211 protein-coding genes and 1 tRNA gene (1 of these 212 only partly in view) are annotated in these 225,796 nt (G+C 66.8%); 101 read left to right on the forward strand and 111 right to left on the reverse strand.

Going from position 1 to position 225,796, the window contains the following annotated elements; genetic code table 11:
- Positions 1 to 6: 6 nt before the first annotated feature.
- On the reverse strand, positions 7 to 462 hold the full coding sequence (locus tag AC13FN_RS01360) for a CopD family protein (RefSeq protein ID WP_482984286.1): 456 nt from the start codon (positions 460 to 462) through the stop codon (positions 7 to 9).
- A gap of 149 nt (positions 463 to 611) precedes the next feature.
- On the opposite strand from AC13FN_RS01360, the gene AC13FN_RS01365 reads away from it, so the two are divergent.
- Both AC13FN_RS01365 and AC13FN_RS01370 read left to right on the forward strand, forming a co-directional pair.
- Positions 612 to 1,202: a class I SAM-dependent DNA methyltransferase gene (locus AC13FN_RS01365; protein WP_049440893.1), complete on the forward strand. Its 591-nt coding sequence runs from the start codon at positions 612 to 614 to the stop codon at positions 1,200 to 1,202.
- A 93-nt stretch (positions 1,203 to 1,295) separates the two neighbouring features.
- Positions 1,296 to 2,603, forward strand: a complete 1,308-nt coding sequence (locus AC13FN_RS01370) for a polyhydroxyalkanoate depolymerase (protein WP_217015518.1) — start codon at positions 1,296 to 1,298, stop codon at positions 2,601 to 2,603.
- A gap of 213 nt (positions 2,604 to 2,816) precedes the next feature.
- Here the strand turns inward: AC13FN_RS01370 and AC13FN_RS01375 are convergent, their stop codons facing one another.
- Both AC13FN_RS01375 and AC13FN_RS01380 read right to left on the reverse strand, forming a co-directional pair.
- Positions 2,817 to 3,806: a sensor domain-containing protein gene (locus tag AC13FN_RS01375; RefSeq protein WP_482984285.1), complete on the reverse strand. Its 990-nt coding sequence runs from the start codon at positions 3,804 to 3,806 to the stop codon at positions 2,817 to 2,819.
- Positions 3,803 to 4,168 (reverse strand): PadR family transcriptional regulator, encoded by a 366-nt coding sequence (locus AC13FN_RS01380; RefSeq protein ID WP_049411468.1) that lies wholly within the window; start codon positions 4,166 to 4,168, stop codon positions 3,803 to 3,805. The genes AC13FN_RS01375 and AC13FN_RS01380 overlap by 4 nt, the downstream gene beginning before the upstream one ends.
- 136 nt (positions 4,169 to 4,304) lie before the next feature.
- Here AC13FN_RS01380 and AC13FN_RS01385 point away from each other — a divergent pair, with 136 nt between their 5' ends.
- Positions 4,305 to 5,207, forward strand: coding sequence for a peptidylprolyl isomerase (locus AC13FN_RS01385; protein WP_049433852.1), 903 nt, complete (start codon positions 4,305 to 4,307; stop codon positions 5,205 to 5,207).
- 580 nt (positions 5,208 to 5,787) lie between these two features.
- On the opposite strand, the gene AC13FN_RS01390 is transcribed toward AC13FN_RS01385, so the two are convergent.
- Positions 5,788 to 6,660 (reverse strand): DMT family transporter, encoded by an 873-nt coding sequence (locus tag AC13FN_RS01390; RefSeq protein ID WP_460131706.1) that lies wholly within the window; start codon positions 6,658 to 6,660, stop codon positions 5,788 to 5,790.
- 115 nt (positions 6,661 to 6,775) lie between these two features.
- Between AC13FN_RS01390 and AC13FN_RS01395 the strand changes: the two genes are divergently transcribed.
- Positions 6,776 to 7,720, forward strand: a complete 945-nt coding sequence (locus AC13FN_RS01395; protein WP_478414043.1) for a LysR substrate-binding domain-containing protein — start codon at positions 6,776 to 6,778, stop codon at positions 7,718 to 7,720.
- A 68-nt stretch (positions 7,721 to 7,788) separates the two neighbouring features.
- The gene (locus tag AC13FN_RS01400; protein WP_005415831.1) at positions 7,789 to 8,082 is read left to right on the forward strand and encodes a hypothetical protein; all 294 of its coding nucleotides are present in this window, start codon (positions 7,789 to 7,791) and stop codon (positions 8,080 to 8,082) included.
- Between the two features lie 31 nt (positions 8,083 to 8,113).
- Here AC13FN_RS01400 and AC13FN_RS01405 read toward each other — a convergent pair whose 3' ends face one another.
- Both AC13FN_RS01405 and AC13FN_RS01410 read right to left on the reverse strand, forming a co-directional pair.
- Positions 8,114 to 8,893 (reverse strand): DUF4349 domain-containing protein, encoded by a 780-nt coding sequence (locus tag AC13FN_RS01405; RefSeq protein ID WP_460134557.1) that lies wholly within the window; start codon positions 8,891 to 8,893, stop codon positions 8,114 to 8,116.
- A 32-nt stretch (positions 8,894 to 8,925) separates the two neighbouring features.
- A complete protein-coding gene (locus AC13FN_RS01410) occupies positions 8,926 to 9,282 on the reverse strand; it encodes a GFA family protein (protein WP_460131704.1) in 357 nt (118 codons plus the stop codon).
- Between the two features lie 112 nt (positions 9,283 to 9,394).
- Between AC13FN_RS01410 and AC13FN_RS01415 the strand changes: the two genes are divergently transcribed.
- A complete protein-coding gene (locus tag AC13FN_RS01415; protein ID WP_460131702.1) occupies positions 9,395 to 11,203 on the forward strand; it encodes a DUF885 domain-containing protein in 1,809 nt (602 codons plus the stop codon).
- Between the two features lie 84 nt (positions 11,204 to 11,287).
- Here AC13FN_RS01415 and AC13FN_RS01420 read toward each other — a convergent pair whose 3' ends face one another.
- Positions 11,288 to 11,524 (reverse strand): hypothetical protein, encoded by a 237-nt coding sequence (locus AC13FN_RS01420; protein ID WP_049433857.1) that lies wholly within the window; start codon positions 11,522 to 11,524, stop codon positions 11,288 to 11,290.
- Between the two features lie 164 nt (positions 11,525 to 11,688).
- Here AC13FN_RS01420 and AC13FN_RS01425 point away from each other — a divergent pair, with 164 nt between their 5' ends.
- Positions 11,689 to 12,687, forward strand: a complete 999-nt coding sequence (locus AC13FN_RS01425; protein WP_054171324.1) for a polysaccharide lyase — start codon at positions 11,689 to 11,691, stop codon at positions 12,685 to 12,687.
- A gap of 9 nt (positions 12,688 to 12,696) precedes the next feature.
- Here AC13FN_RS01425 and agp read toward each other — a convergent pair whose 3' ends face one another.
- The 3 genes from agp to AC13FN_RS01440 form a co-directional block, all read right to left on the reverse strand.
- Positions 12,697 to 13,908 carry a bifunctional glucose-1-phosphatase/inositol phosphatase gene (gene agp, locus AC13FN_RS01430; RefSeq protein ID WP_054171323.1) on the reverse strand — a complete coding sequence of 404 codons (1,212 nt, stop codon included), beginning with the start codon at positions 13,906 to 13,908 and terminating at the stop codon, positions 12,697 to 12,699.
- Complete coding sequence (gene smrA, locus AC13FN_RS01435) at positions 13,905 to 15,737, reverse strand: multidrug efflux ABC transporter SmrA (protein WP_071305504.1); 1,833 nt, start codon at positions 15,735 to 15,737, stop codon at positions 13,905 to 13,907. Before smrA ends, agp begins: the two co-directional genes overlap by 4 nt.
- Positions 15,738 to 15,868: 131 nt before the next feature.
- Positions 15,869 to 17,431, reverse strand: coding sequence for a serine hydrolase (locus AC13FN_RS01440; RefSeq protein ID WP_054171321.1), 1,563 nt, complete (start codon positions 17,429 to 17,431; stop codon positions 15,869 to 15,871).
- 110 nt (positions 17,432 to 17,541) lie between these two features.
- Here AC13FN_RS01440 and AC13FN_RS01445 point away from each other — a divergent pair, with 110 nt between their 5' ends.
- The 3 genes from AC13FN_RS01445 to AC13FN_RS01455 are packed head-to-tail and all read left to right on the forward strand — an operon-like array spanning position 17,542 to position 19,794.
- On the forward strand, positions 17,542 to 17,985 hold the full coding sequence (locus AC13FN_RS01445; protein WP_049433862.1) for a VOC family protein: 444 nt from the start codon (positions 17,542 to 17,544) through the stop codon (positions 17,983 to 17,985).
- On the forward strand, positions 17,982 to 18,812 hold the full coding sequence (locus tag AC13FN_RS01450) for a DUF72 domain-containing protein (protein ID WP_049433863.1): 831 nt from the start codon (positions 17,982 to 17,984) through the stop codon (positions 18,810 to 18,812). The genes AC13FN_RS01445 and AC13FN_RS01450 overlap by 4 nt, the downstream gene beginning before the upstream one ends.
- Positions 18,813 to 18,846: 34 nt before the next feature.
- A complete protein-coding gene (locus AC13FN_RS01455) occupies positions 18,847 to 19,794 on the forward strand; it encodes a DMT family transporter (RefSeq protein ID WP_010486385.1) in 948 nt (315 codons plus the stop codon).
- Between the two features lie 30 nt (positions 19,795 to 19,824).
- On the opposite strand, the gene AC13FN_RS01460 is transcribed toward AC13FN_RS01455, so the two are convergent.
- The 6 genes from AC13FN_RS01460 to AC13FN_RS01485 form a co-directional block, all read right to left on the reverse strand.
- Positions 19,825 to 20,985 carry an AAA family ATPase gene (locus tag AC13FN_RS01460; protein WP_460131693.1) on the reverse strand — a complete coding sequence of 387 codons (1,161 nt, stop codon included), beginning with the start codon at positions 20,983 to 20,985 and terminating at the stop codon, positions 19,825 to 19,827.
- Positions 20,986 to 21,106: 121 nt separating this feature from the next.
- Entirely contained in the window at positions 21,107 to 22,177 is a 1,071-nt protein-coding gene (locus AC13FN_RS01465) for a sensor domain-containing diguanylate cyclase (protein ID WP_482984284.1), read from the reverse strand.
- Positions 22,178 to 22,293: 116 nt separating this feature from the next.
- Complete coding sequence (locus tag AC13FN_RS01470; RefSeq protein WP_005408708.1) at positions 22,294 to 23,016, reverse strand: pseudouridine synthase; 723 nt, start codon at positions 23,014 to 23,016, stop codon at positions 22,294 to 22,296.
- Between the two features lie 34 nt (positions 23,017 to 23,050).
- Positions 23,051 to 24,715, reverse strand: coding sequence for a sensor domain-containing diguanylate cyclase (locus AC13FN_RS01475; RefSeq protein ID WP_482984283.1), 1,665 nt, complete (start codon positions 24,713 to 24,715; stop codon positions 23,051 to 23,053).
- 110 nt (positions 24,716 to 24,825) lie between these two features.
- Positions 24,826 to 27,249: a putative bifunctional diguanylate cyclase/phosphodiesterase gene (locus tag AC13FN_RS01480; protein ID WP_482984282.1), complete on the reverse strand. Its 2,424-nt coding sequence runs from the start codon at positions 27,247 to 27,249 to the stop codon at positions 24,826 to 24,828.
- A 217-nt stretch (positions 27,250 to 27,466) separates the two neighbouring features.
- The gene (locus AC13FN_RS01485; RefSeq protein WP_049433869.1) at positions 27,467 to 29,404 is read right to left on the reverse strand and encodes a DEAD/DEAH box helicase; all 1,938 of its coding nucleotides are present in this window, start codon (positions 29,402 to 29,404) and stop codon (positions 27,467 to 27,469) included.
- A gap of 267 nt (positions 29,405 to 29,671) precedes the next feature.
- Here AC13FN_RS01485 and AC13FN_RS01490 point away from each other — a divergent pair, with 267 nt between their 5' ends.
- Positions 29,672 to 29,893 carry an RNA-binding S4 domain-containing protein gene (locus tag AC13FN_RS01490; RefSeq protein WP_482984281.1) on the forward strand — a complete coding sequence of 74 codons (222 nt, stop codon included), beginning with the start codon at positions 29,672 to 29,674 and terminating at the stop codon, positions 29,891 to 29,893.
- A gap of 11 nt (positions 29,894 to 29,904) precedes the next feature.
- Here AC13FN_RS01490 and ubiM read toward each other — a convergent pair whose 3' ends face one another.
- The 4 genes from ubiM to AC13FN_RS01510 all read right to left on the reverse strand — a co-directional run bounded on the left by ubiM (position 29,905) and on the right by AC13FN_RS01510 (position 33,332).
- Positions 29,905 to 31,083, reverse strand: coding sequence for a 5-demethoxyubiquinol-8 5-hydroxylase UbiM (ubiM, locus tag AC13FN_RS01495; RefSeq protein ID WP_478413436.1), 1,179 nt, complete (start codon positions 31,081 to 31,083; stop codon positions 29,905 to 29,907).
- A gap of 80 nt (positions 31,084 to 31,163) precedes the next feature.
- Positions 31,164 to 31,553, reverse strand: a complete 390-nt coding sequence (locus tag AC13FN_RS01500) for an MAPEG family protein (protein WP_478410784.1) — start codon at positions 31,551 to 31,553, stop codon at positions 31,164 to 31,166.
- 11 nt (positions 31,554 to 31,564) lie between these two features.
- Entirely contained in the window at positions 31,565 to 32,110 is a 546-nt protein-coding gene (locus tag AC13FN_RS01505) for a DUF4019 domain-containing protein (RefSeq protein WP_049433872.1), read from the reverse strand.
- A 58-nt stretch (positions 32,111 to 32,168) separates the two neighbouring features.
- Complete coding sequence (locus AC13FN_RS01510; protein ID WP_049433873.1) at positions 32,169 to 33,332, reverse strand: COG3904 family protein; 1,164 nt, start codon at positions 33,330 to 33,332, stop codon at positions 32,169 to 32,171.
- Positions 33,333 to 33,754: 422 nt separating this feature from the next.
- Between AC13FN_RS01510 and AC13FN_RS01515 the strand changes: the two genes are divergently transcribed.
- The 3 genes from AC13FN_RS01515 to AC13FN_RS01525 all read left to right on the forward strand — a co-directional run bounded on the left by AC13FN_RS01515 (position 33,755) and on the right by AC13FN_RS01525 (position 37,272).
- Positions 33,755 to 35,233 carry an AlkA N-terminal domain-containing protein gene (locus AC13FN_RS01515; protein WP_482984280.1) on the forward strand — a complete coding sequence of 493 codons (1,479 nt, stop codon included), beginning with the start codon at positions 33,755 to 33,757 and terminating at the stop codon, positions 35,231 to 35,233.
- On the forward strand, positions 35,230 to 35,721 hold the full coding sequence (locus AC13FN_RS01520) for a methylated-DNA--[protein]-cysteine S-methyltransferase (RefSeq protein WP_482984279.1): 492 nt from the start codon (positions 35,230 to 35,232) through the stop codon (positions 35,719 to 35,721). The genes AC13FN_RS01515 and AC13FN_RS01520 overlap by 4 nt, the downstream gene beginning before the upstream one ends.
- Before the next feature lie 300 nt (positions 35,722 to 36,021).
- On the forward strand, positions 36,022 to 37,272 hold the full coding sequence (locus AC13FN_RS01525) for an alkaline phosphatase family protein (RefSeq protein WP_482984278.1): 1,251 nt from the start codon (positions 36,022 to 36,024) through the stop codon (positions 37,270 to 37,272).
- Positions 37,273 to 37,402: 130 nt separating this feature from the next.
- On the opposite strand, the gene AC13FN_RS01530 is transcribed toward AC13FN_RS01525, so the two are convergent.
- Positions 37,403 to 37,582, reverse strand: coding sequence for a 30S ribosomal protein THX (locus tag AC13FN_RS01530; RefSeq protein ID WP_004150462.1), 180 nt, complete (start codon positions 37,580 to 37,582; stop codon positions 37,403 to 37,405).
- 110 nt (positions 37,583 to 37,692) lie between these two features.
- Positions 37,693 to 38,106 (reverse strand): MerC domain-containing protein, encoded by a 414-nt coding sequence (locus AC13FN_RS01535; RefSeq protein WP_019338435.1) that lies wholly within the window; start codon positions 38,104 to 38,106, stop codon positions 37,693 to 37,695.
- Positions 38,107 to 38,241: 135 nt separating this feature from the next.
- Here AC13FN_RS01535 and AC13FN_RS01540 point away from each other — a divergent pair, with 135 nt between their 5' ends.
- The 4 genes from AC13FN_RS01540 to AC13FN_RS01555 all read left to right on the forward strand — a co-directional run bounded on the left by AC13FN_RS01540 (position 38,242) and on the right by AC13FN_RS01555 (position 44,014).
- Complete coding sequence (locus tag AC13FN_RS01540; RefSeq protein WP_054171309.1) at positions 38,242 to 40,446, forward strand: TonB-dependent receptor; 2,205 nt, start codon at positions 38,242 to 38,244, stop codon at positions 40,444 to 40,446.
- A 163-nt stretch (positions 40,447 to 40,609) separates the two neighbouring features.
- Entirely contained in the window at positions 40,610 to 41,176 is a 567-nt protein-coding gene (locus AC13FN_RS01545; protein ID WP_049433878.1) for a TetR/AcrR family transcriptional regulator, read from the forward strand.
- Positions 41,176 to 42,849, forward strand: coding sequence for an MFS transporter (locus tag AC13FN_RS01550; RefSeq protein ID WP_049433879.1), 1,674 nt, complete (start codon positions 41,176 to 41,178; stop codon positions 42,847 to 42,849). The genes AC13FN_RS01545 and AC13FN_RS01550 overlap by 1 nt, the downstream gene beginning before the upstream one ends.
- Before the next feature lie 10 nt (positions 42,850 to 42,859).
- A complete protein-coding gene (locus tag AC13FN_RS01555) occupies positions 42,860 to 44,014 on the forward strand; it encodes an HlyD family secretion protein (RefSeq protein ID WP_049433880.1) in 1,155 nt (384 codons plus the stop codon).
- 70 nt (positions 44,015 to 44,084) lie between these two features.
- Here the strand turns inward: AC13FN_RS01555 and AC13FN_RS01560 are convergent, their stop codons facing one another.
- The 7 genes from AC13FN_RS01560 to creB form a co-directional block, all read right to left on the reverse strand.
- Positions 44,085 to 44,576: a Fur family transcriptional regulator gene (locus tag AC13FN_RS01560; protein WP_004150412.1), complete on the reverse strand. Its 492-nt coding sequence runs from the start codon at positions 44,574 to 44,576 to the stop codon at positions 44,085 to 44,087.
- 34 nt (positions 44,577 to 44,610) lie between these two features.
- Positions 44,611 to 46,014, reverse strand: a complete 1,404-nt coding sequence (gene gltX / locus AC13FN_RS01565) for a glutamate--tRNA ligase (protein ID WP_049433881.1) — start codon at positions 46,012 to 46,014, stop codon at positions 44,611 to 44,613.
- A gap of 154 nt (positions 46,015 to 46,168) precedes the next feature.
- A complete protein-coding gene (locus tag AC13FN_RS01570; protein ID WP_217015495.1) occupies positions 46,169 to 47,761 on the reverse strand; it encodes a M28 family metallopeptidase in 1,593 nt (530 codons plus the stop codon).
- Positions 47,762 to 47,917: 156 nt separating this feature from the next.
- Positions 47,918 to 48,328, reverse strand: a complete 411-nt coding sequence (locus AC13FN_RS01575) for a hypothetical protein (protein WP_217015493.1) — start codon at positions 48,326 to 48,328, stop codon at positions 47,918 to 47,920.
- 10 nt (positions 48,329 to 48,338) lie between these two features.
- Positions 48,339 to 49,658, reverse strand: a complete 1,320-nt coding sequence (gene creD / locus AC13FN_RS01580) for a cell envelope integrity protein CreD (protein WP_010483132.1) — start codon at positions 49,656 to 49,658, stop codon at positions 48,339 to 48,341.
- A gap of 81 nt (positions 49,659 to 49,739) precedes the next feature.
- On the reverse strand, positions 49,740 to 51,200 hold the full coding sequence (gene creC, locus AC13FN_RS01585; protein ID WP_053442731.1) for a two-component system sensor histidine kinase CreC: 1,461 nt from the start codon (positions 51,198 to 51,200) through the stop codon (positions 49,740 to 49,742).
- Positions 51,201 to 51,203: 3 nt separating this feature from the next.
- A complete protein-coding gene (gene creB, locus AC13FN_RS01590; RefSeq protein ID WP_100050546.1) occupies positions 51,204 to 51,929 on the reverse strand; it encodes a two-component system response regulator CreB in 726 nt (241 codons plus the stop codon).
- Between the two features lie 35 nt (positions 51,930 to 51,964).
- Between creB and AC13FN_RS01595 the strand changes: the two genes are divergently transcribed.
- The 4 genes from AC13FN_RS01595 (at position 51,965) to AC13FN_RS01610 (ending at position 57,741) form a co-directional block, all read left to right on the forward strand.
- Complete coding sequence (locus AC13FN_RS01595; protein ID WP_010483138.1) at positions 51,965 to 52,822, forward strand: 23S rRNA (adenine(2030)-N(6))-methyltransferase RlmJ; 858 nt, start codon at positions 51,965 to 51,967, stop codon at positions 52,820 to 52,822.
- Between the two features lie 95 nt (positions 52,823 to 52,917).
- Positions 52,918 to 53,463 (forward strand): GNAT family N-acetyltransferase, encoded by a 546-nt coding sequence (locus AC13FN_RS01600; protein ID WP_004150340.1) that lies wholly within the window; start codon positions 52,918 to 52,920, stop codon positions 53,461 to 53,463.
- A gap of 149 nt (positions 53,464 to 53,612) precedes the next feature.
- Positions 53,613 to 57,077, forward strand: coding sequence for a transcription-repair coupling factor (gene mfd / locus AC13FN_RS01605; protein ID WP_071305702.1), 3,465 nt, complete (start codon positions 53,613 to 53,615; stop codon positions 57,075 to 57,077).
- A gap of 46 nt (positions 57,078 to 57,123) precedes the next feature.
- On the forward strand, positions 57,124 to 57,741 hold the full coding sequence (locus AC13FN_RS01610) for an HD-GYP domain-containing protein (RefSeq protein ID WP_053442730.1): 618 nt from the start codon (positions 57,124 to 57,126) through the stop codon (positions 57,739 to 57,741).
- 199 nt (positions 57,742 to 57,940) lie between these two features.
- Here AC13FN_RS01610 and AC13FN_RS01615 read toward each other — a convergent pair whose 3' ends face one another.
- Positions 57,941 to 60,034 (reverse strand): M13 family metallopeptidase, encoded by a 2,094-nt coding sequence (locus AC13FN_RS01615; RefSeq protein WP_482984277.1) that lies wholly within the window; start codon positions 60,032 to 60,034, stop codon positions 57,941 to 57,943.
- Between the two features lie 110 nt (positions 60,035 to 60,144).
- Here AC13FN_RS01615 and AC13FN_RS01620 point away from each other — a divergent pair, with 110 nt between their 5' ends.
- Positions 60,145 to 60,930, forward strand: coding sequence for a hypothetical protein (locus tag AC13FN_RS01620; RefSeq protein WP_217015489.1), 786 nt, complete (start codon positions 60,145 to 60,147; stop codon positions 60,928 to 60,930).
- A 36-nt stretch (positions 60,931 to 60,966) separates the two neighbouring features.
- Here the strand turns inward: AC13FN_RS01620 and gpmA are convergent, their stop codons facing one another.
- On the reverse strand, positions 60,967 to 61,716 hold the full coding sequence (gene gpmA, locus AC13FN_RS01625; protein ID WP_004150217.1) for a 2,3-diphosphoglycerate-dependent phosphoglycerate mutase: 750 nt from the start codon (positions 61,714 to 61,716) through the stop codon (positions 60,967 to 60,969).
- Between the two features lie 94 nt (positions 61,717 to 61,810).
- Here gpmA and nfi point away from each other — a divergent pair, with 94 nt between their 5' ends.
- Positions 61,811 to 62,485: a deoxyribonuclease V gene (nfi, locus tag AC13FN_RS01630; protein WP_049433890.1), complete on the forward strand. Its 675-nt coding sequence runs from the start codon at positions 61,811 to 61,813 to the stop codon at positions 62,483 to 62,485.
- A gap of 38 nt (positions 62,486 to 62,523) precedes the next feature.
- Here nfi and AC13FN_RS01635 read toward each other — a convergent pair whose 3' ends face one another.
- Together AC13FN_RS01635 and AC13FN_RS01640 are read right to left on the reverse strand one after the other, a co-directional pair.
- On the reverse strand, positions 62,524 to 63,504 hold the full coding sequence (locus AC13FN_RS01635) for a cation diffusion facilitator family transporter (protein ID WP_010483164.1): 981 nt from the start codon (positions 63,502 to 63,504) through the stop codon (positions 62,524 to 62,526).
- A 142-nt stretch (positions 63,505 to 63,646) separates the two neighbouring features.
- Positions 63,647 to 65,896: a TonB-dependent siderophore receptor gene (locus AC13FN_RS01640; protein WP_482984276.1), complete on the reverse strand. Its 2,250-nt coding sequence runs from the start codon at positions 65,894 to 65,896 to the stop codon at positions 63,647 to 63,649.
- 284 nt (positions 65,897 to 66,180) lie between these two features.
- On the opposite strand from AC13FN_RS01640, the gene AC13FN_RS01645 reads away from it, so the two are divergent.
- Entirely contained in the window at positions 66,181 to 67,596 is a 1,416-nt protein-coding gene (locus tag AC13FN_RS01645) for a GGDEF domain-containing protein (RefSeq protein WP_482984275.1), read from the forward strand.
- Between the two features lie 99 nt (positions 67,597 to 67,695).
- Here AC13FN_RS01645 and AC13FN_RS01650 read toward each other — a convergent pair whose 3' ends face one another.
- Positions 67,696 to 68,925: an MFS transporter gene (locus AC13FN_RS01650; RefSeq protein WP_482984274.1), complete on the reverse strand. Its 1,230-nt coding sequence runs from the start codon at positions 68,923 to 68,925 to the stop codon at positions 67,696 to 67,698.
- Positions 68,926 to 69,003: 78 nt separating this feature from the next.
- Between AC13FN_RS01650 and AC13FN_RS01655 the strand changes: the two genes are divergently transcribed.
- The 15 genes from AC13FN_RS01655 to map all read left to right on the forward strand — a co-directional run bounded on the left by AC13FN_RS01655 (position 69,004) and on the right by map (position 81,671).
- Positions 69,004 to 69,453, forward strand: a complete 450-nt coding sequence (locus tag AC13FN_RS01655; protein ID WP_197578370.1) for a winged helix-turn-helix transcriptional regulator — start codon at positions 69,004 to 69,006, stop codon at positions 69,451 to 69,453.
- A 73-nt stretch (positions 69,454 to 69,526) separates the two neighbouring features.
- Complete coding sequence (locus AC13FN_RS01660; protein WP_197578371.1) at positions 69,527 to 70,654, forward strand: metallophosphoesterase; 1,128 nt, start codon at positions 69,527 to 69,529, stop codon at positions 70,652 to 70,654.
- Positions 70,655 to 70,788: 134 nt separating this feature from the next.
- Positions 70,789 to 71,472 carry a response regulator gene (locus AC13FN_RS01665; protein ID WP_049433895.1) on the forward strand — a complete coding sequence of 228 codons (684 nt, stop codon included), beginning with the start codon at positions 70,789 to 70,791 and terminating at the stop codon, positions 71,470 to 71,472.
- Positions 71,469 to 72,848 carry a sensor histidine kinase gene (locus tag AC13FN_RS01670; protein ID WP_401743506.1) on the forward strand — a complete coding sequence of 460 codons (1,380 nt, stop codon included), beginning with the start codon at positions 71,469 to 71,471 and terminating at the stop codon, positions 72,846 to 72,848. The genes AC13FN_RS01665 and AC13FN_RS01670 overlap by 4 nt, the downstream gene beginning before the upstream one ends.
- Positions 72,849 to 72,927: 79 nt before the next feature.
- Positions 72,928 to 73,764, forward strand: a complete 837-nt coding sequence (locus tag AC13FN_RS01675; protein WP_010483180.1) for an alpha/beta hydrolase — start codon at positions 72,928 to 72,930, stop codon at positions 73,762 to 73,764.
- A 1-nt stretch (position 73,765) separates the two neighbouring features.
- Positions 73,766 to 74,125 (forward strand): EamA family transporter, encoded by a 360-nt coding sequence (locus AC13FN_RS01680; protein WP_012479558.1) that lies wholly within the window; start codon positions 73,766 to 73,768, stop codon positions 74,123 to 74,125.
- On the forward strand, positions 74,122 to 74,520 hold the full coding sequence (locus AC13FN_RS01685) for a DMT family transporter (RefSeq protein ID WP_019337581.1): 399 nt from the start codon (positions 74,122 to 74,124) through the stop codon (positions 74,518 to 74,520). The genes AC13FN_RS01680 and AC13FN_RS01685 overlap by 4 nt, the downstream gene beginning before the upstream one ends.
- Positions 74,521 to 74,530: 10 nt before the next feature.
- Entirely contained in the window at positions 74,531 to 75,733 is a 1,203-nt protein-coding gene (locus AC13FN_RS01690) for a DegT/DnrJ/EryC1/StrS family aminotransferase (protein ID WP_482984273.1), read from the forward strand.
- Positions 75,734 to 75,907: 174 nt separating this feature from the next.
- Positions 75,908 to 76,624 carry an MtnX-like HAD-IB family phosphatase gene (locus AC13FN_RS01695; protein ID WP_019337579.1) on the forward strand — a complete coding sequence of 239 codons (717 nt, stop codon included), beginning with the start codon at positions 75,908 to 75,910 and terminating at the stop codon, positions 76,622 to 76,624.
- 62 nt (positions 76,625 to 76,686) lie between these two features.
- A complete protein-coding gene (locus AC13FN_RS01700) occupies positions 76,687 to 78,087 on the forward strand; it encodes an aspartate aminotransferase family protein (protein ID WP_006425764.1) in 1,401 nt (466 codons plus the stop codon).
- A 29-nt stretch (positions 78,088 to 78,116) separates the two neighbouring features.
- Positions 78,117 to 79,181 carry a GNAT family N-acetyltransferase gene (locus AC13FN_RS01705; protein WP_197643543.1) on the forward strand — a complete coding sequence of 355 codons (1,065 nt, stop codon included), beginning with the start codon at positions 78,117 to 78,119 and terminating at the stop codon, positions 79,179 to 79,181.
- A 3-nt stretch (positions 79,182 to 79,184) separates the two neighbouring features.
- The gene (locus tag AC13FN_RS01710) at positions 79,185 to 80,069 is read left to right on the forward strand and encodes an arginase family protein (protein ID WP_049433900.1); all 885 of its coding nucleotides are present in this window, start codon (positions 79,185 to 79,187) and stop codon (positions 80,067 to 80,069) included.
- A 171-nt stretch (positions 80,070 to 80,240) separates the two neighbouring features.
- On the forward strand, positions 80,241 to 80,600 hold the full coding sequence (locus tag AC13FN_RS01715; protein ID WP_197643544.1) for a bleomycin resistance protein: 360 nt from the start codon (positions 80,241 to 80,243) through the stop codon (positions 80,598 to 80,600).
- Positions 80,601 to 80,668: 68 nt separating this feature from the next.
- Entirely contained in the window at positions 80,669 to 80,881 is a 213-nt protein-coding gene (locus tag AC13FN_RS01720) for a ParD-like family protein (protein ID WP_049433902.1), read from the forward strand.
- Positions 80,882 to 80,888: 7 nt separating this feature from the next.
- Complete coding sequence (gene map, locus AC13FN_RS01725; protein ID WP_049434003.1) at positions 80,889 to 81,671, forward strand: type I methionyl aminopeptidase; 783 nt, start codon at positions 80,889 to 80,891, stop codon at positions 81,669 to 81,671.
- Here the strand turns inward: map and AC13FN_RS01730 are convergent.
- The gene (locus AC13FN_RS01730; protein ID WP_049433903.1) at positions 81,668 to 82,282 is read right to left on the reverse strand and encodes a LysE/ArgO family amino acid transporter; all 615 of its coding nucleotides are present in this window, start codon (positions 82,280 to 82,282) and stop codon (positions 81,668 to 81,670) included. The two genes, map and AC13FN_RS01730, sit on opposite strands and share 4 nt — an antisense overlap.
- 103 nt (positions 82,283 to 82,385) lie before the next feature.
- Between AC13FN_RS01730 and AC13FN_RS01735 the strand changes: the two genes are divergently transcribed.
- The 5 genes from AC13FN_RS01735 (at position 82,386) to AC13FN_RS01755 (ending at position 88,060) form a co-directional block, all read left to right on the forward strand.
- A complete protein-coding gene (locus tag AC13FN_RS01735; RefSeq protein WP_049433904.1) occupies positions 82,386 to 83,279 on the forward strand; it encodes a LysR family transcriptional regulator ArgP in 894 nt (297 codons plus the stop codon).
- 78 nt (positions 83,280 to 83,357) lie between these two features.
- Positions 83,358 to 84,758 carry a TolC family protein gene (locus AC13FN_RS01740; RefSeq protein WP_482984272.1) on the forward strand — a complete coding sequence of 467 codons (1,401 nt, stop codon included), beginning with the start codon at positions 83,358 to 83,360 and terminating at the stop codon, positions 84,756 to 84,758.
- Positions 84,751 to 85,764 carry an HlyD family secretion protein gene (locus tag AC13FN_RS01745; protein WP_482984271.1) on the forward strand — a complete coding sequence of 338 codons (1,014 nt, stop codon included), beginning with the start codon at positions 84,751 to 84,753 and terminating at the stop codon, positions 85,762 to 85,764. The genes AC13FN_RS01740 and AC13FN_RS01745 overlap by 8 nt, the downstream gene beginning before the upstream one ends.
- Entirely contained in the window at positions 85,749 to 86,936 is a 1,188-nt protein-coding gene (locus AC13FN_RS01750; RefSeq protein ID WP_482984270.1) for an ABC transporter permease, read from the forward strand. Before AC13FN_RS01745 ends, AC13FN_RS01750 begins: the two co-directional genes overlap by 16 nt.
- Positions 86,933 to 88,060, forward strand: a complete 1,128-nt coding sequence (locus AC13FN_RS01755; RefSeq protein ID WP_049433908.1) for an ABC transporter permease — start codon at positions 86,933 to 86,935, stop codon at positions 88,058 to 88,060. The genes AC13FN_RS01750 and AC13FN_RS01755 overlap by 4 nt, the downstream gene beginning before the upstream one ends.
- A 128-nt stretch (positions 88,061 to 88,188) precedes the next feature.
- On the opposite strand, the gene AC13FN_RS01760 is transcribed toward AC13FN_RS01755, so the two are convergent.
- Both AC13FN_RS01760 and AC13FN_RS01765 read right to left on the reverse strand, forming a co-directional pair.
- Complete coding sequence (locus AC13FN_RS01760) at positions 88,189 to 88,557, reverse strand: glycine zipper 2TM domain-containing protein (RefSeq protein ID WP_032127541.1); 369 nt, start codon at positions 88,555 to 88,557, stop codon at positions 88,189 to 88,191.
- A gap of 166 nt (positions 88,558 to 88,723) precedes the next feature.
- Positions 88,724 to 90,946, reverse strand: coding sequence for a methyl-accepting chemotaxis protein (locus tag AC13FN_RS01765; protein ID WP_478415793.1), 2,223 nt, complete (start codon positions 90,944 to 90,946; stop codon positions 88,724 to 88,726).
- A 282-nt stretch (positions 90,947 to 91,228) separates the two neighbouring features.
- Between AC13FN_RS01765 and AC13FN_RS01770 the strand changes: the two genes are divergently transcribed.
- Positions 91,229 to 91,621 (forward strand): barstar family protein, encoded by a 393-nt coding sequence (locus AC13FN_RS01770; protein ID WP_401741941.1) that lies wholly within the window; start codon positions 91,229 to 91,231, stop codon positions 91,619 to 91,621.
- A gap of 30 nt (positions 91,622 to 91,651) precedes the next feature.
- Here the strand turns inward: AC13FN_RS01770 and AC13FN_RS01775 are convergent, their stop codons facing one another.
- Positions 91,652 to 92,644: a glycosyltransferase gene (locus AC13FN_RS01775; protein ID WP_312390722.1), complete on the reverse strand. Its 993-nt coding sequence runs from the start codon at positions 92,642 to 92,644 to the stop codon at positions 91,652 to 91,654.
- Complete coding sequence (locus AC13FN_RS01780) at positions 92,644 to 93,921, reverse strand: O-antigen ligase family protein (RefSeq protein WP_482995094.1); 1,278 nt, start codon at positions 93,919 to 93,921, stop codon at positions 92,644 to 92,646. The genes AC13FN_RS01775 and AC13FN_RS01780 overlap by 1 nt, the downstream gene beginning before the upstream one ends.
- A 337-nt stretch (positions 93,922 to 94,258) precedes the next feature.
- Here AC13FN_RS01780 and mutS point away from each other — a divergent pair, with 337 nt between their 5' ends.
- The 3 genes from mutS to AC13FN_RS01795 all read left to right on the forward strand — a co-directional run bounded on the left by mutS (position 94,259) and on the right by AC13FN_RS01795 (position 99,362).
- Complete coding sequence (gene mutS / locus AC13FN_RS01785; RefSeq protein WP_054171279.1) at positions 94,259 to 96,814, forward strand: DNA mismatch repair protein MutS; 2,556 nt, start codon at positions 94,259 to 94,261, stop codon at positions 96,812 to 96,814.
- 193 nt (positions 96,815 to 97,007) lie between these two features.
- Positions 97,008 to 98,651, forward strand: a complete 1,644-nt coding sequence (locus AC13FN_RS01790) for a catalase (protein ID WP_049433938.1) — start codon at positions 97,008 to 97,010, stop codon at positions 98,649 to 98,651.
- Between the two features lie 108 nt (positions 98,652 to 98,759).
- On the forward strand, positions 98,760 to 99,362 hold the full coding sequence (locus tag AC13FN_RS01795) for a DUF937 domain-containing protein (RefSeq protein ID WP_049433939.1): 603 nt from the start codon (positions 98,760 to 98,762) through the stop codon (positions 99,360 to 99,362).
- Between the two features lie 72 nt (positions 99,363 to 99,434).
- Here the strand turns inward: AC13FN_RS01795 and AC13FN_RS01800 are convergent, their stop codons facing one another.
- From AC13FN_RS01800 to AC13FN_RS01810, 3 genes are all read right to left on the reverse strand, one after another.
- Positions 99,435 to 100,625 (reverse strand): glycoside hydrolase family 5 protein, encoded by a 1,191-nt coding sequence (locus AC13FN_RS01800; RefSeq protein WP_482984269.1) that lies wholly within the window; start codon positions 100,623 to 100,625, stop codon positions 99,435 to 99,437.
- Between the two features lie 141 nt (positions 100,626 to 100,766).
- On the reverse strand, positions 100,767 to 101,174 hold the full coding sequence (locus tag AC13FN_RS01805; RefSeq protein ID WP_043396656.1) for an RNA-binding S4 domain-containing protein: 408 nt from the start codon (positions 101,172 to 101,174) through the stop codon (positions 100,767 to 100,769).
- A 9-nt stretch (positions 101,175 to 101,183) separates the two neighbouring features.
- On the reverse strand, positions 101,184 to 101,423 hold the full coding sequence (locus AC13FN_RS01810) for a hypothetical protein (protein WP_010483240.1): 240 nt from the start codon (positions 101,421 to 101,423) through the stop codon (positions 101,184 to 101,186).
- A gap of 62 nt (positions 101,424 to 101,485) precedes the next feature.
- Between AC13FN_RS01810 and AC13FN_RS01815 the strand changes: the two genes are divergently transcribed.
- Positions 101,486 to 102,958, forward strand: a complete 1,473-nt coding sequence (locus tag AC13FN_RS01815) for an MATE family efflux transporter (protein WP_482984268.1) — start codon at positions 101,486 to 101,488, stop codon at positions 102,956 to 102,958.
- A gap of 74 nt (positions 102,959 to 103,032) precedes the next feature.
- Here the strand turns inward: AC13FN_RS01815 and AC13FN_RS01820 are convergent, their stop codons facing one another.
- The 10 genes from AC13FN_RS01820 to ffh all read right to left on the reverse strand — a co-directional run bounded on the left by AC13FN_RS01820 (position 103,033) and on the right by ffh (position 110,049).
- Positions 103,033 to 103,440 carry a DUF1801 domain-containing protein gene (locus AC13FN_RS01820; RefSeq protein WP_049433943.1) on the reverse strand — a complete coding sequence of 136 codons (408 nt, stop codon included), beginning with the start codon at positions 103,438 to 103,440 and terminating at the stop codon, positions 103,033 to 103,035.
- Positions 103,441 to 103,478: 38 nt separating this feature from the next.
- Positions 103,479 to 103,913: a DUF1801 domain-containing protein gene (locus AC13FN_RS01825; RefSeq protein WP_049433944.1), complete on the reverse strand. Its 435-nt coding sequence runs from the start codon at positions 103,911 to 103,913 to the stop codon at positions 103,479 to 103,481.
- Positions 103,914 to 103,992: 79 nt separating this feature from the next.
- A complete protein-coding gene (locus AC13FN_RS01830; protein WP_019337559.1) occupies positions 103,993 to 104,373 on the reverse strand; it encodes a DUF6404 family protein in 381 nt (126 codons plus the stop codon).
- An 82-nt stretch (positions 104,374 to 104,455) separates the two neighbouring features.
- The gene (gene rplS, locus AC13FN_RS01835; RefSeq protein ID WP_005408597.1) at positions 104,456 to 104,857 is read right to left on the reverse strand and encodes a 50S ribosomal protein L19; all 402 of its coding nucleotides are present in this window, start codon (positions 104,855 to 104,857) and stop codon (positions 104,456 to 104,458) included.
- 154 nt (positions 104,858 to 105,011) lie between these two features.
- Positions 105,012 to 105,770, reverse strand: coding sequence for a tRNA (guanosine(37)-N1)-methyltransferase TrmD (trmD, locus tag AC13FN_RS01840; RefSeq protein WP_043396666.1), 759 nt, complete (start codon positions 105,768 to 105,770; stop codon positions 105,012 to 105,014).
- A gap of 8 nt (positions 105,771 to 105,778) precedes the next feature.
- Positions 105,779 to 106,291, reverse strand: a complete 513-nt coding sequence (gene rimM, locus AC13FN_RS01845) for a ribosome maturation factor RimM (protein ID WP_043396669.1) — start codon at positions 106,289 to 106,291, stop codon at positions 105,779 to 105,781.
- 44 nt (positions 106,292 to 106,335) lie between these two features.
- Positions 106,336 to 106,596, reverse strand: coding sequence for a 30S ribosomal protein S16 (gene rpsP, locus AC13FN_RS01850; RefSeq protein ID WP_005415733.1), 261 nt, complete (start codon positions 106,594 to 106,596; stop codon positions 106,336 to 106,338).
- 129 nt (positions 106,597 to 106,725) lie between these two features.
- A complete protein-coding gene (locus AC13FN_RS01855; RefSeq protein ID WP_217015464.1) occupies positions 106,726 to 107,508 on the reverse strand; it encodes an aminotransferase class IV family protein in 783 nt (260 codons plus the stop codon).
- Positions 107,505 to 108,581, reverse strand: coding sequence for an NAD(P)H-dependent flavin oxidoreductase (locus tag AC13FN_RS01860; RefSeq protein WP_054171272.1), 1,077 nt, complete (start codon positions 108,579 to 108,581; stop codon positions 107,505 to 107,507). Before AC13FN_RS01860 ends, AC13FN_RS01855 begins: the two co-directional genes overlap by 4 nt.
- A gap of 91 nt (positions 108,582 to 108,672) precedes the next feature.
- Complete coding sequence (gene ffh / locus AC13FN_RS01865; protein ID WP_005408591.1) at positions 108,673 to 110,049, reverse strand: signal recognition particle protein; 1,377 nt, start codon at positions 110,047 to 110,049, stop codon at positions 108,673 to 108,675.
- Positions 110,050 to 110,171: 122 nt separating this feature from the next.
- Between ffh and AC13FN_RS01870 the strand changes: the two genes are divergently transcribed.
- On the forward strand, positions 110,172 to 110,966 hold the full coding sequence (locus tag AC13FN_RS01870) for a cytochrome C assembly family protein (RefSeq protein ID WP_010483269.1): 795 nt from the start codon (positions 110,172 to 110,174) through the stop codon (positions 110,964 to 110,966).
- A 41-nt stretch (positions 110,967 to 111,007) separates the two neighbouring features.
- On the opposite strand, the gene AC13FN_RS01875 is transcribed toward AC13FN_RS01870, so the two are convergent.
- The 4 genes from AC13FN_RS01875 to radA all read right to left on the reverse strand — a co-directional run bounded on the left by AC13FN_RS01875 (position 111,008) and on the right by radA (position 117,289).
- A complete protein-coding gene (locus AC13FN_RS01875) occupies positions 111,008 to 111,466 on the reverse strand; it encodes a YqhG/Tai3 family protein (RefSeq protein ID WP_482984267.1) in 459 nt (152 codons plus the stop codon).
- 90 nt (positions 111,467 to 111,556) lie between these two features.
- Positions 111,557 to 113,863, reverse strand: coding sequence for a tetratricopeptide repeat protein (locus AC13FN_RS01880; protein ID WP_460131604.1), 2,307 nt, complete (start codon positions 113,861 to 113,863; stop codon positions 111,557 to 111,559).
- Positions 113,864 to 113,911: 48 nt separating this feature from the next.
- The gene (locus AC13FN_RS01885) at positions 113,912 to 115,768 is read right to left on the reverse strand and encodes an ATP-binding protein (protein ID WP_482984266.1); all 1,857 of its coding nucleotides are present in this window, start codon (positions 115,766 to 115,768) and stop codon (positions 113,912 to 113,914) included.
- Positions 115,769 to 115,912: 144 nt separating this feature from the next.
- The gene (radA, locus tag AC13FN_RS01890) at positions 115,913 to 117,289 is read right to left on the reverse strand and encodes a DNA repair protein RadA (RefSeq protein WP_054171268.1); all 1,377 of its coding nucleotides are present in this window, start codon (positions 117,287 to 117,289) and stop codon (positions 115,913 to 115,915) included.
- Between the two features lie 149 nt (positions 117,290 to 117,438).
- On the opposite strand from radA, the gene AC13FN_RS01895 reads away from it, so the two are divergent.
- The gene (locus AC13FN_RS01895) at positions 117,439 to 119,496 is read left to right on the forward strand and encodes a putative bifunctional diguanylate cyclase/phosphodiesterase (protein WP_460131599.1); all 2,058 of its coding nucleotides are present in this window, start codon (positions 117,439 to 117,441) and stop codon (positions 119,494 to 119,496) included.
- A 136-nt stretch (positions 119,497 to 119,632) separates the two neighbouring features.
- Here the strand turns inward: AC13FN_RS01895 and cyoD are convergent, their stop codons facing one another.
- The 4 genes from cyoD to cyoA are packed head-to-tail and all read right to left on the reverse strand — an operon-like array spanning position 119,633 to position 123,649.
- Positions 119,633 to 119,974: a cytochrome o ubiquinol oxidase subunit IV gene (gene cyoD, locus AC13FN_RS01900; RefSeq protein ID WP_005408584.1), complete on the reverse strand. Its 342-nt coding sequence runs from the start codon at positions 119,972 to 119,974 to the stop codon at positions 119,633 to 119,635.
- Positions 119,974 to 120,612: a cytochrome o ubiquinol oxidase subunit III gene (gene cyoC, locus AC13FN_RS01905; RefSeq protein ID WP_005408583.1), complete on the reverse strand. Its 639-nt coding sequence runs from the start codon at positions 120,610 to 120,612 to the stop codon at positions 119,974 to 119,976. The genes cyoD and cyoC overlap by 1 nt, the downstream gene beginning before the upstream one ends.
- A complete protein-coding gene (cyoB, locus tag AC13FN_RS01910) occupies positions 120,609 to 122,606 on the reverse strand; it encodes a cytochrome o ubiquinol oxidase subunit I (RefSeq protein ID WP_005408582.1) in 1,998 nt (665 codons plus the stop codon). The genes cyoC and cyoB overlap by 4 nt, the downstream gene beginning before the upstream one ends.
- Positions 122,607 to 122,608: 2 nt before the next feature.
- Positions 122,609 to 123,649: a ubiquinol oxidase subunit II gene (cyoA, locus tag AC13FN_RS01915; protein ID WP_312390700.1), complete on the reverse strand. Its 1,041-nt coding sequence runs from the start codon at positions 123,647 to 123,649 to the stop codon at positions 122,609 to 122,611.
- A 351-nt stretch (positions 123,650 to 124,000) separates the two neighbouring features.
- Here cyoA and AC13FN_RS01920 point away from each other — a divergent pair, with 351 nt between their 5' ends.
- Positions 124,001 to 124,636 (forward strand): GyrI-like domain-containing protein, encoded by a 636-nt coding sequence (locus AC13FN_RS01920; protein ID WP_482984265.1) that lies wholly within the window; start codon positions 124,001 to 124,003, stop codon positions 124,634 to 124,636.
- 57 nt (positions 124,637 to 124,693) lie between these two features.
- Here the strand turns inward: AC13FN_RS01920 and AC13FN_RS01925 are convergent.
- The 5 genes from AC13FN_RS01925 to AC13FN_RS01945 form a co-directional block, all read right to left on the reverse strand.
- Positions 124,694 to 124,769, reverse strand: a tRNA-Thr gene (locus AC13FN_RS01925).
- A 59-nt stretch (positions 124,770 to 124,828) separates the two neighbouring features.
- Complete coding sequence (locus tag AC13FN_RS01930; protein ID WP_152906222.1) at positions 124,829 to 125,020, reverse strand: hypothetical protein; 192 nt, start codon at positions 125,018 to 125,020, stop codon at positions 124,829 to 124,831.
- A gap of 75 nt (positions 125,021 to 125,095) precedes the next feature.
- Positions 125,096 to 125,296, reverse strand: coding sequence for a hypothetical protein (locus AC13FN_RS01935; protein WP_312390502.1), 201 nt, complete (start codon positions 125,294 to 125,296; stop codon positions 125,096 to 125,098).
- Between the two features lie 12 nt (positions 125,297 to 125,308).
- On the reverse strand, positions 125,309 to 126,313 hold the full coding sequence (locus tag AC13FN_RS01940; protein ID WP_482984264.1) for a 2-hydroxyacid dehydrogenase: 1,005 nt from the start codon (positions 126,311 to 126,313) through the stop codon (positions 125,309 to 125,311).
- A gap of 97 nt (positions 126,314 to 126,410) precedes the next feature.
- Positions 126,411 to 129,281, reverse strand: coding sequence for an autotransporter family protein (locus AC13FN_RS01945; RefSeq protein ID WP_482984263.1), 2,871 nt, complete (start codon positions 129,279 to 129,281; stop codon positions 126,411 to 126,413).
- Between the two features lie 254 nt (positions 129,282 to 129,535).
- On the opposite strand from AC13FN_RS01945, the gene AC13FN_RS01950 reads away from it, so the two are divergent.
- Genes AC13FN_RS01950 through AC13FN_RS01970 form a run of 5 tightly spaced genes read left to right on the forward strand, consistent with a single transcriptional unit; the run spans position 129,536 to position 135,539 of the window.
- Entirely contained in the window at positions 129,536 to 130,045 is a 510-nt protein-coding gene (locus tag AC13FN_RS01950) for an RNA polymerase sigma factor (RefSeq protein ID WP_029379863.1), read from the forward strand.
- Entirely contained in the window at positions 130,042 to 131,010 is a 969-nt protein-coding gene (locus AC13FN_RS01955) for a FecR family protein (RefSeq protein ID WP_312390500.1), read from the forward strand. Before AC13FN_RS01950 ends, AC13FN_RS01955 begins: the two co-directional genes overlap by 4 nt.
- 11 nt (positions 131,011 to 131,021) lie before the next feature.
- Complete coding sequence (locus tag AC13FN_RS01960) at positions 131,022 to 133,820, forward strand: TonB-dependent receptor plug domain-containing protein (RefSeq protein WP_478410753.1); 2,799 nt, start codon at positions 131,022 to 131,024, stop codon at positions 133,818 to 133,820.
- A gap of 46 nt (positions 133,821 to 133,866) precedes the next feature.
- Entirely contained in the window at positions 133,867 to 134,823 is a 957-nt protein-coding gene (locus AC13FN_RS01965) for a hypothetical protein (RefSeq protein WP_478410752.1), read from the forward strand.
- On the forward strand, positions 134,820 to 135,539 hold the full coding sequence (locus AC13FN_RS01970; RefSeq protein ID WP_478410751.1) for a hypothetical protein: 720 nt from the start codon (positions 134,820 to 134,822) through the stop codon (positions 135,537 to 135,539). Before AC13FN_RS01965 ends, AC13FN_RS01970 begins: the two co-directional genes overlap by 4 nt.
- 82 nt (positions 135,540 to 135,621) lie before the next feature.
- Here the strand turns inward: AC13FN_RS01970 and AC13FN_RS01975 are convergent, their stop codons facing one another.
- The 7 genes from AC13FN_RS01975 to murJ all read right to left on the reverse strand — a co-directional run bounded on the left by AC13FN_RS01975 (position 135,622) and on the right by murJ (position 145,306).
- Complete coding sequence (locus AC13FN_RS01975) at positions 135,622 to 136,287, reverse strand: lysoplasmalogenase (protein ID WP_478410750.1); 666 nt, start codon at positions 136,285 to 136,287, stop codon at positions 135,622 to 135,624.
- Complete coding sequence (locus tag AC13FN_RS01980) at positions 136,284 to 138,167, reverse strand: M61 family metallopeptidase (protein WP_478410749.1); 1,884 nt, start codon at positions 138,165 to 138,167, stop codon at positions 136,284 to 136,286. Before AC13FN_RS01980 ends, AC13FN_RS01975 begins: the two co-directional genes overlap by 4 nt.
- A gap of 181 nt (positions 138,168 to 138,348) precedes the next feature.
- Positions 138,349 to 139,299 carry a 4-hydroxy-3-methylbut-2-enyl diphosphate reductase gene (gene ispH, locus AC13FN_RS01985; RefSeq protein WP_019337505.1) on the reverse strand — a complete coding sequence of 317 codons (951 nt, stop codon included), beginning with the start codon at positions 139,297 to 139,299 and terminating at the stop codon, positions 138,349 to 138,351.
- A 27-nt stretch (positions 139,300 to 139,326) separates the two neighbouring features.
- Positions 139,327 to 139,851: a signal peptidase II gene (gene lspA, locus AC13FN_RS01990; protein ID WP_049434638.1), complete on the reverse strand. Its 525-nt coding sequence runs from the start codon at positions 139,849 to 139,851 to the stop codon at positions 139,327 to 139,329.
- Positions 139,851 to 142,682, reverse strand: a complete 2,832-nt coding sequence (gene ileS, locus AC13FN_RS01995; RefSeq protein WP_482984262.1) for an isoleucine--tRNA ligase — start codon at positions 142,680 to 142,682, stop codon at positions 139,851 to 139,853. Before ileS ends, lspA begins: the two co-directional genes overlap by 1 nt.
- Positions 142,679 to 143,626 (reverse strand): bifunctional riboflavin kinase/FAD synthetase, encoded by a 948-nt coding sequence (locus AC13FN_RS02000; RefSeq protein WP_049434634.1) that lies wholly within the window; start codon positions 143,624 to 143,626, stop codon positions 142,679 to 142,681. The genes ileS and AC13FN_RS02000 overlap by 4 nt, the downstream gene beginning before the upstream one ends.
- A gap of 75 nt (positions 143,627 to 143,701) precedes the next feature.
- Complete coding sequence (gene murJ, locus AC13FN_RS02005; protein WP_482984261.1) at positions 143,702 to 145,306, reverse strand: murein biosynthesis integral membrane protein MurJ; 1,605 nt, start codon at positions 145,304 to 145,306, stop codon at positions 143,702 to 143,704.
- 117 nt (positions 145,307 to 145,423) lie between these two features.
- Between murJ and rpsT the strand changes: the two genes are divergently transcribed.
- Positions 145,424 to 145,693, forward strand: coding sequence for a 30S ribosomal protein S20 (gene rpsT, locus AC13FN_RS02010; RefSeq protein ID WP_005408560.1), 270 nt, complete (start codon positions 145,424 to 145,426; stop codon positions 145,691 to 145,693).
- 216 nt (positions 145,694 to 145,909) lie between these two features.
- Here rpsT and cgtA read toward each other — a convergent pair whose 3' ends face one another.
- The 3 genes from cgtA to rplU all read right to left on the reverse strand — a co-directional run bounded on the left by cgtA (position 145,910) and on the right by rplU (position 147,730).
- Entirely contained in the window at positions 145,910 to 146,962 is a 1,053-nt protein-coding gene (cgtA, locus tag AC13FN_RS02015; protein ID WP_010483324.1) for an Obg family GTPase CgtA, read from the reverse strand.
- 177 nt (positions 146,963 to 147,139) lie between these two features.
- Positions 147,140 to 147,403: a 50S ribosomal protein L27 gene (rpmA, locus tag AC13FN_RS02020; protein WP_005415704.1), complete on the reverse strand. Its 264-nt coding sequence runs from the start codon at positions 147,401 to 147,403 to the stop codon at positions 147,140 to 147,142.
- Positions 147,404 to 147,421: 18 nt separating this feature from the next.
- Positions 147,422 to 147,730 (reverse strand): 50S ribosomal protein L21, encoded by a 309-nt coding sequence (rplU, locus tag AC13FN_RS02025; RefSeq protein ID WP_005408557.1) that lies wholly within the window; start codon positions 147,728 to 147,730, stop codon positions 147,422 to 147,424.
- A gap of 316 nt (positions 147,731 to 148,046) precedes the next feature.
- Between rplU and uvrA the strand changes: the two genes are divergently transcribed.
- Positions 148,047 to 151,040 carry an excinuclease ABC subunit UvrA gene (gene uvrA, locus AC13FN_RS02030; protein WP_217015434.1) on the forward strand — a complete coding sequence of 998 codons (2,994 nt, stop codon included), beginning with the start codon at positions 148,047 to 148,049 and terminating at the stop codon, positions 151,038 to 151,040.
- Positions 151,040 to 151,447 (forward strand): acyl-CoA thioesterase, encoded by a 408-nt coding sequence (locus AC13FN_RS02035; protein WP_049434629.1) that lies wholly within the window; start codon positions 151,040 to 151,042, stop codon positions 151,445 to 151,447. The genes uvrA and AC13FN_RS02035 overlap by 1 nt, the downstream gene beginning before the upstream one ends.
- Before the next feature lie 71 nt (positions 151,448 to 151,518).
- Here the strand turns inward: AC13FN_RS02035 and AC13FN_RS02040 are convergent, their stop codons facing one another.
- Complete coding sequence (locus AC13FN_RS02040) at positions 151,519 to 151,875, reverse strand: winged helix-turn-helix transcriptional regulator (RefSeq protein WP_049434627.1); 357 nt, start codon at positions 151,873 to 151,875, stop codon at positions 151,519 to 151,521.
- 122 nt (positions 151,876 to 151,997) lie between these two features.
- Between AC13FN_RS02040 and gstA the strand changes: the two genes are divergently transcribed.
- A complete protein-coding gene (gene gstA / locus AC13FN_RS02045; protein WP_049434626.1) occupies positions 151,998 to 152,600 on the forward strand; it encodes a glutathione transferase GstA in 603 nt (200 codons plus the stop codon).
- A gap of 116 nt (positions 152,601 to 152,716) precedes the next feature.
- The gene (locus AC13FN_RS02050; protein ID WP_054171247.1) at positions 152,717 to 153,442 is read left to right on the forward strand and encodes a hypothetical protein; all 726 of its coding nucleotides are present in this window, start codon (positions 152,717 to 152,719) and stop codon (positions 153,440 to 153,442) included.
- Positions 153,443 to 153,495: 53 nt separating this feature from the next.
- Here AC13FN_RS02050 and AC13FN_RS02055 read toward each other — a convergent pair whose 3' ends face one another.
- The gene (locus AC13FN_RS02055; RefSeq protein ID WP_217015432.1) at positions 153,496 to 153,942 is read right to left on the reverse strand and encodes a copper chaperone PCu(A)C; all 447 of its coding nucleotides are present in this window, start codon (positions 153,940 to 153,942) and stop codon (positions 153,496 to 153,498) included.
- A 34-nt stretch (positions 153,943 to 153,976) separates the two neighbouring features.
- Here AC13FN_RS02055 and AC13FN_RS02060 point away from each other — a divergent pair, with 34 nt between their 5' ends.
- From AC13FN_RS02060 to AC13FN_RS02075, 4 genes are all read left to right on the forward strand, one after another.
- Positions 153,977 to 154,753, forward strand: coding sequence for an enoyl-CoA hydratase/isomerase family protein (locus AC13FN_RS02060; protein WP_010483336.1), 777 nt, complete (start codon positions 153,977 to 153,979; stop codon positions 154,751 to 154,753).
- Between the two features lie 87 nt (positions 154,754 to 154,840).
- The gene (gene tesB / locus AC13FN_RS02065) at positions 154,841 to 155,761 is read left to right on the forward strand and encodes an acyl-CoA thioesterase II (protein WP_004148214.1); all 921 of its coding nucleotides are present in this window, start codon (positions 154,841 to 154,843) and stop codon (positions 155,759 to 155,761) included.
- 4 nt (positions 155,762 to 155,765) lie between these two features.
- Positions 155,766 to 156,275 (forward strand): pathogenicity-like protein, encoded by a 510-nt coding sequence (locus AC13FN_RS02070; RefSeq protein ID WP_054171245.1) that lies wholly within the window; start codon positions 155,766 to 155,768, stop codon positions 156,273 to 156,275.
- A 224-nt stretch (positions 156,276 to 156,499) separates the two neighbouring features.
- Positions 156,500 to 157,717, forward strand: coding sequence for an RNA polymerase sigma factor (locus tag AC13FN_RS02075; RefSeq protein ID WP_401741704.1), 1,218 nt, complete (start codon positions 156,500 to 156,502; stop codon positions 157,715 to 157,717).
- Positions 157,718 to 157,768: 51 nt separating this feature from the next.
- Here the strand turns inward: AC13FN_RS02075 and AC13FN_RS02080 are convergent, their stop codons facing one another.
- Positions 157,769 to 158,329 (reverse strand): EF-hand domain-containing protein, encoded by a 561-nt coding sequence (locus AC13FN_RS02080; RefSeq protein ID WP_049434615.1) that lies wholly within the window; start codon positions 158,327 to 158,329, stop codon positions 157,769 to 157,771.
- Positions 158,330 to 158,485: 156 nt separating this feature from the next.
- Here AC13FN_RS02080 and AC13FN_RS02085 point away from each other — a divergent pair, with 156 nt between their 5' ends.
- The gene (locus tag AC13FN_RS02085; RefSeq protein ID WP_049434612.1) at positions 158,486 to 159,241 is read left to right on the forward strand and encodes an arginyltransferase; all 756 of its coding nucleotides are present in this window, start codon (positions 158,486 to 158,488) and stop codon (positions 159,239 to 159,241) included.
- Positions 159,242 to 159,278: 37 nt separating this feature from the next.
- Complete coding sequence (locus AC13FN_RS02090; protein ID WP_482984260.1) at positions 159,279 to 160,484, forward strand: endonuclease/exonuclease/phosphatase family protein; 1,206 nt, start codon at positions 159,279 to 159,281, stop codon at positions 160,482 to 160,484.
- 72 nt (positions 160,485 to 160,556) lie between these two features.
- Here AC13FN_RS02090 and purT read toward each other — a convergent pair whose 3' ends face one another.
- A complete protein-coding gene (gene purT / locus AC13FN_RS02095) occupies positions 160,557 to 161,744 on the reverse strand; it encodes a formate-dependent phosphoribosylglycinamide formyltransferase (RefSeq protein ID WP_217015425.1) in 1,188 nt (395 codons plus the stop codon).
- A gap of 137 nt (positions 161,745 to 161,881) precedes the next feature.
- On the opposite strand from purT, the gene AC13FN_RS02100 reads away from it, so the two are divergent.
- From AC13FN_RS02100 to AC13FN_RS02120, 5 genes are read left to right on the forward strand one after another with little or no spacing between them, the layout of a single operon-like run.
- Positions 161,882 to 162,763 (forward strand): SPFH domain-containing protein, encoded by an 882-nt coding sequence (locus tag AC13FN_RS02100; protein ID WP_049434609.1) that lies wholly within the window; start codon positions 161,882 to 161,884, stop codon positions 162,761 to 162,763.
- A gap of 45 nt (positions 162,764 to 162,808) precedes the next feature.
- The gene (locus AC13FN_RS02105) at positions 162,809 to 162,988 is read left to right on the forward strand and encodes a type II toxin-antitoxin system antitoxin (RefSeq protein WP_010483358.1); all 180 of its coding nucleotides are present in this window, start codon (positions 162,809 to 162,811) and stop codon (positions 162,986 to 162,988) included.
- On the forward strand, positions 162,985 to 163,164 hold the full coding sequence (locus AC13FN_RS02110) for a DUF4177 domain-containing protein (protein WP_010483360.1): 180 nt from the start codon (positions 162,985 to 162,987) through the stop codon (positions 163,162 to 163,164). Before AC13FN_RS02105 ends, AC13FN_RS02110 begins: the two co-directional genes overlap by 4 nt.
- 3 nt (positions 163,165 to 163,167) lie before the next feature.
- Positions 163,168 to 163,761, forward strand: a complete 594-nt coding sequence (locus tag AC13FN_RS02115) for a PH domain-containing protein (protein ID WP_049434606.1) — start codon at positions 163,168 to 163,170, stop codon at positions 163,759 to 163,761.
- A 9-nt stretch (positions 163,762 to 163,770) separates the two neighbouring features.
- Entirely contained in the window at positions 163,771 to 164,580 is an 810-nt protein-coding gene (locus tag AC13FN_RS02120; protein ID WP_482984259.1) for a M15 family metallopeptidase, read from the forward strand.
- A 194-nt stretch (positions 164,581 to 164,774) separates the two neighbouring features.
- Here AC13FN_RS02120 and AC13FN_RS02125 read toward each other — a convergent pair whose 3' ends face one another.
- The 4 genes from AC13FN_RS02125 to AC13FN_RS02140 form a co-directional block, all read right to left on the reverse strand.
- Positions 164,775 to 165,146, reverse strand: coding sequence for a DUF423 domain-containing protein (locus tag AC13FN_RS02125; protein WP_019659313.1), 372 nt, complete (start codon positions 165,144 to 165,146; stop codon positions 164,775 to 164,777).
- A 103-nt stretch (positions 165,147 to 165,249) separates the two neighbouring features.
- Positions 165,250 to 166,323, reverse strand: a complete 1,074-nt coding sequence (locus AC13FN_RS02130) for a polyketide cyclase (RefSeq protein WP_049434602.1) — start codon at positions 166,321 to 166,323, stop codon at positions 165,250 to 165,252.
- Positions 166,324 to 166,557: 234 nt separating this feature from the next.
- A complete protein-coding gene (locus AC13FN_RS02135) occupies positions 166,558 to 167,199 on the reverse strand; it encodes a response regulator (protein ID WP_005408537.1) in 642 nt (213 codons plus the stop codon).
- The gene (locus AC13FN_RS02140; protein WP_049434600.1) at positions 167,199 to 168,407 is read right to left on the reverse strand and encodes a sensor histidine kinase; all 1,209 of its coding nucleotides are present in this window, start codon (positions 168,405 to 168,407) and stop codon (positions 167,199 to 167,201) included. Before AC13FN_RS02140 ends, AC13FN_RS02135 begins: the two co-directional genes overlap by 1 nt.
- 151 nt (positions 168,408 to 168,558) lie before the next feature.
- Here AC13FN_RS02140 and AC13FN_RS02145 point away from each other — a divergent pair, with 151 nt between their 5' ends.
- Genes AC13FN_RS02145 through AC13FN_RS02165 form a run of 5 tightly spaced genes read left to right on the forward strand, consistent with a single transcriptional unit; the run spans position 168,559 to position 171,585 of the window.
- Positions 168,559 to 169,155, forward strand: coding sequence for a GNAT family N-acetyltransferase (locus AC13FN_RS02145; RefSeq protein WP_010483371.1), 597 nt, complete (start codon positions 168,559 to 168,561; stop codon positions 169,153 to 169,155).
- Positions 169,101 to 169,946 carry a septum site-determining protein MinC gene (gene minC, locus AC13FN_RS02150; RefSeq protein WP_401741688.1) on the forward strand — a complete coding sequence of 282 codons (846 nt, stop codon included), beginning with the start codon at positions 169,101 to 169,103 and terminating at the stop codon, positions 169,944 to 169,946. Before AC13FN_RS02145 ends, minC begins: the two co-directional genes overlap by 55 nt.
- 37 nt (positions 169,947 to 169,983) lie before the next feature.
- Positions 169,984 to 170,793 (forward strand): septum site-determining protein MinD, encoded by an 810-nt coding sequence (gene minD, locus AC13FN_RS02155; protein WP_010483375.1) that lies wholly within the window; start codon positions 169,984 to 169,986, stop codon positions 170,791 to 170,793.
- A gap of 2 nt (positions 170,794 to 170,795) precedes the next feature.
- On the forward strand, positions 170,796 to 171,056 hold the full coding sequence (gene minE / locus AC13FN_RS02160; RefSeq protein ID WP_004148073.1) for a cell division topological specificity factor MinE: 261 nt from the start codon (positions 170,796 to 170,798) through the stop codon (positions 171,054 to 171,056).
- A gap of 46 nt (positions 171,057 to 171,102) precedes the next feature.
- Complete coding sequence (locus tag AC13FN_RS02165) at positions 171,103 to 171,585, forward strand: hypothetical protein (RefSeq protein ID WP_049434596.1); 483 nt, start codon at positions 171,103 to 171,105, stop codon at positions 171,583 to 171,585.
- 120 nt (positions 171,586 to 171,705) lie between these two features.
- Here the strand turns inward: AC13FN_RS02165 and AC13FN_RS02170 are convergent, their stop codons facing one another.
- The 3 genes from AC13FN_RS02170 to AC13FN_RS02180 form a co-directional block, all read right to left on the reverse strand.
- Entirely contained in the window at positions 171,706 to 172,962 is a 1,257-nt protein-coding gene (locus AC13FN_RS02170; protein WP_482984258.1) for a DUF819 family protein, read from the reverse strand.
- 114 nt (positions 172,963 to 173,076) lie between these two features.
- On the reverse strand, positions 173,077 to 175,155 hold the full coding sequence (locus tag AC13FN_RS02175; protein WP_482984257.1) for a S9 family peptidase: 2,079 nt from the start codon (positions 175,153 to 175,155) through the stop codon (positions 173,077 to 173,079).
- Positions 175,156 to 175,362: 207 nt separating this feature from the next.
- Positions 175,363 to 177,327 (reverse strand): OPT family oligopeptide transporter, encoded by a 1,965-nt coding sequence (locus tag AC13FN_RS02180; RefSeq protein ID WP_032127608.1) that lies wholly within the window; start codon positions 177,325 to 177,327, stop codon positions 175,363 to 175,365.
- A 255-nt stretch (positions 177,328 to 177,582) separates the two neighbouring features.
- Between AC13FN_RS02180 and AC13FN_RS02185 the strand changes: the two genes are divergently transcribed.
- Positions 177,583 to 179,337, forward strand: a complete 1,755-nt coding sequence (locus AC13FN_RS02185) for a peptide MFS transporter (protein WP_197645980.1) — start codon at positions 177,583 to 177,585, stop codon at positions 179,335 to 179,337.
- Positions 179,338 to 179,394: 57 nt separating this feature from the next.
- Here AC13FN_RS02185 and AC13FN_RS02190 read toward each other — a convergent pair whose 3' ends face one another.
- Together AC13FN_RS02190 and AC13FN_RS02195 are read right to left on the reverse strand one after the other, a co-directional pair.
- Positions 179,395 to 181,377, reverse strand: a complete 1,983-nt coding sequence (locus tag AC13FN_RS02190) for an alpha/beta hydrolase family protein (RefSeq protein WP_049434588.1) — start codon at positions 181,375 to 181,377, stop codon at positions 179,395 to 179,397.
- A 167-nt stretch (positions 181,378 to 181,544) separates the two neighbouring features.
- Complete coding sequence (locus AC13FN_RS02195) at positions 181,545 to 182,180, reverse strand: LysE/ArgO family amino acid transporter (protein ID WP_005408523.1); 636 nt, start codon at positions 182,178 to 182,180, stop codon at positions 181,545 to 181,547.
- 138 nt (positions 182,181 to 182,318) lie between these two features.
- Here AC13FN_RS02195 and AC13FN_RS02200 point away from each other — a divergent pair, with 138 nt between their 5' ends.
- The 13 genes from AC13FN_RS02200 (at position 182,319) to AC13FN_RS02260 (ending at position 196,641) form a co-directional block, all read left to right on the forward strand.
- Positions 182,319 to 183,224, forward strand: coding sequence for a LysR family transcriptional regulator ArgP (locus AC13FN_RS02200; RefSeq protein WP_006424060.1), 906 nt, complete (start codon positions 182,319 to 182,321; stop codon positions 183,222 to 183,224).
- A 169-nt stretch (positions 183,225 to 183,393) separates the two neighbouring features.
- Positions 183,394 to 183,840, forward strand: a complete 447-nt coding sequence (locus AC13FN_RS02205; RefSeq protein ID WP_049434583.1) for a GNAT family N-acetyltransferase — start codon at positions 183,394 to 183,396, stop codon at positions 183,838 to 183,840.
- A 194-nt stretch (positions 183,841 to 184,034) separates the two neighbouring features.
- The gene (gene mqo / locus AC13FN_RS02210; RefSeq protein ID WP_049434581.1) at positions 184,035 to 185,729 is read left to right on the forward strand and encodes a malate dehydrogenase (quinone); all 1,695 of its coding nucleotides are present in this window, start codon (positions 184,035 to 184,037) and stop codon (positions 185,727 to 185,729) included.
- A gap of 323 nt (positions 185,730 to 186,052) precedes the next feature.
- Positions 186,053 to 188,245 carry a TonB-dependent siderophore receptor gene (locus AC13FN_RS02215; protein ID WP_312391057.1) on the forward strand — a complete coding sequence of 731 codons (2,193 nt, stop codon included), beginning with the start codon at positions 186,053 to 186,055 and terminating at the stop codon, positions 188,243 to 188,245.
- A gap of 156 nt (positions 188,246 to 188,401) precedes the next feature.
- On the forward strand, positions 188,402 to 190,045 hold the full coding sequence (gene mdcA, locus AC13FN_RS02220; protein WP_401741679.1) for a malonate decarboxylase subunit alpha: 1,644 nt from the start codon (positions 188,402 to 188,404) through the stop codon (positions 190,043 to 190,045).
- 10 nt (positions 190,046 to 190,055) lie between these two features.
- Positions 190,056 to 190,376 (forward strand): malonate decarboxylase acyl carrier protein, encoded by a 321-nt coding sequence (gene mdcC / locus AC13FN_RS02225; RefSeq protein ID WP_049434575.1) that lies wholly within the window; start codon positions 190,056 to 190,058, stop codon positions 190,374 to 190,376.
- Positions 190,373 to 191,281 carry a biotin-independent malonate decarboxylase subunit beta gene (locus tag AC13FN_RS02230; RefSeq protein WP_312391061.1) on the forward strand — a complete coding sequence of 303 codons (909 nt, stop codon included), beginning with the start codon at positions 190,373 to 190,375 and terminating at the stop codon, positions 191,279 to 191,281. Before mdcC ends, AC13FN_RS02230 begins: the two co-directional genes overlap by 4 nt.
- Positions 191,282 to 191,283: 2 nt before the next feature.
- Positions 191,284 to 191,988: a biotin-independent malonate decarboxylase subunit gamma gene (gene mdcE / locus AC13FN_RS02235; RefSeq protein ID WP_482984356.1), complete on the forward strand. Its 705-nt coding sequence runs from the start codon at positions 191,284 to 191,286 to the stop codon at positions 191,986 to 191,988.
- A complete protein-coding gene (gene mdcG, locus AC13FN_RS02240; RefSeq protein ID WP_049434571.1) occupies positions 191,981 to 192,622 on the forward strand; it encodes a malonate decarboxylase holo-[acyl-carrier-protein] synthase in 642 nt (213 codons plus the stop codon). Before mdcE ends, mdcG begins: the two co-directional genes overlap by 8 nt.
- The gene (gene mdcB, locus AC13FN_RS02245; protein WP_197645966.1) at positions 192,619 to 193,476 is read left to right on the forward strand and encodes a triphosphoribosyl-dephospho-CoA synthase MdcB; all 858 of its coding nucleotides are present in this window, start codon (positions 192,619 to 192,621) and stop codon (positions 193,474 to 193,476) included. Before mdcG ends, mdcB begins: the two co-directional genes overlap by 4 nt.
- Complete coding sequence (gene mdcH, locus AC13FN_RS02250) at positions 193,473 to 194,393, forward strand: malonate decarboxylase subunit epsilon (RefSeq protein ID WP_049434568.1); 921 nt, start codon at positions 193,473 to 193,475, stop codon at positions 194,391 to 194,393. The genes mdcB and mdcH overlap by 4 nt, the downstream gene beginning before the upstream one ends.
- 104 nt (positions 194,394 to 194,497) lie before the next feature.
- Positions 194,498 to 195,865, forward strand: coding sequence for an SLC13 family permease (locus AC13FN_RS02255; protein ID WP_482984256.1), 1,368 nt, complete (start codon positions 194,498 to 194,500; stop codon positions 195,863 to 195,865).
- A 56-nt stretch (positions 195,866 to 195,921) separates the two neighbouring features.
- Entirely contained in the window at positions 195,922 to 196,641 is a 720-nt protein-coding gene (locus tag AC13FN_RS02260; RefSeq protein WP_049448714.1) for a GntR family transcriptional regulator, read from the forward strand.
- 110 nt (positions 196,642 to 196,751) lie between these two features.
- Here the strand turns inward: AC13FN_RS02260 and AC13FN_RS02265 are convergent, their stop codons facing one another.
- Positions 196,752 to 197,084, reverse strand: coding sequence for a hypothetical protein (locus AC13FN_RS02265; RefSeq protein WP_019336975.1), 333 nt, complete (start codon positions 197,082 to 197,084; stop codon positions 196,752 to 196,754).
- Between the two features lie 151 nt (positions 197,085 to 197,235).
- Here AC13FN_RS02265 and AC13FN_RS02270 point away from each other — a divergent pair, with 151 nt between their 5' ends.
- Positions 197,236 to 198,183 (forward strand): nucleoside hydrolase, encoded by a 948-nt coding sequence (locus AC13FN_RS02270; protein ID WP_049413510.1) that lies wholly within the window; start codon positions 197,236 to 197,238, stop codon positions 198,181 to 198,183.
- Between the two features lie 4 nt (positions 198,184 to 198,187).
- Here the strand turns inward: AC13FN_RS02270 and AC13FN_RS02275 are convergent, their stop codons facing one another.
- From AC13FN_RS02275 to AC13FN_RS02325, 11 genes are all read right to left on the reverse strand, one after another.
- Entirely contained in the window at positions 198,188 to 199,447 is a 1,260-nt protein-coding gene (locus tag AC13FN_RS02275) for an MFS transporter (RefSeq protein ID WP_049434560.1), read from the reverse strand.
- Positions 199,448 to 199,537: 90 nt separating this feature from the next.
- Positions 199,538 to 200,311: a LytR/AlgR family response regulator transcription factor gene (locus tag AC13FN_RS02280; protein WP_312391069.1), complete on the reverse strand. Its 774-nt coding sequence runs from the start codon at positions 200,309 to 200,311 to the stop codon at positions 199,538 to 199,540.
- Positions 200,308 to 201,369 carry a histidine kinase gene (locus AC13FN_RS02285; RefSeq protein WP_230080544.1) on the reverse strand — a complete coding sequence of 354 codons (1,062 nt, stop codon included), beginning with the start codon at positions 201,367 to 201,369 and terminating at the stop codon, positions 200,308 to 200,310. Before AC13FN_RS02285 ends, AC13FN_RS02280 begins: the two co-directional genes overlap by 4 nt.
- Positions 201,370 to 201,403: 34 nt before the next feature.
- Positions 201,404 to 202,264 carry a DUF2306 domain-containing protein gene (locus AC13FN_RS02290; protein ID WP_053091865.1) on the reverse strand — a complete coding sequence of 287 codons (861 nt, stop codon included), beginning with the start codon at positions 202,262 to 202,264 and terminating at the stop codon, positions 201,404 to 201,406.
- Positions 202,265 to 202,396: 132 nt separating this feature from the next.
- A complete protein-coding gene (locus AC13FN_RS02295; protein WP_482984255.1) occupies positions 202,397 to 203,410 on the reverse strand; it encodes a hypothetical protein in 1,014 nt (337 codons plus the stop codon).
- A 97-nt stretch (positions 203,411 to 203,507) separates the two neighbouring features.
- A complete protein-coding gene (locus AC13FN_RS02300; protein WP_049434553.1) occupies positions 203,508 to 203,918 on the reverse strand; it encodes a hypothetical protein in 411 nt (136 codons plus the stop codon).
- Between the two features lie 30 nt (positions 203,919 to 203,948).
- Positions 203,949 to 205,085, reverse strand: a complete 1,137-nt coding sequence (locus tag AC13FN_RS02305) for a metallophosphoesterase (RefSeq protein ID WP_482984254.1) — start codon at positions 205,083 to 205,085, stop codon at positions 203,949 to 203,951.
- Between the two features lie 121 nt (positions 205,086 to 205,206).
- On the reverse strand, positions 205,207 to 206,790 hold the full coding sequence (locus AC13FN_RS02310; protein WP_482995095.1) for a TerC family protein: 1,584 nt from the start codon (positions 206,788 to 206,790) through the stop codon (positions 205,207 to 205,209).
- A gap of 43 nt (positions 206,791 to 206,833) precedes the next feature.
- The gene (locus tag AC13FN_RS02315) at positions 206,834 to 207,058 is read right to left on the reverse strand and encodes a helix-turn-helix domain-containing protein (protein ID WP_010483459.1); all 225 of its coding nucleotides are present in this window, start codon (positions 207,056 to 207,058) and stop codon (positions 206,834 to 206,836) included.
- Positions 207,058 to 207,525 carry a DUF2975 domain-containing protein gene (locus tag AC13FN_RS02320; RefSeq protein WP_482984355.1) on the reverse strand — a complete coding sequence of 156 codons (468 nt, stop codon included), beginning with the start codon at positions 207,523 to 207,525 and terminating at the stop codon, positions 207,058 to 207,060. Before AC13FN_RS02320 ends, AC13FN_RS02315 begins: the two co-directional genes overlap by 1 nt.
- A 183-nt stretch (positions 207,526 to 207,708) precedes the next feature.
- Positions 207,709 to 208,290, reverse strand: a complete 582-nt coding sequence (locus AC13FN_RS02325) for an NMCC_0638 family (lipo)protein (RefSeq protein ID WP_482984252.1) — start codon at positions 208,288 to 208,290, stop codon at positions 207,709 to 207,711.
- Between the two features lie 129 nt (positions 208,291 to 208,419).
- On the opposite strand from AC13FN_RS02325, the gene AC13FN_RS02330 reads away from it, so the two are divergent.
- Together AC13FN_RS02330 and AC13FN_RS02335 are read left to right on the forward strand one after the other, a co-directional pair.
- Positions 208,420 to 208,731, forward strand: a complete 312-nt coding sequence (locus tag AC13FN_RS02330) for a metalloregulator ArsR/SmtB family transcription factor (protein ID WP_004147836.1) — start codon at positions 208,420 to 208,422, stop codon at positions 208,729 to 208,731.
- Between the two features lie 25 nt (positions 208,732 to 208,756).
- Positions 208,757 to 210,151, forward strand: a complete 1,395-nt coding sequence (locus AC13FN_RS02335) for a DUF2867 domain-containing protein (RefSeq protein WP_482984251.1) — start codon at positions 208,757 to 208,759, stop codon at positions 210,149 to 210,151.
- A 19-nt stretch (positions 210,152 to 210,170) separates the two neighbouring features.
- Here the strand turns inward: AC13FN_RS02335 and AC13FN_RS02340 are convergent, their stop codons facing one another.
- The 6 genes from AC13FN_RS02340 to AC13FN_RS02365 all read right to left on the reverse strand — a co-directional run bounded on the left by AC13FN_RS02340 (position 210,171) and on the right by AC13FN_RS02365 (position 216,450).
- A complete protein-coding gene (locus AC13FN_RS02340) occupies positions 210,171 to 210,674 on the reverse strand; it encodes a GNAT family N-acetyltransferase (protein ID WP_401741653.1) in 504 nt (167 codons plus the stop codon).
- Positions 210,675 to 210,688: 14 nt separating this feature from the next.
- Positions 210,689 to 211,126 carry a hypothetical protein gene (locus AC13FN_RS02345; RefSeq protein WP_049434549.1) on the reverse strand — a complete coding sequence of 146 codons (438 nt, stop codon included), beginning with the start codon at positions 211,124 to 211,126 and terminating at the stop codon, positions 210,689 to 210,691.
- Positions 211,127 to 211,195: 69 nt separating this feature from the next.
- Positions 211,196 to 212,938 (reverse strand): GGDEF domain-containing protein, encoded by a 1,743-nt coding sequence (locus AC13FN_RS02350; protein WP_482984250.1) that lies wholly within the window; start codon positions 212,936 to 212,938, stop codon positions 211,196 to 211,198.
- Positions 212,939 to 213,100: 162 nt separating this feature from the next.
- On the reverse strand, positions 213,101 to 214,126 hold the full coding sequence (locus tag AC13FN_RS02355) for an AI-2E family transporter (protein ID WP_019337057.1): 1,026 nt from the start codon (positions 214,124 to 214,126) through the stop codon (positions 213,101 to 213,103).
- Positions 214,127 to 214,244: 118 nt separating this feature from the next.
- On the reverse strand, positions 214,245 to 215,297 hold the full coding sequence (locus AC13FN_RS02360; protein ID WP_054171210.1) for a sensor domain-containing diguanylate cyclase: 1,053 nt from the start codon (positions 215,295 to 215,297) through the stop codon (positions 214,245 to 214,247).
- Positions 215,298 to 215,442: 145 nt separating this feature from the next.
- Positions 215,443 to 216,450, reverse strand: a complete 1,008-nt coding sequence (locus AC13FN_RS02365) for a LacI family DNA-binding transcriptional regulator (RefSeq protein ID WP_049434543.1) — start codon at positions 216,448 to 216,450, stop codon at positions 215,443 to 215,445.
- Between the two features lie 95 nt (positions 216,451 to 216,545).
- Here AC13FN_RS02365 and AC13FN_RS02370 point away from each other — a divergent pair, with 95 nt between their 5' ends.
- From AC13FN_RS02370 to AC13FN_RS02390, 5 genes are read left to right on the forward strand one after another with little or no spacing between them, the layout of a single operon-like run.
- Positions 216,546 to 217,598, forward strand: coding sequence for a sugar phosphate isomerase/epimerase family protein (locus AC13FN_RS02370; RefSeq protein WP_482984249.1), 1,053 nt, complete (start codon positions 216,546 to 216,548; stop codon positions 217,596 to 217,598).
- A 27-nt stretch (positions 217,599 to 217,625) separates the two neighbouring features.
- Positions 217,626 to 218,843, forward strand: coding sequence for a nucleoside permease (locus tag AC13FN_RS02375; protein WP_227199506.1), 1,218 nt, complete (start codon positions 217,626 to 217,628; stop codon positions 218,841 to 218,843).
- A 12-nt stretch (positions 218,844 to 218,855) separates the two neighbouring features.
- The gene (locus AC13FN_RS02380) at positions 218,856 to 219,980 is read left to right on the forward strand and encodes a Gfo/Idh/MocA family protein (protein ID WP_482984248.1); all 1,125 of its coding nucleotides are present in this window, start codon (positions 218,856 to 218,858) and stop codon (positions 219,978 to 219,980) included.
- Between the two features lie 19 nt (positions 219,981 to 219,999).
- Complete coding sequence (locus tag AC13FN_RS02385) at positions 220,000 to 220,863, forward strand: sugar phosphate isomerase/epimerase family protein (RefSeq protein WP_482984247.1); 864 nt, start codon at positions 220,000 to 220,002, stop codon at positions 220,861 to 220,863.
- A gap of 28 nt (positions 220,864 to 220,891) precedes the next feature.
- Positions 220,892 to 221,188, forward strand: coding sequence for a c-type cytochrome (locus tag AC13FN_RS02390; RefSeq protein WP_482984354.1), 297 nt, complete (start codon positions 220,892 to 220,894; stop codon positions 221,186 to 221,188).
- A gap of 30 nt (positions 221,189 to 221,218) precedes the next feature.
- On the opposite strand, the gene AC13FN_RS02395 is transcribed toward AC13FN_RS02390, so the two are convergent.
- From AC13FN_RS02395 to AC13FN_RS02415, 5 genes are all read right to left on the reverse strand, one after another.
- Complete coding sequence (locus AC13FN_RS02395; protein WP_482984246.1) at positions 221,219 to 221,977, reverse strand: 3-keto-disaccharide hydrolase; 759 nt, start codon at positions 221,975 to 221,977, stop codon at positions 221,219 to 221,221.
- Positions 221,977 to 222,552: a gluconate 2-dehydrogenase subunit 3 family protein gene (locus AC13FN_RS02400; RefSeq protein ID WP_482984245.1), complete on the reverse strand. Its 576-nt coding sequence runs from the start codon at positions 222,550 to 222,552 to the stop codon at positions 221,977 to 221,979. Before AC13FN_RS02400 ends, AC13FN_RS02395 begins: the two co-directional genes overlap by 1 nt.
- Positions 222,552 to 224,237 (reverse strand): GMC oxidoreductase, encoded by a 1,686-nt coding sequence (locus tag AC13FN_RS02405; RefSeq protein ID WP_482984244.1) that lies wholly within the window; start codon positions 224,235 to 224,237, stop codon positions 222,552 to 222,554. Before AC13FN_RS02405 ends, AC13FN_RS02400 begins: the two co-directional genes overlap by 1 nt.
- 27 nt (positions 224,238 to 224,264) lie before the next feature.
- Positions 224,265 to 225,170 (reverse strand): hydroxypyruvate isomerase family protein, encoded by a 906-nt coding sequence (locus AC13FN_RS02410; RefSeq protein ID WP_482984243.1) that lies wholly within the window; start codon positions 225,168 to 225,170, stop codon positions 224,265 to 224,267.
- A gap of 200 nt (positions 225,171 to 225,370) precedes the next feature.
- On the reverse strand, positions 225,371 to 225,796 hold the 3' portion of the coding sequence (locus AC13FN_RS02415) for a single-stranded DNA-binding protein (protein ID WP_482984242.1). Its footprint extends 150 nt past the window's final position; only the last 426 of its 576 coding nucleotides appear in the window; the start codon falls outside the window, past its right edge; its stop codon occupies positions 225,371 to 225,373.

A 225,796-nucleotide genomic window follows, 5' to 3' on the forward strand; every position in this document is an offset into this window, starting at 1 on the left:
ACCATTTCAGAACGGCTTGGCCAGCACCAGCCACACGATCGGAATGAAGGCCAGCAACGGGATCTCGTTGATCCAGCGCAGCGTGCGCGACGACGGCAGCGCCCTGCCCTTGCCCACGCCCTTGAGCAGGCGGCCGATCCAGCTGAAGTACACCAGCAGCAGCACCACCAGCCCCAGCTTGGCATGCAGCCAGCCGGCGCCACCGGGCGCGACCATGGTCGGGAAATCGGGGATGACCTTGTAGCCCAGCCACAGCACCAGGCCGAGCAGGAATGCCAGCCCGAACATCGAGTGGCCAAAGCGGTACAGGCGCAGGCCCATCAGCTGCAGGCGCTCGGTCACCGCCGGCTGGCCTGCAGTCTCGGCCAGGTTCACCAGAATGCGCGGCAGGTAGAACACCGTGGCCATCCACGCCACCACGAACACGATGTGGAAGGTCTTGACCAAGTAGTAGCTCTGCATGCGCTCGCTCCGGCGGCTGGCGTAGGTTGGCGGCCATTCTCGCATGCCGTGGCGAAGCCGCCGCAGGCACGCTCGCCGCGACACATCGACGCATGGCGCGCCGCAACACCGTACGATAGGCGCCGTTTTCCCCGATCGCGCACCGCCCCATGGACAAGACTTACGACGCCGCCTACTTCCAACGCTGGTACCGCCGTGCCGACATCGGCGGCAGCGCCCGCCTGGCGCGCAAGGTCGCGTTGGCCGTGGCCAGCGCCGAGTACTACCTGGAGCGGCCGATCCGCAGCGTGCTGGATATCGGCTGCGGCGAAGGCGCCTGGCGCGCGCCGCTGCTGAAGCTGCGTCCGAAGGTCGAATACCTCGGCTTCGACAGCAGCGAGTACGCTGTGCGCCGCTACGGCAGGACCCGCAACCTGCACCTGGCCCGCTTCGGCGACTTCGCCTGGCTGCGACCCTGCGCCCCGGTCGACCTGCTGGTGTGTTCGGACGTGATGCACTACGTGCCCGACCGCGAGCTGCGTGCCGGCCTGGCCGGCGTGGCGGAGCTGACCGGCGGCGTGGCCTTCCTGGAGACCTTCGCCGCCGAGGACGCGTTCGAGGGCGACCATGACGGCTTCCAGGCCCGACCGGCACGCTGGTACCGCCGCACGCTGGCCCGGCACGGCCTGCAGCCGGTAGGGTCGCACTGCTGGCTCGGCCCCGCCCTGGCAGGCGATGCGGCCGCGCTGGAACGGATGTGAATCCGGATTCATTATTTTCAGCCAACTTAACCTGCGGGACACCCGGATGGGATATGCTGCGCGGCAACATATGACCATACATATTCGGTCGTCATGCTCTATCAACTGCACGAACTGACCCGCAACCTGCTCGCCCCCTGGGTGCACCAGGCCCAGGCCAACGCCAAGTTCTTCGCCAACCAGGGCCACTGGTGGTCGCAGATGCCCGGCGCTGATCGCCTGGCGGCGGTCAATGAGCTGTTCCATCGCATCGGCAAGGATTACGAGAAGCCCGAATGGGGCATCAACGAAATCGACGTCGATGGCGAACGCGTGCCGATCGTCGTGCACGAGGAAGTGAGCAAGCCGTTCTGCAAGCTGCTGCGCTTCAAGCGCCACAGCAATGAAGCCGACCAGCTGCACACGATGCTCAACCAGCCGTTCGTGCTGGTGGTGGCGCCGCTGTCCGGCCACCACGCCACGCTGCTGCGCGATACCGTGCGCACGCTGCTGCGCGACCACCGCGTGTACGTCACCGACTGGGTCGACGCGCGCATGGTGCCGTCCAGCGAAGGTGAGTTCGGCCTGGACGATTACATCGCCTACATCCAGGAATTCATCCGCCACCTCGGCGTCGAGCGCCTGCACGTGGTGAGCGTGTGCCAGCCGACCGTACCGGTGCTGGCTGCGGTTTCGCTGATGGCCAGCCGTGGCGAGCCGACGCCGCGCACGCTGGTGATGATGGGTGGCCCGATCGATGCGCGCTGCAGCCCGACCGCAGTGAACAACCTGGCCACGCAGAACCCGCTGTCGTGGTTCGAGAACAACGTCATCCACACCGTGCCGGCCAGCTATCCCGGCGCCGGCCGTCGCGTGTATCCGGGCTTCCTGCAGCACGCCGGCTTCCTGTCGATGAACCCGAGCCGCCACTTCAGCTCGCACTGGGATTTCTACACCGACCTGGTCAAGGGCGACCTGGAAGACGCCGACGCGCACCGTCGTTTCTACGACGAGTACAACGCGGTGCTGGACATGCCGGCCAAGTACTACCTCGATACCATCCGCGTGGTGTTCCAGGACTTCCTGCTGCCGCGTGGCGAGTGGGTGGTCAACGGCGAGAAGGTCGATCCGTCGGCGATCCGCGATACCGCGCTGCTGAGCATCGAGGGCGAGCTGGACGACATCGCCGGCCTCGGCCAGACCGAAGCCGCGCAGGCGCTGTGCACCGGCATCACTGCGGACCGCCGTGAGCATTTCATCGTCGAAGGTGCCGGCCACTACGGCATCTTCAGCGGCCGTCGCTGGCGCGAGGTGGTGTACCCGAAGGTGCGCGACTTCTTCGCCGCGCATGCCGAAGCACCGGCGGCGAAGGTCACGAAGAAGAAGAGCAACGTCACCCCGTTGCGGCGAAAGGCGGGGTAATTCCCCCGTGCTGGGTGCCGACCTTGGTCGGTACGCCCTGGTGGATGCCAACCTTGGTTGGCGCTCCACCAGAGCGGAGCTCGCCGAACATCCCGGTAGCTGATGGAGCGTGCCAACCAAGGTTGGCACCTACCAGCGCGGAGCCCGTCAAACATCCCGACGTTGATGGTGATGCCAACCAAGGTTGGCACCTACCAAGGCACCGACTCCTGCTTACAACCGCACCAGCAGGTTCTTGGCGATCAGCCCGTGCAGCTTGCCGATGCCGCGTGCCAGGTGCATCGTCAGCAGCAGCAGCAGCGCGCCCGCCGCGGCAACCGCGATTGCTACCAGCGGCGAGGCCGCCATCGGCAGTACATTCACGTCGTTGATGTACACACCGGGGATGTCGCCACTGAAGATCGCCGCAACCGGTGCCCAGATCAGGCTCAGCGACAGCGACAGCAACGTCACCGCGATGGTGAAGTAGATGGCGCCCAGCGGCAGCATCAGCACGAAGTACAGCAGGGTCAGCCAGGTACGGCCATCGGTGAACATGTCGCCGATGCGCTGCAGCCAGGTGCGGCTGCGGTCGGTGTAACGCGGGCGACGCGGCATGCGCTCGCCCAGCAGTGCTTCCACCAACCGCCCTTCCAACAGCGCCAGCCCGCGCACCGAGCCGAAGAACAGCACGGTCAGCGGAATACCGATGATCAGGATCAGCAGGCCCAGCGACAATGACAGGCCGGTCACCACCCAGGTGAAGAAGAAGATGCCGGTGGCCAGCGACAGCAGCATGTAAAACAGCGCACCGTAGGTGTGCGGATCGGTCACCACGCCGAAGAAGCGCGCCAGCAGCGAACGCTGCACCGGCGCCGGCGGCGGTGAGGCCGGCTCGACGCCACTGGCTTCCGCCGCCGCACGCAGCACCGGCGCGGTATCCGCACGCGGCGTACGCAGCGCGCGGTTCACCGTCACTTCGGTCTCGCGGTAGATATCGGCGACTTCGTCCGGCGCGCCGTAGCTGCCGGCCACGTCGGCGATCACCTCGGCCTCGCTGCGACCGGGCTGCGCCGCCAGCTCCGAGCGCAGGTACTCCTCGGCGTCGTACAGCGCGTCCTGCACCATCGCCGGGTCTGCGCCGTCCAGCGCCGCGCGCAGCTGCGCCAGGTACTGCGGGATGGTGGTCGGCAGGGCTCGGCCTGCCAGGCTCGGGTCGTTCATTGCGGTACCCCCTCCAACACGGAATCGACGGAATCGCGGGTGGCCTGCCAGGCCTGGCGCCACTGCGCCAGCACGTCGCGGCCACGTTCATTGATGCGGTAGTAGCGCCGCGGCGGTCCGCTGCTGGACGGCTCCACATGGCTTTCCAGCAGCCCGGCCCCTTCCAGGTTGCGCAGCACCGGGTACAGCGCGCTCTGCTTGCCGCTCAGCACGCCCTCGCCCACGCGCTCCAGTTCCTTGGCAATCAGGTAGCCATACAGCGGCTCGCCGGCCCGGGCCAGCACCGCCAGCAGGGCCAGCGACACGGTTCCGGCGCTGAGCTCCTTCTGGAACTTCTTCAGATGGACATCGTCTTCGACCATGACCTGCCCTCCACTACGTTGAAGTCCACAGTAGTGCGAAGTTCGGTATAGCGAATGTGTCGTTAGTCATCGTGCCGGTTGGCGCGGCTGCGCGGCTCACGCAGAATCGAACCCTCGTTCATGTTCCGGGGTTCCCATGCCGCACCGCCGTCGCCTTGCACTGACCGCCCTCGCCCTGGCCTGCCTGCTGCCCTCGCTGGCCAGCGCTGCCGCCCCGTACCGCAGCCCGCAGCAGATCCTCGACGCCTCGGCGGCCAGCGACTGGCGCACGCCGGACCCGGCCAACCTGCTGTACATGGACCTGCCCGCCGGGCGGGTGATCATCGAGCTGGCGCCGCAGTTCGCCCCGCGGCATGTAGCCAACATCCAGACCTTCGCCCACGAGCATTTCTGGGACGGCACCAGCATCTACCGCTCGCAGGACAACTTCGTGGTGCAGTTCGGCGATGCCGACGCCGATGACGCGGCCAAGGCCAAGCCGTTCGGCAGTGCTGCGCGCAAGCTGCCGGCCGAGTTCGATCGCGCCAGCGCCGGCCTGAAGGTCAGCGTGCTGCCGGATCGCGATGGCTGGGCCGCGCAGACCGGTTTCGTCGACGGCTTCCCGGTCGGCCAGGACCCGCAGGCCGGCAAGGCCTGGCTGGCGCACTGCTACGGCATGCTCGGCGCCGGCCGCAGCAACGAGGAAGACAGCAGCATCGGTGCCGAACTGTATGTGGTGACCGGCCAGTCGCCGCGTCAGCTGGACCGCAACATCACCCTGGTCGGCCGCGTGCTGAAGGGCATGGAGCTGCTCAGCGCGATCCCGCGCGGGCCGGCGCCGATGGGCTTCTACACCGACCCGAAACTGCGCACGCCGATCGTGTCGATCCGCCGTGCCAGCGACGTGCCGGTGGCCGAGCGCACGCCGATCCAGGTGCTGCGCACCGATTCGAAGACCTTCGCCGATACGGTGGAGGCACGCCGCAATCGCGTGGATGATTTCTACAAGCGCCCGGCCGGGCATATCGACCTTTGCAATATTCCGGTTCCGGTGAAGTAACGCCGTCGCGGGTTCATCGCGTGGCGCGTGCTGAAGGTGCTTCATTGTTCATGGGCGTCACTTTTCTTTTCGCGCGAAAAGAAAAGTAACCAAAAGAAACGCGCCGCCAGGTCGCGAGCCGCCGTGCTTCGCACGTCGGTCCCCTGCGCTTCTCGGTGAATCAGGGGACGGTGCCGAACTCGCTGCGCTCAGACATCGGCACCTCTTCGCCCCTGATTCCCCTGCGATGCTCGGCTCGCTCAAGGCGGACCCAGTTCAAAGGCCACAGCTGCGCCCAGTAGTTCCACGCCATGCGTGAATGATCTTGCTGTTGATCTTGACCTTCCAGTCCGCCTTGAGCGAGCCGAGCACCGCAGGTCCGGCGAGGGCGAAGAGGCGCGGGTGTCTGAGCGCAGCGAGTTCCCGCGCCGTCCCTCGACGGGCCGAGGAGCGCAGGGCACCGGTGCGCAGCACCGGCTCGCGACCTGGCGGCGTGTTTCTTTGGTTACTTTCTTTGCACGAGCAAAGAAAGTGACACCTCTCCGCAGGCGCGGAAAAGACCTGCCGGGCAGCGCCCGGCACTACCAGCGCTTCGGCACCCTCAGCCCTTCTGACTCACCGCCACACTACCCAGAATCAACGCACCGGCAATCAGCATCTGCACCGTCACCGCCTCGCCCAGGAACAACCACGCAAACGCCGCGCCGAACAGCGGAATCAGGTACGTCACCGTCGACGCGCGTGACGGGCCGATGCGGCCGATCAGGCGGTAGAACATCAGGAACGCCAGCCCGGTGCAGGCTACGCCCAAGGCGATCGCCGCGCCCCAGGCCTTCAGCGAAATCGCCGCCTGCGGCCAGTGCGTCACCGCCATCGGCAGCATCCACAGCGAGGCACACGACAGCGTGGCTGCCGCAGCCGCGGCCGACGGCAGGCCGGTCATGTGCCGCTTCACCAGGTTCACGCCCAGGCCGTACAGCAGCGAGGCCGCCGCACCGGCCAGCACCGCGGTGCCGATGCTCAGGCCGGAGACCTTGGCCGTGGCCAGCACCACCACGCCGGCAAAGCCGACCAGCAGCGCACCGGCACGGCGCATGCCAATCTTTTCACCGAAGAACAGGAACGCGATCAGCGCGGCGAACAGCACGGTCATCGCATTGCAGATCGCGCCGATCGCCGCCGGCGCCTGCTCGGCAGAATAGGCGAACAGCACGAACGGCAGCGCCGAATTGATCAGGCCGATCGGTGCCAGCCACAGCCAGCGCCGCGGCGGGAACTGCGCGCGGGCGCGCCACAGGAACGGCAGCAGCACCAGCGCGCCCAGCACCAGCCGCACCTCGACCAGCGCGAACGGGCCGAACGACGGCACCGCCACCCGCATGAACAGGAACGAGCAGCCCCAGATGGCGCCCAGCAGGGTCAACTCCAGCGGCGTGCGCCAGTCGCGCTCGGCCGCCTGTGGGACCGCATTCATGCCCTGCCTCCGTCCATCGTCTGTTCCTCGCCAAGGCAGACAGGATCAGGCGCAGACGCCCGCCGCACAAGCGCGTAGTATCGCTGCCAGCCACAAATATGGTTTGAGGCTCGACATGCAGCTACGCCCTTCCCTGCTCCCAGCGCTGGCCGTATTCGCGGTCGCCGCGCGCCACCAGAACTTCGCCCAGGCCGCGCAGGAACTGCACCTGACCGCCAGCGCGGTCAGCCACCATGTGCGGCGCCTGGAAGAGGTGCTGGAGACCCGGCTGTTCCTGCGCCACGCCCGCGGCGTGCGCCTGACCGCCGAGGGCCGGCAGTTGGCCGACGCCGCCAGCGCCGCCTTCACTGATGTCGCGGCGGTCGCCCATCACCTGCAGCCAGATGCTGACAGCGTGCCGCTGCGGATCACCACGCTGCGTTCGCTTTCCTACTGCTGGCTGCTGCCGCGACTGCCACGCTTCACCCAGGCCTATCCGCACGTCCGCATCGAACTGCACACCGGCAGCGGCCTGGATCGCTATGACGACAATGGGCCGGAGGTCGGCATCCGCTACGGCCTGGGCCAGTGGCCGGGCCTGCGTGCACAGCACCTGATGGATGACTACCTGTTCCCGGTGGCCTCACCGGCATTGCCCGGGGTCGAAACACTGGTCGATCCGGCGCGCATCGCAGGGTTGCCGCTGCTGACCGATCTGTCACCACAGGGCTGGCGCGACTGGTTCCGCCACGCCGGCGTGCGCCCACCGTCGCCGCTGCCGCCGATGCACACCTTCGCCGACAGCACCGATGCGATGCGTGCAGCGGTGTACGGCATGGGTGCGGTGCTGGCGCGCACCCACATCGCTCAACCCTACCTGCAGCGCTACGAGGTGGTGCGCCTGCCCGGCCCGGCGCTCAAGGCGCGCTATGCGTATCACGTGGTGCATGCCGAAGGACAACCACCCAGCCCCGCCGCGCGCCTGTTCATCGACTGGTTGCTGGAGCAGGCGCAGGACGAACGCACGCCGATTCCGGCATTGCCGGACAGCCTGCTGGGACGCCCGGCCACACGCGCCTGACTGCGCCCTCACCCGTTCTTTGCCTGGCGCTGGCTAGGCTGCAGGCAACTCCACAACGTACCTATGCCATGGCCATGCTGCGACTGCGCATCACCGGAACCGAAGACGACGCCCGTGCCATCAGCGACCTGCTGCTCGGCCTGGACGGCATCGAACATGTCGAGGAAACCGACGACCTGATGCCGCACATGGACGACGACGATTCCAGTTCGGCCGGGCTGTCTGATGACATCGGCCCGGGCATCCACGAACTGGAAGTGGAAGTCGGCAATGAAAGCACCGCGCAGAAGGTGCGCGATGCGGTGCAGGAACTGGCACTGGAACTGGATGTGTTCGTCGAGTACGAGACCGACGAGGGCTGATGCCGTCTGGCTGCCGGCATCAGCCTTCCCCTCACAGGTTGGGCGGCAGCTTGCGACGGCGGCGACGCCACCACGCACGCACACCCCAGGCCGCGATCATGGCCAACACTGCCACCGGCAGCAGCGCGGCAACAGCGCGGATCAGGAACGCGATGCTGGTGCTGAGGATGCTGCCCGACTCGCTCAGCGCCTCACCGATCTCGCTGCGGCTGCGTTGGCCGGATGTGGTTCCGAAGTGGATCGTCACCAGCTGGGTATCGATGCGCCGGCGCTGCTGCGCGGCATCCTTGCTGGCCTGCTCGACGCCCGCTTCGATCTCCGACAGCCGCGTGGTGATCGCCATCAGGTCCTCGATCTTCAGGTCCTTGCGGTCCTGGTAGGACAACAGCCGCGCGTGCTCCTTTTCCAGCCGGGCCTTGGTCAGTGCCGTATCGGCCACTTCCTGTGCGAGATCCTCGGCGCGCGTATTGCGCGACTGCAGCGTGCCCCCCTCACCGGCCATCGCGATCAACGGCTCGGTACCCTTCGGGGCGATGCGTACCTTGACCTCGCCGCTGGGCTGCTCGCCACTGCGCTGATCGACCTGCAGCACCGCACAGTCACCGAACTTCGCGCTCTGGCAGGCCTGTGCCACCTGCTGGATGCGCGGTGCGATCTGTCCCGCTTCCAGCTGCACCTGCACGTCGTGTTCGTAGGCGAGGAATGCGCCTTCCGGTGAAGCAACAGCAGCTTCGGCGGCAGTGGCGCCCGCATCGGCCGCGCGCTCACCATTTTTTGCACAGGCTGCCAGCGCCAGCAGCAATACCGGCATCGCTGCCACGCGCGTCCACGTACGCACCGGCCTCACAGTGCGGCTCCGTCGTAGGAGGTCACTGCCAGCGTGGCCAGATTCACTGCAGGCACGCAGCGCACGTTCACCGCCACCATCGGCGTACCGCTGCGCGGATCCACCGCCTCGCTGTAGGGGGCAATGCCGCACTCGCGGCAATGGTGATGATCGATGTGCGCCTTGTTGAAGTGATAGGTCGCCACGTCCGCCGGGTCGGTGCTCAGCTGGAACGCCGCGCGCGGGGCGAACCACAGCAGGCCGCCCCGGCGGCGGCACATCGAGCAGTTGCAGTCGATGACGTCGCTGATCGGCGCCTCGGCCTGTACGGTGAATGCGATCCTGCCGCAATGGCAGCTTCCCTGGTATTGCATGTCCTGCGCTCCGCTGGAGGGTCCTTGTCTGCGCCCATGGTAATCCTATGGCACGGGGACAAAGCAGCCCCGGGGCCCTATGCTCGGGGTTTGACCCTGTACAGGAACGCCGATGCGCCCGCATCTTCTTGCCCTCGCCCTGGTCGCCGCCCTCGCCGGTTGCCAGCCGGCCGACGCCCCGACCAACGGTTCCACCCCGGCCACCAGCCAGCAGGCCGGTGACGCGGCGGTCGACGCCGCCTTCGCCGATCTGTCCAAGCGCGCCCTGGACACCTGGATGCAGCTGTCGCCGGTCAGCGCCACCCAGATCGGCGACCACCGCTACGACAGCGAGCTGGACGACCTGAGTGCCGCCGGCCAGCAGAAAACCGTGACCGCCTACAAGGCGCTGCTGGGCGAGCTGGACAAGATCGAGGTAGCCAAGCTGGGCCGCGAGAACCAGGTGGATGCGGCGATCCTGCGCAACCAGCTGCAATCGGAAATCTGGAATGCCGAAGTGCTGCAGTCCGGCAAGTGGGACCCGCAGCTGTACAACGGCATCGCTGGCAGCGCGATCTACGGCCTGATGGCGCGCGAGTTCGCGCCGCTGCCGGAGCGCCTGAAGTCGGCGACCGCGCGCATGGAAAAGCTGCCGGCGATCTTCGCCCAGGCACGTGAGAACCTGGATCCAGCCCGCGTGCCGAAGATCCATGCAGAGACGGTGGCCAAGCAGAACAAGGGCATCCTCAGCATCGTCGATACCTTCATCACCCCACACATCGGTGAACTGCCACAGGCCGACCAGCAGCGCCTGCAGGCCGCCATCGACGGCCTGAAGAAGGCGGTGGACGAGCAGCAGACCTGGCTGGACAAGACCCTGGTGCCGAACGCAAAGGGCGATTTCCGCATCGGTGCAGAAAAGTACGACCAGAAGCTGAAGTTCGCGCTGAGCTCGTCGCTGTCGCGCCAGGAGATCGGTGAGCGTGCACGTGCCGAACTCAAGCGTGTGCGCGAAGACATGTACGGCATCGCGCAGACCGTGCTGAAGGACAAGCCGGGTGCGCCGGAAATGCCGGCGCAGCCGACCGACGAGCAGCAGCAGAAGGCGATCGAGGCCGCGCTGGAACTGGCCTACGCCGACAAGCCGGCGCGCGACAAGGTGGTCGACGATGCCAAGGCCGCACTGGAGCAGTCCACCGCGTTCGTGCGCGAGCACGACCTGATGACGCTGCCCGATGCGCCGGTCGACATCATCCTGATGCCGGAATTCCAGCGTGGCGTGGCCGTGGCCTACTGCGATTCACCGGGCCCGCTGGACAAGAACCTGAAGACCTTCTACGCCGTGTCGCCGATTCCTGACGACTGGAACGACAAGCAGGTCGACTCGTTCCTGCGTGAGTACAACTCGCGCATGATCCACCTGCTGAGCATCCACGAAGGCACCCCGGGCCATTACCTGGAAGGCTGGCATTCGGCCAAGTTCCCCTCCACCCTGCGTGCGGTGCTGCGTTCGGGCCTGTTCGCCGAAGGCTGGGCGGTCTACACCGAGCGCATGATGCAGGAGCAGGGTTACCTCAACAACGATCCGCTGTTCCATCTGGTGCAGCTGAAGTTCTACCTGCGCACGATCTCCAACGCGATCCTCGACCAGGGCGTGCACGTGGACAACTGGGATCGCGAGAAGGCGATGCACCTGATGACCCACGATGCGTTCCAGCAGGAAAGCGAAGCCTCGGGCAAGTGGGTGCGCGCACAGCTGACCTCGGCGCAGCTGCCGACCTACTTCGTTGGTGCGCAGGAACACTTCGACACCCGCAAGGCGGTGCAGGAGAAGCTGGGCGACAAGTTCAACCTGAAGGCCTACCACGACCAGGTGCTGTCCTACGGCGCACCGCCGGTGCGCTTCGCACGCCAGTTGATGCTGGACCAGCCGATCGAGTGATCGGGACGGTGTGAGATGAAGCGGAGCGGCCCGGGGAAACCCGGGCCGCTTTTTCTGTTCGCCCCTGCTTGGGCTGCTGCCGGGTCAGAGCAGATGGATGTACATTTTCTTTGAGCTCAGCCGCAGATCTACGAAGTACTCGGCACCACAGCCACGACAGGCGGCAGGACAATCCTCATCACTGCCACGCTCGTTTTCCAATGAGCCCGCCACTACCGGGTATCCGCACTCGAAACAGTTGAAAGCCACATGGTTACCATGCGGATCAGCAGGGATCTCGTCACCCTCGCCGTCCATCACGAGAAAATCCGTGATTCTCATCGCCACTCCCTCCCGCTGAATTGATGACGACAGACTAGCCAACTCTTGAGCTTCAGGCGCCGCTCCGGCCCTGAATACTTGCAAACCGGGCCTGTGCGGCCTCACAGCTGGCAAACGACTCCGGGCGCATCGTTCGCATCGCCTCCCCGTCCCTGCAGGTTCCCATGCCCTCCCCGGTGCTGCACCTTGGCCTCCTCTCCGCTGCGCTGGCGGCCGGTCCTGCCTTCGCCGCCTGCCCCCCGCCGCCGCCCGGCCAGCCGGACATCCGCGCTCTTGGCTACTACACCGACAAGGTGGGCTCGGTCATCGACCCGGCACTGCAGCAGCAGAACAAGGATGCCACCGCGCCACTGGACCGCTATGCCGCCGACGTGGCGCGCATGAGCGATGACTACCTGCGCAACGGCGACCCGGCGGCGGCGAAATGCACGCTGGTGTGGCTGGGTGCATGGGCCGACGATGGCGCCATGCTCGGGCAGATGATCCGGGTCAACAACGACCAGTCGTTCTACATGCGGCAATGGATGCTCGATGCAGTGGCCATGGCCTATTTGAAAGTGCACGACCAGGCCGATGCCCGGCAGCGAGCACGCATCGACCTATGGCTGCAGAAGCTGGCACGGGCCAACCTGGCGTACTGGGACAGCCCGAAACGGCGCCGCAACAACCACTACTACTGGGGCGGCCTGGGCGTACTGGCCACCGGCCTGGCCACCGACGACGATGCTCTGTGGCAGGCCGGCCACGCGGCATTCCAGAAAGGCATCGATGACATCCAGGACGATGGCAGCCTGCCGCTGGAGATGGCCCGCGGGCAACGTGCCCTGCACTACCACGACTACGCATTGGCGCCGCTGGTAATGATGGCCGAGCTGGCACGACTGCGCGGCCAGGACTGGTATGCCAGCAAGGGCCATGCCATTGACCGGCTTGCCCGCAGGGTCATCGAGGGCAGCAACGACCCCGTGTGGTTCAACCAACACACCGGTGTGGCACAGCTGCCACTGCATGCCAGCGGCTGGGTCGAGTTCTACCGGTTGCGCTCACCCGATGGCGGGCTGTTCGATGCCGCGCATGCACGCGGACCGTTCCATTCCCCACGGCTGGGTGGCGACCTTACGTTGATGGCCACCCATGGCATCGTACGCACACCGCTGCGATAGACCCTTGTTTCAGCGATGGGCGCGCTGCAGCAGCTGCTGGAACTGCACGCTGCTGCAACCCCTTGGATCGCAGCCTGGCAATGACAGCACGACACGGCCCGGCGGCTGCGCTTCCGTCAACGACAGCGCATCGCGCAATTGCGCAGTGGTCGGGTAGACGTAGGCCAGGCGGAAACGCCCGCCACCGCTTCGGCGGTCACGCCAACGCTCGAACTGCAGCAGGCCGCCGATCGGCGTCTTCTCGTACTGCCCTGGCAGGGTGTAGTCGCTGATTCCCAGCGCGGCGAGCACGGACCCGATGTTGGAGTCATGGCCGACCAGCAGGGTCACCCTCGGCGTTGCCGGATCTTCGAACAGCGCGCCCAATCGTTCCAGCAGCGGTCCGGCCACATCCCGCGCCACCTCGGGCGTTCCGAACAGGATGTCCTGGTAGCGGTTGCGGATCTGCGCAAGCGCCTGCCATTGCGCCTCGGTGGTCAACCGGCCCCAACCTTCGCGCGGGATGCCACTGCCCTGGTAGTGCTCCATCAACAAGGCATCGACCAACCCGCTGGCCAGGGCCAGCGAACCGGACGCGCGTGGTTCCTTGCCCGGTTCCGCATTGAAGGTCGTGTCGGCCAGCATCAGATGGCATTCGCTGTGCCCCGCACAGGCCGCCGACTGCGGGTAGCGGGTGATCTGCTCCACCACGGACAGTGCCGGTGCCAGTTCCGATGCGGCCAACGCTCGCTGCATTGCCGACAGCGCGTGCTCGCGGAAGACCGTGTCTCTGTTATGGATCACCGGATTGAACAACGGATCCATCGTGCCCAGCGCCATGCGCTGCTCGACCGCGACATGACAGCCCGGGAAGGCACCGGCAACGAAGAACTGCGCGGTGGCCTGGGTGCGCTGCAGGCTGTTGGCATGGGCGTGGAAGTCAGCCAGCTGCGGGCAACCCGAGGCCGGCAACAGCTGCGCCTGACGCAGCCACTGGCCCATGTAACGGCCCATGTAGACCTCCAGCACGCCGCCCTTGGTGGTGAGCTCGCCTGCGCCCACGTCCCAGCCTGGCCAGCGCTCCGGAGTGGCATTGGCCAGCGCGCCCGACGCCACCACCGGCGCGCGCAGGTTGTGGCGGCTGAGCAGGATGACCTGCTCTAGCTGGTCGCCTTCCACGGGTGCCGGTGCGGTGGCTGCGGCCGTGGTTGCCAGGCTGAGGGCCAGCAGCAGAGCGATCACTGATCGGCAGCCACAAAGCCACCGGTCTGCCGCGCCCACAAGCGCGCATACAGGCCACCGGCAGCAATCAGCTCGGCATGGGTGCCGGTCTCGACGATGCGGCCCTGGTCCATCACCACCAGCCGGTCCATGCGCGCGATGGTCGACAGCCGGTGCGCGATGGCGATCACCGTCTTGCCGCCCATCAGCTGGTCCAGGCTGTCCTGGATCGCCGCTTCCACTTCCGAATCCAGCGCCGAAGTCGCTTCGTCCAGCACCAGGATCGGTGCATCCTTCAGCAGCACGCGGGCAATGGCGATGCGTTGGCGCTGGCCACCGGACAGCTTCACGCCACGCTCGCCCACATGCGCGTCGTAGCCACGACGCCCCTGCCCGTCCACCAGCGTATCGATGAAGGCTTCGGCACGTGCTTTGGCTACGGCTGCGCGCAACTGCTCATCGGTCGCGTCCGGACGGCCGTACAGCAGGTTGTCGCGGATCGAGCGATGCAGCAGCGAGGTGTCCTGGGTGACCACGCCGATCTGCTGGCGCAGGCTTTCCTGCGTAACGTAGGCAATGTCCTGATCGTCGATCAGGATGCGGCCGCTTTCCAGGTCGTACAGGCGCAGCAGTACGTTGACCAGGGTCGACTTGCCGGCACCGGACGGACCGACCAGGCCGATCTTCTCTCCCGGCTTCACCACCAGGTCCAGGCCGGCGATCACGCCGCCCTTCTTGCCGTAGTGGAAGTGGATGTCCTGGAAGTGCACGCCGCCTCGGGTCACCTGCAGCGGCACCGCATCCTCGCGGTCCTGCACGGTCAGCGGCTGGGCGATGGTGGTGATGCCATCCTGCACCGTGCCGATGTCCTCGAAGATGCCGTTGATGGTCCACATGATCCAGCCGGACATGTTGTGGATACGGATCACCAGGCCGGTGGCCAGGGTGATCGCGCCCACGGTGATGTGGCCGCCATTCCACAGCCACAGCGCGAGCCCACAGGTACCGGCAATCAGGAAGCCGTTGACGATGGCGATGGTCAGGTCCATGCCGGTGGTGATGCGGGTCTGTGCGCGGTGCTTGACCGCCAGTTCCTGGATCGACTCGGCCACGTAGGCCTGCTCGCGTCCGCCATGGGCGAACAGCTTCAGCGTGGGAATGTTGGTGTAGCCATCAACGATGCGGCCCATTGCCTTCGAACGTGCTTCGGAAGCGATCCATGCCCGTTCCTTCGCCCGCGGCACGAAGTAGGCCAGGATCACCGCGTAGGCCAGCAGCCACAGGATCAGCGGCACCATCAACCGCCAGTCGGCCTGCGCGAACAGGTACAGCGCGGTGCCGGTATAGACCACGATGTACCAGAGCGAGTCGACCATCTGCACCGCCGACTCGCGCAGCGAGGTACCGGTCTGCATCACCCGGTTGGCGACGCTGCCAGCAAAGTCGTTCTGGAAGAAGCTCAGGCTCTGCCGCACCACGTAGTTGTGCATCAGCCAGCGCGAGCGGTTGCTCAGGCCGGGCACGATCGCCTGGTTGACCAGCAGGTTGTGCAGGCCGACCAGGATCGGCCGCGCGATGACCGTGATGAACAGCATCCAGCCCAGTTCATTGGCGTGGCGCTTGAAGAAGTCGGCGCCCGGCTGCTCGGCGACCATGTCGACGATGCGGCCCAGGTAGTCGAACATCGCCACTTCCACCAACGCCAGCAGCAGGCCGGCGATGAGCGTGGCCAGCAGCACCGGCCATACCGGGCGCAGGTAGTGCAGGTAGAACGGCAGCACCTTGCGCGGCGGCATGCGCCCATCCACGGGCGGGAACACCGGGATCAGGGATTCAAACCAACGGAACATTGCATTCCCTCGCCTCTTGCAAGCGGCGAAGTATCCCACGCCGGATGTGTACGCCAGCCGATGATCACCCGCTCCCCCGGTAGTCGCCCACCTTGGTGGGCGCCTTACCGCATACCGACCAAGGTCGGCATTTACCCGTCAGTCGGGGTGAACAGCAGGTCCTGGAAATCGAAGCTGAAATCGGTCAGGTCGGAGATCGACTGCATGCGCACCTCGCGTACCTTGCCGTCCGGGTCCAGGCTGAAGTTCACGAACGCGTCGGCGTTGAGCGAACGGTCGTCCCAGCGCACGATGAAGGTGTCGTGCTGCCAGTGCTCCAGGCGCCCGCTCAGCTGCGCGGTCTTCATGAAGCGCAGGCGCAGGCCCTTGCCCTCGGCACTGATCTGCATGTCGCCATACCAGCGGTCACGGAAGGTGCCGGTGTAGCCGGCCAGTGCCAGCGACGGCTTGCTGCCCTTGTCGCGCGCGCTCTGGTGCTTGGCCCAGGCTTCGTCGGCCTTGTCCTGGCCCTTGGCCACGGCCTTGGCATAGGCGTCCACCCAGTCGTGCTTCTCGCCGCCCAGATAGGCATCGAGCACGCTCAGGGTGATCGCATTGAACGCCGCGCCCACTTCCTGGTTGGTCAGTACCACCACGCCCAGCTTCTCGCCCGGCACCAGGGTCAGCCGCGAAACCATGCCCGGCCAGCCTCCGGTGTGCCAGACCAGCTTCTGCCCGCGGAAATCGCTCAGGCTCCAGCCTTCGCCGTAGCCGGCAAAGTTGGCCCGCGCCGGTGCCAGCTCCGGCACGCTCGGCGCCGGGATGGACTGCGGGGTGATCATCCGCCACATCTGCTGCTGGCTCTTGTCGGTGAACAGCGCGGTGCCATCGGCCAGTTTGCCCTCAGCCAGCTGCACCTGCATCCAGCGCGCCATGTCGTGCGCACTGGAATAGATGCCACCGGCGCCGGCATTGTTCGACCAGGTCAGCGGTGCGACCGTGCGCAGGTCCTTGAAATCGTACTTGGCGTGACCGACCGCGGCCTTGTCACCGGGCTTCAGGTGATCGGCGTTGTAGCGCGTGCCCGCCATGCCCACCTTGTCGAAGATGCGCGTCTGCAGGAACTGCTGGTAACTCATGCCGGAAACATGCTCGATCACCTGCTGGGCGACCGCGTACAGGATGTTGTCGTAGGCATAGCTCTCGCGGAAACCGCCCTTCAGCGGCACCTTGCCCAGCCGCTCCACCACTTCGGCATTGCTGTAGGAGGTGGTCGGCCAGAACAGCAGGTCACCGGCGCCCAGGCTCAGGCCACTGCGATGCGACAGCAGGTCGCGGATCGTCATCTGCCCGGTCACGAACGGGTCGGACATGCGGAACGACGGCAGGTGGTCGATCACCTTGTCGTCCATCTTCAGCTTGCCATCCTCGGCCAGCAGGTTCAGCGAGGTGGCGGTGAACGCCTTGGTGTTGGAAGCAATGGCGAACAGCGTATCGGCCTGCACCGGCTCCGGCTTGCCCTGCTCGCGCACGCCCCAGCCGCGTTCCAGCACCACCTCGCCATCCTTGACCACCGCCACGGCAATGCCGGGCACGTCGAACTGCGCGCGCACGCGCTCGACGGTCGCATCCAGGTCCTGCAGCTGCGCCGGGGTGGCAGCACTCGCGATGGTCGTGCACGCCAGCAGCACGGCTCCTCCAATCCAGGGTTTCATCCAGCACGATCTCCGAACAGGGGTGGCGGCCATGTGCAGGCCGTCACCGGGGTTTCGCGGGATGGTAACGTTCTGCGGCGCACCCTGCCCTGTGCCATAGGAGGGGTGTCATGGGCGGGAACGGCCAACCGAGCAACGGCTCCACCATCATTCCGTGCCTGCGCTATCGCGACGCGCAGGCCGCCATCGACTGGCTGCAGCGCGCCTTCGGCTTCCATGCCCAGGCCGTCTACGCCGATGGCGATACGGTATTCCATGCGCAGCTGACCTTCGGCAGCGGCATGATCATGCTCGGCTCGGCCAGCAACCAGAGCGCGTGGAGCGAACACGCGGCGATGCCCGACGAGGTCGGCGGCCGCCAGACCCAGAGTGCCTGCGTGATCGTCACCGATGCCGATGCCCACTATGCACGGGCCAAGGCCGCCGGTGCCCGCATCGTCATCGACATCGCCGACCAGGACTATGGCGGACGTGGCTACGCCTGCGCCGACCCGGAAGGCTATCTGTGGTGGTTCGGCAGCTACGATCCGTGGCGCGCGGACCACGGCCAGTGACCGCGACCGCCCGGCAGGCGGAGATCCGCTGCGGCATCGGCGGCTGGGTGTTTCCCGAATGGCGCGGCGGCGTTTTCTACCCCGTGGGCCTGCCGCAGCGTGAAGAACTGGCCCATGCCAGCCGTGCCCTGCGCTGCATTGAAATCAACGGCACCTTCTACCGCACGCCCACCGCAGCACAGTGCGCGCAGTGGGCCGCGCAGACGCCGGAAGGCTTCCGCTTTGCGATGAAGGCACCACGCTACCTGGTGCAGCGCCGCGACTTGTCCAGCACCGTGGAAGCAGCCACACCGTTCCTGCAGGCAGCACTCGCGCTCGGTGACCGGCTTGGCCCGTTGCTGTGGCAGTTCGATCCGCGCCATCCGGCCGACGCCGATGCATTGGGTGCCCTGATGGCGCAGCTGCCGAAGCAATTGGACGGGGTGACGCTGCAGCATGCGCTCGAGGTCCGCAACGCCGAGACACATGGCCCGGCACTGGTCGACGCCGCGCGTCGCCACGGCGTGGCGCTGGTGATCGAAGACAGTGACGAGGCGCCATTGCATGGCGATGTCAGTGCCGGCTTCGTCTATGCGCGGATCAAGCGCAGCCAGGCCCGCTTGAACGAGGGCCTGCCGGCGCCCGTGCAGCAGCGCTGGGCCGAACGCGTCCTGCGCTGGTCACGCGGCGAGGCGGTGGACGACCTGCCCTGCCTGGCCGAGCCGGCCCCGGCAGAGCCGCGCGAGGTCTACCTGCTGTGCATCGGCGCGGGCAAGGCGCGCAACCCGGCGGCGGCGATGGCCCTGCAGCGGCGGGTGGACACTTCCAGCAATCCCTCACGCGGATAGCGCTGCGGTCATCGGCTTGCCTCACAATAGGCGGATGAGCACACCCGACACCCGCAAAGCGCTGTGGCAGATCCATTTCTGTGTCCTGCTGTGGGGCATCACCGCCATCCTCGGCAAACTGATCACCCTGCCCGCACTGCCGCTGGTGTGGTGGCGCATGCTGCTGGTGACGGCGATGCTGGCCCTGCTGCCACGGGTCTGGCGCGGGCTGCGCACCCTGCCCCTGCGGCTGGTGGCCGGCTACGCCGGCATCGGCGCGCTGGTCGCCCTGCACTGGCTGACGTTCTACGGCGCGGTGAAGCTGGCCAACGCCTCGGTGGCAGCCACCTGCATCGCGCTGGCGCCGGTGTTCACCTCGATCATCGAGCCGTGGGTGGCCAAGCGGCCGTTCCAGCTGCGTGAACTGGCGTTCGGCCTGGCGGTGCTGCCGGGTGTTGCGCTGGTGGTCGGTGGCGTGCCCGATGGCATGCGCCTCGGTGTGTTGATCGGCGCGATCTCGGCGCTGCTGGTGGCAGTGTTCGGCTCGCTCAACAAGCGCATGGTCAGCCACGCGGATCCGCTCACGGTCACCGCACTGGAGCTGGGTGCGGGCACCCTCACCCTGACCCTGCTGGCACCGCTGATGCCCTACCTGCTGCCGGCGCTGGCCAGCCCGCTGTGGGTGGTTCCGGACCTGCACGACGGCATCCTGCTACTGGTCCTGGCCGGCTTCTGCACGCTGCTGCCGTTCGCCCTGGCCCTGGTCGCGCTGCGCCACCTGAGCGCCTACACGGTGCAGCTGGTGACCAACCTGGAACCGGTCTATGCGGTGGTGCTGGCGGTGGTGCTGCTGCGCGAGCAGCACGAGGTCACCCCGTGGTTCTACCTGGGCGTGGCAATCATCGTCGGCGCGGTGTTCCTGCATCCGCTGCTGAACCGCCGCAAGCCGGTGCAGCATCCGGAAATCCTTGGCACGGCCGAGGCACGCAACATCGCCGATTGAGCGCGTCCACGCAGGGCGTGGATGGCCGTATCAACGCTGCGGCCAGTGCCATGCCGGAGCATCCAGCAGGCCCTGCCCGCTCAGCAGCGTGCGGCCCTGTTCCTTGTGCAGGTGCAGCGAATGACAGCCGGGCGCTTGCTCCAGTGCTGCGATCAACCGGCTGGCGTGTGACACCACCCACACCTGGCTGCGCGCACTGGCCGCGATGATCAGCCGCGCCAGCGCCGGCAGCAGGTCCGGATGCAGGCTGGTCTCCGGCTCGTTGAGCACCAGCAGCGGCGGCGGGCGTGGCGTGTGCAGCGCAGCAGCCAGCAGCAGGAAGCGCAGCGTACCGTCGGACAGTTCGGCCATCGACAACGGCCGCAGCAACCCCGGCTGGTGGAAGCGCAGGGCCAGTCGACCGTCCAGCTCTTCGAAGCCGACCGTGGCGCCGGGGAACGCATCGTCGACGCTGCGTGCCAACGCGACCGGATCTCCGATCTCGAGAATGGTCACCCACGCTGCCGCCAGATCCCGGCCGTCGTGATGCAGCACCGGCGTGCGCGTGGCCATCGCCGGTTGTCGCGCCGGGGCATGGGCGTCGCTGCGGAAATGGTCGTAGAAGCGCCAGCGACGGATGTACTCACGCAAGGCGATGGTTTCCGGCATGCGCTGCGGATCGCCGACCTGGGTGAACAGGCTGTCGAACAGCGACAACCGGTCATCCACGAGATCCCAGCCGCGCGCATGACGTTGCCGCACCATTACCCCACGGCGATCAACCAGCAGGTTGGCGCTGCGCAGGAATGGCCCGGCCCAGATCGCCTCCGCCTTGATCTGCGGATCCAGCGCAAACGCCGAACGGCTGGGCGGCGGATAGCCCAGGTCGATGGCATAGCCGAATTCGTCGGTGGTGAAGCCGAGCTTCAATCCCACCGATGCCTGCCGAGGGCCACCCTGCAGCGGGATCTCGCCGGCCGCGACCCGGCGATCAATGGATTCGGGGCCGGCCCACAGCGCCGAACCCAGCCCCCCTTCGCGGGCCAGCACCGCTGCAACGCCGCCCTGTGCGGTCTCCGCCAGCAGGCGCAGCGCGCGGTACAGGCTGGACTTGCCACTGCCGTTGTCACCGGTCACCACGTTCAACTGCTGCAGCGGCAGGACCAGCCCGTGCAGCGAACGATAGTGGGCGATGGCCAGGGTCTGCAGCATGGTCGGCGTCCGTGGGAACAGGAACGGCATATTCGCCGGGCACAATCGCACAGGCCGCGACACGGCGTTATCCCATCGGCAAAATCATCCACGCATGGCGTGGACCTACTGCATGCAGGGCTCAGCCCGCCCGTTCCACCCGGTTGCGACCGTTGCCCTTGGCCCGGTACAGCGCCTTGTCGGCGCGCGCCAGCATGTCATCCACGCTTTCACCTGCCTGGTGCTGGGCAACGCCGATGCTGATCGTGACCGGGAAACCCAGCGGAAGGTCTGCCACGGCCAGGCGCAGGAACTCGCATTGCAGTTCGGCCGTACGCACATCAGTGCCCGGCATCACCGCCACGAACTCCTCGCCGCCATAGCGCGCGGCCATGCCACGGCCGGCGAAATGCGAGCGCAGCAGCACGCCCAGCTCGGCCAGCACCCGGTCGCCGGTGGCGTGGCCCTGGAAATCGTTGATGTGCTTGAAGTGATCGATGTCCAGCAGGGCCACGCAGGCCACTCCCGGTTGCCCATCGATCTCCGCCACCGCCTCTTCCAGTGCCGCCGCCATCGCGCGGCGGTTCGGCAGTCCGGTCAACGCATCGGTGCGGCTCTGCTCGGCCAGGTCGGCATTCTGCGCCAGCAGCACCTCCTGGTACTCCGACAGCAGGCGCTCGTAGTCATCGCGTTCCAGCATGTGCTTCTGGATGTCGAGCGCGAAACGGCGCAGCTCCATCACCAGCATCACCTGCCGTGACAGAGCGGCCAGTGCCTCGGCCTTGTCGCTGGGCAGGTGCTGCGGATGTGCATCGAACACGCACAACGTACCCAGTGGCAGGCCATCGGAACTGATCAGTGGCGCACCGGCGTAGAAGCGGATGTGCGGGTCGCCGGTCACCACCGGGTTGTCGTGGAAGCGGATGTCCTGCAACGCGTCCTCGACCACCATGATTTCCTGCGGCTGCAGGATGGCGTGGCCACACATCGATTCGCTGCGCAGGTTCTCTGCCGCGTCGATGCCCTGGATCGACTTGAACCACTGCCGCTCGACATCGATCAGGGTCACCGCCGCCATCGAGGTACCGCAGACCGCCTTGGCGATCGCCACCAGGTCGTCGAATGACTTCTCGCGCTGCGAATCAAGGATCCGGTAGCGGTACAGCGCCTCGAGCCGGAGGGCTTCGTTGGCAGGCTTGTCGGGCTTGATCATGCAGCGTCACATTCCGGCAGGTCACTGCGGAGTCTAGCCGATGTAGAGCCGAGCCCATGCTCGGCTGCACCCGGACAAAAGGCAGCCGAGCATGGGCTCGGCTCTACAGAGGCCGTTTACCAGTCCAGTTGCTTCGGCAACAGGCCCTGCAGCTCCTGCTCGGTCAGGTTGCGCCACTGGCCCGGCTTCAACGCGCCGATCTTGATGTTGTCGATGCGCACGCGGCGCAGCTGGGTCACGCGATAGCCGAATTCGGCGGCCATCAGGCGGATCTGCCGGTTCAGGCCCTGCTGCAGGGTGATGCGGAAACCGAACTTGGCGATGCGCGAGGTCTTGCACGGCAACGTCATCTGGTCGTGGATGCGCACACCGCGCGCCATGCCGCGCAGGAACTCATCGGTAACCGGCTTGTTCACCGCCACCAGGTACTCCTTCTGGTGGCCGTTCTCGGCACGCAGGATCTGGTTGACGATGTCGCCGTTGCTGGTCATCAGGATCAGGCCTTCGGATTCCTTGTCCAGGCGCCCGATCGGGAAAATGCGCTGCTCGTGGCCGACGAAATCGACGATGTTGCCCTTGACCGAGGTTTCGGTCGTGCAGGTGACACCCACCGGCTTGTTCAGCGCGATGTAGACATGGCGGCGGGCGCCGGGCTTGCGGGCCACGCGCGCGCGCAGCGGCTGGCCATCGACCAGCACCTGGTCTTCTTCGCCCACCACCGCGCCAGTGCCGGCCGGATGGCCGTTGACGGTGACCCGGCGGGCGGCGATCAGGCGATCGGCCTCGCGGCGGGAGCAGAAGCCGGTGTCGGCGATATGTTTGTTGAGTCGGGTGGTCATCGCCCTATTATCCGGCATCGCCGCCCGCAGCGCTTCATGCCAGGCCGGGCGGATCGAGCTCTTCGCCGTCGAACACCCGGTTCCGGCCCGCCCGCTTGGCCACGTACATGGCATGATCGGCCCGCCGCAACAGCCCGGCCAGATCGTCCTCGCCCGGCCGCCACTGCGCCAGGCCGATGCTGGCGGTCACTTCCAGCCCCGGCACCTGCAGGCCCTGCCCGGCCTCGGTGATGCGCTGGCGCAGGCGCTCCAGCCGCGCCGACGCCGCCTCGCGCGGCATGCCGGGCATCAGCAGCAGGAACTCCTCGCCGCCCATCCGCACCACTTCGTCCTGGCTGCGCACCGCAGCGCGCAGCGCGCGTGCCACCGCCACCAGTACCTGGTCCCCCACCCCGTGGCCATGGCGGTCGTTGATGTCCTTGAACAGGTCGATGTCGAGGAAGCCGATCACCAGCGAGCCACGCTCACGGTCGACCTGTGCCAGGTGACGGGCCAGCTGCTGCAGGCCGGCGCGGCGATTCGGCAGTCCGGTCAGGACGTCGGTTTCGGCCAGCTGACGCAGTTCATCGCGCTGCTGGCGCAGCCGGCCCAGCCGCTGGTTCATGGCATAGGCGGCCATCATCAGCAGCCAGGTCACCGACAGCTGCAGTGCTTCGACCCGGTATTCCAACAGCCATTCCGCACGGCAGGCATCGGCGATGATCAGGACCAGCATCGGTGCCAACGCGGCCAGTCCCGCCTGCGACCAACGGTCGCCACGCCAACGGGCCCATACGCCCATCAGCAATGCCAGGCCACATCCCAGCAGATAGGACACCTGCAGGCCCTGCGCGACCCAGGCCAGCTGTTCCCAGCGCAGCCACGGCACCAGTACGGCCAGCGCCAGCAGGCCCCACAGCACGGTCGCCTGCAGCGGCCGCGACCGTGGCCATACGCGGTCACCGCCGTTCAGCCGCCACAGTGCCGGCAGTACCAGCGCCTGGGTGGCGGCGGTCAGCGAGAGCAGCCACCAGGCCCCACGCTCCCCCACCGACAGCCACGGCTCCGGGTAGCCGCTGAGGCCACCGAGGATCGCCTGCCACAGCACCAGCACCGTGGTGCCGGCGACGTAAACCAGGAAGCTGCGATCGCGCGTGGTCAGGAAGGCCATCAACGCCGACAGCGCCAGTGCGATCGCCACGGCGATGCAGGCGGCACGCATCAGCAGGCGGGCGGTGTCGTTCTGCTGCACCGGGCTGGGCGCGCCCAGCCGCAGGGTCGGTACCCAGCGGGCCTTCAGCGGTGTCTGCCAGGAAACCAGGAACGGCTCATGGCTGCCGGCCGGCGGTACGGCCACCAGGCCGATGCCTGCACGGAAGCGAGAATCACGGGTGCGGGCGTCATGCATGTTGCCGCAGATTTCGCGGTCACCGTGCTGTACCCGCACTTCGCCGGCAAAGACATTGAACACGTCCAGCGCCTGAGGCTGGCCCGACCAGCCTTCCTGCGGAGCCGGCACCAGCACCTGCTGGCGCGGGCCCGACAGCATGTGCGGCGTGCACGCGCGATGTGGGGTCGGTTCGTCGGTGGCGCCTCCCACCAGCAGATAATCGCGGCCCGACACGGCCACGGCGGCCCGAAGCGGCCACGGCATCGCCAACCACGCCAGCAGCACGACCAGCACCGCTCCTGTTCCGTACTGCCACTGCCTGCCGCCCACGCCACGTCCTGTTCCTGCTTACGCCCGCGCCCACTGCGCGTCGCCCCTGGCGGGCATTATCGCAGCCGCGGCTGCAGCGCACGTGTAGACCAAAGTCGCCGCCACGCCGTTCAGCCAGCCCCCGGCGGCCCCTTCACCGCGACCAGCCGCACCGGGCGCAGATCGGTCAGGGTCATCCGTTCCAGCGGCTGTGGCCGCTCGATCGCGAAGCCCTGCAGGCCCTGCACACCGAGCCGGGTCAGCGCACCGGCAACCTCGGCGGTCTCCACCCACTCGGCCACCACTTCCATCTGCAGCTCGCGCCCGAGCTCGCTGATCGCACGCACCGTGGCGTGGCTGACCGGGTCGGTATCCATGTCCCGCACGAAGGCGCCGTCGATCTTCAGGATGTCCGCCGGCAACTGGCGCAGATAGCCGAAAGAAGACAGGCCGGAGCCGAAGTCATCCAGTGCCATCCGGCAGCCCCGCGCCTTGACCGCATCGATGAACGCACGGGCCTGGCTGAGGTTGCTGATCGCCGCGGTCTCGGTGATCTCGAAGCACAGCTTGGAGGCCAGCGCGCGGTTGCGCTCAAGCAGGTCGCAGACGAAGGCGAGGAATCCCGGCTCGGCGATCGACTGCGCCGAGACGTTGACGTTGCACAGGCCCAGCTGGCGCACGTGTGCCGGGCACACCTGCAGGTGGCGGAACAGCAGCCCGAGCACGTGACGATCCAGCGCAACCGCCATGCCATAGCGCTCCACCGCCGGCATGAACTGTCCGGGCAGGTGCAGGCTGCCGTCGGTACCGCGCATGCGCACCAGCACCTCGTAATGCAGGTAGGAAGGATCACCCACGCGGGCGATGCGCTGTGCATACAGCACCATGCGATTCTCGGCCATCGCCAGGCTGACGCCCTGCAGGCGCTCGGCCTCCTGCCGCCGTTCCTCCAGTGCCATGCGGTTCTCGTTGAAGCAGTGCACGCGGTTGCGCCCGGCCTGCTTGGCCGCATAGCAGGCGCTGTCGGCGGCACTCATCAACCAGTTCACGTCCGGCGCATCGGAACTGACTTCGACCACGCCGATGCTGCAGCTCAGCTGCGGACTGCCCTCGCTGATCGGGAAGGTTGCCTGCCCCAGGTTGCGGATCACCCGCTGCAGCACCCGCTTGGCCTCGTCCTGCCCGGCATGGGCGAGGAACACGGCGAACTCGTCGGCGCCCAGCCGGCCTACCCAGTCGCCATCGCGCACCGCGGCAACCAGATAATCGGCGAAGCTGCGCAGCATCTGGTCGCCCGCCGCGTGGCCGAAGCTGTCATTGACCAGCTTGAAATGGTCCAGGTTGATGTAGCACAGCGCATGCGTACCGCCGTCGCTGCGCACCTGCAGCAGCGAACGCTCCAGCAGCCGCTCGATCTCGCGTCGGTTGATCAGGCCGGTCAGCGGATCGTGGCTGGCGTGATGTTCGATCTCGCGTGCCAGAGCATGGTTCTGGCTGACATCCTCGATGATCGCAAACACCGACAGGCCGCCTCCCGCGCTGCGCACACCGGTGCCACTCCAGCGCCCCCACACCAGGCTGCCATCGCGGCGGCAGAAGCGCAGCTCACTCGGCCGCAGCTGCCGGTCCCAGTCAATGCGGCCGACGCCATCGATGACCAGTTCGCCTTCCATCAACAGATCACCGAGCGACATCTGCAGCAGCACGTCGCGTCGGTAGTCGAGGATATCGGCCATCGCCTGGTTGGCTTCGATCACCTTGCCGTCGGTGTCGAGCTTGAGCATGCCGACATTGGCCTGGTAGAAGGCCGCACGAAAGCGGCTTTCGTGCTCGGTCAGGTCCTTGCCGACGCGGCGCGCCAGCGCGACAGCCATCAGGCTGATCGCCAGCACCGACAGGCCACCGACCACCAGCGTGGCGATCCGCACCATCGTGGCCATGCGCAGCAACGCCTGGGAAAATGCCTGTGCCTGCACCTGCAGCCGCCGGTCCAGATCACGCAGCTGCTGCAGGTACCGGTCGCGGTCCGCCACTGGCAGCACCCCCTGGGCATGCCCCGACTGCAGCTCGGCGACCAGCCGCTGCACGGCCAACAGGTCATCATCGGTCTGTCGCCACAGCGTGGTTGCTTCCCGGAATGCACCGATGTCGCGTGCATAGCGGAACGAGAACACCAGGCGCGGAATATCGGCGCGCGCGTTGCCGCCCAGCAGGAAGCCCTGCCTGGCCTTCTCCTCGTCCGGTACCGCCTGTTCCAGCGCCAGCCGGGCCTGCAGATCCCCCAACGGAATCCGCAGCGCCTGGCGCGCGTCATCCAGGTCCTGGGCATGGCCACGCGCCAGGTAGCGGCTCAGCGCAGCGGTTGCATCCTGCTGCCCCCGTGACCAGTAGCCCTGGCCGGCGATCCATGCGGTGGAGGCCGCCTGCAGTTCCTGGATCAAGGCGGACAGCGCGACCAACCCGATCGCCATGCCCGTCAACAACGCAAAGCGCAATCCCAGGCCACGGGTCATCGGCACCCGCCGGCTCTGCTGGTCCGTGCCACTTCTACCCATCCCGGATCCCCCCGAATGTGCTGCGGTGACAACCTCCCATGGAACCGGCCCAGCCTATGACCGGCAATGTGTGGGCCATGCGAAAAAGGGGACGGAGGGGATTAAGTCGTTTTCGGCATAAGCGCGCGGCCTGCCATTTACGACTTAATCCCCTCCGTCCCCTTTTCTGTACGCCAGCCCGGAGGCTGGCGTTGATCAGGACGGCTGCGGGTGAGGCTTAGAAGCTGCGCGGGCCGCGCGGCTTGAAGCCGTCACGACGCGGCGGGCGGCTGTCGCGGTCACCGCCGCGGTCGCCACCATGGCCACCCGGACCGCCACGACGCGGGCCACCCGGGCCGCCCGGACCACGCTTGTCGAAGCGAGGCTTGAACGGGCGCGGGGCAGGGTTGGTGTCTTCACCCGGGGCCAGCGCACGCATCTGCAGCTGCTGGCCGGACACCCACACCTTCTGCAGGTGCGACAGCACGTCCGACGGCATCTGCGCCGGCAGATCCAGCAGCGAGAAGTCGTCGTGGATGTCGATGCGGCCGATGAAGCGGCTTTCCAGGCCGGCTTCGTTGGCGATGGCGCCGACGATGTTGGCCGGCTTCACGCCATGCTGGTGGCCCACCGAAATACGGTAGGTCTCCATGCCCTGCTCCGGCGCACCACGCGGCGGAACCTCGCGGCGCGGACGCTGCTCGAAACCACCTTCGGCGTCGTCACGGCGCGGGCCACGCTCGAAACGCGGACCACGCTCGTTGCGGTCGAAGCGATCGCCACGCTCCGGACGGTCGCCACGGTCGAAGCGCTCGCGCGGCGCGCGCTCTTCACGCGGGGCGCGCACCGGCGGCTGCAGCAGGAACGGAGTGTCACCCTGCAGCATCTTGGCCAGCGCGGCAGCCACTTCGATGGCCGGCACGTTCTGCTCGTTCTCGAAGCGCTCCAGCAGCTGGCGGTAGAAATCCAGGCCACCGGCACCAAGGGTTTCGGTGATGCGCGAGGTGAATTTGTTGATGCGGGTATCGTTGACCGCTTCCACGCTCGGCAGCTGCATCTCTTCGATCGGCTGGCGGGTGGCGCGCTCGATCTGGCGCAGCATGCCCTTCTCGCGCGGGGTGGCGAACAGGATCGCCTCACCGCTGCGGCCGGCACGGCCGGTACGGCCGATGCGGTGCACGTAGCTTTCGGTGTCGTACGGGATGTCGTAGTTCAGCACGTGGCTGATGCGCTCCACGTCCAGGCCGCGCGCGGCCACGTCGGTGGCGACCAGGATGTCCAGCTTGCCTTCCTTCAGCATGGCGATGGTGCGCTCACGCTGGGCCTGTTGCATGTCACCGTTGATGGCGGCAGCGGCCAGGCCACGGGCCTGCAGCTTGCTGGCCAGTTCCTCGGTGCCGGCCTTGGTGCGCGCGAAGATGATCATCGCGTCGAACGGCTCCACTTCCAGGATGCGGGTCAGCGCGTCCAGCTTGTGCATGCCGCTCACCCACCAGTAACGCTGGCGGATGTTGGCCGAGGTGGTGGTCTTGGCCGCGATGGTCACTTCCACCGGGTCCTGCAGGTAGGTCTGCGCGATGCGGCGGATCTGCGGCGGCATGGTGGCCGAGAACAGGGCCACCTGGCGCTGCTCCGGCAGCTTCTTCAGCACGGCTTCGACGTCGTCGATGAAGCCCATGCGCAGCATTTCATCAGCTTCGTCCAGCACCAGCGTCTTCAGCTCGGACAGGTCCAGGGTGCTGCGGTCCAGATGGTCGATCACGCGGCCGGGAGTACCGACCACGATGTGCACGCCACGACGCAGGGCCGACAGCTGCTGGCCGTACGGCTGGCCGCCGTACACCGGCAGCACGCGGAAGCCCGGAATCTTCGACGAATACGACTGGAACGCCTCGGCGACCTGGATGGCCAGCTCGCGGGTCGGCGCCAGGATCAGGGCCTGGGGCTTGATCTGCTGCAGGTCGATGTTGGACAGTACCGGCAGTGCGAAGGCAGCGGTCTTGCCGGTGCCGGTCTGGGCCTGACCCAGCACGTCGCGGCCTTCCAGCATCGCCGGGATGGTGGCGGCCTGGATCGGCGACGGGGTTTCGTAGCCGATGGCGGTGACCGCCTGCATCACGGGCTCGGACAGGCCGAGCTGCGCAAACTGCAGCGGCGCTTGGGAATCTTGGGACATGGGGAACTCCGAAGACACTGCCGTCTTCCTGGCAGTGCGATAAAAAAGGTGATGGTCCGCGCTTTGGGCGCCCTTCTTATCGCGTGCCCTGGCGCTGCTCGGTTGGAGGAGATTTCACTCGCTCAGAGCGGAATCATACCGCATTGATCCTGAACGAGGCGTACAGCTTGCAGTGCGCGTGCCGTCATGCCCCGTGCTGGCGCACAATACGCGCCCTCTTCCCCGGCCCGGCCGCTGGCCCGCGCCCCTTCCCAGGAAACCCGCTCCATGCAGATTCTCGAATTCGACCTCGACGGTGACTACGTCGAACTCAAGCAGTTGCTGAAGCTGGCCGACCTGGTCACCAGCGGCGGCGAAGCCAAGATGGTCATCGGTGACGGCCAGGTGCGGGTCGATGGCGAAGTCGAACTGCGCAAGGCCTGCATGATCCGCGCAGGCCAGGTGGTCGAGTTCGCCGACAGCCAGATCCGGGTGCTGGCTGCCGGCTGATCTGAAGCTGTTCAGGCCACGCGCTGGGTCAGGTGCGAGGCAATCAGCTGCCTGAATGGTGCCACGCCCTGCGCCAGGCGCAGGCCGGCTGCCCGCAGCAGGCGCGCCGGACGGCGATCGTCGGTGTACAGGCTGGCGATCGCATTGGTGGCCTCATACAGGGGCCGCGACGCCAACCGGTGACCGCGCTGGTAGCTGGCCAGCATGCCCGCGGCCGCAATATCGGCACCGCGTCGCTGCTGCGCGACGATACCCTGCGCCAGTCGCTGCGCGCTGGCCAGGCCCAGGTTGAAACCATGCGCGGTGACCGGGTGCATGCCCACCGCAGCATCCCCGATCAGCGCCGAACGCTCGCCGACGAAGCGGTGCGCGTACACCCCTACCAGCGGATACGCCTGCGGCGTGGCCACCGGCTGCATCCGGCCCAGGCGGTGCTCGAAGCAGGCACTGACGGCCTCACCAAAGGCCACCTCGTCCATTGCCAGCAGCTCCTCGATCTGCCGCGGCGGCAGCGTGATCACCGCCGAAGCCTGGCCCTCGTTGAGCGGCAAGAGCGCCATGGTGCGGCCGTAGCCGAACCACTCCCACGCGGTGTGGTGATGATCGCGCTCGACCTGCATGCGGCAGACCAGCATCGACTTGCCGAAGTCGCGCATCTGCGCACCGATGCCGAGCATGCGGCGCGTGGCGGAGAAGCGGCTGTCGGCGGCGATCAGCAGACGCGCGTGCAGTTGGCTGCCGTCATCGAGCTTGACCACGTGGCCCTGCGCGTCGGCCTGCACGCCCAGCACCTTGCGTCCGTCGAACAGTTCCAGGCCGTCCTGGCCCTGCACCGCATCCCACGCGGCGCGGCGGATCAGATGGTTGGGTACCAGCCAGCCCAGCGGCTGGCCATCAACCTGGCTGCTGGCGAAGGTCAGCGCGAACGGCGAGCCACCATTCATCACCCTGGCATCGCGCAGTTCGGCAACTTCGGCGTGCGGCAGGCGTTGCCACAGGCCCAGCTGCTCCAGGCTCTGCCGCGAGGCATGCGTCAACGCAATTTCGCGGCCGTCGAAGGCGGCCTCGGCCAGGGCCTGGCGCGGCTGGACGTCGACCAGCCCGACCTGCAGGCCGCTGCCAGCCAGCGCGCGCGCGAAGCACATGCCCGCGGGGCCTGCGCCGACCACCACCACGTCCATCCTGCGCATGCGCGCCTCCTGCCGTTGATTCAGTCCGCGCCAGCATAGCGCCACGCAGCTGAGCGGCCTTGATCTGGATCAGCGCCGGGTTACAGCAGTGCGAACACCAGCGCCAGGATCGACAGCAGCGACACCAGCCACACCAGGCTGCGCACGTAGGGCACGCCTGCGGCGTACAGCGGCAGATAGACCACGCGCGCCCAGAAGTAGGTCTGCGCCGCCAGTGCAGTGGTGTCGTTGCCGCGACCGGCCACGACCACTGCGATGGCGGCGGCGGCGAAGAACGGGAACGTCTCCAGGAAATTGGCCTGGGCCCGCTGCAGGCGACCGGCCAGTGGGCTGAGCGGCTTTGCATCGCCATCCCGTGCCGAGGCATTCCACTTCATCCCGCGCTCGCGGGTGACCACGGTAGAGGTAGCGAAGATGTAGACGAAGCCCAGCAGCACCGACCAGGCCAGCATCGTCAGTTCAGTTGCCATGGTTCATCTCCTCAGGGTGCCGACGCGCGCAGGCTATAGCCGGCCAGGCGCCACACCTGGTCCTCGTCGAAACGGAACGAGACCAGCTCGCGCACCGGCTGCGCGCTGTTGGCGAAACGGGTCGGGAAGCTGACGTTGATGTACAGCCCTTCCGGCACCGCAGCGCCGGCGCTGTACTTGACCCGGGTGATGGTCGGCTGGCCACGCCCGGCCAGCGCACCCAGGCGCGTGCGCTCGGTGGTCAACTGGCTGACGAAGGCGGCCTTCGGTACTGCACGGCGCGCGACGGCCGAAGCGCCATCCCACAACTCGCCGGCGCGGTTGGCATCCACCAGCTGCGCCGCCTTCACTGCGGCCGCGCCCATTTCCGCGTCCTGTTTCTGCACCTGCGCCTGCTGCGCGGCGGTCAACACCGGAGCGCCGGCGGTAGCTGGTTTTGCAGCCGCTGGCGAGGCCGGCGCCGGGCGCGCGGGTGCCGGGGCGGGCGTGGCCGGCGCAGGTGCCTGCGCCAATGCGGTCAGGGGCAGCAGGGACAGCAGCAGGAGCACGCGCTTCATGGACACCGCCGGTTCTCGGGAAAGAACCGCAGTCTACGCCAGCGCGGTGAGCTGTTCGTCAGCGCGCGTTGGCGCTGCCTTCCACCGCGGCGGCATCGGCCTGCGCGGCAGGCGTGCCGGTGTCTGCCGGCACCTGTTCGGCCACCGGCGGCGGCTCCGACGGTGCCGGTGGCAGCGTCGCCACATCGATCTCCGACAGCGGGCTCTCTTCCGGGCACACCGCATCCGGGAAGCCGAAGCGCTGCTTCAGTGCCTGGCCGCAGCTGTTGATCGATTCCATGTCAGCGCCTTCGCGCTTGCACTGCTGGTCGAAGGCGATCAGGAACGCGTCCTTGCGCTGCACGAAATCATCGCCGCAGGCCCGCATCTGCTTGATCCGTTCCAGATCGTCCTGCACCGCGTTGGTGCCATCCAGGCCGTACTGGCGCAGCTCGTCCGCGGTCAGCAGGCGCAGGCTGCGGTTGGGCACGGTCATCATCAGATCGGCCACGCCCACCGCCACGCCGTTGCGCTGCAGGTAGTCCTTTACGTTGTCGTAGACCTCGTGCAGCTCGCGGTTGAGTTCCGCGCGCGAGGTGGCCTTGGAGCTGATGCGCATCATGCGGTGGATGCCGACCTTGCCCGACAGCAGGCGGTTGTCACCGGCGGCCAGCACGAACACGCAGGCGCTGTGGCAGATCGAGCCTTCGCGCACCCAGATGGTCCAGCCGGATTCACCGATGCTGTCACCAGCCACGATCGCCGATTCCACCTGGCCGCCACTGGAATCCAGGTCGAGGATGCGCTTGTGGATCTTCTGCTGGTCGGCAACCACGGCCAACCGCCACATCATCTCGGCGAAGCCCGGGTTGATCTTGCCGGCGTAGCGCACGCGCATCAGGCCACGTTCGGCGCAGGGCGCCAGCGCCTGGCTGATCTGCTCGCGCTGCAGGCCTTCCAGCTCGACACCGTCGCCCGCGTCACCCGCATATTCGGTGCTGCAGCTGACCCACGCACGCCCGTTCTCCAGCTGCGCCTGCGGCCACGGCCGATCCGCCCGGCTGCGCGGCGGCGCCGGCGGCGGTGGCGCATCGGCGGCGTTGATCGACACCATGTTCTCGCCATCGCTGGCGGGAGCCCGCGCCGCCTTGTCGGCAGCGGTCACATTGCCCGGATTCTCCAGCTGACTGCAGCCCGCCAGGGCCAGGCACAACAGGGGCAACCAGCGGAGTTTGGCGGACATCGGGCAACCGGATTTCAAGGGAGCAAGGGCCACAGTCTACCCGTCCGGGGCGCGCATTCAGCGCGTGGTACTGAACCCCTTCTGACCCTTGGGAAAGCGTGTCGACCAAGGTCGACACCTACCAGAGCGGGATGCCCTTCCGACAGATCGCAGGAACCTGTCGAAGGCGGGGTGGGTCCGGTTGCGGGAGTGTCCGCGGCATGGATGCCGCGGCCAAGCCCCCAAGGACGGGTTTACGGCGTCTCCCGCAACCGGGCACACCCCGCCTCCCCACAGGAAACCAGCTTCTGCCGTTGCCGTTGCCGTTGCTGGCCAGCGGCCGGCACTACCGCGGGTGCCGGGCACAGCCCGACCTGACGCCCTTCAGCATCCATGTCCGAATGTGGCGAGTATCCCCACCCGCACCCGCCTAGACTGGCGCCATGGACACCGCCCTCGCCCTCGACACCGCCGCCTGCGACCGCGCCCGTCTGGCCCGCGACGCACGCTTCGACGGCGTGTTCTTCACCGCCGTGCGCAGCACCGGCATCTACTGCCGCCCGGTGTGCCCGGCACCGCCGCCGAAGCCGCGCAACATCACCTACTACCCGACCGCCGCTGCGGCCGCCGCCGCCGGCTACCGCCCGTGCCTGCGCTGCCGTCCAGAGTTGGCACCGCAGGCCCAGCAGGCATTGGCCGGGCAGACCGTGCAGCGCGCCCTCGCCCTGATCCATGGCGGCTTCCTGCAGGAGCAGCCCGTTGCCGACCTCGCGCAGAAGATCGGCCTCAGCGCGCGCCAGCTGCAGCGCCTGTTCGTTGAACACCTGGGCGCGACACCAGGGCAGATCCACGCTACCCATCGCCTGCTGCTGGCCAAGCAGCTGCTGACCGAGACCACGCTGCCGGTGACCGATGTTGCGCTGGCCGCCGGCTACAACAGCCTGCGCCGCTTCAATACCGCCTTCCTGCAGGGCTGTGGCATGGCACCGACGGCACTGCGTCGCCAGCATCAGCCGCTGGCCGCCGATGACGGCTGCCTGGTACTGCGCCTGGTGTACCGTCCACCGCTGGATTTCCCGCGCATGCTGGCCTTCCTGCGCAAGCGCAGCCTGCCCGGCATCGAACTGATCGGCGAAGACAGCTACCAGCGCGTGCTCGGCACACCCGAGCGCCCCACCCTGCTGCGCGTCACCGCCGATCCGAAACGCCCGGAACTGCGCCTGCAGCTGGGCCCGGTCGATCCGCGCCTGATTCCCGACATCGTGCGCCGCGTGCGCCGCGTATTCGATCTGGATGCCGACCTGCAGCAGGTGCATGCCGCGCTGGGCGAGGAACCGCTGCTGGCGCGTGGCATCGCCGAACGCCCCGGGCTGCGCGTGCCCGGCGGCTGGGATGGCTTCGAGGTGGGCGTACGCGCCGTGCTCGGACAGCAGGTCAGCGTGGCCGCGGCCACCACCTTCGCGCGGCGCCTGGTCGATGCCTATGGCGCACACCTGCCGGGCATGCCATCGGAATTCGATCGCCAGTTTCCCGCGCCCGAGGTGCTGGCTGAGGCGCCGCTGGAATCGATCGGCCTGCCGCGCACCCGCGCCGCCACCGCGCGTGCGCTGGCCGCTGCCTGCGCCAGCGGCCAGCTCGACTTCGGGCCCGGTCAGGCATTGGAGGAATTCGTGGCCCGCTGCGTGGCACTGCCTGGCATCGGCCCGTGGACCGCGCAGTACATCGCGCTGCGCGGACTTGGCCAGCCCGATGCCTTCCCCGCCGGTGACCTGGTGCTGCAGCAGGTCCTCGGCCACGCGCAGGGCCAGCGCCTGAGCGAACGCGCGACCGAAACGCGCTCGCAACCGTGGCGCCCGTGGCGCGCCTATGCCGTGCTGCATCTGTGGCACCTGTCCGGCACCTTCGTTGGAGAACCGACATGACCTTGTTGTTCGATCGTTTCGACAGCCCGATCGGCGTGTTGACCATCGCCGGTGACGAGCGTGGCCTGTCGCATGTGCTGTTCCCGGAAAACCGCCATCCGGCACGCGGACGCGATGACTGGCACTACGCACCGGATGCGCTGCCGGAAGCGCGCGAACAGCTGCTGCAGTTCCTGCACGGCGAGCGCAGCAGCTTCAACCTTGCACTGGCACCACGCGGCACGCCGTTCCAGCTGCGGGTGTGGCAGGCGCTGGCGCTCATTCCGTTCGGCCAGACCTGGAGCTACCTGCAGTTGGCGCAGCATCTGGGCCAGCCCAGTGCGACCCGTGCGGTCGGCGCTGCCAACGGCCGCAACCCGCTGCCGATCATCCTGCCCTGCCATCGCGTGATCGGCAGCAACGGTGCACTGACCGGTTTCGGCGGCGGACTGGAAACCAAGGCCGCGCTGTTGCGGCTGGAACAACGCCAGGCACCGCTGTTCGCCTGAGAGGGCTGGCCGGGCTGCGCCCGGCACCCGCAGAGGCTGGAGCAACAGCAACTGCAACAGCGTGCTACTTGTGGGGAGGCGGGGCGGCGTACTGCGCTGCTGGTAGGTGTCGACCTTGGTCGACACGGTAGATCCACGCCAAGCGTGGATGGAAGCGTCTGTGATCTGTCTGGAGAAGAGCCCCCTTGTTGTTGAAGGGGGCGCGCCGACAGGCGCGGGGATAAGGAAAAATGCGCGGACTCGGCGCGCGATGGCGCGCCGTGTCTTGGGCGCGTCATTGCGCGGGCTTATCATGCGCGGATGACTTCCGTACGCCTGACCTGCGCGCTGGCGCTGCTGCTGCCATTGGCCGCCTGCACCACCGCGCCCGCCCCTTCCGCCTCTGTTCCCACCACTGTTGCAACGGCTGCGCCGCCGAAGCTGCTGTTGATCTCGATCGACGGCCTGCGCGCCGATGCGCTCGATCGCGGCCTGACCCCGAACCTGCAGCGACTGATCGACGGCGGGGTACGCGCGCGCTGGATGACGCCTTCGTACCCATCGCTGACCTTCCCCAACCACTACACCATCGTCACCGGCCTGCGCCCGGACCACCACGGCATCGTCAACAACAGCATGGACGATGCAACCCTGGGCCGTTTCGAACTGAGCAACCGCGACGCGGTCACTACCAGCGGCTGGTGGGGTGGCGAACCGATCTGGGTCAGTGCAGAGAACGCCGGCGTGCGTTCGGCCACCACGTCATGGCCGGGCAGCGAATCGGAAATCCGTGGCGTACGCCCCAGCCAGTGGCGCGTCTACGATGGCAAGGAACCGCTGGAGCAGCGCGCCGGCATCGTGCTCAACTGGCTGGCGCAGACCGATGCCGATGCACCGCGCCTGACCACGCTGTACATGGAACACGTGGACAAGGCCGGCCACAACTACGGCCCCGAGTCGAAACAGTACGCCGACGCCATCGTGCGCGCCGACCAGATCGTCGGCCAGGTGCTCGATGGACTGCAACAACGCGGCCTGGCCGCGACCACCAACATCATCGTGGTCTCTGACCACGGCATGGCCAGTGTCGCCGACGGCCACGTGATCGCCACCGAATCGATGGCCAATCCGGCCATCGCGCGCAATGTCAGCCAGGGCCAGTCGGTGGGTTTTGCGCCGGTCGCGGGCCGCGAAGCGGAAGCCGAACGCGCCCTGCTCGGCCGCCATACGCACTACGAGTGCTGGAAGAAGGAGAACCTGCCGGCGCGCTGGCACTACGGCACCCATCCGCGGGTTCCGGCCATCGTCTGTGCGATGGATGAAGGCTGGGATGCACTGCACCGCGAGAAGATCGCCAAGCGCGCGAAGCAGGACCGCGGCTCGCACGGCTATGACAACGCCCTGCCCTCGATGCGCGCCGTGTTCGTGGCCAGCGGCCCGTCGTTCCGCCAGGGCCTGGTGATCGATGGCTTCGACAACGTCGACGTCTACCCGCTGCTGGCGCACCTGCTGCAGGTGCCGGCCGCGCCGAACGACGGCAATCCGGAAACGCTGAAGAAGACCCTGCGCTGATCCGGTTGTAGAGCCGAGCCCACGCTCGGCTGCATTGCGCCAGCCGAGCATGGGCTCGGCTCTACAAAAACGTGCATAAAAAAACGCGGCGCCAGGCGCCGCGTTTTTCGTTGAACCGGTCTGGGCCGGATCAGGCCTTGGCGACGGCCTTCTTCGCCACAGCCTTCTTCGCCGGAGCCTTGGCCACGGTCTTCTTGGCAACCGGAGCGGCGGCGCCTACGGCGACCTTGCTCGCGGTGTGCGAACGGGCGTTGCCGTAGCTGGCGTTATAGCGCTTGCCCTTGGCGGTCTTGCGGTCACCCTTACCCATGTCTTCAACTCCTCAAATGTGAAATCTGGTTACCCCGTACTGACACGGGTTCGGCGGGGCCGCCTTGCTGGGCGCCCCCGCGCACGATCAAAAATCCTATCACGGAGCGCCTAGTGCGCGCAGCTGGCGTCGTGCACGTGACCGTGGTTGAGGCGCAGGTTGACCAGATGGGCCACCCCCACCAGCAGGCCGCCGACGGTCATCACCACCGCGTGCGGCACCGCATTGTGGTGCAACGGGTCGTACAGCACGCCGGCCCACAACGCCACCAGGCCGGGAATCAGGAAGCCCAGCGCACGCAGCGCACCGTGGCGACGGTAGCCCCAGACCAGGCTGAACAGCCCCAGCAGGGTCACGAACACCACCAGCGCCTGTTCCACGCCGTCGCTCAGCCAGAACGACAGGCCCAACGACGGCGCTGCGGCCAGCAGCACCGGAATCACCGCGCAATGCACCGCGCACAGCATCGAACCAGTGGCGCCGAAACGGTCGAGCAGGTGGCGCAGGCGTGAGGACAGGGACATGACTTCCAGCAGGGTCGGCGAATCGTTATGGAATAATATAACATCCCTTCCCGACCCGCACGGTTTCCCTCCCCCTGTCCCGCTGACGGGATGCGTGCGCCCAGCGATTGATACAGTGTAACAAAGGACCCACCGATGCCCGCCCGTACCCCGCGGTTGAAGCCGCATTCCCTCGCCCTGGCCCTGACCGCCCTGCTTCCGACCGTTGCCTTCGCCGCCAGCGAAGACGATTCCCATCGTGACCGCCACCTGACTGAACTGTCGTCGGTGCAGGTCACCGCGTCGCCGCTGCAGGGCGACGCAGAATCGCTGGCACGCCCGGTGGAGGTTCTGGCCGGCGAACGCCTGGACGAGCAGAAGGCCGGCACCCTCGGCGATACCGTGGCCAAGCTGCCAGGCGTGCAGAGCACCTTCTTCGGGCCCGGCGTCGGCCGCCCGATCATCCGCGGCCAGGAAGGCCCGCGCGTGGCCGTGCTGTCCAACGGCATGGGCAACATGGATGCCTCCACCGTCAGCGCCGACCATGCCACCAGCATCGAGCCGTTCCTGGCCGACCAGATCGAAGTGCTGAAGGGGCCGGCCACGCTGCTGTTCGGCAGCGGCGCCATCGGTGGTGCGGTCAATGTGGTCGATGGCCGCATCGCGCGCGAACTGCCGGAGCGCCCGCTGAGCGGCCGCGCAGAACTGCGCGGCAATTCGGTGAACAACGAACGCAGCGGCATGTTCCGCCTCGATGGCGTCAGCGGCAATGTCGTGCTGCACGTGGATGGCCTGGTCCGCAATGGCGATGACTACCGCATCCCCGGTTATGCAGTGATCGACAGCCTTGAAGATCATCATGACCACGATCACGACCATGACGCGGCCGAGGGTGAAGAGCCGCGTCGCGGCCGCCTGGACAACAGCTCGATCCGCACCCGCGCCGGTGGCGTCGGCGCAACGTGGCTGGGCGACGGCGGCTACTTCGGCGTATCGGCCAGCACCTACCGCACCAACTACGGCATTCCCAATGGCGCGCACGTGCACGCCGATGGTGATGATCATGGCCATGACCACGGCCACGACCATGGCGATGAAGAAGAAGGCGGCGACGAGCACGACGTGCGCATCGACATGGTGCAGAACCGCTTCGAGACCAAGGCCGGCATCTACGACCCGGTCTCGTTCCTGAAGAACATCAACGCGCGCGTGGCCTACACCGACTACGAACACGTGGAGCTGGAAGCCGGCACGCCGTCCACCCGCTTCACCAACCGTGGCATCGAAGCGCGTCTGGAAGCCGTGCAGCAGCAGATCGGTGGCTGGGACGGTGCCTTCGGCCTGCAGTTCGGCAACAGTGATTTCGGCGCCAAGGGCGAAGAGGCGTTCGTGCCGGATACCGGCACCAAGAACATCGGCCTGTTCGTGCTTCAGGAAAAGCAGTTCGGCCCGTTCAAGCTGGAACTGGGCGGCCGTCACGACCAGGTCAAGCTGGACCCGACTGGCGACTACCGCCGCCGCACGTTCGGTGCCACCAACCTGTCTGCCGCTGGCATCTGGAAGCTCAACGACGCTGTTGATCTGCGCATCGGCGTGGACAGCTCCGAGCGTGCACCGACCAACGAAGAGCTGTACGCCGCCGGCGCGCACATCGCCACCCGCTCGCTGGAAATCGGCGACGCCAACCTGAAGACCGAACGCGGCCAGCGCGTGGAACTGGGCATCCACACCCACAGCGAGCGCCTGGACTTCTCCGCGTCGGTCTACCAGACCAAGTTCAAGGACTTCATCTACCTGGCCGAAACCGGCATCACCGAGGGCCTGCCGGTGCGCACCTGGACGCAGCAGGACGCGGTGTTCCGCGGTGCCGAAGCCGAAGCGCTGGTACACCTGTTCGAGGGCGGCGCCGGTGACTGGGATCTGCGCCTGTTCGGCGACTACGTGAAGGCCAAGCTGGATGGCAGCGGCAGCCGCAACCTGGACATCGCCGTGCCGCATGGCGACCACAACCACAACTACAGCGTGGAACTGGCAAACACCGGCTACCTGCCGCGCATTGCTCCGGCCCGCGTCGGCGCCGACCTGCGCTGGTCGAAGGACGGCTGGCGCGCCTCGGTCGGTGCGGTGCGTTACAGCCGCCAGAAGGACGTCGCGCAGAACGAGGAGCCGAGCAACGGCTACACCCTGGTCGATGCGCACCTGGCCTACCGTTGGGATCGCAACGCCAGCAACAGCTACGAAGTCTTCCTGGATGGCAGCAACCTGACCAACCGCGAAGTGCGTCCACATACCTCGCTGCTGCGCGACTACTCGCCGCTGCCAGGCCGTGGTGTCGCATTCGGCATCCGCGCGTTCTTCTGATCGCGTAAGGCGGGGTCGGATCCCACGGGGGCCTTCGGGCCCCCGTTTTCATTTCGATCCGCACCATCACGCACTCGTCACAAAGATGTGCGTACCACAACAAGCGGACAATCCCGTCACTCAAAGTCTCGCCAATCGGACATTTTTGTCCGAAAATAATTCCATGACTGCCCAACGTGCCGATGCTGCTGCCCGCCGTGCCCTCATCCTCGACGCCGCCGATCATGTGTTCGGCCAACACGGTGTCACCGCCCCGCTGGACCTGGTGGTCGAACGCGCCCAGGTGGGCCGCGCCACCCTGTACCGCAACTTTCCCGACCGCACCGCGCTGATCCAGGCGCTGCTGCAGCGCACGGTTGATCGCATCCGGCGCCAGGTCGAACAGCTCGGCGACCGCGACGACGCCCTGTTCGAGGTGTTCGAGGGCATGGCCCAGCGCATCATCGATTCGCCGGCACTGGCCGATTACTGGCGTGCGGTCGATTCGGACGTGCCGGCCATGCGCACCGCGCGCGAGACCGTGCGCGACCTGCTGGAAGCACCGATTGAGCGTGCCAAGGCGGCCGGCCTGTGCCGGGTCGACCTGGAAAAGACGGACATTTCACTGATCTCGGGCATGCTGGGCGCGGCCCTGCGCGGCAAGACCCGCGACGAGCGCGCCCACCTGGCCGGGCGCGCCCTGCAGCTGCTGCGCGGGGGTCTCCAGGGAGCAACCAGCGAGGCCCGCTGATGGTCCAGCCGTATCTGAAGCCGGTTCCGGATTGGGAGGAGCACGAGAAGCCGACCATGCCCGGTTCGGCTTCGATGCCCTGGCACCCACCGTACCGTCGGTTGGCCTATGCACTGGTATCGCTGCTGGTGGCGATCACCGGCGGCCTCGGCAATGCGCTGGTCACCGCCAACCTGCCGTTCCTGCAGGGCCAACTGGCACTGACCCCGACCCAGGGCAGCTGGCTGGTGGCCGCGTATGCGATGGTCAATGTCACCGCCAACCTGCTGGCCTTCAAATTCCGCCAGCAGTACGGCATCCGCCTGTTCGCGGAGATCGGGCTGGGCCTGTATGCGGCGCTGGCGGTACTGCACCTGTTCGTCGGCAGCTTCGAGACCACGATGCTGACCCGCGCCGCCAGCGGCTTCGCGGGTGCGGCCTGTTCGACACTGGGCACGCTGTACATGCTGCAGGCGCTGCCGCGTCGCTTCACCGGCAATCTGCTGGTGGTCGGCGTCGGCCTTTCGCAGCTGGCGGTGCCGATCGCCTGGATCGTGTCGCCGGGCCTGGTCGATACCGGCCAATGGCACCAGCTCTACTCGTTCGAAGCCGGGCTGGCACTGTGCGCGTTCGCGGCAGTGGTGGTGCTGAAGCTGCCGCCCGGCATCCAGGTGAAGGCGTTCGAGCCGCTGGACTTCCTCACGTTCGCCCTGCTCGCACCGGCCGTCGCCCTGCTGGTGATCGTGCTGGCGCAGGGCTACACCCGCTGGTGGCTCAACACGCCATGGCTGGGCTGGGCACTGGTCGCCTCGATCGTGCTGTCCACCACCGCCTTCATCATCGAGCACTACCGGCGCAATCCGCTGCTGCAGATCCGCTGGCTGTCGAAGCTGCCGGTACTGCACTTCATCGTCGGTGCGTTCCTGATCCGCTTCCTCACCACCGAGCAGTCCTACGGCGTGGTCAACCTGATGCGCACGCTGGGCATGGGGCCTGACCAGATGCGCCCGCTGTTCGTGGTGATCCTGGCGGGCGTGGTCACCGGCATCGCCGGTGCATCGCTGACCTTCGGCCCGAAGCGGCTGATCCCCCAGCTGCTGATGGCGATCCTGCTGCTGGGCGCTGCCGCCTTCTTCGACCAGCACCGCACCAGCATGGACCGGCCGCACGATTTCTACGCCAGCCAGTTCCTGGCCTCGGTCGGTGCCGGCATGTTCATGGGCCCGCTGATCATGCTCGGCATCTCCGCCGCGCTGAAACAGGGCGTGGACCACATGATCACCTTCCTGGTGACACTGTCGATCACCCAGACCCTCGGCGGGCTGGCCGGCTCTGCGGTGCTTGGCACCTTCCAGCTGCATCGCGAGCAGTTGTACTCCAGCGCATTGACCAGCCAGCTCGACCCGGCCGACCCGGTGGTGGCACAACGCCTGCGCCTCCAGCAGCAGCTTTACAGCGCACAGATCACCGACCCGGTGCTGCGCAGCGCGCAGGGCAGCGCGCAGCTGGCGCAGACCACTCGCCGCGAAGCCAACGTACGTGGCTTCAATGATGTGTTCACATTGAGCGGTTGGCTGGCCATCGGCTTCCTGTGCTGGTTGCTGCTGCTGTCGTTGCGCACCGCCGTGCTCAAGCAATGGCGCAAGCGCCACCCCACGTCCCCCGCTGCGGCCACGCCGGCCGCGCCCCGCTGAGTCCTCCACCATGCCTCCCGTCCCGCCCCGACCCGACGACGCCGACAACGTGACCCCACCGCCGCCGACCGACGCGGCACCTGCGCCTACGCCCGTTGAGCCGGCGGTCGCGCCGAAGTACCTCAAGCCCAGCGCGCGCAGCGTAGTGGTGATGGTGGTGGTCGCCCTGCTGGGCATTGCGCTGATCCTGCGCGCCTGGCACCTGTGGCCGTTCACCAGCAGCGTGATGGTGACCGACAACGCCTATGTACGCGGGCAGATCACGGTGATGGCGCCGCAGGTGAACGGCTACGTGACCGAAGTGCTGGTGAAGGACTTCCAGCACGTGAAGCAGGGCGAGCCGCTGCTGCGCATCGATGACCGCATCTACGCGCAGCGCGTCGCCCAGGCACAGGCGACGCTGGACAGCGCACGCGCGGCGCTGGCCAACTCGGACCAGTCGCAGGCGCAGAACCGTGCGCAGATCGCCTCCGCACACGCCACGTTGTCGGCCGGCCAGGCGGAGCTGCAACGCTCACGCAACGAGCTGAAGCGCTACGAGGAGCTGGCCGCGCAGCAACTGGTGTCAGTCAACGACCGCGACAAGTTCCGCACCACCCAGGCGTCGGCACAGGCCAGCGTCCAGCAGTCACAGGCGCAGATCCGCATTGCCGAGGAAACGCTGGTATCGACCCAGGTGGCGCGCAAGAGCCTGGAGGCGCAGGTGGAGAGCGCGCAGGCGCAGCTGGAACTGGCCCGCATCGATCTGGCCAACACGGTGATCCACGCACCGCGCGACGGCCAGATCAGCGAGGCCAGCGTGCGCGTGGGCCAGTACGTCGCTGCCGGTTCGCAGCTGCTGTTCCTGGTACCTGACACGTTGTGGGTGGTGGCCAACTACAAGGAAGGCCAGACCTGGGGCATGGCGATCGGCCAGCCGGCCACGTTCTCGGTGGACGCGTTCCAGGGGCAGGTGCTGCGGGGCCGCGTGCAGGAGATCGCGCCGGCTACCGGTTCGGAATTCAGCGTGCTGCGCCCGGACAATGCCAGCGGCAACTTCACCAAGGTGGTGCAGCGGCTGCCGGTGCGGATATCGATCAATGAAGGCCAGACGCTGGCGGCGCAGCTGCGGCCGGGCATGTCGGTGATCGTGCGGGTGGATACCGCAAGCAAGCCGCTGGATTAGCCTTTGTCATGAAACGGGGGTCAGATCCCTTTTGCCAAGGCAAAAGGGATCTGACCCCAGGACCCATTGCTCAGCCCGCGCAGCGCGCGCAGAGGCCGTGCACTTCCAGAGTCTGCGCCTGCGGCTGGAAACCCAGCTCCTTGGCGCGCTTCTCCAGCTGGGTGACGATTTCGCGGTCTTCCAGCTCCACCGCGCTGTGGCAGCTGTTGCAGATCAGGAACGGCACCGAATGCGCGGCGCTGCTGGGATGGTGGCAGGCCACGAAGGCATTGACCGACTCCAGCTTGTGCACGAAGCCATTGGCCATCAGGAAATCCAGCGCGCGGTACACGGTGGGCGGGGCATCAGCGCCCACGCCCTTGCCGTTGCGCACCCATTCCAGCAGCTCGTAGGCCTTGACCGGCTTGCCGGCCTCGGCGATCAGCTTCAGCACATTGGCGCGGATCGGGGTCAGGCGCAGCCCGCGTTCGCGCGAGACGCGCTCGACCACCGCCACGAAATCCGATGCATCGTGGACGTGGTGGTGCGGGGCCGTACAGGCAGTGGCGGTCTTGGCGGGCATGCGTGTTCTCCGGTTCGGGCCTGGCAAGGATGCCTCAGGCCGTTGCTACCTTGGTGATGGCCACATCAATGCGTTTCAAGGCCTGCTCGCGGCCGGCCAGGTACACGGTATGGGAAATGTCAGGGCTGACCTGGGTGCCGGTGATGGCCACGCGCAGCGGCTGGGCGACCTTGCCCATGCCGATCTCCAGCGCGGCGGCGGCATCGTGCAGGGCCACGCCCACCGATTCAGCGGTCCATTCCGGCAGGGCTGCCAGCAGCTCGCGGGCCTTGCCCAGCGCCACCTCGGCACCGGCCTTGAAGTGCTTGGCCACGGCGGCTTCGTCGTACTCGGTCAGCGGCTGGTACCAGACCACGGCCTTCTCGGCCATTTCCTTCAGGGTCTGCACGCGTTCACGCAGGGCGATCACCACATCCTCCGGGGCCGGGCCGGCGGCCACGTCCAGGCCCAGCTTCTGCAGCTGGTAGACCAGGTGCGGCACGATGGCGGCCACGTCCTCGGTCTTCAGGAAGTGCTGGTTGACCCAGCCCAGCTTGGCCATATCCAGGCGCGAGGCCTTGGAGTTGCAGTCCTTCACGTCGAACAGCTCGATCAACTCCTGGCGGCTGAACAGCTCCTGGTCACCGTGCGACCAGCCCAGGCGGGCCAGGTAGCTCAGCAGCGCATCAGGCAGGTAGCCGGCGTCCTTGTACTGCATCACGTCGGCCGCGCCGGTGCGCTTGGACAGCTTGGCGCCCTGCTCGTCCAGGATCATCGGCATGTGGCCGAACTTCGGCACCGGCGCGCCGATGCCTTCGTACAGGTTGATCTGGCGCGGGGTGTTGTTGATGTGGTCGTCGCCGCGGATCACCTCGGTGATGCCCATGTCCCAGTCGTCCACCACCACCGCGAAGTTGTAGGTGGGGTAGCCGTCCGGGCGGAAGATGACCATGTCATCCAGCTCGCTGTTGGCGATCTCGATGCGGCCCTTGATCAGGTCGTCGAACACCACCGTACCTTCCAGCGGGTTCTTGAAGCGGATGACGCGGTTCGGGTCGTCCTTGCGCGGCAGGCCCAGCTCGCGCGCAGCGCCGTTGTAGCGCGGCTTCTCCTGCTTGGCCATCGCGGCCTCGCGCATCGCATCCAGCTCTTCGCGGGTCTCGTAGGCGTAGTACGCCTTGCCGTCGGCCACCAGCTGCTCGGCCACTTCCAGGTAACGGGCGACGCGGTCGGTCTGGTAGATCGGGCCTTCGTCGTAATCCAGACCCAGCCACTCCATCGCCTCCAGGATGGCGTCGATCGCGCCCTGGGTGCTGCGCTCACGGTCGGTGTCCTCGATGCGCAGCACGAACTCGCCGCCACGGTGACGGGCCTCCAGCCAGCAGTACAGCGCAGTGCGGGCGCCACCGATGTGCAGGTAGCCGGTGGGACTGGGGGCGAAGCGGGTGCGGCAGGTCATGGACGGCTCGAGGAACGGGAATCCCCCGATTTTACCAGCCCTCCGCCCCCGACGGAAAAAGGGGACGGAGGGGATTAAGTCGCGATTGCCCAGCCTCTGGGCGCTGCAACCGGGAAACGGAGGGGAGAAACGACTTAATTCCCTCCGTCCCCTTTTACGGTTCCTGCTTGCGCGGGAAGGACTGCTCGCGCATGGCGGCGTTGTAGGCGAACGAGGCGACGATGGCGGCAGCCTGCTTCAGGTCTTCCGGTTCGGCGTGGTCCCAGGTATCCAGGTGGCTGTGGTGGACGTTGGTGAAGTAGTCCAGCCGGTCCTGGATGAACTGGAAGCCCGGCAGGCCGATGCGGTCGAAGCTGATGTGGTCGGTGCTGCCGGTGTTGCGGGTGGCCACCGTGGTGGCGCCCACGTCATGGAATGGCGCCAGCCAGGCTTCGAAGATCGGCATCGCCGCCAGGTTTTCCTGCGCGTAGATGCCACGGAAGCGGCCGGAGCCGTTGTCCATGTTGAAGTAGACCTGGAACTTGCTGTAGTCGCGGGTCTTCTGCAATGCACCGGTCGGCTCGCGCAGCGAGGCCGGCAGCGCCTTCTGTGCCGGGTCGGTGGGTTCCGGGAAACGACCGAAGTGCTTGGCCACATAGGCCTGCGAGCCGATCAGGCCCTGTTCCTCGCCGCTCCACAGCGCCACGCGGATGGTGCGCCTGGGCTTGGCGCCGGTGGCCTTGAGGATGCGCATCGCCTCCATCATCACTGCCACGCCGGCCGCGTTGTCGGCCGCACCGGTACCGCTGTGCCAGGAATCCAGGTGCGCGCCGATCATCACCACTTCATCCGGCTTGCTGCTGCCGCGGATCTCGGCCAGCGTGTTGTAGCCCGGCTGGTCGGCCTCGTCGGTGAAGCGCGCGGCCACATCCACCCGCAGACGTACCGTCTGCTTGGCCTCCAGCGCGCGCACCAGCGGATTGAAGTGCTCGCTGATCATCGCCAGCTCGGGGATGCCCACCGACTCACCGGCCTTGCGCGAACCGCCACCGGCAACGCGGATGATGCCGTTGTCCCAGCTGCTGATGCTGATCGAGGCCAGCGCGCCCTCTTCCACGAAGAACGCATTGACCTTGGACGCCAGTTGCTGGCGTTCCTGGTACTCCTTGACCCGCTTGGCACGCTCGGCGGTGGCGTCCTTGTCCTTGGGCAGGGTGAATTCCTGCAGGCCCTCCAGCGAGGTGGCGTCATGCCGGTGCGAATCGGGCTCGGTGCCGCGCTTGTACTCGCGCGCCTCGCCCAGCAGCAGGATCTTGCCGCGCAGCTTGCCGCGGTACTTCTCGATGTCTTCGGGCTTCTTGATCTCGACCTGGACCAGCTCGCCTTCAACCGGGCCCTTGGTGCCCGGCGTCCAGGCCTTGGGCAGTGCATGCAGCGGCTGCACGCGGTCACCCAGCATCTCCACGCTGGCGGAAGTGAACTCCCAGCCGCGCCCGAAGTCGTCGAAGGCTTCGTCGTGGACGTTGTCCAGCTTCCATTCGTTGAACTTGCCGCGGGTCCAGGCGTTGGCGCGGCCCATCGCCGGCGAGTTGGTCAGGCGCGGGCCGATGCGCTCGGTGAGATAACTGAAGGTGTCCATCACCTGCGAACGGTGGAAGGCCTCCTGGCGGATGCGGCTGACCATGTCCAGGTCCACCGTCTCGCGCTGCTGCGCCCCTGCATTGCCACCCATCGCCAGCGCTGCGGCCAGCACGCCCCACTTCAACACATCGCACCCCTGCCCTTCGGCTCGATCATCAACCCATCGAGTCTAGCCAGCAGGGGCTCGGGGATACCGTCCCATCGGTCATGGGCGGCGGTAGAAGCGTGCGAACCAAGGTTCGCACCCACAGGAGAGTGGTTGGTTCGCACCTGCCAAGCCATGTCATCCACTCCATCCCAGCCACAACTGCGCCCGCTCCGGCAGCAGCAGCAACCAGTGCCGCCGGTCGATGCTGCTGCAGCCGAACACCGCCGCATGTGCGGGCCAGTCCTCCGGCAGGCCACCGATGCCGATCTCGGCCAGCGCCTCCGCCCCGGCCTTCCATGGCCGGTAGCGCGGCACCCGGCCGGCCACGGTGCCGCGTCCCTGCCGCGCGCCCTGCAGCCAGCGCAACCCCTGCCCCTGCAGTCCGTCGCAGGTCACCGCCGCCAGCTGGAAGCGGACCAGGCCGGGGGCGATCCGTGCCCCCGGCAGGGCCGCCAGCACGCCATGTGCCTGCAGCAGTGCATCCACTTCCAGCAGGGCCGGAATGCCCTGCCGTGCCCGTTGCCGCAATCCCTGGCGCCAGCCCATGACGTACTCCTTACTTCAGTTCCGCGCCAAGCGCGTACCAGTCGACCCGGCGGGTCACCCACATCGCCAGCGCCAGGATCACGAACAGCAGCAGCGAACCCATCAGCAGCGCGTTGTTCTCCGACACCAGCAGGCCATACAGCGCGCCATACAGCACGGTCAGCAGCGCAGCGAAGCCCAGGCCGCGCTTCCAGTGGCCCAGAACATTGGCCAGGTACACCGCCTGCAGGCCGATGCAGGCCACGGCCGAAACCAGGTAGGCCTTCCAGAACGCGATGTGCTCGGACAGGCTGATCAGCAGCAAGAAGAAGATCGCCAGCGCCAGGCCCACCATCAGGTACTGCAGCGGGTGGATGCGCAGCGACTTGATCAGCTCGAACAGGATGAAGCCGACGAAGGTCAGCAGCACGAACAGCACGCCGTACTTCGAGGCACGGTCGGCCTGGGTGTAGGTATCGACCGGATCGACCAGCGACACCGTCACCGCCTGCGAGTCGACCGAACCGTCATTGCGCAGCTGCCGCTGTGCGTCGGAGGCCAGCGAGGACACCGCCCAGCGCGCATCGAAGCCCTGCGCATCGACGCGGCGCTCGTTGGGCAGGAACGCACCGCTGAACGACGGATGCGGCCAGCTCGAACGCAGCGCGATGTGGGTGTCATCGCCCACCGGCACCACCGACAGCATGCGGCTGCCATCCAGGCGCAGCTCCAGTTCAACGGCGCTGGCAGCCAGCGTGCCGCCCTGATCCGCAGCGAAACCGGCCACCGGTGCATGCAGGCCTCGCCCCACTTCGCTGGCCGCGCCAACGCCCGGCAGCAACCTCAGCTGCTTGCCATCCACGCGCAGGTTCGGCGTACCGACCAGGCCGCGCACATCGGAAATGCCAACCGCCACATACGGCTGGCCATAGCTGCGGCCGGCCTTCACCGGATAGTCGTCAGCGGCGAAGGTGGCCTTCAACTGGCCGTTCCAGCTGTATACCGGGACCTTGAACAGGCCCACCTCGCGCTGGCTCGGCAGCATCTCGCCGCCCACCTCCAGCGACGCCGGCATCTGCAGCCAGTGCCCCTCGGTGACCTGCACCTCGGTCTTCTTGACGCCCAGCGGGTCAACCAGTTCAACCTGCTTGCGTTCCACCCATGGCACCACCCGTACCGGGCCCACCAGCTGCTGTGCACCAGCGCGGCTGTCGGCCACCCGCGAGAAGGCCTCGTCGCGGTACGCACTGCGTTCGTTGATGACCCCGCGGATCATCGTCAGCGGAACCAGCAGCAGCAGGATCAGCCCGCCGACAATGGCGAAGCGCAGCAGCATCTTCAGGGATTTCATGGTCCATCCTCGTTGGAGAGGGCTGCAGGATGGACCGCCGTGGTGAGCAGGGTTTGTGGCGAATTTGAAGCGAGTGTGAAGTCAGCGGCGCGGGCGCTGGCCAGGTGTACCCAGCGGCAACCACAGGCTGGCGACGGTACCGCCGCCGTCGCGTGCATCGACACTGGCGCGCCCATCGTGCAGGCGCGCGACTTCCTGCACGAACGGCAGGCCCAGGCCGGAACTGCGCCGCCCGCTGCCGGGGCGCGCCAGCGAATAGAAGCGTTCGAACACCCGCTCACGCGCGTAGTCGGGAATGCCGGCGCCACGGTCGGCCACCTGCAGGCGCACGCCCTGCCCGTCCACCTCGGCCTGCAGCGCGATCTCCGCGCCAGCCGGCGAGAAGGCAATCGCGTTGTCGATCAGGTTATGCAGTGCCTGCCGCAGCAGGTAGCCGTCGCCCTGCACCTGCAGGTCGGGCACGCTGTCGATGCGGACCTGCACGCCCGCCGCTTGTGCGCGCACCTGCGCGGCAGCGGCCGCATCGGCCAACAAGGTCGGCAGCGCGATCCGGTCGCGGGTCTGCAGCCAGCCGTGCTGTTCCACTTCGGCCAGTGCCAGCAGTTTGTCGATGGTCTCGGTCAGCCGCTCCTGCTGGTCGACAATGCTTCGTGCGAAATGCACGCGATCGGCTTCCGGCAGCGGCTCCTGCAGCAGCTCGGCGGCACCACGGATGGCCGCCAGCGGGCTCTTCATCTCATGCGTCAGCGACTGCACGTACTGCTCGACGTAGGCCTTGCCTTCCAGCTTGCGGCGCATTGTTTCCAGCGCCTGGCCGAGATCGCCGATCTCGTCGCGGCGGCGTCGCGGCGGCGGCACTGGTTCGCCGGCGCTGACCGCACGCGCATAGCGGCTGAGCTGGCCCAGGCCGGTGGTCAGCCACATCGTCACCAGCACACCGACCAGTGCCGACAATCCGATCAGCCAGGCCCCGCGCTCGATGATGGCACGCTGGCTGGCGGCGATGAACGGATCGATGCTGCGGTTGGGCTGCGCCAGGCTGAGCACGCCGATGAGGGTGCGCCCATCGGCCGGGTCATATACGGGCGCCGCCACATGCATCACCGTATCGCCCTCTTCGCCGGCAATCTCGGGACTGGAACGCGCACCGTACTCACCACGCAGGGTGCGATAGACATCATTCCAGCGCGAGTTGTCGCGCCCCAGGTCGCGGCCCAGCGAGTCGTAGATGACGATGCCCTTGGCATCGGTGATGGTCACCCGGTAATCCAGCGAGCGCTTCGGGAAGCGCCAGACCATCGCCTTCAGGTCGCGCTGGCGTGCCTTGGCCAGGTTGCGGGTGAAGCTGCCGCTGCGGATGGTGCCGGCCTTGACGTCGGCGGCGGCCATTTCGGCCAGCACGTTGGCCGCATCGACCAGGGTCGATTCCATCGCCTGGCGCACACCGGGCTTCACTTCGTTGACGAACACGCGCATCACGAAGAACGCGGCGATGCCGGTGATCAGGAAGAAGCCCAGGAACAGCTTCAGTACCAGGCGCATCGGCTAGACCTCCAGCGCGTAGCCAAGGCCACGGTGGGTGCGGATGGGGTCTTCGCTGGCACCGGCCGCGCGCAGCTTGGCGCGCAGCGTCTTTACATGCGTATCAACGGTGCGGTCGGCGCTGTCGGCGCTGCTGTCCCAGCCACGGTCCATCAGCTGGGCACGACTGAGGATGGCGCCCGGGCGCTGCAGCAGCGCTTCCAGCAGCGCGTACTCGTAGCGGGTGAGATCCAACGTCTGGCCGCGGAAGCGGATGCGCCGGCCTTCGCGGTCGATCGCGAAGCCGCCATGTTCCTGCCAGCCTGCGTCCGCGCGCGGTGCGGCCACGGCCGGTGCCGCACGGCGCAGGCGCGCACGCACCCGCGCCACCAGCTCGCGCGGCGAGAACGGCTTGGTCATGTAATCGTCGGCGCCCAGCTCCAGGCCGAGCACGCGATCCACTTCGTCGTTGCGGGCGGTCAGGAAAATCACCGGCAGCTGCGCCGCCGGCCCGGGCTGCGCGCGCAGTCGCCTGCAGACCTCGAAGCCGCCCAGGTCGGGCAGGCCCACGTCCAGCACCACCACGTCGATATCTCCAGCCTGCAGCCGCTGCAGGGCCTCGCCGCCCAGCAGGCAGTGGCTGGCGGCATAGCCCTCGCTGCGCAGCGCATAGAGCACGGTTTCGGCGATGGCGGCTTCGTCCTCGACTACCAGGACATGGGCAACGGGAGCTGTCATGGCGCGCAGCATAGCCGCTGCGGCCGCCGCCCCGTACACTGCCGCCCATGAACTATCGCCACGCCTTCCATGCCGGCAACCACGCCGATGTGCTCAAGCACATCGTGCAGCTGGCCCTGATCGACAGCTTCAAGCGCAAGGACAGCCCGTTCTTCGTGCTCGACACCCACGGCGGTGCCGGCCGCTACCTGCTGGCCAGCGAAGAGAGCCGCAAGACCCTGGAGGCCGAGTCCGGAATCATGCGGCTGATGGCCCAGCCCAAGCTGCCGGAGGTGGTCGAGCGCTACCTGAAGGCGGTACAGGCCGACAACCCGGTCGGCGCGATGACCAACTACCCGGGCTCGCCGCTGCTGAGCGCACAGGCCATGCGTGCGCAGGACCGCATGGCGGTGTGTGAGCTGCAGGAAGCCGAAACGGCCACGTTGAAGGCCCTGTTCGCCCATGACAGCCGCGTCGATGTGCGCTCTGGCGATGGCTATGCGCTGCTGCGCTCGCTGCTGCCGCCGAAGTTCAACGGCAGCAAGATCGGCCGTGGCCTGGTCCTGATCGACCCGCCCTACGAAGCCCAGGACGCTGAATACCAGGCCGTTCTGGCCGCCCTGGCCGAAACCCTGGCGCGCTGGCCGCAGGCCACGTGTGCGGTCTGGTTCCCGATCAAGCAGCGCCGCACCATCCTGCATTTCCTGCGCAAGGCCACCGCCCTGCCGGTGAAATCGGCGATGACGATCGAGTTCCTGGTGCGCCCGGACGACTCTCCGCTGCGCCTCAACGGCAGCGGCATGCTGCTGCTCAACCCGCCCTGGCAGTTCGACCGGGTGGTCGGCCCAGCCCTGCCGGCGCTGCGCCAGCACCTGGGCGAACCCGGTGCCAGCACCCGCCTGGATTGGCTCAAAGCACCCGAATAACGGCCTTCACGAGGCTGTACCGCCGTGAGCCTTTCGTTCACGGAATGCAGCCCCGGTGATGCCACAATCGATGGACCACCAAGGAATCACCCGGTATGGCCACTCGCAACCGCATGCCGCCCTGGCATGAGATCTTCAAGGCTCCCAGCGGCCACGAGCTGCTGATCCGCCCCATCCGCCCGGAAGATGGCGCACCGCTGCAAGCGGCGTTCAGCCTGTTCGGACCGGAAGAAATCCGTGATCGTTTCCTGCAGGCGGTGACCGAGCTTTCGCCGGAAACCACCCAGCGCCTGACCCACCCGAATCCCAAGACCGAGATCACCCTGGTCGCTGCCGAATCCCTGCCTGCTGGCGAAGCGGTGGTCGGCGCGGTCGCCCGGGCCTCGATCATCCCCGGTACCCGTGAAGCCGAGTACGCGATCCTGATCAGCCGCTTCCTGATCGGCCAGGGCCTGGGCCGGCAGCTGATGCGCAAGCTGGTGAAGTGGGGCCGCGGCAAGTACCTGGACCGCCTGTACGGCGACGTTGCCGCCGAGAACGAGCCGATGAAGCAGCTGGCCGCCTCGCTGGGCTTCAAGCCGGTGCCGCACCCGACCGGTGCCGAAGGCCTGGTGCGGATGGTGCTGGAGCTGGACAACTGACGGATGCGCCGGGCCCTGCCCGGCCACGCCTCCCGGTAGTGCCGGCCGCTGGCCGGCATTGCGTTCGCCCAACGGCACGTGAGGCTGCCGGCAAACGGCCGGCTCGACCCACCAGGCTTCGACCGGGCTTCTGCTAAAATCCGGGGTCCATGTCGCGTACCTCATACCCCGCCCCGCCGCTGCCGCGCGCCGGCCAGCTCCGCGCCTGGTGGCGCGCCCCCGCCTCGCCGACCGCCCTGGCCTGGTACCTGGCCCAGGCCGCGCGTGCGCACGACGCCCCGCTGCTGGTGATCGCCCGTGACAACCACGGTGCCAACCAGCTCGAAGCCGACCTGCACACCCTGCTCGGCGGCGACCCGGCCCTGCCGGTGGTCGCCTTCCCGGACTGGGAAACCCTGCCCTACGACCGCTTCAGCCCGCATCCGGACATCATCTCGCAGCGTTTGTCCGCCCTGCACCGCCTGCCCACGCTGAAGCGCGGCCTGGTGATCGTGCCGGTGCAGACCCTGCTGCAGCAGTTGGCCCCGCGCAGCTATGTGATCGGTGGCAGCTTCGACCTGAAGGTCGGCCAGCGCCTGGATCTGGAGGCCGAGAAGCGCCGCCTGGAAAGCGCCGGCTACCGCAACGTGCCGCAGGTGATGGACCCGGGTGACTTCGCGGTGCGCGGCGGCCTGCTCGACGTGTTCCCGATGGGCGCCGAAGAGCCGCTGCGGGTGGAGCTGCTGGACGAGGACATCGACTCGATCCGCGCCTTCGACCCGGAAAGCCAGCGCTCGCTGGACAAGGTCGAAGCCGTGCACATGCTGCCGGGGCGCGAAGTGCCGATGGACGAGGCCAGCATCGCCCGCGTGCTGGCCACGCTGCGCGAGCGCTTCGACGTGGACACCCGGCGCAGCGCGCTGTACCAGGATCTGAAATCCGGACTGGCCCCGGCCGGCGTCGAGTACTACCTGCCGCTGTTCTTCGAACGCACCGCAACCCTGTTCGACTACCTGCCCGACGGCAGCCTGCCGGTGGTCTGTGCCGGTGCCGGCGAAGCCGCCGAGGCGTTCTGGGCGCAGACCGGTGAGCGCTACGAACAGCGCCGCCACGACGTCGAACGGCCGCTGCTGCCGCCGTCGGCGCTGTACCTGTCGCCGGAGCTGCTGCGCGAGCGCCTGAACGATGCCCCGCGCATCGAGGTGTGGTCGGCTGACCACGCGCGCATCGCCGATGCCCATGCGCTGGGTGACCAGCCGCTGCCGCCGCTGCCGGTGGCCGCGCGCGAGGCCCCCGCTGGCGACGCGCTGAAATCCTTCCTCGGCCACTATCCGGGCCGGGTGCTGATCGCCGCCGATTCGCCCGGGCGTCGCGAGGCCCTGCTGGAAGTGCTGCAGGCCGCCGAGCTGAAGCCGCCGGTGGTGGCCGACCTGCCCAGCTTCCTCGCCGACGATGCGCGCTTTGCGATCGCGGTGGCGCCGCTGGAAGATGGCTTCGCGCTGGACGATCCGCGCATTGCGGTGCTGACCGAGCGCCAGCTGTTCCCCGAGCGCGCCGGCAGCACCCGCCGCACGCGCCGTGCCGGTCGCGAGCCGGAAGCGATCATCCGCGACCTCGGCGAACTGACCGAGGGCGCGCCGATCGTGCATGAGGACCATGGCGTCGGCCGCTACCGTGGCCTGATCGCGATGGACGTCGGCGGCATGCCCGGCGAGTTCCTGGAAATCGAGTATGCCAAGGGCGACCGCCTGTATGTGCCGGTCGCCCAGCTGCACCTGATCAGCCGCTACTCCGGTGCTTCGGCGGAAACCGCGCCGCTGCATTCGCTGGGTGGCGAGCAGTGGAGCAAGGCCAAGCGCAAGGCCGCCGAGAAGGTGCGCGACGTCGCTGCCGAGCTGCTGGAGATCCAGGCCCGCCGCCAGGCGCGTGCCGGCCTGGCGCTGCAGGTGGACCGCGCGATGTACGAGCCGTTCGCGGCCGGCTTCCCGTTCGAGGAAACGCCGGACCAGTTGGCCGCCATCGATGCCACCCTGCGCGACCTCGCCAGCAGCCAGCCGATGGACCGTGTGGTCTGCGGCGACGTCGGCTTCGGAAAGACCGAGGTCGCCGTGCGCGCCGCGTTCGCCGCCGCCAGTGCCGGCAAGCAGGTGGCCGTGCTGGTGCCGACCACGCTGCTGGCCGAGCAGCACTACCGCAACTTCCGCGACCGCTTCGCCGACTATCCGATGAAGGTCGAAGTGCTGTCGCGCTTCAAGAGCACCAAGGAGATCAAGGCCGAACTGGAGAAGGTCGCCGCAGGCACCATCGACGTCATCGTCGGCACCCACCGCCTGCTGCAGCCGGACGTGAAGTTCAAGGACCTGGGCATGGTCATCGTCGACGAGGAGCAGCGTTTCGGCGTGCGCCAGAAGGAAGCGCTGAAGGCGCTGCGCGCCAACGTGCACCTGCTGACCCTGACCGCCACGCCGATCCCGCGCACGCTCAACATGGCCATGGCCGGCCTGCGCGACCTGTCGATCATCGCCACGCCGCCGCCGAACCGGCTGGCGGTGCAGACCTTCATCACTCAGTGGGACAACGCGCTGCTGCGCGAAGCCTTCCAGCGCGAGCTGGCGCGCGGTGGCCAGCTGTACTTCCTGCACAATGACGTGGAAAGCATCGGCCGCATGCAGCGCGAGCTGTCGGAGCTGGTGCCGGAGGCGCGCATCGGCATCGCCCACGGGCAGATGCCCGAGCGCGAACTGGAAAAGGTGATGCTGGACTTCCAGAAGCAGCGCTTCAACGTGCTGCTGTCGACCACGATCATCGAGTCGGGCATCGACATTCCCAACGCCAACACCATCATCATCAACCGTGCCGACCGCTTCGGCCTGGCCCAGCTGCACCAGCTGCGCGGCCGCGTCGGCCGTTCGCACCATCGCGCCTACGCGTACCTGGTGGCGCCCGACCGCCGCTCGATCACGCCGGATGCCGAAAAGCGCCTGGAAGCCATCGCCTCGATGGACGAACTCGGCGCCGGCTTCACCCTGGCCACGCACGATCTGGAGATCCGCGGTGCCGGTGAACTGCTCGGCGAAGACCAGAGCGGGCAGATGGCCGAGGTCGGCTTCAGCCTGTACACCGAACTGCTGGAACGCGCGGTGCGCAGCATCAAGCAGGGCAAGCTGCCCGACCTGGATGCCGGCGAGGAAGTGCGCGGTGCCGAAGTCGAGCTGCATGTGCCGGCGCTGATTCCGGAAGACTACCTGCCGGACGTGCACACCCGCCTGACCCTGTACAAGCGCATTTCCAGCGCGCGCGACAGTGATGCGCTGCGCGAACTGCAGGTGGAGATGATCGACCGCTTCGGCCTGCTGCCGGATGCGGCCAAGCACCTGTTCGCCATCGCCGAGCTGAAGCTGAAAGCCAACACGCTGGGCATCCGCAAGCTGGACCTGGGCGAGAACGGTGGCCGCATCGTGTTCGAGTCCAAGCCGAACATCGATCCGATGGCGGTGATCCAGCTGATCCAGAAACAACCGAACCTCTACGCCATGGAAGGGCCCGACAAGCTGCGCATCAAGCACCCGCTGCCGTTGCCGGAAGACCGCTTCAATGCGGCCCGCGCCCTTCTGACCACCCTCGCCCCGGGTTGATCGCCCCCCCGAACACCCCGCACCGGTCCCCACCCGGTGCGGGCGGATGACCATGTTCCCTGACGCCGTACCCGCCCCCGACCTGCTGCACGCGCAGGCCTGCCTGATCGATGCCCTCTCGATGTCGCTGCAGATGCGCGACGCCTACACCCGCCACCACTGCGACCGCGTTGGCCTGCTCGCGCAGCGCCTGGCCACGCACTGCGACCTGGACGACGATGCCTGTTCGCAGATCGGCCTGGCCGCGCGCTTCCATGACATCGGCAAGATCGGCATTCCCGATGATGTACTGCTGGCGCCGCGCCGGCATACCGACGAGGAACGCGCGATCATGCGCGAGCATCCGGTACGCGGCGAACACATCTTCCTGGCCACCGGCCGCAGCGACGCCATGCCTGTGGCGCGGCTGATCCGCGCCCATCACGAGGCCTTCGATGGCAGCGGCTACCCCGACGGCCTGCGTGGCGAGAGCATTCCGCTGGGCTCACGTATCGTCACCGTTGTCGATGCCTACGATGCAATGACCAGCGTGCGCCCGTATCGCGATGCGATGGAGCATGAAACCGCATTGCGGATCATCGAAGCGCAGTCCGGCGGGCTGGTGGATCCCTACGTGCTGCAGCGCTTCCATCGCATGCTGGCGCGGGAACCCGAGCTGGCCTGAGATCTTCCCGACGGTGAAACGACCCGCCGGTAGAGTCGACTGTCAGTCGACTGCTCTTCGTCCAGATCGAGAAAATCCCACGCTGCGCGCGATAGTCGACTAACAGTCGACTCTAACGGCGCGCTCCTCGCGACCGGCCAGAAAGACAAAAGGCCCGGCATTCGCCGGGCCTTTCGCATCACGCATCACGTGCGATCGATCACCAGATCACCACGCGCTTGTCGTCGGCACGCACCATCGCGTCGCCGGCCTTGCACTGGAATGCAGCGGCATAGGACGGCATGTTCGACGGCGCGCCGTTGGCACGGAAGTTGGCCGGCGCGTGCGGGTCGGTGTTCAGGCGCACGCGCAGTTCACCATCGGTGAAGTTGCGGCGCCACACGGTGGCCCAGTTCATGAAGAAACGCTGGTCCTGGCTGTGGCCATCAACCTCGACATTGGCCTTCGGGTCTTCCTTCAGCGCCATCTGCAGCGCGTCGTAGGCCACGGTCAGGCCGCCCAGGTCGCCGATGTTCTCGCCCAGGGTCAGCTTGCCCTTCACGAACACGCCCGGCACCGACTCATAGCCGTCGAACTGCGCGACCAGCTGGTCGGTACGCTCGTTAAAGGCCTTGCGGTCGGCGTCGGTCCACCAGTTGTCGAAGTTGCCGTTGGCGGCGAACTGGCTGCCCGAGTCGTCGTAGCCGTGCATCATCTCGTGGCCGATGACCGCGCCGATGCCACCGTAGTTCAGCGCCGGATCGGCCTTGGCGTCGAAGAACGGCGCCTGCAGGATGGCGGCCGGGAACACGATCTCGTTCTTGGTGGCGTTGTAGTACGCGTTGACGGTCTGCGGGGTCATGCCCCACTCGGTCTTGTCCACCGGCTTGCCGATCTTGTCCAGCATGTAGCGGTAGTTGAACGCACGCGCTGCCTGCATGTTGCCCAGGTAGCTGTCGCCGTTGGTCTGCAGGCCGGTCCACTCACGCCACTTGTCCGGGTAACCAATCTTCGGGGTGAAGCTGGCCCACTTCTCCAGTGCCTTCTTCTTGGTTTCTTCGCCCATCCACGGCAGCTGTTCCAGGCGCGCCTTCAGCGCCTGCGACAGGTTTTCCACCAGATGCTGCATGGCGACCTTCGACTCGGCCGGGAACACGGCGTCGACGTACAGCTGGCCCAGGGCTTCACCCATGCCACCGTTGACCGACTCCAGCACGCGCTTCCAGCGCGGCTGCATTTCCTTCTGGCCACGCAGGGTGGTGCCGTAGAAATCGAAGTTGGCCTTCTCGAACTGGCTGCTCAGGTACGGCGAAGCATCGTCGATGGTGTGGAAGCGCAGGTAGGCCTGCCAGGTGCTGGCCGGCACATCGGCCAGCATCTTGTCCATTTCACCGAAGAAGCCCGGCTGCGCCAGCGAGAACTTCTGTGCGGCCGGCACCTTCAGGGTGTCGAACAGCGCGGTCCAGCTGAAGTTCGGGGTCAGCTTGTCGGCATCTGCGGCGCTGAGCGGGTTGTAGCGCTTGGCCGGGTCACGCATTTCGATGCGCGACATCGAGGCCTTGGCCAGGCGGGTCTCGAAGGCCATCACGGCCTTGGCCTGCTCGGCGGCCTGTGCAGCATCCACGCCGGACAGGGTCAGCACCTGTGCGATGTAGGCCACGTAGGCGTCACGGATCTTGGCCTGCGCGTCGTCGAAGTAGTAGCCCTTCTCCGGCAGGCCGAGACCACCCTGGCCGACGTAGGCGATGACGTTGGCCGAATCCTTGTAGTCGGCATTGGCAAACAGCGAGAACAGCACGCCTTTGCCCTCGGCCTGGCTGTCGCGCAGGTACTGGGTGATGGCGGCGGTGTCGTTCAGCGCGGTGATCTTGTCCAGCTGGGGCTGCAGCGGTGCCAGGCCGGCCGCTTCGATCTTGGCCTCATCGTTGCCGGTCTTCCAGATGTCACCGATCTTGGCTTCCACCGAGCCGGCCTTGGCCTGGCTGGCGGCGGCCTGCTGGACCAGCGCGTGCTGCACTTCCAACGAACGCTCGCGCAGGATCTCGAAGCTGCCCCAGGTGGTCTGGTCGCCCGGCACCGGGTTGGCCTTCAGCCACTTGCTGTTGACGAAGCCATTGAGGTCGGTACAGGCCGAAATGGCCGGATCCAGGTCGGCGCTGTTGAGCGAGATCAGCGGCGTCTTGATCTGCGACAGGTCAAAGGCCGGCTTGGCGTCGGCACTGGCCGCCGGAGCGGTTTCGTTCTTGCCACAGGCCGCCAGCGAGGCAGCGATGGCGATGGTCAGGCCCAGCGGGACCAGGTTGCGGACGTTCATGTGGCTCTCCTGCGGGTAATTTCACAGGGTAGCCGGGGAAGTCGGCAATACGGACCGGCCAAAGGTCACGAGTAACCGAGGGTCACAGACCCTCAATCTATCGTGGCACCATGAACATTGCCCGTTATCCGGTCGCATCCAACTACGTGCCGCCAGCCGCACACTGCTGCAACAAAGGAAAGCACCTAGATATATTCATTCTAGACATGGAAGAAATCATGAAGAACGAAAAGCCATCCAAGGCACCTCGCCGCACTCGACCCACAGGTGAGCTCGAGAAGGAACTCGGCGATCAAATTATGCTTCTGAATCTGGCATGCAATTCATATGATCAGGGGATCGAAGTCGCAGCCAAATACATCTCTGTTTCACTTCGATTGCTACTGAACCACCACGGCCGCCAGCAGTCGCTGCTCGAACAGTTGGGACATCGAAACGGAAGATTCTACAGCTCATGCGCGCCGCTTAACCCGAAAAATCTTCTGGCTGAACACGGACTTGTTGTACTCAGGGTCTCTGCCGATGGAGGCTCATACATTCCCAGAATTGCAGCAGGCTTCTCGCCCAACGGCCCAGTAAGTGTTTCCTTTGAGACTTGGTGGAACACACCCGTCTTGAAAGACTCAAAAGGAAGAACCTTCAATCGGAGAGAGCTGGTAGAGAAGGTAGCCAATACCGACGGAGGAGCTCATGTTGATGCTCAGCTCGACGAGGCTTACATGGAGCTTTCCAGAGACAACTCTCTTGGCTGGACTTTCCAAAATGGCGACATTGCCAGCCCCCTTGCTGGGCGGCCTGAATTGGCATGTATGAGGCAAATTGCACACGAGCTTTTGATCACGCTTGAGAAGCGCTTCCCTCAGCTATTCGAAAACACCAAAGACCAAGCATCATAGGGAAGAAAGGCCGGCTTGCGCCGGCCTTCTGCTTCTTTATTTCGCCTTGCCCTGGTTGGCCACGGCCTCAGCAGCCTTGCGTGCTGCTTCCGGGTCGCCCAGGTAGCGGAACGACTTCACCGTCAGGTCGTCGTTCAGTTCGAACAGCAGCGGGATGCCGGTCGGGATGTTCAGCTCGAGGATTTCCTCGCGCGAGACATTGTTGAGGTACTTGTACAGCGCGCGCAGCGAGTTGCCGTGGGCGGTGACCAGCACGGTCTTGCCGTCCTTCAGCTGCGGCGCAATGGCGTCGTGCCAGTACGGCAGCACGCGGTCCAGGGTCGTGGCCAGCGATTCGGTGCCCGGCAGCGCGTTGCGGTCCAGGCCGGCGTAGCGGCGGTCGTGGATCGGGTGGCCCGGATCTTCCAGGTCCATGGCCGGCGGCGGGATGTCGTACGAACGACGCCACACCTTGACCTGGTCTTCGCCGTGCTTGGCAGCAGTCTCTGCCTTGTCCAGGCCCTGCAGGCCGCCGTAGTGGCGCTCATTGAGCCGCCAGGACTTGTTCACCGGCAGCCAGTCCTGCTCCAGCTCGGCCAGCGCACCCTGCAGGGTGTGGATGGCGCGCTTGAGCACGGAAGTGTGGGCGACGTCGAACTGCAGGCCTTCCTCGCGCATCAGGCGACCGGCGGCGGCCGCTTCCCGGCGCCCCTGTTCGGTCAGGTCGACATCGACCCAGCCGGTGAAGCGGTTGTCCAGGTTCCACTGGCTCTGGCCATGGCGCAACAGTACGAGTTTACGGGTCACTGCAGGGTCTCCAACGCGAGGAAAGGCAGGCCGCCATTGTAGCCCCGGGCGCCACTCACCGGGCCGTGGCGCCGCGCATGCGATGCTGCGGCCAATGAATACGGTGATCGATCCCGGACGCTGGGAAGGCAGCGTCGCCACTGCCCGCGCGCAGCAGATCCAGCTTGCCGGCCGCGTGGAGCGCCAGGACCGCTTGCCCCGCGACATGCGCTGGCTGGCCGGGCTGGATGTCGGCTTTGAAGACAACGGCGCCATCACCCGCGCCGCGGCGGTGCTGCTGGATGCGAAGACGCTGCAGCCCGTGGCGCAGGAGATCGCGCGGATTCCTACGGTGATGCCCTACATCCCCGGCCTGCTCAGTTTCCGCGAGCTGCCGGCGCTGCTGGCGGCACTGGCGCTGCTGCCGCAGGCGCCGGATCTGGTGTTCGTCGATGGCCACGGCATCAGCCATCCGCGCCGGCTGGGCGTGGCCGCGCATCTGGGCGTGGTCACCGACCTGCCGAGCATCGGCGTGGCCAAGTCGAAGCTGGTGGGCCGGTTCGTCGAGCCGGGCGCCGAGGCCGGTGCACATACGCCGCTGTTGGATGGCGATGAACAACTGGGCTGGGTGCTGCGCAGCAAGGTGCGCTGCAAGCCGCTGTTCGTGGCCGGCGGCCATCGGGTCAGTGCCGATACCGCGCTGGCCTGGGTGCAGCGCACCCTGCGCGGTTACCGGCTGCCGGAGCCGACCCGGCTGGCGGATCGGCTGGCCTCGCGACGGGACGAATAGCTGCGGCGGGCATCGCCCGGCACGCGCGTCACCTTCGATCAGCGATGCACGTGACCGCGATGGCCCTGCGCGTCCTCGCCGTGGTCATGGCCCTCATGGCCCTCGTGCTCGCCGCCCTTGGCCGGCACCGGCTCACCACAGGCTTCGCCGCAGTGGTCCGCTTCGATCTGCAGTGTCACGTGCTCGATGCCGAAGTCATCGTGCAGGCGCCCGCCCAGTTCACGGCGCAGCGCATCGGCATCGGTGCCGTCGCGCATCACGATGTGCGCGGTGAGCGCTGGGGTGCTGGAAGCAAGCGCCCACACGTGCAGGTCATGCACATCCAGTACCGCGGCGTGGCCGGACAGGCTGTCACGTACCCTGGCCACGTCCATGCCCTTGGGCACGCCTTCCAGCAGCACGTTGATCGCCTCACGCATCAACACATAGGTGCGCGGCAGCACCCACAGGCCGATCAGCACCGCCAGGATGGGATCGATCGGCTTCCAGCCGGTCCACTTGATCAACAGCGCACCCGCAATCACCGCCACCGAGCCAAGCATGTCCGCCCACACTTCCAGGTAGGCGCCCTTCACGTTGAGGCTCTCGCCGCTGCCGGCCTGCAGCAGGCGCATCGAGATCAGGTTGATGACCAGGCCCGCCGCGGCGATCACCAGCATGCCCGACGAGGCAATCTCCTGCGGCTCGCGGAAACGCCCAATGGCCTCCCACAGGATGTACCCGGCGACCACGAACAGCATCGCACCGTTGATCATCGCGCCCAGCGCTTCCAGGCGCGCATAGCCGTAGGTGCGGCGCGCGTCGGGCGGGCGACGGCTCAGCCGTACCGCGACCAGCGCGATCATCAGCGCCAGCGCATCGGTGGCCATGTGCGCCGCGTCGGACAGCAGCGCCAGGCTGTTGGTCCAGAACGCGCCCACCACCTCGACGACGAGGAAGGTGGAGGTCAGGCCGAGCGCCCACCACAAGGGTTTCTCGTGGCGGATCTCGGATGGCAGGTGATCGTGGTCGTGGCCCATGGCAACAGCTCCTTTGCGATGCGGTGCAGGCTACGCCGTGCTGGCGGGGGAGACTATTACGATGTTTATAACATTGCAGGCGTACCGGTCCGGAGCCGCCAGGCATGCCTGGCGCGCCCCGTGGAACGACGCCGGCCTGGGGTCAGAACCCGAAGCGCAGGCTGGCCCAGTACGCGCGACCCGGCTCGTTGTAGGTCGCCGCACCGGCATCGCTGCTGTTGGCCTCGCGGAACAGGCGCTTGTCGGCCAGGTTGTTGACGCCAAAGCCGAAGCTGACCGTCTCGGTCACATTGTAGCGCGCGCTCACGCCCCAGATGTTGTACGCACCGCGATCCTGCAGTGCGATCGACGGGTCGCAGGTGCCGGTGCAGCGCGGGTCGTTGTTGATGTTGGTGGTGGCCGGTTCCTGCTTGCCGTAGAACGTGCCGGTCAGCAGCAGCGACAGCTTGTCGGTGGCCTGCCAGTCCAGCATGGTGTTGATGGTGTACTTCGGGATCACCGACAGCGGCTGGCGCGTGGTCTTGTTCTCGTTCTCGACCATGTAGGTGAAGTTGTTGCTCCACTTCAGGCGGCTGCCCTGCTCGCCCAGCAGCGGGATCACCAGGTTGCCTTCAAGCCCCTGCACGATCGCCTTGGGTGCGTTCTCCCAGCGGAAGATGCGGCCCTTGGTGTCGGCGGTCAGCCCGATCTGGGTGTAGCCGGCCTGGATCTTGTCCTTGTAGTCGTTGTGGAAGTAGGTCAACGACGCCTGCCAGCCGCTCTGCGGTGCCCACTCGATGCCCAGTTCCTTGTTCAGGCTGGTTTCCGCCTTCAGGTCCGCGTTGCCGCGCATGTAGCAGCCGGCGCCCAGGCTCGGCAGTGCATTCGGGCAGCCATTGCCACGGGTGTAATACAAATAGTCCGGATTCGACTGGTACAGGTTCGGTGCCTTGAATGCACGGGCGATACCCCCCTTCACCACCCAGTCGCTGTTGATGCGGAACTGCGCATTGAGGCTGGGGCTGGTGTTGTTGCCGAACTGGCTGTGGTGATCGAAGCGCAGGCCCGGGGTGACGATCCAGCGCTCACCCAGGTAGATGTTGTCTTCGACGAATACGGCGGTGGTCTGCGCATCGGACTTGCCGCGCGCGCGATCGGCCGACAGCCCCGGAATGCCGCCGCCGCTGCTGCTGGACTGGCTCATCGAGTACGGGTCGGTCAGGCGGCTGTCCAGGTACTCGAAGCCCAGCGTCCAGATGTTCTCGGCGCCGCCCAGCGTGGACGGGAAGCTCACTTCGCCGTCCAGTTGGTAGTTGCGCAGGCGCGAGGTCGACCAGTCGGTGCCGTTGAAGCTGCCCTCCGGGCCACCGGCCAGGCCTTCGTTGATGCGCGAGTTGTTCACCGCCTCCACTGCCGCCGTTACCCGCGAGGTCACATCACCCCAGCGGCCGCGATGGGTGATCGCGCCGGTGTTGCGGTACATGCGGTTGGTCTCGGCCTGCTGCTCGGCCAAGGCCCCCAGATCGATCGGTGTCGAGGTGCCGGTGGTGCTGACCGCGCGGTCACCTGCATAGATGTTGCCCTGGCGGCTGGTGCCGGCTTCGAACTCGACCACCTGGTTGGCGGTCACGTCCCAGCGCAGCAGCGCATTGATGTCGCGGTTCTTGACGCCCTCGCGGCCGGCCGGCGGCACCGCGTTCGGATTGGTCGCGAAGTCACGGTTGAGTTCCAGCGAATCGGCGTCGGTCTTGTTGAGATTGCCGTACAGGCGGAACGACAGGGTGTCGGTCATCGGCCCGCTCAGCTGCAGGCCGACGCGCTCGCTGCCGCCTTCGGCGCTGTGCTCGGGCACCAGGCCATACAGGTCGACCGCACCGGTCAGGTCGCCGGTCGGGCGCTTGGTGATGATGTTGACCACGCCGCCAGAAGCACCCGAGCCATAGCGTGCCGCTGCCGGTCCGCGCAGCACTTCGATGCGCTCGATCATTTCCGCTGGCACCCAGTTGGTGTCACCGCGGGTATTACGCTCGCCGCTACGCCCCATGCGCACCGCATCGCGTGCGCCGATGCGCTTGCCATCGACCAGGATCAGGGTGTTTTCCGGGCCCATGCCGCGCAGATCGATCTGGCGGTTGTTGCCGTACTGGCCCGAGGCACTGTTGCCGGTCAGGTTGACGCCGGGCATGGTGCGCAGCAGTTCGGCGATGTCGTTGGCCGGCGGGCGCCGGGCGATGTCCTCGGCGGTGATGGTCGAGGTACCCAGTGCCTGGCGCGCGATCTGCGAGGCGGTGACGTGCACCGTGTCGATATCGGTGGCGTCGGTTTCGGCCTGGGCGGTCAGGGCGCTACCCGCCAGCAGGGCGGCAACGGCAAGCGCCAGCGGGCGCGGCGAAAGGACAACGGCAGGAGACATGATCAGGACCTTCTGGCAGGGCTACGGGGCCTCTGGCAAAGGGCTTGAGGCAACGACGAGGGAGGCGGAGCAGTCCTGCAGGCACCTGCAGCCCGTTCCGTGCGCGCATTCTCCCACCAATGCGAGTGATTCTCAAATGCGTTCACTCATTGCCGCAGCGGCGCCGATGTGGTTTGCGCACCGTGCAACCCTGCACCGCGCGTAAACTGGCCGGCTAACCCGCCATCAACCGTACGCCGCCGCGGCCGATACCCGTGGTTTGCCGTACGCAGTCAGAGATCGACGTGGAACCACCCCAATTGGACGATGCCAGCCAGCCGCTGGCCGAGGCCTGGCAGCATTACCTGCTGCAGGCCGGCCCTGCCGCCACCGCGCTGCTCAGGGCCGCTGCCACCGATGCCCCACCCGCGCTGGCCCAGCGCTTTTACGAAGTGCTGCTGCAGGACGGGCGTGCACGCCGCTTCCTGTCCCACGACCAGGTCAAGCAGCGCCTGCAGCCGGCCATGCAGCGCTGGCTGGTGCAACTGCTGACCACCGACGCCTCCGGCATCGCCACCACCGTCGCCTCGCAGCGGGTGATCGGCGACGTACACGCGCGGGTCGGCATCCCGGTCGACCTGGTCACCCGCGGTGCGCGCGTGCTCAAGCACGAGCTGTTCGTGCGCCTGCGCGACGACGCGCCCGACAGCGCGACCGCGTTCGCCGCCATCGACTGCCTCAGCGCGATCATGGACATCGCCATGGAAGGCATGACCCTGGCCTACACCCATGCGCGCGAGCGCTCCACCCGTGCCGACGCCGCCTACCGGCTGTTCTCGCTGGTACAGAACGTCGGTACGGAACGCGAGCGTCAACGCGCACTGCTGCTGGACTGGGAGAACGCCCTGCTGTACGCACTCGCCGGTCATGTGCAGGCCAGCGACAACGCCAGCCTGGCCACCTCGGAGTTCGGCCTGTGGTTCACCCATAAGGGCATCCCCAGCTTCGGCGAAAGCAGCGAAACGCAGCAGGTGGGCCAGTTGATGGCCCGCATTGACGGCCACCTGCAGCGCGCGAGCGGCGATGCACCGGCGCAGCGACTGGCGGTACTGCCGGCCATCCGCGAGGATCTGGCTGCCATCCGCACCCTGATGACACTGCTGTTCGAGCGCATCGGCGAACTGGATGCCGGCAGCGATGCGCTGACCAATCTGCTCAACCGTCGCTTCCTGCCTACAGTGCTGCGCCGGGAAATCGAGCTGGCCACGCGCAACCGCACACCGTTCTCGCTGCTGCTGCTCGACCTGGATCATTTCAAGGCAATCAACGACGGCCATGGCCACGATGCCGGCGACCGCGCGTTGCAGCACGTGGCCGGCCTGCTCGGCCAGCTCACGCGTGGCAGCGACTACCTGTTCCGCTATGGCGGCGAAGAATTCGTGGTGGTGCTGGTGGCCGCCAGCGAATCGCAGGCGACCGTGATCGCCGAGAGCCTGCGCCGGCAGATCGCACAGTCGCCGGTAGCGCTGGCCAATGGCCAGGTGCTGGAACTGACCGCCAGCATCGGCGTGGCCGGTCACGATGGTCATCCGGATTACGAGCGGCTGATGGCACGTGCCGACGCCGCGATGTACGAAGCCAAGCGCAGCGGCCGCAACCGCGTGGTGGTGGCCAGCGAGGCATTGCAGGAAGCCCCCGGGCGGCGTGCGTTGCAGCGGTAACGCCGCGCGGCAGGCACCAGAGTCGACTGCCAGTCGACTATCGCGCGGAGCGCTGGCTTCTCGCGCTCCGCGGCAAGAGCAGTCGACCAACGGTCGACGCTACCGACAGCCGACGCCACCGACACCAACGTCAGCCGCTGCTTTCACCGCCACCACCCACCATGCTGCCCACCACAGCAGCGCCAGCAACGCGATGCCTGCCCCCAGCAGGCACACTGCGGGCCAGCCATGCCGCACCTGCATCCAGGGCCCCGCCGCCGCTCCTGCACCACTGCCCACCGCATAGAACAGCATGTACAAAGCCACCAGGCGCCCATGCTGTTCTGCCGGTGCACGCAGCAGCAATGCCTGGTTCGAAACATGCAGTGCCTGGCCGCCGAGGTCGAGCACGACCACACCCAGCAGCAGCAAGGACAGCGATTGCGGCAGGCCCAGCAGCGGCCACCACGCGACCAGCATCAGCAGCAGCGCGCCGAGGCTGACCCGATGTGCGAAACCGCAGTCCATCCAGTGCCCGACCCGCGCCGCCATCAACGCACCGACCACGCCGGCCAGGCCGAGCGCGCCGATGGCTGCGGTCGACCAGTGCAGCGGCGGTGCCGACAGCGGCAAGGGTGCCGCCGCCCAGAACACGTTGAGGCCGGCAAACAGCAGCACCGCCAGCGGCCCGCGCTCGCGCAGCGTCCGATTCCGGCGCAGCATGCCCAGCATCGAGCCCAGCATCGAGCCCAGCAGCTCGCGCCAGCGTGGAGGGACCAACGGCACCGGTACTGCGGGCAAGCGCCGCCACAGCAGCGCCGCCAATGCCGCCATCACCACCGCGGACAGCAGGTAGACCCTCTGCCAGCCAAAGGCCGCCGCCACCGTACCCGACACCACGCGCGCCAGCAGCAGGCCGATGAACACTCCGCCCTGCACCACGCCAACCATGCGACCGCGCTGCTCGGGCGGTGCCAGCGTGGCGGTGTAGGCGATCAGGCCCTGGGTCAGCGCCGTGCCCAGCAATCCGGCCAGCAGCATGCCCGACAACAGCCAGCTCGCCGTGCGCGACGCCGCCAGCCACAACAGGGCCAGCACCAGTGCGATCAGCTGCAGCCGCAGCAGGCGTCGCCGGTCACCGCGGTCCGCCAGCGGCAGCAGGCCAAGCAACGCCAGCACGCTGCCGGCCTGGGTGGCCGCCAGCACCGCGCCGGCCACGGCCCGGTCCAGTGCAAAGGCGCGTGCAAGCTGATCCAGCAGCGGCTGAGCGTAGTAGACATTGGCAACGCTGGCGCCGGCGGCAACCGCAAGCAGGACCAGCAGCGGACGGGGAAGAGATGCGGCACTCATCTTGTAGTTGCAATTTGAAACCGGGTGCAGGCTATCGCCATTGGTTTTAAACTGCAACCACATTCGGAGATACCCAGCATGCGCACCGACAGCCCCTGTCCTGTAGCCCGCAGTGCCGACCTGCTCGGTGACCGCTGGGCGTTGCTGGTGATCCGCGACGCGTTCGACGGCATCACCCGCTTCGGTGATTTCCAGCGCAGCCTCGGCGCGGCGCGCAACATCCTCAGCGACCGCCTGCGCCGGCTGGTCGAGGCCGGCATCCTGCAGCTGCGGCCGGCCTCCGATGGATCGGCCTACCAGGAGTACGTGCTCACCGCCGCCGGCCAGGAACTGTTCCCGCTGCTGGTCGCGCTGCGCCAGTGGGGAGAGCGCCATCGCTTCGGTACGGGCGAAGCCCATTCACAGCTGATCGAATTGGCGACGCGGCGGCCGCTGCCCTACATGCAGCCACGTGGGCGCGACGGCCAGCCGCTCCAGCCCGCCGCCGCCCGCGTGCGCAAGCTCAAGGACGACGGGCGCGACGCCTGACACGCCCATTCGCGCACACCGACGAACGCCCGCGCCGGTTAGCATCGGGTTTTTCCGCCGCTGGATGCCGCCGATGTCGCGCTATCGCCCTTCCCTGCTGACCGCCCTGCTGTTGCCGCTGCTGGCCTGCGCCACAGCAGCCACGCAGGCCCGCGAGGTTGCCGCGCCCGCCGACCACGTGCAGGCCGATGGCCCCTATGTGTTCCGCCAGGGCAACCAGTTGCAGGCCAGATGGATCTGCGACGACAAGGTCGAGTCGCACACGCTTGCCTCCGGGGCAGCAGGTACCGATATCGCCCCGCGCTGCGGCTACGAACACAGCGTGCACGTGGCTGCACCCAATGCACCTTCGATCTCCGTGCTGCCGGCCGTGCCGCGCATCGTTGCGCTGTCCGACATCCACGGCCAGTACCGGCTGCTGGTGCGCCTGCTGCGCGCCCACCAGGTCATCGACGCACAGGACCGCTGGGCGCTGGGCAAGGACACCCTGGTCATCGCCGGCGATGTGTTCGACCGTGGCCCGCAGGTGACCGAGGCGTTCTGGCTGCTGTATGGCCTGCAGCAGCAGGCGGCCGCCGCCGGTGGCGCAGTGCACTTCGTGCTCGGCAACCACGAGACCATGGTGCTGTACGACGACCTGCGCTACGTCAATCCGAAGTACCTGCGCAGTGCCCAGCTGCTGGGGCGCAGCTACCCTCAGTTGTATGGCGCCGACTCGGTGATCGGGCAGTGGCTGCGCACCCGTCCGGTGCTGCTGAAGATCGGCGACACCCTGTTCCTGCACGGCGGCATTTCGCCCGAGGCAGTACAACTGGCGCTGGACCCGGCGCGCACCAACGCGGCCTACCAGGCCACGCTCGGCCTGGCCAAGGCCGAAGTGAAGGCCGATCCGGCCACCGCACCGCTGTATGACGGCAAGACCAGCCCGATCTGGTACCGCGGCTACTTCGATGGGCGACTGGACACCGCAGGGGTGCAGGCCGTACTCGACCGCCTGCAGCTCACGCGCATCGTGGTCGGCCATACCTCGATGCCGCACGTCAGCAGCTTCCATGGCGACCGCGTGATTGCCATCGACAGCAGCATCAAGAACGGCGAGAACGGCGAACTGCTGTTCATCGAGGATGGCAGGCTCAGCCGTGGCCTGCTGGATGGCTCGCGGGTGCCGCTGGCGCTGGGTGAGCCGGGCCTGCAGGACTGAATGGAGGGACAGCGCGACGGCACCGGGCGGTGGCGGCCCGCTCCACCTTCACCCGGTTTGCGGCTACCCTCGGCAGCCGAGAGAGGCCCACCCCGTCCATCCGGTGGGCCTGACTGTTACAGGAGCCCCCGCGCATGCGCGTTCTGATTGCTGAAGACGACCCGGACATCGCCTCCGGCCTGTGCGCCTCGCTGCGCCGCCAGGGCCATGTGGTCGACCACGTCGACAACGGCGCGCACGCCGACGCCGCGCTGGGCTCGACCCAGTACGCGCTGCTGGTGCTGGACCTGGGCCTGCCACAGCTGGATGGCCGCGACGTGCTGCAACGCCTGCGCCAGCGCGGCGATGGCCTGGCGGTGCTGGTGGTGACCGCCCGCGATGGCCTGGCCGAGCGCGTGCGCGTGCTCGACCTTGGCGCCGATGACTACCTGGTCAAGCCGTTCGCACTGGACGAATTCGAAGCGCGCGTGCGTGCGCAGCTGCGCCGGGTCACCAGCAATGGCAACCCGGACCTGCGCATCGGCCGCCTGCGCATCGACCTGGCCGGGCATCGGGTATGGATCGACGACCAGTCGCTGGAACTGACCGCGCGCGAGTTCGGCCTGCTGTCGGCACTGGCGGTACGCGCCGAGCGCATCGTGTCGCGCGCGCAGCTGGTGGAAGCGCTGTGCGACTGGGGCCAGGACCTCACCGACAACGGCCTGGACATTGCCCTGCACCGCCTGCGCCGCAAGCTGCAGCCCGGCGGCATGGGCATCCGCACCGTGCGCGGGCTGGGCTACATGCTGGAAGACGCGCAGGACGAAAGCGCCCCGTGATCAGTGGCCCCCCCAGCCTGCGTCGGCGCCTGCTCGCCTTCCTGGCGTTGCCGATGCTGGGCCTGCTCACCTTCAACACGATCCTGGCCTATTACGTTGCGCTGGACTATTCCAACCGCATCCACGACCGCAACCTGATTGACGATACGCACTCGTTCGCGCAGATGCTGAGCACCATGCCGGTGACCAGCGACCTGTCTCCGCAGGCGCGCTTCCTGATCGAATACGACCCCGACGGCCATCGTTATTTCAACGTCGACAGCAGCCGCATGGGTACGCTCAGCGGCAATGCAGACTTCAGCCCGTACGCCCCTTCGCAGGACTGCACCGGCGTGCATCCGGCGCTGTACGACGGCAACCTCAATGGCCAGCAGGTGCGCATGGCCACCGTCTGCACGCAGGCGATGAACGATCCGCAGGACCAGCTGGCGGTGACCGTGGCCGAGAGCATGGCCGACCGCCGGCAGCGTGCGCGCGAGATCCTGATGATCATCATCCCGCTGATGACCATGCTGGCGCTGGGTACCGCGGCGCTGGTCTGGTTCGGCGTGACCTACGGCCTGCGCATTCTGACCCCGCTGAGGACCCGGCTGGCGCAGCGCCGCGGCGAACTGGCGCCGATCTCCGATGCCGACGTGCCGGAAGAGATCCAGCCGCTGATCAGCACCATCGACGATCTGTTCGCGCGCCAGGCGGAAATGATCACCCTGCAGAACCGCTTCATCGCCGATGCCGCACACCAGCTGCGTTCCCCATTGGCGGGCATGGCCCTGCACGTGGACCAGGCGCTGGCGCACGGCGACCCGGAAACGGTGCGCGAGGCACTGCAGCACATCCGCCGGCTCAACCAGCGCACCGCGCGGGTCAGCACCCAGCTGCTGGCACTGAGCCGGGCGCAGACCGTGCCGGAAACGGTCGAGGCATTGGATCTGGGCGTTCTGGTACCGCAGTGGGTCGGCATGCGGGTACCGGAAGCGATCCGTGATGGCATCGATCTGGGCTACCGCGGCAGCCCCCATCCGCTGCGTGTACTCGGCAACGGCGCCATGCTGCAGGAGGCGCTGGACAACCTGATCGACAACGCCCTGCGTTATGCCGGCCGCAATGCGACTGTCACGGTGGGCGTGCATGCGCTGGACGACAATGATGTCGAACTGTATGTGGAAGACAACGGTCCCGGCGTGCCCGACGACGTGATGCCACGGCTGGGCGAGCGCTTCTTCCGGGCGCCGGGCACCGCTGCCAGCGGCACCGGCCTCGGCCTGGCCATCGCGCATGAGGCGGTGGAGCACTTCGGCGGCCGCCTGAGCTTCCTGAACCGCCCCGGTGGCGGCTTGAAGGTCGCCATCACGCTGCCGCTGCTGAAGGCGCCCTGACCCGGCCCGGGGCGCTGAAAGGCTGGCGAAAATCGCGCTTGCGATCCTGCCATCCCCACTGCCGTCCCGGAGCCGCCAGGTGACCGAATCGCACGACTTCTTCCTCCCCGGTGGCCCACAGGGCGTGCTGCTGGTCCATGGCCTGACCGGCACCCCGGCGGAAATGCGCATGCTGGGCAAAGGGCTGAACAACGCCGGTTTCACCGTGCACGGCGTGCAGCTGCCCGGCCATTGCGGCAGCGTGGATGACCTGCTGGCAACCACCTGGGAACAGTGGTATCAGGGCGTGGAAGATGCGGCGGCAACCCTGCGCGGCAAGGTCGACCAGCTGTTCGTCGGTGGCCTTTCGATGGGCGCAGTGCTGTCGCTGGCCCTTGCTGCGCGTCGTCCCGAGTGGGTGTCCGGCGTCGGCGTATACGGCGCCACCTTCCGCTATGACGGCTGGAACATCCCCGCCGTGGCCCGCTTCTCGTTCCTGCTGCCGTGGTTCAAGCGCTTCAACATCGGCCGCGACCGCATGTTCATGGAAGAACCGCCGTACGGCCTGCGTGACGAGCGCCTGCGTGCGCAGGTGAGCGCCGCCATGCTGTCCGGCGACAGCGCGGCGGCCGGCCTTCCGGGCAACCCCTGGCACGCGCTGGCCGAGATGCGCGCCCTGAGCAACTGGACCCGCCGCCACCTGCACCAGGTCACCGCACCGTGCCTGGTGATGCACGCCCGCGAAGACGACGTGGCCAGCATGGGCAACGCCGAGCTGGTGATGTCGCGGGTCAGCGGCCCGAAGGAGCTGGTGGTGCTGGAAGACAGCTACCACATGATCACCATCGACCGCGAACGCCGCGACGTGATCCGCCGCAGCGCGCGCTTTTTCACCGAGATCGGTGAACGCACGGGCGTGCTCAAGGCGGTGGCCTGAAATGGGGGCACTTGCCACGCTGCTGTGGCTGGCCAATGTGGTACTCGATACCGGTGGCCAGCTCGCCTTCAAGGCCGCCGCCAGCGATCCGCAGGAAGGCGAAGGACTGCAACGCTGGAAACACATGCTCAGCCGCCCCTGGCTGTGGATCGGCATCGCCTGCTACGTGCTTGAGTTCGTCGCCTGGATCGCGTTCCTGTCGCTGGTGCCGTTGTCCAAGGGCGTGCTGCTCGGCTCGATCAACATCGTCGCGCTGATGATCGCCGGCCGTTTCCTGTTCCGCGAGAAACTCACGCCGCTGCGGGTGACCGGCATGTTGCTGGTAACCGCAGGCGTGGCGGTGGTGGGGGCCGGCTCATGAGGCGCCTCTATGTCATCGGCTTCCCGCTGCTGATGGCCTTCGACACGCTGGCCCAGCTGTGCTTCAAGTACGCCGGTGATGCCGCGCTGCCGGTCGAGGCCAATACCGCGTGGCTGCTGCGCGTGCTGTCGCAGCCGTGGGTGTACGGCGCCATCCTCGGCTACGTGGGTGCATTCTTCACCTGGATGAGCCTGCTGCGGCATGCGCCGATCGGCCCCGCATTCGCCGCCTCGCACCTGGAAGTGATCAGCGTGCTGCTGCTGTCGGCGTGGCTGTTGAACGAGCCGCTGACGCTGCACCATCTGCTCGGTGCGGTGCTGATCGTGGCCGGCATCGTCTGCCTCGGCCGCGCGGAAGCCGACGACCCGCACAGCCCCGCCGAAAGCGCTGCGTGAGCACGCTGCGATGAGCCTGTTAGCGCGCGAACTGCCCCCGACGGCTGGCCTGCCGATGCAGGCCAGCGATTTCCTGCCCGGGGGTGGCGACCTGCGCGACGTCCTGGCCAGCCAGCTCGGCACACCGCCGCTGCAGCTGACCTGTTCCGGTACGCACGCGCTGCTGATCGCGCTGCGTACGCTTCGCAAGCATGCACCCAAGCGCGACACCGTGATCCTGCCGGCCTATACCTGCCCGCTGGTGCCGATCGCGGTGCACAGCCTGGGCCTGCGCGTGCAGCTGTGCGATACCCGCCACGGCCATTTCGACTTCGACCCCGGCCAGCTCAAGCGCCTGGCCGATGCGCGCACGCTGGCGATCCTGCCGACCCACCTCGGCGGGCGCATCGCCGATGTCGAGCTGGCCTGCGAGGTTGCGCGCGGCGCCGGCGCCTGGGTGATCGAGGATGCCGCACAGGCGCTCGGCGCACGGGTCGGCAACAGCAGTGTCGGCCTGCGTGGCGATATCGGATTCTTCAGCCTCGCCGCCGGCAAGGGCCTGAGCCTGCACGAAGGCGGCCTGCTGGTCAGTCGCGATGACGAGCTGCGTGCCGCGCTGGCCGAACATGCCGCCGAACAGGTGCGCTTCAGCCTGCGCTGGGAACTGCTGCGCAGTGTGCAGCTGCTCGGCCTGGCCGCCTGCTATCGGCCATCGCTCCTATCGCTGGTGTATGGAAATCCGCTGCGCAGTGCGTTGCAGCGTGGCGACCTGGAAGAAGCGGTCGGTGACATTTTCCCGCTGGAAATTCCGCAGCACCGGGTCAGCCAGTGGCGGCAGAACATCGGTGCCCATGCCGCGCGGCGATTGCCTGCCTTCCTGCAGGCCGGACGCCTGCGTGCATTGCAGCTGCGCGTGCAGCTGGCACAGCTGCCAGCCGTTGAGGTGGTCGACGGCCTTGCCGGTAGCGGTGGCACCTGGCCGATGCTGATGCTGTTGCTGCCCAGCCAGCGCGCCCGCGATGCCGTATTGAAGGACCTGTGGCCACGCGGGCTCGGCGCCAGCCGCATGTTCATCCATGCCCTGCCCGGCTATGCCTACCTGCGCGGCATCGTGCCGCAGGACGACATGCCCAACGCACGCGACTTCGCCGCACGCATGCTGACCCTCGGTAACAGCGCCTGGCAGACCCGTGAAGAGACGGCCGGAATACTGCAGGCCCTGGCCCGCGCGTGACTTCAAGACGCACGGATGGACTGCGCCTCACGCATTCATCCATGCACCTTCCTGAACGTTTTCCCAGCCCGTCAATGAAGCCTTTCAACAGGAAAGGAACGAGAAAGGCTGCCTGCCTACATTGAGCCTGCCCCGGCATCGGGCCGGGCGTTTCTTTCATCGACGGACCTGCCCATGCACTGGAGCATCCTGTGTGACTTCGACGGCACCATCAGCCTCGAAGATGTCATCGACTCGCTGCTGGAAAAGTATGGCCAGCCGGGCTGGCAGGAGCTGGAAGACCAGTGGAAAGCAGGAAAGATCGGCTCGCGTGAATGCATGCAGGGCCAGGTGCGGCTGCTGAAGCTGGACCCGGCCACGCTCGACGCCCATCTGGACCAGGTGCAGATCGATCCGGGCTTCGCCGCCTTCGTCGCCCGCGCCGAGCAGCTGGGCGTGCCGCTGCGCATCGTCAGTGACGGCCTGGATTATGCGATCCACCGCATCCTCGCCAACCATGGCCTGTCGCGACTGCCGGTGGTGGCCAACCACCTGCGCTGGTGCGGGGACCACTGGGAACTGGAATCGCCCTACCAGGCCGAAGGCTGCCGCAGTGGCACCTGCAAATGCACCTGCGCCGCGCAGGCGCGCGCCAACGAAGCACCGCGCGTGCTGATGATCGGCGACGGCAGCTCGGATTTCTGCGTGTCCGAAGACGCCGACTTCGTGTTCGCCAAGCGCCGCCTGATCACCCATTGCACCAATGCCGGCATCGAGCATGCCGCCATCGCTACCTTCCACGATGCAATCGCACTGCTGCCGCGCTTGCTCGATGGCAGCCTGCTGCAGCCACGTCGTATCGACGCCAGCCCGCAGCCCGCCGCACTGCCCCTGCTGCTGGCCACCGCCTGAGCACTCCCTTCCAGGCACGCCCCCGTTACCTCTTTCGAACGTCCTTCACGGAACCGAACTGCATGAACATTTTTGACAAGAACGCCGACGCAGCTGCCTCCGACGCGCAGCTGCTGGCCGATGAAGCGCGCTACAGCTCCTTCGGCGATACCGTCCACTACGTCGACCCGCCGAAGATCTTCCAGCGCGGCGAAGGCAGCTACATGTTCGACGGTGCGGGCGTGCCCTACCTCGACCTGCAGATGTGGTACTCGGCCTGCAACTTCGGCTACAGCAACAAGCGCCTGAACGACGCGCTGAAGGACCAGATCGACACCCTGCCGCAGGTCGCCAGCCAGTACCTGCACCCGACCCGCGTGCAGCTGGCCAAGACCATTGCCGTGGACATGCACGAGAAGTTCGGCCTCGACGGCCGCGTGCACTTCAACGTCGGCGGTGCGCAGGCCATTGAAGACTCGCTGAAGATCGTGCGCAACGCGCGCGGCGGCAAGAGCCTGATGTTCGCCTTCGAGGGCGGCTACCACGGCCGTACCCTGGGTGCGTCGTCGATCACCTCCAGCTACCGCTACCGCCGCCGCTACGGCCACTTCGGCGAGCGCGCGATGTTCATCCCCTTCCCGTACCCCTTCCGCCGCCCGAAGGGCATGACCCCGGACGAGTATTCCGACCACTGCGTGTGGCAGTTCGAGCGCCTGTTCGAAAGCGAGTACAACGGCGTGTGGGATCCCAAGGTCGGCCAGGCCGAGTACGCCGCGTTCTACGTCGAGCCGATCCAGGGCACCGGCGGCTACGTCATCCCGCCGCGCAACTTCTTCACCGGCCTCAAGCGCGTGCTGGACAAGTACGGCATCCTGATGGTCGTCGATGAAATCCAGATGGGCTTCTGGCGCACCGGCAAGCTGTGGTCGATCGAGCACTTCGGCGTCACCCCCGACGTGCTGGTGTTCGGCAAGGCGCTGACCAACGGCCTGAACCCACTGTCGGGCCTGTGGGCACGCGAAGAACTGATCAACCCGACCGTGTTCCCGCCGGGCTCCACCCATTCCACCTTCAACTCCAACCCGCTGGGCACCCGCCTGGGCCTGGAAGTGCTGAAGCTGGGCAAGGAAATGGACTACGAGCGCACCGTGCCGGAAAAGGGCGCGTACTTCCTCGACGGCCTGCGTGGCCTGCAGAAGCGCCACCCGGAAATCGGCGACGTCGACGGCCTCGGCCTGGCCCTGCGCGCGGAAATCTGCCAGACCGACGGCTACACCCCGAACAAGGAACTGCTGGACCGCATGGTCGACATCGGCCTGGCTGGTGACCTGCTGCACGACGGCAAGCGCATGGGCCTCGTGCTCGACGTGGGTGGCTGGTACAAGAACGTGATCACCTTCGCTCCGTCGCTGGACATCAGCTACGAAGAGATCGACCTGGCGATCACCCTGCTCGACCAGGCGCTGACCAAGGCCAAGGGCTGAGGTTGGATGCGCTGCCGGTTCCCGTGCCGATGGAAATGACGTCACGTGCCTCCAGCACCGCGCTGGAACCGGCCGCGCTGCTGGAGGGCTTCCTGGCCCACCCGCCGCTCGGATTCGAGGCAGGCCGGCTTCCCAGCGGCCTGCCGACCTTCCGTGCGCCGCTGGACCTGACCACCACGATGGACGACGAACTGCGCGGCAGGCTGCTCGGCCTGCCGCTGTCGCGCCTGTGGCGGCCGTGGATCACCTGGCAGACCCGCTTCGTCGGTGCCACCAGCACCGAGTACACCCCGCTGCCGGCACACGTCGCGCCGGAGGCGCTGGCCGAGGACGTGACGCGTCACGCGATCGGCGATACCCGGCTGCTGGTGGTCAAGGACCTGGCCATCGATTCACCGCTGCTGGATGATGCAGCCAATGCACACAGCGGTGCCTTCCTACAGGCGCTGCTGGCACGCGGCTTCGTCGAACTGGAAGGCATGCCGCTGGCCTGGGTGGCGATCGATTTCGATTCGCTCGACGGCTATCTCGGCCGCCTGTCGTCCTCGCGCCGCAAGAACATCCGGCGCAAGCTCCGTTCGCGCGACGACCTGCAGATCGACTGCATCGCCACGGGAGATCCGGCCCTGGCCGACCCACGGCTGCAGGCCGAACTGCATGCACTGTACCTGGGCGTGTATGCGCAGAGCGCGGTGCATTTCGACCAGCTCGACCTGCCCTATTTCCAGTACCTGCTGGCCGACGGCCAGGGCCAGGGACGGATGTTCCTGTACCGCCACCAGGGCCAGCTGATCGGCTGGAACCTGTGCTACGTGCATGCCGGCAAGCTGGTGGACAAGTACATTGGCCTGGCTTATCCGCAGTCGCGCGAGCACAACCTGTACGCGGTGAGCTGGATGCACAACCTCGAGTACGCCCTGCAGCACGGCCTGAGCCACTACGTGGCCGGCTGGACCGACTCGCGGATCAAGGCCGAGCTGGGGGCCAGCTTCACCTCCACCCGGCACGCGATCCATGCCCGTTCCCCGCTGCTGCGTGCCGCCCTGCGCAAGCTGGCGCCGCATCTGCAGGGCGAACCTGATGGAGGCGGTTGAACGATGCCGTTGCGTTCCCCGCTGATTCTGGACCTGGACGGTGGCGTGCTGCCGCTGCCACAGGCGCAGACGCTGGCCCTGCCGCAGTGGCATGACCCGCTGCGCTTCGCCTGCAGCAATGCCACCCTCGACCGTTTCGCCGCGGTAGTGCTGGCGCCGCTGCCGGCCCAGCTCGGCACGGTCATGCTCGGCAGCGGCGACTTCCACCACCTCAGCCTGCCGCTGCTGCAGCGCATGCACGCACAGGCGCCGTTCCAGCTGGTGGTACTGGATAACCATCCGGACAACATGCGTTTTCCGTTCGGCATGCATTGCGGCTCATGGGTGAATGCCGCCAGCAAGCTGCCGCAGATCTCGCACATCCATGTGCTCGGCATCACCTCCAGCGACATCGGCCTCGGCCATGCCTGGGAGAACCACTGGCGCCCGTTGCTGGGTGGCCGCCTGACGTACTGGTGCATGGACGTGGATGTCGGCTGGGGCCATCGCCTCGGCATGGGCCACGCGTTCCGCCGCTTCGAGCACCCTGAAGCGCTGGTGGCTGCGTTCGCTGCCGAACAGGCCAAGTCGCCGCAGCCGACCTACCTGTCGATCGACAAGGACGTGTTTGCCGAAGACGTGGCGCGCAGCAACTGGGATCAGGGCCGCTTCCAGCTGGAGGACGCACTGGTGGTGATCGAGGCGCTGCGCGCCGGCGGCCTGGTCGGCAGTGACATCACCGGCGAAGTGTCGCTGGCCAACTACCAGGGCCGCTTCAAGCGCTGGTTGTCATCGCTGGATGGCCAGCCGGACATCAGCGCCGACGATCTTCCTGCCTGGCAGGCCCGGCACCAGCAGGTGAACCGCGAACTGCTGGCGGCGATGGCTTCGGTCCCGATGGCCTGCTGACCGCTGGCCGGCAATGCCAACCAAGGTTGGCAACCACCAGAGTCGGGTAGAGCCGAGCCCACGCTCGGCTGGCGCCTTCTGTAGAGTCGAGCCATGCTCGACTGCGGGGACCGCGAACAGCAGCCGAGCATGGCTCGGCTCTACACTGGGTTCCCCCCAGGAGCCCTCGCCATGCCCCAGACCGTCATCCCGCAACTGCGCATGCGCCACGCCGACACCACCCTGCCGTTCTACGTGCAGGGGCTGGGTTTCGTGGTCGACTGGGAACACCGCTTCGAACCCGGTTTTCCGCTGTTCGCCCAGCTCACCCGCGACGGCCAGACGATCTTCCTCACCGAACACAGCGGCGACTGCGAGGTCGGCGGCGCGGTGTACTTCATCGTCGACGATGTTGACAGCCTGCACCGCGCCTTCAGTGCCGCCAGCGTGCCGATCGAGCAGCCCCCGCATGACACCGAATGGGGCAGCCGCGAAATGCTGCTGCGCGACCCCGATGGCAACCGTCTGCGCTTCGCCACCGACGCCAGCTGAACCACGCGGCCTTGAGTGGAATATACGAAACATATACGATTCGTATGTCAACTCATCCAGGACCACCCATGGGCATCGTCAACATCGATGACACCCTGCACGACCAGCTGCGCCGTGCCTGCACCGTCTCCAGCCGCTCGATCAACGCCCAGGCCAACTTCTGGATCCGGGTCGGCATGCTGTGCGAGCTGAACCCCACGCTGAGCTTCCAGGACATCGTCGCCAGCGAACTTCGGGCGGCCGGCGTACAGCCGCAAGCGCTGGCCCCCGGGCGGGCCTGACATGGCGATGATCAAGCAGCCGCACGAAATCGCGCTGATGGCCGAATCCGGACGCCTGCTGGCGCAGGTGTTCGCCGCGCTCGACCAGCTGCCGCTGCAGGGCCGCAGCACCATGGAGATCAACGAGTTCGTCGAGCGCATGATCGTCGATGAGTTGCAGGCGCGGCCGGCCAGCAAAGGGCAGTACGGCTTCCCGTACGTGCTCAACACCTCGATCGACGACGTCATCTGCCACGGCGTTCCCAGCACCACCGACGTGCTGCGCAACGGCCAGATCGTCAACCTCGACATCACCCTGGAGAAGAACGGCTACATCGCCGACTCCAGCACCACCTACCTGGTCGGTGAGGTCGACTACGCCGCGCGCAGGCTGGTGCAGACCGCCTACCAGGCGATGTGGAAAGGCATCGGCGCAGTGCGCCCCGGCGCACACCTGGGCGATATCGGCCACGCCATCGCCCGCCACGCGCGCAGCCACGGCTACAGCGTGGTGAAGGAGTACTGCGGCCATGGCATTGGCCAGGAAATGCACGAGGAACCGCAGATCCTGCACTACGGCCATCCCAACACCGGCATGGTGCTGGAGGAAGGCATGGTGTTCACCATCGAACCGATGCTCAACCAGGGCAAGCCGGCGATCCGCCAGCAGCCGGACGCATGGCCGGTCTACACGCGCGACGGCAAGCTGTCGGCGCAGTTCGAACACACCGTGGCAGTCACCCGCAGCGGCGTGCGCGTACTGACCCTGCGCCCCGGCGAAACCCCGCAGTGCGCGGTGGACGTGGCCTAGAGCGGGCGCAACAGCAGCAGCGTGGCGAGGCAGAACATGAACACTGCCACGCCAGCATCCAGCACCCGCCAGGCACTCGGCCTGCGGAACACCGGCTGCAGCAGCCGCGCGCCATAGCCCAGCGCACAGAACCAGATCACGCTGGCTGCGCAGGCGCCGGCAGCAAACGCCCAGCGCAGATCGCCCGGATAGCGCGTGGACAGGCTGCCCAGCAGCACCACGGTATCCAAGTAGACGTGCGGATTGAGCAGGGTGAACGCCAGGCAGGTCAGCAGCACCTGCCGTCGATTGCCACCCTCCACCTCGCCCGCCGCCAGCGCACTGCCACCGCGCCACGCGCGCAGCCCGGCCTGCAGGCCATACCAGAGCAGGAACGCTGCACCACCGAAGCGCAGCACCTGCAGCAGCAACGGCCACTGCAGCACCAGCGCGCCCATGCCGCCCACGCCCGCCAGGATCAGCGCGATGTCCGCGCCGGCGCAGGCGGCCACCACCGTTCCCACATGACGTTGCTGCAAGCCCTGGCGCAGCACGAAGGCATTCTGTGCGCCGATGGCGATGATCAGGCCGGCGCCCGCGAACAGGCCGGCGACGGTAGCGGTGATCCACATCAGGACAGGCCAGGCAGCGAAGGGATGCGCAGGGTGCGGCCAATAACCGGTTAAGACAATCTGGTTTTTCTTTATCCTGTGCAGAAAAACTGAAGAGGCCCGCATGGATCTGGTACATCCACAACTGGCCGCGTTCGCTGCCGTGCTGGAGGAAGGCAGCTTCGAGGCCGCCGCACGCCGCCTGTCGATCAGCCCGTCGGCGCTGTCGCAGCGGATCAAGGCACTGGAGGACCGGCTCGGGCAGGTGCTGCTGGTACGCCAGGCACCGTGCCGCCCCACCGCCGCCGGTGAGGCGCTGCTGCGCCGGGTACGGCCGATGCAGGCGCTGGAAGCCGAGGCATTGGCCGAGCTGCTGCCCGAACGTGGCCGTGACGCCGTGCGTACGCCGATCCCGCTGGCGGTCAATGATGATTCGCTCGATACGTGGTTCGTGCCGGCCATCGCCGACCTGCACCAGCGCCATGGCTACCTGTTCGACCTGCGCATGGACGACCAGGACCACACCCTGCAGTTGCTGCGCGACGGCAGCGTGCTGGGTGCGGTCACCGCCGAAAGCCAACCGGTGAAGGGCTGCAACGTGCATCCGCTGGGTGCCATGCGCTACCACGCCATCGCCTCACCGGGCTTCGCCCGCCAGTACTTCAGCGACGGCATACAGGCCGCAGCCCTGGCGCGCGCACCGATGCTGGTGTTCAACCGCAAAGATGAACTGCAATGGCGCTTCGTGCGGCGCTTGACCCGCGCGCGCCTGCAGCCGCCGCTACACTACCTGCCCTCTTCCACCGGTTTCGTCGAAGCCGCCGCGTGCGGACTCGGCTGGGGCATGGCCCCGGAAATCCTGGTCGCGCCCGCCGTGCACGCCGGCCGCGTGGTGGTAATGGAACCCCGCCGCTGGCTCGATGTGCCGCTGTACTGGCAGCATGCCGCCGTACGCTCAAGCACGCTGCAGCACATCACCCAGGCGCTGCGCACTGCGGCCAGCGGCACCCTTCGTTGAGGACAATCCGATGATCGCAGACCCGGGCTTCACGCCACGCGCACTACCGTTTGCGCACTTCTTTACCACTGGGACGGCATGGGCGTGATCGGCCGACGTACAAGGACGCAGCGCGCGAAAGTCGTGTTGGCACTGGCAGCCTGCCTGCCGCTCGGCGCAGCAGCGCAGAGCAGTGCCGATGCACCCGCACTGGACTGGGAACAGGCGCGGCAACGGCTGGAACAGGTGTCCGATGCACTGGCCGCCGCCGACGCCGCGGTGCGCAACAAGCAGGACCTGCAGGATGCCACCCGCCTGCTGCGCCTGCCGGAGATCACCGGCGAAGTGCGCCGCCTGCAGTTCCAGAAGACCCTCACCCTGCCACTGGGTTCGCTGGCACCGGTGGCCGAAGCCTTCGGCATCGACTCGCCGCTGTCGTTCACCGAACGCGACTGGCGCACCCGCCCGGTGGTGACTGCTGTGCTGCCGCTGTACACCGGCGGCGTGATTCCGGCCGCACAACGTGCCGCCAGCGCCGCCCACGAACAGGCCAGTGCCGAACGCGAGGCACAGCGCCAATCGCTGACCGTGCAGCTGGCCCAGGCCTACTTCGGCCAGCGCCTGGCCGAGCAGGCAGTGGACGTACGCCGTGATGTGCGCGATGGCTTGAACCGCCACCTGTCCGACGCGGAAAAGCTGGAGCGCGAGGGCTTCGCCACCCGCGCCCAGCGCCTGCAGGCCACCGTGGCCCGCGACAAGGCCGAGCGCGAATACCAGAAGACGGTGAACGACCTGGCCACGCTGAAGGCCGCACTGGCCACGCTGCTGCGCAGTGGCGGCGAGGTACAGCCGGTGTCGCCGCTGTTCGTGCAGCGCGTGCCGCTGGAACCGGTGGCCAGCTTCGAGCGCACCGCGCAGGCACGCCAGCCGCAGATCGCACGCCTGCGGGCGATGGTGGTGCAGGCCGAACAGGGCGTGCGTGTGCAGCAGGCCAAGCTGAAGCCACAGATCTTCGCCTTCGGCCAGTACGATTTCCGCCGCCGCGACGAAATGCTGACCGACCCGGACTGGGCGTTCGGCATCGGCCTGAAGTACACCTTCCTGTCGCCGAACTCGCGGCCGGCGCAGATCAGCGCGGCGCGTGCGCAGCAGGACCAGGCCGAAGCGGGCCTGCGCGAGGCCGAAAACCAGGTCGCGCTGGGCGTGCGCAAGGCCTGGAACGAACTGGAGACCGCGCGCCAGCAGTACGTGCTGCTCGACAGCAGCATCGCCCAGGCACAGGAAAACCTGCGCCTGCAGGAACTGGCGTTCCGCGAAGGCCAGGCGACTTCGCTTGATGTAATCGACGCGCGGCTCGGCCTGGGCGGTGCCCGTGTCGAGCGCGCGCAGGCCGCCTACCAATACGATATTGCGCTGGCACAGTTGCTGGAGGTCAGTGGACAGATGGACCGTTTCGAAGAGTTCCGGCGGCGTGCGGACGAGGTGATCGACCATGAGTGATGTGCTGCACGACGATGCGACGACGCCCCCGGCCAAGCGCCGTCTGGGCCCGATCCTGATAGTGGTGCTGCTGGTCGTGGTGGTGCTCGGCCTGTGGCTGGCCTGGCGCAGCCCGGCCGACCAGATCCAGGGCATGGCCGATGCGGACACGATCAACGTGGCCGCCAAGATCACCGCGCGCGTGGCCGAACTGAAGGTGCGCGAGGGCGACCGCGTGCAGCCCGGGCAGGTGCTGTTCCTGCTCGACAGCCCCGAAGTGGCCGCCAAGGAACAGCAGGCGCACGGCGCGTTGGCCGCCGCACAGGCGGTGGCCGACAAGGCTGACGAAGGCGCGCGCAGCGAAGACATCCGCGCCGCCGAAGCCAACTGGAAGCGGGCCGAAGCCGGTGCGACGCTGGCCGAAGCCACCTACCAGCGCGTGCAGAACCTGTTCAACGAAGGGGTGATGACCCGCCAGAAGCGCGATGAAGCGCATGCCCAGGCGACCAGTTCGCGCGAACTGGCCCATGCCGCCCGCGCGCAGTACGACATGGCGCTGGCCGGAGCACGCGAACAGGACAAGCGTGCCGCGCAGGGCCAGGTGCAGCAGGCACAGGGCGCGGTGGCCGAAGTCAACGCCGCGCGTGTCGAAGTCGAAGGGCGCGCGCCGGTGGCCGGCGAGATCAACAAGCGCATGGCCGACCCCGGCGAACTGGTGCCGGCCGGCTACCCGGTGTTCACCCTGGTCGACATCGACCGCATGTGGGTGGCGATGAACCTGCGCGAATCGCAGATGCAGGGTCTGAAGGTCGGCAGCAAGCTGCAGGGCAACGTGCCGGCACTCGGCCAGGACGGTGAGTTCGAGGTCTACTTCATCAACCCGGCCGGCGACTATGCAACCTGGCGCACCACCCGCCAGTCGTCCGGCTACGACGTCCGCAGCTTCGAGGTGCGGGTGCGCCCGGTACGCCGCATCGAGGGCTTCCGCCCCGGCATGAGCGTGCTGTTCGCATGGCCCCAGCACTGAGCCCCGACCGCAACGGCTTCGCCGCTTCGTGGCGGCGCGAGCTGCAGTCGCTGCGCGGCAACCGTGCCGACCTGCTGCTGGTGACCCTGCTGCCCCTGCTGATGCTGGCGGTGATGGCGTGGATGTTCACGCCCTCGGTGATGCGCGATATCCCCATTGCTGTGGTCGACCTCGACCACAGCAGTGACAGCCGCCTGCTGCTGCGCATGCTCGATGCCAGCCCGGGCGTGCGCATCGCCAGCCAGCCCGTGGACATGGAAGACGCGCGTTCGCAGCTGCGCCGCCTGGATGTGTTCGCCATCGTACTGGTGCCGCGTGATGTCACCCGACAGGCGTTGCGTGGACGCCAGGGCACGGTGTTCGCCTATTACAACGCGACCTACATGACCACTGGCCAATCTGCGGCGCGCGATATCGGCGACGCGGTCTCGGCCTGGAACGCGCGCCTGCTGCGCGAGCGCATCGGCCTGCAGGTTGGCCCGGGCAAGCTGCGCGCGGCGCCGATCGCGGTGCAGTCGGACATCCTGTACAACCCGGCGCGCAGCTACGAATTGTTCCTGCTGCCGCTGATCTTCCCGGCGGTGTTGTCGCTGGTGCTGGCGCTTGCCGTAGCTGGCAGCCTCGGCCGCGAGATCCGCGACGGTACCCTGGCCGCCTGGCTGGGCCGCACGCCGTGGGCTGCGATTGCCGGCAAGGTCGCGCCGTACATCCTGCTGTTCTCGCTGTATGGCGCGCTCGGCATCGGTTACCTGGCCTGGCTGCGCGGCGACGGCGTGGCCGGCAGCGTGCTCCTGCTGCTGCTCGCACAGCCCCTGTTCTACCTGGCCACGGCCGCCTACGCGTTGTTCTTCGTCGGCGTCACCCGCGACATGGGCACCGCGCTGTCTGCGGTCGGCCTCAGCATCGGCACCGCACTGGCGTTCTCCAGCGCCACCTTCCCGGTGCTGGACGGCCCGTTGTTCACCCGTGTCTGGCACCAGCTGCTGCCACTCAGCGCCTACATCAAGCTGCAGACCCAGCAGCAGTTCATCGGTTCGCCGCTGTCGGTTTCGGTGTGGCCGTTGGCCACATTGCTGCTGATGGCGGTGGCGGCGGGAGGCATTGGCGGCCTGCGCCTGATCGCCTTCGCGCGTACGCCTGAAGCCGCGCAGCCTGCGGGAGCCGACGCATGAGCGCACTCTGGCGCAGCCTGCGGCAGACCCTGATGGCGGTGCTGTGCGACCGCTATGCGATCGTGGTGATGGTCGGTGCGGTGATCCTGTACTCGTTCTTCTACCCGGCCGCGTACCGCCACCAGGTGGCCGGCAACCTGCCGGTGCTGGTGGTGGACGAAGACCACAGCGCCACCAGCCGCGAACTGCTGCGCAAGCTCGATGCACTGCGAGTCGCACGCGTGGTCGGGCAGCCGGCGGACATCGACAGCGCGCGCCAGCAGCTGGAAGCCGGCCATGCCGAGGGCATCGTGCTGATTCCGGCCAACCTGGAGCGTGACATCCTGCGTGGGCACCCGGCCAAGCTGGTGCTGCTCGGCAACGGCGCCTACCTGGGCCGCGCCAGCTGGGTGCTGGGCAGCGTGGCCGATGCGCTGGGCGCGTTCGGGCGTGACGCGGTGGTCGGCCAGGCCGCTTTCATGGGCGCGCCGCAGGCACCACCTGTCACCCTGGTGCAGCGCCCGCTGTACAACACCCAGGAAGGCTATGGCAGCGCCATCGTGCCCGGCGTGGCCGAGCTGATCGTGCACCAGACCCTGTTGATGGGCATCGGCGTGCTGCTCGGTGGCCGCCGACTCGCGCTGGGCCGGCGCCTGCGCTTCGACCTGCCAACGCTGGCGGGCATGGCATTGGGCTTCGGGCTGATCGGCCTGTTCGGGCTGTTCTACTACGCCGGTTTCACCGCCTGGGTGCAGGACTATCCGCGTGGCGGCAATCCGCTGGGCCAGCTGCTGGGCGGCACCCTGTTCATCGCCGCCACGGTGGTGTTTGGACTGTTCGTGGGCAGCTTCTTCCGCACCCGCGAACGCGCGTTCCAGTACATCATTGCCACCTCGATCCCGCTGTTCTTCCTGGCCAACCTGTCGTGGCCGGCGGTGATGACACCGCAACCGCTGGTCTGGCTGGCGCAACTGCTGCCCACCACCTCGGGCATCAACCTGATGGTGCGCCTGAACCAGATGGACGCCAGCCTGGCTGAAGTCGGCCACGAACTGATCACCCTCACCGTCCTGCTGCTGCTTTACGGCAGCCTCGCCACCTGGCGCCTCCTCGCAAAAAAGGGGACGGAGGGGATTAAGTCGTAAACGGCAAGACTGGGGAATTGCGACTTAATCCCCTCCGTCCCCTTTTTTCCCTAACGACGAACGCCGGCGCGGGGCCGGCGTTCGAGTACTGCGGTGTGGAAGGGGAAACGGGGTCCGGCTGCGACCGATCAGCGGTAGACGCGCTCGCAGCGGCGTTCAACCACGCGGTCGCCGTTCTTCTGCTGGCTGTTGCCCTGAATCTGGCGGCCGGCCGCACCACCGGCCACGGCGCCGGCCACGGTTGCAAGCTTCTTGCCGTTACCGCCGCCGACCTGGTTGCCGAGCAGGCCACCGATCACTGCGCCGGTAGCGGTACCCGTGATGCGGTTGGGATCGCGCGAGTTGCGCTGCACTTCCACGTTCTTGCAGACCACACGGCTGCCGTCGTTGAACTTGCGTCCCTCATCGCGCGGCCCATAGGTCTGCGCGCCGGCCACCGACGAAGCCGCCAGCAGGGTGCCCAGCACAAGCAATCGGGTCGAGGTCTTCATGGCCATCTCCTGAGTTCCGGTATGGCACCAGTGTCCTCCCGCGGTTGGCAACCGGAAGTGAAATGCGCGTGTCCGCCACCTCATCGGCCATCGCACGTTCAGGAAGAAAATCCGCGCCCATCGCGACCAGCCGTCGCGATGGGCGCCGTCTCCCTGCCGGCATTGCCCTCTGCTAGAACTCTTCCCAACCACCCGCATTTGCGGCCAGCGTCGGCTCGATCCGCGGCGACAGCACCGCGGGCCGGCGTACCGGCGCAACCGATGCCGCCACGGCTGCCAGCGCCGGGCGCACTGCGGCGGCGGCGGTCACCGCCCCCGTGCGGAACACCGACACGGCTTCGGCCAGCAGGTTCGCCTGCTCCTCCATCGAGCGCGCTGCGGCACTGGCTTCTTCGACCAGCGCGGCATTCTGCTGGGTGGTCTCATCCATCTGCACCACCGCCTGGTTGACCTGCTCGATGCCCGAGCTCTGCTCCTGGGAGGCAGCAGAGATATCGGCCATGATGTCGGTCACGCGCTGCACCGAGGCCACGATCTCGCCCATCGTGGTGCCGGCCTGGCGGACCAGCGCCGAGCCGTCGGCGACCTTGCCGACCGAATCCTCGATCAGTCCCTTGATCTCCTTGGCCGCGCCCGCTGAGCGCTGCGCCAGCGTACGCACTTCGCTGGCCACCACTGCAAAGCCTCTGCCCTGCTCGCCAGCACGCGCAGCTTCGACCGCCGCGTTCAACGCGAGGATATTGGTCTGGAAGGCGATGCCATCGATGACTGAAATGATCTCGGCGATCTTCCTCGACGCGGCTTCGATGGCCGACATCGTGGTGACCACCTGGCCGACCACCTCGCCGCCCTGCGAGGCAACACCATGCGCGCCGATGGCCAGCTGGTTGGCCTGGCGTGCGTGCTCGGCGTTCTGCTTCACGGTAGAGGTCAGTTCCTCCATCGACGCTGCCGTTTCTTCCAGGTTCGCCGCCTGCTGTTCGGTACGCCGCGACAGGTCGGTGTTGCCCGAGGCGATCTCGCCCGCTGCCAGGTTGATGCTGGAAGCACTGGCCTGGATACGGCCCACGATCTGCTTGAGCTGATCGACGGTGGCATTGCAGTCATCACGCATGCGCGCGAACACGCCGTGGAAATCCCCCTGCATGCGCACGGTCAGGTCGCCGCGCGAGACGGCCTGCAGCAGGGTCGAGACCTGCACCAGGTTCTCGTCGGTGGTCTGCATCAGGCGATTGAGCCCTGCCACCATGTCGCGGAAATCGTAGGCGAAGCGATCTTCATCACCGCGCAGGCTGAAGTCGCCTGCCGCGGCCGCCGTCGCCAGCCGGCGGATCTCGCTGTTGATCGCCGACAGGCTGGACTTGGTTTCGTCCATCGCCTGGGTGATCGCCGCCTTCTCGCCGGGCAGCGGGTCCATGTCCACCGACAGATCGCCGCGTGCGTAGTGCTTCATCACCTCGATCAGCCGGTTCTGTACCTGCACGTGCGATCCAACCAGCGCATTGGTCTCATGCACCATGCGCCCGTAGTCGCCGGGGAATGCGCTCTCGTCCATGCGGTAGCTGAGGCTGCCGGCATCGTGCTGGCGTGCCAGCTCGCCCTGCGCCGCCATCACCGACTGCAGCTGTGCCTGCATGCGCTGCATCGACTTCAGCAGCTGGGTCACCTCGTCGTTGCCGGTGGCGTCGATGCTGCTGTCCAGGCGGCCACTGGCAATGCCGTCGGCCAGCTTCACCGCGCCTTCCAGCGGACGGGTCAGGCTGCGGGTGATCGCCCAGGCCGCCAACGTGCCCAGCAGCAGGCTCAGTGCCCCGAACGCGATCGACAGCGTGCCGGTCCACGATTCGGTTGCGCGGTACTCTTCGCGGCTGCGTTCGGTCAGTGTTTCCTGGTGGCGCAGCAGGGCCGAGATGGATTCATTCCAGGCCGTTGCCAGACCGTGCTCGGCCAGCAGCTCCTTCGCTGCTCCATCAAAATCCCCCGCCTTCATGCGCTCATGCAGTTGCTGGGTTGATGCATCGGTAGCCTTGCGGGCCGCCTCGATGCGCGCGACCAGGGTATCGCCGGTAGCGTCACGCGGAATCTTGATGTACCTGGCCCAGATACCGTCATAGGTCCGCGACAACTCCTGGGCACGCTGGTAATCCTTGTCGAACTCATCCCCCCGCTTGATCACCATCAGGCGGCGATGCATCAGCACCGCGTTGTTGGTATCAAGCATGTCATTCAACAACCGCATCTTCACCATGTTGACGTCCACCACTTTCTCGAACTGGGCGGATTTCAGCTGATTTCCATACAACACCAGGCCAACGATGGCCATGATGAACAGCAGCAGCAGACCGAAGCCGGCGCCAAGCCGGGATCCCACACGGAGATTACGTAAGGCAAGCATCTCAATTCCCTTGATCGTGGCCGTACGTTCGATGGCGGCGCAGCGAAGGGAAACTTTACGGGACTTTATATATGGACCGATCCAAATATATGGAACTGTGCAGGCAGTCAGAAAACAAGGCGGCAGATAATGGCGCTATATCATTATCGAATACCGCTGACACGCCAGCGCCCAATGAAAATCACGCAGGTTTAACACCATAATCACGCCAGCCCCATCCAAAGCGGTCCTGGATTATCTGCACCGTACACAACTGCCGCCCGGGAGGGCTACAGTCTGCAGATGACACGGATCCTGCACATCGAAGGCGCGTCCATCAACGACATCGCCAGCCTCTACGTGGAAATCAATCGCGTGTTCATGGCCGACGAAGACTGGCAACTGGGCGCAAGCCTGGACGCGCTTGATGACCTGCTTCACGGCGGCTACGGCGCTCTCGCAGGCCATGCCACCGCCACGGTGGTGTGGCATGACATCGCCCACAGCCGCGATGCACTGGGCCGCGAGACCACGCGCACCTGGCTGCAGTCGAAACTCGCTCAGGGCGGCAGGTTCAACGGTCCGGCCATCCACGCTCAGTTGACGGCACTGGCGCTTGGCCAGGGACAGACCTACTTCGAGATCGTCATGGAGATCTTCGGCCGCCATCCGCAGATCACCCTGGTGCCTGGCTGAGCGGGCTGCAGCGACCAGCCCCACATCTGCTCAGAGCTTGGCCAGGGCCTCGCCCAGACGGCGCGGGAACGCCACCTCGCTGGCCAGGTGCCATGCGCGTGCATTGGCGCCCAGCCGGGTCCACTCGGACTCATCCATCGCCAGCGCGCGCTCGACGGCCTGTTCCAGCGCCTTCTCATCCACATGCCAGGTCCTGGACAGATGGCAGGGCTCGCCCTCGTGCGCGGCAACCAGGATGCCGCGGCTGTCGTCGATCATCTGATTCATCGGCGCGCCGTCGCAGGTGATCACCACCGCCCCGCAGCTCATCGCTTCCACCAGGTAATGGCCCCAGCCTTCGGTCTGCGACAGGCACAGGTGGAACGCATGTTCGTTCTGCAGGCGCTGCACCTCCTGGTCGGGCAGCCGCTCGCGGACGATCCTCAGGTTCGCGGCACCGCCCTCATCTTCGTCCGAAGGGCCGCCGCGCAGGATGGTCAGCAAAGGCCATTCGGGGTGCCGTTTCCAGACATTGACGAGTGCAGCCGTCCCCTTCATGCGGCTGGTACCGGCCGCATGCAGGAAGCTGCGCGGCCTGCGCGGCACCGCCGGGTCGTAGCGGTCACGGCTGCAGAAACCGACCTCCAGTGCGCGCATGCCCAGGGCGTTGAAGATGCGCGTGGCTTCTTCGGTCTTGGTCAGCAACGCATCGAACCGCGGCAAGATCCGCAGGCTGCGTGCGGACACCCATTCCGGATTCGGGATCAACAGATTGACGTTGGCCAGTCCGAAGCTTGCCGGCCGGACATGTTCCAGCGAGATGTTGATGTCGAACCGGGCCGGCGTGCGCCCCAGGCTCAGCCACGAGGCCAGCAGCCTGCGCAGGCGCATGCCGCGGAGTTTCCAGGCACCACCATTGCGCACCGCGTCCAGGCGGCTGACCGTCACCGTGTGCCCGAGCTGCTGCAACGAGCGCTCGATCACCTGGATGTCATGGGACAGGCCACGCTGGTTGTCGGCAGCCAGCAGATGGATATGCGCCATCAGGAGGGACTCCCTTGCCGGCGCAGGTCACGCGCCGGCAAGGCGGTCGCCAGCATGAAACCCAGCACCAGGTAGAAATAGAACGAATGCGGCATCGCCCGGTAGAACACGTTGTCCGTGAACGCCGAAAGCGCATAGACGATGACCACGGCAAGTCCGGCGGTGGCGATCATCGCGGTGATGTCGTCGGCGTGGCCGAGACGTCGCACGAAATGGATGCCGGGCAGGATGAAGACCAGCAGCATGATCAGCAGCAACGGCACGCCACCGGTCACCGCCGCTTCCAGGTACTCGTTGTGCGGGTGGTTGTAGCGGAAGATCGACTCGGACACCTCGCCGCGGGCGATGCCCTCACGTGCATAGGTACCGAACTGGTTCAGGCCCACCCCCGCCACGGGATGCTCGGCGAAGGCGTCGACCGCCACGCCCCACATGGCGATGCGCTCGCGGACCGAGCCGACCTCGTTTTCCTGGTTGAAACCGGAGATCTCGCCACTGACTTCACCGAAGCGCTGGATCACCTCATGGTTCAGCACCGAGGTGGCGCCGACCACGCCAATGACCAGGGCACCGACAAAGGCCAGTGCCCCCCGCCAGCGCCGGGTGCGCCGGACGTGCACCGCAATCACCATCAGCATGGCGGGAATGAACGCCAGGATCGGCCCGCGGCTCTGCGCCAGGATCGAACCATAGACGCCGACGGCGATGGCCACGCCGTGCAGCCAGCGTTCGGCCGGATGGACATTGGGCTGGATCAACCGGATGACCGAGAACAGCGCCATGCACAGCGTCACCATGGTGAACTCGATGGCCGTCCATTCGCCGCCACTGAAACCATGCGCGCGTTCAAGGCCCATCACGTGGTGCTGCACGATGCACGACCCGCCGAAGACCAGGGTGGACAGGGCGAAGGTCTTCCAGATCAGGCGCCAGTCCAGCGCAGTGGCGAACACGGCAGCGGTGCCCAGATAGAGCAGTGTCTGTGCCGGCAGGTCCAGTTCGTTCCAGCGCAGCCCGTGCCAGAGGATGCTGTAGAAGGCATAGGCCAGGCGCAGGAAGCAGACGATCACGATGAACCGGGCGATGCGGTAGCGCAGGCGGACATCGGGCTGGCGGCGGATCAGAACCACGCCGGTGACCAGCAGGGCCAGCAGTAGCACCGCCTTCAGCAAGGTGTAGGGTGCGGAGCCGGCAAGCGGAACGATGGCGACCAGGATGCTCAGCAGGACGGTACGCCAGGTGTAACGAGGTTCGGCGGCCATGCAGGCTGCAGTCATGCTTGTTCTTTCCATCAACGCCCGCCCGGGATGAGTCGCCCCGGTTTCCATGGAGGCCGCTTGGCGGAAATCGCCGGGGCTGACACTACCGTGGGCCCCTGGGGAAATCAACCAAAGTGCCCGCGCCGGGGCGCAGGCGTTGGCGCACGGACAGCCTCGGGCCTGGCGCGGGTGCCGGGGATCATCGACCGCCCCAGGTCGCTACACTAACGATCTCTCCGGCCATGCCTGCGCGTGGCCACGCCCCGACGCCCTGCCAAGACGCGAAACGCCCCAAGTGACTGATACAAAAGACAACACCAGCAACGCCAAGGCGTCCAAGGAACACACCCCGCTGATGAAGCAGTTCTTCGCGGCCAAGTCCGATTACCCGGACCTGCTGCTGTTCTTCCGCATGGGCGACTTCTACGAACTGTTCTATGACGACGCCCGCAAGGCGGCGCGCCTGCTCGACATCACCCTGACCCAGCGCGGCAGCTCCGGGGGCGCACCGATCCCGATGGCCGGCGTGCCGGTACATGCCTATGAAGGCTACCTGGCGCGGCTGGTGGCACTGGGCGAGTCGGTGGCGATCTGCGAACAGATCGGCGACCCGGCGCTGGCCAAGGGCCTGGTCGAACGCAAGGTAGTGCGCATCGTCACCCCCGGCACCGTCACCGACGAGGCGCTGCTGGATGAACGCCGCGACACCCTGCTGATGGCCCTGTCGCGCAGCAAGCAGGGCTACGGCCTGGCCTGGGCCGACCTGGCTGGCGGCCGCTTCCTGGTCAACGAAGTGGAAACCGACGACGCCCTGGAAGCCGAACTGGCACGGCTGGAGCCGGCCGAGCTGCTGGTACCCGACGAAGAAAACTGGCCGGAGTTCCTGCGCCAGCGTACCGGCGTGCGTCGCCGCGCGCCGTGGCTGTTCGATGCCGACAGTGGCCGCCGCCAGCTGCTGAACTTCTTCAAACTGCATGATCTGAGCGGTTTCGGCATCGATGACAAGCCGCGCGCCACCGCTGCGGCCGGTGCCCTGCTTGGCTATGTCGAGGAAACCCAGAAGCAGCGCCTGCCGCACCTGACCTCGATCGCGATGGAAACCGCCGGCGAGGCGATCGCGATGAACGCCGCTACACGCCGCCATCTGGAACTGGATACGCGTGTTGATGGCGACACCCGCAATACGCTGCTGGGTGTGCTCGACAGCACGGTGACGCCAATGGGCGGTCGCCTGCTGCGGCGCTGGCTGCATCGTCCGCTGCGCCTGCGCGAGGTGCTGGTACAGCGCCACCATGCGGTGGAAACCCTGATCGATCGCGGCAGCGACGCCGACATCCGCGAGCAGTTCCGCCGCCTTGGCGACCTGGAACGCATCCTCACCCGCGTGGCGCTGCGCTCGGCGCGCCCGCGCGATTTTTCCACCCTGCGCGACGGCCTGGGCCTGCTGCCGGCGGTGCGCGACGTGCTGGCCCCGCTGGACTCACCACGCCTGCAGGCCCTGCATGCGGCGCTGGGCGAACACGACGAGTGCGCGCAGCTGCTGGCCAGCGCCATCGCCGAGATGCCGCCGCTGAAGTTGAGCGACGGCGGCGTGCTGGCCGATGGCTTCGATGAAGAGCTGGACGAACTGCGCCGCCTGTCCACCCACGCCGACCAGTTCCTGGTCGACCTGGAACAGCGCGAGCGCGAAAGCAGCGGCATTGCCACCCTGAAGGTCGGCTACAACCGCGTGCATGGCTACTACATCGAAATCAGCAAGGGCCAGTCCGACCGCGCGCCGGTGCACTACACCCGCCGCCAGACGCTGACCAATGCCGAGCGCTACATCACCGAAGAACTGAAGGCGTTCGAGGACAAGGTGCTGTCCGCGCGCGACCGTTCGCTGTCGCGCGAGAAGTACCTGTACGAACAGCTGCTGGATACCCTTGGCGGGCAGCTGGAGCCGCTGAAGCAGTGTGCTGCCGCGCTCAGCGAGCTGGACGTGCTGGCCGCCTTCGCCGAACGCGCGCAGGCGCTGGACTGGGCGCGTCCGGAGCTGCAGGCCGAGCCGTGCCTGAAGATCGAACGCGGCCGCCACCCGGTGGTCGAGGCGGTACGTGAGCAGCCGTTCGAACCGAACGACCTGGACCTGCATCCGGACCGTCGGATGCTGGTCATCACCGGCCCGAACATGGGCGGTAAATCGACCTACATGCGGCAGAACGCGCTGATCGTGCTGCTGGCCCACATCGGCAGCTTCGTGCCGGCCAGCCGTGCGCTGATCGGGCCAATCGACCGCATCCTGACCCGCATCGGCGCCGGTGACGACCTGGCCCGCGGGCAGTCCACCTTCATGGTCGAGATGGCCGAGACCAGCTACATCCTGCATCACGCCACCGCCCATTCGCTGGTGCTGATGGACGAGATCGGCCGTGGCACGTCCACCTACGATGGCCTGGCACTGGCCGACGCGGTGGCCCGCCACCTGGCCTACCAGAACCGCTGCTACACGCTGTTCGCCACCCACTACTTCGAGCTGACCGCGCTGGCCGATGAGCAGCACGAAGGCGGCCGCAGCGGCATTGCCAACGTGCACCTGGACGCGGTCGAGCACGGTGAGGCACTGGTGTTCATGCACGCGGTGAAGGACGGCCCGGCCAACCGCAGCTTCGGCCTGCAGGTGGCCGCGCTGGCCGGCCTGCCGCGCGCGACCGTGGCGCAGGCGCGCCGTCGCCTGGCCGAGCTGGAGCAGCGCGGCGGTGAAAGCCATGCCGCCGAGTTGGCGCCGCAGGCACTGGATGCCCCGCAGCAGTTTGGCCTGTTCGCCGCGCCGACCAGCAAGGCACAGGAAGCGCTGGCGACGATCGACCCGGACGAACTGACCCCGAAGCAGGCGCTGGAAGCCCTGTACCGGTTGAAGGCGCTGCTGTAACCACAGCGCCGCGATAGGCCCTGGGCCCGGGGAGTTTCCCCGGGCTATCGAAAGGCCCCGCAAATCTGATTCTGCATTTCAATTGACAGAATCTATCAACCTGAACGAATCATTCGATTATTCATTTCATCTGGCCCTAGCTACAGTCGAGTGAAGATGTTTCCAAGTCTTCACCGCCACCAGGAGCCAGCCGATGAGCCAGTCCGACAACAACAACGCCAAGTGCCCGTATCACAGCGCCCCGTCGCCTGAGGAAGGCGCCCAGCAGCAGCGCGAGCTGAGCACCACGCCCAAGCAGAAGCATGGCGATGATCCGGTCACGCCGATGACCACGGCCTTCGGCGCGCCGGTGGTGGACAACCAGAACAGCAAGACCGCCGGCCCGCGTGGCCCGCTGCTGATGGAAGACGTCTGGCTGCTGGAGAAGCTGGCCAACCTCAACCGCGAGATCATTCCCGAGCGCCGCATGCACGCCAAGGGCTCGGGCGCGTTCGGTACCTTCACCGTCACCCACGACATCAGCAAGTACACCCGCGCCAAGCTGTTCGAGAAGGTCGGCAAGCAGACCGAGATGTTCGCCCGCTTCACCACGGTGGCCGGCGAACGTGGCGCCGCCGACGCCGAGCGTGACATCCGCGGCTTCGCGCTGAAGTTCTACACCGAAGAAGGCAACTGGGACCTGGTCGGCAACAACACGCCGGTGTTCTTCCTGCGCGACCCGCGCAAGTTCGCCGACCTCAACAAGGCGGTCAAGCGCGACCCGCACACCAACCTGCGCAGCGCGCGCAACAACTGGGATTTCTGGACGCTGCTGCCCGAAGCCCTGCTGCAGGTGACCGTGGTGATGAGCGACCGCGGCATTCCGCGCAGCTTCCGCCACATGCACGGTTTCGGCTCGCACACCTACAGCTTCACCAACGCCGACAGCGAGCGCTTCTGGGTGAAGTTCCACTTCGTCAGCCAGCAGGGCATCGAATCGCTGACCGACGCGCAGGCGCAGATCCTGGTCGGCCATGACCGCGAAAGCCACGGCCGCGACCTGTTCGCCGCGATCGAGAAGGGTGACTTCCCGAAGTGGAAGCTGTTCATCCAGGTCATGCCGGAACTGGATGCGGAAACCTACCGCGTGCATCCGTTCGACCTGACCAAGGTGTGGCCGAAGAGCGACTACCCGCTGATCGAAGTGGGCCAGTTCGAACTGAACCGCAACCCGGTCAACTGGTACCAGGACGTGGAGCAGTCGGCATTCGCACCGAGCAACCTGGTGCCGGGCATCGGCCCGTCGCCGGACAAGATGCTGCAGGCGCGCCTGTTCGCCTACTCCGATGCGCAGCGCTACCGCCTGGGCGTGAACCACCACCAGATTCCGGTGAACGCCGCACGCTGCCCGGTGCACAGCAACCACCGCGACGGTGCGATGCGCGTGGACGGCAACTACGGTGGCCTGCCGCACTACGAGCCGAACAGCTACGGCCAGTGGCAGGAGCAGCCGGAGTACCGCGAGCCGCCGATGAAGATCCGCGGTGATGCCGACTTCTGGAACTTCCGCGAGGACGACGCGGACTACTTCAGCCAGCCCGGCGCGCTGTTCCGCAGCTACAACCAGGCCCAGAAGGACCGCCTGTTCGCCAACACCGCCCGCGCCCTGGGCGACGCGCCGGACTTCATCAAGCAGCGCCACATCGACAACTGCAGCAAGGCCGACCCGGCCTACGGCGCCGGTGTCGCCGCGGCGCTGAAGGCGCTGGCCAGCCAGCCGTCGGATCCGTTCAAGCCGGCGCAGCCGGAAACCGACTTCCCGGCCGCCACCCCGGGCGCGGAAGACATCGAGCTCTGATCGCCCCTCCGCGCGTACGGCACGCCGCCTCCCTGTGGGGCGGCGTCGCCGTTTTAACGGTCCGCGTCGTATCGTCTGCACGCCCAACCCCAATCAAGGAGCCCCCTGATGAGCCTGACCGATGAACTTCTCGCCAAACTGCAGGGCGCGCCGCTGCAGCAGGTGTCGCAGCAGCTCGGCATCAGCGATACCCAGGCGTCCGGTGCGATCAGTGCCGCACTGCCGGTGCTGATGGGCGCGCTGGGCAACAACGCCTCGCAGCCGCAGGGCGCGCAGGCGCTGCTCGGCGCCTTGCAGAACAATCATAGTGGGCTGGACCTGGGCAGCGTGCTCGGCTCGGTGCTGGGCGGCGGTGGCGGTGGTGCTGCCAGTGATGGCGCCGGCATCCTCGGCCATATCTTCGGCGGCAGCCAGCAGAAGGTGGAAACCGGCCTGGCCCAGGCCACCCAGCTCGACAGCGGCCGCACCAGCCAGCTGCTGCAGATCCTCGCGCCGATCGTGATGGCCTTCCTTGCCCAGCGCCTCGGTGGCGGCCAGGCCGATGCCGGCTCGCTCAGCCAGGCCCTTGGCCAGGAAAAGCTGCAGGTGCAGCAACAGGGCGGTCTTGCCGGTGGCCTGCTCGGCAGCCTGCTGGACCAGGACGGTGACGGCCAGCTCGGCGTGGGCGATCTGCTCAAGATCGGCGGCAGCCTGCTGGGTGGCAAGCGCTGAGCGATGCCGCCGCCGGGCGTGGCCCGGCGTGATCGGCATCTCCATGGGAAGCGCCGGGCCGTGCCCGGCGTCTTACCGGTTGCCCGCCTTCAACCGCTCCAGGATCGGCGCAAACACCGGCGCCTTCATCGAACGCGGCGGCGCCACGGACTTTCCCTGCTCCTGTGCCTGCCAGTACGACCACGGCAGCGGCCCGTCGCCCAGCTCGTAGTCCATGCCATCCCAGCCATCCTCGCGGAAGGCGTAGAACGCCCAATGCACCTTGTCCTGCTCCAGCACCTGCAGCACGTCCCGCAGGTAGCGCTGGCAGTCGGGCCAGCGTCGCATGCAGCCGAATTCGCCGACCACCATGCGGTTGGCGCCCACGCCATGCGACTTCGCCCAGTCCATCGGCTGCTGCAGGTAACTGCGGACCCGCGCGGCATCCCAGCGTTCGCTGTGCTCGCCAAACGGCACCACGCCGGGGTAGCGATACGGCGTGGTGCGCTTCTGGTTAGGCGCGCTGGTTGCGGCATACGGCTCATACATGTGCACGCTGTACAGCAGTTTCGAATCTGCCAGCGGCGCCGGCCAGTAGTTGAAACCATCGGCAGCGGCGTACCAGCCGGCATCCAGCATCAACGGCATGTCCGCATCGACCTCGCGGATGCTGGCGATCAGTTCCGAATAGAAGCGGCGCAGATCACGTGGACCGTCTTCCACACCGGCGTACCACTGCTGCATGGCCGCGGCCGAGGCATGTTCGGCCAGGCCAGCACCATACTCGGGAACCGGTTCGTTGATCAGGTTGTAGGCAGCCAGTGCGGGATGGCCCTTCAATGCCGTGGCGAGGTCGCTCCAGAAGCGCCGGGCCGGCACGTGATTGTCGAAGGACCGCCACAGGCGCGGATCGACCTTGTCGCCGTTGTGCTGCTTCCAGCGTAGCAACGGCAACGACAAAGGAGTCAGCACCACTTTCAGCCCAGCCGCGTCGGCATCATCCAGCACCCGCCGCAGCGTGGCCAGGTCGGCCGGAACCAAGCCACGGTAGTCGTCGGCGTTGCCAATCAGGAAGTCACGCCCTCCCTGCCCCTTCCACTTGTCCGGTACCAGCCGTACCCAGGTCGCACCGGTTGCACGCAGCGCCTCGAAGTAGCTCCTGTCCGGAGGCGACATGTTCATGCTGTTGCCGCCGCGTTGCGGAGTATCCCAGAAGCTGATGTCGGCGGCGTACACCGGGGCGGCGGCGAGGGTCAGGCACAGCAGGCTGTGGCGCAGGCGCATTGCGATCTTCCATGACAGGATGTTCCGACCCTGCCGGAGGCCTGCCCAACAACGGCTGACCGGAACCTTGCCCGCCGGGCATGGCCCGGCGCTACCGACGGAATCCCGCGCACACGGCATCCGCCATGCATGGCGGATGCGTCACAGCGCGTCGATGTCTCCCAACGCACGGATCAACCGCCGCGCGCGCTTGTCCGGTTTGTGCTCTGGCGGTTGGAACCCATCGCGTGCGGCGATGCGCAGCGCACGCTGTTCGGCACGACGGGCCTTGGAGGCCTCGCTCTCGGCATACAGTTGCTGCGCCGTCGGTGCGGGCCCGCGCTGATCGCTCAGGCCGAGCACCCGGATCTCGAAATGCTCCTCGCCGCGATCGACCTGCAGCTGCTCACCCACACGCACCGCGCGTGAGGATTTCGGGCGCTGCCCCGCGACGCTGACCTTGCCGGTTTCGATGGCCTGCTTGGCCAGGCTGCGGGTCTTGAAGAAACGGGCCGCCCACAACCAGATGTCCAGGCGGACACTGGGCGACAGCGGGGAAAGCTCGGTCATCGGCAGGGACTACTCCGTTCGCTTGTTCAGGGGACGCGGGTTGTCGGGGTCGGTGCGGCAGCCGCTGCCCCCGATCAGGGTGGGTACGCCGGCGGAAAGATCCTGGCGCTGGCTGCCGACCAGGCACTCGGGGCGGTCGGTTGGCCGCACCTGGGTATCGCCCAGCCGGTCACCTGTCGAACATGCGGCCAGTGCGGCGCCGATCAAGGCCAGCGCCACGCTCCGCTTCATCTGCAGTCGTTGATGCATTGCCACATCCTGCAAACCGGCTTGGTGCTAGTGTGCGCCTCCCGGGATTCGATCACCACTCCATGGCCAAAGCGCCGCTTGACCTGACCTCCGGCCCGATCGGCCGCAATCTCCTGCTGTTTTCCCTGCCGATCCTGGCAGGCAACATCGCGCAGTCGCTGAACGGTTCGGTGAATGCGGTCTGGGTCGGGCGCTTCCTCGGCGAGGCGGCACTGACCGCCACCGCGAACGCCAACAACATCATGTTCTTCCTCATCGGCTCGGTGTTCGGCTTCGGCATGGCCTCGACCATCCTGATCGGCCAGGCGATCGGCGCGCGCGACATCGCGCAGGCGCGGCGCGTGGTCGGCACCAGCGCCACCTTCTTCATCGGCCTGTCGGTGATCATCGCCATCGCCGGCTGGTTCATGGCGCATCCGCTGCTGGCGGCGATGGGCACACCGGCCGCCTCGCTGCCGCTGGCCGAGGCCTACCTGCAGATCATCTTCCTGGCGATGCCGACGCTGTATGCGTTCGCCTTCCTCACCGCCGCGCTGCGCGGTGCGGGCGATTCGCGCACGCCGTTCCGCTTCCTGATGGTCTCGGTGGCGCTGGACATCGTGCTGAACCCGGTACTGATCTTCGGCATGGGCCCGTTCCCGGCGCTGGGCATTGCCGGCTCGGCCTGGGCCACGCTGGTCGCGCAGACGCTGTCGCTGGTAGGCCTGCTGCTGTACATGCGGCACAAGCGCCACACGCTGTGGCTGGGCCGTGCCGACATGCGCCTGTTCAAGCTCGACCTGACCATCCTCAAGGCGCTGGTGGTCAAGGGCGTACCGATGGGCCTGCAGATGGTGCTGATCTCGCTGTCGGTGATCCTGCTGATGACCATGGTCAACCAGTACGGTACCGACACCGGCGCGGGCTACGGCGCCGCGCTGCAGCTGTGGAACTACCTGCAGATGCCGGCGATGGCGATCGGCGCCGCGTGCTCGTCGATGGCCGCGCAGAACGTCGGTGCGCAGCGCTGGGACCGCGTGCGCGGCACCGCGCGCCAGGGCGTGCTGTTCAATTTCCTGCTGACCGGCGCGCTGATCCTGCCGCTGGTGCTGTTCGACCGCCAGCTGCTGGCCCTGTTCCTGCCACCCGCCAGCCAGGCGCTGGACATCGCCCGCCACCTCAACCACGTGGTGATCGGCTCGTTCCTGTTCTTCGGCGTCAGCTTCGTGATCTCCGGCGTGGTGCGCTCCACCGGCGCGGTGATTCCGCCGCTGCTGATCCTGGCCGGTTCGCTGTGGGGCGTGCGCGTGCCGTTCGCCGAGCTGCTGCAGCCGTACTGGGGCGCCGATGCGATCTGGTGGAGCTTCCCGGTCAGTTCGCTGGTGTCGATGCTGCTGTCGCTGGCGTATTACCGCTGGGGTGGCTGGCGCAAGGCGAAGATGATGGGCAAGCCTTCGCACGCCGAAGAACTGGCCACGCCGTCGGAAATTCCGGCCTGCCCACCGTCGCCGGTGGCCGACCCGGATGCCGCGCTGGATGCCACTCCGCCGCGCTGAGGTGGGTGCGGACCGTTGGTCCGCACAGGCGCAGCCCTCCAAGCCGAGCATGGACTCGGCGCTACAGAAGGCGGTCAGCGTTTCTTCTTCGCCGCGTTGTAGGTCGCCGCCGCGCGCATCAGCGCCTTGAACGCAGCGGCATCCGGCATCGCACCTTCATGGATGTCGATCGCGCGCCGCGTGTTGCCCTCCAGGCTGGCGTTGAACAGGCCTTTCGGATCGGCCAGCGCCGCACCGTTGGCGAAGGTCAGTTTCACCGCCTGCTTGTAGGTCTCGCCGGTGCACAGGATGCCGTTGTGCTCCCACACCGGTGTACCGCGCCACTTCCAGGTTTCCTGCACGTCCGGCAGCGCTTCATGGATCAACGCACGCACGCGTGCCAGCACTTCGCCACGCCAGTCGCCCAGCTCGGCGATGCGTGCATCGATCAGTTCAGCTGCCGGGGTTCCGGCATCGTCAGGGTTCGGCGCGTGCGTGGCCATCAGCGGTTCTCGTCGGCAAGCAGATCAGAACGGTGGGCTTACATGTGTTCGCCGGGCAACGCGGCGGCCTGGCGCACCCAGTCAAGGAACTGTGCTTCATCCAGCGCGCCATCCTGCGGGATGTGCAGGTAGCGCGTATCGGCACTCCTGGACGGCTCAGGTGGCATCGGCTTCAGTGCAGCGCCACGGAAGAACGCCACCTTGATGTAGCGGGTGAAGCAATGGAAGCTGAGAAACCAGCCTTCGCCCGCGGCCACCGCATACATCGGCGAGTTCCATTTCACCGCCTTGTGCACGCCGGGTACGGCCTGTTCGATCAGCGCATCCAGCTGTTCGCCGATCGGACGTTTCCAGCCAGGCATGGCGGCAATGTACGCCTGCACCGGGGCATTGCCCTCGCCCTTGGCGATCTGCGGGTTGCCGCCGGACAGCAGCGTGGGTGTGGCGGAGGGTGCGGTTCGCTTGGCGGGCATCGCACGGCACGTCCATCGGGATGACACCGCAGCCTAGCGCGGCCTGTACCGTGCGGTCACGGCGCGGTGCGTCATCGGTTCAGTCCGCCTGCCGCGCACGGAACTGCCGCCAGTCCGGCAGCTTGCGGTGGCGGCGCAGCGAGCGCATCAAGGCCGCCATCACCACGCCGAACAGCGCACCAGCCAACAGCCCGGCCACCAGCAACAGCGCCAGCGGGCGCTCGCTGCCCTGCCACAGCATCAGCCACATCAGCGCGGTCCAGAACAGACCGAACAGCAGGCCCTGCACCAGCGCATTGGTGGCGAATCCGGCCAGGATCGGCGGCGGCAAGGCAATGCCCATGCGCCACAGCAGGCGATGCAGCAGCGGTGCCGACTGCACGCGCGCCATCCCCTTGCCGTCGAGGAAGCGCAACGCCGACTGGATCACGGCGGGATAGCGCGGGTTGATGTCGTTCATCAGCTGATCGTGGCCGATGCGATGCCGGAAACGCAAACGGCCACCCGAAGGTGGCCGTCGCGGCAACAACCGAAGTTGTTTATCAGGCCTTTTCGGCCAGACGGGCAGCCTTGGCGGCAGCGGCGGCAGCCAGGTCTTCCTTGATGCGGGCAGCCTTGCCTTCCAGGCCACGCAGGTAGTACAGCTTGCCGGCGCGGACCTTACCACGACGCTTCACTTCGACCGAGTCGATGATGGCGCTGTGGGTCTGGAAAACGCGCTCGACGCCGTAGCCGTGCGAGATCTTGCGGACGGTGAACGAGGAGTTCAGGCCGGCGTTCTTGGTGGCGATGACAACGCCTTCGTAGGCCTGCACGCGTTCGCGGCTGCCTTCCTTCACCTTCACGTTGACGACAACGGTGTCGCCCTGGCTGAACTTCGGCAGTTCACGGGTGATCTGGGCGGATTCGAATTCCGCGACGATGGACTTGTTCAGCTTGCTCATGGGTTACACCGATTCTTGTTCGGGTGGGCGTGTCGTATCGACAACGTAGGCTCATGCAGTCACCGGACTGTGCTGCACGTTTGTTTTGGGTACTGCGCGCGCCGACCGGGGCCGGCGGGAATTGGCCATGATAGCCGATAAAGCCAGCCCTGCGCTAGGGGCTGGCCTTGTGTTTCTGGGCCTGACGGCCCTGCTCCAGCAGCTTGCGGTCGGCCTTGCCCAACGCCTGTTCATCCAGCAGGTCCGGGCGCCGCTGCGCGGTACGGACCAGCGACTGCTGGCGGCGCCAGGCCGCGATGGCCGCGTGGTTGCCCGAGCGCAGCACATCCGGCACGTCACCCAGCGGATGCTGGGCCGGCTGGCTGTAATGCGGGCAGTCGAGCAGGCCGAGGTCACCCTCGAAGCTGTCCTGCGCCGCCGATTCAGCGTCATTCAGGGCGCCGTCCTGCAGGCGGGCCACGGCGTCGATGATCACCGCCGCACCCAGTTCGCCGCCGGACAGCACGTAGTCGCCGAGGGAAATCTCCTCGTCGACATTGGCCTCCAGGAAACGCTCGTCGATGCCTTCATAGCGGCCGCAGAGCAGGACCATGCGCGGCAGCGCCGCCAGTTCCCGCACCTTGGCCTGGGTCAACGGAGCACCCTGCGGGCTGAGGTAGATCACCCGCGCTGGGGTCGGATCAGCATCGCGGATTGCCTGCAGGCAGGCCTGCAACGGCTCGATCAGCATCACCATGCCCGGGCCACCACCGAACGGACGGTCGTCCACCCGGCGGTAGTTGCCTTCAGCGTAATCACGGGGATTCCAGCCATGCAGGCTGAACAACCCCTTCTCCAGCGCGCGCCCGACCACGCCCAATCCAGCGGACTGGGCGAGGAACTCGGGGAACAGGGTGATGACGTCGAAACGCATGCTCACACTCAGAACTCGGGATCCCAGTCGACCACGACCAGGTTGGCCTCGAAGTCGACCGATTTGACGAAGTCCGGCTGCACGAACGGAATCATCCGCTCGCGGTCACCCCGGACCACCACCACATCGTTTGCGCCGGTGCTGAACAGGTGCGAGACCTGGCCCAGGGCAACGCCCTCGGTGGTCTTCACATCCAGGCCTTCCAGGTCCACCCAGTAATACTCATCGGGCTTCGGCGGCGGCAATGCACTGCGGGCCACGTAGATCTCGGTGCCGTGCATCGCTTCGACGGTATCGCGGTCCTCGACGCCGGGGAAACGGGCGACCAGGTGCTTGCCGCTGTCGCGGCCGCGTACACCTTGAATCGTGGTTTCCACGCCGGACGGGCTGCGCACGATCCACGGCTGGTAACGGAAAATGGCGGAACGTGGCTCGGTCCAGGACTCGAGCTTGATCTCGCCGCGCACACCAAAAGCGCCGACAACCCTGCCCAGCAGGATGCGGCGCTCGATATCTTTCATCTGCTTCAACCAAGAGGGCCACGCCGAAGCGTGGCCCGTCAGGATCAGGCCGCAGCGGCCTGGGACTTGGTCGCTTCCTTGATCAGGTTGCGGACCTTGTCGGTCGGCTGGGCGCCGTTCTTGACCCAATGGTCAACGCGGGCCAGGTCCAGCTCGATGCGCTTCTCGGCGCCCTGGGCGACCGGGTTGTAGAAGCCAACGCGCTCGATGTTGCGGCCGTCGCGCGCGCTGCGCACGTCGGTGACGATGATGTGGTAGAACGGACGCTTCTTGGCGCCGCCGCGGGTCAGTCGAATCTTGACCATGGTGTTTTTCCTATTGCCCAGTCGCCAGGATGGCGAGGTAAGCGGGCGATTATAGCGGCAGATGGCGGCCGGGCCAACCCCATGGTGACCAGCCTTCACGGTAGTGCCGGGCCATGCCCGGCGGGCTTTTCACCCCAAACCGTCCCAAGCCACCGCCGCAAGCACCGCCCTGCCCTGTTCAGCCAGTGCCTGCGAGCCGGGCAGGACATGCCCGTCGATGGCCTCCAGCGCCCACAGGCCGCTGGCGTTGCAGGCAAAAGCGGCCTTCACGCCAGCCATATCCGCCAGCCGCAACGGCTGCGTAGCCTGTGCCCCCGGCCAATACTGCTTCAGCAGCGCCTCGGCGGTGCCGCGCAGGGCAGGCGCCTGCGGCCAGAGCAGCCGTTCACCATCGTGCACGGCCAGGTTCCAGGTGCTGCCTTCACTCATTTCGCCATCGGCGGTCACGAACAGCACATCGTCGAATCCTTCCGCCATCGCCGCGCGGCGCTCGGCGAACAGGCCGAAGGTGCCCACATGTTTGATCTGCGGCAGTTCGCGCTGCCAGGCCAGGCTGCGCACACGCTTGGAGGCGGTCAGCGACACCGGCGCGGACACCGCCACCAGCACGTCCACCGGCACCGCCGCCAGCGGATTGCGGAAATCGAAGTGGCGCGAATACACCGTCACCCGCAACGAGGCATCGCCCTGCCCCGCTTGCCGCAGCGCCTGCACCATCCAAGCCCGCACCTGCGCCATATCCAGCTCGCTACCGAACAGCTCGCGCGTGGCATGCGACAGCCGCGCCAGATGCAGGTCCAGTCCCTGCACCGCGTGGTCGCGCACCTGCAGCGAGGTGAAGTGGCCGTAGTTGACGAGCGCCGGCAGCAGATCCTCCACCTGCGCCGGCTGGCCGTTGCAGGTCAGCGTCATCGCAGCAGTGCCTGCGCCTGGCTCCACATGCCGCGCAGCACGTCTGCGGCCGGCTGTGCCGGCGCCATCCACGCCGACTGCCCGGCCCAGGCCTGCATCGCGGCCAGGCGGTTTTCCTGCACGGCCTGCCTGCGCATCGGCGCGGTCAGGCCGCGCTGCACCGGGTACGGACGCGGCGCCGGGGCGCCTTCTGCGGCGGCGGCGCGCACGTAGGGTGTCGCCAGACCACGGCCCAGACGACCGCTGAAGGCACGGGTCGGCCAGGTGTCTTCCGGTTCGCTGGCAGCCAGCCCATCGGCCCACGCCGAGGCGATCGCCGCTTCCGGCGTGCGCAGGAACGCGGTGCCGATCTGCACGGCGCTGGCGCCCAAGGTGAGTGCGGCGGCTATACCACGGCCATCGGCGATGCCGCCGGCGGCAATCACCGGAATGTGCAGGTGATCGGCCAGCCGTGGCAGCAGCGCGAACAGGCCGACCAGCTGGCGTTCGGCCATCGCCGGATCGAATGAACCACGATGCCCACCCGCTTCCACGCCCTGTGCCACCACGGCATCGGCACCGGCGTCCTGTGCCGCGCGCGCTTCGGACAACGTGGTCGCACAGGCGATCCAGGCAATGCCGGCATCCTTCAGCTGCTGTACGTGGCGCGGCAGCAGCACGCCCATGATGGTCGAGGCCACCGCAGGACGCGCCGCCAGCAGCGCGGCGAACTGTTCTTCGAAGTCGGCGGGCGTGGCATCGGCGGCGCTGGCCGGCACTTCCGGGCCCCACTGCGCCAGGAAGGCGCGGCTGGCGGCCTCGGCGGCTACGTCACGGGTCGGCACCGGATCAGGCACCCACAGGTTCACCTGTGCCGGGCCGGTGGAGGTCGCGCGGAAGTCCTCCATCCAACGACCGATATCGGCAGATGACGACAGCACCGCGCCCATTGCCCCCATGCTGCCGGCATTGGCCAGCGCAGCCGACAGCGGCACCGGGCAGGCACCGGCCATCGGTGCCAACAGGATCGGAAGCTGCAATGAAAAACGCCGACAAAAGGTGTCGGCGCGTTCAAGAATCGGCGATGCGTTCACGCGACATACCTGTTGGAGAAGTCGCCGCCCAGCATACGCCAGTCATTGTGACCGGGGCCGGATCGCGATGCGCGCCGGCCCCGTCGCTGCATCAACGGAACGGCATGCCGCGGCCGCCCATGGCACCCATCATGCCCTTCATGCTGCGCAACATGCCCTTCATGCCGCCGCCAGCCATCTTGCTCATCATCTTTTCCATCTGCATGTATTGCTTCATCAGCTTGTTGACGTCGGCCGGGGTCACGCCCGAGCCCTTGGCGATGCGCGCGCGGCGCGAGCCATTGAGCAGGTTCGGGTTGCGCCGTTCCTTCTTGGTCATCGAGCTGATGATGGCGATCATGCGCGGCACTTCCTTGCCCTGGCTGACCTGCTGCTTCAGATGGTCGGGGATGTTGCCCAGGCCCGGCAGCTTGTCCATCAGGCCGCCGATGCCGCCCATGTTCTGCATCTGCTCCAGCTGGTCACGCATGTCGTTCAGGTCGAACTTCTTGCCCTTGGCGACCTTCTCGGCCAGCTTGGCGGCCTTGTCCTTGTCGACCTGCTGCTCGACCTGCTCGACCAGCGACAGCACGTCGCCCATGTCGAGGATGCGGCTGGCAATGCGGTCCGGGTGGAACACGTCCAGGCCTTCCGGCTTTTCGCTGACACCGACGAACTTGATCGGCTTGCCGGTGATGTAGCGCACGCTCAGCGCGGCACCGCCGCGGGCGTCGCCGTCGGTCTTGGTCAGCACCACGCCGGTCAGCGGCAGGGCGTCGCCGAAGGCCTTGGCGGTGTTGGCCGCGTCCTGGCCGGTCATGGCGTCGACCACGAACAGGGTCTCGGCCGGGTTCACCGCCGCGTGCAGGGCCTTGATCTCGGCCATCATCGCTTCGTCGATGGCCAGGCGGCCGGCGGTATCGACCAGCAGCACGTCGACGAACGACTTGCGTGCATCGTCGATGGCGGCGCGCACGATGGCTTCCGGCTTCTGGTCGGCGCTGGACGGGAAAAACAGCACGCCCACCTGCTCGGCCAGGGTCTTCAGCTGCTCAATCGCGGCCGGACGGTAGACGTCGGCCGAGACCACCATCACCTTCTTCTTGCGTTTTTCCTTCAGGTGCTTGGCCAGCTTGCCCACCGTGGTGGTCTTGCCGGCGCCCTGCAGGCCCGCCATCAGGATGATGGCCGGGGCCGGAACATTCAGGTTCAGGTCGCTGGCTTCAGCACCCATCACCGCGGTCAGCTCGTCGCGCACGACCTTGATCAGCGCCTGGCCCGGGGTCAGCGACTTCAGCACTTCCTGGCCGACCGCACGCACCTTGATGCGCTCGATCAGGGCCTGCACCACCGGCAATGCGACGTCAGCTTCAAGCAGCGCGATGCGGACCTCGCGGGTCGCCTCGCGGATGTTCTCCTCGGTCAGGCGGCCGCGGCCACGCAGGCGCTCGATGGTGCCGGAAAGGCGCTGGGTCAGGGACTCGAACATGCGACGCAACCTGTCTGAAAGCGGGGGACAATAAGGCAGAGAGTATAACGGGTCCGGCTGTCTCCCCGGGCTGCGACCACGGGGCCGTCGCCACCGCCGCAGGGGTATGCGAAACTGCAACGATGACAATCGTTCTCATCGCGGTCCTGCTCTACCTGGCAGCCAGTGCCCTGCTGGTGCGCGCGCTTGGCCGCGATGAAAGCACCGGCTCCCCCACCTGGCTGTGGCCCGCCCTGCCGGCGATGCTGCTGCATGGCGGCTACCACGTGATGGTGGCGATGCGTACCAACGGTGGGCCGGACATGCACTTCTTCGCCGCGCTGTCGCTGGTCGGCCTGGGCATGGCCTGGCTGACCTCGCTGGTCGGCGCGCGCGGGCGGATGTCGGCACTGGGCGTGGTGGTGTTCCCGCTGGCCGCGGTACTGCTGCTGGCCTACCACGGCTACGGCCACGAACCGAGCAAGGTGCTGGGCTGGCGCCTGGCCAGCCACGCCTGGCTGGCGCTGCTGGCCTACGCCACGCTGAGCATCGCCGCGCTGCTGGCGATCATGCTGTGGCTGCAGGAGCGCGCACTGCGCCGCCGCGAGTTCCGCCCGTGGCTGCGGGCGCTGCCGCCGCTGGCCGACCTGGAATCGCTGTTGTTCCGGGTCATCACCGTCGGCTTCGCGCTGCTGACCCTGACCCTGGTCACAGGTGTGCTGTTCGTCGACGACCTGCTGGCACAGAAGCTGGTGCACAAGACCGTGCTGAGCGTGCTGTCGTGGATCGTGTTCGGCGTGCTACTGATCGGCCGCCGCCGCTATGGCTGGCGAGGCATGAAGGCGGTGCACTGGACGCTGGCGGCGATGCTGTTGCTGCTGCTGGCGTTCTTCGGCAGCCAGTTCGTGATCGAACTGGTGTTCGGGCATTCGCGATAGGCGGTGTGCCGACCAACGGTCGGCCCCCACCGGCGCTACCGTCAAGGCTGGGCCAGGATCTTCCGCACCGAACGGCCGCTGTTGGTGAGGATGTCATCGACCTGCCAGCAGCCCTGCCCCTGGCGCACCATCGGAAGGCGCGTCACGTAGGCCTTCTTCCATACCGAATAGCGCATCTCGACCTGGCCGGCGGTGGCCGACGCCTCCTTCCAGCTGTAGCGCACGGGGGTTTCGATGTCGCCGTCCTGCGCATCCAGCCACGGATCGGAATCGATCGTGCAGATGCCCTCTTCGCGCTGCTGGCAGGCGCGCTCGCCACGCAGTGCCTTGCCGAAGGCCGGGCTGACCAGCGCGGGCGGCGGTTCCAGCAGGTCGCCATCGCCCGTCGTCGCCTCGTAGAACGCGCGGGCCACAACCACTGGTTCCTGGCAGGCGGGTGACGCCTGCACGGAGGGGGCCAGAAGCAGCCCGGCGATCATGAACATCCCTGTCCTGCGCATATCGCGTTCCTTGGTGATGATGATTCGTTGTAGAGCCGAGCCCATGCTCGGCTGCGTTCCAGCATAAGCCGAGCGCAGGCTCGGCTCTGCTTACAACCCGTAGCGCTCGATCACGTCCAGGTGCGGCTGCCGATCCTGGTCGCAGGCTTCAGCCAGGCGCAGCCAGCAATGCGGGTGCGGCCACGTTGCGGTCTGCTGCTGCAGGAAACGGTGCAGCGTCAACGGCGCATGATCCTGCGGCTGGGCGACCGTGAACAGCAGGCCCGGCAGCGTGCCCTCCTCCATATCCGGATCGGTCACGGTGTAGTCCGCACGGCTGTGCGACCACACCTGCCAGCCCTGCGCCTCGGCAGCTTCAACGAAGGCATTCCACGCCTCCTCGCCGGGGTGAGCGCCGTCGATCAGCCAGCTGCGGGCGAAACCACCGCGTTCCAGCACGTGCACCTGCGCATAGGTCGGGATGAAATGCTCGCGCGCTTCCTCCTCCTCCGGTGCCGGATGTACCAGCGCGGCATCGAACACCACCCAGTCGCCCACCTGCTGCGCGCGGTTGGCCGGCGCGTTCTCGACGATGCGTGCGGTCACCGGCCCGCTGCGGCGTGCGTAGTATTCCATCGGCTCGCCGTTCTCTTCGCTGCGGATGATCACCCAGCCCCACGGCTCCTCGACCACGCCATCCTGGCTGGACAGCTCCATGCCGATCGCTGCGGCCGAGCGGCGCACCGCGTCCCAGTCGCGCGCCGCGCTGGCTGCGCTCATGTGGTCCCAATGCGCGGCGTTGGGCTCTTCCAGCAGCTCCACCAGCTGTGCAAAGCAGGCCTGGGCCTCGCTGAAGCGGCCGGTTTCCATGTACATCCGCGCCAGCGTGCCACGTGCACCGTGCGAACCCGGCGATGCGGCCAGCAGCGCCTGCGCGGCCTGCTCCAGCGCCGGCCAGTCGGACACGCGACGGGCACGCTGCACCTCGCACCAGTGCGCGAACACCGGCACGCTGCCGCGATAGGTATCCGCCAGCAGGCGCAGGCCGTCGTCGTCGCCCTGCTCGGTCAGCCAACGCATCAGCGTATAGGCGGCCGGACCATCCTCCTGCGTGTGCGCGCGCACGAATCGCCACAGCAAGGCGCGCGCTTCCGCCTGCGCACCACAGGCGCTCAACGCGGAGGCGGCCATCTCGGCCAGCGCCTCGTCATCGGGCAGCTGCGCCTGTGCCTGCAACAGCCACTGCGCCTCACGCTCCGGATCGCGCGACTGGTTCTGCTCCCCCTGCTCGTGCAGCCAGGCCAGCAGTTCGCTGGCCGGCACCGGCAGCGGCGCAACGTCCGGCAATGCATCGATACGCGCGGCCAGGTCGGCCACCAATGCTGCCGCACCACGGTCCTGGCGCAGCTGCGCCAGATGGGTACGCGCCAGTTCCAGCTGGCGCAGCGCCACCCAACGTGCACCTCGCTGCAGCGCCAGTTCAAGGCTCAGCGCAGCGACTTCGATCAGCAGGCGGTGCGAGCCAACCTCGGCAAAGTGTTCGATGATGGTGTTGAAGCGCGTGCCCAGATCCCAGGTATTGCGTGCAGGATCGCGCCGGCACAGCGCTGCGGCCGTGTTCGCCCACAGTCGCCAGTAGGTAGGCGTCAGTTCGCTCCACGGCACCAGCTGCTGCACGGCTTCTTCGTCGCGGCCCAGCTGGGCCAGCGCCCATGCCTTGGACAGGCGGCGCGGCACCGTGCAGTTGGCCGGCTCGTACTCGCCGGACGCGGCCACTTCGGCCTCGCGCTTCTCGATCAGCAACAGCGCTTCTTCGGCGCGGCCCATGCCCAGCAGGATCTTGATCTGCATTTCCGGGAAGCTGTCGAACACTTCCTTGCCGCAGGCCTCGATCGCATCCGACTGCACCTGCAGGTAATCCAGCGCATCCTGACCGCGGCCATCATCCAGCAGCGCATCGGCCTTTTCGCAGCTCAGGCACTGGAAGCAGGCCCAGCTTGGATCGATGCGTGCAAGCGTTTCATCGCACACCTCGACACGTTCGGGAACCCAGCCCGGGCCATCGATGTTGCCGTAGCAGGCAGCCAAATCCTGGGTCACGCAGATCGACTGCGGGCACTCCAGCGTGTCCTCACGATGCGCGCGTTCGAACAGCGCTACCGCTTCGCCCAGCGCACTCTCGCCTTCAACGCGGTTGCCGACGCGGTTGCGCAGCGCCCAGTGGCCGACGTAGACGTCGACCCACGGGTTGTCCAGCGCCTTGCCCAGCGCACGCGCTTCAGGCAGCAGCGCGTCGACGCGGTCGACACGCAGTTCGCTCACTTCGTCGGCGAGGCGGTTCAGCAGGTGCGCGTTCTGCGCCTGGCCGGCCTGGCGCAGGTCGCCCTGCAGTTTTTCGACCCAGTTCCAGATGTCCATGGGGTAAGTGCTCCTGTCTAGCGAAGGCTGGATGAGAGGATGCGGTGCTCAGCGCAGCATCTGCTGCAGGGCACCGGCGATATCGGTGAAGGCGCCGTTGAGGTCAGGGCCCACAGTGGTCGTCGCCCGTGCCAGCGGACGGCCCTGCGCGGCAACGATGATCTTCAGCGAGCGCAGCAGGCGTGCCGCAGCTTCGGCCTGCGGATGCCCGTCGCGTTGGGCGCGCAACAGCGCCTGCACGGCGGGATTGTCGAGGTTGAGGTACAGCCGCGACGGCGCACGCGCCTCGATGCGCGCGGTGAACTGCCGGGCCAGGCGCAGCGCCGCCATCGAGACGCGCTTGTCGTTCTCATCGTCTTCCAGGCGCTGCTTCAGTTCGGCCTCGCGATCGGGCACCACCACCACCGGCAATGCCTCCGGACTGAAGCGTGCCGGCAGCAGCTGTTCACCATCGCCGAGCTGCTCACGCAGCCATGCCAGCTGCGCCTCGTCGAGGCTGTCGTCAGTGCGGAACAGCGCGCGGTTGCCCTGCTCTGTGCCGAGCTCGACCAGGCGCAGGCCCTTGGCCTGGGCCCAGCGCCGCAGGAACGGCACCACCGCATAGCGATGGCCGTGTGCGACCGGCACGCCCATCGCACGGAACAGCATTTCCTCGAAGCCGCCGCCGTTGTCGAGGATCACGTGCACCGCACCGCGCGCCGGCAACGCACTGGCTGGCAGGTCGCCCTGCGAAGTCGGCACGCGCACGTGTTCCAGCAGCAGGTCGAACAGGCGGTCATCGCACAGCGCTGCGCCCAGCAGGGCCTCATTGTGGCGCGTGAGAACGCGTCGCCAGGCCTCCGGCTGCTGCCGCGCGACGTCGGCCAGGCCGTCGATCAGCGCTTCCAGCAGTGCATGCTGCACGGCGCGGTACTGGTCGTCGCGCTGCAGGTCTTCGCGGCTGGCGGTAGGCGTCAGCCGCGAGGATTCGATCACCCCGCCAATGAACCCCGCCCAGGGCGGCAGCAGGTCGCGGGCGTCGTCGTCCAGCAGCATGCCGCGCACGAACACCGACAGGTTGCGGTTGTCGCTGGTGCCGTAGGTAGCGCCGTCCTGCACCCACAGCAGGCCGGTGGCATCGCTGTTGCCATCGGCACGCAGCGGCACGGTCACGATCGGCTCGAAATCGTGCTCGAAGCGCGCGGCGAACTGCAGCGCCTGGCGGCGCGCCTGCACCGGATGCAGGGCGACATCGCCCTGCCCACGCCACGGCGGCGGCTCGGGGTTGAGCGCCTCGCCCGCAGCGCCGATGAAGATCGGCTCGGACAGCAGCGCGCAGTAGCGGCCCAGCACCTCGTGCAGGCGCGCTTCGTTGGCCAGCGGCAGGAAGTCCGGATGCAGCTCCAGTTCCACCTCGGTACCGACCGCGCGTGCCGGCACTTCACTGACGGTGTACTGCTCGGCATTGCTGGACACGTACAGGTGCCCCAGATCCGGCGTCTGGTACGAGGTGGTACGCACGCTGACCCGGCGCGCAAGCACGAAGGCCGACAGGAAACCGAGGCCGAACATGCCGATCAGGCCTTCATCGTCCTCGCCGCCCTGGCGCAGGCCACGGGTGTAGCCGACGCCGACGGTGGCCAGGTAATCGTGGATTTCCTGGCGGGTCAGGCCGGCACCGGTGTCGGTGATGCGCAGCACGCCAGCGGCGGCATCGACCTGCACCGAAATGCGCGAAGGCACTTCGATGCCGGGCTGTTCGATGCGGCGACGGATGATCGAATCGTGCGCGTTCTGCACCAGCTCACGCAGCGCCACCACCGGGGTGGAATACAGGTGCTTGCCCAGCACCGTCATCAGTCCATTGAGATCGACCCCGGCGCGACGGATTTCGGCGTTGGGGGCGGTGAGCGCGGTGTCCTGCATGTAATCGTTTACTCCTGGGCACGGAAAGACGCCAGAGGGCGTCTTCGTCGAGCGGGAAAAACTAGCACAGGCAGGCTGACCGTTGCCGTGTCGGCTGCCGTATTCCGCGCGTGCGGTGGTGACGCCGGGGCATGCCCGGCGCGATCACGCCGCGTCGATGGCCTCGGACAGGCGCTCCACCGCGATCACTTCCATGCCTTTCACCGAACCGCCCTTCGGCGCGTTGGCCTTGGGCACGATGGCACGCTTGAAGCCGTGGGTGGCCGCCTCGCGCAGGCGGTCTTCGCCATTGGGCACCGGGCGGATCTCGCCGGACAGGCCGACTTCGCCGAAAGCAATCGTCTTCTCCGCCAGCGGGCGGTCCTGCAACGAGGACAGTACGGCCAGCAGTACCGGCAGGTCGGCCGCGGTCTCCTGCACGCGGATGCCACCGACCACGTTGACGAACACGTCCTGATCGCCGACCAGCACACCGCCGTGGCGATGCAGCACGGCCAGCAGCATCGCCAGGCGGTTCTGCTCCAAGCCGACCGCGACACGACGCGGGTTCGACAGCGGCGACGCATCGACCAGCGCCTGCACCTCCACCAGCAGCGGCCGGGTGCCCTCACGGGTGACCATCACACAGCTGCCCGGTTGATGGGTGCTGCCACCGGACAGGAAGATCGCCGATGGGTTGGAGACCTCCTTCAGGCCCTTGTCGCCCATCGCGAACACGCCCAGCTCGTTGACCGCACCGAAGCGGTTCTTGAACGCGCGCAGCAGGCGGAAACGGCTGCCGCTCTCGCCTTCGAAATACAGCACCGCATCGACCATGTGCTCGAGCACGCGCGGGCCGGCGATGCCGCCCTCCTTGGTCACGTGACCGACCAGGAACACGGCGGTGCCGGTCTCCTTGGCGAAGCGCACCAGGCGCGCAGCACTCTCGCGTACCTGGCTGACCGAGCCCGGCGCGGCGGTCAGGCTCTCGGTCCACAGGGTCTGCACGGAGTCGGCCACGATCAGCCGCGGTCCGGCCTTGGAGGCATGCTGCAGGATCGACTCGACGCCGGTCTCGGCCAGCGCATTGACGCCATCCAGCGGCAGCTCCAGGCGATGCGCGCGGCCAGCCACCTGCGCCAGCGACTCCTCGCCGGTGACGTACAGCACCGGCAGCTCGGCCGCCATCTTCGCCACCGCCTGCAGCAGCAGGGTCGACTTGCCGATGCCCGGGTCGCCACCGACCAGCACCACCGCGCCTTCGACCAGGCCGCCGCCGAGCACACGATCGAACTCGCCGATGCCGGTCGTGACCCGCCGGTGCTCGGTCTGCTCCACGTCCTTCAGCGCGGTAATCTTCGGCGGGTCGATCTTGCCGGCCCAGCCCGCCCGCCGCGACGCCGGCGCCTTGGCGGCCGCCGCGCTCTCCAACACGATTTCCGACAGTGAGTTCCAGGCGTTGCACTCGGTGCACTGGCCCTGCCACTTGCTGAATTCGGCGCCGCATTCATTGCAGACGTAGGCGGTGCGGGCTTTTGCCATTGGATGATTTCCAGCAACGGGAACAGGCGTGGCAGGATAGCCGAGCCGGGTCGCAGGTGCTGCGACCGCTCAAGTCCCGCCCACCCGCGCCGATAGTTGTCGCGGGCGTGCGCCTTGCGGGCGCCCCTCCCTCCCCCTCTGGATTCAACATGACTGGCAGTTACAGTCAGAGCCTGGTCGCCATCTCCCTGCTGGTGGCCATTCTTGCTTCGTACACGGCGCTGGACATGGCCGGCCGCCTGGCCACGACCGAAGGCCGCGTGGCCCGCTGGTGGCTGGCCGGCGGTGCAGCGGCGATGGGCCTGGGTATCTGGTCGATGCATTTCATCGGCATGCTGGCCTTCGACCTGCCGATCCCGGTCGGCTACGACCTCGGCATCACCCTGTATTCGCTGGCGGTCTCGATCGGCGCTTCGGCCTACGCACTGTGGCTGGTGTCACGGCCCAGCCTGCCCTGGCGCCGGCTGCTGGCCGGCGCCGTACTGATGGGGCTGGGCATCGCCACCATGCACTACCTCGGCATGGCCGCGATGCGTATGCAGCCGGGTATCGACTATCACCCGGGCTGGTTCGCCGCCTCCATTGCGGTGGCCATCGGCGCCGCCGGTGCTGCGCTGTGGATTGCCTTCCGCCTGCGCACCGAACAGCGCAACACCCTCCTCCTGCGCGCGCTGGCCTCGCTGGTGATGGGCCTGGCCATCGTCGGCATGCACTACACCGGCATGGCCGCGGCGCGCTTCCCGGAGGGCAGCATCTGCGGCGCGGTCGGCAGCGGTGGCATCGACACGCGTTGGCTGGCGGTACTGGTGATCGTCACCACCGTGGCCACCCTGGGTATCGCCCTGGTCGCCTCGCTGTTCGACCGGCAGATGCGCGTGCGCACCGGGTTGCTGGCCGATTCGCTGGCGCATGCCAACGACAAGCTGATCCAGGCCGCCCTGCACGACCCGTTGACCCAGCTGCCCAACCGCATGCTGCTGCAGGATCGCATCGAGCAGGCCATCGAGAAGGCGCGGCGCCGCAACCATGCAGTGGCGGTGATGTTCTGCGACCTGGACGGCTTCAAGGCGGTCAACGATGCCTACGGGCACCAGCTCGGCGACCGCCTGCTGGTGGCGGTGGCGCAGCGTATCGGCGGCCTGCTGCGTCCGCAGGATACCTTCGCCCGCCTCGGCGGCGACGAGTTCGTGATCGTGCTGGCCATCGATATTCCCGACGATGCGGTGGTGGTGGCCGAGCGGATCATCGCGGCGGCGGGTGAACCGTTCCTGCTGGATGCAGCCGAGCTGCAGGTCAGCGCCAGCCTGGGCATCGCCCTGTATCCGGATGATGCCGGCAATGAGCGCGAGCTGATGGCACACGCCGACGCTGCGATGTACCACACCAAGGAAACCGGCCGGAACGGCTATACGTTCTTCACCCCATCGATGCAGCTCAGCGCCAACCGTCAGCTGCGCCTGCTGCAGGACCTGCGCAAGGCCGTGATGCGCAATGAACTGATCCTGCATTACCAGCCCAAGTTCCCGGCCGCGGGCGCGCCAGCCACCGGCGCCGAGGCGCTGCTGCGCTGGCAGCATCCGGAGCTGGGCCTGCTGGCGCCGGATGTGTTCATTCCCATTGCCGAACGCAGCGGCCTGATCCTGCCGATCGGCGACTGGGTACTGGACCGCGCCTGTGCGCAGCTGCGGGCGTGGCACGATGCCGGTCACACCGGATGGTCGATGGCAGTGAACCTGTCGCCCCTGCAGTTCTCCTCCCCGGCCCTTCTGGACAGCGTGCGCGAGGTGCTCGAACGGCACCGCATCGAGCCGGCGCGGCTGACCCTGGAGATCACCGAGACCACGGCGATGAAGGACGTCGACGCCAGCCTGGCGATTCTCAACGATCTGACCGCGATGGGCGTGCACATTGCCATCGACGACTTCGGCACGGGCTATTCCAGCCTGCTGTACCTGAAACGCATGCCGGCCACCGAACTGAAGATCGACCGCGCGTTCGTGCATGACCTGGAATGCAATGAAGAGGATGCCGCCATCGTCTCGTCGATCATCGCGCTGGGACGCACCCTGCAGCTGCAGGTGGTGGCCGAGGGCGTGGAGACGCAGGCGCAGCGCGAGTACCTGAGCGAACTGGGCTGCGACCAGTTGCAGGGCTACCACCTGGGCCGACCGATGGACGCCGAGGAATTCCTGCGCCGGGTGGGCTGAGCCGATGTGCGGAGCAAGCTCCGCACCCACCTCATCAGTAGATCCACGCCGTGCGTGGATGTTCCTCGCCGCCCCCCACGGCAAACAGAAAGGCCGCCCGAGGGCGGCCTTTCTGCGTGGCAACGTCGCGAGGACGTCAGTGCATCATGTGCACGTTCATGTTGTGCATGACCCACAGGGTGCCGACCACGATGATGCCGATCACCACCACGGTGAAGGCCGCAGCGTTGACGTTCCAGCGGCTTTCCGAAGAGCGGTCCAGGTGCAGGAAGAACACCAGGTGGACCAGCATCTGCAGCACCGCGGTGATCGCGATCACCACACCGTTGACGGTGCGCGAGAAATCACCCGACATCACCATCCAGAACGGGATGACGGTCAGCACCACCGCCAGCACGAAGCCGATCAGGTACGACTTCACGGTGCCATGGCTTTCGCCGCCGGTGCCGTGGTCGTGTGCATGGTTGTCATGTGCCATTACAGGGCTCCATTGAGGTAGACGACGGAGAACACGCCGATCCAGATCAGGTCCAGGAAGTGCCAGAACAGGCTCAGGCACGCCATGCGGGTCTTGTTGGTCGGGGTCAGGCCGTACTTCTTCAGCTGCACGAACATCACCAGCAGCCACAGCAGGCCAGCGCTGACGTGCAGGCCGTGGGTACCGACCAGTGCGAAGAACGCCGACAGGAAGGCACTGCGGTCCGGACCGTAGCCCTGGTGGATCAGATGCTGGAACTCCCACACTTCCATGCACATGAAGCCGAAGCCCAGCAGCCAGGTGATGCCCAGCCACAGGTACATCTGGCCCATCTGCTTGCGGTGCATGGCAATCATGCCCAGGCCGAAGGTCAGCGAGGAGGTCAGCAGCAGCGCGGTTTCCCATGCAACGAACGGCAGTTCGAACAGGTCCTTCGCGGTCGGGCCACCATCGGTACCGCCTGCCAGCACCACATAGGTGGCGAACAGCGAGGCGAAGATGAGGCAGTCGCTCATCAGGTACACCCAGAAACCGAAGACGGTGTTGCCGCCGGTGTCGTGGTGCTCGTGGTCGTCATGGCCATGGGCCGCCGCGTGCGCGGCGTGCCCGTGGCTCAGGGTCGAGGTATTGGTGCTCATGCCTTCAGCTCCGACTTCACCAGGCCCTGGGCTTCCAGGTGCTTGCGGTGTTCGTTCTCGATGCGTTCCACCTCGGCGGCCGGGACCCAGTAGTCCACGTCCTGGTCGAAGGTGCGGTAGATGAACGTGGCGATCATGCCGACGAAGCCGACGATGGCCAGCCACCAGATGTGCCAGATCATCGCGAAGCCGAACACCAGGCTGAAGGCACCGATGACAACGCCCGTGCCGGTGTTGCGCGGCATGTGGATGTCGGTGTACTTGGCCGGCTTCGGCCAGGCTTCACCACGCTGCTTGCGCTCCCAGAAATCGTCCAGCTCGGTGACTTCCGGCAGCGTGCCGAAGTTGTAGAAGGCCGGCGGCGAAGAGGTTTCCCACTCCAGCGTACGGGCATCCCACGGGTCGCCGGTCAGGTCGACGGTCTTCTTGCGGTCGCGGATCGACACGGCCACCTGGATGATCTGGCACAGGATGCCGGCACCGACGATGAACGCACCTGCGGCGGCGATCAGCAGCAGCGGCTCGTAAGCCGGGTTGACCGTGCTCTGCAGGCGGCGGGTCATGCCCATGAAGCCCAGCACGTACATCGGCATGAAGGTCACGTAGAAGCCGATGAACCAGCACCAGAACGCGCACTTGCCCCAGAACTCGTTCAGGCGGAAGCCGAACATCTTCGGCCACCAGTAGGTGATGCCGGCGAACATGCCGAACACCACGCCGCCGATGATGACGTTGTGGAAGTGGGCGATCAGGAACAGGCTGTTGTGCAGCACGAAGTCGATGGCCGGAATCGCCAGCATCACGCCGGTCATGCCGCCGATGACGAAGGTGACCATGAAGCCGATGGTCCACAGCACCGGGGTGGTGAAGTGCACGCGGCCGCGGAACATGGTGAACAGCCAGTTGAAGATCTTCACGCCGGTCGGGATCGAAATGATCATCGTCGTGATGCCGAAGAAGGCATTGACGTTGGCACCCGAGCCCATGGTGAAGAAGTGGTGCAGCCACACGATGAACGACAGCACGCCGATGCAGGCGGTGGCGTAGACCATGCCCTTGTAGCCGAACAGCGCCTTGCGCGAGAAGGTCGCGATGACTTCGGAGAACACACCGAACGCCGGCAGGACCAGGATGTACACCTCCGGGTGACCCCAGATCCAGATCAGGTTGATGTACAGCATGGCGTTGCCGCCACCGTCATTGGTGAAGAAGTGCGTGCCCAGGTAACGGTCCAGGGTCAGCAGCACCAGGGTGATGGTCAGCACCGGGAAGGCGGCGACGATCAGCACGTTGGTCACCAGGGCGGTCCAGGTGAACACCGGCATCTGCATCAGCTTCATGCTGGGGGTACGCATCTTCAGGATGGTGATGAAGAAGTTGATACCGCTCAGCGTGGTACCCAGGCCTGCGACCTGTAGACCCCAGATGTAATAGTCCATGCCGACGCTTGGACTGTATTCGATGCCCGACAACGGCGGGAACGCCAGCCAGCCGGTGGCGGCGAACTCACCGATCCACAGCGACAGCATGATCAGTACCGCACCGGACACGAACAGCCAGAAGCTGAGCGAGTTGACGAACGGGAACGCGACGTCGCGCGCACCGATCTGCAGCGGCACGGCCAGGTTCATCAGGCCGGTGATCAGCGGCATCGCCACGAAGAAGATCATGATCACGCCGTGGGCGGTGAAGATCTGGTCGTAGTGGTGCGGCGGCAGGTAACCCTCGGACCCGCCGACGGCGAGCGCCTGCTGGGTACGCATCATGATGGCGTCGGAGAAACCGCGCAGCAGCATGACGAAGGCGACGATGAGGTACATCACGCCGATCTTCTTGTGATCCACCGAGGTGAACCACTCCTTCCACAGATAGCCCCACAGCTTGAACTTGGTGATCAGGGCCATGACGCCCAGGCCACCCAGCACCGCGCCGACCAGGGTGGTCAGCACGATTGGATCGTGGGGGATCGACTCAAGAGAGAGTTTTCCCAACATGTTCATTCTCCCGAACCCGCGTGGCCGGCATGGCCCGCGTGTTCGTGTTCGTTGGCATCCAGGTTTTCACCCGATTCCTTGGAATCATGTGCGTCACTGGGGGCATGGCCCTCGTGCGCTTCATGGCTGGCGGCATCGGCAGCGGCGGCACCAGCGTGCGAGTGCTTCATGCCGTAGTGCTTGTTGTCGCCCATGTGCTTGGCGATCACCCAGTCGAACAGGCCTTCTTCGGTCTTGCCGAAGTAGGTGACCGGGTACCACTCGGCGTTGCGTGCTTCACCCAGCGCCTTGAACGAGGCCTTGTCCAGGGTCTGCTCGCCGGCACGGACCTGGTCCAGCCACTGGCGGTATTCGGCATCGGTGACCGAGTAGGCGGTGAAGTGCATCTTGGCGAAGCCCGCGCCGCTGTAGTGCGAGGACATGCCCGGGAATTCACCGGTCTCGTTGGCGATCAGATGGAGCTTGGTCTCCATCGCGGCCATCGAGTAGATCATGCTGCCCAGGTGCGGGATGAAGAAGGCATTCATCACCGTGTCGGACGTGATCTTGAAGTTCAGCGGCGTGTTGACCGGGAACTTGATTTCGTTGACGACCGCCACCTTCTCTTCCGGATAGATGAACAGCCACTTCCAGTCCAGCGAGATCGCCTCGATGGTGACCGGCTTGACGTCCGATTCCAGCGGCTTGTACGGGTCCAGCGCGTGCGACGAACGCCAGGTCAGGACCGCCAGCACCAGCACGATCATGCAGGGAATGGACCACACCACCACCTCGATCGCCGTCGAGTGGGACCACTTCGGCTCGTAACGGGCCTTGGTGTTGGAGGCGCGATACTTCCACGCGAAGGTCAGGGTCATGATGATGACCGGGATGACGACCAGCAGCATGAGCACGGTAGCCGTGATCAGCAGGGTCTTCTCATCCTGGCCGATCTGGCCCTTCGGACTGAGGATGGCCACGGCATCGCAGCCGGTGAGCATCACCAGCAACGACAGCAGCAGGCCCGGGCGCAACCAGCGCCCAAGGGTTTTCAACGGAATCATCGGTCGATCCAATTGCGAGGGAATGCCGTTCCCCGTCCTGCCTGTTCCGGCCAAAGCCGGTCCCACCGGTCCGGAAGACAGGTAGGGAGGTGGGGTCGAGTCAGCCTTTCAATTTTAGGCCGTCACCCACCATTTAAGAAAGGCATTGACAATGATCGAGCGCAGGAAAGGCCCGTTTCTGGCTGCGACACGTTGTCGCACCGCGCAGGCGCGGCGGGCAGAACACCCGGGGGCGGCATCCTAGCATCGGGCGATGGCGGCTGCTCCGCCCGTGTTCGGCAAAGTCGCCTGAACATGTTCAGGCATGCCTGCGAAGGTAATGCATGGGATGCTCGGCGCTGGAGGAAGCCCATGGACAAGATCGACTTCAAGAAGCGCGATCGCGCGTTGTACCAGCCCCCGGTGGGCCGGTTCGTAACGATGGACGTACCGCCCCTGCCCTACCTGATGGTCGACGGCCACGGTGATCCGAATACCGCCCCCGCGTATGTGCAGGCGGTGCAGTGGCTCTACTCGGTCAGCTATGCACTGAAGTTCGCGCTGAAGGCCAAGGGCCAGGACTACGTGGTGCCACCGCTGAAAGCGCTTTGGAGCGCCGAGGATCCGTCGAGCTTTGTGGCACGCCGCAAGGATGAGTGGAGGTGGACGGTGATGATCCGTACGCCGGACGGGATCCGTCCAGAGCAGCTGGAGGCTGCCATCGCCAAGGCGGCGAAGAAACTGGGCGACGCTCCGGCCAGCCTTCGCCATCAGGTGATTGAGGAGGGCCTCTGCCTGCAGACCCTGCATGTAGGCGCCTACGATGACGAAGGTCCGGCCCTGGCCCATCTGCACAACGAACTGATGCCTTCGCTGGGCTACACCTTCGCCGGCCCCCATCACGAGATCTACCTGGGCGACCCTCGCAGGACCGACGCTGCGCGGTTGAAGACCGTGCTTCGGCAGCCGGTGCGGGCGCTTGAACCTGACAGGGGTTCGCGCTCATGAGTTCCAACATCCGCCCAAACAAAAAGCCCCGGCCAAGGCCGGGGCTTTTCATGCAACTGGTGCCGGAAACAGGAGTCGAACCTGCGACCTACGCATTACGAATGCGCCGCTCTACCAACTGAGCTATTCCGGCTTAGCAGGGAATTGTAGAGGGTGCCGCTCAGTCGGTCAATCAACCTCGGGAGGATGCGATTACCCTCGCTTGCTCCTGCCACGACGGATCGACTGAACGGTCAGGAAAACAAAGAACAGGCAGAAGAACACGAATCCAGTCAGGGCAATGTCGTGCATGCCGCCCAGCTGCCCGCTCATGGTCCGGCTCCACAGGTATCGCACCGCCAGGATGATGATCAGCATCACCACCACGAGGTTGACCCACTTCATGGTGGCTCGGAACGTCGTTTTACTCATAGGTACAGGAATCGTCGGCGGCCCCCTTGGCCGCCTTGATGGTACGCATCACATCCCAACCTGTCGCGTTGCGTCACAGCACGATCGCTCGACGCCATCGCATTCGTTCCGGACGCCGTTGAAACCATCATTGAAGCCGGCATCGCCGTCCGCCACCAGCACCAGCGCACCCAGCGCCACCTCCGGCTGCACTTCGCGTTCGTGTGGATCCGGAGATGTGGTGCGCGACAGAACAAGCGCCGCAGTCACGATGTCGCCGGATCAGCCAGTCCCCAACGCATTGGCGCACGCCCGTCCCGCCGCGAAATCCTGCAGATTCCCCAGCGTGATTGCCGAGATCTCCTGCAGCGCATCTACGGTGAAGAACCCCTGGTGGCCGGTCACCAGCACGTTGGGGAAGGTCATCAGGCGCTGGAAGGCCTCATCATCGATGATCTCGCCGGACAGGTCCTGGAAGAACAGCGCGCTTTCCTGCTCGTAGACGTCGATGGCCAGATGACCCAGCCGCCGCGACTTCAGCGCGCGGATCACCGCATGGGTATCGACCAGCGCGCCGCGCGAGGTGTTGACCAGCATCGCGCCGGTCTTCATCCGCGCCAGCGAGGCGTCGTTGATCAGGTGCTGGGTATCGGGCGTCAGTGGGCAATGCAGTGACACGATATCGGCGCGCGCCAGCAGTTCATCCAGCCCAACCATGTCGCCCACGCCGGCGAAGACCGGCGACGGGTACGGGTCGTGCCCCAGCACGATGCAACCCATGCCCCTGAAGATGCGCGCGGTGGCCAGCCCGATCTTGCCGGTACCGACGATGCCCACGGTGCGGCCATGCAGGGTGCGCCCGAGCAGGCCATCGAGCATGAAGTTGCCTTCGCGCACCCGGTTGTAGGCGCGATGGGTCTGCCGGTTGAGGGTCATCACCAGCGCCAGCGCATGCTCGGCCACGGCTTCAGGCGAATAGGCTGGTACGCGTGCGACGAACAGATCCAGCGCTTCCGCAACCGCCAGATCCACGTTGTTGAAACCTGCGCAGCGCAGCAGCACGGCCCGCACCCCCATCGCATGCAGGGCATGCAGTACCGGCGCATCCAGGCGGTCGTTGACGAACACGCATACGGCTGCGCAATCCTGCGCCAGCGCCGCCGTATGCACGTCCAGCGCCACATCGAAGTACACGAACGCAAAGCCGTCCTCAGACGCATCGCGCTGGTTCGCCTCATCAAGGAAGCGGCGGTCGTAGGGACGGGCACTGAAGACGGCGATCTGCATGGATGGGCCTGGGTGGAATGCCATACCGACCATACCGCAGCAGCGCCCGCGTTGGGATGGCACCGGCGATGCCGTCATCGCCGGTGCCGGGTGCCATTTAGAACCGGTAGCCCAGGCCCAGCATCACGCCGTTCTGGATCTGCCCGTCGCGGCGCTCACCCACGTAGTCGGCCATGATCGACAGGCGCTCGCTGGCGCGACTGGTCACGCCGACGTTCCAGGCCAGCACCTGCTCGCCCACCGCCTGGCTGCTGGCGCCGAACACCAGATCCGGTGCCGCGGCGAAGCCGGTGCTGTAGCGGGCCTGCGAATCGCCCAGCTCCTTCTGCCAGACCACCCGGGCGCGCGGCGTGATGCGCTCACCGTTGTTGCCTTCGAAGGTCTTGAACAGCTGCAGGCCCGCACCCACGCGGATGCTCTCCAGGCTGCCACTGCGGCCCACCAGCGCACCGGCGCCCTGCCCTTCGTTGAAGCGGGTGGCCGAAGTACGTGCATAGTCCACCACCGGCAGCAACGGCTGGATCACCAGGCCCTTGCCGGTGGTGAACGAGAACGCATGTTCAACACGCGCGGAGATCGCATCGTTGCTGTACTTGGCGCGCAGCGGCTGCTGCAGGCCATCGATACCACCGATGCTGCGACGGGTGTCATGCCGCAGATCGGTGTAGCGCACGGCCGCCGACAGATAGCCGCGCGCGTACGTCGCATCAAGGTAGCCGCCCACGTCCAGCGCGCGCACATCTCCGGTGAAACCAGAGCCATCGCTGGCCTTGGTCGACATGTCCGCCGCGGCCACACTGACGCCCAGGGTCACGCGGTCATCGGCCACGCGGGTGTCGGCACCGACCACGATGCCACCGATGTTGTGGCTCAGGCCGGCCACGCCACCGTCGGCATCGATGCGGCCATGGCTGGCGAAACCACGTGCCCAGATGCCATGGCTGCGTCCGGCATCACCGCTACCCGCAACGCTGCCCGGCGCCGGCTCGACCAGGTGCATCGCCAGCTGGTTGAACAGGCTGCCATGGCGCATGCCCGGCTGGGAGGAGACCGACTGCGCCACCTGCGAGGCCAGGCCATCGGCATCGCCGCCGCTGCGCATGGCCGACTGGTGCTGCTGCACGACGTTGCCGATGCTGCCCACCAGCGCGGTGTCGGCCAGGCGCAGGCTGGCGTGCGCATCACCGCGCAGGGCACCGGCCTGTTGTGCGATCACATCGCGGTCGGCGAACTGCAGTGCGCCCAGAAGCGATCTCAGTCCCTTGTCCTGGCGATCGGAAGCAGTCGCCAGCGCACGGCCCAGGCCGTCGCCGGACGTACCGTTGGCGAACAGGCCCAGCTGGTCAAAGCCCGGGTTGGCGGTCAGCCACAGGCCATCGGCCGTCTGCTTCACGTTGAAGCTCAACAGCGAATTGTGGCGGGGACGGAACACATCACCGCTGATGCTGGCGCTGTAGCTGGTGTCGCCCAGGCGCACGGCCTCTTCGAAGCCGCCCTGGTAGATCGGGCCCTCAACCAGGTCACGACGGAAGTCCTGGCCGTAGTAGCCCTGCGCCACGTTCAGTTCGAGGAAGGCACCCTTGGAGATCACCAGTGCCCCCTCGGTCTGCTCGTCATCGAAGAAGGTGCCCACGCGCAGGCGGCCGGCGGTGGTGCCACCATTCTCTGTAACGTCGAACAGCACCTTGCCGCCCGGCATGATGTTGACGTAGCCATGGGTGACCAGGTCGCCACCGCGCGGCATCAGTGTGCCGAACACGCGCAGGCGGTTGAACCCGTCTTCGCGGTACGACGGGCCGGTGCCGTCCAGCAAAGGAGCGCGGTCCATCGCAGTACCCGCCACGTCGCCATGGCCGACCAGCATGCCTGCGCCGAGCACGCGCACTTCCGATGCGCGCAGGGCGCCGCCTTCCAGCGCGATGGTGCCATTGTCGACCAGCATGAAATCCGCACCCGTCGTCGCGGACGTACGCCAGGTGGCGCCGTTGCTCACCCGGATCACGCCCATGGCGTTGTCCAGCGTGGAGACATCCAGATCAGCCAGCCGCAGCTTGGACAGCAACAGGTCCTGGATGTCCGGGTCACTGAGGTAACCCTGCACCGACAGCGCACCGATGCCCTGCGGACCCTTGCTGGATGCGTTGTAGATGCTCTGCGCGAGATTGATGTAGGTGGATCGCCAGTCGGTATTCCAGCGCGCGAAATCATCATCGACGAACGCCTGCAACTGGCGTCCGGTACGCAGGTAGCCGGGGTTGATGTCGCCGGTCACGTTGGCGGTGACATTCAAGGTGTCGCCCGGATCGCGGTACCCGCTCGCGGTGATGATCCTGTTGCTGTAGATATCCTGGCCGGGGAACGACTCCAGCTTGCTGCCACTGCCATCGGGGTCGAAAGTGACCGAGGAACCGGTGCTGCGTGCCGGATCGCGGAACACCAGCAGGCCATTCGGCTTCACCACTTCGTACATGGCCTTGTGCAGCAGCCCGGCATCCATGCCACCACCGTAGTTGCCGGTGTAGATCTGGGTCATGCGCGGCGACGGCGTGTAGATCACCTTGCCGCCGCTGCTGGCCGCGTGGATCTGCACCGAGTCGATGAGCGGCAGATCGCCGGCCAGATAGCGTTCGACGCCACCGGACTGCATGATCGAGCAGGACGAGATGCAATTGCCGGACACGATGGTGTTCAGTCCGGAGGTGCGGATGATGCCCTGCAGCCACTCGCCGGCGATCAATGCACCACCATTGGACGTGCGCAGCACCACCTCACGGACCGGCCGGCCTTCGGCCTGCGCCTTGGCCAGCAGTGCCGGCAGGGACACCACGTCGGCGTAGGTCACATCGCCACTCAGGAAGATGCGATCGCCCTGCACGTGATAATTCATTGCCATGACGTCATCCACCACGGATATGGCGGCAACGCCCATCAGCCCGGCCAGGGCCAGGCTCAACTTCGAATACTTCATGTGTTCTCTCTCCACCCGCAACACGCGGGTAGAACGATCAACGCCGCAGCGGGGTGATCTCCCCCAGTGGAACGGATCCTGAAAAATGAATACATTCACAATGAGAATTCGATCGATGCACACTCTTCCCCATCCGGTCATCGTCGCGTAAAACTCGATGACGCATTCGCCACCGACAGTCGAGGCCAGCCCTGTCCACCCCGTCTCCCCTGATCCATCGCGCGCCGGAGCTACCCGCACCTGCGGATGCCTTCATCGCGTTCGTACGCGAAGAGCGCGCACCGCTGTGCGCGTTCCTGCGCACGCGGGGGGTCGGGCCTGAGGATGCGGAGGATATCGCGCAGGACTGCATGGAGCGGCTGATCCGCTACCGCGCACAGGGTCCGGACGAACTGCGCCTGCTACTGTATCGTATCGCCCGCAACCGCCTGGCAGACCGCGGCCGCTCGCCGCAGTCGCGGCCGCATCTGCCGCTGGCCGAACACGATGGCAGCGACGAACCGTCCAGTTCCTCGCCCGATCCATTGCGCCAGGCCGAGTCAGGGCAGATGCTGTCCCTGCTGCGGCAGGCCCTGTTCAAGCTGCCCGAACGCGCACGCGAGGTCTATCTGCTCAACCGCATCACCGGCATGAGCTACACGCAGATCGCGCGGCATTGTGGAATTACTGCCAAGACCGTGGAAAAACATATCGCCCGGGCCCTGCAGGGCCTGCGTCAGGAGTTGGGATCGGATCCGCTGCACAACGACAGGGACGGCCAATGAGTGGCACCCCGCACAGGGATGATGCACAGCTGTTTGAACGCGCCAGCGCTTGGGTAGCCCGCCTGGAAGCCCCGGACTGCACGTCGGCCGAACGCGAAGCGTTCGAGGACTGGCTGGCCGAAGATCCGGCCCACGTCAAAGCCTGGGTGCAGGCCGAAACCCTGTTCCAGCAGGGTACGGAGCTTGCAGCTGACCCCTGGCTGCGCACCGCCGCGGCACGCGCGGCGCGTCCGCCGCGCCGGCGCTGGTTGCCGGGCGTGGCCGCTGCTGCCGGTGTCTGCATGGCGATCGGCATCGGCTGGATGGTTGCCGTCGACGGCAACCCGACGCCGCAGGTCTACGCCAATGATTCGCACCAGCCACAGCAGCAGACGCTGGCCGATGGCAGCGTCGCCATGCTGGATGCCGGCACCACCCTCCGCGCCCGCTTCGGCTGGCGCCATCGTGATCTGGTGCTGGAGCGGGGCCGGCTGCAGCTGCAGGTCGCACCGTCAAACAAGGCGCTGCAACTGCGCGCTGGCGACAGTACGATCCGCGACATCGGCACGACCTTCCAGGTGGAACGCCTGCGCGACGGCCTGGTCGAGGTCGCGCTGCTGGAAGGCGCCGTGGAAGTCAGCAACGGCGCAGCGCAGCACACGCTGGCGCCCGGCCAACAGCTGCAGGTACTGCCCTCCGGCCGTATCCAGCCGGGCCCTGCCCTCTCGTCCAACGCAGCCGCTGAAGGCTGGCTGCGGGGGCAACTGGTATTCGATGCCACGCCCCTGTCGATCGTGGTCGAGCGCATGAACCGTTATGGCCGCACGCCGCTGGTGATCGTCGATCCGGAGATCACCGACCTGGCTGTAAGCGGCACCTTCCGCGCCGGTGATGCACAGGAGCTGCTGTCGGCGCTGGAACTGGGTTGGTCCGTGGCTGGCCAGACGCGTCCGGATGGCGCGCTGGAACTGCGCCGCACCTACTGAGGAGACCGGCAGTGAAGGCAGGTCCGGGTGCGCTGCAGTGGGGGCTGCTCCGCGCCCTGCTATGCCTTGCACTGGGTGTTGCCGCACTACCGATGGCCGATGCCGGCGAGCCCGCCGGCACGCTGGAGATCGACGTGGGCGCGGGCCCACTGATACCGGCACTGCAGCAATGGGCCCGGCAGAGTGGCACCGCCCTGCTGTTCGACGCACGTGAACTGGATGATCTGCGCACCGACGGGACCCGTGGCCAACGCGATACCGGGGCCTCCCTGAAGCTGCTGGTCGCCGGCCTGCCGGTGAACATCCTGCGCACGTCCTCGGGTGCCTTTGTCGTGCGACGTGTCCATCCCGAGCCACCTGCCACGCCGCCGAAAGCGGTCGCAGCCCCGCGCCTGCCGCACCCGGTTCCCAGGTCCGCCGACACGCCACACCAGGTGGAACTGGCACCCATCCACGTCACCGGCAGCCGGCTGCCGCGCTCTTCGGTGCAGACCACACTGCCGGTCACCACCATCGATCGCGACGACATCCTGCGCAGTGGCTACGGCAATCTGTTCGACCTGCTGCGGCACCTGCCCGGCATGAACGGCCATCCCGCCATGAGTACCTCGCGCGGCGGCGATTCGCAGTACCTGCCGGTGGGTGCAGCGGCCACCACCAGCCTGGACGGCATGGGCCCGCGGGCGACGCTGTTCCTGGTCAACGGCCGGCGCCTGCCCCGCTATCCCATGGTGTCGCTGGAACAGGGCGGGCTCACCGACCTCGGCGGCATTCCGCTGAGCTTCGTCGACCGCATCGAACTGGTACGCGGCGGTGCCTCGGCCATCTATGGGGCCGATGCCATGTCCGGCGTGGTCAACATCATCCTGCGCGACCAGGCCGATGGGCCCGAAGCCATGCTGCAGACCGGACTCAGCAGCCGCGGCGATGCGGGCCAGTACCGCCTGCAGGCCGCCACCGGCGGCGCGCGTGGCAACGGGGACCGCTGGTTTGCCGGCCTCGATCTGCACCGTGTCGAGCATGTCGCCGGTGACCAGCGTGACTGGCATGCGGAAACCTCGCTGTATCCGATCGGCGCGATCTTCGGCAACTGGTACGTGCCCGCCCGACGCTGCGAGCCGCCCCTGAAGCGGCGCGAGGATGGCTGCTGGTTTGACAGCGCGCGCCCGCGTTCGCTGCAGCCCGCTTCGGATACCGCGTCGGCCTACCTGCACTACCGGCATGAACGTGGCGAGGGACGCTATGCCTATGTCGAGGCAAGGGCCAGTCACAACCGTCAGCGCTTCGACCTGGGCCCGACTGCCGTTGCCGTGGTCTCGCGCGGAATCACCTTCAACAGTGTGCTGCGCGAGGCCGGCAACGTGCGCCCCAGCGTCCGCGCCACCGATGCGGACGTCACCCTCGGCATCGGCCGTGACCAGGGCCGGCGCAGCTGGGAGGCGGGCATCAGCGCGCAGCGCAGCGAAGTCACCTTGTCCACTGCTGGCACCGTGCGCACGACGCGCCTGCTTGAAGCAACGCAGGCGCGCAGGTTCACTCCCGGCTTCGACGCACCTCCGGCGGCCGAGGTGGACACGCTGTTTCCATCCATCCGCAACCGCGGCAGAACCGCACAGTGGCAGGGCTGGTGGGGCGTGCAGCGTGAGCTGATGGCGTTGCCTGGTGGTCCTGCACAGCTGGCCACCGGCATCGACCTGCGCCATGAACGCTGGACCTCGCGTCCCGATGCGCTGCTCAGCCAGGGGGACCTCGCATTGGGCCTGCCGCAGCAGCAGCGCCGCCTGTCGCGACAAAGCAGCGGCGTCTACGCCGAGCTGGGCCTGCCGCTGGCACCCACGCTGCGCGCGGACCTGGCCGCACGCTGGGACCGCGACGGCGGCTTCATGGCGTTCTCGCCACGTGCCGGGCTGCGCTGGAGCCCGACACCCCACTGGTCGTTCCTGCTGGCCAGCGGGCGCGGTTATCGTGCACCGAGCCTGTTCGAGCAACGGCGGCCTCCCGGCTACTTCGGCTCGATCACGCTTCCGGTGTCCAGTGCCCTTCCGGAATGTGAAATCGCCACCCGCGGTGGCGGCTGCAGCGTCACGGCCAACGTCGTAGAGAACGATGCACTGAAGGCCGAGCGATCGCGCAGCCATTCGCTGGCAGCCACGTGGACGCCCAGCGATACGTTCTCGCTGTCGCTGACCCACAACATCGTGGAACTGCGCAACGAGATCCTCGCCCTGCAACCCAGCGATGCGGTGTGGAATCGCAGCACTTGGGAACTGGATGAAGACGGCCACCTGAGCAGCCTGCGCCTGTCGTTCGACAACATCGGTCGCACCACGTCCCGCAACTGGGTGCTGCGTGGCGAGTACCGCATCGACAGCGGCAGCAACGGCCAGTGGTTGTTGTCGCTCGATGCGCTGAAACAGCAGGAGCTGCGTCGCCGCCGTGACCACGAGGCCGCCGTGGACCTGCGCGGCCATGTGACACCCGAGCTGGCTGCGGTGTTGAACGTGCAATGGCAGAACAGCAACTGGGACATCGCCCTGCGCGGCAACCAGGTCGGTCGCACCCGTGCCTGGCTGCCCGGGGCCGAGTGCCCGCAGGATCAGGTCGAACAGAACCACTGCATGAATCCACGCCAGCTGCGCTGGAACCTGCACCTGGCACGCCGCCTCGGCCCACGCATCGTCGCAGCACTGGACGTGCACAATGTGCTCGATGCGCAACCGGTGAACTATCTGGTCGGCAATGGCGGGCAGATGCCGGGCCTGGACGATCCGCTCGGCCGCTACTACCTGCTTACCCTGCAGTTCCGCTGAAGCGTAGTAATCTACGCGCCCTGTTCCACCGCGGTCCCCTTCCCCCATGAAAGCCTATCTCTGGTTCTGGGGCGCGTTCCTGCTGTTCTTCGCGTTGCCTTTTCCCTGCATTCTCTATTTCGGCACCTCGTGGCCGGTGGCGTTGGTCGACCGCAGCGCGCCGTGGCCGGCACTGTTGCTGCTCGCACTGTCGATGGCCTTGTGGCTGACGCTGCTGTTCGCCTTCCTGCACTACCTGTTGCTGGGGCCGCCGCGCGCACTGCACCGGGTGCAGTCGATCCTGGCCGACGGTGAACCGCGCAGTGCGCTGATCGAACAGGCCGAACAGACCGGCGTGCAGGTGCGCGGCTTCGCGCAATGGAAACTGCAGTTGTCCTTCAAGAATCTGTCCGGCACGCCGATCCGCGAACAGATGCTGGTGGTCGACAGCAAACCCGAGCGGCATCGCTTCGAGGCCGGCAGGCACATTGATGCACGCCTGGGCCGGACACCTGGAGCATTTCCCAACATCGTGCTGGACGGTGCCCAGCCCGAACTGAATGTCGCCAGCCTGTGGCGGCGTGGCATCGGTGCAGCACTCGGCATCGCAGCCGTTGCCGCTGCCTATGTGTTGGCCTACCGGCTGCAGAACGAGGGGCTGGGCTGGACCTTCCTGTCGTTCGGTCACCCGCTGCTGGTGTGCCCGCTGGTGCTGTGTGGCTATGCGCTGGGCCTGCGCCTGCTCGGCCGCCTGCTGCACGCCGATGCCCGCGGTGATGCGCTGAAGTATCGCGGCATCGGCGTGGAGGCCCGGGTATTGAAGGTCCGTCAGACCGGCACCTACCTCAACGAACAACCACAGGTGGAGTTCCAGCTGGAATACATCGACCGCGAAGGCAACGTGCAGCAGGCCCGCGTGCGCCGCTTCATCCCGCTGATTGAACTTGCCAACATCCCGCGCGAGCACGTGACGCTGCTGTACGACCCGGATGACCGCAGCAACGTGCGTCTGGAGGGAATATGAAACAGCCTCCCTCCACCCGCACGGTGTTCCTGGTAGTGCTGCTGGTTCTGGCGGGCGCGGCCGTTGCCGGCGGCGCAGTGCAGACCATCAGCGAAACGCTGGGGCATTCGGTACAGCCGGACCGGTTGCCACCCTCCGTCTCGCCACAGTTGCCGCGCGAACAACCCGTATCGCTTGTGCCGTCCCCGGCGCCCTTCCCCGCGGCGAGTACCGCTGCGGCGCCCGAGCGCAACAATCGCCTGTTCGATGCGGACTACCTGCTGGCTGCCCGTCAGGCACTGGAGCAGCTGCCGGCACTGGCCGGCCAGCGGCTGACGGTCTTCCACAGCATCCACTTCTACGACGATGGCCGCATCAACCTGGATCTGGTCGATCCGCAACAGCCGGGCCACGTTGACAGCTATCACTTTGAACGTGGCCAGTGGCGCAAGGGCAATCCGGTGAACCCGCAGCAGTTCGCGCCGACCATCAGCCTGCAGCGCAGCAGCACATCCCTGGCCAGCATCGATTTCGAGGCCGTGCCGCGCGTGGCGCAGGCATTGCAGGAACAACGCAATGCCCTGCAGAACCCCGCATCCGAAGTCGGCCACGTGTATGTGATCGTGCGCAAGGGCGGCAAGCTGGTGTGGCTGCCGGACGAAGTGGCCGGTGACCGCGAATCCGTGCGCCTGCAGTTCGATGCGCAGGGCACCCTGCGCGGCGTGCACCGCCGATAGGCCACACAAAAAGGGGACGGAGGGGATTAAGTCGTATCTGCCTTGGTGCGGTTTGCGACTTAATCCCCTCCGTCCCCTTTTTCTATTTCACCGAGCGGGCGATGGCGTACTGCGCGCCGTAGTAGGTGGACAACACCAGCAAGCTGGCCAACGGCAGGCCACCGGCGAAGCGGTCCCAGGCCAGCAGGGAATCGCTGGCCACGAACAGCAATGCACCAGCGGCGGCCCAGCGGGCGCTGCATGGTTCCGGCGCCGCCGCTTGGGGACGCGCCCATGTGCGCGCGAGCGCCAGCACCGCCATCGACGCCAGCACCACCACGTAGGCCAGCACCGGGATGCGCATTGGCACCGGCAGGTGCGGCCACAGGCCCATCACGTTGAGCACGGCGAATACACCCAGCAGCACGGCAGCGCCGAACAGCCCACGCCCGGCACGCAGGCCCTCGCGGAAAGCAACGATGTAGCAGACATGCGCCAGCAGGAACGCGACCAGCCCCGGCACAAACGCGTCCATCGGCAGCATCAGCGCGATGTCGCCCACGCACGACAGCAGCATGCCGGCCAGCACCACGCGCCGGTAGAACGGCCGCGCTGGATCATGCACGCGCCAGGCGATGGCGGCGATCAGCAGCGTGGTCGCCGGCTTGGCCAGCCAGTGCAGCCAACGCCCGTCGCCATGCAGGAACGCGCCGACGATGGCGAGGACCGCCATCAGCAGGATCACGCCATCGCGCGCGCGCGGTTTCATCGTGCTTTCCACAGGTCGGCCAGGCGGTCGGGCTTGCCAGTAATTCGCTCCAGCACCGGGTACTGCAGGCCACCGTGGTAGTCGATGTTCATCGTCTCGATCCGGTCGAACTGCTTCACCAGCAGCACGATCGGCGCCTTGTCCTTGGCCGCAGCGGCTACCGCATCCTTCAAGCGCTGGCTGCTGTACTCGCGTCCGCCCACGGCGATCACCTTCATGCCCGGTGCCAGCCCTGCATTGAACGCCGGGCTGTCCCAGATCACATCACCGACCGAACCGCTGTCGAGCACGGTCGCGCCCAGCGAGTAGGCCAGCAATGCCGCCTTGGCGCGCTTTTCCTGCGCCTTGTAGGCGTCATTCGGGGCATCGCGGTAGACCAGCTTCCAGCCGGCCAGCTCCAGGCCACCGGTCAACGAACCGTGGCCATCCAGGCGGCCGCGCAGGAAGGTCGCCCAGTCGTACGGCGCGATGCCGTTCAAGGTCGCCACCACATCGTCGAAGGTGTACGGATTGACGTCCCAGTCGCCATTGCCGACGCCGAAGAATGCATGCGCGAAGTCATCCAGGCTGCGGCGGTTGCCACTCAGCTCGCGCAGCTTGCCCTCCACTTCCAGCCACAGCATCTGGCCACCGGAGTAGTAGTCCTCGCTCATCTGGTAGTTGCGGTAAGGCAAGGTGCGGCGCTGGGCGATGGTCGGGTCGTTGGTGGTGTCCTGCAGCGGGCGCCAGGCCAGGCCCGGGCGGCCGCGGTCATAGGTCGCGGCCACATTGGCCAGCATGTCGCGCGCCTGTGCGACCGACCACAGCCCCGAGCGCGCGGCCAGCACCTGGCCCCAGAACTGGGTCTGGCCCTCGTACACCCACAGCAGGCTGTCGCCCATCGGCACGTTGAAATTGGCGGTGGCCAGGTCGGCGCCGCGACGGTACTTGCCGTTCCAGGAATGGGTGTACTCGTGCGGCAGCAGGTCACGCATCCACGCGTTGCTGTCCCACTCGGTGAAGTAGCCCGGATCGGCACTGTTCTCGCTGGAACGGTGATGCTCCAGGCCGATGCCACCGAGGCGGTCGGTCAATGCCAGCAGGAACTCATAGTGGTTGTAGTGGCGCGCACCGTAGAGCTTGTCGGCCTGCTGCACCAGCGCGCGGTGCATCGTGATCTGCGCCTCGCTCGGCTTCAGCGACTTGGCGTCGTCGGCAAACACATTGAGGTGCACCGGCACCTTCGCACCCGGGTCGAGATCGATGCGCTGGTAGTGCTCACCGGCGAACAACGGCGAATCGACCAGATGGTCATACGAGATCGGCTTGAACACTACGGTATCGCCATCGCGTCGCGCGGTTTCAAGCGCAGTGGCGAACGACCAGCCCTTGGGCAGGGTCACGCTGGCCTGCGCCTGCAGCTGGCGCGCATCGACGCCGGCCGGGTACAGCGAATTGGCGTTCCACTGCAGGTTGAGCATCTCCGGGGTCATCACCACCCGGCCCTGGCTGCCGCCCTGCGAGGACAGGAAGTCGAAGTGGGCGACGATCTCGCTCACGTCCTCGGGCACGTCCACCTTGAAGGCATAGACGTTGTACTGGTCGCGCTGCCAGGCCAGCGGCTTGCCGTTGGCGGTAACGCGCAGGCCGGCCAGCTTGTCGATCGGGCCGGTGGGCGAATGATTGCCGGGAATCCACTGCGGGTACAGCAGGGTCATCGGGCCGGGCTTGGCCGGTACGGTGGCGGTCACCTTGAAGATGCGACGGGCCAGGTCGCGTGCGTCGACGTCGATGCGGAGCAGGCCGGGGGCAGCGGCGCTCGGCGATGGCGAGGTCTGCGCCAGTGCAGGCGTGGCCGCCAGCGCGAACAGCAACGACATCGCCAAGGCTCGGGTCTTCATCGGGCAACTTCCAACAACGGAGAATCTTCCGATGCTAGGCCTGTAAAGTGCCCCGCCCCATGGCCAAAGGTCATGGGCGGGCCGCTCATCCACGCATGCCAAAAAGCGTGCGAACCAAGGTTCGCACCCACCAGAGCAGTTTCAGTAGATCCACGCCATGCGTGGATGAGGCGCTTCCCGGTCAGTCGACCAGGCGCAGGCGCAGTTCCTTCGGCAGCGCGAACACCATCGATTCCGGTTCGCCGTCCAGCTCGCCCACGCCGCTGGCGCCCAGCTCGGCCAGGCGCGCCAGCACGCCATCGACCAGCACCTGCGGCGCCGAGGCACCTGCGGTCACGCCGATGTGCTGCTTGCCTGCCACCCATGCCGGGTCGATCTCGTGCGCACCGTCGATCAGGTACGACTCCACGCCTTCACGACGGGCCAGCTCGCTCAAACGGTTGGAGTTCGAGCTGTTCGGCGAACCGACCACCAGCACCAGGTCGCAGCGCTTGGCCAGATCGCGCACGGCGTCCTGGCGGTTCTGCGTGGCGTAGCAGATGTCGTCGTTCTTCGGGCCCTGCATCGCCGGGAACCGCTCGCGCAATGCATCGATGATGCCGCGCGTGTCGTCCACCGACAGCGTGGTCTGGGTGGTGTAGGCGAAGTTTTCCGGCTGGTTGATGTGCAGCGTGGCAACCTGCTCCACGTCCTCCACCAGGTAGATCTGGCCGGTACCGGCTTCGCGGTTCCACTGGCCCATGGTGCCTTCCACTTCCGGGTGACCGGCGTGGCCGATCAGCACCACGTCACGGCCGGCACGGCAGTGGCGGGCCACTTCGAAGTGGACCTTGGTCACCAATGGGCAGGTGGCGTCGAACACCTTCAGGCCACGGCGTTCGGCTTCCTGGCGCACCGCCTGGGACACGCCATGCGCGCTGAAAATGACCGTGTTGTTGTCCGGCACTTCATCGAGTTCTTCGACGAAGATCGCGCCGCGCTGCTTCAGGTCGTCGACCACGAAGCGGTTGTGCACCACTTCATGGCGGACGTAGATGGGCGCGCCCAGCGTTTCGATCGCGCGCTTGACGATCTCGATCGCACGATCGACACCGGCACAGAAACCACGCGGGTTGGCGAGCAGCACATCCATCAGTTCAATCTCCCGGCAGCGGCCGGCTTACGGTTTCGGATTGGCATTATCCGCCTTTTTGGCGGACTTGCCGTCGAACAGGCCAAACAGGGCGATGCCGATGGCACCCACCACGATGGCCGAATCGGCGATGTTGAACGAGGGCCACGTGTAGCTGCCCACGTACCACTGGATGAAATCGACCACATGACCATGCACCTGGCGGTCGATCACGTTGCCGATCGCGCCGCCGATGATCAGCGCATACGGCACGGCCGCCTTCCAGTTGCCACGGGCGGTGCCGCGCAGCCACCAGGCCATCAGGCCGCTGATGACGATCGCCAGCACGGTGAAGAAGTGCTTCTGCCAGCCACCGGCGTCGCTCAGGAAACTGAACGCCGCACCGGTGTTGTAGGTGCGGTACCAGTTCCAGAAGCCGTCGATGACCACCACCGGCTGGAACTCCGGCAGGCTCGACAGGACCCAGGCCTTGGACCACTGGTCCAGCCCGATGATGGCCACCGACAGCAGCAGCCAGACCAGGGCGTTCGGATGCGGACGGGGCGCGGCCATCAGAACCAGCTCCGCACTTCACCGGCACCGGTGATGTTGCTCACGCAGCGGCCGCACAGTTCCGGGTGGTCGGCATTGCCGCCGACGTCGGCGCGGTGGTGCCAGCAACGCACGCACTTGGCCTTGGCGGTCGGCTGGGCGCTGACGAACACCTCGTCGGTGGTCGCCGGGCGCACCTGCACGTCACCACTGATGAACAGGAAACGCAGTTCATCGGCCAGCGGCTGCCAGCGCGCGGCCTGCTCTTCGCTGGCGGCGATGGTGATCTCCGCTTCCAGTGCCGCACCGATCGCGCCATTGGCACGCATCGGCTCGAGCACCTTGGCCACCTGCTCGCGCACGGCCAGCAGCTGGTCGAAATCGGCGGCGTTGAGCTGGGCATCGGCCGGCAGCGGCGCCAGGCCGTCGTACCAGGTGGTGAACAGCACGTGGCCGGCGTGCTCGCCCGGCAGGTAGCCCCACAGCTCGTCGGCGGTGAAGGTCAGGATCGGTGCGACCCAGCGGGTGAACGCTTCGGCGATGTGGTACATCGCGCTCTGCGCCGAACGGCGACCGTGCGAATCGGTCGGCATCGTGTACAGGCGGTCCTTGGTCACGTCCAGGTACAGCGAGCCCAGGTCCACGCTGCAGAAGTTCAGCAGCAGCTGCACGATCTCGGCCATGTTGTAGCCGTCGTAGGCTGCCTTGATCTTCTCCTGCAGCTCCCACGCGCGATGCACGATCCAGCGGTCCAGCGCGACCATCTGGTCGAGCGGCTGCAGGTGCTGGGCCGGATCGAAACCGTCCAGGTTGCCCAGCAGGAAGCGTGCGGTGTTGCGCAGGCGGCGGTAGGCGTCGGCGTTGCGCTTGAGGATCTCCTGCGACAGCGACATCTCGTTGCTGTAGTCGGCCGAGGCGATCCACAGGCGCAGGATGTCCGCGCCCAGCTTGTTCATGATGTCCTGCGGCTCGATGCCGTTGCCCAGCGACTTGGACATCTTGCGGCCGTGCTCGTCCACGGTGAAGCCGTGGGTCAGGCACTGCTTGTACGGGGCGCGCTTGTCGATCGCCACGCCGGTCAGCAGCGAGGACTGGAACCAGCCGCGGTGCTGGTCGGAACCTTCCAGGTACAGGTCGGCCGGCTTGCCGAAGCCACGCGCGGCAAGCACGCCTTCATGGGTCACGCCCGAGTCGAACCAGACGTCGAGGATGTCGGTGACCTTCTCGTAGTCGGCCGCTTCAGCGCCCAGCAGTTCGGCGGCATCCAGCGAATACCACACGTCGATGCCCTCGGCTTCGACGCGGTCGGCGACCTGCTGCATCAGCTCCACCGAACGCGGGTGGATCTCGCCGGTCTGGCGATGGGTGAACAGTGCGATCGGCACACCCCAGGTGCGCTGGCGCGAGATGGTCCAGTCCGGACGACCGTCGACCATGCTCTGGATGCGCGCCTTGCCCCAGGTCGGGAACCAGCCGACGGTGTCGATGGCGGCCAGCGCATCGTTGCGCAGGTTGGCCTTGTCCATCGAGATGAACCACTGCGGGGTGGCGCGGAACACCACCGGCGTCTTGTGGCGCCAGCAGTGCGGGTAGCTGTGGCGGATCGGATGGAACGCCAGCAGCGAACCGTTGTCGCGCAGCACGCCGACGATGGCCTCCTGCGCCTTCCACAGGTGCTGGCCAGCCAGCACCACGTCACCGGCCGGCGGGGTCGATTCCAGGTACACGCCACGGCCGTCGATCGGGGTCACCTGGCCGGCGTTGTACTTGTCCAGCAGGCCGTACTTCTGGCTGACCACGAAGTCTTCCTGGCCATGGCCGGGGGCGGTGTGCACCGCACCGGTACCGTCCTCGTCGGAGACGTGGTCGCCATTGAGCACCAGGATCCCGCGCTCCGGGTAGAACGGGTGCGCCAGCAGCTGGTTCTCCAGAGCCGCACCGGCGGTTTCACCGTGCAGCACCACTTCGTCCACGCCGTAGCGCTGCAGTGCGCGCTCGGCCAGCGCGGCGGCCAGCACCAGCCAACGGCGCTTGCCGTTGTGCGCCGGGCCCTCGGCCAGCACGTAGCGGATTTCCGCGCCCAGCGACACCGCCAGCGAGGCCGGCAGCGTCCACGGCGTGGTGGTCCAGATCGGCACGGCCACTTCGACGTCGGCCGGCACGCTCACGCCGAACGCCTGGCCGATGGCCTGCGCATCACGCGCGGCGTAGGCCACGTCGATCGCCGGCGATTCCTTTTCCTGGTATTCGATCTCGGCCTCGGCCAGCGCCGAGCCACAGTCGAAGCACCAGTACACCGGCTTGGCGCCACGCACCAGGTGGCCGTTGGCCACGACCTTGGCCAGCGCACGGATCTCGTTGGCTTCGAAATCGAAGCTCAGGGTCTTGTACGGGTTGTCCCAGTCACCGGTCACGCCCAGGCGCTTGAAGTCCACGCGCTGGATGTTGATCTGCTCTTCGGCGAACTCACGGCACTTCTGGCGGAATTCAACCGCGTCCAGCTTGGTGCCGACCTTGCCCCACTTCTTTTCAACCGCGATCTCGATCGGCAGGCCATGGCAGTCCCAGCCCGGCACGTAGGGCGCATCGAAGCCGGCCAGGTAGCGCGACTTGACGATGATGTCCTTCAGGATCTTGTTGACCGCGTGGCCCAGGTGGATACGGCCGTTGGCGTACGGCGGGCCATCATGCAGCACGAACAGCGGGCGGCCGGCGGCGTTGTCGCGCAGCTGCTGGTAGAGCCCCTGCGCTTCCCACTGCGCCAGAATGCCCGGCTCGCGCTTGGGCAGGTCGCCGCGCATCGGGAATTCGGTGGCTGGCAGGTTCAGGGTGGTCTTGTAGTCCTGGCTCACGCAGTGGCTCGCAATCTATGTTCGGAAAGGATGGCGCGCGCCTGTTCGGCGTCGCGGTGCATCTGGTCGGTCAGCGCCGCCAGATCATTGAATTTCTCTTCGTCGCGCAGCTTGGCGACGAACTCCACGTCGATGTGGCGCCCGTACAGGTCGCCCTGGAAATCGAACAGGTGGGCTTCCAGCAGTGGCTCCAAGCCCTCCACCGTCGGCCGGGTGCCAAAACTGGACACCGAAGGCCACGGCTGGTCGAACACACCGTGCACCCAGGTCGCGTAGATGCCCGACAGCGCCGGGGTCTTCGGGAACCGCAGGTTGGCGGTGGGGAAGCCCAGCGTACGGCCGAGCTGGCGCCCGCGCACCACCCGGCCGCTGATCGCGTACGGACGACCCAGCAGGTCATTGGCACGGGCGAAGTCGCCCTCCTGCAGCAGCTGGCGGATGCGGGTGCTGGAAATGCGTTCGCCGTGCAGGTCAACCGCTTCGATCTCGCCGGCGGTGAAGCCCAGTTCGGCGCCCATCTTCTGCAGCAGGGCCAGGTCGCCACGGCGGCGGTTGCCGAAGCAGAACTCCGGGCCGATCCAGACTTCGCGGGCGTTCAGGCGCTGCACCAGCAGCTGGCGTACGAAGGTCTCGGCCGGCATCGCTGCCATCGCCGCGTCGAAGCGCAGCAGGCCGATCGCATCGACACCGAGCTCGCGCAGGATCTCGACCTTGCTGCGCGCCAGGGTCAGCCGCGGCGGCGGCGTGCCCTGGGCGAAGAATTCACGCGGCAGCGGCTCGAACGCCACGGCCACGGCGGCCACGCCCAAGGCGCGCGCGCGGGCAACCGCATGGCGGACCAGCGCACGATGGCCCAGATGGAGGCCGTCGAATGCACCGATACAGACCACGCTTCCGTTCGGGAACAGCTCCCCGCCCTCGACGCTTCTGAACAGCCTGCTCATCAACTCTCGTTCCGGCCCGACCGGGGCCGCCGCTTCAATGGTGTAACCCTGAAGTATAGCCGCCACAAGCGGTGATCAATGCCCGCGCAGGTCGCGCGGACGGAAGCCCATGGCCACCATGGCCACCGCGTAGGTGGCGACGCCACCGCCGACCAGCAGCGCCAGGCTGCCGATCCGCTCCCAGACACCCATCGCGGAGAACGCTGGCAGCCAGTACAGCAGGGCCAGCAGCACACCGACCATGGCCGCGCAGGCCAGCAGCAGGCGCAGCAGATAGCCACCCCAGCCCGGCCGGCGCTGGTAGACGTCGGTCTTGCCCAGCCAGTACCACAGCAGGCCCAGGTTCAGGTAACTGGACAGTGCGCTGGCAATGCCCAGCGCCAGGTGCAGGCCCGGCTGCTTGCCGATGGCCGCCATCACGCCCTGCGCCTTCAGCTCATCGGGCACCATCACCTGGTACAGCACCGCCAGCAGGGCGAAGTTGAACACCATGTTGGCCACCAGCGCGGCCACACCGGCGCGCACCGGAGTCTTGGTGTCCTGGCGGGCGTAGAAGGCCGGCAGCACCACCTTCAGCAGGGCGAACGCCGGCAGGCCGAAACTCAGGCCGTACACCGACAGCGCGGTCATGCGGGTATCGAAGGCGCTGAACTGACCATGCTGGAAGATGGTCGCGATCAGCGGTTCGGCCAACAGCAGCAGGCCCAGCATGGCCGGCACCGAAATCAGCAGGGTCATGCGCAGCCCCCAGTCCAGCGAGCGCGAGAAGCCCTCGCGGTCGGTACTCACGTGGTGGCGGGCCAGCGCCGGCAGGATCACCGTGCCCAGGGCCACGCCGAACACGCCCAGCGGCAGCTCCAGGAAGCGGTCGGCCAGCGACAGCCAGGACTGCGAGCCGTCGGTCAGCTTGGCCGCGATGACCGTGTCCAGCAGCAGATTGATCTGCGCCACCGACGAGCCGAACAGGGTCGGCACCATCAGCGTCATCACCTTGCGCACGCCCGGATGGCTCCAGCCCCAGCGCGGCAGGGTCAGCAGGTTGATACCCTTCAGCGACGGCAGCTGGAACAGCAGCTGCAGGATGCCGGCGGCCAGTACCGCCCAGCCCAGTGCCAGGATCTGCTTCTCTGGAGTGCCGCCCAGCCGCGGCGCCAGCCACAGCGCACCGGCGATCATGCACAGGTTGAGGATGACCGGGGTCAGCGCCGGCATCGCGAAGCGCTGGAAGCTGTTCAGCGCGCCGCCGGCCAGGGCGGTGAGCGAGACGAACAGCAGGAAGGGGAACGTCAGGCGGAACAGGTCGACCAGCAGGCCCTGCTTCACCGGATCGGTATCAACGCCGCTTGAGAAGACCGAGGCCAGCTGCGGCGCGAAGATCAGCGCCAGCGCGGTGACCAGCATCAGCACCCCACCCAGGGTGCCTGCGGTGCGGGCCATCAGCTCGCGCAGTTCGGCGTGGCTGCGGGTTTCCTTCACTTCCGTGAACACCGGCACGAAAGCGGTGGCGAAGGAGCCTTCGGCGAACAACCGGCGCAGGAAATTGGGTACCCTGAAGGCAACCCAGAACGCATCGGTAACCGCATTGGTGCCGAACGTGGTGGTGATCACCTGGTCACGGACAAGTCCGAGCACCCGCGAGACCATGGTCATGCTGCTGAACGACAGCAGGCCTCGCAACATCTTCGGTGAACTCACTCAGCGTCCCTCTTGACAATCGACTTGACGTGCATTTCTCGGGCCATCATACTAGCTAGCTTGCTGTTCCCATAACACCGATTTTTTCAGGAAACCACCACCGTGGCCAATATCAAGTCCGCCAAGAAGCGCGCCAAGCAGACCGTCGTGCGCAACGCGCGCAACGTGGCTCAGCGCTCGATGCTGCGCACCGCTGTCAAGAAAGTGATCAAGGCGCTGGACGCCAACGATGCCGCCGGCGCCGAAGCCGCCTTCGCCGTTGCCCAGCCGATCCTGGATCGCTTCAGCGCGCGTGGCCTGATCCACAAGAACAAGGCTGCTCGCCATAAGAGCCGCCTGAACGACCGCATCAAGGCCCTCAAGGCCGCCTGATCCGGCGTTGCCGCCCTGCCCTTCGGGGTTGGGCTGCAGACAAAAGCCCGGCCTCGGCCGGGTTTTTTGTTGCCTGCGATCCAGCTTATGTAGAGCCGAGCCCACGCTCGGCTGCCGTCTGCGCGGAAAGCCGAGCATGGCTCGGCTCTACAGGAAAGGCAGTCCCAACAAAAAACCCGGCCGAAGCCGGGTTTTTTGCACGGAACCACAATGGCATTACTGCGCGTTGCGGGCTTCCAGTTCGTCTTCCTTCTGGCGATCGAAGAAGGCCATGATCCGGCTCATGATCGGGAAGGTGCCTTCGCGGCCCAGCGCCGAGACCAGGAACCACGGCTCCTTCCAGCCCAGCTCGGCGACGATCTGCTCGGCCGCAGCCTTCGCTTCGTCTTCGAACATCAGGTCAGCCTTGTTCAGCACCAGCCAGCGCGGCTTCTGCAGCAGCTCCGGATCGTGCTTTTCCAGCTCGCGCTCGATGGCGCGCACCTGCTCGACCGGAGAAATCCCTTCCACTCCACCTTCCATCGGCGAGATGTCCACCAGGTGCAGCAGCAGGCGGGTGCGCTGCAGGTGGCGCAGGAACTGCGCACCCAGGCCGGCGCCATCCGCCGCGCCTTCGATCAGGCCCGGAATGTCGGCAATCACGAAGCTGCGGTAGTTCTCCACCTTCACCACACCCAGGTTCGGGTACAGCGTGGTGAACGGGTAATCGGCCACCTTCGGCGTCGCCGCCGAAACGGCGCGGATCAGGGTGCTCTTGCCGGCGTTGGGGAAGCCCAGCAGGCCGACGTCGGCCAGCAGCTTCAGCTCCAGCTTCAGCGTGCGCTCTTCGCCCGGCTCGCCCGGCAGCGCTTGGCGCGGCGAGCGGTTGGTCGAACTCTTGAAATGCATGTTGCCCAGGCCACCACGGCCACCCTTGGCCACCAGCAGGCGATCGCCGTGCTGGGTCAGGTCGCCGATGACTTCATCGGTGGCGACGTTGATCACCACGGTGCCGACCGGCACGGTGATGGTCAGGTCTTCGCCGCCCTTGCCATAGGCCTGGCGACCCATGCCGTTCTCGCCACGCTGCGCCTTGAAGATGCGGTCATGACGGAAGTCGACCAGGGTGTTCAGGTTTTCGTCGGCGCGGATGTACACGCTGCCGCCCGCACCGCCGTCGCCGCCGTCCGGGCCGCCGAGCGGAATGAACTTCTCGCGACGGAAGCCAATGCAGCCGTTGCCGCCGTTGCCGGCGAACACTTCGATTTCTGCTTCGTCTACCAGTTTCATTGTTTCGATGCCTGCGATGGGCGCGGCCTGCCAGCCGTCGCCTTGAATGTTATGCCAGCCGCTGGCCGGCAACCCGGCCTGGCCGGTCTTGCTTTCACTCTAACGAAAAGCCCCGCCGAAGCGGGGCTCTTCATGCAGCACCCCCATGCCGAGGCACGGGTGCCGGCGATGCCTGGATCAGGCGTCGGCCGAGACGATGCTGACGGTGCGACGCTTCTTGGCGCCCTTGACCGAGAACTCCACCTTGCCGTCCACGAGGGCGAACAGGGTGTGGTCACGGCCCAGGCCAACGCCCGAACCCGGGTGGAACTGGGTGCCGCGCTGACGCACGATGATGTTGCCGGCTTCGATGGCCTGGCCGCCGAAGATCTTGACGCCCAGGTACTTCGGGTTGGAGTCGCGACCGTTGCGCGAGGAGCCTACGCCCTTTTTATGTGCCATGACTGCTTCTCCTGATGCTTAGCCGGCGATGCCGGTGATCTCGATTTCGGTGTAGTACTGACGGTGACCCTGACGCTTCATGTGGTGCTTGCGGCGACGGAACTTGATGATCCGGACCTTGTCAGCACGACCCTGGGACAGGACCTTGGCGGTGACGGCAGCGCCCTTCAGCGCATCGCCCAGCTTCACGCCGTCGCTGTCACCCAGCATCAGGATGTTGTCAAACTTGATCTCGCTGCCGACTTCGACTTCGAGCTTTTCAATGCGGAGCTTTTCGCCCTGCGCCACGCGGTATTGCTTACCGCCGGTGACCAGTACTGCGTACATGACCAGGCCTTCCTCTGTAGTTATTGTGGTCTGAGCTGCCGCCATCGAGGGCGGACAGGAGCGGAATTGTACGCAGATCAGCGGGCGCGGGTCAAGTCAACCCCTGAACGGCCTGGAGGCCGGGCCGGAACGGGGTCAGATCCCTCTTCACGTGATGAAAAGGGATCTGACCCCTGCCTGTCGGCCTGTCTCATCAGGTGAGACATCGGGCTGGCATTGTCGCCCATTGCCCCCATCTGGTCACCTCGGTAGGCTGACCGATTGCCGTTCCCTGCTGGCCCGGCACCCAGCCAACGCCCCCACAACCGGATCCCCCATGGCGATGGATTTCATCCGCATCCGCGGCGCGCGGACGCACAATCTGAAGAACCTCGACCTCGACCTGCCCCGCGACAAGCTGATCGTGATCACCGGCCTGTCCGGTTCGGGCAAGTCCTCGCTGGCGTTCGACACCATCTATGCAGAAGGCCAGCGCCGATACGTCGAGTCGCTGTCGGCCTATGCGCGCCAGTTCCTGAGCGTGATGGAAAAGCCGGACCTGGACCACATCGAAGGCCTGTCCCCGGCCATCTCGATCGAGCAGAAGTCGACCTCGCACAACCCGCGTTCGACGGTCGGCACCATCACCGAGATCTACGACTACCTGCGCCTGCTGTACGCCCGCGTCGGCACCCCGCGCTGCCCGGACCACGGCTATCCGCTGGAAGCGCAGACGGTCAGCCAGATGGTCGATCAGGTGCTGACCCTGGACCCGGAACAGCGCTACATGCTGCTGGCGCCGGTCATCCGCGACCGCAAGGGCGAACACGCACAGGTGTTCGACCAGCTGCGCGCGCAGGGCTTCGTGCGTGTACGCGTGGACGGCGAGCTGTATGAAATCGATGCGGTGCCGCCGCTGGCGCTGCGCCAGAAGCACACCATCGAGGCGGTGATCGACCGCTTCCGCCCGCGCGAGGACATCAAGCAGCGCCTGGCCGAGAGCTTCGAGACCGCGCTGAAGCTCGGCGATGGCATGGCCTCGGTGCAGAGCCTGGACGCCGCCGACGCCACGCCGGCACTGTTCTCCTCCAAGTACTCCTGCCCGGTCTGCGACTACTCGCTGCCGGAGCTGGAACCGCGTCTGTTCTCGTTCAACGCACCGATGGGTGCCTGTCCCGGCTGCGATGGCCTGGGCATCGCCGAGTTCTTCGACCCTTCGCGCGTGGTCGTGCATCCGGAGCTGTCGCTGGCTGCTGGTGCGGTGCGTGGCTGGGACCGTCGCAACGCCTACTACTTCCAGCTGATCGCCTCGCTGGCCAAGCACTACAAGTTCGACGTGGACGCCGCGTGGAACTCGCTGTCGGCCAAGGTGCAGCAGGCCGTGCTGTACGGCAGCGGCGACGAAACGATCACCTTTACCTACTTCACCGAAGCCGGTGGCCGCACCCAGCGCAAGCATCGCTTCGAGGGCATCATTCCCAACCTCGAACGCCGCTACAAGGAAACCGAGTCACCGGCGGTGCGCGAGGAGCTGTCCAAGTACATCAGCGAGCAACCGTGCCCGGAATGCAACGGTGCGCGCCTGAACAAGGCGGCACGCAACGTGTTCGTGGCCGATCGTCCGCTACCGGAGCTGGTGGTGCTGCCGATCGACGAGGCACTGAAGTTCTTCAGCGAACTGAGCCTGCCGGGCTGGCGCGGCGAGATCGCCGCGAAGATCGTCAAGGAGATCGGCGAACGCCTCGGCTTCCTGGTCGATGTCGGCCTGGATTACCTGACCCTGGAGCGCAAGGCCGACACCCTGTCCGGTGGCGAGGCGCAGCGCATCCGCCTGGCCAGCCAGATCGGCGCCGGCCTGGTCGGCGTGATGTACGTGCTCGACGAGCCGTCGATCGGCCTGCACCAGCGCGACAACGAACGCCTGCTCGGCACCCTCACCCGCCTGCGTGACCTGGGCAACACGGTGATCGTGGTCGAGCATGACGAGGATGCGATCCGCCTGGCCGACTATGTGCTGGACATCGGCCCGGGCGCGGGCGTGCATGGCGGAGAGATCGTCGGCCAGGGCACCCTGCAGGACATCCTGGAAGCCCCGCGCTCGCTGACCGGCCAGTACCTGTCGGGCAAGCGCGCGATCGAGATCCCGGCGCGCCGGCACACGCCGAACCCGAAGATGACCCTGCACCTTCGCGGGGCGACCGGCAACAACCTGAAGGGCGTGGACCTGGCGATTCCGTCGGGCCTGCTGACCTGCGTGACCGGCGTGTCCGGCTCGGGCAAGTCGACCCTGATCAACGACACCCTGTTCTCGCTGGCCGCCAACGAGATCAACGGCGCCTCGCACCCGATCGCTCCCTACAAGGAGATCGATGGCCTGGACCTGTTCGACAAGGTGGTGGACATCGACCAGTCGCCGATCGGCCGCACCCCGCGTTCGAACCCGGCCACCTACACCGGCCTGTTCACCCCCCTGCGCGAATTGTTCGCACAGGTTCCCGAGGCGCGTGCGCGCGGCTACTCGCCGGGCCGCTTCAGCTTCAACGTGCGCGGTGGCCGCTGCGAGGCCTGCCAGGGTGACGGCCTGATCAAGGTCGAAATGCACTTCCTGCCGGACGTGTACGTGCCCTGCGACGTCTGCCATGGCAAGCGCTACAACCGCGAGACGCTGGAGATCCTGTACAAGGGCTTCAACATCAACGACGTGCTGGAAATGACCGTCGAGGATGCACTGAAGCTGTTCGAGCCGGTGCCGTCGATTGCGCGCAAGCTGGAAACGCTGGTGGACGTGGGCCTGAGCTACATCAAGCTGGGCCAGAGCGCGACCACGCTGTCCGGCGGTGAAGCACAGCGCGTGAAGCTGTCCAAGGAGCTGTCGCGCCGCGATACCGGCCGCACCCTGTACATCCTGGACGAGCCGACTACCGGCCTGCACTTCCACGACATCGAAGCGCTGCTGGGCGTGCTGCACAAGCTGCGCGACGAAGGCAACACGGTGGTGGTGATCGAGCACAACCTCGATGTGATCAAGACCGCCGACTGGATCGTCGATCTTGGCCCGGAAGGCGGCCACCGCGGTGGCACGATCCTGGTGACCGGCACGCCGGAAGACGTGGCGGCCTGCCCGCAGTCGTATACCGGCCAGTTCCTGGCGCGCATGCTGCCCTCCACCAACGCACGCCCGGAGCAGCCCGCCGCCGTGGCCAACAAGCCCGACGCCCGCCCGCCGCGCAAGGTGAAGCCGGAGAAGCCGGCAAAGAAGGCGGTGGCTTCCAAGAGCACCGGCAAGTCCAGCAAGACCGCTACTGCCAGCAAGAAGAAGAAGGACGCCTGATGAGCAGCGAACACAAGATCCTGGCCCGCATCCCGATCAGCGTGCGCTGGCGTGACATGGACAGCATGGGCCACGTCAACAACGCCAAGTACATTTCCTATCTGGAAGAAGCGCGCGTGCGCTGGATGTTGGGCGTTGAAGGCGTGTCGATGACCGACCGCATCGCACCGGTGGTGGCCGCGACCAACGTCAACTACCGGCTGCCGATCGTGTGGCCCAACGACATCCTGGTCGAACTGTTCGTCGAGCGCCTGGGCAACAGCAGCGTGACCATCGGCCATCGCATCGTCGACCAGCAGGACGACTCGAAGCTGTACTCCGACGGTAACGTGGTGGTGGTCTGGATGGATACGCAGACCGGCAAGAGCGCACCGCTGCCGGAGGCGATCCGCAGCGCGTCGAGCTGAACAGCAACGCTGCCGCACCTTGGAAAAAGCCGCTCTCGAGCGGCTTTTTCCTTGCCATTCCGCACAGGAACTCAGCCCACCTCCGGCTCTCCAAACTTCAGTGCATTGCCAACGCGTGCGATGGCGTGGATCGCCGGCAACAGTTGCGCCCCCAGGGCGGTGAGTGCGTATTCGATCGAAGGCGGCGAGGTATCGCGCTCGTGCCGGGTGATCATCCCCTTCAGCTGCATGTCGCGCAGGCGCGCCGTCAATGTCTTGGCCGTCACCGGCGCCAGATCGATGCGCAACTCTCCAAAGCGTCGTGGCCCCGCGCTCAGCGACCACACGATCTCGGCCGTCCAGGCACCCGCCAACAGTGCCATGCATTTGGTCAACGGACAGATGCTGCCCGGATCCTGCGCTTGGCTTTTTCGCACCTTCAAGCCCATGTCATTTGCTCCAAGTGGTTTCCAGTTGGAAACCCGATTCTCGCGTCGCGTTGCTGCCGGGAGCTCCTGCGCCCTGCAGTCGCCAGCATACTGGCCAGCCCCTCCCCCACGATGAAACAACGATGAAGCTCTACTACACACCGGGAACGTGTTCGCTGGCTGCTCATATCCTGCTGCGCGAACTGGGAATCGAGTTCGATATGGATCGAGTCGACCACGCCACCAAGCGCACCGAAAGCGGCGAGGATTTCCTCAAGATCAACGCCAAAGGCTACGTTGCCGCGCTGCGGCTGGACAATGGTGAAGTCCTGACCGAAGGCGCGGCGATCCTTCTCTACCTTGCCGATGTGGCGGGTGTTGAATTTTCGGTTCCGGTGAGTGCAATCGGCGCGGCGCGCTTGCACGAATGGCTGGTCTACATCGCCGCCGAACTACACCCGACATTTGGTCCGCTGTTCCATCCCGAGTCGGATACAGTGCTGGAACGGTCCAAGCAGCGACTCTACCGGAAGCTGGACATTGTCGAATCCGGCTTGTCCGATGGCCGCAGATACCTGTTGGGCTCGTCCATTTCCATTGCCGACATCTACCTGTTCGTAGTGGTCAACTGGACAGGGCATCTTGGTATCGATCTCACCCCCTGGCCCTTTACCCAGGCACTTCTGCAGCGAGTCAGTGAACGGCCTGCGGTGAAGGAGGCCATGACCTTCGAAGGGCTGCTGTAAGGCACCACCCGGGGCGTCCACTGTACGTCCCGGCTCCATCCGCATTAGTGCAGCGGTGGTCTATCCTTGCTGCACGCCGCTGGCATTCATGGCCGGCACAAGTGCAAAGGACTGACATGATCCACCAGACTGAACTGCGCGACCTGCTACCCGGCATGGTCCCCTTCCCCACCGACGTCTTCCCTGCCGACCAGGCCTGGCTCGGCCAGCATCTGCTGCCGCTGCTGAAGATCGACCTCGGCCTGCTGCGCCCGGAACTGGCCGGCCAGCTGGCGACCATGCTGTGCCCGATCGAACCCTATGAAGGATTGATCGGTGAGTGCACCGAAGCGCACCACAACGATCTCACCGCCACCAACTGGATTGCCTTCGAACTGACTGCGGACAACCGCATGCGCTTCCTCGGCAACGAGGGCTACTTCCAGGGCAACGCAATAGAAGACGAAGACGCGCGTGCGCACATCGCCGAGATGCGCGACAGCCATGCCAAGGCCAGGGCGTTCTTCCAGCAGCATGGCAAGCTGGCCAGCTACTCGCGCTATGGCGATGGCGAGCCGGGCGAACAGGCGTGGCTGGATACGCTGGGTGGGCAGATCTCGACCGGCAACTGGATCGAAACGACCGACGTTCCGCCAGCCTTCGCACTGGAATTCACGGCGGCGGCCGACGACTGGGATGCACCGGAGGACACGGAACGGGCCATCATCACCCGTGACGGCAGGAAATTCTTCGCCGTGGCCGAAGTGGCCGGCTACAACTGGTGTGCGGCCGGCGCCGATGCCATCGTGATGCTGTACGAGCCGGTGAGCCGCACGGTGCTGTTCTCGTACGACTGGTCGTAAGCCCCACAGCGCTGCGCGCTCGCCGGGCCATGCCCGGCGGAACCGGCGCCGCGTTACGGCGCGGCCTTGCGCACGGTCAGTGTCGCGCTGGCCTCGCCACCGCCCTCCAGCTGAAGCCGCAGCGGCACTGCCTGCCCCTCCTTCAGCGCGCCCTTGCCCTGCATCAGCATCAGGTGCAGGCCGCCGGGCTTGAGCTCGGCGCGTGCACCCGGTGCCAGCGGCAGGCGCTCGATCGCGCGCATGCGGCTGACGCCATCAACGATCGTGGTCTCGTGCAGCGACACATCACCGAAGCCGCTGCTGGTCGCACCGGTGATCGCCACTGCCTTGCTGCAGCCGTTGTGGATCACGCCATAGCCGGCGGTCATCGGCATCGCCGGATTCGGTGGCAACCGCGCCCAGCCCTGCTCCACCGTGACGCAGGCCGGTTCCGCCGCCGAAACCGATGCTGCGGCCGCACACAGAACCAACAGTACGCCAACGAATGGTTTGGTTATCATCGTCCAGGTTCCTTCTTCGCAACGAGACCGCAGCATGACGACGCTCATCGAGGTGATCAACCATGGCCCCATCCGCGAACTGCGCCTGGCGCGGCCGCCGGTCAACGCACTGGACACCGAACTGTGCCGGCAGTTGATCCATGCCATCGAGCTGGCCATGGCCGAAGACGCACACGGCATCGTGCTGTCGGGCAGCGAGCGCATCTTCACCGGCGGCATGGACGTGCCGCACCTGCTCTCGCACGGCGATGACAAGCACAAGTTGCTGGACACCTGGAACGCCTTCTTTGGCGCCGTGCGCACGCTGGCCGAGAGCCGCATTCCGGTGGTCGCGGCGATCACCGGCCACGCTCCGGCGGGTGGCTGCGTGCTGGCCCTGTGCTGCGACTACCGCGTCATGGCGCGCAGCGCCGATCCGTCGCGACCGTATGCCATCGGCCTGAACGAAGTGCAGGTCGGCCTGATCGCGCCGGAGGGCATCCAGCGCCTGCTGCGCCGTGCGGTGGGCGTGCACCGCGCCGGCGTCCTGCTGACCACCGGTTCGCTGGTGCCGGCCGAACAGGCGCTGCAGATCGGCCTGGTCGATGAACTGGCCGAAGGTGACCTGGTGGTGGCCCGCGCAGTGGCCTGGCTGCAGAACCTGCTCAAGCAGCCGCGCCAGCCGATGCTGCTGACCCGTGCGATTGCCCGTGCGGACCTGCACGTGGCGCTGCAGCCGGACCTGATCCAGCTCGACCGCTTCGTCGAGGCCTGGTTTGCGCCGGACGCACAGAACGCCCTGCAGGCGCTGGTCGCCCGGCTGGGCAAATAGCGGTTGCCCCGCCCGGGGTCAGATCCCTTTCGCCGGGCGAAAGGGAACTGACCCCTGACCGGTATAATCAGGCCCTCTTTCACTGCCGTGGCCGCCCCCTTGAACGACACGCCCGAACCCGTCGTCTCCGAGCTGATCGACCTGCTCACCCTGGAGCGGCTGGAGGACAACCTGTTCCGCGGGCAGAGCCGCGACATCGGCACCAAGTACGTGTTCGGCGGGCAGGTGCTGGGCCAGGCGCTGGCCGCGGCCCAGGCCACGGTCGACAACGGCCGCCATGTGCACTCGCTGCACGCCTACTTCCTGCGCGCCGGCAACATCGACCACCCCATCGTCTATGACGTGGACCGTACCCGCGACGGCGGCAGCTTCTCGGTACGCCGGGTGACTGCGATCCAGCACGGCAAGGTGATCTTCTTCTGCGCGGCCTCGTTCCAGCAGGCCGAGACCGGCGCCGAGCACCAGCACAAGATGCCCGAAGTGCCGCAGCCGGAAGACATCGAACCGAACCGTCCGCTGCCGGCCGAAGTGCTGGAGCGGCTGCCGATCAAGGTGCAGCGCTGGCTGTCGCGCGGCGGCCCGTTCGAGTTCCGCCATGTCTACCCGCGTGACGAACTGAACCCGCCCAAGCGCCCGCCCTACCACCAGGTGTGGCTGCGCCTGAGCGAGCCGGTCGGCGACGCCCCGGAACTGCACCAGGCACTGCTGGCCTATGCCTCCGACTTCCACCTGCTGGGCACAGCGACCTTCCCGCATGGGATCAGCTACTACCACCCGCACGTGCAGATGGCCTCGCTCGACCACGCGATCTGGTTCCACCGCCCGTTCCGCGCCGACGACTGGCTGCTGTACTCGCTGGACAGCCCCAGCGCGCAGGATTCGCGCGGCCTGGCCCGTGGCCAGTTCTTCACCCGCAATGGCGTACTGGTCGCCAGCACTGCGCAGGAAGGCCTGATCCGCGTGGTTCCCGACCAGGCAGCGGCCGCCGCCGTGCCGGCCAAGGACTGATCCGATGCGCCAGATCTTCAGCAGCCAGCGCGTGGAAACCGTCGAAGGCGTGGCCGAGCTCCTGCGCGGGCATGGCATCGACGTCAAGGTGACCAACGGGCGCTCGTACAAGACCCGCCGCCGTGGCCAGTTCAGCTACACCGACCTGGGCAACGCCAACGCCTACCCGGCGGTGTGGATCGTGCGCGCCGACGACCAGCCGCGCGCGCGCGAGATCCTGCGCGAGGCCCGCCTGCTCGACACCACCCGCCGCGACCACCCGACCGCCGAGTTCGCCTTCCGCGACACCGCCGAAACGACCGGCAGCGGCCGCGGCTGGGCCTGGCGCATCCGCATCGCCCTGCTGGTGGTGATCGCCGGCGTGGCGCTGGTGATCGGCCTGCGCCATCGCGGCACCCCGGCACCTGCCGCACCGGCCCCTGCCCCGCAGGCCCAGCCGCAGCAGGCGCAACCAGCCCCTCAGGCCGCGCCGGAAGAGGAAGAAATCCGGGTCCGTATCCAGCCGTCCAGATAAGAGGCGGTAGCGCCGGGCCATGTCCGGCGAGCACAGCGACCTGGCAGCGGGGCCGCGATTTCACCGTAACCCCTCAGGATTGGAGCCCCCTTGTTGTTCAAGGGGGTGCGCCAACGGCGCGGGGATGAGGTGGAATGCGCGGACTGCAGATGCATCAGCATCTGCGGTCACATTGGGCGCGCAGCTCCGTCATGGGACACAATCCCCGCAGGAGAGCCGCCGCCATGACGACGTTCGCCGCATTGATCGACCAGACCCTGGAACGCGAACTGCCCGCTGCCGCCAGCGGTTGCCAGCACGCCTACGGCCGCATCGTGCTGGCCTGCCAGAACACGGTCACCGCCATCGCGCTGGCCATCACCCGCGACCGCCAGGCCAGCGAGGACATTGCCCAGGAAGCCTTTGTGAAGGGCTGGCAGCAGCTGCACCAGCTGCGCAGCGCGACCAGCTTCCTGCCGTGGCTGCGGCAGATCACCCGCAACCTGGCCCGCGACTGGCTGCGTGCACAACGTGGCCGGCCGCTGACCGGCGAGGCGGCCGAAGTGGCGCTGGGCATGGCCGCCGACCCGTCGCCGGACGCAGCCGACCGCCTGCAGCGGGTGGAGGAAGAGATCGCCGCCGAGGACATCATTTCCGCGTTACCGGCCGACAGCCGCGAAGTGCTGTTGCTGTACTACCGCGAAGGCCAGCGCTCGCAGCAGGTGGCCGACCTGCTCGGGCTCAGCGATGCGGCCGTGCGCAAGCGCCTGTCGCGCGCCCGTGCCTTGGTCCGCGACGGCCTGCTGCAGCGCTTCGGTGAGTTCGCACGCAGCAGCGCGCCGAGCGCTGCATTCGCCACAGCCGTGGTGTCGATGGTACTGGTGGCCGCGCCCGGCACCGCCAGTGCCGCGATCCTGCTCAGCACCGGCGTCGGCGTGGGCGGCAGCAAGCTGGGCCTGGGCGGCGTCAGTGCCGCAGGCGGCGCAGCCATGGGTTCACTGACGGCCGCCGCCAGCCAGCTGCACCTGATACCCGCCAGCAACTGGGCCGCCGTTGCCGGGGGCGTCGTCGGTGGCATCATCGGCAGCTATCTGGGGGGCCGCTTCCTGCTGCGCTTCGCAGACACCCCGCAGGAACGGGCGGCCGTGCGACGGTTCGTGCACCTCAATACGTTCACTGCGATGGTCGTCTGCACCAGCCTGTTGGTTTCGCTGATGCTGCAGGTGCCGCTGTGGCTGCAACTTGCCATTCTCGTCATCGGCCTGGGTACGGTGAACTACCAGTGCCTGGTGCCGCTGCAGCGCGTGATGGCCCCCATGATCGCGCGTGATTCGGCGCGGCGCGGCCGCAGCGGAACCAACTGGCAATACGAATCCGTCTACGGGCGCACCGGCATCATCGGCGCGAACGTCTTCGTGATCGCCCTGGTGGTGTATGCATTGATGCGCAGCGGAAACGTATAACGGACAACGCCGGCAGTCTGCCGGCGTTGTCATCATTCACTGCGTCGACCCTCAGCGCTGCGGCGCCGGTGCGCCACCGTCGCGCGGACCGCCATGGCGCGGGCCACCGTGCATCGGGCCCTTGGCGGCGTCGAACTCGGCCTTGCTCAGCTGGCCGTCCTTGTTGGTGTCGGCTGCAGCGAACCAGGCATCACGATGCTGCTTCATGCGCAGCTCGCGGTCGGCCTTGTCCAGATAGCCGTCCTTGTTCAGATCAAGCTGGTCGAAGCGCGCGGCCAGGCGCGGATCGGCCTTGGCTTCCTCGCGACTGATGCGACCGTCCTTGTTGACGTCCAGCTTGGCCCAGCGCTCACCGCCGTGGCCACGGCTGCCATGCTTCCAGCGCGGCAGCTCATCGCGCGAGAGCTTGCCGTCCTTGTTTTTGTCCAGCTCGTCGAACTTCGCGGCCAGGCGCGGGTTGGCAGCGGCTTCGCCGCGGTCGATGACGCCGTCGCCGTTGGTGTCCAGCTTGGCCGGACGCTGCGCGGGCGTGGTCGGGGTGTCGGCAGCGAGCGCGATACCGGAAGCGGAGGTGCCGAGCAGCAGGGCCAGCAGCAGGGGGGTACGGATCATGAGGTCACTCCTGGGGATGGGAACAGCGTCGGGGTGATCACTTCACCCTCGGGGGACAACAACGCCCGGGCGCGACATCGGTTGACGCCGCTGCCGGTTCCATTCATCCGGCGGACAGTCGCCGCCACTGCGACAACCTGGGGCTATGCTGTGCCCATGGCGATGCATGGCGACAGAGACGACGAACTGCGACTTTTCCAGACCGGCGAGCACCCCTGCGGGTACTGGTCGGACCGGGTGGCACGCGACCTGGTGCTGGACCCGAACGACCGCCGCCTCGGCGCCCTCTATCCGCTGGCACTGAGCTGGGGCTTCCGCCGCAGCGGCGACCTGGTCTACCGGCCGCACTGCGCGCACTGCCAGGCCTGCGTGGCAGTGCGCATCCCCGTGGCCCGCTTCGCCCCGGACCGCAGCCAGCGCCGTTGTGCCGCCCGCAATGACGACCTGGAGGTGCGGATCACCGCCGCCACCGCCCGTGACGACCTGTTCGCGCTGTACCACCGTTATCTCACCCACCGCCACGCCAACGGCGGCATGGACGACCATGGCCCGCACGAGTTCGAGCAGTTCCTGATCGGCAGCTGGTCGCACACCCGTTTCATGGAAATGCGCCTGCCCGGCCACGACGGCCAGCCCAGCCAACTGCTGGGGGTGGCGGTGACCGACGTCACCGAGCACGGCCTGTCGGCGGTCTACACGTTCTTCGACCCGGACCACGCCGCGCGCGGGCTGGGCACCTTCGCGATCCTGCAGCAGATTGAATGGGCGCGCCGCGAGGGCCTGCCACACGTGTACCTAGGCTACTGGATCCGCGGCCACCAGAAGATGGACTACAAGCGCCGCTTCCATCCGCTGGAGGCCTACGATGGCCGCCGCTGGCACGATTTCGACAACGAACTGGACGGGCGCTGACAAACCGCTGACACCGGGCCGGGTGCAGAATAGGGGGATGAACGCCAAACCCCTGATCCTCGCCCTGGCCCTGCTCTGCGGCGCCACCGCCCCCGCCTTCGCCACGTCCCCCGCGATGACCGAAAAGCCGTCCACAGCACTGCGCCTGGCCACCTACAACACCTCGCTGTACTCCGACGACGCCGGTGGCCTGATCAAGGAGCTGGAAGGCGACAGCGAGCACGCGCGCAAGATCGCCGCGGTACTGCAGCAGGTGCGCCCGGACCTGGTGCTGCTGAACGAGTTCGACTTCGACGACGCCCATCGCGCCGCCGACCTGTTCCAGAAGCGCTACCTGGAAGTGGCCCAGCCCGGCGGCGGCAAGCCGCTGCACTTCGCCTACCGCTATCTGGCCCCGGTCAATACCGGCGTGCCCAGTGGCCTGGACCTGGACAACAACGGCGTGGTCGGCGGCGAAGGCCGCAGCCGCGGCAACGATGCGTGGGGCTACGGCCTGCACCCGGGCCAGTACGGCATGCTGGTGCTGTCGCGCTACCCGATCGATGAAGCCAAGGTGCGCAGCTTCCAGCTGTTGAAGTGGAGCGCGATGCCCGGCGCGATCCGTCCGGTTGACCCGCGCACCGGCAAGAGCTTCTACAACGACCACGCGTGGTCGCAGCTGCGGCTGTCGTCGAAGTCGCATTGGGACGTGCCGGTGAAGACCCCGGCCGGCGTGGTCCACGCGCTGGTTTCGCACCCGACCCCGCCGGTGTTCGACGGCCCGGAAAAGCGCAACGCCGCGCGCAACCACGACGAGCTGCGCCTGTGGCAGGAATACCTGTCCAAGGGTGACAAGCCGTGGCTGTGCGACGACAAGGGCCAGTGCGGCGGCCTGGCGCAGGACGCGCGCTTCGTGATCCTCGGCGACCTCAACAACGACCCGGTCGATGGCGATGGCCGCCATGAGGCGATCGTCGAGCTGATCGAGAATGCCCGCGTGCTGCGCTACCCCACCCCGCGCAGCATCGGCGGCGAGCAGACCAGCCTGGCCTATGCGGCCAAGGGCATCGAGCGCAAGGGCGCGCCGTTCCACGCCACCGGCGATTTCGGCCCGAAGTCCGGCACCATGCGCCTGGACTACGTACTGCCCTCGACCGGTTTCGAGTACATCGGCAGCGGCATCTTCTGGCCGGCCAATGAAAGCCCGGAGGCGAAGATCGCCGACGGCAGCGACCACCACCTGGTGTGGGTGGATGTGAAGTAATAAAAAGGGGACGGAGGGGATTAAGTCGTTTGTGCCACAAACGACTTAATCCCCTCCGTCCCCTTTTTTGCTTTACGGGCGCAGTTCGACGCCGATGGCGTCGGCGGCATCACGCGAGATGGCGCGTGCTTCGTCGATCGTTTCAGCGCGCGCCAGGGTCACGCCCACGCGGCGATGGCCGTGCACGCTCGGCTTGCCGAACAGGCGCACGGCGGTGTCCGGCACCTGCAGGGCGGCGGCGACGTTGTTGAAGTACGGCACGCCCTCGCCGTGCGCCAGCAGCGCGCACGAGGCCGACGAGCCGCTCTGGCGGATCACCGGAATCGGCAGGCCGAGGATGGCGCGCGCGTGCAGCGCGAACTCGCTCAGCTCCTGCGATACCAGCGTCACCAGGCCAGTGTCGTGCGGGCGCGGCGACACTTCGCTGAACCACACTTCGTCGCCCTTCACGAACAGCTCGACACCGAACAGGCCCCAGCCACCGAGGTCGTCGGTGATCGCGCGCGAGATCTCTTCCGCGCGCGCCAGTGCCGCGCTCGACATCGGCTGCGGCTGCCAGCTTTCGCGATAGTCGCCGTCCTTCTGCAGGTGGCCGATCGGTGCGCAGAACGAGGTGCCGCCGGCGTGGCGCACGGTCAGCAGGGTGATCTCGTAATCGAAATCGATGAAACCTTCGACGATGCAGCGGCCCGCACCGGCGCGGCCACCGGTCTGCGCGTAGTCCCACGCCGGGGCGATGTCCGCCTCGCTGCGCAGGGTGCTCTGGCCCTTGCCCGAGGAGGACATCACCGGCTTGACCACGCACGGCAGGCCGATGGCGGCCACGGCGGCGCGGTATTCGGCCTCGGTATCGACGAAGCGGTACGGCGAGGTCGGCAGGCCCAGGGTCTCGGCGGCCAGGCGGCGGATGCCTTCGCGGTCCATGGTCAGGCGTGCAGCACGCGCGGTCGGGATCACCCGCAGGCCCTGCTCCTGTTCCAGCTGGACCAGGGTCTCGGTGTGGATGGCCTCGATCTCCGGCACTACCAGGTGCGGCTGCTCCTGGGCGATCAGCGCGCGCAGGGCCATCGCGTCCAGCATGTCGATCACGTGCGAGCGGTGTGCGACCTGCATCGCCGGGGCGTCGGCGTAACGGTCGGCGGCGATCACTTCCACGCCCAGCCGCTGCAGCTCGATGGCCACCTCCTTGCCGAGTTCGCCCGAGCCCAGCAGCAGCACGCGGGTGGCGGAGGGGGACAACGGAGTTCCAAGCTTGGCCATGGCAGTTCCAGCAGCGATGTGAAGGCGGGTGGGCATTCTAGCTGGCCGGGCACCCGGGTCATGGCATCCGACGAACGGTAGTCGACAAGTGATATCACTTTGATATCTTCACTTCGAACCCTCAAGGACGTACCGCCATGAAAGAGAAGTCGCTTGCCTCCCTCAACGGCCTCGGCACCCTGGCCGGATCCCTGCTGGCTGCGCTGGCCGGCGGCGCGCTGTTCGTGCTGGGGGTGGCGGCCAAGGCCAGCACCGGCTCGCCCAACCTGCTGCTGATGCTGGCCGGCGTGCTGGTGGTCGCTGCCGCGGTCTTCATCCTGGCCGGCCTGTACACCATCCAGCCCAACCAGGCGGCCGTGCTGAGCCTGTTCGGCAAGTACGTCGGCACCGTCAAGGACAACGGCCTGCGCTGGAACAACCCCTTCTACGCCAAGCGCCGGGTCAGCCAGCGCGTGCGCAACTTCGAGAGCGGCAAGCTGAAGGTCAACGAGCTGGACGGCAGCCCAATCGAGATCGCCGCGGTAATCGTCTGGCAGGTGATCGACGCCTCCGAAGCGGTCTACAACGTGGACGACTACGAGAGCTTCGTGCACATCCAGTCCGAATCCGCGCTGCGTGCGATGGCCACCAGCTATCCCTACGACCAGCACGAGGACGGCCAGCTGGCGCTGCGCAGCCATGCCAGCGAGATCTCCCAGCACCTGAAGAACGAGCTGGCCGAGCGCCTGGCCGATGCCGGCGTGCAGGTGATCGACGCGCGCATCAGCCACCTGGCCTACGCCGCTGAAATCGCCCAGGCGATGCTGCAGCGGCAGCAGGCCAACGCCGTGATCGCTGCACGCACGCGCATCGTGGCCGGTGCGGTCGGCATGGTCGAAATGGCCCTGGCCGAACTGCAGAAGAACGGCGTGGTTGAGCTGGACGAGGAACGCAAGGCGCACATGGTCAGCAACCTGCTGACCGTGCTGTGCTCGGACCGCGGCACCCAGCCGATCGTCAACGCCGGTTCGCTGTACTGAACCACCCTCGCAACGGGGCGCCCCACCGCCCCGCCAGGAGTTTTCATGAGTGAGAAGAAAGCCTATCCGCTGCGCATCAACGCCGAGGTCCTGGCCGCGGCGCAGCGCTGGGCCGACGACGAGCTGCGCAGCCTCAACGCGCAGATCGAATACGTGCTGCGCGACGCCCTGCGCAGGGCAGGACGCCTGCCGAAACCCACGCCATCGCCAGAGGACAAGGAATGAGCACGCGCTGGAGTTACCAGACGATCGAAGTGAAGACCACGATGATGGGCACCCTGAAGGCCGAGGACATCCAGAGTGAACTGACCCGCCAGGGCCAGCTTGGCTGGGAACTGGTCAACGTCATCATCCCGGCCCCGATGCGCCCGGCGATGCTGGTGTTCAAGAAGGAGGCCTGAACCATGGGCGGCAGCGACCCCAAACCCTTTGACGTGGCCGAGAGCTCGCCGCTGCGCGTGCTCTGGATCGTGCTGCCGCTGCTGGCTGCCTTCGTGGCCTGCCTGTACGCGCAGCTGTACAAGGCACCGGCAAGCGCACCCTGGATCGAAGTAACGCTGTCGCCGCCCTGGTTCCGGATGGGCGGCAGTGCGGCATGGAGCCTGATCGTCATCGCTGTACTCGCTGTCGGGCTGGGAGCCGCATTCTTCCGCCGCCGCGTGGCGCTGGCCGGCAACGTGCTGGACGTGCGCTCGACGATGTATCGGCGGCGCGTGCCAGTGGCGCAGCTGCGGCTGGACCAGGCCGAGGTGGTCGACCTGCAGCGTGACCGCCGCTACGGCATCCGTGTCAAAACCAATGGCTATTCAATGCCGGGCTTCTACTCGGGCCACTTCCGCCTGCAGGGCGGCGGCAAGGGCTTCGCCCTGGTCACCGACCGTGCGCGCGTCCTCGCCCTGCCGGTCAGTGATGGCAGCACGCTGCTGCTCAGCGTGGACCGGCCGCAGGCGCTGCTCGATGCACTGCGCAAGGTGGCCGCGTCGGCGCCACGGCAGTAAGCTGCGGCGATGCAACGACGCGCCCCCCTGCTGATCAATACCGAGGCCATCGAGCTGTGGCCCGCCCACCTGCTGCGTGCACGCAGCAACCTGGATGCACGCCTGCTGTCGCAGGCGCACTGGGTGCTGCGGCGCAAGCGCGATGGCCGCTACCTGGCGGCGGTACTGGCGCAGGGTGTGCACGCCATGGTGCCGCGCCTGCCACGCGAGCCCGGGGTCGAGGAAGCTCTGGCGCTGCTGGATGCCGCGGCAGCGCGGCCGTTCGGCGCCGGACTGGAAGATCAATGGCTGCCGCTGGCCGGGTTGCAGCAGCGCCTGCAGCAGCTTGGCCTGGATGCACAGCGCTACGCAGACGGCAGCGGCTTGCCGCTGGAATCCGAACCGTGCCTGCTGCACTTCGCCGGTCGCGACCGCTTCGCACGCCCGTTGTGGCTGCGCCGTGGCGCCGCGCAGGGCTGGCGGCGGATGCGACTGCACGCGGCACAGGACGGAATTGCGCTGGACGCGATCTCCGGCTTCCGCAGTCATGCCTACCAGCTGGGCATCTTCGAACGGAAACTGGCGCGCGGCTTGAGCGTGGTAGAGATCCTGAAGGTGAATGCCGCACCGGGGTTCAGCGAACACCACAGCGGCCACGCGCTGGACATTGGTACGCCCGGCGATGCTCCCGCCAAAGAGACCTTCGAAACCACCGACGCGTTCGCGTGGCTGCAGGCACATGCGGGCGGGCATGGCTTCCAGCTGAGCTACCCGCGCGACAACCCGCACGGCATCGTCTACGAACCCTGGCACTGGTGCTGGAAACCGGCCAACGGCTGAGCCCCTCGTGGCGAAAGCCTGGAGCGGTCAGCGCATGGCCGCGGGCGGGATGGAATTATTCCGCGTGCGTCCGCCACGGAATGGAACAAGAGAGCAAAAGCAGGAGCGGATCGCTTCGCTCGAAGCCGAGCATGGCTCGGCTCTACAGAAGCTGACGGCGCAGCGGTGTCGTGCTTGGTCGCTCTCCGCTACCGTTACCGCCTCAACGCATTGATCGCCAGCAACACCCATCCGGCCATCATGCTGGTGCCACCAATCGGCGCCATCCGCGTCGGCCACTGCCACAACGCACCGCCCACCAGGCTGCCGGAAAACAGCAGCACTCCCAGCAGCAGCACGTACAGCGCCAGGTGCGCGATCGCTCCCTGCGCGCGCGGTCCGAGCGCCACCAGTACCGCACCATGCGCGAACGCATACAGCGCCGCCATGTTCAGATGCTGCTGCGCCAGCGGGTCGGCCACACCGTGCGAGGCATAGGCCGACAGGCCGATCGAGGCCGCGGCCAGCAGCGCACCCAGGCAGGCCAGCAGCGAAGGCTTACGTGCGCGACGTTCGAGATTGAACATGTGGGCTCCTTGCGCAGCGCCCTTGCCGGGCGCCAGATGAAAAAAAACGCGCCGCAATGAGCGGCGCGTTTTCGTATCCAACACTACATGGGTCAGCCGAGGCTTACTTGACGGCCCAGTAGATGTCGTAGGTCGCTTCCGGGGTGAACGACTTGTCCAGGCCGTCCTTCCAGGTTTCATACGGGCGATCGATCACTTCCGAACCGTTGGTCACAGCCCATGCACGCAGGCCGTTGCGGGCCACGTCCAGACCCGCCATGTGGCCGGTGTAGGCCGCATGCGCCGAACGGTGCGGAGCCACGTGCACGTACTTGACCGGAGCGCCACCGTCGATCTTGACGGTCAGCTCTTCAGCGGTAGCACCTTCAGCACCCTTCTTCTTCACCGGCTGGGCGATGTCGAAGGCGTACTTCTCCTGACCGAAATCGGTGGTGATGATGCGGAACGGACCGGCGGCTTCAAGGCCATTGGCCTCCATCACGCGCTTGATCCACTCCTGGTTGTCCTTGATGGACTTGGTGATCGTGTCCTGACCGCGGTCCACGTTACCGGCATTGACGACCAGCAGGTCTTCAGCCGGCACATCGACGATGGCCAGATCGGTCAGCGGGGCTTCCGGGGTGCGGTAGTCCACGTTCGGGACGCTGGCCAGCATGTTGGCCATACGCGACAGACCCATCTTGATGTCGTCGCCGATCTGGCGGCTGACATACAGGCCTGCGTAACGGCCGAACAGGTCGAAGCCGTACTTCACCGAGTAGTCCTGGGTGATCTTGACGTTGCGGCCACCCTTGCCGGTCGGCTCCAGCGTGAAGGTGGTGATCTTGTCGTGACCCTTGGTGGCGTCATCGATGGCGATCGCAACACGCTTGTTCTCTTCGGCTTCGGTGATCTTCCAGGAACCGGTGCCCAGGTCCTTGGAGGTGAAGTCGAGAGTGGCACCGACGCCGGAGGCCGGGCCGGACAGCTTCAGTTCAACGGCGGGATCGCGCAGTACCAGCGGGTTCCAGTCCTTGAAGCGGCGCAGGCTGCTGACCGTGTCGTACACGATCGTCATCTTGCGGTTGGTCTCGATGCTTTCGGTGATGTGACGCTCGCCCGGCAGACATACGCCAATGATGACGAACAGGCCAGCCACGATCCCCAAGGCGATCAGGAACTCGATAATACGGGTCATTCAGAGAGTCTCCGGGGCCGATCCCACGGCCGGGTTGATTGAAGCGAAGCGCCAATCCTAGCAGGCTTCGCGGGCATTGTTTATCGGGATTGGCGCACCGGTTTCCCTGCCGGCTGCGTATTTGTATGGACAAAGAATTCGAAGGGTACCGCATACCGATACCCGTGAAGTAGGGGGCAACCCCACCCGAGGGCCATGCCTGGGCCTCAAGTCATTGTCCTGAAAAGGTTTTCCTCAGACCAGCTGAAGCTCGAACGCCTTCAGTACGGCACGCGTACGGTCGCGCACGCCCAGCTTGGACAGGATGTTGGACACGTGGTTCTTGATGGTGCCTTCGGCCACACCCAGCGAATTGGCGATCTCCTTGTTGGAGAAGCCACTGGCCATCAGGCGCAGGATCTCGGTCTCGCGGTCGGTCAACGGGTCCGGCCGGTCAAGGCTGACGAACTCGTTGCGCATGTGCTCCAGGCCGGACAGCAGGCGCTGGGTCACGGCCGGCTGCACCAGCGAACCGCCTTCGGCCACGGTGCGGATGGCACCGACCAGCTGCGCCAGGGTCACGTCCTTGAGCAGGTAGCCCTTGGCACCGGCCTTGAGCCCGGCCAGCACCAGCTGGTCGTCGTCGAAGGTGGTGAGGATGATGGTCGGCGGCAGCTGCTCCTGGCGCGACAGCACCTGCAGCGCCTCCAGCCCGGACATCACCGGCATGCGCATGTCCATCAGCACCACGTCGGGACGCACCTGCGGTATCAGCTCGACCGCCTGCCGGCCATCGCCGGCCTCGGCCACCACCTCGATACCGTCGTCGAGCGCCAGCAGGGAGCGGATTCCCTGCCGCACCAGGGTTTGGTCGTCGACCAGGCAGACGCGAATCATCAACGCACTCCTTCAGGAACCTTGGTAAGGGCGGCCACCAGCACCGTTGCCGGCACCGTCGCCCGCAACCGGAAGCCTTCACCGGGCCGGGTCTCGACCTGCAGCTGGCCACCACATTGTTGCAGGCGCTCGCGCATGCCGCGCAAGCCATTGCCCACATTGAGCATTTCCGCACCGACGCCATCGTCGCGGGCCTCCACCACCACCCGATCGGGGGCTTCACGGTACACCCGTATCCACAGATGGCGTGCACCGGCGTGGCGCACCGTGTTGGTGATGATCTCCTGGGTGCAGCGCAGCAATACGTGGGCCCGCTGCGGGTCTTCCACGTTCAGCGGATCCTCGATCTCCAGCTGGATGTCCAGCGAGGGCACGTTCTCGGTCAGCGGCCGCAGTGCGGCAGCCAGGTCGATGGCGCCGGTCTCGCGCAGCTGGCTGACCACCTCGCGCACGTTGCCCAGCAGCAGCTTGGCCAGTGCGTGGGAACGCTTCACGTGCTCCAGCGCCTTGCCCTCGGCCAGGTGACCGGCCACTTCCAGGTTCAGGGTCAGCGCAGTCAGCTGATGCCCCAGGAGGTCGTGCAGCTCACGCGAAATGCGCGTGCGCTCGTTGACCCGGGCACTTTCGGCCAGCAGGGCGCGGGTCGCACGCAGCTCGGCATTCAGGCGGCGCTGCTCCTCGCGCGCCTCGGCCTGGCGGCGGGCCACCAGCGCGATCACGAACACGAAGCTGGAGAACCCCATGTATCCCACCGCCTGCAGCACAGCGATGGCCGGCGGAAAGCCCAGTGGCTGGATGTAGACCGGCAGCACGGCAAGGTTGCTGGCAACCAGCCAGACCACGCCGATACGCGGCCCCAGCAACCAGGGCAGCAGGCCGGCCACCACCATCAACAGGATGCTGCCCAGTGCGGTGCCGGAGAAATAGCTCACGCCGATCGCACAGGCAGTCAGCAGGATCAACGCGGCATGGTCGAAGATGCCGGGACGGCTCTCGCCCAGCGAACGGGTCAGTACCCAGTAGACAACGCCGAAGGCGAGGTAGGCCGAGGCCCAGGGGATGATCCGGAAACCAACGTCGCCATCCAGGTTCTCCAGGGTCAGCGAGGCCGGGTCGATCAGGTAGATCGCAAGCCATAGGCCGACGGTGCCCCAGGTGAACAACCCGGAGTAGCGCAGCATCGCATTGTGGTTCAGTCGGGCCAGCATGACCCATCGTAGCCCGTGCGCGCCCGCTCCCAAGCGCCGAAAGTCATGCCCGGGCATATCCCCTGTTCATGCCGCAGCCCACCCCGGGCATGCAATAATCGTGCGCAGGGTCCAATTTGACGGACCAACCGCGTTACCCCACGGAGTCACAATGTCGATTGTCATCCGCGACGTGCGCGAGCACGAGCTCGATTCCGTCCTGGCTTTGAACAACAACGCTGGCCTGGCCATCCTTCCCCTGGATGCGGCCCGCCTGCGCCTGTTCTACGAAACCGCTGAGTATTTCCGCGTCGCCGAGCGCGACGGCAACCTGGCCGGTTTCCTGATCGGCTTCGGCAGCGACAGCCAGCACGACAGCAGCAACTTCGCCTGGTTCAAGCAGCAGCTTGACACCCCGTTCTTCTATATCGACCGCATCGTGGTCGCCAGCCGCCGTCGTGGCGGTGGCGTCGGCCGTGCGTTCTATGCCGACGCGCAGAGCTTCGCCGAGCTGCGCTACCCGCAGATGACCTGCGAAGTCTTCCTCGACCATGGCGCCGATGCCGCCCTGCTCTTCCACGGCAGCTTCGGCTTCCGCGAGCTGGGCCAGAACACCATGCCGCAGGTCGATGTGCGCGCCAGCATGCTGGCCAAGGAACTGTGCAGCTACCCGTGGGTCCAGGAGACCTACGGCGGCAAGCTGCCGGATGTGGCATGGACACGTGCCCGGCAGCTGCCGGCGCAGGCACAGCGGCCGACGGGGACCTGAGCGTGGCGGTGAATTTCGATTACGAACAGGCCGGTGAACTGAAGATCGGCCAGGTGGGCATCGCCAACCTGCGCATCCGTACCCTTGATGTCGAACGCCTCGTGCAGGAAATGCGCGAACGCGTCACCCGTGCGCCGAAACTGTTCGGCCGCGCCGCGGTGATCCTCGACTTCGGCGGCCTGAGCCACGTGCCGGACGTGGCCACCGCGCAGGCGCTGGTCGATGGCCTGCGCAGTGCCGGCGTGCTGCCGGTGGCGCTGGCCTATGGCACCAGCGCGGTCGACCTGCTCTCGCAACAGCTCGGGCTGCCCCTGCTGGCCAAATTCCGCGCCCAGTACGAGCGTGCCGAGGCCGAGCCGGCTCCGCCGCCGCCCGCGCCGGAACCGCGTCGCGCGGCCCGTGCCGAACCGAAGCCGGCGCCGGCCACGCCGGTGGCCAAGGTCGCCGACGCCGCCGCACCGCAGCCGGGCCGCATGCAGCTGGGCAACGTGCGTTCGGGCCAGCAGCTGTACGCTGAGAACTGCGACCTGACCGTGATGGCCACCGTCGGTGCCGGCGCCGAAGTCATCGCCGACGGCAGCATCCATATCTACGGCACCCTGCGCGGCCGCGCGCTGGCAGGGGCCCAGGGCAACACCGCGGCACGCATTTTCTGCCGTGATTTCCATGCGGAACTGGTGGCCATTGCAGGCCACTACAAGGTACTGGACGATGTCCCGGACAACCTGCGCGGCAAAGCCGTGCAGGTGTGGCTGGAACAGGACCAGATCAAGATCGCTGCGCTGGACTGACGCAGCTCCAAACTCATGCAGAACCAGGAGAAGTCCTTTGGCTGAAATCATCGTAGTCACCTCCGGCAAGGGCGGCGTCGGCAAGACCACTTCCAGCGCGAGCCTGGCCTGCGGCCTGGCACGGCGCGGCAAGAAGGTGGCGGTGATCGACTTCGACGTCGGCCTGCGCAACCTCGACCTGATCATGGGCTGCGAACGCCGCGTGGTGTACGACTTCGTCAACGTCGTGCACGGCGAAGCGACCCTCAAGCAGGCCCTGATCAAGGACAAGCGCTTCGAGAACCTGTACGTGCTGGCCGCCTCGCAGACCCGCGACAAGGACGCACTGACCCAGGAAGGCGTGGGCAAGGTCCTGAAGGACCTGGCCGCCGACGGTTTCGATTACATCATCTGCGACTCCCCGGCCGGCATCGAGAAGGGCGCCTTCCTGGCGATGTACTTCGCCGACCGCGCCGTGGTGGTGGTAAACCCGGAAGTGTCGTCGGTGCGCGACTCGGACCGCATCATCGGCCTGCTCGATTCGAAGACCCACAAGGCCGAGTCCGGCCAGGACGTGCCGGCCTTCCTGCTGCTGACCCGCTACACGCCGCTGCGCGTGGAAAGTGGCGAGATGCTCAGCATCGCCGACGTCGAGGAAGTGCTAGGCCTGAAGGCGATTGGCGTGATCCCCGAGTCGGGTGACGTGCTCAACGCCTCCAACAAGGGCGAGCCGGTCATCCTGGATGTCGAGTCCGCTGCCGGCCAGGCCTACGACGACGCCGTCGCGCGCATCCTCGGCGAAGAACGCCCGATGCGCTTCACCAACGTCGAGAAGAAGGGCTTCTTCAGCAAGCTGTTCGGAGGGTAAGCATGGGCCTGTTTGATTTCCTCAAAGCGAAGAAGACCACCGCCGAAACCGCCAAGAACCGCCTGCAGATCATCATCGCGCAGGAACGCAGCAACCGTGGCGGCCCCGATTACCTGCCGCTGCTGCAGCGTGAGCTGCTGGAAGTGATCAAGAAGTACGTGAACATCGACGTCGATGCGGTGAAGGTCGACCTGGTGAAGGATGGCCAGCACGACGTGCTGGACATCTCCGTGGCGCTGCCTGAAGGCCCGGACAAACCCTGATCCCCCGCCCCGCCCGTGCCTGCATGGGCGGGGCTGCCCGACCCGCATGACCGATACGACAACCGCCGTGGACATCACCTGCGTGGGCGACATCGCCTTCGCCGATGCGCAGCGCCTGCTCGCCGCGCATGGGCTGCGGCTGCACCACGTCGCGGCTGGTGAACCCATTCCCGGCAGCTACTGGGGCGAGCCCGAGGCCGGCATCATCGCCAGCAACGTGTACGTGCGCGACGACACGCCCGTACATTCGATGCTGCACGAAGCCTGCCACCTGATCGTGCTGCCGCCGGAGCGGCGTGCGCAGGTGCACACCGACGCCACCGACTCGGTGGCCGAGGAAGATGCCACTTGCTACCTGCAGATCGTGCTGGCCGGGCAGCTGCCGGGTGTTGGCAGTGCGCGGCTGATGGCCGACATGGATGCCTGGGGGTATACGTATCGGCTGGGGTCTACCAAGGCGTGGTTTGAACAGGACGCCGAGGATGCGCGGGCGTGGTTGATCGAACGCGGGTTGCTGCAGGCGGCGTAACCGCCATCCACACATGGCGTGGATCTACTGTAGAGCCGAGCCCATGCTCGGCTGCTCTTCGCTGTTACGAGCGCGAATGCAAAGCCAAAAGCAGCCGAGCATGGGCTCGGCTCTACAGGATCACCCCTGCCCGGCCAGCACGCGCAGGGTAATGCCGACGATGTAGGCCAGGTACGTGCCGGTGGCATAGCCCATCGTGCCCAGCAGCACGCCCACCGGCGCCAGCGCCGGATGGAACGCGGCCGCCACTACCGGCGCCGAGGCCGGGCCGCCGATGTTCGATTGCGAACCGATCGCGAAATAGAAGAACGGCACCTTCAGCAGCTTGCCCAGGCACCACAGCAGCACGATGTGCACGGCAATCCAGATCAGGCCGAGCAGGAACAGCCACGGGCGATCCAGCAGCGCCAGCAGATCCATCTGCATGCCGATGCAGGCGATCAGGAAATACAGCAGCAGCGAGCCCAGCCGCGAGGCGCCCGCCCCTTCCAGGGTACGTGCACGGGTGAAGCTCAGGCTCAGGCCCAGCGAGGTCGACAGCACCACCACCCACACGAACGGCGCATCCAGGCTGAACTGCGAAGCCCAGCTGACGTTGGCCTTGAACCACGCCGCCAGCGGCGCGCCGATGGCGTGCGACAGGCCCACGCCACCGAAGGCCACCGCCACGATCAGCATCAGGTCGGTCAGGCTGGGAATACGCTCGTGCTCGGCCTGGAAGCGCGCGATGCGCTCCTTCAGTTCATCGATGGCCGACGTATCGGCGCCGCTGCGCGCATCAATCTTCGCTGCGCGCCCGGCCAGGAAGATCAGTGCCGCCATCCATACATAACCCACGCCGACATCGACCACCGCGAACTGGCCGAAGGTGGTTGCGTTGACGTCGAACACTTCGCGCATCGCCAGCATGTTGGCACCGCCGCCGATCCAGCTGCCCGCCAGGGCGGCCATGCCGGCCCAGGTGTCACCGGCCACGGTTTCCGGATGCACCGCGCGCATCAACAGGAAGGCCACCACCGCACCCAGCATGATGCTGGCCGAGGCGCCCAGGTACATCAGCACCAGCTTCGGGCCCAGCCGCAGGATGCCCTTGATGTCCACCGCCAGGGTCAGCAGGATCAGCGCTGCCGGCAGCAGGATGTCGCGTGCGATCGGGTTGTAGAGCTTGGTGTTCTGGCCATCGATGAGGCCGACGGTGTTGTAGATGCCGGGAATCAGGTAGCACAGCAGCAGCGCTGGCACGAACGTGTAGAAGCGCTTCCACAGGCCCTGCTCGCGCGAGGCGGTCCAGAACACGGCGCCGAGGGTGGCGGCGATCAAACCGAAGACGACGATGTCGTTCTGGATCATGCAGGTGCTCGTGTAGAGCCGAGCCATGCTCGGCTGCTGTTGGCGAAGGTGTGCCGACCAACGGTCGGCACCCACCGGCGGGAACATCGGCACCCACCGGCGAAAACAAAAGCGCCGCCCCGGAGGGCGGCGCTGCAGCCATCAGTTGCCGATGTGCTGCTTCAGCCAGGCATTGACGGTGTCATGCCACAGGATGCTGTTGTTCGGCTTCAGCACCCAGTGGTTCTCATCCGGGAAGTACAGGAACTTCGATTCGATGCCCTGGCGCTGGGCGGCGGTGAACGCGGCCAGGCCCTGCTCGACCGGAATGCGGAAGTCCTGCTGGCCGTGGATGACCAGGATCGGCTTCTTCCAGTCCGCCACGTGGTTGACAGGGTTGAACTTCTCGTAGTTCGCGGCCTTCTGATACGGCGTACCGCCCTGCTCCCACTCGGTGAACCACAGCTCTTCGGTGGCGTAGCCCATCATGCGCTGGTCGAACACGCCGTCATGGTTGACCAGGCACTTGAACGGGCTGTTCCAGTTGCCGGCAATCCAGTTGACCATGAAGCCGCCGTAGCTGGCGCCCAGCGCACAGGCCTTGTCACCGTTGAGGAAGGAATACTTCTTCAGCGCCGCGTCCCAGCCCTTCTGCAGGTCTTCCAGCGGGCGGTCGCCCCAGTGCTGGCTGATCGCATCGGTGAAGGCCTGGCCATAGCCGGTGGAACCATGGAAATCGATCATCACCACCGCGTAGCCCTGGCCCGCGTAGGTCTGCGGGTTCCAGCGGTAGCTCCAGCCGTTGCCGAAGCTGCCCTGCGGGCCGCCGTGGATCAGGAACGCGACCGGGTAGGACTTGCCTTCCTGGTAGTTGTGCGGCTTGACCACGTAGCCGTGCACGGTGTCGTTGTTCCAGCCCTTGAACTCGAACTGCTCGTAGTCGCCGAAGGACACGTCCTTCAGCACGTCGCCAGCGGCCGGGGTCAGCGCGCGCAGTTCGCCGATGGCTTCGCCCGCGGCCGGCAGCAGGCCGACCAGCACCTGGTCGTTGCTCTTCAGGCTGTTGCGGGTGATGGCCACGCTGTTGCCGGCCACGTCGACAGCAGTAACGCTGCCATCGCCAATCAGCTTGGTGGCCTTGCCGCTGGCCACGTCGATCTGGAACAGCGGGTGTTCGCCGAGGTCATCGGCGGTGGTGTAGATGCTGGCGCCGTCGGCGGACAGGGCGATGCCGCCAGCCGAACGATCCCACTGCGGGGCGATCTCGCGCGTCTTGCCGCTGGCAACGTCCATCGCCATCAGGCCGAAGCGATCGGCTTCGGAGCCCGGGCGCTTCATCGCACGGTAGAACAGGGTCTTGCCGTCGGCGCTGAACACCGGGCCGGCATCCCAGGCCGGGTTGGACGCGGTCAGGTTGACCGGTGCCTGCTTGCCCGCAGCGTCGAAGCGGTACAGGTCGAAGTTGGTCGACCACGGCTCCTGCTTGCCGGCCACGCGGATGCTGGCCACCACGCTGGCACCATCCGGCGACCACGCGAAATCGTCATTGCCACCGAACGGCTTGGACGGCGCGTCGCCATCGATGGTCGCGCTCAGCGCCGAAGCGCCCTTGACCGCGCCGGCTTTGGCTGCCGGCAGCGGCGCCACGAACAGGGTGTTGCGGCGGCCGTCGTTCCAGGTATCCCAGTGGCGCACGAACAGCGAATCGAAGACCTTGCCGCTGGCCTTGGCGCCGGCTACATCCTTCAGCTTCTTTTCGGTGCAGGCCAGGTCCGAGGCGCAGGCCTGGAACACGCCGGCGCTGAACAGCACGCGGTCGTCCTGCGGCGACACGTGGTAGCTGTCCACGTCCACCGGGAAGTCGGTCAGCTGGCGCGGAGCACCGCCGCTGATCGGCTGCGCGTACAGCTGCTGGCTGCCGTTCTTGGCGCTGAGGAAGTACACGGTCTGGCCATCGGCCGACAGCGAAGCGGAATTGACACTCCAGCCAGCCGGGGTGATCTGCTTCGGCGGCGCCGCATCGCGGGTGCGCAGGTTGCGTGCGAACAGCGCGGTGGAGGCCTTCAGGTTGGCGTCCACGCTGCGCTTGGCGAACACCACGGTGCCGCCGTCAGCGGTCAGTACCGGCGCGGAGACGCGGTCCATGGCCACCATGTCGCGGACTTCCAGGCCACGGGCAGCGGCAACGCTGGGCAGGGCGGCCAGCAGGCTCAGTGGCAGCAGGGAATGACGCAGTTTCATCGGGGTCTCCGCAGGACGGCAAAAAACCGATGTTAGGCCCGTGCGGCCGGGGCTGCCAAGGCCATCGGTCATGCCTGCGGGCGGGCAATCGCCAGAAACAGCAAACCGCGCCGTAGCGCGGTTTGCGGTAGTGCCGGCCGCGGGCCGGCAATCAGGGGTATCACGGGATTCCGGTATTGCCGGCCAGCGGCCGGCACACCCCGTCCCTTACGCCTTGGTGTACTTGCCCGTGCGGTAGATCAGCCAGCCGACCAGGAACAGCACGGCCAGGCCGATCCACTGTGCGCCCGGCAGGTGGAACGGCACGGCCAGCACGTCGGCACGGCTGCTGACCACGATCGGAATCGCGATGGCGATGCCCATCAGCGCCTCGCCGGTGATCAGGCCGGCAGCGAACAGCACGCCCGGCTTGTGCACGCGGTCACGGCCTTCTTCGTCATCGGCGCGCACCTTGTGGAAGCGCTCCACCAGGTGGGCAATCAGGCCACCGAGGAAGATCGGCACCATCAGTTCCAGCGGCAGGTAGATACCGATGGCGGCGGCCAGCACCGGCACGCGGAAGCGTGCGTTGCGCGACTTCAACCAGCTGTCGAAGGCGATGATGGCGGCGCCGACCACGGCACCGATGCCGATGAAGGTCCACGGCAGTTCGCCACCGAACAGGCCCTTGGCCACCGAGGCCATCAGGTTGGCCTGCGGTGCAGCCAGCGCGTTCGGGTGCAGCTCGGACTTCACGCCGATGCCGTAGGCGGTAGCCAGCAGGTTCAGCACCGGGGCCATGATCAGTGCGCACGAGAACGCACCGATGCCCAGCATCAACTGCTGCTTCCACGGGGTGGCGCCGACGATGTAGCCGGCCTTGAGGTCCTGCAGGTTGTCACCGCCGACCGCCGCAGCACAGCACACCACCGCGCCGATCATGATCGCAGCCACCGCACCCAGCGGCGCACCGCCGGCACCGACCGGCTTGAGGCCATCGGCGCCCAGCAGCACGACCAGCACGGCCGAGGCGAACAGGATGGTGGAGATGGTGATGCCCGAGACCGGGTTGTTGGACGAACCGATCAGGCCGGCCAGGTAGGCCGAGACCGACACGAACAGGAAGCCGGCGACGATCATGATGATGGTCATCGGGATCGACACGTGCCACTGGCCGACGATGGCCTGGTACAGGGCCAGCAGCGGCAGCACGAAGACCACCAGGGCCACCAGCATCCACTTCATCGGCAGGTCGCGCTCGGTGTGCGCCAGCACCGGGCCACCGCTCTTGCGGGCGGCGGCAAAGCCGCTCTTGACGCCGTTGAGCAGCGACTTGCGCAGCGAGATCAGGGTCCAGATGCCGCCGATCAGCATCGCGCCGACACCCAGGTAGCGCATCTTCGCGCCCCAGATGGCAAACGCGGCTTCGGTGGACGAAGCGGTGGCGACCGACGCGGCCAGTGCCGGATCGGTGTTCATGAAGAACGCCTGGTAGATCGGGATGGCGATGTGCCAGGTCAGGATCGAGCCGGACACCACCACGATGCCGACGTTGAGGCCGACGATGTAGCCCACGCCCAGCAGTGCCGGCGACAGGTTGGTGCCGATGAAGGCGGTAACCTTGGAGCTGCCGACGTAGGCCGAGGTGGCCCAGGCATCGGGAATCAGGCGCATGCCGCTTTCCGCGGCCAGCTTGACGAAGGCACCGATCACCGCCGACAGGCCGAGGATCTTCAGGCCCGGACCCGGGTTCTCACCGGCCTTGAGCACTTCGGCCGCAGCCTTGCCTTCCGGGAACGGAAGCGGGTCTTCGACGATCATCGAACGGCGCAGCGGCACCGAGAACAGAACGCCCAGCAGGCCGCCAAGGCCGGCGATGCCCAGCACCCACCAGTACTTGAAGTCCGGCCAGTAGCCCATGATCACCAACGCCGGGATGGTGAAGATCACACCGGCGGCGATTGACGAGCCGGCCGAGGCGCCGGTCTGCACGATGTTGTTCTCGAGGATGGAGCCACCGCCCAGCAGGCGCAGCACGCCCATGGAAATCACCGCGGCGGGAATGGCGGTGGCGATGGTCAGGCCTGCGAACAGACCGAGGTAGGCGTTTGCGGCCGACAGCACCACCGCCAGCACGATGGCCAGGGCCACTGCGCGGAAGGTGAGCTGCTTGGGCGCAGCGTCGTGGTTCATGGAAGCCCCTGCTGGCAAAAAATCCCGATCACGCTAGCGTTCAGGGGGCGGCAAGTCCAGTGCGCATGGTCACCGCCGGACATGGCCCAACGCCCTCCCCGACCCGCTCGGCAACGCCAACCGACCGATCCGGCAAGGCCCGGCAACACCTGCCGCAAAAAGGGGACGGAGGGGATTAAGTCGCATTTGTCATAAGCGCCGTGATCCGGCCCATCCCCTTCTATAATCGCGCCCTTTCCGCTGTCCCCGCCGTCGATGACCGTTGCCGCTCCTGCTTCCGACGATTTCCTGGGCCATCCCAAGGGCGTCTATGTCTGCTTCTTCACCGAAATGTGGGAGCGCTTCTCCTTCTACGGCATGAAGGCGCTGCTGCTGCTGTACCTCACCAAATACCACCTGTTCGGCGACAAGGCCGGCCTGGACCTGCTCGGTGCCTATGGCGGCCTGGTGTACTGCATCCCGGTGTTCGGCGGCATGCTGGCCGACCGCTGGCTGGGCATGCGCCGGGCGGTGCTGTTCGGCGGCATCCTGCTGGTGCTCGGCCACCTTGGCATGGCCTTCGAAGGCCACGCCGCGTACCGGGTGAACGGCGAAGTGGTGCGCGACACCTCGGCACTGGCGGTGACCTACCTGTCGCTGGCGCTGATCATCATGGGCGTCGGCTTCCTCAAGCCGAACATCTCCACCATCGTCGGCAAGCTGTACGCCAAGGATGACCCGCGCCGCGATTCGGGCTTCTCGCTGTTCTACGCCGGCATCAACCTCGGTGCGCTGTTCTCTTCGCTGGTGTGCGGCTTCCTCGGCGAGGCCTACGGCTGGAAGTACGGTTTCGGTGCAGCCGGTATCGGCATGCTGGCCGGCCTGGCGATGTTCCTGTGGGGCCAGAAATACCTGCAGGGCCACGCCGAGCCGCCGCAACCGGCGGCGCTGAAGCAGAAGGTGCTGGGCCTGCCGCGCGAATGGTTCATTTATCTGTGCGCGGTGCTCGGTGTGCTGCCGGTCGCGTGGCTGATGTGGGCGGCCGGCAACGGCGCGTTCGCGCTGGGCGGTGAAATCAGCCTGGCGCTGATGCTGATGCTGGTGGTGCTGGGCGGCGTGCTGGTCTGGTTCGCCTGGTTCACCGGCAGCAAGTGCACACCGGTGCAGCGCCAGCAGATGATCGCGCTGATGGTGCTGATCTTCATGGCGCTGGTGTTCTTCACCATGTACGAGCAGTCCTACGGCTCGTGGGTGACCTTCACCGACCGCCTGCTGACCAAGGACATCGTGCCCTCGCTGGTGATCACCGGCGGTACCCCGCTGCCATGGTCGATCATCTCGCTGCTGCTGGCACCGCTGGGCTTCGTGGTCAGCGCGCGCCTGTCCGAGCGGCGCCCCGGTTCGGCTGCGCCGCGCACGTTCTTCGCCGCCATCGTCGTGCTGATGCTGGTGCTGCTGGTGCGCGACTGCCTGGTGATCCCGCAGACCGCCGGCTCGCTGACCTATCTGGGCGGCCTGTTCCTGGTGCTGCTGGCACCGGCCTTCGCCGCACTGTGGACGTGGATGGACCGCCGCGGCTGGGAACCGGGCAAGCCGGTCAAATCGGCCTGGGGTCTGGTGATCGGCGCGCTGTCGTTCGTGCCGCTGGCACTGGCCGCACAGCAGGTCGGCGCTACCGGCGAGATGGCCAGTGTGTGGTGGCTGGTGCTGGCCTACTTCCTGCTGGCCAGTGGCGAGATGTGCTTGTCACCGGTCGGCCTGTCGGCGGTCACCCAGTTGGCCGTGCCGCGGGTGATGAGCCTGATGATGGGCACCTGGTTCCTGGCCACCGCCTTCTCGGAGACGCTGGCCGCGCTGTTCGGCAAGCTGGCCGCGATCGAGGTGCCAGAAGGCGAATCGCTGGACATGGTGGCCGCCGCCGGTGCCTATGCGCACCTGTTCTGGCTGCTGATGTGGATCGGCCTGGGCTGTGCGCTGGCCGCCTTCATTGCCGCGCCGCTGCTGAAGAAGATGATGCACGGGGTCAAGTAAGCCCGGTGCAGGCAAAATCCGGGGCGGCGGATCGATCATCCGCCGCCCCCGGCTTGTTCAGGGCGCGCTGCTCTTTTCCGCAGGCGCGGCCTGCGCGGCCACCTGTCCCCCCAGGCTGCGCGAGAGGAAGGCCAGCAACCTGCTGTAGTACGTGCGTTGATTGGCAGGAGAATAGAAACCATGCCCTTCGTTCTTGACGAACAGGGTTTCCACCGGCGAGCCGGCCTTCTTCAACGCAGCTTCCATGCGTTCACTGTGCACGATCGGCGCACGCTGGTCCTGGCCCCCCGCGGCCAGGAATACCGGCACCCGCACCTGCGCGGCCAGATTCACCGGGGAACGCTCTGCCAGATCCTTGGGCGACCCCAGCCAGTTGCGCAGATAGGCCAGGCCTGACTCATCACTCTGGATGTCTCCACGGGCGTACATCAACGGCAGGTCGTAGATGCCGACGTAGCCCGCCGCGCACTGGTAGAGGCCCGGTTCGCGCACCGCCCCCATCATTGCCGCATAGGCACCGTAACTGGCCCCGTAGATGCAGATGCGGTTCTTGTCGGCCACGCCCTGTTCGATCGCCCAGCGCGTGGCATCGGTGACGTCATCCTGCATCGACAGTCCCCATTGCTTGCGCGCGGCCTGCATGTGGGCCCGGCCATAACCGGAAGATCCGCGGAAATTTACCTGCAATACCGCGTAACCTGCCGCCGCCAGCATCTGCGCCTCGGTGTCATAGGCGCCGTCGTCGGCAACACCGATCGGACCTCCGTGCGGCACCACCACCATCGGCAGCGCACGGGCCTCGCGGCCGTGCGGGACGGTAAGGAAGCCATGCAGCGGACGCCCATCACGCGCCTTCAGGCTGATCGGACGCACCTCCGCCGCCAGCGCGGGGTCGATCCAGTCGCTCCGGCTGATCAGGTGCCGTGCACTCTTGCCAACCGTGTCATAGAGATAGAAATCGCCTGGATTGCTGCCTGACCAGGTTTCCACCAGCACCGTCCTGCCATCGCGCGTGCTGGAGGTGATGTAGGCCGCTCCGCCCAGGCCCGCTTCGAGGCTACGGTAAAGGCGGGCTTCGTTCGAGGCGTCATCGAAGAATGCCGTTCGCGGCGCACTGCCAAGGAACAGTGCCCCGACCGGCACGCGGCTGCCGGGGCGCCGGATGATGCGCGCCGGGTCGGCGCTCTCATCGCGCAGCACGGTGCGTCGTTCATTGCTCTGGGGGTCCCAGCTGACAATGGCATCGGGTCCGTCTGCCTGCTCGACCTGCAGGTACGCCAGGCGACCGTCGGCCGAGAAGCCAAGGGGCAGCTCGATGTGCTTGCTCAGGGATTCATCGTTGAGCAGGATCCAGTCGCTGTTGCTGCCTGTGCGGTAGTAGAGCTTCTGCGTGCCATCGGTAACAACAGCGCGCGCGAAACGCACCTCGCCCTGCTCATCGATCGTGAAGTCCGCATCGGGGATGGGAGCCCGTGCCACCGCGTTGCGGCGACCGGTGATCACATCCATGCGCTCGACCTGGGCATGCGAACTGCCGACCAGCGGGATCACCGTCACCAGTGCGTTGCGATCGTCATCCTTGAGTTCATCGCTGAGGTACGCGGCCACCAGGCCTGCCGGTTTGACCTTGATGTTGGTGCCCAGGCTCTGGTCGGCAACCCGGTAACCCACCAGCAGCTCGCCGCCCTTGCCGTTGGCATTGATACCGAACAGTTCGCCGGTCGGCGTCGGCCGGTCCAGCACGCCGAACTTCTGTGCCATGCCCACCAGCAGCCGCTCGTTGCTGACCCAGTCGAAGGTGTGGGCGTGATCGTTGCGGGGCGGGCGGAAGCTGCCGACCATCTTCATGTCGGCAATGCGATAGATCGCCAAGGCGGTTCCCGCCTCCAGCGGAACCGTCGCGGCGATGTACTCGCCCCCCGGCGAAATCTTGATGTCGGTAAACGACTCCTGCCGCAGATAGCGATCCAGGTCCAGCGCTGCGGCCGATGCCCCACCCACAACCGCTCCCAACAGTACAGCCAGCACAATCCTGCGCATCCTTCCCCCATGGAAAACCGGACACCCTGTCCGGATGCACGATTCTAGGCACGTGACCGTTTGCCGCGCCACATCGGCACAAAAAACGACGGCACCGTTGCCGGTGCCGTCGTTACCACTACCTTGGAGAGAGAGTCAGGACGTGGGTTCGGGGGGCGTGCGCCGGGTCAGTGGACCCCGCGCACCGCCAACGTAAGGGCCAGGATGCTGAGGATCACGGCAATGGTGCCGTCGAGCACGCGCCAGGTACTGGGCTTGGTGAACAGCGGCGCCAGCAGGCGTGCGCCCAGGCCCTGCGCGGTCAGCCACAGGCAGCTGGCGGTGACCACGCCAGCGGCGAAGGCCATGCGGGCGTTGCCGAAGTTCTCGGCAATCGAACCGATCACCATCATGTCCAGCCAGAAGTGCGGGTTGATCAGCGAGAAGCCGACCGCGGCCATCAGCACCGCGCGGCGGCTGCCGTCGTCACTGTCAGCCTCGCCCATGCCACCGCCACCGGCGATCGCACGGCGTGCCGACTTCATTGCGTACCAGGCCAGGAACGCGACGCCGGTCCACAGCACGGCGGTGGTCAGCCACGGCAGTGCCGACGTGAGCGTGCGCAGGCCGGCCACGCTGGCGAAGATGAAGATCGCATCGATGGCCGCACAGGTGGCAACCACCGGCACGATGTGCTTGCGCAGGATGCCCTGGCGCAGGATGAAGGCGCTCTGGGCCCCGACCACGGCGAACAGGCCGATGCCGGTAGCTGCACCAGAGAACCAGGCACCGAGGCCGGTGCTGGCGGAGATGACCGAGAACATGGGATTCACTGCCTTTACTTGCTTGGGGGGACGGTGCCTCGCGAAGGCGGACAGCACCGGAACGGGCGCCATTGTCGCGCCGCAACATGGAAAAGACGAGCTAAACTTCCTAAACCAACATTAGCGGAACTTAATTCGATGCGTATCGACCATGCCCAGCTGCGCGCCCTGGCCGCGGTGATCCGCGAAGGCAGCTTCGACCGCGCCGCACAGTCGTTGAATGTCACGCCCTCGGCCATCTCGCAGCGGGTCAAGGCGCTGGAGGACCGGGTCGGCCGCCTGCTGGTCAAGCGCGGCACTCCGGCCACCGCCACCGCCGAGGGCCAGGTGCTGGTGCAGCTGGCCGAGCAGACCGCCCTGCTCGAACACGATGCCCTGCACCGTATGGGCCTGGCCGACGAGGACCTGCCCCAGGCAAGCATCCCGGTGGCGGTGAACCACGACAGCCTGGAGACCTGGTTCCCGCAGGCCGCCTCGCAGTTCGCGCAAAGCACCGGCACCACGCTGGACCTGCGCGTGGAAGACCAGGACCACACCGTCGAACTACTGCGCCAGGGCACCGTGCTGGGCGCGGTGACCACCCTGGATGAGCCGGTGCAGGGCTGCCAGATCCACGCGCTGGGCAGCATCCGCTACGCAGCGACCTGTACCCCCGAGTTCCGCGAGCGCCATTTCGCCAAGGGCGTAACCGCGCAGGCGCTGGCGCAGGCCCCGGTGCTGGTATTCAACCGCAAGGACGAAATGCAGTCGCGCTTCGCCCGGCGCATGGCCGGCGACGACCTGCCCAGCACCGCGCCGACCTGGTGGATTCCGTCCACCCGCGCCTTCGTGCAGGCCAACTTGGGCGGCATGGGCTGGACCATGAACCCCCTGCCGCTGGTGAAGCGCCATCTGGACGCCGGGCGCCTGGTCTACGTGCGCCAGCGCGCGTGGGAAGACGTGCCGCTGTACTGGCAGCACTGGAAGGGCGACGTGCAGACCATGGCGCTGCTGACCCGCGCGGTGCTGGATGCCTCCTCCGCGCTGATCCGGCGCAAGCGCTGAAAAGGGGACGGAGGGGATTAAGTCGTTTAAGACCCAGACGACATATCGGGCAAAGACGACTTAATCCCCTCCGTCCCCTTTTTGCTCCATCCAACCTCCACGAAACCTCCACACCGGGTCCATGCGTGATGCGGATACTGGTCGGCCGATCACTGCAAGGATGCCCTGCATGCCTGTATTCGTCCGCGATGCGCGCCCCGAAGATGCCGCCGCCTGCATCGACCTGCGCGGGCGCACCCGCGAGAACGCCTTCAGTGCCACCCAGCTGGCGGAACTGGGCATCACCGAGGACAGCTGGGCGGCCGGCATCGCCCAAGGCGATTCGATCGGCCGCATCGCCTGGGAGGGCGAGCGCATGGCCGGTTACTGCTTCGCCGACCGCGACAGCGGCGAGGTGCTGGTGCTGGCCCTGCTGCCGGACTACGAAGGCCGCGGCATCGGCCGCCAGCTGCTGCAGGACGTGGTGAGCCTGACCCGCGATGCCGGTCACCAGCGGCTGTTCCTGGCCTGCTCGGCCGACCCGCGATCGCGCTCGCACGGCTTCTACCGCCGCCTGGGGTGGCGCCCGACCGGTGAGATCGACGACGCCGGAGACGAGATTCTGGAGCTGGTCTGATTGAAGGCGTCGCCAGGCAAGGCCTGGCGCTACCGGGTGAGGATGGTGCGAAGCGCCGGATGCTGCGTTGCATCAAAAAAGGACCCGATCCGGTTAGAATCGCACCTGGATGCTGCAAGGCGTTGTTTCTTCACGCCCTTTCCCTGCTTCATGCGCATCCTGACCTCCTCCCCTCCGCCAACGATCCCGCCCCCATGAAGAAATTTGGCAAGGCCCTGCTCGCCCTGCTCGTGCTGCTGTTGCTGGCCGCCGCGCTGTTCCTGTACTGGCCGCTGACCCAGCGCTCGGTGCCCGCCGCCAGCAACGACAAGCCCGTCGACGTTGTGCTGGTCGGCGCCGGCATCATGAGCATCACCCTGGCCACCTACCTGCAGGAACTGCAGCCGGACTGGAACATCCAGGTCTACGAACGCCTCGACGGCGTCGCCGGTGAAAGCTCCGACGGCTGGAACAACGCCGGCACCGGCCACTCGGCCTTCGCCGAACTGAACTACACCCCGGAACTGCCCGACGGCAGCATCGAGACCAAGCGCGCGGTCGGCATCGCCGAATCGTTCGAGGTTTCGCGCCAGTTCTGGTCGCACCAGGTCAAGGAAGGCCGGCTGAGCCAGCCCAGCGACTTTATCAACCCGACCCCGCACATGAGCTTCGTCTGGGGCGATGACAACATCGCCTACCTGCACAAGCGCCAGCAGGCCCTGGTGAAGAACCCGCTGTTCTACGGCATGCAGTACTCCGAGGATCCGGCCCAGATCAAGCAGTGGGCACCGCTGCTGATGGAAGGCCGTGACCCGAAGCAGAAGGTCGCCGCGACCTGGATGCCGCTGGGCACCGACGTCAACTTCGGCGTGATCACCCGCCAGCTGACCACCGGCCTGCAGCGCAGCCCGAACTTCAGCCTGCATCTGAACCACGAAGTGAGCGCGCTGCGGCAGAACACCGACAAGAGCTGGAACGTGACGGTGAAGGACCTCAAGGCCGGCACCGAATCCACCACCCACGCCCGCTTCGTGTTCATCGGTGCCGGTGGCGCCGCGCTCAAGCTGCTGCAGATGTCGGGCATTCCGGAGTCGAAGGACTACGCCGGCTTCCCGGTCGGTGGCCAGTTCCTCGCCTTCCAGGGCCAGGACGTGACCTCGCGCCATGGCGTGAAGGCCTACGGCATGGCCGAGACCGGTTCGCCGCCAATGTCGGTGCCGCACCTGGATGCGCGCAAGCTGGACGGCAAGCCGGTGGTGCTGTTCGGGCCGTTCGCGCTGTACAGCACCAAGTTCCTCAAGCACGGCTCGTGGTGGGACCTGTATTCCTCGGTCACCCACAACAACGTCGGCCCGATGCTGGAAGTGGGCAAGGACAACCTGGACCTGGTGCAGTACCTGATGGGCCAGGCACGCCTGAACGATGCCGACCGCCAGGCCGAGCTGGTCAAGTACTTCCCCAATGCCAAGCCGGGTGACTGGAAGCTGATCACCGCCGGCCAGCGCGTGCAGATCATCAAGCGCGATCCGCTGAAGGGCCCGGTGCTGCAGTTCGGTACCGAGATCGTGACCGACAAGGACCACACCATCGCGGCCCTGCTCGGCGCCTCGCCGGGTGCGTCGACCTCGCCGCCGATCATGCTGGACCTGATGGCCAAGGCCTTCCCGGACCAGATGAAGGCCGGTTGGGAAGCGCGCCTGCGCGAGATCGTGCCGTCGTACGGGCGCAAGCTCAACGACAGCGCCGCGCTGGTCAACGAGATCCGCACGCTGACCAGCCAGACCCTGCACCTTCCCTACCTGGAAGTGCCGGTGGATGCCAACGCGGCAGCACCTGCACCGGCCGCAATTCCGGCTCCGGCGCCGGTCAAGGAAAAGCGCAACGCCAACGAGGAACTGCAGGCGCTGTAAGCCTGCGCGTTCCTTGCGATGCAGACGGACGGCCACCTTCGGGTGGCCGTTCGCGTTTGGGCCACTCTCTGCTGCAGAGCCGAGCCCACGCTCGGCTCCGGCAAAAAGCAGCCGAGCATGGCTCGGCTCTACAGAAGGCGATGCCTGGTGCCGGAAAGCCTCTGCGCAATGACGATAATTGTAATGTTGTTAATAATTATTTACATTTGCGTCCTGCGCAGTGACCGCGCCCCTCCCAGATGGACCTGATGTGCCCGAAGCCGCCGCCCCGGGTGCTGGACGACTGTTGCCGCCCTTCCCCGCTTCCAAGCCTCGAGCCCACCATGTCCCTGACCCTGCGTAACCGCCTGCCCCGCCGCGCGCTGCTGCCGGCTGCCCTGCTTTCGTCGCTGTCCCTGCTGGCCGCGCCCAGCGCGTTCGCCGCCGCCGATGGTGCTGCCGATGCCAAGACCCTGGACCGTGTCAGCGTGCGTGCCGAGCAGTCCGCTCCGCCATCCAGCACCACCCGCCTGCCGATCACGCTGCAGGAAACCCCGCAGTCGGCCACTGCAATCAGCCTCAAGCGCCTGCAGGACGAATCGCTGTTCAGCATCAACGATGTGATGCGCAACGTGACCGGCGTCAGCGTGTCCTTCTATGACACGCAGCGCCCGCTGTACTACGCGCGCGGCTTCGCCATCACCGACTTCCAGGTAGACGGCATTCCCACCTACAGCGGCTCCACCAACCAGGAATACGACACCGCCTTCTACGACCGCATCGAAGTGATCCGCGGCGCCAACGGCCTGCTCAGTGGCGCCGGCGTGCCGTCGGCCACGGTCAACCTGCTGCGCAAGCGCCCGGGCAAGGAGTTCGATGCCTCGTTCGCGGTCAGCGCCGGCAGCTGGGACTATCGGCGCATGGAGGCGGACGTGACCGCGCCGCTGACCAATGACGGCCGTTTCCGCAGTCGCGTGGTCGCCGCCTATACCGATCGCGGCCTGTACTACGACCGCTACGACGAGAACAAGATGGCCGGCATGGCAGTGCTGGAAGGCGACGTCACCGACAGCACCACCATCACCCTCGGTTACCAGAGCCAGGACAACAACCCGACCGGCTCGACCTGGGGCACCGTGCCGTTCTTCGACAACCAGGGCAACTTCGCCCACCTGCCGCGTTCGACCAACCTGTCGCCGAAGTGGAGCTACTGGAAGCGCGAGAGCAACACCGCGTTCGCCAACCTTGAACAGCACTTCGGTGACAACTGGCTGTTGAAGATCAACACCGCCTACACCCGCGGCAACGTGCAGAACGTGCGCCTGTACGGCACCGGCAACCCGGACCCGGTGACCGGCTCGGGCATCTACCTGCGTGCCGCCGCCGGTGATTCCAAGGACACCCGCCGCAATGTCGATGCCTACCTGTCCGGCAGCTTCGACCTGTTCGGCCGCGAGCACGACCTCACCGTTGGCGCACAGTGGTCGGACCTGGAAGGCACCACCAACACCCTCGCACTGAACTACCCGACCGACTGGGCGCGCTGTGGCAGCGAGCGCTGCTACTACATCCCCAATGTGTACAGCTGGAACGGCGACATCTCCGAAGTGACCTACCGTCGCACCGGCGCACGCCGCGTGGCCAAGACCACGCAGAGTGGCGTCTACCTGGCCACCCGCCTGCGCCTGGCCGATCCGCTGTCGCTGATTGCCGGTGCGCGCCTGAGCCGCTGGGAAACCCTCAGCCGCTCGTACAACGCCGCAGGCGCCTACACCGGCACCAGCGGTGCGTACAAGGTGAGCGATGAAGTCACCCCCTACGTGGGCCTGGTCTACGACATCACGCCGAACGTATCGGCCTATGCCAGCTACACCGAGATCTTCAACCCGCAGAACTTCAAGGACCGCAACGAGAACCTGCTGGCACCGGTGCAGGGCTCGAACCTGGAAGCAGGCATCAAGACCCAGTGGCTGGATGGCCGCCTGACCGCCAATGCCGCCGTGTTCGAGGCCAAGCAGGACAACTACGCGGTGCGCGACATGGGCGTGCCGGAGGGTTCGCTCAGCGATGGCACCTCCGCCTACGTCGGCGTCAACGGCACCAAGGCGCGCGGCTGGGAGATGGACGTCAACGGCGAGATCCTGCCGGGCTGGACGGTCAATGCCGGCTACACCCACGTCAAGGTGACCCGCGCGGCTACCGACCTGCTGTACGCCAACCCGCCCAAGGATCTGCTGCAGCTCAACACGCAGCTGCAGCTGCGCGGTGCGCTGGAACGCCTGAGCGTAGGCGGTGGCGTGCAGTGGCAGAGCAAGGTGCAGGGCTACAACATCGCCTATCCGCTGGGCGGCACGGTCACGGTGAACCAGCCGGCGTACATGCTGGTGCAGTTCAACGCCAACTACCGCATCAGCGACAGCTGGACCGCAACGCTGAGCGTGCGCAACGCACTGGACAAGACCTACTGGGCGAATCTGGACTACAACAACTACGGCGAACCGCGCTTCGTGTCGGCCAGCCTGCGCTGGAAGTTCTGAGCCACCCGCAAACCGGTGGGTGCTGACGGTTGGTCGGCACACCGCAATCCTGGATGGGCCCGCCTTCGCGCGGGCCCTTCTTTTTGCTGCACTGCAGGTTGCACCCCTCATTGTAATTATGCCGTAATTACATCGACACCAATCGGAAGCCGGTCGATGAACCCGAGCTGGGATACGTTGGAACGCAGCCGCCAGGCCCGCCTGGAACGTGCCGCGCCGTGGGCCCGGGGACGCGAGGTCGCCGCCACCGATGTGGGCGAGCTGCTGCACGCACTGCTGGAGGCAGGCGACAAAGTCTGCCTGGAGGGCAACAACCAGAAGCAGGCCGACTTCCTCGCCCAGGCCCTGGCCGACCTCGACCCGGCACGGGTGCACGACCTGCACATGGTGCAGTCGGTGCTGTCGCTGCCCTCGCACCTGGATGTATTCGAGCGTGGTATCGCTTCGAAACTGGACTTCTCGTTCTCCGGCCCGCAGTCGGTGCGGTTGGCCAACCTGGTGGCTGAAGGGCGCATCCAGATCGGTGCCATCCACACCTACCTGGAACTGTTCGGCCGCTACTTCATCGACCTGACCCCGCGCGTGGCCCTGGTCGCCGCGCAGGCCGCAGACCGCCACGGCAACCTCTACACCGGCCCGAACACCGAAGACACGCCGGTGATCGTCGAAGCCACCGCCTTCGGTGGCGGCATCGTCATTGCCCAGGTCAACGAAATCGTCGACACCCTCCCCCGCGTCGACATTCCCGCTGACTGGGTCAACTTCGTGGTGCAGGCACCGAAGCCGAACCATATCGAACCGCTGTTCACCCGCGACCCGGCGCAGATCTCCGAGATCCAGGTGTTGATGGCGATGATGGCCATCAAGGGCATCTACGCCGAGTACGGCGTGAACCGCCTCAACCATGGCATCGGCTTCGATACGGCGGCCATCGAACTGCTGCTCCCCACCTACGCCGAATCGCTCGGCCTGAAGGGAAAGATCTGCCAGCACTGGGCACTGAACCCACACCCGGCACTGATTCCTGCCATTGAATCGGGCTTCGTGAAGTCAGTGCACTCGTTCGGTTCGGAACTGGGCATGGAGAAGTACATCGCCGCGCGAGGCGATGTGTTCTTCACCGGTGCCGATGGCTCGATGCGCTCGAATCGTGCGTTCTCGCAGACCGCCGGCCTGTATGCCTGCGACATGTTCATCGGTTCCACATTGCAGATCGACCTGCAGGGCAACAGCTCCACCGCCACCCGCGACCGCATCGCCGGCTTCGGCGGTGCGCCGAACATGGGCTCGGATGCACGCGGCCGCCGCCACGCCAGCGACGCCTGGATCAAGGCCGGCCAACAGGCCGCTCGCCCTGGTGAAATACCACGCGGCCGCAAGCTGGTCGTGCAGATGGTGGAGACCTTCCGCGAGCACATGGCACCGGCCTTCGTCGATCGCCTCGATGCCTGGGACCTGGCCGAGCGCGCACAGATGCCGCTGCCGCCAGTGATGATCTACGGCGATGACGTCAGCCATGTGCTGACCGAGGAAGGCATCGCCAACCTGCTGCTGTGCCGCACGCCGGAGGAACGCGAACAGGCGATCCGCGGCGTATCCGGCTACACCGCCGTCGGCCTTGGCCGCGACCGCGCGATGGTGGAAAACCTGCGCGACCGCGGCGTGATCCGCCGTCCCGACGACCTGGGCATCTCTGTGCGCGATGCCAGCCGTGACCTGCTGGCGGCGCGTTCGGTGAAGGACCTGGTGCGCTGGTCCGGCGGACTGTACGACCCGCCCAAGCGCTTCCGCAACTGGTAAGGGGCTGAGCATGGAAACCCTCGACTATCGATTCGAAGGACACACTGCGGTGCAGTTTCCGCGCGATGCGGTGCTGGTCGGCGTGCTGGCCTCGGGCAACCTGGAAATCCTGCTGGAGCCGGCCGCACTGGACGGCGCGATGACGGTGCGCATCATTACCGCCGCGCAGGGCTTCGGCAACGTGTGGCAAGCGGTGATCAGCGACTTCGCACAGCGTCATCCGCTGCGCGATGTACGCATCTCGATCAACGATGCGGGTGCGACTCCAGCGGTGGTCAGCCTGCGACTGGACCAGGCCGTGGAAACCCTGCTTGCTGGAGATGCACGATGAACCGGACGCAGCGCCACAGTTACTACGAAGCCGATGCGCGCGAGCGCATCGCCGGGTTGATCGACGCGGGTTCGTTCCGCGAATTCCTCGGCCCGGCACGGCGGATGATGAGCCCGCATCTGGCACAGCTCGACCAGCCCGCGGCGTTCGACGACGGCATCGTTGTTGGCGAAGCCGCACTGCGCGGCCGACGCGTGCTGCTGGCCGCACAGCAGGGTGAATTCATGGGCGGCGGCGTGGGCGAAGTGCATGGCGCCAAGTTGACCGGGCTGCTGCGCCGTGCGGCGGCAACCCGCCCTGACGGGGTGCTGCTCCTGCTCGACACCGGCGGCGTGCGCCTGCACGAAGCCAATGCAGGGCTCATCGCCATTTCCGAGATCATGCGCGCCACCCTGGACGCGCGTGCAGCGGGCGTGCCGGTGATCGCGCTGATCGGCAGCGGCAACGGCGCCTTCGGCGGCATGGGCATCGTGGCCCGCTGCTGCAGCACGGTCATCATGTCCGAAGAGGGACGCCTGTCGCTGTCCGGCCCGGAAGTGATCGAGACCGTACGCGGCGTGGAAGAGTTCGATTCCCGCGACCGCGCACTGGTCTGGCGCGTAACGGGAGGCAAGCACCGCTACCTGATCGACCAGGCGCAGGTGCTGGTTCCCGATGCCATCGAGGCGTTCGCGCATGCGGCATTCGATGCGCTGCAGCCCGATACCTGCAGCACCGATTCAGATACTGCACTGGCCGCGCTACAGGAACGTCATGTGGCATTGAAGGCGCGCGTGCAGGCCTGGAGCGATTGCCGCGATGGCCTGGAGATCTGGGCGCGGCTGGGCATTCCCCACCCCGAACGCCTGCCACTGCTCGACACCGATGAATTCCTAATCGCCGCCGCTGACCGGAGCCTGCCATGAGCATGCAACTGCAGAGCCTGCTCGATGCCCTGTTCCCGCAGGGGCATGCCATTGCGGTGAACGATTCGGTGCTGACCGGCAGCGCTACCACCGAAGACGGCGAGGTGACCGTGATCGGTACCGCCGACAAACTCGAAGTCGGCGTGGACCACGCACTGGCACTGGCCGGGACGGTGCTGGCCAGCACCCGCGCACATCCTCAGCGGCCGATCGTGATGCTGGTGGATACCGCCGGCCAGCGCCTGGCGCGGCGCGACGAACTGCTTGGCATCAATGGCTGTTTCGCGCATCTGGCACAGACGCTGGATCTCGCGCGTCGACGCGGCTCGCGGCTTGTAACGCTGGTCTATGGTGAATCCGTCAGTGGCGGCTTCCTCTCATTCGGCCTGATGGCCGACCACATCCACGCCCTGCCCGATGCACAGGTGCGGGTGATGGACCTGCGCGCGATGGCACGGGTGACCAAGCAGCCGCTGGAGAAACTGCAGTCGCTCAGCCAGACCTCACCGGTGTTCGCGCCGGGCGTGGAAAACTACGTAGCGATGGGTGCGGTGGACTCGATCTGGAACGGCAACCTGGCCGTCCACCTGCTGCAGGCACTGCGCACGCCCGCCGATGGCGACCGCCGCGCCGTGCGCGGAGCCGAACGTGGCGGGCGCATGCTGGCCGCACGCGTGGCTGCTGCCGTGAGCCAGGGCGATGCCTGAGCGGCTGCCCCGCCATACGCTGGTCTGGCTGTCAGCGCACGCCGGCTGGCAGGCGGACATTGCCGCGCATGAGTCGCGCTTGGCCGATTGGTTTGCGCAGGGCCGGCCGGCCATCGTCGCGCGACGTGCCGCCGATGATGCGGACCCCCGCCTGCGTCTGGGCGTGCCGCTACCGCCCGTCGAGGGCAAACTGCGCCTGGCCCTGCGCGTACCAGCACACGATGTGCTGCGCACCGCGCCGCCGCCGACACTTCAGACGGTGCTGGAAGGCGACGTTCCACAGGACTGGCAGCGGCCCCTTGAAGTGCTGCAGAACATCGCTGGGGCGCGCGTAATCGGTGCCTTCGCGTGGCAGCACCTCACTGGTCTGCGCTATGTGCACGCGCGCTCGGACGTCGATCTGCTGTGGCCGATCGACACCACCGCGCAGGCCGATGCCCTGGCTGCACGGCTACAGGCATGGGAAGCCGAACACGACCGGCGGGTCGATGGCGAGCTGTGCCTGGGCGGCGACGCCGCCGTGAACTGGCGCGAGTACGCCGGACGCAGCCGCGAGGTACTGGTCAAGCGCCTCGATGGTGCCGCTCTGGAACTGCGCGAGGCGTTGTTCGCCTCCACCGGCGTGAGCGCATGAACGCCGTCGTGCAACCGGCGGCCAGGCCGGCAGCTGCCGTGAACAGCGCGCGACTGGGGCGCCTCGCCATCGCCAGCCTGCACGCGGAGCTGGCACTGGCGCCCAAGCCCGGACTGGTCACACCCTTCGACACCGGCAGCCATCGCGACATGGACGCCGGCACATTCCTGCGCAGCCTGTTCGCGCTGCGCCACTACTTCATCGCCGTGGCCGACGCCGGTGCCAGCGCGGCGCCGTTCCAGACACTGCGGGCGCATGGCATCGCCGCTGAGATATCGATGCTGCACGCCACCGCGGGCATCAACACCCATCGCGGTGCGATCTTCAGCCTTGGGCTGCTGGTGGCCGCGTCCGCTGCCTGCCAGGGCCGCGCGGGCCATGCCATCGCAGCCGAACAGGTCTGCCAGGAAGTGTGCCGTTGGGCTGCCGAGCTCGCCGACGCACCTCTGGATGCGAACAGCCCTGGCCAGCGCGCGCGTGCCCGACACGGCGTGCAAGGTGTGCGCGAACAAGCGGCCACCGGCTACCCGCTGCTGCGCGACGTGGCACTGCCTACCCTGCGCCACGCACTGGCCAGCGGCCTGCCACGCGAGGCCGCGATGTGCCAGACCCTGATGCAGCTGATCGCGTGCGTGGATGACCTCAACCTGCTGCACCGTGGCGGCGCCGACGGCCTGCGCTGGTCCCAGCGGCAGGCGCGCCGTTTTCTGCAGGGCGGCGGTACCTTCGTACCCGGCTGGCAGGCACGCCTGCACGGCATCGGTGAGCGCTTCGTCGCACGCCGCCTGAGCCCTGGTGGCAGTGCTGATCTGCTTGCCTGCAGCTGGTTCCTGCTGCAGCAGGAGGGCGTATGAGCCTTGCCCTGCTCTGCCCCGGGCAAGGCGCGCAGCACGCCGCGATGTTCGAGCACGTGCGCGATCTGCCTGCCGCGCGCAACGTACTGGAGGCTGCCAGCGCAGTGCTTGGACGCGATGTGTTCGCGGCGGCCGCTGACGAATCGCGCTTCGGCAATGCACTCGCGCAGCCCCTGCTGTGTGCAGCCAGCCTCGCGCACTGGCAGGGACTTCGCGAAGCGGTGCAAGCACCGGTGCTGGTGGCCGGCTACAGCATCGGTGAACTGGCCGCGCATGCGATCGCCGGCAGCGTTGATGCCGCCACCTGCCTGGCTCTCGCCGCTCGGCGCGCGTGGTTGATGGACAGCGCCAGCCCCGCCGACGCAGGTCTGCAGGCGGTGCTTGGCCTGGAACGCCACGTACTGCAGCCGCTGTGCGATCTGCACGGTGCGTACGTGGCCATCGCCAACGGGCACGACCATTTCATCGTGGGCGGCACGCACGCCTCGCTGCAGGGCCTGGCCGATGCAGCGCGTGCACGCGGTGCAGGCATCCGGCCGCTGCCGGTGCACGTTCCGGCGCACACACCGCTGCTGGCAGCGGCGGTCGCACCGTTCGCTGCGGCCCTCGATGCCTCCGCGCTACAGGCCCCGCGCCTGCCGCTGCTGGCCGGCATCGATGCGCGTCCGGTGCGGGATCGCACAACGGCGGTCCACACGCTGTCGTTGCAGCTGGCGCAGACCATCGAGTGGGCGCAGGTGATGCGCCAGGCCTTCGAGCGCGGCGCGCGGGTATTCCTGCAGCTGGGCCCGGGCAACGCGTTGGCGCGCATGGTCGCGCCGGCCTATCCGTGCTGCGAAGTGCGCGCGGTGGAAGAGTTCCAGAGCCTTGAAGGCGCCGCGGCCTGGGTCCGCAGCGCGCTGGAACGGCTGCAGTAACGGGTTCGAGCAGTACGTATCACGCAACACGCAGTACGTCGCCTTACCCCGGGATGGCGGGTCTCCATCCGCGCTGTACGTGAGTCACGTGTCTGGGAGGGCGCATGAGTCCACAAATCGCAACGATCATCGGTCTGGTGATCATGTTCATCGTCGCCACGGCGATGCCGATCAACATGGGCGCCGTCGCCTTCGCGCTGGCCTTCATCATCGGTGGGCTGTGGGTCGACATGGGCGGCAAGGAGGTCCTGGCCGGCTTTCCCGGCGATCTGTTCCTGACCCTGGTCGGCATCACCTACCTGTTCGCCATCGCGCAGAAGAACGGCACCATCGACCTGCTGGTGCACTGGGCGGTGAAAGCGGTACGCGGCCATATCGTGGCCATTCCGTGGGTGATGTTCGTCATCACCGCGGTCCTCACCGCCTTCGGCGCACTCGGCCCCGCCGCGGTGGCGATCATCGGGCCGGTCGCGCTGCGCTTTGCCAAGCAATACAACATCAACCCGCTGATGATGGGCCTGCTGGTCATCCACGGTGCGCAGGCCGGCGGCTTCTCGCCCATCAGCGTGTACGGCAGCATCACCAACGGCGTGGTGCAGAAGGCCGGGCTGGAAGTGACCGAGATGGCGGTGTTCCTGACCAGCCTGGGCTTCAACTTCATGATGGCGACGATCTGCTTCTTCGCCTTCGGTGGCATCGCCCTGCTGCGTCGCGGCTCGATCACCGCAGCAAGAACGATCGGCACTGCCGAACTGGCGATGGCCGGTGGCCCGCAGGCGTCGTCGCGCCAGTTCGCGATCGAAGGCCATGGCGCGCTGGTCGCGGCAGGCGGCGGCACGCTCAGCAATGATCCGGCGGCACTGGATGCGGTGAGCCTGACCCGCGAGCGGTTGTTCACCCTGATCGGCCTGCTCGGCCTGGGCGTTGCCGCATTGATCTACAACCTCAACGTCGGCCTGGTCTCGATCACCGTGGCGGTGGCGCTGGCGCTGTTGTCGCCACAAAGCCAGAAGGGTGCGGTCGATGGCATCAGCTGGTCCACCGTGCTGCTGATCTGCGGCGTGGTGACCTACATCGGCGTGCTGGAACATGCCGGCGCAGTGGACTTCATCGGCAACGGCGTGTCCGATATCGGCATTCCGCTGCTGGGCGCGCTGCTGGTCTGCTACGTCGGCGGCATCGTCTCCGCATTCGCTTCCTCGGCGGCGGTACTTGGCGCCACGATTCCGCTGGCGGTGCCGTTCCTGATGCAGGGCCACCTCAGCGCCGCCGGCGTGATCTGCGCGCTGGCGGTGTCGTCCACCATCGTCGATGTCAGTCCGTTCTCGACCAATGGCGCACTGGTGGTGGCCTCGGCCGCGAAGGAAGAGCGCGAGACCCTGTTCCGCCGCTTCCTGGTGTACAGCGGTCTGGTGGTCGCGCTGGGGCCGCTGCTGGCCTGGCTGGTGTTCGTGGTGCCGGGCTGGATGTAACCGTCGAACGGTCGTGCCGGCCACTGGTCGGCACGACCTGGCGTTACACTCTGCGCATGGCTATTGCCCCTGCCCCGCGGTCACCGAAGAAGCGCGCACCTCTGTACGAAGAGGTGGCCGAACACGTGCGCGAACGCATCTATGACTATCGCCTGCCGCCGGGCGAGTGGATCGACGAGCCCGCGCTGTGCGAAGAACTGGGCATCAGCCGCACGCCGCTGCGCGAGGCGCTGAAGCTGCTTGCTGCCGAAGGCCTGGTGCAGATCGATGCGGGTCGTGGCAGCAGGGTCACGCGACTGACGCTGGAAGACCTCAACCAGCTGTTCCCGGTGATGGCGATGCTGGAAGGCCGCTGCGCGCATGAAGCGGTCAGGCATATCGATGATGCTGGGGTACAGCAGCTGGAAGACCTGCATGCGGCGATGGAAACCGCTGCGGCCGAGGGCAACATCGCCGAGTACTACCGCAACAACTACCTGATCCACGAAACCGTGCAGCACTATGCCGGCAACCCGTGGCTGATCCGCATCACCCACGACCTGCACCGCATCCTGAAGATGCACCGTGGTCGCCAGCTGCTGACTCCGGGCCGTACCGCGCAGTCGCTGGCCGAGCACCGCGAACTGATGGAGTGTTTCCGTAGGCGTGATGCCGCTGCCGCCGAACGCACCATGGAGCGCCACCTGCTCAGCCAGGGCCAGGCGCTGGCCGCCTATGTCGCGGCAGGCGGGTTGTTGAATGTGCCGGCGCCGCTGCCGACCGAAGGCGGCGGCTGAGCGGGCCGTCGTCGCTTTTGTAGAGTCGAGCCATGCTCGACTGCTTTTCGACCAGGCACCGCGGCGTTGGAGCGAAGTGCAGTCGAGCATGGCTCGACTCTACAGAGACCTCAATCGCTGCAGCTGCCACCACCACCGTCACTGCTGCCGCCGTCGCTTCCACAGTCGGAGCTGCTGTGGTTGTGCTGGCTGTAGTTGTCGCCGGAATACCCGCCCGAGTAATCGTAGGCACCGCCGAGACCGTTGTCCCCCCGGCTTCCCGAGCCATCGGCCGTGGCCACCGCCATGCACAGTATTGCGCCCACCAGCGGCAGCAGCCAGATCAGCAGCAACTGCACCGTCCGGCCGCCCGCCGACAGGCCATCACGCCTGACGATCACCACGGTAGCCACCACGTTCAGGCCCAGCACCAGCAGGACCAGCAGAAGGGCAACGATCAGCATGCGGCGACTCCGTGCCTGGACTGGGGGCATTATGGCCTGCCACCCCGGCAATGGCCCTGTCTGTCATGAAGATGGGACAATGTAGGGCGCGCAGGTCTGTCTCCGGGCCGCCGGCGCCCCCCGCACCACACGGAAGAAGAAGAACAACAACATGCTGAAAGTCATTTTCGATACCGACCCGGGCGTCGACGACGCCTTGGCCCTGCTGTACCTGCACAAGCACGCCCAGATCGACCTGATCGGCGTCACCACCACCTTCGGCAATGCCTCGGTGGAGTCGACCACGCACAATGCGCTGTACCTGAAGCAGGCCTGGGGCTTTGCCGCCCCGGTCGCGCGCGGTGCCGGTGGCCCGCTGCAGCCGGAAGCCACCCCGGAAGCCTGGCCGGTGCACATCCACGGCCACAACGGCCTGGGCAACCACCCGGTGCCGGCCGAACTGGACGTGACCGCCGACGCGCGCCCCGCCCACCAGCTGATCATCGACCTGGTCCGCGCCCATCCGGGCGAGGTGACCCTGGTCGCCGTGGGCCGCATGACCAACCTGGCCCTGGCCCTGCAGCAGGCCCCGGACATCGCCGGCCTGGTGCGCGGCGTGGTGCTGATGGGCGGCGCCTTCCACGTCAACGGCAACATCACCCCGGCCGCCGAGGCCAACATCTGGGGCGATGCCGAAGCAGCCGATGTGGTGTTCACCACCGATTGGCCGGTCACCGCGATCGGCCTGGACGTGACCACCCGCGTGGAAATGGACCGTGACGGCCTGGATAAACTGGCCGCCCTCGGCGGTGCCGACGCCGAGCTGGTCCGTGCGCTGTCACAGGACTACGTGGACTTCTACCTGCAGGCCGGCCACAAGGGCATGGTCGTGCACGACTGCTGCGCCTGCATCGCGCTGACCCGTCCGGAGCTGTTCCAGTTCGAGCGTGCCAGCGTGCGCGTGGCCACCGACGGCGTTGCCCGTGGCATGACCATTCCGAAGCCGGAAGGCATGGGCTTCGGCCCCAGCGTGTGGGATGGCCACGTGCTGCAGTCCGTTGCCATCGGCGTGGATGCGGCCGCGGTACTGGCCGACATCGAGCAGACCCTGAAGGTCTGATCGGCTAGCGTCTGGCCCTGCCCGGGACCGTCTCGGGCAGGGTCCACAGCACCGGCAGCACCAGTACCGCCACCAGCGCGATCATCGCGCCCGGTGCCGCCGCCCAGCCGCTGCGTTCCACCCACCATTGCGCCAGCCAAGGCGTCGCGCCGCCGAACACCGCGGTGGCCATGGTCACACCCAGTGCCAACCCGCTGACCCGGCCTTCGCCCGGGAACTGCTCGGCCGTGGCCGGGGCCGCGACCGCACTGACACCACCGGCCACGCAGGCCAGCAGCACCGCCGCCAGCGCGATGCCCAGCGGCGGCGCCTGTGCCATCCAGGCGAACAGGGACAGCGGCAGCAGCGCCGCCAGCAACGTCAGGCCCAGCAACATCGGCCGGCGCCCCACACGGTCGGACAACGCACCGCACAGCGGGGTGATCGCAATCACCGCCACCGCCGCAATCGTCGACAACCACAGCGCGTCGCCTTCGTCGTGGCCCTGCGCATGCAGGAACGCCGGCACGTAGGTGATGCCCACGTAGTAGGTGATCGAGCCCAGCGCCGAGATCGCGAAGGTGCGCGCCACTGCTGCGGGATGGTGGCGCAACACATGCCGCAGCGGCGTGGCGGGAATGCTGCCCTCGCGCCGCTGACGCTCGAACTCCGGCGACTCGTGCATGCCCGAGCGTGCAACCAGGATCACCAGTGCCAGCGCGGCACCGAAGAAGAACGGAATGCGCCAGCCCCAGCTGTCCAGCTGCGCGGTGGGCAGCAGCGCGACAGTGAGCGCGGAAATCGCCACCGCCAGCAGCGCCCCCACTTCACTGGCTGCCGACGCCAGCGAGGTCACCAGGCCTCGTCGCCGCACGGGTGCGCTTTCCAGCAGGTACGCCACCACGCCGGTGTATTCACCGCCGACCGAAAACGCCATCACGCAGCGCAGTACCAGCAACAGCACGCCTGCTGTAGTACCTGCCGTGGCCGCTGTCGGCAGCAGGGCAGTGGCCAGCATTGCCGCTGCCATCAACGCCATCGAAGCCAGCAGCATCCAGCGCCGGCCTAGCCGATCGCCCAGATGGCCAAAACACAGCGCGCCCAGCGGGCGCATCAGGTAGGACACCGCAAAGCCGGCCAGCGTGACCAGCAGCGCCTGCTCGCCACCACCGAAGAACACCCGCGACAGCACCGTGGCGAAGTACAGGTACAGGGTGAAGTCGTACCACTCCACTACCGTGGACAGGCCGGCCACCCACATCGAGCGCTGCCGCGCTACCGTCATTGCGTGTTCGCCTTCAACAGCCTCGATCCCGATTGTGCAGGTTCCAGGGAGGGTGGCATGTCCGGGGTGAAACGCGGGTCAGTACCTGGCCTACATGGCGCGGAACGCACCGAGATAGCGTCGGCTGACCGGCAACACCTCATCGCGACCGCGCAGGTGCAGCTGGGCGGTCTCGTTGTCGCCGCGCACCAGCAGCTTCACCGCGTGCCGGTTGACCACCGCCGAGCGGTGCACCTGCACGAAGCTGTCCGGGTCGAGCTGCTGCACCAGGTCCTTCAGCGGAAGCGCGATCACGGCCTCGCCCGGGCGGCCATCGTCCTCGCGCCAACCGACCTGCGTGTACTTGCTGTCGGCGCGCAGGAAGTCCACGGCGCTGCAGGGAATCACCCGCAGCACGTTGCCGACCTGCGCATGCAGCCAACGCAGCGGCGTCGGCGCCGGCAGCGACAGGCGCTCGGCCAGCTGCTGCAGCTGCCGTTGCAGGTCCTGCAACGGCGGTGGCTGCTGGAGGCGCTGCTGCAGCCGCTGCACCGTATCGTACAGGCGCTGCGCGTCCACCGGCTTGACCAGGTAATCCAGCGCGCCCTGTGCGAACGCCTGCACCGCATAGGCATCATAGGCCGTGACGAACACCACCTGCGCACGCCGCGCGACGCGCGCGGCGACATCGATACCGGACAGGCCCGGCATGTGGATGTCGAGGAAACAGACCTGCGGCCGCAGGGTCTCGAACGCCTGGAGCGCTTCGCGGCCGTTGCGCGCCTGCGCCACCACCTGCAGCTGCGGCCACGCCTGCGCCAGCTGCGCTGCCAGCGCCTGCCGCAGCAGCGGTTCGTCATCGGCAATGAGCGCGGTGGCGATCACGCCACACACTCCCGGGCCGGGAGCCGAAGACGCGCGATCGCACCGCGTTGCGGACCCGCCTGCAACTGCAGCGAAGCGGCATCGCCATACAACAGCTGCAGCCGCTGGCGCAGCGCCTGCAGGCCCGTGCCAAGACCCGGCGCGGCATCGGCCAGGCCCAGGCCGTCGTCACTCACACTCACTTCATAGCGGGCATCTTCGCGCCAGGCCCGTACCACCACCTCGCCACCGTCTTCGCAGGGGTCAATGCCATGGCGGATCGCATTCTCCACTAGGGTCAGCACGGACAAGCCCGGGCACGCCAGCGCCAGCGCCTCCTCTGCGATCTCCAGCCGGAAGCGCAGCCGATCCGGCATGCGCATGTGCATCAGTTCCAGGTAGGCAGCCACCAGCGCGATCTCTTCCTCCATCCGTACCATCGGCTGCTGCAGGCGCGGCACGCTGCCACGCAGGTAGGCCACCAGATGGCGCATCACCACCGATGCCTGCGGAGATCCGCTGTCCACCAGCGCCTGCAGGTTGGCCAGGGTGTTGAACAGGAAATGGGGGGCGACCTGGCGTTGCAGCAACTGCACGCGTGCCTCCAGCGCCTGTCGCTCCAGTTCGCTGCGCTCGAGCGCGAAAGCCAGCGCCTGGTGCCGGGCCAGCGCATCCTTGTGCCGCACCAGCGCGGCGAGCGCCACCCATGGCGCCACCAGCAGGCCAACCACGGTGAGGGTCAGGAAGCCGGTCCAGCGATCGGGGTCCTGCCAGAACGGCGGTGCTGCCGCGTCGGTGCCTGCCAGATAGATTGCCAGCGTCCCCAGCGGAATCACCGCCGCCACTGCGAGGATCTGCAGTACCCAGCGCGACAGCCAACCCGGCAATGACCGCGGCCAGCGCTCCAGCGCGGTGAACACCAGCATCGCCGCCATGCCCAGCGCCAGCGCGCGCGGCAGTACCGACCACCACGGATGCCAGTCGATGACCAGCAGCGCACCGAGCGCCAGCGAGATGCCTGCACACCACAGGGTCCGGTGCAGCAGCGAAACCGGCGGTGGCGGCAGTACGTCGGACATGACAGGCAGCATAGCGCTTCGCCACTGCGGCACGTCAGCCGGCCGCGAGCGGCGGCCACCACATCAACGCCGCCGCTGCCAGGCTGCCGGCAAGGGTCGCCAGCGCCGCAACCAGCAGCGTCGCGCAGGCCAGCCAGGCACGAAGGCCCCCCGCCTGCCGCTGGGCGCGCAGGTACAGTTCCAGCACCGCCAGGGGCAGCAGGGTCTGCGCGAAGGCCAATGCGGTCAGCGCCGGCCCAGTGAACGTATCCGCATCGAAGCCGGCCGGGCCCTGGTTGAGCAGCAGCCACAGCATCAGGCCGATGCGGAAGAACCACACCCCGCCCACCGCCAGGAACAGGCGCAGTGCCCAGACGCGGTGCTCGGTGATGCGTCGCTGTCGCGCGTGCCACCACGCTGCTGCCGCAAACCACAGGATCAATACGGCGTTGAGCGAGGTACCGAGGTGCTGGGCAGTGTCACCGGCGGCACCACCGCGTATCCACACCATCGCCAGGCCGCCCAGCGCCAGCAACGCGGCAGCCGCCATGTAGAACCGGCCATTCCAGCGGTGTACGGCCGGCGCCCAGCGCCGCAACGCAGGCCACAGCTGCAGCCAACCACCCAGCACGATGCCGGCCGCGAGCAGCAGGTGCATCGCCAGCACTGCATTGAAGGCCGTCGCACCGGCCGCATAGCCATGTGGCATCACCTCGTTCCAGCGCTGCGGCTGGCCGGCCAGCGTGCTGCTTCCGTAGAACCCCACGATGTAGATGGCAAACAGCAGCTGGCCAAGCGCGGCAGCGCCCAGCCAGGCAAGGGCTCCGATCCGCAACAGGCGCTGGTGGCGCCGCAGGGGATCCCCGTTGGCGCGCGCCGGGCGACCTTCGGTGATGGCAAGGGCAGGCAGGGACATGGCACGGCTTCCTTCGGGGAGGGCGCCATTGTTCGCCCCCGCCACGCCCATGGAAGTGCTGACCACGATCAATGACGGCCTGCGCCGACGGGAGACGCGCGGCGGCGACCGCTGGCGTACTGGAATCCTTGGCTACGGAGTGCCCGCTGCCTGCATGTATTGCGTCTCATGCCCGGTGAAGCGCTCACCGTCAAAGCCGAAGCAGAAGCGCCCTTGTTCGAACACGCGGTAGACCAGCAGCGCACCATCCAGGCAGAACTGCTGCTGGTCGACGCCCGTTTCGAGGGTTCCGTAGCGGATGGCGTCTCCCCCCTTCTCCGCCGGACCGGTAAACGCATCGACCGGCAATGGCGTGACGCGACCCGTGCGGGTGTCGACCAGCACCACCGAGCGCTGGAAAAACTCGGGGCGATCATCGACCTGGACCAGCAGGTAGTGCTGGTTGAAGTTGGGCTTCTCGTTCCTGAGCGCTTCCTCGACGCGCACCACGTGCTGCGCATCGCAGAAATCGACCGGGCTGTAGCGATAGCTGCACCCGTCGTGGTCGTAGGGCAGGTTCATGCCGGAATAGCTCACGCCTGCCTGGTTGTCCAGGTCGTCTCCCGGTTCCGGCGTGCTGCACAGCAGCCACGAGCGCTGTGCATCCTCGGGATCGGCCATCAATTTCGGCTCGCGTCCCGCCTCGTAGGCCGGACCGCCCGGGAAATCCTGCCCGAACTGATGGCGGACAATCGAGCGTGCCCTCTCCAGCGGCAGGCCGATCTTCGCACCACGGAATGAAACGAACGTCATCGTCGGCAGGATCACCTCCTCCACCGGCAATCCTTTCCATTGCCCCTGCACGCAGAACGTGGCGATCTCGTTCTCCTCGTCCTCCTTGCAAGGCTTCGGCGCGTTCGCAGCCAACCAGGGATGAGCCGGACGCCCAGTCTGCTGATCGATGTACCAGCCGTCCAGCGCGCAGGTTGGCAGGACATCGATTAGCGGAGAGAGGTCTGTTGCCGTGGCCGGGGCGGCAAGCGGTGTGCCCTTTGGGGGGGCCCCGGCCGGCGCATCCGGTGTGCGCTGGCATGCCGCCAGCACGAGTAGACCTGCCAGCAGCGCGACGTGGCGCGGATGCCGGATTGAATGATGCGTTCCCTGCATTGCGTGTTCCCTGGTTTCAGAACCCGGTGCAGATGATCGCCGATCCGGGGCCGGCTGGGATGCTGGCTGCGGCACGATCTCCACGCATGGCGTGGAGCTACCGGTTGTGCCGGCTTCCCGCCCGGTACGCTGCGTAGGCACCGAGGATCTTCTGCAGCCGCGCGCGCTGCTTCGTTCCCATGGATACCCGCTGCACGCGCTTCAACAGCGTCTTCCACATGTATCCGGAACGGAAAAAATAGGGTCGCACTTCAAGGAAGGTCAGCGCGACATCCAGCGTATTCGGGTCGTGCTCGGCCAGCCGTGTCAACGCGTTGGCATAGCCTCCCGGAAACGCCAGCTGCTCGTAGTGCTGGTGGAACTCGGCACAGGCCGCAGCGTGCCGTTCCCGTTCTTCCGGCCCACGCCAGCGTGCACCTGCGGTATCGCGGATCACCTGGCGGAGCCGGTTGATCTCGTCGGCATTGGCGCGGATAAGGCGCTCCATCGGTGCGCGGGAATGGGCCATGGGTCTTTCCAGCTCTGACCCCATCTCCGGTCAAGGCGCGCGGCGCAGCGTCACCAGGGTGATCTCCGACGGCACGCCGATGCGCGCGGGGAATCCGGCCCACAAGCCAGCGCCATTGCTCACGTACAGGGTCATCCCGTCCACCTCGTAGCGGCCGGAAACATAGCCGCCATTGGCCCGCTTCACCAGCTGGTCCATGCCGATGATCTGCCCGCCGTGGGTATGCCCGGACAACTGCAGCTTCACACCGCGCGCAGCGGCCTCACGTGCATTGCGCGGGCGATGGTCGAGCAGGATCACCGGCGCGGAGGGATCGGCACCGGCCAATGCGGCGTCCAGATCCGGCAGCGGCAGGCCATAGCGTGCAGCCACCGGGTCGGTGACACCGGCGATGGTCAGCGCCGCATCGCCACGCCGCACCTGCAGATGACTGTTCTCCAGCACCTGCATGTGCAGCGCGCGGAACGCCTGCATCCAGTCCTGGTACTGAGCGTAGTACTCGTGGTTGCCGGTGATGGCGATGACGCCATCCGGCGCCTGCAGATCGGCCAACGGTCGCGCGTCGTTGCGACGGGCCTCGACGCTGCCGTCGATCAGGTCGCCAGTGATCACGATCAGGTCCGGCCTCAGCGCGTTGCTCTCGTCCACCACCCTGCGCACCCACTCGCCGGTCAGCAGCCGGCTGGCATGGATGTCGGTCAGCTGCAGCACGCGATAGCCGTCGAACGCGGCTGGCAGCCCGGCGATGCTCACCTCGATCTGCCGGGGCTTCGGCACGGCCATGCCCTGGCTGACGCCGTAGCCACTGACCAGCAGGGCCAGCATGCCTGCCGCCGGCCGCAGGCTCCGCGTGCGCAATGCGGCTACCGCACGTGGCCAGCGCAGCAGGCGGGAAGCGACCAGGCCCACATCCAGCGCCAGCATCAGCAACGCCAGCAGCAACACCGCCGTGGAGCCGGTGGCCAGCGTGGCGATGGCCAGTTTCGGAATCTCGGGCGAGGCCATCGTGCCCCAGAACACGGCCACGATGCGCAGCTGCACGGCAACACCCACCAACAGCAGTGACAGCACGACTTTCATCCAGATGGGCATGCGCAGCGGCCAGAACAGGCGCCAGGCCACATACAGGCCCATCAACAAACCGATCGTACTCAGCACTGCAACCATCCGGGAAGGAAAGCGGGCCCGCCATGGTGACGGTTGCGGGCCGTGTTGTGTAGAGCCGAGCCCATGCTCGGCTGCTCAACATGCAGCCGAGCCTGGGCTCGGCTCTACAGCAACAGGTGGGTCAGGCCATTCCGTCGAGGCGTTCAATCCGCAGGCGGGCAATGCGACGCATTCCGTCGAGGCGTTCAATCCGCAGGCGGGCAATGCGACGCTTCTCCATCGCCAGTACGGTGATGCGTACATCTGCAATCTCCACCGCGTCACCGATGTCCGGCAGGCGTCCCAACTGCTCCAGCACCAGTCCGGAGATGGTCATGTAGTCGGCACTGCGCGGCAGCGATACGCCGGCCAGGCGCTGCAGGTCGTCCAGGGTCAGCGCGCCATCGGCCTCCCAGCAATCTTCACCCAGCGCGACCACGCCATAGCGCTCGTCCTGGGTGTCGACCAGGTCACCGGCAATGGCCGCCAACAGGTCGTTGGCGGTCACCAGGCCTTCCACGCTGCCGTACTCGTCCACCGCCACCGCCAACGGCACCGGGTGCTGGCGGATCAGTTCCAGCGCCTGCAGCGCACTGGCGCCGGACAGCACGTACTGCGGCTCACGCAGGTTGCCTTCCAGCTGCAGCGGCTTGCCCTGCAGCAGGTCGGCCAGCAGGTCGCGGCTCTGCACCACACCGCGCAGGCTGTCCAGATCACCATCGCCGACCAGCAGGCGGGTGTGCGGCGATGCCACCAGGCGTGCCACCACATCCTCCTGCCCACGTGCCAGGTCGATCCACTGCACGTCGGCACGCACGGTCATCACGCTCGACACCGGGCGATCCGCCAGCCCCAGCACGCTGCGGATCATCTCGTGCTCGGCCGGCTGCAGGCGCTCTTCGGCATCGACGTGTTCGTCAGCACTTTCGTCGTCGTGGCCATTGGCCGGGCGCGCGCCCAGCATGCGCAGCACCGCATCCGCAGTGCGCTGGCGGAACGGCTGGCGGCGCTCGTTGCGCTCGCGGTTGAAGCGTACCCACTGGTTGAACGCTTCAACCAGGATCGAGAAGGCGATGGCCGCGTACAGGTAGCCCTTCGGGATCTTGTAGCCCAGGCCCTCGGCCACCAGGCTGAAACCGATCATCAGCAGGAAGCCCAGGCACAGCACCACCACCGTGGGATGCTTGTTGACGAAGCGGGTCAGCGGCTTGCTGGCCACCAGCATCAATGCCATCGCGATGGTCACCGCGGCGTACATCACGCCCAGGTTGTCGACCATGCCGACCGCAGTGATCACCGAGTCCAGCGAGAACACCGCGTCGAGTACCACGATCTGTGCCACGACCATCGCGAAGCTGGCGTAGACCTTCTTGCCATCCTCGTGGTGCTCGCGGCCTTCCAGCCGTTCGTGCAGCTCCATGGTGCCCTTGAACAGCAGGAACAGGCCGCCACCCAGCAGGATCAGGTCGCGTCCGGAGAAACTGTGGTCGAACAGCGTCAAAAGCGGCTCGGTGAGTTTCATGATCCAGGCCAGCGCGGCCAGCAGCACCAGCCGCATCAGCAGGGCCAGCGCCAGGCCGATCACCCGCGCGCGGTCGCGCTGGTGCGGCGGAAGCTTGTCGGCAAGGATCGCGATGAACACCAGGTTGTCGATGCCGAGAACGATCTCCAGCACGACCAGGGTTGCAAGGCCCATCCATATCGAGGGGTCAGCCAACCATTCCATTTCAGGTCCGTTTCGTCAGTAGGGAGGGAAAAAGGGAAAGCACTCAGTCAGCGTCCTGCGCCTGCGTCGGGTCATGCCCGAGCAGATCACCGGGCGTGCACTGCAGCTCACGGCAGATCGCATCCAGGGTGGAAAAGCGGATGGCACGCGCCTTGCCGGTTTTCAGGATCGACAGGTTGGCCAGGGTGATGTCGATGCGCCCGGCCAGCTCGGACAGGGTCATGCCCCGTTCCTGCAGCATGCGGTCCAGGGTGATGACAATCGCCATCAGATGACACCATCGAGGTCATCGCGCATCGCTGCGCCCACGGCGAACACGCGCGCCAGCACGAACAGCATCAGCACCGCCACCAGGCCGGTGATCGACATGCCGCCGCCCACCTCCATCCAGGTGAAGTCGGGCCCCATCCAGGCCGCGTAAGCGCCGATCAGGATCGACAGCAGCTCCATAGCCAGCATCAGCCAGGCCATGCGTTGCAGGCGCTGCGCGTTGGCGTGGGTGAACGGCCGCTCGCGCGCCGCCGACTTCAGCAGCCGCAGCAGATGGCGCAGGAACAGCAGGCACAGCACCAGCAGCGCGACGATCGCGCCCAGGCCGAGGCAGAAGTGCAGGAACAGGTCGTTGCCGTGTACGGCAACAGCACCGGCATCATGGACGCTGTCGAGTAGCCAGCGGCGGTCATGGGCGACCAGTGGCACGGCCAGCAGTGCGGCCAGGATGCCCAGCCAGCACATCGCCCGGACGGCCTGTACGGCGGCCTGGGCCAGGGTGAACAGGCCTCGCGCGGGTCTGGCGCGGGCGGGACGAGCGGTCAAGCGGCCTCCGGCGTTGGGGTGGCCTCGCCGCCCCGGGGTGGATTTATCGATAAACGATATATCACATGCCGCGTGAAAGGCTGAACCGCAGCGCGACTCCTGTCAGGGGCCGGGCGCGCCCTGCTCCAGCATCGCTTCACCGGGCGTGGCCGAGGCCATCGCCTGCACGCCCGCATCGGCGGCCTGCCGCGTGACCAGGCGGAAGCGCACCTGCAGCTTGCCCTGCCCCGGCGTGGCCCAGCCGTACTGGATGGCCACCTGATCGGCCGATAGTGGCCCACGCCCTGGCAGCGATCGCACCTGCAACGGCTTGGGTGCGGCCTGCACCAACCGGGCGAATCCCTTCTGCACGACCGCCGCGTCGGCCTTTTCGGCGTAGACCGAACACGTGCCATCGTCAGCCCAGCTCACCGCATAGCGGCCACTGGCCAGAGGCACCATCCAGGCCACGCCCGATTGCCCCTGCAACAGCGTCGCGGCTTCGGCGGGCTGCAGCGGCGACAGCCCATTGGATTCCATCAGCGACTGCAACCGCGCCGGGGCACCGATGTGCTGCATGCAGGCGGTGTCGAACAGCTCGCTGAAGGGATCCTGCGCCGGGGCCTTGGCCTTGGGCGTACGCGCGGGTTGCGCCACCGCCAGGGTGGGCAGCAGGACCAAAGCCAGCCAGAACGCAGGACGCATCGGGATTCCACGCTACGGAAAACAGCAGGGAGGATGGCAAAGCCCGGGCGCGCCGCGCAATGGGTCATGGCTTGACAGCCGCCACCGACGGGAGGAATATCAATTAACGAATTAGTTAATTAGCTCGCCATGGACCGTATCTTCGAAGCCCTCGCCTCCACCGCCCGCCGGCAGATCCTGGCCTATCTCAGCGCCGGCGAGCTCAGCGCGGGCGAACTGGCCGAACGCTTCGACTTCAGCAAGCCGGCGCTGTCCAGCCACCTGCGCATCCTCGAGGAAGCCGGCCTGATCGAACGCGAGAAGCGCGGCCAGTTCGTGTACTTCCGGCAGGTGCCCGACCGTTTGGCCAACACGTTGTTCTCGTGGGCGGCCGAAGTCTGTCCGGTCGGCGGTCCGCTCAAGCGCGAAGCACGCGCGCGTCGCAAGTCCCCTGCCCGCTGATCCACCCTGCCAAGGAGCATGACTGATGCCCGGTTCGACCCGTCACCGCCGTTCGTTCCCAGGGGTTCAGCTTCCAGCCCAGGAGGGCAGCAGCCCGACCGAAGTCACCTTGATCGCGCAGCTCGGCATCGGCGCCGGTGATGCGCTGGTGACCGACGCCAGCCAGCGCCAGCGCCACCACCCGGCCTTCATCGATGCGTTGGACGAGCCTTCGGCGCGGCTGGGCGGCATGCACCTGCAGCAGGGCGACGCCTCCTCGCTATACAGCTTCACCGTCGGTGCCGGTGGCCACCCGTTTCATCGCCATGCAGGCCCGCGCATGTTCACCGCCATCGCCGGCAGCGCGGGGGCCGAGCTGCGCTTCGCCACCGCCTCCGACGCGCAGCTGGCGCGCGATCCCGCGGCCTTCGCGCGCACGCTGCGGCGCATCCGCATCCCACCAGACTGCCTGTTTACCGTACGCTTCGGCGGTGGCACCTGGCACCAGTTCGCATCGAACCATCGCGCACACCCCGCGCTGTTCGCGTTGTCGTGCCACAGCAATGAACTTGCCGGCGCAATGAGCGAGCAGGCCCGTGCACAGGTACAGCACAATGCCGCCGATATCCCCAGCCTGACCGAGGTACTGCCCGATGCGCACTGGCCATCGGCCACCACACTCGCGGCAGCGCCGCTGCTGCAACTGTCGCTGCAGGCAGCGCCGCCCAGCCTGAGTGCTCAGCTGTGCGCGCGTACCCGCGCTCTGTTCGGTCCGCTGCGTCGGATTCCACTGCGGCCACTACGTGGGTTCGTCGAACGCGCCACACCGACCTATCCCGTCCATTCAGAGGCCGTCGCCACTCACGGCCTGCTGCCTGTGGCCCTGCCGCGCAGCCACTACCAGGACCAGACCACGCTGCGCCTGGACAGCGCGCAGGTCGCGCACCACTCCGCATCGGCGCTGCTGGCCGATGTACTGGAAGGCTTCCTGCGCAATCCCCCCACCGGCGTGGGCCACCTGATGGCGCTGCGTAACCGCCTCGTGGCGCCGTTGCGGCTGCGTACGTCGCCGCTCGGCTGCCCGGTATCGTCACTGCTGTCGACCGATCGCAGCCAGTTGTTCGCCGGCCGCTATCCAGTGCTGGATTCGCATGTCGATACAGAAGATGACTGTGCCGAAGTGCTGCTCGGCGCCGACGATCGCCATCTGCGTTTCCGCAGCAGCGTGCGGGTACAGCGCTTTGCCGATGGCCATATCGAGATCAGCCTCGGCTCACGCGTGCAGACCCTCAATGCGTTCGGCCGCATCTACATGGCGCTGATCGATGCTGCACACCGGCACTACGTGGCACCGGCGCTGCTGCGGCGCGCTGTCGAGCATGCATTGGCGCCGGATCTGGCCACCGTTGACGCGTGGATGATGCCCCCGGTGCACCGGTGATGCCGGCCAGCGGCCGGCACTACATGGTGCCGTAGCGGTAGACCAGATCATCGGCATCACTGCGCACCGCGCGCGCGTCGAGCACACCGCCCAGGCGCCGCGCGACGGCCTGCGATGCCAGGTTGTCCGGCGCAATGTAACTGACCAGCGTCGGCAGCTTCGCCACCTCGAACGCCCAGTCGCGTAGTGCACCGGCCGCTTCAGTGGCAAAGCCCCGCCCTTCATGACCGTCGTACAGCAACCAGCCCAGCTCCTTTTCAGGAAACAACGGGCCATGATTGATCCCCACCTGGCCGATACAGTCACCGGTATCACTGCGCTCGATCATCAACGCGCCATGACCGAACAGATGCCAGCTGGCCAGGTCGTGGCAGAACTGGCCCCACGCCGCCACCTCACCGAACGGCCCGCCCATGCCGCGCGCACGCGGCGAGGCCAGGAACGCGGCATAGACACCGAAGTCATCCAGCTGCTGTGGACGCAGCCACAGACGCACGGTGTGCAGGGTTGGAATCTCAAGCACGACGGCGCACAGGATCAGTACACGGCCAGATGACCGCAACCACGTCGTTGTGGTTGCCCTTCCATCGTCACCTGCACGCTGGCCAGCGTGTCCACGCCTTCGGTGTTGCGGCACGACTCTTGCTTGATCTCGACGATGGCCGGCTGCTTGTCCAGCTCACCGTTGAGCACGATCAGCGAACCGGGTGCATCGGCCGGCTGGCCGAGGTAGCGCAGCACGCCCTTGTGGGTGCGTCCATCGGCACTGAGGCTGGCGTCGTGGTTGCCCTTCCCTGTGGAGGCGATCTCGATGCTCCAGCCAGTGCCACCCCCGGTAAAGGCCGGTACCGGGCTCAGATCGGCAGCGATGGAAGGATGGCGAGGCGCGTCGGCGCTGGTCTGGGAAGCGGTGGAAGCACAGCCGGCCAACAACCCGGCCAGCAGTGCCGTGGCAACAACAGGGCGAAAGATCATGGAGGGCTCCTGCGGCGATCGGAGGGCCAGTCTAGGCAGAACCACGTGCGCCGGCGATGAATGCCACGATCAGCGAGCACCACGACCGCCACCCGCGACCCGTACCCGATCGCGCCCCTGCGCTTTGGCCCGGTACATGGCCGCATCGGCGGCACGCAGCAGGGTGCGCCAGCCCAGCGCGTCGGTGCCGCCCTCGGCCACGCCGAAACTGGCGGTCACCCGCAGCACGATGCCGCCGGCCAGCGCGATGTCCATCTGCTGCAGCGCCAATCGCAATGACTCGGCCAGCTGGCGGCCACCGGCCAGATCACCGTCGGCCAGCAGCACCAGGAACTCCTCACCACCATAGCGGGCAATGCTGTCGCTGCGGCGCAGGTGGCGCTGCAGCAACTGCGCCACCTGCACCAGCACTTCGTCGCCGGCTTCATGGCCATGGCCATCGTTGATCGCCTTGAAGCGATCTACATCCAGCAGGATCACCACGGCGCTTGCATCGCCTCCGGCGTGCCTCTGCTGCACCACCTCATCCAGCGCGCGCCGGTTCAACAGTCCGGTCAGCTCGTCGGTGCCGGCGAGCTGGCGCAGCTCGCTGGTCAGTGCCGAGCGCTCGCGCGATTTCTCACGCAGTATTTCGATGGCGTCGAACAGGCGCTGCATCTCGGCCAGCGGATGGGTGACATGCTGCTCCGGGCCAGGTGCATCCGAGGCGAGCTGGATCACCTGCTTCTGTGCCTGCAGCAGTGGCTGCAGGATCTGCAGGTGGGCGATGCGCAGGGCCACGCCCAGCACCACCAGCGTGCCCAGCGCGGTCGCCACCAGCACAGCCAGGCGCATGGCCTCGCGGTTGCGGGTGCGTTCGTAGCGGGCGATGGACACGCTCAGGTAGCCATCACGCAGGGCTTCCAGCGACTGCAGGGTAGGCACGTAGCGCGTGGTGAATTCGGCAGCGGTCCACGGCGGTGGTACGCCACGGCGGCCATCCTCGATCAACTGCTCGATCATCGGCAGCGATTCGCCGAAGAACTGCCGTCGCGCCATGTCCCAGTGCCATGACAGTTCCGGGTCACTGCGGAACACCGACTCATGGCTGCCCGCCAACCGCCACAGCTCCAGCAGGCGGCCCTCGGTCTGCAGTGCAGCGCGTACCTGCTCCTCGCGCCATGCCCCCGGTACCGCCACCGGGGCCATCACGTTCGAGGCCAGGCGGCCGCCATGTTCGCGAAGATCGATCAGCACCTGGCCCTGCATCGCCGGAATCGCCGCTTCACGGTCAGCGCTGACCAGCACGTTGATCTGTGCCGAGGTCAGCAGGTGCAGGCGATCAACCACGGCGAACATGCCACTGATCGCACGCTCCACCGCCTCCACACGGCGTGCGTCATGGGGCTGCGCCACGACCCTGTCGACCGCTGCCCGCGCCGACTGCAGGCGACGTTGCGCGTCGGCCAGCAGGCCACGCTCATCCGGCACGCCCGGGTCGTTCTTGAACACGGTCTCCAGCTGCAGCATGGCGGTGTCGACCCGCTTGCGCGCGGCCGCCAGCTGCGCGGTCAGCCGCGCCTGTTCGGTGGCGTCGGCCGGATCAGCCCCCAGCAGGCTGTTGGCCGGGCCGCGCTCGGCCGAAGCGAGGTTAGCGAGATCGAAGGTCTGCCGCAGCTGGCGCAGGCTGGCCAGGTTGTCTTCGGCACCGGTGTAGCGCAGCGTGCCCTGGATCAGGGCGATGGCCATCAACGGCAGCGTGCACACCACGAACAGCCCAGCCAGGATCCAGACCCAGGTCCGCAACCTGATGGGCGATGCCTTGCGGGCCATGCAGAATTCCCCTGAAGTGCGGCTCACTGTAGCGAGCGGCTCCGGCGGCGCCAAGCCAGCGCCGTACGATCCGCAGGGAGGGATATAGCGCAGCGCGCGCGAACGCGCCGACAACGCCGGCGCCCCCCGTCCAGCCGGTCAGATGCGACAGGTCACGCCGGGTCAGATCCAGCGCTGGTCGACCAGTTCGCGCTTCACGTAAGCGTAGAACACCGGCGCTGCCACCAGACCAGGCAGGCCGAATGCTGCTTCCATCACCAGCATGGCCAGCAGCAGCTCCCAGGCACGGGCCTGGATCTCGCCGCCGACGATGCGTGCGTTGAGGAAGTATTCCAGCTTGTGGATCACGATCAGGTACAACAGTGCGGCCACGGCCACGTAGAACGAGACCGACAGCGCGACGATGGTGATGATGGTGTTGGAGATGATGTTGCCCACCACCGGCAGCAGGCCGGCGATGAAGGTGATCAGTACCAGCGTCTTGGACAGCGGCAGATGCACGCCGAACAGCGGCAGCACGCCCAGCAGGAAGATGGCGGTGAACACGGTGTTGAGCAGGGAGATCTTCACCTGTGCGAACACCACCTGGCGGAACGCTGTGGCCAGGCGGCTGGTGCGGCCGATCAGCTCCTGCGCCAGCGGCCCCATCTTCGGCAGCGGAAGTTCGTCGTACAGCGCGATCATCGCCCCCAGCACCATGCCGATCAGGACGCGCACGCCCACCTGCACCACCGACGTGCCGGCCACGCCCAATTGGCGCTGGTGTTCGGCGGCCCAGTCATTCAGCGCCGCACGCAGCGCCGGCATGTCTTCGGGGATATACGGCTGCAGCAGCGCCGGTACCTGGTGGCGCGACGAATTGAGGATGTCCATCAGCCGCGCCAGCAGCGCGTCCGGCCCGCCGGTCTCGTTGCGGAAGAACGACGCCACGCCGATGCCGGCCAGCACCAGTCCGCTGATGATGATCGCCGACAGCACGATCACCGCGATTGCCCGCGCCCGTCCCGGCGGCAGCCTGCCTTCCACGGTCGACGCCAGCACGTGGGTCAGCTGGAACACCAGCAGCCCCGACAGCAGGGTCACCACCAGGCCCAGCTTCAACGCCAGCCACATGCCCAGCAGCATCATCAGCCAGGCCGCGATCCTCGGGACAGGGGGCTTGGGCTGGGCAACGAGGGCGTCTTGCATGGGCGGCGCGTCCGGGCGGGGTGGCCCATGGTAGAGGATTGGCGACGACGATTCCGGGTGCAGGATGAACGGGCATCAGGCCTCGTGCTGCGACAGCACTGCTGCAGCCCGCGCCGACTCATTCGCCATAGCTGGCGTTGTTCTTGCCCTGGCGCTTGGCGTGGTAGAGCGCGCGGTCGGCCAATGCCAGCCAGTCCTCGGCGCTGCCGCCCCGCGGCGTGGCAGCAATGCCGATGCTGACGCTGAACTCGATGCCCGGCGTTGCCTGCCGTGCTGCTTCCAGAAGGTGCAGGCGAACCCGCTCTGCCACATGCATCGCATCGATGGGCGCACAGTCCTGCAGCAGCACGACGAACTCGTCGCCTCCCAGCCGCGCAGGGGTATCGCCGGGCCGGGCGAAGGCGCGCAAGGTGGAGGCGATATGGCGCAGCACTTCGTCCCCGGCACGATGACCATGCGAGTCATTGATGCGCTTGAAGTCATCCACATCAAGCATCAGCAGGCAGGCGAAACCACCCTGCCCCTGCGCCTTGTCCAGGGCCTGCTGCGCGCGGACGATCAGGAAGCCGCGGTTGGCCAGCTCCACCAGCGGGTCCATCCGGCTCAGCCGCTTCAACTGGCGGTTCTGCGATTTCACCCGCCGCGCCAGCTGCCAGCTGAGGATGCTGAGGCCGATGCCGTAGACGAACAGGAACGGCACACTGAGTACGATCGTGCGCTGCGATGACACCGGCTGATAGGGAAACCCGAGTACCCACCAGGTGAGCGCGAACCCAACTGCCAGTGCCAGTGTGGCCCGTACCGCCAGCTTCACCCCGCCGGCGGCGATCTTGTCGGCGACCAGCAGCGCGGCGAACAACGCACTGGGCACCACGCTGAGCCCCATGAAGGCGATCCAGCCACCGCCAAAGAAGGAATCGATCACCATGCAGCGGAACTGGACCACCGCGGGCTGCCGTGAGCGATGGGTCAGCACGAGGGCGAGCGCCGGCCAGGCCAGTGCATTGAGCAGCAGCAGGACCCACGCCAGCGCACCGTCCTGGCGTTCGAGCATGATCGAAGCAATGGGGATCGCCCCCAACCCGTTGCCCACGAAACGCATCCAGCCGATGCGCCGTGCCGCGCCGATGCCTTCGACCGAGACCTCGGTCGAGTCCGTCAAGAACGGCATTGCCGACCCCCTTGAGCGATCGCAGCTGCCACCAAGGCCCTTGCCGGGCTGCCTGCGGTGAGTCTGACAGCTCTGCGTCAATTCGGGATCAAGGTTGCAGAAGCCATCTGGCGACACTCATGAGGCAGCGCGCTCTGCCCTGCCCTCACCCGGCCCTGGGTGCAGCCGTCGAGCCCCGCAGCATCAGGCTGAAATCCAGCGTCTGCTGCAGCGGCACATCCACGTGTTCGATGATGGCAAGCAGCAGGTTGACCGCGCGCTCACCAATCTCCCGCATCGGCTGTCTGATCGTCGTCAGCGGCGGCGTGAGGTAGCGCGAGGAGGCGAGGTCGTCAAAGCCGACGATGGACAGGTCCTCCGGCACGCGGATGCCCAGCTCCCGACAGGCCGCCAGGGTGCCCAGCGCCATCTGGTCGCTGAAACAGAAGACCGCAGTCGGTACCGGCGCGGCGGCCAACATCGCCATCGCGGCGGCATGGCCGGACTCCACCGAAAAGTCACCCGGCACGATGTTCAGCTGACGCAGGCGTCCACGCGCCTTGCCGGCCGCCCGCACCCCTTCCAGCCGTTGCTGGTGCAGGGGGTTGTCAGGCGGTCCACCGACCACCGCAATGCGTTCGTGTCCCAGCCCGTACAGGTGTTCCATCACCGCGCGCGCGGCGGCCGCATTGTCGATGTGGACGCTGGGAATGCCCAGCGCGGGATCGAATTCGCAGCCGTTGACCACCGGCGCGGCGGCACCCCGCTGTTCGACGATGTCACGCGCCGTGGGGGGCAGGCGATGCCCCAGCACGATCATGCCGTCGGCCTCGTTGCGCCGGAGCATCTGCGCGTAGCGCTCCTCGCGATCCGGTTGATGCTGGGTGTCCCCCAGCAGGACCGCGTAGCCAACGGCCTGCGCGGCGTCCTCCGCGCCCTGCAGGATCTGGGCGAAGAACGGATTGGCGATGTCCGGGACGGTGACCAGGATCTTGCCGCTGCGCTGGGTCTTGAGCGTGCGGGCCACCGTGTTGGGCACATAGCCCAGCGCGGTGGCGGCCTGCTCGATGCGCGCACGGGTGGCCGGCAGGACCTTGTCCGGCCGCGAAAGCGCCCGCGACACCGTGCCTGCGGAGACGCCGACGTGCTTTGCAATGTCGTAGATGGTGGCCATGGCGTTAGTTCTCCTGCCCGCTGTGCAGTGCACAACAGGTCCTGCGTGAGCCCCTGCTAGGATAATGCAATCGATTGCATCGAGGGCGAATCACGTTGAAGACGCTCAAGGGTCCAGCGCTGTTCCTGGCGCAGTTCATCGGCGACGCAGCTCCTTTTGATCGGCTGGACACGCTGGCCGGGTGGGCCGCGGGTCTCGGCTATTCTGGCGTACAAGTCCCCACCACGGCGCCCCACCTGTTCGATCTGGCGGAGGCCGCACGCAGCCAGGCGTACTGCGACGACCTCGCTGGCATGCTGGCCGGGCACGGCGTGCAGGTCACCGAACTGTCCACCCATCTGCAGGGGCAGCTGGTCGCGGTCCATCCTGCGTACGACGGCCTGTTCGACGGCTTCGCGCCAGCGGACAAGCGCGGCGACCCCGCCGCGCGCCAGGCCTGGGCAGTGGAGCAGCTGCTGCTGGCGGCCAAGGCCAGCCAGCGCCTGGGGCTGACCGCGCATGCCACGTTCTCCGGCGCGTTGGCGTGGCCCTATTTCTATCCCTGGCCGCAGCGCCCACCGGGGCTGGTGGAGGAAGCCTTCGCCGAACTCGGCCGCCGCTGGCGCCCCATCCTCGATGCGTTCGACGCCTGCGGCGTGGACCTGTGCTTCGAGATCCACCCGGGGGAGGACCTGCACGACGGTGCGACCTTCGAACGCTTCCTCGACGTGGTCGATCACCACCCGCGCGCGAAGATCCTGTACGACCCCAGCCACCTGCTGCTGCAGCAGATGGACTATCTGGGGTTCATCGATCGCTACCACGCGCGCATCGGCATCTTCCACGTCAAGGACGCGGAGTACCGCGCCAGCGCCTGCAGTGGCGTGTATGGCGGCTACCAGGACTGGATCGATCGCCCGGGCCGGTTCCGTTCACTCGGCGACGGCCAGATCGACTTCAAGGCGATCTTCTCCAAGTTCGCCCAGTACGACTTCCCCGGATGGGCGGTACTGGAATGGGAGTGCTGCCTGAAGCACCCGGAAGACGGCGCACGCGAGGGCGCCACCTTCATCCGCGACCACATCATCCGCGTGACCGAGCGCGCCTTCGACGACTTTGCCGACAGCGGCACGGACGCCGGATCACTGCACCGCATGCTGGGAATCTGAGCCGACACCGCCCCGGGAGGGCAAGCCATGACGCACGCCATGTCGCGCTTGGGCGCGATGATGTTTCTACAGTTCTTCATCTGGGGGGCGTGGTTCGTCACCCTGGGTACCTATCTGGTGCAGGGCCCGCTGCAGGCCAGCGCCAGCCAAGTGGCGACGGCGTTCCTCAGCCAGTCCATCGGCGCCATCGTCGCGCCGTTCCTGGTTGGGCTGATCGCGGATCGCTATTTCGCGGCGCAGCGCATCCTTGCGGTACTGCATCTGGCCGGCGCGGTGCTGCTGTGGCTGGCCTCCACAGCAGACAGCTTCAGCACGTTCTCCGCCTGCGTGATGGGCTACATGCTGCTGTTCATGCCGACGCTGGCACTGGCCAACAGCGTGGCGATGCGGCACATGCAGTCGCCGGAGAAGCAGTTCCCGCTGGTGCGCGTGGCCGGCAGCGTCGGCTGGATCGTGGCCGGTGTGCTGATCGGCTGGCTGGGCTGGGAACAGGCGCATCGGCTTGAACTGACGTTCCGGATGGCGGCGCTGGCATCACTGCTGCTGGGCCTGTACGCGTTCACCCTGCCGCACACGCCGCCGCTGGCGCAGCAGCGCGATGCCGGCCTCGGGCAGATCCTGGGGCTGGATTCGCTGCGGCTGCTGAAGTCGCGCGCCTATCTGGTGTTCTTCCTGGCCTCCATCGCCATCTGCATCCCGCTGTCGTTCTACTACAACTTCACCAATCCGTACCTCAACGACCTGGGCGTGCGGGGTGCAGCAGGCCTGCAGTCGCTGGGCCAGGTCTCCGAAGTGCTGCTGATGCTGGCCATGCCGTTCCTGTTCGTGCGGCTGGGAGTGAAGACCATGCTGGCGGTCGGCATGGCCGCCTGGGTGGTGCGCTACGCGATGTTCGCCTTCGGCGATGCGGGCAGCGGTTTTTCCCTGCTGGTGATCGGCATCGTGCTGCATGGCATCTGCTACGACTTCTTCTTCGTCACCGGCCAGATCTACACCGATGCACATGCCGGCCCCGCCGCGCGCAGCAGCGCGCAGGGGTTCATCACCCTGGCCACCTACGGCGTGGGCATGCTGATCGGCACCTTCCTGTCCGGCGCGGTGGTGGAGCACTTCACCACCGCGGCCGGCCCCGACTGGCAGCAGATCTGGCTGTTCCCGGCCGGCGTTGCACTGGTGGTGCTGATCGCCTTCCTGCTGCTGTTCCGCGACCGGCCGGCGGCCACGGCCGCGCCCTCCACGCCCTGAGGATCCCAGTCGATGCCCAAGCTTGGAATCGCCATCGTCGGCGCCGGCATGATCGGCGCAGTGCATCGTCGTGCGGCACTGCTGGCGGGTGCCGAGGTACGCGGCGTGGCCGCCTCGTCACCGCAGCGTTCACATGAGGCAGCGCAGTCCTGGAATGTCGCGCGCGCCTACCGGGACATTGAGGAGGTCATCGCCGACCCGCAGGTGCAGGTCGTGCACGTGTGCACGCCCAATCACCTGCACCGCGCGATGGCCCAGGCTGCGCTGGAAGCCGGCAAGCACGTGATCTGCGAGAAGCCGCTGGCCACCTCGCTGGAAGATGCACAGGCGTTGGCTGCGCTGGCGGCCTCGCGCGGCCTTGTGGCCACGGTGCCCTTCGTCTACCGCTACCACCCGGTGGTGCGCGAGGCGCGCGCCCGTATCGCCCACGGTGAACTGGGGCCGTTGCACCTCATCCACGGCAGCTACCTGCAGGACTGGCTGCTGGACCCGGCCAGCAACAACTGGCGCGTGGACCCCGCGCTGGGAGGCACTTCGCGTGTGTTCGCCGACATCGGCTCGCACTGGTGCGACCTGGTGGAATGGATCAGCGGCGAGCGTTTCGCCGAGGTCAGCGCGGCGTTCTCCACGGTAATCGCCGAGCGCGGCGCCGTCAGCGGGCAGAGCTTCAGCACGCCAACGGCCGCCAGCGCGATGCAGCCCGTCACCAGCGAAGACGTGGCTGCGGCGATGTTCAGGACCGACGCCGGCACGCTGGCGTCATTGACGGTCAGCCAGGTCTCGGCCGGACGCCACAACCGCCTCTGGTTCGAGATCGATGGCGCCAAGGCCAGTGTGGCCTTCAACCAGGAGGATGCCGAACGACTGTGGATCGGCCTGCCCGACCAGCGCGAGAAGATCTTCGTACGCGGCCCCGGTGCCGGCAGTGACGATCAGCGCCGCCTTTCCGTGCTGCCGGCCGGGCATGCACAGGGCTACGCCCAGTGTTTCGAGGCATTTGTCGCCGACACCTATCGCGCCATTGAAGGCGAGCGGCCGCAGGGCCTGCCGACCTTCGAGGACGGCCTGCGCTCGGCGCAGATCGTTGACCGTGTCATTGCATCGGCCAGGTCGCGTGCCTGGACCGTCATCGGTTGAAACCCGGGAGGATCTGTTGATGAAAGCCCTTTTCCGTAGAAGTGCAAGCCTCATCCTGCTGTTCGCTGCCCTGCCGGGTTTCGCAGACGAAGCCGCCAGCACGCAGAAACCGATCGCGGTGCAGATGTATACCCTGCGCAACGCCGGGTCGCTCGACCAGCAGCTGAAGATCGTCCACGACGCGGGCGTCCACGCGGTGGAAACAGTCGGTACGCAGAACACCAGCGCCGCCGAACTCAAGCAGCTGCTGGACCGGTACTCGATCAAGGCCATTTCATCGCATGTGCCGCTGGCCGAGCTGCGCAGCAATCTGGATGGGGTGGTGACCTTCAACCGGTCGATCGGCAACACGACGCTGGTGGTACCGTACCTGGACAAGAAGGATCGCCCAACCGATGCCGCGGGCTGGACCGCACTGGGCCAGGAGCTGGGCAGGATCGCGAAACAGGTACGAACCAAGGGCATGCACCTGGCCTATCACAACCACGACTTCGAGTTGGTCGACTTCGATGGCAGCACCGGACTGGAGCTGCTGTTCGCAGCGGCCGGCCCCGACCTGCAGACCGAGCTGGACCTTGCCTGGGTCGCACGTGCGGGCCTGGACCCGGCGGTGATGCTGGGAAAATTCCGCGGCCGCGTGTTCGCCGTGCACGCCAAGGACAATGCGCCCAAGGGCCAGGCTGAAGACGAAGGCGGATTCGCTGCGGTGGGCCAGGGCGTACTGGACTGGAACGCGATCCTGCCAGCCGCGGCCGCCGCGGGCGTGCACTGGTACATCATCGAGCACGACCAGCCGCGCGACCCGGCCAAGGTCATCCAGACCGGCGCGGACTACCTGCGTGAACACCTGGCCATCGACCAACCTGCTCGTGTACCGCGCTGATGCGAAGGAGCCTCGCTTGGACACTCGCTTGAAATTGAGCTTCACCCTTACCGCGCTCCTGTGCGGCACGACGCTGGCGACCACGGCCTGGTGCAAGGACGACCCTGCGGCCGGTGCGAAGCTCTACAGCGCAAACTGCACGGCCTGCCACGGTGCCGATCGCGCTGGCATGCCGGGCGCGTTTCCTGCGCTCACCGACATCAGCAAACGGCTGCAGCCCGCACAGATCAAGGACAAGATCAGGAAGGGCGGCGGATTGATGCCGCCCTTCGCGCAGCTGTCGCAACAGGAAATCGATGACATCGCCAGCTACCTGGCGAAGTAAGCGGCCGGCGACCACGCCGGCCGTGTGCCGCTACAGTTCGCGCACCCAGATGTTGCGGTAGCTGACCTTGGCGTCATGCTCCTGCAGATAGAGCGGCGCGCACGCATGGGGCGCGTACGAAGGCGCACCGATGTACTCGGTCTTGCCTGCCAGCACGGTGTCGTCCTGTACCAGCACGCCGTTATGCAGCACGGTGATGCGCGCGGGCGACGTCAGGCCGCCGCCCTGCGAGAAGCGCGGAGCCTTCCAGATGATGTCGTAGACCTGCCACTGGCCCGGTGCGCGCGAGGCGTTCACCCGTGGCATGGCCTGCTTGTAGATCGAACCCGCCTGGCCGTTGGCATACGTCGGGTTGTTGTAACTGTCGAGCACCTGCAGCTCATACAGTTCCTGCAGGAAGATGCCGCTGTTGCCCCGGTTCTGGCCGTCGAAGCCCTTCGTCTCGGTGGGAGTACGCCATTCGACATGCAGCTGGACATCGCAGAAGCGCTGTCGGGTGCGGATGCCCTTGCTGCCCGGCACCACGGTCATCGCGCCATCGGCGACGGTCCAGGGCACGCGCCCGCCCTGCTCTGCCTCCCACGCCGAGACATCCCTGCCATCGAACAGCACGATGGCGTCGGACGGCGCCTTGCCCGCGGGCGTTGCCACGACTGCTGGCACCGGCGTCCACACCTCGGTCTTCTTCGGGTCACGCGCAGCGTCGGCACCGTCCTGCGCGAAGGCAGGTACTGCGGCCAGCAGGCCGGTGGCAATCAACAGAGAGCGGATCATCAGAATATCGTCCATCAGCTGGTCCCCCACGCCGGCGTGCCCGGAACATAGGCCAGGTCGCCGTCGTAACGCCCCGGCACGGCGACGTACTGCAGCACCCCGGTCGCGCCGACCTTGGAGGTGAAGAAGCCGAAGATGGCCAACTGCTTGAGCATCGTGAAGTAGTGCGGCATCGCGTCGCCCTCTTCAGGCGTACCGGTCTCGGTCACATCGGCCTTGCGTACCTTGGCCTCCGCATCCAGAGCACGCAGCAGTTCGGTGCGGGCTTCCGGTGTGAGCGATACGAAGCGGCCACCGGCGCGTTTGTCGATGTCGGCCAGACCAGCGCGGAACGTCGCCTGCTGCCGGGCGGTGTAGCAATCGCTGACGAATGTCGCCATGAACAACCCGGCACCGGCATCCTTCGCCCCTGGTGTCCGGGTCCGCGGCAGGATGGTCTCGGCGATCTCGTCCAGCGTGCCGACATCGGCATCGGAGAAATGGATCTTCGTGGCGCCCGCCGGCGCCTGCCCCTGCACAAGCGCGGGCAATCCAACCATGGCCGCGCCGGTGGCGGCGACGATCATCTTCAGCAGTTCGCGGCGATCCATCAGAGGTTCCCCGCTTTCAGTTCGCGTACCGCGTGGTCGGCCGCGCGCGCGGTCAGCGCCATGTAGGTCAGCGAGGGATTCACGCAGGCGCTGGAGGTCATGCAGGCACCGTCGGTCACATAGACGTTGGGGGCATCCCAGACCTGGTTGTGCTGGTTCAGTACCGAGCTCTTCCGATCACGTCCCATGCGCGCGGTTCCCATCTCGTGGATGCCCTTGCCCGGGGCGTAGTCGTTGTCGTGCATCTTCACGTCCTTGACGCCGGCCGCCTCCAGCATCTCGGCCGCGTCAGCGGCCATGTCCTTGCGCATCGCCAGTTCGTTGGCACGCATGGCAACGTCCATCGCCAGCACCGGCAGCCCCCACTTGTCCTTGCGGTCGTGATCCAGGCGGATGGTGTTGTCGTGGTGCGGCAGCATCTCGCCGAAACCGGTCATGCCGATGCGCCAGTCACCCGGCACGGTCAGCGCTTCCTTCAGGTCGGCGCCGATGTTCAGCTCGGCGATCTCGCGCGACCAGCCGTTTCGGCTGGCACCGCCCTGGTAGCCGAACCCGCGCAGGTAGCCACGCTTGTCGGCTGCGACGTTGCGGAAGCGCGGAATGTAGAAACCGCAGGGACGGCGGCCGAAGTAGTACTTGTCTTCGTAGCCCTCGACCCGGCCCGAGGCACCCGCACCGAAATGATGATCCATCACGTTGTGCCCCAACTCACCGGACGAAGAGCCCAGCCCGCCGTCCCATACATCGGTCGCCGAGTTCATCAGCAGCCAGGTCGAGTTGAACGACGACGCATTGAGGAAGATGACCTTGGCGGTGTACTGGTAGGTCTGGCCGGTTTCGGCGTCGATCACCTCCACGCCACGCGCACGCTTGCGATCCTTGTCATAGAGCACTTCCTTGACGATCGAGAACGGACGCAAGGTCAGGTTGCCGGTCTTCATCGCCGCTGGCAGTGTCGCCGCCTGGGTGGAGAAGTAGGCGCCGAAGGGACAGCCCAGAATGCACTTGTTGCGATACTGGCAGTTGACGCGGCCCTGCTCGGGCATCGGTTTGGTGATGTTGGCGGTGCGCGAGTGGATCATATGGCGCGTTCCGCCGAAGGCCTTCTTGATACGCGCGGCCACATCCTTCTCGACGATGTTCAAGGGAACCGGCGGAAGGAACTCGCCGTCCGGCAGCACGTCCAGTCCTTCGCGCGTGCCGGCGATGCCGGCGAACTTTTCCACGTAGTCGTACCACGGCGCGATGTCGGCGTAGCGGATCGGCCAGTCGGTCGCGAGGCCGTCCTTGAGGTTCGCCTCGAAATCCAGATCGGAGAAGCGATAACTCTGCCGCCCCCACAGCAGCGAGCGGCCGCCGACGTGGTAGCCACGGAACCAGTCGAAACGTTTGGTCTCGATGTAGGGTGAGTCCTGTTCGTTGGCCCACATTCCTTCCAGATTCTCGGCCAGGCCGTAATCGCGCATCAGCACCGGGAAGTCGGCCTTCATCGCCTGCGTTGGCCGATTGCGGTGCGGGAAGTCCCACGCCTCCTTCATCGCGTTGACGTAGTCCTTGACGTGCTCGATGTTACGGCCACGTTCCAGCATCAGGACCTTCAAGCCCTTTTCGGTCAGCTCCTTCGCCGCCCAACCGCCACTGATTCCCGAGCCAACAACAATGGCGTCGTAGTGATTATCTGCCATGGGTTTCTCACCTGGGTGGATATCGTTTCAGACGTCGCAGAGGCGGATCGCCTCGCGCAATGAGGCAACGGGATCGGGCGCTGCAGGCGTGAACTCCTGCGCCAGATACCCCTTGAAACCGGTGTCGCGAATCGCGCGACAGATGGCCGGATAGTGGAGCTCCTGCTGGTCTCCGATCTCGTTCCGGCCTGGCACGCCTGCGGTGTGGTAATGCTTGAAGCAGGCGTGGTGTTTTCCAATGGTGGCGATGATGTCGCCCTCCATGATCTGCATGTGGTAGATGTCGTAGAGCAGGCCGAAATTGTCCGAGCCCAGCCGCTGGCACAGCTCCACGCCCCAGGCAGAGTGATCGCACAGGTAGTCGTGGTGATCGACCCTGGAGTTCAGCAACTCCATCACCAGCACCACGCCGCGCTTCTCGGCATGCCCGAGGATGCGCTTGAGGCCGGCCTCGGCATTGGCCATGCCTTCGGCGGGGTCCATGCCGTTGCGATTGCCGGAGAAGCAGATGAGGTTGCGGTAGCCAGCATCGGCGACCAGATCGATGTGGCGCGTGTAGCGCTCCACCAGCTGGTCGTGGAACTCACGGCCGGCAAAGCCCTTGGTCAGGCCCAGCTCCGCGCCGTTGCACATCGAGCTGTAGACGTCATGGGCCTTCAGCGTGGGCCAGTCTTCCGGGCCAACCAGGTCGATCGCGGCGAAGCCAATGTCCTTCACCGTCGCGCAGAGCTGGGCGACGGACAGCTGCGGGAAGGTCCAGCGGGCGACGGAGTGCTTCAGGTTGCCTTTGAGCGGCGCGGTGGCGGCGAATGCGGGCAGCGTGCCCGCGATTGTCGCGGCCCCCAGGCCAATGCTGCCGGCAACTGCGATGCGCAGCGCATCGCGCCGCGTGAGCCCCGTCGCCGGGGCCGGTCTGATCGAATGGACGGACATCCACCTGCCGGCCTCCCAACCGGTATCAAACGCAACGATTCACTGCAATGCAATCGATTGCACCATAGGGGAGGAAATTGTCTGTTTGCAAGTCGCGGTGCACGAAAACTGATGCTGCGAAGCACAACGCAGATGACTTCGCGCAAAAAGAAAAGCCCCGCATCAGCGGGGCTTTCTTTCTGCTGCGAACGAGCGCTCGATCAGAACGGAATATCGTCGTCAGCGAAGTCGTCCATCGGCGGAGCCTGCTGCGGCTGCGGGCGCTGGTTGCCACCCTGGTTGCCGTAACCGCCGCCCTGGTTGCCGCCCTGGTTGCCATAGCCACCGCCCTGGCCGCCACGCTGGCCACCGCCACCGCCGCCGTACTCCTGGCGCGGAGCCTGCTGGCGCTGCGGGCGATCGCCGCCGTAGTTGCCACCACCGCCGCCACCGCCGCCTTCACCACGGCCGCCCAGCATCTGCATTTCATCTGCAACGATGTCGGTGGAGTACTTCTCCACGCCGTCCTGGCCGGTGTACTTGTCGTAGCGCAGGCTGCCTTCGACGTAGACCGAGCTGCCCTTGCGCAGGTACTCGCCGGCGATCTCGCCGAGCTTGCCGAAGAACACCACGCGGTGCCATTCGGT

The organism is Stenotrophomonas sp. 115C5 (assembly GCF_056861055.1).

Bases quoted from the DNA above. Each gene is read 5' to 3' on its own strand.
- AC13FN_RS01360 (WP_482984286.1), bottom strand. From the start codon at position 462: ATGCAGAGCTACTACTTGGTCAAGACCTTCCACATCGTGTTCGTGGTG.
- AC13FN_RS01365 (WP_049440893.1), top strand. From the start codon at position 612: ATGGACAAGACTTACGACGCCGCCTACTTCCAACGCTGGTACCGCCGT.
- AC13FN_RS01370 (WP_217015518.1), top strand. From the start codon at position 1,296: ATGCTCTATCAACTGCACGAACTGACCCGCAACCTGCTCGCCCCCTGG.
- AC13FN_RS01375 (WP_482984285.1), bottom strand. From the start codon at position 3,806: ATGAACGACCCGAGCCTGGCAGGCCGAGCCCTGCCGACCACCATCCCG.
- AC13FN_RS01380 (WP_049411468.1), bottom strand. From the start codon at position 4,168: ATGGTCGAAGACGATGTCCATCTGAAGAAGTTCCAGAAGGAGCTCAGC.
- AC13FN_RS01385 (WP_049433852.1), top strand. From the start codon at position 4,305: ATGCCGCACCGCCGTCGCCTTGCACTGACCGCCCTCGCCCTGGCCTGC.
- AC13FN_RS01390 (WP_460131706.1), bottom strand. From the start codon at position 6,660: ATGAATGCGGTCCCACAGGCGGCCGAGCGCGACTGGCGCACGCCGCTG.
- AC13FN_RS01395 (WP_478414043.1), top strand. From the start codon at position 6,776: ATGCAGCTACGCCCTTCCCTGCTCCCAGCGCTGGCCGTATTCGCGGTC.
- AC13FN_RS01400 (WP_005415831.1), top strand. From the start codon at position 7,789: ATGGCCATGCTGCGACTGCGCATCACCGGAACCGAAGACGACGCCCGT.
- AC13FN_RS01405 (WP_460134557.1), bottom strand. From the start codon at position 8,893: ATGCCGGTATTGCTGCTGGCGCTGGCAGCCTGTGCAAAAAATGGTGAG.
- AC13FN_RS01410 (WP_460131704.1), bottom strand. From the start codon at position 9,282: ATGCAATACCAGGGAAGCTGCCATTGCGGCAGGATCGCATTCACCGTA.
- AC13FN_RS01415 (WP_460131702.1), top strand. From the start codon at position 9,395: ATGCGCCCGCATCTTCTTGCCCTCGCCCTGGTCGCCGCCCTCGCCGGT.
- AC13FN_RS01420 (WP_049433857.1), bottom strand. From the start codon at position 11,524: ATGAGAATCACGGATTTTCTCGTGATGGACGGCGAGGGTGACGAGATC.
- AC13FN_RS01425 (WP_054171324.1), top strand. From the start codon at position 11,689: ATGCCCTCCCCGGTGCTGCACCTTGGCCTCCTCTCCGCTGCGCTGGCG.
- smrA (WP_071305504.1), bottom strand. From the start codon at position 15,737: ATGTTCCGTTGGTTTGAATCCCTGATCCCGGTGTTCCCGCCCGTGGAT.
- AC13FN_RS01440 (WP_054171321.1), bottom strand. From the start codon at position 17,431: ATGAAACCCTGGATTGGAGGAGCCGTGCTGCTGGCGTGCACGACCATC.
- AC13FN_RS01445 (WP_049433862.1), top strand. From the start codon at position 17,542: ATGGGCGGGAACGGCCAACCGAGCAACGGCTCCACCATCATTCCGTGC.
- AC13FN_RS01455 (WP_010486385.1), top strand. From the start codon at position 18,847: ATGAGCACACCCGACACCCGCAAAGCGCTGTGGCAGATCCATTTCTGT.
- AC13FN_RS01460 (WP_460131693.1), bottom strand. From the start codon at position 20,985: ATGCTGCAGACCCTGGCCATCGCCCACTATCGTTCGCTGCACGGGCTG.
- AC13FN_RS01465 (WP_482984284.1), bottom strand. From the start codon at position 22,177: ATGATCAAGCCCGACAAGCCTGCCAACGAAGCCCTCCGGCTCGAGGCG.
- AC13FN_RS01470 (WP_005408708.1), bottom strand. From the start codon at position 23,016: ATGACCACCCGACTCAACAAACATATCGCCGACACCGGCTTCTGCTCC.
- AC13FN_RS01480 (WP_482984282.1), bottom strand. From the start codon at position 27,249: ATGGGTAGAAGTGGCACGGACCAGCAGAGCCGGCGGGTGCCGATGACC.
- AC13FN_RS01485 (WP_049433869.1), bottom strand. From the start codon at position 29,404: ATGTCCCAAGATTCCCAAGCGCCGCTGCAGTTTGCGCAGCTCGGCCTG.
- AC13FN_RS01490 (WP_482984281.1), top strand. From the start codon at position 29,672: ATGCAGATTCTCGAATTCGACCTCGACGGTGACTACGTCGAACTCAAG.
- ubiM (WP_478413436.1), bottom strand. From the start codon at position 31,083: ATGCGCAGGATGGACGTGGTGGTGGTCGGCGCAGGCCCCGCGGGCATG.
- AC13FN_RS01500 (WP_478410784.1), bottom strand. From the start codon at position 31,553: ATGGCAACTGAACTGACGATGCTGGCCTGGTCGGTGCTGCTGGGCTTC.
- AC13FN_RS01505 (WP_049433872.1), bottom strand. From the start codon at position 32,110: ATGAAGCGCGTGCTCCTGCTGCTGTCCCTGCTGCCCCTGACCGCATTG.
- AC13FN_RS01510 (WP_049433873.1), bottom strand. From the start codon at position 33,332: ATGTCCGCCAAACTCCGCTGGTTGCCCCTGTTGTGCCTGGCCCTGGCG.
- AC13FN_RS01515 (WP_482984280.1), top strand. From the start codon at position 33,755: ATGGACACCGCCCTCGCCCTCGACACCGCCGCCTGCGACCGCGCCCGT.
- AC13FN_RS01520 (WP_482984279.1), top strand. From the start codon at position 35,230: ATGACCTTGTTGTTCGATCGTTTCGACAGCCCGATCGGCGTGTTGACC.
- AC13FN_RS01525 (WP_482984278.1), top strand. From the start codon at position 36,022: ATGACTTCCGTACGCCTGACCTGCGCGCTGGCGCTGCTGCTGCCATTG.
- AC13FN_RS01530 (WP_004150462.1), bottom strand. From the start codon at position 37,582: ATGGGTAAGGGTGACCGCAAGACCGCCAAGGGCAAGCGCTATAACGCC.
- AC13FN_RS01535 (WP_019338435.1), bottom strand. From the start codon at position 38,106: ATGTCCCTGTCCTCACGCCTGCGCCACCTGCTCGACCGTTTCGGCGCC.
- AC13FN_RS01540 (WP_054171309.1), top strand. From the start codon at position 38,242: ATGCCCGCCCGTACCCCGCGGTTGAAGCCGCATTCCCTCGCCCTGGCC.
- AC13FN_RS01545 (WP_049433878.1), top strand. From the start codon at position 40,610: ATGACTGCCCAACGTGCCGATGCTGCTGCCCGCCGTGCCCTCATCCTC.
- AC13FN_RS01550 (WP_049433879.1), top strand. From the start codon at position 41,176: ATGGTCCAGCCGTATCTGAAGCCGGTTCCGGATTGGGAGGAGCACGAG.
- AC13FN_RS01555 (WP_049433880.1), top strand. From the start codon at position 42,860: ATGCCTCCCGTCCCGCCCCGACCCGACGACGCCGACAACGTGACCCCA.
- AC13FN_RS01560 (WP_004150412.1), bottom strand. From the start codon at position 44,576: ATGCCCGCCAAGACCGCCACTGCCTGTACGGCCCCGCACCACCACGTC.
- gltX (WP_049433881.1), bottom strand. From the start codon at position 46,014: ATGACCTGCCGCACCCGCTTCGCCCCCAGTCCCACCGGCTACCTGCAC.
- AC13FN_RS01575 (WP_217015493.1), bottom strand. From the start codon at position 48,328: ATGGGCTGGCGCCAGGGATTGCGGCAACGGGCACGGCAGGGCATTCCG.
- creD (WP_010483132.1), bottom strand. From the start codon at position 49,658: ATGAAATCCCTGAAGATGCTGCTGCGCTTCGCCATTGTCGGCGGGCTG.
- creC (WP_053442731.1), bottom strand. From the start codon at position 51,200: ATGCGCCTGGTACTGAAGCTGTTCCTGGGCTTCTTCCTGATCACCGGC.
- creB (WP_100050546.1), bottom strand. From the start codon at position 51,929: ATGCTGCGCGCCATGACAGCTCCCGTTGCCCATGTCCTGGTAGTCGAG.
- AC13FN_RS01595 (WP_010483138.1), top strand. From the start codon at position 51,965: ATGAACTATCGCCACGCCTTCCATGCCGGCAACCACGCCGATGTGCTC.
- AC13FN_RS01600 (WP_004150340.1), top strand. From the start codon at position 52,918: ATGGCCACTCGCAACCGCATGCCGCCCTGGCATGAGATCTTCAAGGCT.
- mfd (WP_071305702.1), top strand. From the start codon at position 53,613: ATGTCGCGTACCTCATACCCCGCCCCGCCGCTGCCGCGCGCCGGCCAG.
- AC13FN_RS01610 (WP_053442730.1), top strand. From the start codon at position 57,124: ATGACCATGTTCCCTGACGCCGTACCCGCCCCCGACCTGCTGCACGCG.
- AC13FN_RS01615 (WP_482984277.1), bottom strand. From the start codon at position 60,034: ATGAACGTCCGCAACCTGGTCCCGCTGGGCCTGACCATCGCCATCGCT.
- AC13FN_RS01620 (WP_217015489.1), top strand. From the start codon at position 60,145: ATGAACATTGCCCGTTATCCGGTCGCATCCAACTACGTGCCGCCAGCC.
- nfi (WP_049433890.1), top strand. From the start codon at position 61,811: ATGAATACGGTGATCGATCCCGGACGCTGGGAAGGCAGCGTCGCCACT.
- AC13FN_RS01635 (WP_010483164.1), bottom strand. From the start codon at position 63,504: ATGGGCCACGACCACGATCACCTGCCATCCGAGATCCGCCACGAGAAA.
- AC13FN_RS01640 (WP_482984276.1), bottom strand. From the start codon at position 65,896: ATGTCTCCTGCCGTTGTCCTTTCGCCGCGCCCGCTGGCGCTTGCCGTT.
- AC13FN_RS01650 (WP_482984274.1), bottom strand. From the start codon at position 68,925: ATGAGTGCCGCATCTCTTCCCCGTCCGCTGCTGGTCCTGCTTGCGGTT.
- AC13FN_RS01655 (WP_197578370.1), top strand. From the start codon at position 69,004: ATGCGCACCGACAGCCCCTGTCCTGTAGCCCGCAGTGCCGACCTGCTC.
- AC13FN_RS01660 (WP_197578371.1), top strand. From the start codon at position 69,527: ATGTCGCGCTATCGCCCTTCCCTGCTGACCGCCCTGCTGTTGCCGCTG.
- AC13FN_RS01665 (WP_049433895.1), top strand. From the start codon at position 70,789: ATGCGCGTTCTGATTGCTGAAGACGACCCGGACATCGCCTCCGGCCTG.
- AC13FN_RS01680 (WP_012479558.1), top strand. From the start codon at position 73,766: ATGGGGGCACTTGCCACGCTGCTGTGGCTGGCCAATGTGGTACTCGAT.
- AC13FN_RS01685 (WP_019337581.1), top strand. From the start codon at position 74,122: ATGAGGCGCCTCTATGTCATCGGCTTCCCGCTGCTGATGGCCTTCGAC.
- AC13FN_RS01690 (WP_482984273.1), top strand. From the start codon at position 74,531: ATGAGCCTGTTAGCGCGCGAACTGCCCCCGACGGCTGGCCTGCCGATG.
- AC13FN_RS01695 (WP_019337579.1), top strand. From the start codon at position 75,908: ATGCACTGGAGCATCCTGTGTGACTTCGACGGCACCATCAGCCTCGAA.
- AC13FN_RS01700 (WP_006425764.1), top strand. From the start codon at position 76,687: ATGAACATTTTTGACAAGAACGCCGACGCAGCTGCCTCCGACGCGCAG.
- AC13FN_RS01705 (WP_197643543.1), top strand. From the start codon at position 78,117: ATGGAAATGACGTCACGTGCCTCCAGCACCGCGCTGGAACCGGCCGCG.
- AC13FN_RS01710 (WP_049433900.1), top strand. From the start codon at position 79,185: ATGCCGTTGCGTTCCCCGCTGATTCTGGACCTGGACGGTGGCGTGCTG.
- AC13FN_RS01715 (WP_197643544.1), top strand. From the start codon at position 80,241: ATGCCCCAGACCGTCATCCCGCAACTGCGCATGCGCCACGCCGACACC.
- AC13FN_RS01720 (WP_049433902.1), top strand. From the start codon at position 80,669: ATGGGCATCGTCAACATCGATGACACCCTGCACGACCAGCTGCGCCGT.
- map (WP_049434003.1), top strand. From the start codon at position 80,889: ATGATCAAGCAGCCGCACGAAATCGCGCTGATGGCCGAATCCGGACGC.
- AC13FN_RS01730 (WP_049433903.1), bottom strand. From the start codon at position 82,282: ATGTGGATCACCGCTACCGTCGCCGGCCTGTTCGCGGGCGCCGGCCTG.
- AC13FN_RS01735 (WP_049433904.1), top strand. From the start codon at position 82,386: ATGGATCTGGTACATCCACAACTGGCCGCGTTCGCTGCCGTGCTGGAG.
- AC13FN_RS01740 (WP_482984272.1), top strand. From the start codon at position 83,358: ATGGGCGTGATCGGCCGACGTACAAGGACGCAGCGCGCGAAAGTCGTG.
- AC13FN_RS01745 (WP_482984271.1), top strand. From the start codon at position 84,751: ATGAGTGATGTGCTGCACGACGATGCGACGACGCCCCCGGCCAAGCGC.
- AC13FN_RS01750 (WP_482984270.1), top strand. From the start codon at position 85,749: ATGGCCCCAGCACTGAGCCCCGACCGCAACGGCTTCGCCGCTTCGTGG.
- AC13FN_RS01755 (WP_049433908.1), top strand. From the start codon at position 86,933: ATGAGCGCACTCTGGCGCAGCCTGCGGCAGACCCTGATGGCGGTGCTG.
- AC13FN_RS01760 (WP_032127541.1), bottom strand. From the start codon at position 88,557: ATGGCCATGAAGACCTCGACCCGATTGCTTGTGCTGGGCACCCTGCTG.
- AC13FN_RS01765 (WP_478415793.1), bottom strand. From the start codon at position 90,946: ATGCTTGCCTTACGTAATCTCCGTGTGGGATCCCGGCTTGGCGCCGGC.
- AC13FN_RS01770 (WP_401741941.1), top strand. From the start codon at position 91,229: ATGACACGGATCCTGCACATCGAAGGCGCGTCCATCAACGACATCGCC.
- AC13FN_RS01775 (WP_312390722.1), bottom strand. From the start codon at position 92,644: ATGGCGCATATCCATCTGCTGGCTGCCGACAACCAGCGTGGCCTGTCC.
- AC13FN_RS01780 (WP_482995094.1), bottom strand. From the start codon at position 93,921: ATGACTGCAGCCTGCATGGCCGCCGAACCTCGTTACACCTGGCGTACC.
- mutS (WP_054171279.1), top strand. From the start codon at position 94,259: ATGAAGCAGTTCTTCGCGGCCAAGTCCGATTACCCGGACCTGCTGCTG.
- AC13FN_RS01790 (WP_049433938.1), top strand. From the start codon at position 97,008: ATGAGCCAGTCCGACAACAACAACGCCAAGTGCCCGTATCACAGCGCC.
- AC13FN_RS01795 (WP_049433939.1), top strand. From the start codon at position 98,760: ATGAGCCTGACCGATGAACTTCTCGCCAAACTGCAGGGCGCGCCGCTG.
- AC13FN_RS01800 (WP_482984269.1), bottom strand. From the start codon at position 100,625: ATGCGCCTGCGCCACAGCCTGCTGTGCCTGACCCTCGCCGCCGCCCCG.
- AC13FN_RS01805 (WP_043396656.1), bottom strand. From the start codon at position 101,174: ATGACCGAGCTTTCCCCGCTGTCGCCCAGTGTCCGCCTGGACATCTGG.
- AC13FN_RS01810 (WP_010483240.1), bottom strand. From the start codon at position 101,423: ATGCATCAACGACTGCAGATGAAGCGGAGCGTGGCGCTGGCCTTGATC.
- AC13FN_RS01815 (WP_482984268.1), top strand. From the start codon at position 101,486: ATGGCCAAAGCGCCGCTTGACCTGACCTCCGGCCCGATCGGCCGCAAT.
- AC13FN_RS01820 (WP_049433943.1), bottom strand. From the start codon at position 103,440: ATGGCCACGCACGCGCCGAACCCTGACGATGCCGGAACCCCGGCAGCT.
- AC13FN_RS01825 (WP_049433944.1), bottom strand. From the start codon at position 103,913: ATGCCCGCCAAGCGAACCGCACCCTCCGCCACACCCACGCTGCTGTCC.
- AC13FN_RS01830 (WP_019337559.1), bottom strand. From the start codon at position 104,373: ATGAACGACATCAACCCGCGCTATCCCGCCGTGATCCAGTCGGCGTTG.
- rplS (WP_005408597.1), bottom strand. From the start codon at position 104,857: ATGAGCAAGCTGAACAAGTCCATCGTCGCGGAATTCGAATCCGCCCAG.
- trmD (WP_043396666.1), bottom strand. From the start codon at position 105,770: ATGCGTTTCGACGTCATCACCCTGTTCCCCGAGTTCCTCGCCCAGTCC.
- rimM (WP_043396669.1), bottom strand. From the start codon at position 106,291: ATGAAAGATATCGAGCGCCGCATCCTGCTGGGCAGGGTTGTCGGCGCT.
- rpsP (WP_005415733.1), bottom strand. From the start codon at position 106,596: ATGGTCAAGATTCGACTGACCCGCGGCGGCGCCAAGAAGCGTCCGTTC.
- AC13FN_RS01855 (WP_217015464.1), bottom strand. From the start codon at position 107,508: ATGACGCTGACCTGCAACGGCCAGCCGGCGCAGGTGGAGGATCTGCTG.
- ffh (WP_005408591.1), bottom strand. From the start codon at position 110,049: ATGTTCGAGTCCCTGACCCAGCGCCTTTCCGGCACCATCGAGCGCCTG.
- AC13FN_RS01870 (WP_010483269.1), top strand. From the start codon at position 110,172: ATGACAATCGTTCTCATCGCGGTCCTGCTCTACCTGGCAGCCAGTGCC.
- AC13FN_RS01875 (WP_482984267.1), bottom strand. From the start codon at position 111,466: ATGCGCAGGACAGGGATGTTCATGATCGCCGGGCTGCTTCTGGCCCCC.
- AC13FN_RS01880 (WP_460131604.1), bottom strand. From the start codon at position 113,863: ATGGACATCTGGAACTGGGTCGAAAAACTGCAGGGCGACCTGCGCCAG.
- AC13FN_RS01885 (WP_482984266.1), bottom strand. From the start codon at position 115,768: ATGCAGGACACCGCGCTCACCGCCCCCAACGCCGAAATCCGTCGCGCC.
- radA (WP_054171268.1), bottom strand. From the start codon at position 117,289: ATGGCAAAAGCCCGCACCGCCTACGTCTGCAATGAATGCGGCGCCGAA.
- AC13FN_RS01895 (WP_460131599.1), top strand. From the start codon at position 117,439: ATGACTGGCAGTTACAGTCAGAGCCTGGTCGCCATCTCCCTGCTGGTG.
- cyoD (WP_005408584.1), bottom strand. From the start codon at position 119,974: ATGGCACATGACAACCATGCACACGACCACGGCACCGGCGGCGAAAGC.
- cyoC (WP_005408583.1), bottom strand. From the start codon at position 120,612: ATGAGCACCAATACCTCGACCCTGAGCCACGGGCACGCCGCGCACGCG.
- cyoB (WP_005408582.1), bottom strand. From the start codon at position 122,606: ATGTTGGGAAAACTCTCTCTTGAGTCGATCCCCCACGATCCAATCGTG.
- cyoA (WP_312390700.1), bottom strand. From the start codon at position 123,649: ATGATTCCGTTGAAAACCCTTGGGCGCTGGTTGCGCCCGGGCCTGCTG.
- AC13FN_RS01920 (WP_482984265.1), top strand. From the start codon at position 124,001: ATGGACAAGATCGACTTCAAGAAGCGCGATCGCGCGTTGTACCAGCCC.
- AC13FN_RS01930 (WP_152906222.1), bottom strand. From the start codon at position 125,020: ATGAAGTGGGTCAACCTCGTGGTGGTGATGCTGATCATCATCCTGGCG.
- AC13FN_RS01940 (WP_482984264.1), bottom strand. From the start codon at position 126,313: ATGCAGATCGCCGTCTTCAGTGCCCGTCCCTACGACCGCCGCTTCCTT.
- AC13FN_RS01945 (WP_482984263.1), bottom strand. From the start codon at position 129,281: ATGAAGTATTCGAAGTTGAGCCTGGCCCTGGCCGGGCTGATGGGCGTT.
- AC13FN_RS01955 (WP_312390500.1), top strand. From the start codon at position 130,042: ATGAGTGGCACCCCGCACAGGGATGATGCACAGCTGTTTGAACGCGCC.
- AC13FN_RS01965 (WP_478410752.1), top strand. From the start codon at position 133,867: ATGAAAGCCTATCTCTGGTTCTGGGGCGCGTTCCTGCTGTTCTTCGCG.
- AC13FN_RS01970 (WP_478410751.1), top strand. From the start codon at position 134,820: ATGAAACAGCCTCCCTCCACCCGCACGGTGTTCCTGGTAGTGCTGCTG.
- AC13FN_RS01975 (WP_478410750.1), bottom strand. From the start codon at position 136,287: ATGAAACCGCGCGCGCGCGATGGCGTGATCCTGCTGATGGCGGTCCTC.
- AC13FN_RS01980 (WP_478410749.1), bottom strand. From the start codon at position 138,167: ATGAAGACCCGAGCCTTGGCGATGTCGTTGCTGTTCGCGCTGGCGGCC.
- ispH (WP_019337505.1), bottom strand. From the start codon at position 139,299: ATGGATGTGCTGCTCGCCAACCCGCGTGGTTTCTGTGCCGGTGTCGAT.
- lspA (WP_049434638.1), bottom strand. From the start codon at position 139,851: ATGGCCGCGCCCCGTCCGCATCCGAACGCCCTGGTCTGGCTGCTGCTG.
- AC13FN_RS02000 (WP_049434634.1), bottom strand. From the start codon at position 143,626: ATGAGCAGGCTGTTCAGAAGCGTCGAGGGCGGGGAGCTGTTCCCGAAC.
- murJ (WP_482984261.1), bottom strand. From the start codon at position 145,306: ATGTTGCGAGGCCTGCTGTCGTTCAGCAGCATGACCATGGTCTCGCGG.
- cgtA (WP_010483324.1), bottom strand. From the start codon at position 146,962: ATGAAACTGGTAGACGAAGCAGAAATCGAAGTGTTCGCCGGCAACGGC.
- rpmA (WP_005415704.1), bottom strand. From the start codon at position 147,403: ATGGCACATAAAAAGGGCGTAGGCTCCTCGCGCAACGGTCGCGACTCC.
- rplU (WP_005408557.1), bottom strand. From the start codon at position 147,730: ATGTACGCAGTACTGGTCACCGGCGGTAAGCAATACCGCGTGGCGCAG.
- uvrA (WP_217015434.1), top strand. From the start codon at position 148,047: ATGGCGATGGATTTCATCCGCATCCGCGGCGCGCGGACGCACAATCTG.
- AC13FN_RS02035 (WP_049434629.1), top strand. From the start codon at position 151,040: ATGAGCAGCGAACACAAGATCCTGGCCCGCATCCCGATCAGCGTGCGC.
- AC13FN_RS02040 (WP_049434627.1), bottom strand. From the start codon at position 151,875: ATGGGCTTGAAGGTGCGAAAAAGCCAAGCGCAGGATCCGGGCAGCATC.
- gstA (WP_049434626.1), top strand. From the start codon at position 151,998: ATGAAGCTCTACTACACACCGGGAACGTGTTCGCTGGCTGCTCATATC.
- AC13FN_RS02050 (WP_054171247.1), top strand. From the start codon at position 152,717: ATGATCCACCAGACTGAACTGCGCGACCTGCTACCCGGCATGGTCCCC.
- AC13FN_RS02055 (WP_217015432.1), bottom strand. From the start codon at position 153,942: ATGATAACCAAACCATTCGTTGGCGTACTGTTGGTTCTGTGTGCGGCC.
- AC13FN_RS02060 (WP_010483336.1), top strand. From the start codon at position 153,977: ATGACGACGCTCATCGAGGTGATCAACCATGGCCCCATCCGCGAACTG.
- AC13FN_RS02070 (WP_054171245.1), top strand. From the start codon at position 155,766: ATGCGCCAGATCTTCAGCAGCCAGCGCGTGGAAACCGTCGAAGGCGTG.
- AC13FN_RS02075 (WP_401741704.1), top strand. From the start codon at position 156,500: ATGACGACGTTCGCCGCATTGATCGACCAGACCCTGGAACGCGAACTG.
- AC13FN_RS02080 (WP_049434615.1), bottom strand. From the start codon at position 158,329: ATGATCCGTACCCCCCTGCTGCTGGCCCTGCTGCTCGGCACCTCCGCT.
- AC13FN_RS02085 (WP_049434612.1), top strand. From the start codon at position 158,486: ATGGCGATGCATGGCGACAGAGACGACGAACTGCGACTTTTCCAGACC.
- AC13FN_RS02090 (WP_482984260.1), top strand. From the start codon at position 159,279: ATGAACGCCAAACCCCTGATCCTCGCCCTGGCCCTGCTCTGCGGCGCC.
- purT (WP_217015425.1), bottom strand. From the start codon at position 161,744: ATGGCCAAGCTTGGAACTCCGTTGTCCCCCTCCGCCACCCGCGTGCTG.
- AC13FN_RS02100 (WP_049434609.1), top strand. From the start codon at position 161,882: ATGAAAGAGAAGTCGCTTGCCTCCCTCAACGGCCTCGGCACCCTGGCC.
- AC13FN_RS02105 (WP_010483358.1), top strand. From the start codon at position 162,809: ATGAGTGAGAAGAAAGCCTATCCGCTGCGCATCAACGCCGAGGTCCTG.
- AC13FN_RS02110 (WP_010483360.1), top strand. From the start codon at position 162,985: ATGAGCACGCGCTGGAGTTACCAGACGATCGAAGTGAAGACCACGATG.
- AC13FN_RS02115 (WP_049434606.1), top strand. From the start codon at position 163,168: ATGGGCGGCAGCGACCCCAAACCCTTTGACGTGGCCGAGAGCTCGCCG.
- AC13FN_RS02120 (WP_482984259.1), top strand. From the start codon at position 163,771: ATGCAACGACGCGCCCCCCTGCTGATCAATACCGAGGCCATCGAGCTG.
- AC13FN_RS02125 (WP_019659313.1), bottom strand. From the start codon at position 165,146: ATGTTCAATCTCGAACGTCGCGCACGTAAGCCTTCGCTGCTGGCCTGC.
- AC13FN_RS02130 (WP_049434602.1), bottom strand. From the start codon at position 166,323: ATGACCCGTATTATCGAGTTCCTGATCGCCTTGGGGATCGTGGCTGGC.
- AC13FN_RS02135 (WP_005408537.1), bottom strand. From the start codon at position 167,199: ATGATTCGCGTCTGCCTGGTCGACGACCAAACCCTGGTGCGGCAGGGA.
- AC13FN_RS02140 (WP_049434600.1), bottom strand. From the start codon at position 168,407: ATGCTGGCCCGACTGAACCACAATGCGATGCTGCGCTACTCCGGGTTG.
- AC13FN_RS02145 (WP_010483371.1), top strand. From the start codon at position 168,559: ATGTCGATTGTCATCCGCGACGTGCGCGAGCACGAGCTCGATTCCGTC.
- minC (WP_401741688.1), top strand. From the start codon at position 169,101: ATGGACACGTGCCCGGCAGCTGCCGGCGCAGGCACAGCGGCCGACGGG.
- minE (WP_004148073.1), top strand. From the start codon at position 170,796: ATGGGCCTGTTTGATTTCCTCAAAGCGAAGAAGACCACCGCCGAAACC.
- AC13FN_RS02165 (WP_049434596.1), top strand. From the start codon at position 171,103: ATGACCGATACGACAACCGCCGTGGACATCACCTGCGTGGGCGACATC.
- AC13FN_RS02170 (WP_482984258.1), bottom strand. From the start codon at position 172,962: ATGGCTCGGCTCTACACGAGCACCTGCATGATCCAGAACGACATCGTC.
- AC13FN_RS02175 (WP_482984257.1), bottom strand. From the start codon at position 175,155: ATGAAACTGCGTCATTCCCTGCTGCCACTGAGCCTGCTGGCCGCCCTG.
- AC13FN_RS02180 (WP_032127608.1), bottom strand. From the start codon at position 177,327: ATGAACCACGACGCTGCGCCCAAGCAGCTCACCTTCCGCGCAGTGGCC.
- AC13FN_RS02185 (WP_197645980.1), top strand. From the start codon at position 177,583: ATGACCGTTGCCGCTCCTGCTTCCGACGATTTCCTGGGCCATCCCAAG.
- AC13FN_RS02190 (WP_049434588.1), bottom strand. From the start codon at position 181,377: ATGCGCAGGATTGTGCTGGCTGTACTGTTGGGAGCGGTTGTGGGTGGG.
- AC13FN_RS02195 (WP_005408523.1), bottom strand. From the start codon at position 182,180: ATGTTCTCGGTCATCTCCGCCAGCACCGGCCTCGGTGCCTGGTTCTCT.
- AC13FN_RS02200 (WP_006424060.1), top strand. From the start codon at position 182,319: ATGCGTATCGACCATGCCCAGCTGCGCGCCCTGGCCGCGGTGATCCGC.
- AC13FN_RS02205 (WP_049434583.1), top strand. From the start codon at position 183,394: ATGCCTGTATTCGTCCGCGATGCGCGCCCCGAAGATGCCGCCGCCTGC.
- mqo (WP_049434581.1), top strand. From the start codon at position 184,035: ATGAAGAAATTTGGCAAGGCCCTGCTCGCCCTGCTCGTGCTGCTGTTG.
- AC13FN_RS02215 (WP_312391057.1), top strand. From the start codon at position 186,053: ATGTCCCTGACCCTGCGTAACCGCCTGCCCCGCCGCGCGCTGCTGCCG.
- mdcA (WP_401741679.1), top strand. From the start codon at position 188,402: ATGAACCCGAGCTGGGATACGTTGGAACGCAGCCGCCAGGCCCGCCTG.
- mdcC (WP_049434575.1), top strand. From the start codon at position 190,056: ATGGAAACCCTCGACTATCGATTCGAAGGACACACTGCGGTGCAGTTT.
- AC13FN_RS02230 (WP_312391061.1), top strand. From the start codon at position 190,373: ATGAACCGGACGCAGCGCCACAGTTACTACGAAGCCGATGCGCGCGAG.
- mdcE (WP_482984356.1), top strand. From the start codon at position 191,284: ATGCAACTGCAGAGCCTGCTCGATGCCCTGTTCCCGCAGGGGCATGCC.
- mdcG (WP_049434571.1), top strand. From the start codon at position 191,981: ATGCCTGAGCGGCTGCCCCGCCATACGCTGGTCTGGCTGTCAGCGCAC.
- mdcB (WP_197645966.1), top strand. From the start codon at position 192,619: ATGAACGCCGTCGTGCAACCGGCGGCCAGGCCGGCAGCTGCCGTGAAC.
- mdcH (WP_049434568.1), top strand. From the start codon at position 193,473: ATGAGCCTTGCCCTGCTCTGCCCCGGGCAAGGCGCGCAGCACGCCGCG.
- AC13FN_RS02255 (WP_482984256.1), top strand. From the start codon at position 194,498: ATGAGTCCACAAATCGCAACGATCATCGGTCTGGTGATCATGTTCATC.
- AC13FN_RS02260 (WP_049448714.1), top strand. From the start codon at position 195,922: ATGGCTATTGCCCCTGCCCCGCGGTCACCGAAGAAGCGCGCACCTCTG.
- AC13FN_RS02265 (WP_019336975.1), bottom strand. From the start codon at position 197,084: ATGCTGATCGTTGCCCTTCTGCTGGTCCTGCTGGTGCTGGGCCTGAAC.
- AC13FN_RS02270 (WP_049413510.1), top strand. From the start codon at position 197,236: ATGCTGAAAGTCATTTTCGATACCGACCCGGGCGTCGACGACGCCTTG.
- AC13FN_RS02275 (WP_049434560.1), bottom strand. From the start codon at position 199,447: ATGACGGTAGCGCGGCAGCGCTCGATGTGGGTGGCCGGCCTGTCCACG.
- AC13FN_RS02285 (WP_230080544.1), bottom strand. From the start codon at position 201,369: ATGTCCGACGTACTGCCGCCACCGCCGGTTTCGCTGCTGCACCGGACC.
- AC13FN_RS02290 (WP_053091865.1), bottom strand. From the start codon at position 202,264: ATGTCCCTGCCTGCCCTTGCCATCACCGAAGGTCGCCCGGCGCGCGCC.
- AC13FN_RS02295 (WP_482984255.1), bottom strand. From the start codon at position 203,410: ATGCAGGGAACGCATCATTCAATCCGGCATCCGCGCCACGTCGCGCTG.
- AC13FN_RS02300 (WP_049434553.1), bottom strand. From the start codon at position 203,918: ATGGCCCATTCCCGCGCACCGATGGAGCGCCTTATCCGCGCCAATGCC.
- AC13FN_RS02305 (WP_482984254.1), bottom strand. From the start codon at position 205,085: ATGGTTGCAGTGCTGAGTACGATCGGTTTGTTGATGGGCCTGTATGTG.
- AC13FN_RS02310 (WP_482995095.1), bottom strand. From the start codon at position 206,790: ATGGAATGGTTGGCTGACCCCTCGATATGGATGGGCCTTGCAACCCTG.
- AC13FN_RS02315 (WP_010483459.1), bottom strand. From the start codon at position 207,058: ATGGCGATTGTCATCACCCTGGACCGCATGCTGCAGGAACGGGGCATG.
- AC13FN_RS02320 (WP_482984355.1), bottom strand. From the start codon at position 207,525: ATGTGCTGGCTGGGCATCCTGGCCGCACTGCTGGCCGTGCCACTGGTC.
- AC13FN_RS02325 (WP_482984252.1), bottom strand. From the start codon at position 208,290: ATGCGTCCTGCGTTCTGGCTGGCTTTGGTCCTGCTGCCCACCCTGGCG.
- AC13FN_RS02330 (WP_004147836.1), top strand. From the start codon at position 208,420: ATGGACCGTATCTTCGAAGCCCTCGCCTCCACCGCCCGCCGGCAGATC.
- AC13FN_RS02335 (WP_482984251.1), top strand. From the start codon at position 208,757: ATGCCCGGTTCGACCCGTCACCGCCGTTCGTTCCCAGGGGTTCAGCTT.
- AC13FN_RS02345 (WP_049434549.1), bottom strand. From the start codon at position 211,126: ATGATCTTTCGCCCTGTTGTTGCCACGGCACTGCTGGCCGGGTTGTTG.
- AC13FN_RS02350 (WP_482984250.1), bottom strand. From the start codon at position 212,938: ATGGCCCGCAAGGCATCGCCCATCAGGTTGCGGACCTGGGTCTGGATC.
- AC13FN_RS02355 (WP_019337057.1), bottom strand. From the start codon at position 214,126: ATGCAAGACGCCCTCGTTGCCCAGCCCAAGCCCCCTGTCCCGAGGATC.
- AC13FN_RS02360 (WP_054171210.1), bottom strand. From the start codon at position 215,297: ATGCCGTTCTTGACGGACTCGACCGAGGTCTCGGTCGAAGGCATCGGC.
- AC13FN_RS02365 (WP_049434543.1), bottom strand. From the start codon at position 216,450: ATGGCCACCATCTACGACATTGCAAAGCACGTCGGCGTCTCCGCAGGC.
- AC13FN_RS02375 (WP_227199506.1), top strand. From the start codon at position 217,626: ATGACGCACGCCATGTCGCGCTTGGGCGCGATGATGTTTCTACAGTTC.
- AC13FN_RS02380 (WP_482984248.1), top strand. From the start codon at position 218,856: ATGCCCAAGCTTGGAATCGCCATCGTCGGCGCCGGCATGATCGGCGCA.
- AC13FN_RS02385 (WP_482984247.1), top strand. From the start codon at position 220,000: ATGAAAGCCCTTTTCCGTAGAAGTGCAAGCCTCATCCTGCTGTTCGCT.
- AC13FN_RS02395 (WP_482984246.1), bottom strand. From the start codon at position 221,977: ATGGACGATATTCTGATGATCCGCTCTCTGTTGATTGCCACCGGCCTG.
- AC13FN_RS02400 (WP_482984245.1), bottom strand. From the start codon at position 222,552: ATGGATCGCCGCGAACTGCTGAAGATGATCGTCGCCGCCACCGGCGCG.
- AC13FN_RS02405 (WP_482984244.1), bottom strand. From the start codon at position 224,237: ATGGCAGATAATCACTACGACGCCATTGTTGTTGGCTCGGGAATCAGT.
- AC13FN_RS02410 (WP_482984243.1), bottom strand. From the start codon at position 225,170: ATGTCCGTCCATTCGATCAGACCGGCCCCGGCGACGGGGCTCACGCGG.